Below are 214,539 nucleotides of genomic sequence, written 5' to 3'. Positions count from 1 at the left end.
AAACGAAAACGTCGGGGCAATGTGCTCACATGGGTCAATTCTCAGTGAAAATTATCTGGCTTACCGGGTCACTTCTCAGCGGAAATCAACACTCACTCGCCCGTGAGTTTTCACGAGCAGTAATTTTTAGCTTTGCAACATCTGGTGCTGGCCAATCATCGAAGAGTCCACCCGAGAAAAGAGCATTCATTCGGGCGACGCACGAGTTGTTCCATGCAATGTTGTCGCTGGAGATTCTCCGCATTTCCACGACAGAGAGGTGGGCAAACACCGTAAGCCCATCAGGGCAAGTGGAACCTTCGGCGCAACGGCAATAGTTCGCCAAAGAATCTCTGGCGGCACGAAGTAATCTCTGACAATTTTTTACCCAGGTGCCCGTCGCGTTCGGAGAACTCGTTTTGACCTTGAATCGAACCGTCTGGAATCGATCCAACAAAGCAATTCGCTTTAAACGCCTGATGAATCCACTGGCGTGTTCAGGAGAAAAACCAGGAGGTATAGCTCGCTGAAATTCGATAGTTCTGTGGTGCCGGTGCGAACGGTTATTCGAGCACCATTCAACCGGAACACACCAAACATCATCGTCAACGATGCAGCTTCTTTCTGGATCATTGTCGGACACCGGAGAAATAGGAAAGTCAGCTAACGACTCCCAAGGCATAGTCCAAGCAAGCTCAAGGTTGGGCTTACTTGGCAGGAGACGATAGTAGTCTTGGACCAGTTTTTTGCGTGCTCCACTATTCATCGACTCGCCCTACCAAAGAATGATCGTCAAAAAGGAAAGCACGACCAGCCTCTAGCTCTGACAGTTTGAGTTCGGAATGCTCAGAAAAGCGGGGTTCAACTGACGCCAGAAATCTATCTCTAACAAGTTCAAGCGCTTCCAACTCCCAAGAAAATGTCGAAGTTAGCCATCGATTTGGTAGCGTCCGTTTTCGCAGGTAAACAAGTTCTGCATGCCGTTCGGCCAGATTCTTCCATGACTCCTTGAACACGACACCGTGGTTACACAAAATACATCGCTGTACCGAACAATAGGCCCCAGTGTTAGCTTCCGATGACAAATGCGGAGGAGGGTTTTGGGGGTCTTTGCATCCCATGCCCATTCGAGTTCTGAATGCACGGAGGCGAACACGGTCTGACGCGTCAAAATCATCATAGTTTGCGGACATGAACAATATTGTAGGGTCCAGCGCGCGTCCCTTATCGATCTCCTCAACTGCTGTGTCGATAACTTTTCGGGCCGCATCAAAATGCTCACAAATTAAATGCCTTTGCCGAAGGTAACCTCGTGTTACATCTATCGAACCATGCCCGAGAGCCCTTTTGACTAAGAACAGGTTTCCGGCGCTAGCAGAGTAAAGATGTGCCGCGAAGGCATCACGGCAGTCTTTCCAACTTATTTTGTTGATCGCTGACTTTATGCTCTCGCTGTAGCCTTTTCTTTCCGACGCAGATATCGCCCTCTGTCTTATTTTTGGCAGGTTGGCTGACATAATATGGCTCAGCCTGTCGTGCCCGACAGCCTTTATTCCTCTGTTTCTCAGATTGTAGTAGATCCAGGGAGATCTAAGGATGTGATCAATGTCAGCAATTTCCGACTTTACTTCCTGCGTCTGTTTTGCAGTTTCAAGCATCACTCGTCTCTTTTTGGCTAAAGCGCGTAGAAATTCCGAACGTTTCTCCATAGACTTAATTACTTGAAATGCCCGAAACTTCGAACCGGCAGCACTGATTGCAATTTGAGGTTTATTGGTTTTGGGGCGGACAGCCTTTATCACTACACTGTCTGTTTTGCCTGGCTTCATATAGTTTGAGCCGCGACGAAATATGTGCCAATCTTGAAGGAGATCAATGTTTTCGAGAGTATCAATCCAGCCCGTTTCCATAGAAACAATCAAGGCTGAAGCACAAACCTCGAGTTGAGTTGGCCCAAGTGCCGCCATAAGATCCCTCGTCGCAATCCCGGTACTTAAAGTACCTCCGCGGCTCAAATGATTTTGAAGCTTCTTTGCGTCTACAACTCTGATCTTACTTGTTCCTAGAACTTTGTCGGAAAACGCCTTTGCCTGTAAAACACATAAGTTAGCTGGGTTGCGCCACGCTGGATTGGCAAACCCTCCGCGATGGCCTTTTACATACATGACGCGTATACCTTCAATGTCTCGGGGGTCTTCGCCTGTAGCCAGCCACTTTCTTGCAAGACGGTATTTTTTCTCTCCCTCATCAAGAATGCGCTTGCAGGCATTGTAAATTGCCTTGAAAGCAGCAGGCGGTTTATCCGATATAATTTTTCGTTGATCTCCCACCTCAATGGTGGGCCACATCAATTTCTGATGGTCGCCTCGAGCCGTGGACAAAAGAGAATAGATACAGCTCAAGTTCTTTTTTCTATACTTGAGCGCCCCGCCTTTTGTGTAGAGGAGATAGTCCTTTAAATGTTGCCCATCTTCATTTGTAAATTCGTGAACAGAAGCCGGGCAACGCCCGACTTCACGTTGCATCGCTGTTAGCCAACTAAAAAGAAGATGAAATCTTGATTGCATCCAACCCTTAATTCCACCTTTTGTTCTCTTTTGGCGAAAAAGGTAATCTTCAAACTGAGGCAAAAGCTCCATAATGAGCGTCGGGAAACCCATTATTCCCAACTTCGAACAACCGTTTCGATACCTAGTGAGGTCAACTTGTTCAAAGCGACCGTCGTTCAATATGTAGTTGAATTTCAGGGGATCACCGCAGGCAGAGCGTGACGACAGCCTCGCACTCACCGGTTCGAACTGTGGCTCTGAGTCATTTTCACGATGAGCCTTCAGATACTTACTCATTTAGATAGTCCACCCAGACATCTGTACCCCAAGCAAGCTCTTCTTCATCGATAATCCAGCTTAAGTACATTTCCGTAGTCCGTTCATCCACATGCCCTAGTTGTGGTTGGATGAATGTTCTTATCAGTGTCTCTGCTGTTGACCTTGAAATGGCCGTCCGTGCTGCTCCGGATCCAGATGCAAGCTGAAATTCTTCCTTGAGCTTGCAGCGTAATGTAAAGCAAGCCCAAATATGACGCGCCAAGTGGGGCGAAAAACCTTCAAAAGGCAGAGGCTTAGATTGAGTCCAAACGCGGTAGAACCAGCTATAACCGAATGGCTTTCCTTTCGCCTCTGTCAGGAATAGTTGAGGTGGATAGGGTTGATTGGGATGTAACTTGCGAAACCGTCTCTGTAACAATTTTCGCCGCGTCTTTTTGTAGTTGTGAAGCTCGATCAGAAGATCAACGGGTACTCTGATCAACCGCTCCTTGCCCATTTTTTGCCGATCCCCTTGCCGCCTACCTCCTTTTGTTCCGAATTTTAGCGTCATTTTTACGGTGTGCCTGTTAGAATCCGTAGGAACGTTTGGCAGTTGGTCGGCGCGCAATAGGATCGTTTCTTCGGGCCTTAGACCCAATCTAATTGCTGTTTTGAATGCTAAAGCTGGCGAATTCCCAAATTCCTCTCGCACTCCCTGCATCCAAGTTTTTAGCTCCGTTGACGTTGGCAACCTCAGTTCTCTCGGATTGCGGCGGATGCTCCCACTTCGCTTTTGGATCCTTTTTTTTTGGTTGACCACGGTGATGCACATCCACCCATGCAACTTCAAATGGTAACCGTCTACCCGTGGCTGCCGCGTAGGTAAGAAAGTCACAAACATAAGCCATTCGGCGGTTGATCGTCGCGGCCGCGAGCTTTTGCCCTCTAGTCCTTTGGTTCCATCTACCGGTTTCCATCTGCTCCTGATAGCCTTGGAGAAGTTGCTCGTAGCTGATCGTTTTCCAGTCGACCTTTCGACTCTCGCACCAGTCAATGAAATTTGTCAGATCACTGCCAACGGCTTTCATTGTGTTAAAGGCGGGTCGATGTAGTCTTGAATACAACGATTGCTGTTTCGCACCGCGCCATCGACTGGTCGCTTTCGCTATCAAGTAGTCTGTTACCTCAGTGATTACCTCCCAGTTTTTCGACCAGACAACCCCGGCACCCGAGCCTATCAAGAAACCTAACCCTCGTTCTTTGAGGTCTTCGTCGCGCGGCAATACAAAAAAGGCCAATATCGGCACTCACAATGAGCGAACGCGGCATCGCGTCTCGCAAGCTGAAAATTTGGATAGCCAAGTTCCCAAGTACCATAACTGATTTGGCACTTTCGGCGGGGCTAGAGTCACCTGTTGCCTACAATCTTGAGACTTTTGTCGCCTATTACTCATGTCTTTGTCCGCTTTAACTCTCGGCCATGTTGGCGACATTTGGAGTTTAAACCAACCTTGCAAAAGCGTTTTTTTTGAAGTCACGAAATTGAACAAAGCCAACGGCAATAAATGACAGGACCAAAAAATATGGTACTTTTTAGTCGACTGATTAGGTTTGTATTCTTGGCCAAAGATTAAATGGCCCACTTATCCTTTCATCAATTCTTGGCTAACAAGGAAAAGAAAAAAAACAGGTGATTTTCTCCAAAGCCTTTACAAGAATTACCAAAATGCCCGCAAAGTTCTGAGTGTTGCCAACTGAACACACTGCAACAGAGAAAATCCGATTGCATTTTGCAGGTTCGACTTCACCACTCGTGTCCAATGACAATGCTCCCACGATTTCGTTGTTTCTGAACTCGGGATTGGATGAAGCGGTAGAGTGAATTTGGGCTAAAGATGGGGATGGCCATGCATCTTTCGTTTTCTTCAAAAGAAGTGTGGTGATTAAGATAGACTTTTCGGGCTCAAAAGCGAAAACGGCTTAGCTTGTTCCGTCAGCACTATGGGATGCTCCAGAGCTGTTGAGCAACAAACAACTTATCGCATTACACGCCCTTAAACCCGCATGGCCTGATAGGGCTACGATATTTGAGGTCTTCGCCCAATCAGGCCACGCTACGTTTCGACACTGGTGAACACCGTCGCCTAACGTTGGCAAACCGTAGCAGACATAAAAATAAAATTAGCTTCACGACTTGTCTAGTCGCAACAAAGATCAGTGATGATAACCGCGATAGTCACTGTCGATAGTGCCCGGCGTATTGGGCAGCGTGATCCCGTGTTTCAGTGCAAGGCCCGAGCGGGGACGGACCTGAACCTCGTATCCTTGCGGGATTTCAATGCGCAGACCGGTCGGCACAAGCGCCCGCTGTCCGGGCTCCAGCATGATCGAAACCCCCTCGGGCAAGTTGGCACGCACGTCCGCGCCAGCAGCACCCGCAGTTTCGTAGGACGGAAGCGCCACGGCGGGGTCTGCCCCGTCTTCGCGGATCACTCGAATTGCAACCATGGTTTTGCCTTTCCTTCAGCCCGCCAACGCGTCTGCGATCCTGCTTGCCAACCGCCGCGCAACCTCGGTCTTGCCCATACGCGGCCATTCCTCGGCTCCGCTGTCCGAGATCAGGATAACCGCATTCTCGGACCCGCCCATGATCCCGGTGGAAGGGCTGACATCGTTGGCAACAATCCAGTCACAGCCTTTGCGCAGTCGCTTGGCGGTGGCATGTTCGATCACGTCATCGGTCTCGGCTGCAAAGCCGACAACCAAAGGTGGGCGCCCATTTTCCATCCGCGAGACGCGTCTGAGAATGTCGGGGTTCTCGGCAAATTCCAGAACCGGCAGACCGTCGCGGCTTTTCTTCAGTTTCTTGTCCGACGCACTGGCCACGCGCCAATCTGCCACAGCCGCCGCAAACACGCCCGCGTCGACGGGCAGCGCCGCATCAACCGCGTCCGACATCTGTTGCGCGGTCTCGACCGGCACGACCTGCACACCCGCCGGTGGCGGTACGTCAGCAGGGCCCGTGACAAAGATCACCTCGGCCCCCAAATCCGCAAGCGCCTGTGCCACGGCCGAGCCCTGCGCCCCGGAAGAGCGGTTCGCGATATACCGAACCGGATCAATCGGCTCATGCGTCGGGCCCGACGTCACCAGCACGCGCTTTCCCACCAAGGGTCCTGCCGCAAGCTGCGCCTCAACCGCCGCGACGATTTCCAGCGGTTCCGACATGCGTCCGGGGCCATATTCACCGCAGGCCATATCACCTTCATTTGGGCCAACAAAGCCCACGCCATCCGCTTGAAGCTGCTTCAGGTTGCGTCGCGTCGCCGGGTGTTCCCACATGCGCACATTCATCGCGGGCGCACATAGAACAGGCGTGTCCGTCGCCATCAGAAGGGTCGATGCCAGATCATTTGCCAACCCCCCGGCCATCTTGCCCATCAGGTCCGCGGTTGCGGGGGCCACAACAATCAGATCGGCAGAGCGTGACAGTTGGATATGACCCATCTCGGCCTCGGCGGTCAGATCGAACAGATCGCCATAGACCTTTTCTGAGGCAAGAGCAGACACGGACAGAGGTGTTACAAATTCCTCTGCCGCACGCGTCAGTACAGGCGTCACAGCTGCGCCACGCTCACGCAGCCTGCGGATCAGATCCAGCGATTTGTAGGCCGCTATTCCGCCGCCAATGATCAGCAGAATGCGTTTGGATGACAGCATGTTCAGCCCTTCCTGTCCCGGTCGGCCCCGACATTAGGCAAGGCCAGCAGGTTGTTCCAGCGATTAATTCTGAACCTGAAACGCCGCACAGGGGTCTTCACGCTCTACTGTGGGGCTATCGATTACGAGATCAAAGTCGCCATCGATAATATCGTCCTCAGACTGTCCGACCGAGACCACCTTCCATCCGGGTTGAAGCCGTTCAAGATATGTCGGGATACCTCGGTCTTTGCGCGCATGTCCGTTCCCAGTGATCACGGCAACCGGGCCACCCGTTTCTTCCATCGCGCGCATCACGGCGCGAGCCAGCACAGCATCGCGCAGTCGCTGGATCGCAACCATCTGGGGTAACATCTCGGGCGGGAGAGCATCGCAATGCGCGGCCAGTTGATCCGCCTCGCGCGCCTCCTGCTCCTCAGGCGTCAGCGGTACAGTCAAACCATAGCGCGCCGCATCTGCACCCAACGCGGTGGCTGCTCCGCGTTCCATCGCGGCCCGCGCGGCAGCACGCGGCACCATGGCCCCGTAAACCGGCGCGCCTGAGGCCTTGAACACCGGATAATACAGCCTAAGAGGTGGCCAACCGCTTTCTGCCCATTGCAGAATGCGGCTCAACTCTTCAGGGTTGGACACCGCTTTTTGCGCCAGCCGTTGCGCGCCTTCTTCGGTAACCATCTCCCAGACAACAGCCGAGGGTGAGATTTTCATAATCGCTTCAGCTTGAATAAGGTGGTGGCGGGGATTGTCGTGAACCTCTCCCAGAATGACCACATCCGCATCCCGCATCGCGAGAGCCACATCATCAGAAATAAGATTTTCCGCCAGTCCGGGTCGCGCTGCTGTAACCGTAAGGCCCAGAACACAGGCAAGAATCGCAAGCTGTTTCATGCGATGAAGTGTTGCACCTCGCTCGACTGGGCTTCAAGGTTCTTGCGCATTTTTGCGAACGCCGCAGCCTCAAGCTGTCGCACGCGTTCCTTGGACAGACCCAACTCGACGCCGAGACTTTCCAGTGTCCGCGCAGGCTCGCGCAGTTTGCGTTCGCGCACAATGAACCGCTCGCGGTCATTCAGTGCGTTCATCGCGATCAGCAACCATTGGCGCAATTGTTTGGTATCGTGGGTGTGTTCAACTGCTTCGGCGGCCTGTTCACGTTCATCTTCCAGCGCATCGATCCATTCACGCCCGTCTTCGTCGGCGGATTGCACCGCGTTCAGGGAAAAATCCGACCCTGACAGCCGACCTTCCATCAGTTCCACGTCGCGCAGAGGAACCCCGATTTCCGTGGCGATCATCTGATGCAACTGGTGGCGATCCAGTTCAAGACCTTCGGTCGCGGCCTCGCGTTCAAGGCGGGCCTGAACCCGACGCATGTTGAAAAACAGCGATTTCTGCGCCGAGGTGGACCCCGTTCGCACCATGGACCAGTTCCGCATCACATAGTCCTGAATGCTCGCCTTGATCCACCACACCGCATAAGTCGAAAACCGCACGCCGCGATCAGGGTCGAACTTGTCTGCGGCCTTCATCAATCCCAGACCGGCCTCTTGGATAAGGTCATTCATCGGCGCGCCATAGCGTTTGAACTTGGCTGCCATCGAAATTGCCAGCCGCATATACGCTGTGATCAGGCGGTGCAGTGCCTGTTCGTCACGCTGGTCACGCCAGGCATAAGCCAGCTTCAGTTCCGTTTCCGCATCCAGCAACTCGGCCTTCATCGCTTGCCGGGACATCGAAAAATCTGTCGCGTTGTCCAGAGCCATAAACCTCTCCCCTGTTTTGCAGGCGTTGGCCGGGCTTGCCATGCCGACCTATGACCGATACGCAAAACAGCACCAATTGGATCATCTTTAGGTAAGTACTGTGACGTCAGATTTAACCTTAATTCTGGGTGGAGCTGCTTCGGGCAAGTCGGCATTTGCCGAGAACCTCGTTGTTTCCACTGGGAAAAATCGAGTTTACCTAGCGACATCACAAGTGTTTGATGACGAGATGCGGCAGAAGGTTGATCGCCATCTGGTACAGCGGGGCGGCGGTTGGACCACGATTGAAGAGCCTCTTGACCTGGGACCGGTGCTGTCCAGCCTATCCTCGGATCAGGTGTGTCTGGTAGATTGCGCCACTTTATGGGTCAGCAATCATTTGCTGGCCGAAACCGATCTGGGGGCAGTCCAAACTGACCTGCTAAAGGCCCTGCGCGCATGCACAGCGCAGGTAGTGATCGTGTCGAACGAGGTCGGGCACGGTATTGTTCCCGATAACCCGCTTGCCCGTCGCTTTCGCGAAGCGCAGGGTCGGCTGAACATCGCACTTGCGGCACAGGCTGATCTGGTGGTGCAAGTGACCGCCGGGTTGCCGTTGGTCCTGAAAGGGCAGCTGCCGTGACGCGACTGCATCTTGTTCGCCATGGGCCTACGCATGCAAAGACGATGGTTGGCTGGTCCGATCTGCCTGCTGATCTAAGCGATACAGCAGCGCTGAAGCGCCTGCACGATCATTTGCCACCCGATGCATTTGTGATTTCGTCCGACCTGTCGCGCGCGATTGACACTGCTTCGGCCATTCAGGGCCAGCGTCACCGTCTGCCACATCACCCGAACCTGCGGGAAATCCATTTCGGTCAGTGGGAGCTTCGCGGGTTTGCCGATATTGAAGCCGAAGACCCCGAGCTGGCTTTTGCCTATTGGGACAACCCCGGTGATGTCCGCCCACCGCAAGGTGAAAGCTGGAATGAGGTCCGCGACCGGGTCGATTCCGCGATCGACGCGCTTATGTCCGCGCATACGGGCCGCGATCTGGTGATCGTCGCGCATTTCGGCGTAATCCTAACGCAAGTACAACGCGCCCTTGGTCTGGACGGGCAGCGGACCTTTGCGCATCGGATCGACAACCTTTCCGTTACGGATATTGCTGTCAACGGCGGGGTGTGGACTGTCGGATCGATCAATCACCTTCCGTGAACAGGTCCAACACAAATCACTGATTTACCGGTCCGCAAAGCTGAGGCATCGTCCGCGCATGACTTATGACCTTTATATCGGCGATCGCCTCTTCTCCAGCTGGTCAATGCGCGGCTGGTTGATGCTTGAGAAATTCAACCTGCCCTATCGCAGCCACATGATCGGCCTCTATTCCGGCACCATGGCGCAAGACATGGAACCGCTGGCCCCTGCCCGCCTTGTCCCTGCCCTGCGCATGCCGGATGGAACGGTTGTGGGGGAAAGCCTGGCGATGGCCGAAACCCTGGCCGAACGCCACCCCGATGCCGGGTTGTGGCCTTCGGATGCCGCAGCCCGGGCAACAGCCCGCTGGCTATGCGCCGAAATGGTAGCCGGTTTCAGCGCCCTGCGTGGAGAATGCGCCATGCAGCTGCGCAACGTGTGGCAAGGCTTTACGCCGTCTGAGGCGACTTTGTCAGACCTGGAGAGGATTGAAACACTCTGGGCACATGCGCGGAGCGTGTCAGGGGCAGACCAAGGCCCGTTATTTGGTGCCTATTCACTGGCAGACGTCTTCTACACACCCGTTGCTGCGCGGATTATAGGATATGGGCTGCCGGTGTCAGAGGCGAACCGGGCTTATTGCATGGAATTGCTCTCTGATCCCATCGTCAGACAGTGGCGCGCCATGGGATTGACCGTTGTGTACGACACCTTCCCATACGCGCAGGATTTACCGTCCAGCCCCTGGCCGGTCGGGGGTGTATCTGCTGCGAAGCCGGTTTCAGGTGGTCCGTCAATCAACGCCGCCTGCCCGTATTCCGGCAAGCCTGTCACCGATTTCCTGGAGCTAGACGGACAATGTTGGGGGTTCTGCAACCCATTCTGCCGGAACAAAACCGTGGCCGATCCCGAAGCATGGCCCAAATTCGCGGCCATGCGCGCAGCCGTTAACGACTCTTAAACCAGAACCGTGGCAGCAACGTCCTGTTAACCAAAACAGGACTGCCATGGTCGCCCGCGCCCACACCGTTGCTTTTCAAGGCGTTGATGCCCGCCCGGTCGAGGTGCAATGCGCAGTCTCACCCGGACTGCCAGCCTTTTCCATCGTGGGCCTGCCCGACAAAGCCGTGTCCGAGGCGCGTGACCGCGTCCGCAGCGCGCTGAACGCGATGGCCATTGCGCTGCCGTCCAAGCGGATCACCATCAACCTGTCCCCCGCCGACCTTCCTAAAGAAGGCAGCCATTTCGACCTGCCCATCGCGGTCGCGCTTTTGTCCGCGCTCGACATCATCCCTGCCGATGCCGCGGAAAGCACCGTTGCATTGGGGGAGTTGTCACTCGACGGTTCTCTGGTGCCCGTTGTTGGTGCTTTGCCCGCCGCGATGACGGCCGCGTCAGAAGACCGCACATTGCTTTGTCCGCGCGCCTCCAGCGCCGAGGCGGCCTGGGTCGATGCCACTCAGGTGATCGGTGCCGGATCGCTTGGAGAGGTCGTGCGCCATTTCTCAGGCCAATCCCCTTTGCCAGCGGCACAACCCGGCGAAGTGAACCTGACACCGTCCAACCGCGACCTGCGCGATGTGAAAGGGCAGGAGCGCGCCAAACGCGCCCTGGAAATCGCCGCCGCCGGACGTCACCATCTGATCATGATCGGCACGCCGGGATCGGGCAAATCCATGCTGGCGGCGCGGCTTCCCGGAATTCTACCGCCGCTTACAGCCGTGGAAGCCCTGGAAACGTCGATGATCCAATCGCTATGCGGGTTGCTGGATGAAGGCGGAATAAACCGCACACGCCCGTTCCGCGAACCGCACCACACGGCCTCGATGGCGGCCATAGTTGGTGGTGGGAAAGGGGCCAAACCGGGCGAAATCTCATTGGCCCACAATGGTGTGTTGTTCATGGATGAATTCCCTGAGTTTCCACGGCCGGTTCTGGAAACCCTGCGCCAACCCATTGAAACCGGCGAAGTCATGGTGGCGCGCGCGAACGCCCATGTGAAGTACCCTTGTCGTTTCATGCTGGTGGCCGCCGCCAACCCTTGCAAATGCGGCTATCTGACCGACCCGTCCCGTGCCTGTTCGCGGGCACCGGGATGTGGCGAAGATTACCTGAACCGAATCTCGGGCCCTTTGATGGACAGGTTCGATCTTCGGATCGAAGTTCCGCCCGTGGGCTTTATTGACCTTGATCTGCCCCCTTCGGGCGACAGTTCGTCGACGGTTGCAGCACGTGTCGAAAGGGCGCGTGCCATACAGGCAGACCGGTTCCGTGACACGCCGGAGTTACGACAAAACGCTGACGCAGAAGGCAAAATACTGGAAGAGATCGCCACGCCCGATGCCGAAGGAAAAGAACTGCTGTTGAAAGCTGCGGATCGGTTCGGCCTGTCAGCTCGGGCCTTCCATAGAATCCTGAGGGTGGCGCGCACCATCGCCGATCTGGACGGCGCGACCGATATCCGCCGCCCACACGTGGCCGAGGCACTGAGTTTTCGCATCTCTGCCCGGGTTATGGCCTAAAGCCTGGCCTCGATGGCCTGCCAGATTTTTTCCGCAATATTTACGCCATCAAACCGTTCCAGCTCTTGAATGCCAGTCGGTGAAGTCACGTTAATCTCGGTCAAATAGTCGCCAATAACGTCAATTCCGACAAAGACCTGACCCTTTTCCTTCAGCAAAGGTCCAATCGCCGCGCAGATCTCAAGATCGCGTTCGGACAAGCCGATCTTTTCCGGACGTCCGCCAACATGCATGTTCGACCGCGTTTCGCCTTTGGCGGGTACCCGGTTGATTGCGCCGACCGCTTCGCCATCCACCAGAATCACCCGTTTGTCGCCATTGCTGACATCCGGCAGGAATTTCTGCACGATCAAAGGTTCGCGCGAGAATCCGGTGAACAGCTCATGCAAGGAAGTCAGGTTGCGGTCATTGGCGTCAAGCCGGAACACACCCGCGCCGCCATTCCCGTAAAGCGGCTTGAGGATGATATCGCCGTGCTTTTCCTTGAACGCCTTGATCGTCTGCAAATCACGCGCAATCGTTGTTGGCGGGGTCAGGTCGGGGAAATCCAGCACCAACAGCTTTTCCGGGTAGTTGCGCACCCAGAACGGATCGTTGACGACCAGCGTCTGACCCTTGAGACGATCCAGCAAATGCGTGGACGTGATGTAGTGCATATCAAAAGGCGGATCCTGGCGCAGCCAGACGACATCGAAATCGGCAAGATCCACCTCACGTTCGGGACCCAGAACCGCAGGATCTCCGGCAACCCTTTGCACAGTCATGTCGTGACCTCGCGCGGTGATACGACCCTGCTGATAGGCCAAATGATCCGGACCATAGAAAAACAAAGAATGCCCGCGCGCCTGTGCCTCTTCCGCCAGACGGAATGAGCTGTCGGCGTTGATATCCACGGCCCCGATCGGGTCCATTTGAAAGGCGATTTTCATGGCATGTCCCTCAGTTTCCCGCCAGATACATGGACCAGCACGCCTGTGGGTTCAATGGGGCTTAGCCAAAACCAAAGGCGTTTTCGATGATGTGAACAGCGCCAGAGCCATCCACAAGTGCCGCGTCAAAGCGTACGTTTGTCAGCTGCCCGGTCGGCTCGTTTTCCAAGAACTGAGCGGCAGAGGCATAGATTCGTTCGATCTGCCTGCGGCTGATCCGGGCAGCGGCCTTTTCAAAGCTGGTGCTTTTCTTAACTTCGATGAACACAAGCCCGTCGCCGTCGCGTGCAATCAGGTCGATCTCTCCACCAGCGCCCCGCCAGCGGCGATGCGCTATGGCAAAACCCCGACGTTCGTAATCTGCGGCGACCTGTGACTCTGCGGCCTGTCCAGCGTGGTATGAGATCGAACCCTGTCGTTCACGCCGCCCCATGTCATCCCTTGCCCAATTTCAGAGCTTTCTGGTAAATCGGTCGGCGCGGCAGGTCGTACATTTCCGATACAAGATCCGCTGCATCCCGAACCGAGTGATTTTCCAAAGCTCGTTTCAAAGCTTCTTCTAGGTCGGATTCGTTAACACTTTGCGAATGACTGCGGTCCACCAACAGGACGATTTCGCCTTTGACGGTCTTGTCCCGATACTCCGCTGCCAGTTCGGACAGGCTGCCGCGGCGGACCTCTTCAAACTTTTTCGTTAGCTCTCGACAAAGCGCAGCCTGCCGTTCAGGTCCCAGGCATTCAGCCAGGTCCGACAGACAGGCGGCAACGCGTTTCGGAGATTCGTAGAACACCAATGTGCCGGGGATGTCCTTCAACGCCTCGATGCGGGTGCGGCGCGCTTTGGTTGCGTTAGGAAGGAAGCCTGCAAAAAAGAAGGCGTCGGTGGGAAGCCCCGCCAACGTCAGGGCCGTTACAACGGCAGACGCGCCGGGGGCACAGGTCACGGTATACCCGGCTTCTGCGGCCTGCTTGCCCAGATCATAGCCCGGATCGGCAATCAGCGGCATTCCCGCTTCGGACGCGTAGGCCACCGATTGCCCCTGCGCCAGCGCCTCCATAATCTTGCCGCGCGCGCCTGCGCCGCTGTGGTCGTGATAGGCCTGGATACGCCGGCCTTCCAGCGGGATGCCATGTATTTCCATCAAGCGACGTAAACTGCGGGTGTCTTCTGCCGCAATTACATCGGCTGAGGCCAAAACATCCAAGGCTCTGAGCGTAATGTCGCGTGCTGTTCCAATCGGAGTGGCAACAAAATACAGGCCCGCAGCCAACTTGATCTTTTGGAAATTCAAAGCTGGACCCTCACAGCGTGACGTTTATTATCGCGGCTCAACAGAACAGAAGCATTCGCAGCCGTCGGATCAGGGAGTTTTCATTTAGATGTTTACCGTTTGCAAGCCCGTAAGCAAGCTGGCGAAAGTCGCCGCTGCCCTGACGACCGCAGCGTTTCTTGCTGCCTGTGAACCGGGTGGTCTTGGCGGAGGCCCCTCGATCAATACCTCAAAGCCGGTTCCTGTCGCCTTGCTGGTTCCCAGAGGATCTGCGCAATCTGGTGATGCGGCGCTGGCGCAAAGCCTTGAGAATGCCGCGCGGCTTGCGATGTCGGATTTGCCGAATGTCCAGATCGACTTACGCGTTTATGACACAGCCGGAAACCCGAACACGGCGACAGCCGTTGCACAGCAGGCTGTTGCGGACGGGGCAAAAATCATCATTGGTCCGGTATATGCCCAGGCAGCAAATGCTGCCGGGTTGGCGGTGCTGAGCAAGAACGTCAACGTTCTTTCGTTTTCAAACAACGCCAGCATTGCAGGCGGCAACGTCTTTGTATTGGGCCCGACCTTTGACAATACGGCCAACCGGCTGGTGAATTATGCGGGCAGTCAGGGCAAGGTCAACACGGTGGTCGTGCACAGCAACGACGCCGCAGGACAACTGGGCCAGTCCGCAATCGCCAATGCCATAGCGAACAGCCGGGTCAACAATGCAGGGACCGTCGCATACGACCGGTCGCAACAGGGCGTCATCAATGCGGTTCCCACGATCAAGGCCACTGTTGATTCGACAGGCGCGGATTCGATCTTCCTGACGGCGACCACGGCGGGGGCATTGCCGCTGTTCTCGCAATTGCTGCCAGAGGCCGGTGTTTCTCCGGCAACCACGCAATACATTGGCCTGACACGTTGGGATATCCCTCCTCAAACTCTGGAGCTTCCGGGGGTTCAAGGGGGGTGGTTTGCGTTACCTGACCCGTCCAAGGCACAAGCCTACCGTCAGCGTTACAACGCAACTTACGGCGAAGCACCGCACCCAATCAGCGGTCTGGCCTATGACGGTATCGCCGCAATTGGTGCCTTGGTCAGCCAGGGCAAATCAGACGCCCTGACCGCTTCGGCCCTGACACAGAACGCCGGTTTCCAGGGCGTTGGCGGCATCTTCCGCCTGCGCCCGGACGGCACCAACGAACGCGGTCTGGCAGTTGCCACGATCCAGAACAAACAGGTGGTTGTGATTGACCCTGCCCCACAAAGCTTCTCTGGCGCCGGTTTCTGATCTGACTGGCGCGATCAACGTGCCCGAAAGCGCGTTGATCTGCCCCGCCGGGGACATCTTCGACAGCACTGCCGTCAATGATGCACTGGCTCAGGCCTTTGAGGCCTGCCCGGACAACACCAAAATGCGGTCCGAGACGGTGCGCATTCTGCGCGAGGCTCAAAAGGCCGGCCGCGCGGTCATTGCAGAGGCATTTGGCGAACGTCCTTTCGACGCGCGGGCACTCACGCGCTCATACACTTACCTGACGGATAAACTGGTTGGGACGGCGATGCTGGTCTCAAGCACACGCCTGCATCCGCTTGCAACGCCCACCCAAGGTGAAAAGATCGCCGTTCTGGCTGTTGGCGGTTATGGGCGCGGGGAAATGGCGCCGTTTTCCGACGTCGATCTGCTGTTTCTCACCCCCTACAAGATCACCGCATGGGCCGAGAGCGTTATCGAGTCGATGCTTTATATCCTGTGGGATTTGCGGCTGAAGGTCGGGCATTCCTCACGCACGATCAAAGATTGTCTGCGGCTGGGTGCCGAGGATTTCACGATCCGCACAGCGATGTTGGAGCAACGCTATCTGGCCGGTGACAAGGCGCTGGCGGACGGGTTGGACCGAAGGCTGAAAGACGAACTGTTCAAGGGAACCGAACGCGAATTCATCGAAGCAAAGTTGCACGAACGTGATGAACGCCACCACAAACAAGGCGAGCGTTACATGGTCGAACCCAACGTGAAGGAAGGCAAAGGCGGCCTACGCGATTTGCAATCCCTCTACTGGATCGCGAAATATGTCTATGGCGTTCAGGACGTGGCCGAACTGGTGCCTTTGGGCTTGTTCACACCCGAAGAGTTCAAGACCTTCGTTCAGGCCGAAGAATTCCTTTGGGCTGTGCGTTCGCACCTGCATCTTGTCACCGGTCGTGCGACCGAGCAGCTTACCTTTGACATGCAGGTCGAGGTTGCCGCGCGCATGGGGTACGAGGACCGCGCCGGGCGTCGCGCAGTCGAAGTGTTCATGCAGCGGTATTTCCGCGAAGCCACCCGCGTGGGTGAGTTGACGCGCATCTTCCTGACCAAACTCGAATCGCTGCACATGAAAGGTGCGCCGTTGCTGGAACGCATTTTCCGCAGGCGTCGACGGGTCAAGGCGGGATACAAGGTGGTTCACGGCCGTCTGGATCTGGTGGAACCTGAAAAATTTCTATCCGACAAAGTGAACCTGCTGCGCCTGTTCGAAGAAGGTTTGCGGACAGGTATGCTGATCCATCCCGATGCCATGCGGCTGGTGAGCGCGAACCTGCATCTGATCGATGACGAGATGCGCGGCGACAAGGAAGCCCAGCGCATTTTCCTGGATCTGATGTTGAAACACGGCAACCCGGAACGCGCATTGCGACGGATGAACGAACTGGGCGTGCTGTCCGCTTTCCTACCCGAGTTCGAGCACATCGTGGCGATGATGCAGTTCAATATGTATCACAGCTATACGGTGGACGAGCATACGATCCAATGCATCGTCAATCTTGCCCAGATCGAACGCGGAGAGCTGGTCGAATCCCTGCCTCTTGCGTCATCGATTCTGAAAGGCGGGGTGAACCGAAAGGTGCTGTACGTCGCGCTTCTTCTGCATGACATTGCGAAAGGTCGCCCCGAAGATCACTCGATCCTTGGGGCACAGATCGCGCGCAAGGTGGCGCCTCGGCTCGGCCTGAACAAATCGGATTCCGAAACCGTTGAATGGCTGGTGCGTTATCACTTGCTGATGTCCGACATGGCGCAAAAACGCGATATCTCCGACCCTCGGACGGTGCGCGATTTTGCCAAGGCCGTTCAGACAACCAAACGACTGGATTTGCTGACGGTTCTGACGGTTTGTGACATTCGCGGTGTTGGCCCGACCACCTGGAACAATTGGAAGGCCACCTTGCTGCGCGCCCTGCATGCTGAAACAAAGCGTGCACTGGAAACCGGTATGGAAGATCTGAACCGGGCGAACCGGGGGGCCGAGGCCAAAACAGCGCTGCGCCGCGCCTTGGACAACTGGTCCAAGGCTGACCTCAAGGTCGAGACCGGGCGCCACTACGCCCCGTATTGGCAGGGCCTGAACCTTGCGACGCATATCGAGTTTGCCGAGATGCTGTACGCGCTGGAACAAAGCGGCGATCCCGGCGCGATGGAAATTCGCCTGCAACCTGATGAAGACCGTGATGCGACGCGGGCCTGTTTCGCCATGGGAGATCACCCCGGTATTTTTGCCCGCATCGCCGGGGCACTGGCTCTGGTCGGCGCGAATGTCGTGGATGCACGCAGCTATACCACCAAAGACGGCTACGTGACGGACGCGTTCTGGATTCAGGACGCCGAAGGGCACCCGTTCGAGGCATCGCGCCTTCCACGCCTGACGCAGATGATTCACAAGACCCTGCGCGGCGAAGTCGTCGCCAAGGAAGCACTGAAGTCGCGTGACAAGATCAAGAAACGCGAACGCGCTTTCAACGTGCCAACTCATATCACGTTCGACAATGAGGGCTCTGAAATCTACACAATCATCGAGGTGGACACACGCGACCGCCCAGGCCTGCTGTTTGATCTGACCCGGACCCTGGCCGCGGCGAACGTGTATATCGCCAATGCCGTGATCGCGACCTATGGCGAACAGGTGGTCGATACGTTCTACGTCAAGGATATGTTTGGCTTGAAGTATTACTCGGAAAGCAAGCAGCGCGGACTTGAGGCGAAGCTGCGCACGGCAATCACCGAAGGCGCCGAGCGTGCGGCCTCATGAAGCAAATACGGTTGTTCTCTGGCCTGTTCACGGTCGGCTTCTGGACGCTCGCCAGCCGAATTCTGGGGTTTCTGCGGGAAATACTGTTGACGGCCTATATTGGACCAGGCCCTGTGATGGATGCCTTTGTTGCAGCCTTTCGCCTGCCCAACATGTTCCGCCGCTTTTTCGCCGAGGGGGCATTTAACGCGGCCTTTGTGCCGATGTTCTCCAAACGACTGGAAGCCGACGAAGACCCTCAGGGTTTCGCGCAGGACGCATTCAATCTTCTGGCCGTGGCTGTTCTGGCGCTGGTCGGGCTGGCCATGGTTTTCATGCCCGGTCTGGTGTGGCTGACCGCCGAAGGGTTTTACGGCGATGAACGGTTCGATCTGGCGGTGGATTATGGATATGTTGTGTTTCCATACATCCTGTTCATGTCTCTGGCTGCCTTGTTTTCTGGTGTTCTGAATGCAACCGGGCGGTTTGCGGCAGCGGCAGCTGCACCTGTTCTGCTGAACATTTTCGCCTGCACCGCCCTGATCGCCGGAGCCATGTCCGGCGGCGAAGTGATCCGGTGGTTGATCCCGGTCATTCCGGTGGCCGGTGTCGCGCAACTGGCGCTGGTCTGGGTTGCTACCGAACGCGCCGACATCCGCATCCGCCCCAGCATGCCGCGCCTGACGCCTGAAATGCGACGGATGGTACGTATCGCAGTCCCGGCCGCGCTGGCGATGGGGGTCACGCAGGTCAATTTGGTTGTCGGGCAATTGGTTGCATCGAAAACCGCAAATGCCGTCAGCTGGCTTTTTGCTGCAGACAGGCTCTACCAGTTGCCTTTGGGTGTGGTAGGCATTGCTGTCGGCATAGTCTTGTTGCCGGACCTGTCCCGCCGCTTGCGCGCGGATGACAAAGAGGGCGCACGCAATGCCTTTTCCCGGGCCGGTGAGTTCACACTGCTGCTGACGCTGCCTTCGACTGTCGCCCTCGTGGTTATGCCAACCCCCCTCGTATCCGTGCTGTTCGAACGCGGCCAGTTCGGCCCCGAGGATACGGCCGCCACGGCCCTTGCGGTTGCCATCTACGGGGTAGGGCTTCCGGCTTTCATGTTGCAAAAATTGCTGCAACCGCTGTTTTTTGCGCGCGAGGATACACGTTCCCCGTTTCACTACGCGGTTGTTGCGATGATCGTGAACGCAGCTCTGGCGTTTGGTCTGTTTCCACTGGTGGGCTGGATCGCACCGGCAATTGCTGCATCGACTGCCGGGTGGGCGATGGTTGTGCTACTGGCCTTGGGCTCACGACGTATGGGTGAAGAGGCGCGCTTTGATGTCCGGTTCAAAAAGCGCGCGGGCCGGATTGTGGCCGCTTCGCTTGGGATGGGCGCGATATTATACGCAGCGCTCTACCTGTTCGGGTGGGCATTGGATGTTCCCGGCTGGCGCTATCTGGCACTGCTGGTCCTGATCATGGTCGCGGCCGTCTCATATTTCCTTCTGGGCCATATCTTCAGCGCTTTCAAACTGTCGGAGTTCAAGCACGCCCTGCGCCGGTCCTGATCAATCCCGGCGAATGCGGCCGACGATCCGGGACCACGCGCCCGGTGCAACAAGAAAAGACAAGCCAAAACCGGTGGCAAACCCACCCAGATCGGCAACCCATTCCCAGTTGCCACCAAAGATCAGGCCGAAAAGAAACTGTATGCCCATAAGGACTGCAATCAATTGAAATGCCCGTGTTTGGTTTGCACCTACAAGTGACAGTTTGCGCCACAACAGCCACGTAAATGCGCCGATCAGGCCATACACCGGCGGGAACCCTCCGATCAGCGGATAGCGTGGGTCCAGTAACACAGCGTAGGCAAGCGCGCCGCCAATGCCTGATACGATAAAAATCAGCAGCATCGGGAAACCGCCGAACACTTCGCCAACCATTTTGCCCATCGCCAGCACGAAAACACAGACGAAAATCGCCTGCGTGAAATTTGCGGACACAAAGGGGTAGGTCACGAAGCGGATGACATGTTCGAATGGCCAGCGCCCGTTCAGTACCATCCAGTCGAAAATATCCGCCGAGAACGCATAATGCTGGATCGCATCCAGCCGCCAGCCCACCGCTGCTGGTCCTCCAACCAGCCCGCGTGATCCCAGCGTGAAGGCAATTTCTATCCCGATGATGAACAGAACCAGCGCCACCACAGCAGGTGGCAGTGGGTTCACAGGCGGTGTGTAATGTTCACTGCTCATTGGGCTGGCCTTTCGCGGCTGTTGACGTCCCTTTGCCTCATGGGTAAGCGACGGGGGCTGATTTTTCCAGACAGGAGTTCCCTTTGATGACTGAGTCCCAATTCACGCCGCGCGTGTTTTCCGGCATCCAGCCTTCGGGAAACCTGCACCTTGGGAACTACCTTGGTGCACTCAAGCGTTTTGTCGATATGCAGGGTCCCGAATTCGAAACCGTCTATTGCATGGTCGATTTGCACGCCATCACCGTATGGCAGGACCCAGATCGCCTACGCGAAAAAACACGCGAGGTTTGCGCGGGCTTTATCGCGGCGGGCCTTGATCCAGAAAAATCAATCCTGTTCAACCAAAGCCAGGTGCCCGAGCACACTCAACTGGCCTGGATTTTCAACTGCGTCGCCCGAATGGGCTGGATGCAACGGATGACGCAGTTCAAGGACAAGGCGGGCAAAAATGCGCAAAATGCCTCGCTTGGCCTGTTTGCGTACCCTGCCCTGATGGCAGCCGATATTCTTGTCTACCACGCGACACATGTTCCTGTGGGCGAAGACCAGAAGCAACACCTGGAATTAACCCGCGATATCGCGATCAAGTTCAACCATGACTACGGCGTCGACTTCTTTCCCGTGACTGAGCCCGTGATTGGAGGCCCTGCCCCGCGCGTGATGAACCTGCGGGACGGTTCGCGCAAAATGTCGTCCTCCGATCCCTCGGACATGAGCCGGATCAACCTGACCGATAATGCCGATGCGATCGCAAAGAAAATCCGCAAGGCCAAGACCGACCCTGACGCTTTGCCGTCGGATGTTGAAGGTCTGGAGGGCCGCCCCGAAGCGCGTAATCTGGTCAATATCTACGCAGCACTCAGCGAACAAAGCATCGAGCAGGTTCTGGCCGAAGTTGGCGGCAAGCAGTTCGGTGATTTCAAACCGATGCTGGCTGATCTGGCGGTCGCCAAGCTGGCCCCAATCTCGACTGAGATGTCGCGCCTTATGGGAGAACAGGCCGAGATTGACCGGATTCTGGCTCATGGGGCCGAGCGCGCGCGTCAGATCGCCGCTCCGATCCTGCAAAAGACCTATGAAATCGTCGGTATGGTCGGATCGGCATCACGCTGAATGCACTGGACCTTCGCCTGACGCCCACCTAGGGTCTGCCTGAACCACAGGAGGGCGTCATGGCAACCGGCAAAAACATCCGGACCTACTTTCAGGGCCATTGGCATGACGGGGATACTCCCATCATGCGCGCAGCGGATCATGGGGCCTGGCTTGGATCATCCGTATTCGATGGTGCCCGCTATTTCGACGGGTTGGCCCCTGATCTGCAAGCCCATTGCGCCCGGGTGAACCGGTCCGCCGAAGCCCTGATGCTGACACCGACCATGACAACCGAACAGATGGTCGAATTGGTGCATGAAGGGTTGCAAGCCTACAGCCCTGACACAGCTGTTTATATCCGCCCGATGTATTGGGGCATTGATGGCGACAGCACGGCAATCGTTCCGCAGGAAAACAGCACAGGGTTTGCCATCTGTCTGGAAGAAATCCCGATGGCACCTGAAACGGCTTCAGCCACGCTGTCGACCACGCGGTTCCGTCGCCCGGTACAGGAATCAGCAGTGGTCAACGCCAAGGCCGGGTGCCTTTACCCCAACAATGCGCGCATGTTGCAAGAGGCGCGCTCCAAGGGATTCTCGAACGCACTGGTCGCTGACGCGATGGGCAATGTGGCCGAAACGGCAACAGCCAACATCTTCATGGTCAAGGATGGCGAGGTCTTTACCCCGATCCCCAACGGCACATTTTTGGCAGGGATCACGCGGGCGCGACATATCAAGAATCTGCGCGAGGATGGTGTTACAGTTCATGAAACGGTCTTGGGTTTCGAGGATTTTCACCAGGCGGACGAGGTTTTCATGTCCGGCAATATGAGCAAGATCTCACCGGTGACTGCGCTAGAAGACACACAGTTTCAGGTTGGTCCAATTGCCCGCCGTGCCCGCGCACTTTACTGGGACTGGGCTGCAAGCGAACGCTAGTAATCGACATGAACGTGTCCGAGTTGCCAGCACGCAAACGCTCGGGCATGATCTCTTAAAATTGAAGAGGACACCCATGCGTAAGTTCTTAGTTGTTCTGGATGACAGCCGTGAATGCCTGAACGCAATGCGGTTCGCCGCGATGCGTGCCGCGCATACAGGTGGCGGCGTGACGATCTTGTCGGTTATTCCGCCGGACGAGTTCAATCACTGGATCGGTGTTGCCGAAACCATGCGCGAAGAAGCCCGGGAACGTATCCATGCCCATTTCGAAGTCTTCGCCAAATGGATGCGCGACAAACAGAATGTAGAACCTGAACTGGCCATTCGCGAAGGTGATCCGGTGCCGCAGATCATCGAACATGTTCAGTCTGACCCAGAGATCGGCGTTCTCGTTCTTGGGGCGGGAACTGACAAGAAAGGCCCCGGCCCGCTGGTGACCCAGCTCACAAAGAACTCTGGCAGCCTGCCGATCCCGATAACGATTGTTCCCGGTGATCTGAGCAAGGAAAAGCTGGAAGAAATCACCTGAGGATCGAACGTGGCGAAGACGTTGCAGTTCTGGTTCGACTTCGCCTCGACCTATTCCTATCTCAGCGCGATGCGAATCGAACAGGCCGCACGGGGCACAGGTGTCTCGGTCGACTGGCAACCTTTTCTGTTGGGGCCGATTTTCGCGGATCAGGGATGGCGCACATCGCCGTTCAACCTGTATCCGGCCAAAGGGCGCTATATGTGGCGTGACATGGAACGTCTTTGCAGCGCACGCGGGCTGAAATTAGTTCGGCCTGACCCGTTCCCGCAAAACTCCCTCACCGCAGCGCGCCTGACTCTGGCCCTTGCGCATGGTGAGGAACGGGCTGCCTTCGCAAAGGCTGTCTTCAGCGCTGAATTCGGGGACGGACGGGACATCTCGGACGAAGACGTGCTTGAGGATTGCCTGAAGATGGCAGATCTGCCTGCGGCAGTGATGAATCGCCGAAAAGATGCGAGCATCAAGGCTGCTCTGTTCGAGCAATCCGCGCGCGCAAAAGCACTTGGCCTGTTCGGCGCACCGAGTTTTGTGGCGGGGGCAGAGCTGTTTTGGGGAGATGACCGGCTGGATGAGGCGATTCGTTACTTGCTCACGATTTAGAATCGTTCCAAATATTGACTTCTCCGACCCCTGAGCGCATATCAGAAACACCTCAGACGGAGCTGCCTCATGTTCATCCAGACCGAATCCACCCCAAACCCGGCCACATTGAAATTTCTACCCGGCCAAACGGTGCTTGAGGCAGGAACCGCGGATTTCCCGACAGCCGAGGCTGGTGATAAGTCCCCACTGGCCAAACGAATCTTTGCGGTAAACGGTGTGACCGGTGTGTTTTTTGGAAACGACTTTGTCACTGTGACCAAATCCGACGAAGTTCAGTGGGATCACATCAAACCTGCAATTCTTGGCGCAGTGATGGAGCATTATCAATCCGGCCAGCCTGTCATGGGTGCAGACGCGGCAGCGGCCTCGGGTCATGCCGAACATACCGGAGAAGATGCGGAAATCGTCAATCAGATCAAAGATCTGCTGGACAGCCGCGTGCGCCCGGCCGTGGCACAGGATGGTGGCGACATTACCTTTCATGGCTTTGATCGCGGCGTGGTCTATCTGCACATGCAAGGTGCCTGCGCGGGGTGCCCGTCATCGACCCTGACACTGAAGATGGGTATCGAAAACCTGCTGCGCCACTACATCCCTGAAGTGACCGAGGTTCGACCAGTTGCCGTCTGACCCGACGATCCTGGCATTTGATACATCGGCCGCGCATTGCGCGGCCGCTTTGTTGCGTGGCGGTGTGATCGCAATGTCCCGTGTCGAAGACATGGCACGCGGCCAGGCCGAACGGTTGATGCCCTTGTTGCAAGAAGTACTGACCGAAGCCGGTTGCGTATGGGCCGATCTGGACGCCATCGGTGTTGGGATTGGGCCCGGCAATTTCACGGGTATACGCATCTCGGTCTCTGCCGCCCGGGGCCTTGCCTTGGGCCTTGGCGTCCCCGCGGTGGGTGTTTCTGGATTCGATGCTCTGATTGAACTGGCAGAAGAGAGCCAACTTCCAGCCATCCCTGCGCCGCGCGAACAGGTGTATGTACAACTTCCCGGAACCGGCCCTTGCCTGTTGCCTTTGGGCGAGGCCGAACAGCATGGGCCTTTGTATGTCTGCCCCGACCCCGCATTGCAGGTACAAGCCGTTGCCAAACTTGCCGCAAGACGATGGCACAGCGTCAGTGCGTCTCCAGCCCCGCTATATGTCAGACCTGCGGACGCGGCCCCGTCCCGAGATGTGCCGCCTGTGTTGCTGGACCAATGACGCCTTACGAGATGGCAGCGACACATGCAGCGGCGTTCACCCAGTCACGCCCATGGACTGCCGATGAGTTCGCCATCCTTTTGGAGAACCGGTTCACTGATTACGTTGGGGATGCCCGTTGCTTTGCCCTGTTTCAGGTGATCGCGGGTGAGGCAGAGTTGCTGACGATTGCGACTCATCCCGCGTTTCAAAAACAAGGGCTCGGGTCACAGGCGATGCACGACTGGCACGACCGGGCAGTCACTTTGCAGGCAAACCGCGCTTTTCTGGACGTCGCTGCCGACAATGTTGCAGCAATCGCTTTGTACTGGCGATGCGGGTATCGCCAGTGCGGTCAGCGCAAGGGTTATTATTCCAGAAAAACAGGCCCAAATATCGATGCTCTCGTAATGGAACGCCGACTGCCCTAACGGCAACCAAAGATTTTTTAGACCATTTGGTCAGAAATCAATTGACCATGACGGTTGCAAACGTCCTTAATTCCCGCCATCACAACACTTATGCTCGCTAAAAGTGGGTAAACGGGGCTAATCTTACCTCGTGCCAACAAAAAAAATGGGAGACTTAAATGACCCTGATGAAATCCTTGATGGGTGCTGCCGCTGCTGTCGCTCTGACCGCAGGTGCAACTTTCGCCGAACCGGCGCTGATCTTTGACCTGGGCGGCAAGTTCGACAAATCTTTCAACGAAGCCGCGTATAATGGCGCGCAGCGTTGGGCCAATGAGACCGGCGGCGAGTACCGCGAGATCGAGATCCAGTCGGAAGCACAGCGCGAACAGGCTCTGCGCCGTTTCGCAGAATCAGGTGCCAACCCGATCATCACCATGGGCTTTGGTATGGCCGATCCGTTGTCGGCCGTTGCAGGCGATTATCCTGAAACCAAATTCGTGGCTGTCGACGTGAACTGGCTGGACATCCCCAACATCCGCCAGATCGGCTTTGCCGAGCATGAAGGGTCGTACCTGGTTGGCATGATGGCAGCGATGGCATCGAAATCGGGAACCGTTGGCTTTATCGGCGGTATGGACATTCCGCTGATCCGCCACTTTGGCTGCGGATACGCACAAGGCGCCAAAGCCGTGAACCCGGACATCAATGTTGTCGCCAACATGACCGGCACCACCCCTGCGGCATGGAACGACCCGGTAAAAGGTTCGGAACTTACAAAAGCACAGATCAGCCAGGGTGCTGACGTGATCTACGCCGCGGCTGGCGGTACAGGTGTTGGCGTTCTGCAAACGGCAGCCGACGAAGGCATCCTGTCGATCGGCGTGGACAGCAACCAGAACCACCTGCATCCGGGCAAGGTCCTGACGTCGATGCTGAAACGTGTGGACGTCGCGGTGTATGACGCGATGAAAGCAGGTGACGCCGTAGAAACCGGCGTGTTCACCATGGGACTGGCCGAAGAAGGTGTAGGCGTCGCCATGGACGATAACAACAAAGAGCTTGTTTCGGTCCAAATGAACGATGCGGTGGAAGAAGCCCGCAAAGCCATCATCAACGGCGATATCACCGTTGTCAGCTATTACGAGAACGACAGCTGCCCCGCACTGCAGTTCTGATATCGCGCGGGGCGGAAGGAACCCTTCCGCCCCGCCATCCACTCTGCCATCCGTGCCACCTGCCGGATGGGCTTTTCGGCAGTTGAGGGTAAGACATGACCGTCCCCGCCATTGAGCTCAAAGGGATTTCCAAATCCTTTGGGCCGGTTCAGGCCAACAAAGACATCTCAATCAGCGTCGCCCCCGGCACGATCCATGGGATCATCGGTGAAAACGGTGCGGGCAAATCCACGCTGATGAGCATCCTCTACGGCTTTTACAAAGCCGACAAAGGTGAAATTTGGATCAACGGGACAAAGACCGAAATCCCTGACAGCCAGGCGGCTATCGCCTCGGGCATCGGGATGGTGTTTCAGCACTTCAAGCTGGTAGAGAATTTCACTGTTCTGGAAAACATCGTTCTGGGTGCCGAAGATGGCGGCCTTCTGGCTCCGTCTCTGGCCAAGGCCCGCAAAGAACTGAAAGAACTGGAAGAAGAATACGAACTGTTCGTTGACCCCGACAAACGCATTGATGAGATCGGTGTGGGGATGCAGCAGCGTGTCGAAATTTTGAAGGCTTTGTATCGCAAGGCCGAGATTCTGATTCTGGATGAACCGACTGGAGTTCTGACCCCGGCAGAAGCTGACCAGCTGTTCCGTATCCTGGATCGTCTGCGAGCTGAAGGGAAAACGATCATCGTGATCACCCACAAGCTGCGCGAAATCATGGAAAACACCGATACCGTTTCGGTCATGCGCCGTGGGCAGATGACGGCTACGGTGAAAACTTCGGACACCAGCCCTGAAGAACTGGCCGAACTGATGGTAGGCCGTAAGGTTTTGCTGCAAGTCGACAAGGTGCCTGCGACGCCGGGCAAGCCCATCCTTGAGATCGAAAAACTGAGCGTTTTTGATTCCGCTGGTGTTGAACGGGTTAAAGGTATCGACCTGACCGTTCGTGCCGGTGAGATCGTCGGCATTGCCGGTGTGGCGGGCAATGGACAGTCGGAGTTGCTAGAGGTTCTGGGCGGGATGCGTCCGGGACAAGGCTCGATCAAGCTGAATGGCGAACCGCTGGCACTAAGCGGTGCCGGATCAGACGGTCAGGCGCGTCGTGCACAGCGCATCGCGCACGTGCCCGAAGACCGTCAGCGCGAAGGCCTGATTATGGATTTCCACGCCTGGGAGAACGTGGCCTTTGGCTATCACCGGGACCCCGCTTATCAGCGTGGCCTGTTCATGGACAATTCCGCGCTGCGCGCTGATACCGAAGCCAAGATCGAGAAATTCGATGTTCGGCCACCGGATCCTTGGCTTGCCGCCAAGAGCTTTTCGGGCGGGAACCAGCAGAAAATCGTCGTTGCCCGCGAAATCGAGCGAAACCCTGACCTGCTGCTGGTCGGCCAGCCGACGCGCGGCGTTGACATCGGTGCGATCGAATTCATTCACAAGCAGATCGTTGCCCTGCGCGACCAAGGCAAGGCGATCCTGCTGGTTTCGGTTGAGTTGGAAGAGATCTTCTCGCTGTCCGACCGGATCGCAGTGATGTTCGACGGGCATATCATGGGCGAACGCCTGCCCAGCGAAACAGATGAAAAAGAACTTGGCCTGCTGATGGCCGGTGTTGCAGGAGAGGCCGCATAGGATGGAAAAAATGCCTAAATGGGCCGATGTCGTTCTGATCCCGCTGATCAGTCTGTTGCTGGCCGCTTTCCTGTCTGCGCTGGTCATCCTCGCCATCGGAGAAAACCCCGTCGAAGCTGTTAAGCTGATGGTAACAGGCGCGTTGGGGTCAACCTATGGCTGGGGCTATACGCTCTATTACGCGACAAATTTCATGTTTACCGGCCTTGCGGTCGCCGTCGCATTCCACGCCCGCTTGTTCAACATTGGTGGCGAAGGTCAGGCGATGTTGGGCGGTCTTGGGGTGGCCATGGTTTGCCTGTACGTCGACTGGCCGCATTGGAGCATTGCATTGCTTGCGGCCTGCGCGGCATCAATGCTGTTCGGTGCGTTTTGGGCCGCTATCCCAGCCTATCTTCAGGCCAAGCGCGGCAGCCATATCGTGATTACCACGATCATGTTCAATTTCATTGCCGCTGCCTTTCTGAACTACATGTTGGTCAACATCATGCGCCCGCAAGGGTCGCAGGACCCGGCAACCGCGCGATTCCCCGAAACCGTCCATCTGCCAACTTTCCAGTCAATGTTCTCGACCGCAGAAAACGTGGTGTTCCGGGGGGCTCCGGTAAACATTACATTCTTCATCGCGTTGCTGGCCTGTGTCGTCGTCTGGGCGCTGATCTGGCGGACCCGGCTGGGCTATGAAATCCGAGCTTATGGCCACTCTGAAACCGGCGCGGTCTATGCCGGTATCTCACCGGTTCGCATTACTATTGTTGCGATGCTGATCTCGGGTGCGCTGGCAGGTTTGATGGCCATCAATAACGTCATGGGCGAGGCGGAGCGCCTTGTCCTGAACTCGACCGAAGGCGCTGGGTTCATCGGGATTGCCGTGGCCCTTATGGGGCGCTCACATCCTTTCGGCGTATTGCTGGCCGCGCTTTTGTTCGGGTTCCTGTATCAGGGCGGGGCGGAACTGGCCCTGTGGGCATCGATCCCGCGCGAGCTGATCGTAGTCATTCAAGCGCTGGTGATCCTGTTCACCGGTGCGCTGGACAACATGGTACGGATGCCGCTTGAGAAACTGTTCCTTGGTATGCGGAAGAGGGCAGAGTAATGGACTTCTTTGTAACCCTCATCCAGGTTCTGGATTCGACCATCCGCCTATCCACGCCTCTTTTGCTGGCCTGTTTGGCCGGTCTGTATTCGGAACGGGCTGGCATTTTCGACATCGGGCTGGAAGGCAAAATGCTGGTGGCCGCGTTCTTTTCTGCGGCTGTCGCGGCGGTTACGGGTTCAGTCTGGCTGGGCTTGCTGGCAGGCATCGGATCCTCATTGGCGCTGTCAGGGCTGCACGGGTTGGCATCGATAACCTTCCGGGGCAACCAGCTGATTTCGGGTGTCGCAATAAACTTTCTCGCCTCGGGCCTGACAGTGCTTGTCGCCCAAAGCTGGTTCCAACAGGGCGGTCGAACGCCCTCGCTCTTTGGTGGCGGCCGGTTCGAGCCTATCAACTTTCCATTTGCCGATGCGCTTGGAGGGGTTCCGATTGTCGGCCCGATCTATTCCGAACTGCTCTCGGGCCATTCGATCCTTGTTTATGTGGCATTCCTGATGGTTCCAGCAACGTGGTGGGTGCTTTTCCGCACACGGTTCGGCCTGCGCCTGCGGGCTGTGGGTGAAAACCCGGCAGCCGTCGACACGGCAGGTGTATCCGTGGTTGGCCTGCGCTTCGCAGCCGTCGCGATCTGTGGCGTACTTTGTGGTATCGCGGGCGCTTATCTGGCGACGGCTTTGCAGGCGGGGTTCGTCAAGGAAATGACCGCTGGTCGTGGCTTTATTGCGCTGGCCGCCTTGATCTTTGCCAAATGGCGCCCGTGGCACGCCATGTGGGCCTGTTTGCTGTTTGGCCTGCTTCAGGCGGTAGCACTTCGGTTCCAAAACATCGATCTTGGTGGCGTAGTGATTCCGGTCCAGGTGATGGACGCCCTGCCCTATATCCTGACAGTTGTTATTCTGGCCGGTTTTGTCGGCAAGGCCGTGCCACCACGGGCAGGCGGAGAGCCCTACATCAAAGAGCGCTGATAAGGCCAGTTCCGAATGGAGTTTCAGTCCTGTTCGCTGCAAGGCGGCATGCAGAGTTGATTTTGCATGCCGCAACCGTTCTAAGAGGGTATGCACGTATACCTTCCCATAGCCGAAGTTTCTGTCAGCCCATTCCTGCTGTTGGGGATCGGTGGGGTCGTCGGTGTTTTATCTGGCATGTTCGGTGTCGGCGGAGGATTTTTGATCACTCCGCTGCTGTTTTTTATCGGCATTCCCCCGGCGGTTGCCGTTGCGACATCAGCCAATCAGGTTGTCGCTTCTTCCATTTCGGGATTGTTGGCGCATCTCAGGCGCAAGACCGTGGACCTGAAAATGGGAAGCGTTCTGCTGACCGGAGGGTTGTTTGGCGCGGCCCTGGGTATGGTGGTTTTCAATTTTCTCAAGCATCTCGGACAGGTCGATCTGGCTGTACAGATTTGCTATGTCGTGTTTCTGGGGGCCATCGGAACCCTGATGTTCATTGAAAGCCTTGCCGCCATCCGAAAAGCCAGAAAGCCTGGGTATCAACCTGCCCCCAAGCGACGCCAGCGTACATGGGTTCACGCACTGCCCTTCAAGATGCGGTTTCGGGCATCAAGCCTGTACATCTCGGTCATACCACCTGCACTGGTCGGGTTTGGTGTTGGCATCCTGTCGGCGATCATGGGTGTCGGCGGCGGGTTCATCATGGTACCCGCGATGATCTATGTTCTTGGCATTCCGACCAAAGTGGTTATCGGGACATCCCTGTTCCAGATCATTTTCGTCGCCGGTTTCACAACCATGATACATGCGTCGACAAATTTCAGCGTCGACATAGTGCTTGCCCTGTTCTTGTTGCTTGGCGGTGTTCTGGGCGCGCAATTGGGGACGCAGATCGGTGCACGTCTGAAAGCCGAACAGCTGCGCATTTTGTTGGCGTTGCTGGTCATGGGCGTTGCCGGAAAGATCGGATTTGACCTTCTATTGCCGCCGTTGGAGATCTTTTCTCTGGCAGAGCCTGGAGGGGTATGATGTTGTTTTCCCCGTACCACGCGACAATAACCGCTCTTGAATTCGAGTTTGATAGAAGGCAAGCCAAGACCCAGCGCAAAGTGACGGTATCATGCATATTTACCTGCCCATAGCCGAAGTCTCGGTAAATGCATTTCTACTCCTTGGTCTGGGTGGAATGGTTGGAATTCTGTCGGGGATGTTCGGGGTCGGCGGCGGGTTTCTCATGACGCCGCTGCTGTTTTTCATTGGCATACCACCGGCTGTTGCGGTTGCGACAGAGGCCAATCAGATTGTTGCATCGTCCTTTTCCGGGGTGCTGGCCCATTTTCGACGAAAGACCGTTGACCTCAAGATGGGTACGGTTTTGTTGACAGGCGGTCTAGTCGGGGCTGCATTGGGCGTTGTTGTCTTTAACTATCTAAAAAGCCTGGGCCAGGTCGACCTTCTGGTAACTCTTTGTTACGTGGTCTTCCTTGGTATCATTGGCAGCCTGATGTTCATCGAAAGCTTGAGGGCGCTGCGCAAAGCCAAGAAAGGCGGGGCAGCGCCAGCCAAGCGCCGCCAACGTGGCTGGGTTCATTCGATGCCCTTCAAGATGCGCTTTCGCACATCAGGTCTTTATATCTCGGTCATTCCACCGGTTGTAGTTGGTCTAAGCGTCGGGGTCTTGTCCGCGATTATGGGGGTCGGTGGCGGCTTCATCATGGTCCCGGCGATGATTTACCTGCTGGGAATGCCCACGAAAGTCGTTGTCGGCACATCGTTGTTTCAGATCATCTTCGTAACCGCATTTACCACGATGCTGCACGCGACCACCAACTATACCGTGGACATTGTCCTGGCGGTTTTGCTGCTGGTCGGGGGCGTCATTGGCGCCCAGATCGGAACCGTAATCGGATCGCGCATGCCGGCTGAACAGCTTCGCGTTCTGTTGGCGGCGCTGGTTCTGGTCGTCTGCGGTAAACTGGCCCTTGATTTGCTTCTTGAACCATCCGAGCTTTATTCGCTTGGCAACAGCGGGGGGCATTAAGAATGCTGCGCTATGTCTTTGCCGCTTTGTGCCTGCTCTGCCTGCCCGCCGCAGCCGATGAAGAGCAGGTCGTCCTGGGCCTCAGCCAGGATCGTGTTGCGATCACTGCCGACTTTGACGGGTCTGAGATCCTCATTTTCGGGGCCATCAAACGGGAATCACCCATTCCGCCAGGCCCACCAGTCGCGGTTATTGTAGCGGTTGCAGGCCCGTCCGAGCCCGTAACGGTTCGCCGCAAAGAGCGAAAGCTAGGGATTTGGGTAAACACAGATAGCGTTCTGGTCGACCTGGCACCAAGTTTCTACGCAGTTGCCACCAGCGAACCGTTGGATCAAATTCTGACCGATACCGAAGACCTGCGTCACCGCATTTCGATCGAACGCGCGATCCGGTCGGTCGGAGCGGCGATGCACATCCGTGGTGCTCAGGATTTTGCAGATGCCGTGATCCGTATCCGTGAATCTGAACAGCTGTATTCCATCCGCGAGAACACAGTGGCCGTGGACGAACAAACTTTGTTCCGAACGTCAATCGACATGCCCGCGGACCTGACCGAAGGGGATTATTCCGCCCGGATCTTCCTGACCCGCGGAGGAGAGGTTGTATCGCAATACGAAACCAAAATCGACGTCCGTAAAGTCGGGTTGGAGCGGTTTCTGTACAATATGTCCCGTCAGCAACCCGTTTGGTACGGGCTGATGTCATTGGTTATCGCAATTGCCGCGGGTTGGGGCGCGTCGACAGCGTTCCGACTGTTGCGGGAAAACTGACACTCACCCCCTGCCGATATAGGGCATGGTCGTGGCCATGACCGTCATGAACTGCACATTCGCCTCGGGCGGCAGGGTGGCCATATGCAGAACGGACCGCGCGGCATCCTCAACCGCCATGGTTGGGTCCGGCGTCTGGCCTGCCGCCTGCGCCGCATCCACCAGATCCTGAACCATCTGTGTGCGTGCGTTGCCGATATCGATCTGACCACATGCAATTCCAAAGGATCGTCCATCTAGTGAAAGGCTGCGCGTCAGCCCCGTAATGGCATGTTTGGTCGCCGAATAATGTACAGAATTCGGGCGCGGAACATGCGCTGCAATCGAGCCGTTATTGATGATCCGCCCGCCCTGCGGGCTTTGATAACGCATGATCCCAAAGGCCTCACGCGCGCATAGAAACATACCGTTCAAGTTGACGTTGACGGTTTGATACCAATCGTCCAACGCGATTTCGTCGATTGTGCCCCCGCGGGCAAAAATACCAGCGTTGTTAAACAGAACATCAAGTCGCCCTGTCCGATCCATGAAGGCGTGGAACGCTTGTTTGACTGCGTCCGGGTCGGTCACATCGGCGGGCATTGCTATGGCCGCCGGGTATTCTTGCGCGAGGGCATTCAGCTTGTCCGCGCTGCGCGCCAGCAGCCCGACCGTCCAGCCCTGCGCCAGAAAAAGCTCGGCGGTGGCCCGACCGATGCCAGAGCTTGCACCAGTTACGATTATGGAACCCATGTCTCTTCTGCCTCCAGTGCGAGTGAAACTGCGGGGACCGCGCGCAAATCATCTATCTGCAACGGGTGGGTGGGTTTTGACAATCGATTGCGAACCACCCAGATCAAACGCTCCTGTGCGCGGGTGATCGCGACATAAGCCAAACGCTTCCACAAAGGCTGCCCGGCCTCAGTACGGCCCATCCGGGCGGCGGCGTAAATGTCAGGGGCAAACACCTGAACCGTGTCCCACTGTGATCCTTGTGCCTTGTGTATCGTCACCGCAGCCCCGTGCAAAAACGTCGCCCCCATACGAGCGGCAAAAGGAATGAAGGGCTCTTCCTCATCCGGTTTTTCGATCTGGACAATCGACGCGGCGCTGACCTGTGGGTCTTCGGCCCCGATCACATGCAAGCGAGAAAACCCCGGCTTGCGACCGGGGCCAAGATAGACAACCTGGGCCCCCTTGATCAGGCCGCGCGCCTCAAGATCCAACCGCTTTTTGCGGTGCTTCAACGGCAACTCGATCCCGTCGCAGATCAGCGGCTCACCTTCCAAAAGCTCCGTATCCGGTGCGCCATGAACTTGCCTGAACGCCTGTATCAAACGAATGCGCGTGGCGTTACGCCAGACCAGAACCGGGCTGCGCGCCATCAGATCAACTTCGACCCGCTGCCCCCAAACGACCCTGTCATCCCGGCGGGCGGTGTCTTCGACCAAACGCTCAAATTCTTCAAATCCCATCGACGGATTGGCAAGAGCGTGCGCCAGGTCCAGGATCGGGTTATCCGCGTCTTGCCGATGTACCCGCTGAAGCGTCAGCTTTCGTGGTTCGGGCAAGGCTTCAAACACCATGCTACCGGACTGATTGACCGGAGCCAGCTGTGCGGGATCACCGAACAGCAGAAGGGTCGGGAATATCTCTTTCAGGTCTTCGAACTGACGATCATCCAGCATCGACGCCTCGTCGACAAACCCGATGTCCAGCGGTTCCTCGCGGCGTTTCCAACCTGTAATGAAGTCCGAACCGCGCAATCCGGCAGCGGCCAGCGCTCCGGGAATCGATTTGTTGTTACGATAAAACGCAGCAGCACGGTCCAAAGCTTCGTCTGTCAGACCTTCGATCTCGGGGCGCTCATCATTTCCGGCCAGCCACTCGGCGATACGCTCGTATTCTGGGTCATAGACCGGCGTATAAAGGATGCGGTGAATAGTAGTTGCCGGAACACCGCGAAGGCGCAGAACACTTGCGGCTTTGTTTGTGGGGGCCAGAATGGCAAGGCTGCGCTTGTCTCTGGATTTACGACTTTCGTAGTCACCGGACACGACCTGAACACCGGTCTCCGCCAGCGCTTTGTAAAGTTCGGCCAGTAGCAACGTTTTGCCGGACCCGGCCTTGCCGATGACAGCCATCACGCCAGACTTCCCTGCCCCCGGCAGTTTGAGAAGGGCATCGTCCTCCAGGTCGACACCGGCTGAGCGCAGCATCTCGGCGATGCTGTCATACGCGGCGGCCTGATCATCTGAGAAGGTCACGTTGGGCAAAGACATGGCGCGACCCTACAGGGCCGCGCCAACCATCACCAGATGCGGAATTGCGTTTTCCGGTCCTTAGGCAGACAAGGCAAATCGGTGCAGTTTGGATCGCCCGAAAGCCGCCTTGAACCACATGCGCGAAAGCTCACGCGGGATCCCTGCCCGTTCAGCCACGCGGTTGCAATCATCCGCTGAATAGGGCCACAACCCAACCGAGATCTGGTCACGCCCTTTGCCTTGGGTTCCAAGAACCTTGGGGGACGACCCGATCAGACGATAGATCCGGATCATACGGGCATCAAAAACACCGGCAATATGCGTCAGGCCAAAGCCTTCCATCATCTCGCCCCCGCTTAGCATGATGGCCCCGGCAGTGTGCGGGCTGGCTGTGCGGGACAGGCAGAACCGGGTCACCTCCCAGATCAGCGGGCTGCAAATCGGCTTGCCGCCGTTGAGATGCCCAAACACCTCATTGATCATTACCCGGCCTGTTGTCGGCAATACCCGCATCGACCCGCCATGGCTGCCATCCGGTTCTTCCCAGATGACATAAAGCGGGTTGAGGTCGTCGTACTCATCCCGCTCTTCTCCTTTTTTGTTGACATGGACATCCCACCCCAACCGGGTTTTGAACTGATCTGCGCGATCCTTGAACATCCCCTCAGCCAGAGTCGGAAATCTGTGTAACTCATCGGCATATAGATAACGCAACATGACTATTCCCCTTGTCGTCCTGTGCAGGAACGAAGGGGGTACAGAGTCGTGGTTAATATTGCGTTTTGAGGACGCTTTGCACTTAAACGACTATTAATCCCCGGCTGAGTGCCGTTGCGATTGCGTGGGTCGTGTTAAGGGCTCCGAGTTTCGACCGGGCGCTTTCAATGTAAACGCGTAACGTGTGTTCGGAAATCGACAGGGAATGCGCCACCTGAGCGCGGCTGTAACCCAGTGCCAAAAGGGTAATTGCGTCAATTTCTCGGGGCGACAGGCCGCGCGTTGCATCCGGTTGCCTGTCTTTTTCAAACTCCAGCGCTTTGCGATTGATATAGTGCGCAACAAGAATCAACTCGCGCCCGAAGGTCGAGATGAAGGTCTGCCAAGTTTGATCGTCGCAACTATGGTTAACGGTAAAAAGAGCGAACTGGCCGTTTGGCCCTCGGATCGGGATCGAGTATCCCTGATTGCCGACCCCATGGTCGTGGGCATCCTGAAGGAATGATTTGGCCACCTTGCTGGACCAGTCCAGAGACTTCCAGTCAACTGGGTGAAATCGCTGGAAACACCCCAGAATTACAGGATCAATACGATGATAGTTTTTTTCCCTGTATCGTTCGTCCCAGGCGTCTGAGTACGTCGTATACCCGTATTGGTCCCCTGCGCCGTCAACCCAGTGATATGTCAGATGTGCGACCTTCAAAATGTCTCGCAGACATTCGGCGACGGTGCTGAGCTCTTCAAGCGTGCTGGTGTTTTCCAAATCCTGAAGGATTTGACCCAAATCGGTTTTCGTTCCCATCCGCGGGCGCCCGTGCCTCGTTCTTCAGGGACGCGATCTCGGCCGCCGCAATCAGCCTTGTATCATCAAGCTGTTCTGCAAGCGCGCTCAACCCATTCGCAACGGCAAAAGCGTTGAGGTCCGATAGTACGTCCAATATCCACTCATTTTGCGCCATCAGGGTCTCTCTGAAACAGTTAACGAAGCGTTAACACAACCATAACATGTATGATCTTTTTCGACCTATTCACCGGTTTCTACTCCCCAAAAATAGCGGGAGTAATAATCGCAAGCATTTGAAACCATGAAAAAGGTCTGCAAACAGCAAACCACCCGCGAACCGGCAGTGCGATTCGCGGGTGGTTTTTGTCTAAGGTCCTGAACTGTTTCAGCCTGCGTCCAAAACTTCTTCGAGTGTGCGCAGCCCGGTACGCGGCGCCTGAACAAGCACAGACATGTTGCCCGGCTTGTGTTCATTCCGCAGCATTTTCATATGTGCTTCCGGAAGGTCGTTCCAGGCAAACACCTCGGACATACAGGGGTCCAGACGGCGCTCGACCATCAGCTTGTTCGCCGCTGCCGCTTGTTTCAGATGGGCAAAATGCGAACCCTGCAGGCGTTTCTGGTGCATCCACATGTAACGTACGTCGAATGTGCAGTTGAACCCGGACGTCCCCGCACAAATCACAACCATGCCGCCTTTTTTCACCACGAAGGTCGAGACCGGGAAGGTGCTTTCGCCCGGATGCTCGAACACCATGTCGACATTGTTGCCCTTGCCGGTGATATCCCAGATCGCCTTGCCGAACTTGCGGGCCTCTTTGAACCACTCGGCGTATTCAGGCGTATTGACCGTGGGCAGTTGGCCCCAGCAATTAAAGTCGCGGCGGTTCAAAACCCCTTTTGCGCCCAGACCCATGACGAAATCGCGCTTGCTTTCGTCCGAAATCACCCCGATCGCGTTTGCCCCGGCTGTGTTGATCAACTGGATAGCATAAGACCCCAGACCGCCCGAGGCACCCCAGACCAGAACGTTCTGACCCGGTTTCAGGTCGTGCGGTTCGTGACCAAACAGCATACGGTAAGCTGTCGCGAGTGTCAGCGTGTAGCACGCCGCTTCTTCCCAGGTCAGGTGCTTGGGGCGCGGCATCAACTGCTGAGCTTGCACGCGTGTGAACTGGCTGAACGAGCCGTCAGGTGTTTCATAGCCCCAGATCCGCTGACTGGTCGAGTACATTGGGTCGCCGCCGTTGCATTCTTCGTCGTCGCCATCGTCCTGGTTGCAGTGGATAACAACTTCATCGCCAACCTTCCAGCGCTTGACCTTGTCACCAACAGCCCAGACGATACCCGATGCATCAGAACCTGCGACATGGTACGGTGCCTTGTGGCCATCGAAGGGGCTGATCGGCTGGCCCAGTGCAGCCCAGACACCGTTGTAGTTAACGCCTGCTGCCATCACCAGAACAAGTACCTCATTGCTGTCCAGCGTGGGTACATCGACCACTTCCTGCTGCATCGCAGTGTTTGGCTCGCCATGGCGTTCCTTTCGGATGGCCCATGCGTACATTTGTTTCGGGACATATCCCATCGGAGGGATCTCACCCATTTCATAGAGGTCTTTTTCAGGTGCCTCATACGACGCGATACCGGTTTCGGTGTCCAAAGCCATGCTGGCCTCCTTTTTCAATACTTTTGCCGCGACGCAGAATCGCGTGCTTTATCAGATGAAATATTGGCCATCGCGAAATATTGCAACCGTTTTTGATGCTAAATTGTAATTTTATGACCCAGCGGTTGCAGAAATTATTTTGCATACGCAGAAACAGAAGGGCGCGCGGAAACCGGTACAGATGCTGCATAATACTCCAGCAAATCACCGCGTTGCCCAGATTCGGAAAGAACATGCCCCTGCCGCTTGAGTATCCGTCGTTCAATCAACTGATCCAAAGCGCTTGATATGGCCGACGCATTGTCTTGGGTCTGCTTACCGTCACGTTCCATCATCGCCTGAATACAGGACCGCAGATCCTGTTCCGCCATCGGCCCATTGTCACGTATCAGCAAACAAGCCGCAGGGGCCGGGACCAACGGGATCGCGTTCTGGATACGCTGCATCAATGTGCGCGCCAGATCGGTCATCATGTCATCACTGCCCTTGGCCCGGAACTCTTTCAGAGAAATCGGGATTCCGTACCGGACCGATGCCAGCCCAAACCGCTTGTAACGCCCGATCACTCGCCGCCAGAACTGTTTGAGAATCCAACGCGTGATGACCCCGATCCGGGCCCGAAAACGACGCTCTTTTCCCAGTGCCGCACGGGTCAGAATGGTGTCTTCGAGCACACGGTCATAATTCAAAGCGACAGGAACGAATACGACATCACGCCCCTGCGACGTCGTCCCATCCATTATATACTTGAGCAATCCAAGCTTTGGGCGGGCGAGCGCTCCTGTCAGGCTTAAACCACCTTCTGGAAACATGGCTTGCGTAACACCGGCTTCGGTCGCATGGCGCACATAGGTGGACAAAACCTGCCGGTAGAGCTCGCTGCCTGACTTGCGCCGGATAAAGTAGGCCCCCATTGCCCGGATCAACCGGCTCAGCGGCCAAACCCGCGCCCATTCTCCTACTGCGTAGGATAAAGCAGAGTGCGGGGCCGCCAGATATGTAACCAATACGTAGTCCATATTGCTTCTGTGGTTCATCACAAAAACAACGGTTGCATCAGGGTCGATTGTCCTGACCGCGTCTTCGTCCTCGTAGCTAAGCCGCACCTCGTAGAACGTGTTGCTTAACAGCCGGGCTAGCCGGATCGCAAAACTGAAATAGGCGAAGGCGGAAAAGGACGGCACGATCTCGCGGGCATAGCGGCGTGCCTGCTCGGACGCAACGGCTTCGGGTATTCCAGTTTCGAGGGCGTGATGCTGAACCGCTTTACCAACCTGCGGATCATAAATCAGCCGTTGAATCATGTCGTGCCGACGGGCCAGCTTGAACGGTTGGATCGGACGTTGCAGGCGCTGGTTCAAACGCGCCACGGCACGTTCCAACCGGCGGCGGAAAAACCATCGGACTGACGGGAACAGAAAATGTGAAGCGAAAGTAACCATGGCAAAGACCACGATCAGCACAAAAAGCCAAAGCGGAAGTTCCACGGTTTGCGTCATGGCCGCACCTTGCCACCAATCGAAGCTGCTCACAATCTGAACAATTGCAGGATGCCGCAACGCAGCGAATTGACATGTCCCGAAAATTGCGCTTTAGAACCTCAGGACGTAATTTTATTGCCCACCGAAACGCGAGGCCCCTTCATGACGCAGATGCAGAAAGATCGCCCCTGGCTCATCCGGACCTATGCCGGTCATTCCACCGCCAAGGCCTCGAACGCGCTTTATCGTGGCAACCTCGCCAAAGGGCAAACCGGTCTTTCGGTTGCCTTCGATCTGCCCACCCAGACCGGATATGACAGTGACCACACGTTGGCACGTGGCGAAGTTGGCAAAGTCGGGGTGCCCGTCTGCCATCTGGGCGATATGCGGGTTTTGTTCGATCAGATTCCGCTGGAACAGATGAACACGTCAATGACGATCAACGCGACCGCCCCTTGGTTGCTAGCCCTTTACATCGCCGCGGCCGAGGAACAAGGCGCTGACGTTTCCAAATTGCAGGGCACGGTCCAGAACGACCTGATCAAGGAATATCTGAGCCGGGGCACTTATGTTTGCCCGCCAAAACCGTCGCTGAAGATGATCGCAGACGTGGCTGAGTATTGCTATTCCAATGTCCCCAAGTGGAACCCGATGAATGTGTGTTCCTATCACCTGCAAGAGGCAGGCGCGACACCGGAACAAGAACTTGCTTATGCGATGGCAACAGCCATTGCCGTGCTGGACGAGCTGCGCCCCCGTGTTCCGGTCGAAGATTTTCCGGCACTGTGTGGTCGGATTTCGTTTTTCGTGAATGCAGGAATCCGTTTTGTTACCGAAATGTGCAAAATGCGCGCGTTTGTTGATCTTTGGGATGAAATTCTGCAACAGCGGTATAGTGTTGAGAACCCAAAGTTCCGCCGCTTCCGCTATGGTGTGCAGGTAAACTCACTGGGCCTGACCGAACAGCAGCCAGAGAACAACGTGTACCGTATCCTGATTGAAATGCTGGCCGTGACGCTGTCGAAAAGCGCGCGCGCCCGCGCGGTGCAGTTGCCTGCATGGAACGAGGCACTTGGCCTGCCACGCCCCTGGGACCAGCAATGGTCCATGCGGATGCAGCAAATTCTGGCCTATGAAACTGATCTGTTGGAATTCGATGACCTGTTCGATGGCAACCCGGCTGTTGATGCCAAGGTCGAAGAATTGAAAGCAGGCGCGCGGGCAGAGCTGGCGAACCTGGATTCGATGGGCGGTGCGGTTGCGTCTATTGAGTATATGAAATCCCGCCTTGTGGATTCCAACGCCGAACGTCTGAACCGGATCGAACGCAACGAAACCGTCGTGGTCGGCGTGAACAAATGGATGGAAGGCGAGGCTTCCCCCCTTCAGACTGAAGATGGCGGCATCATGGTCGTTGATCCTGCCGTGGAACAGGAACAGATCGACCGCTTGAATGCGTGGCGGGCTGAGCGGGACGAAGCGGCTGTTGCAGCGACCTTGGCGGCGTTGCGCCAAGCGGCTCAGACAGGAGCAAACGTCATGGAGCCGTCCATTGCCGCTGCCAAGGCGGGTGTGACCACCGGCGAATGGGCCGAAGAGATGCGCAAGGTCTTCGGCACTTATCGTGGTCCGACCGGCGTTTCCGGATCGGTCTCGAACAAAACCGAAGGGTTGGATGACCTGCGCGCGGCGGTTGATGCCGTCAGCGACAAACTGGGGCGACGCCTGAAATTTCTGGTTGGAAAACCGGGATTGGACGGCCATTCCAACGGCGCCGAACAAATCGCGTTCCGTGCCCGCGACTGCGGCATGGATATCAGCTATGAGGGTATCCGGCTGACCCCGGAAGAAATTGTCACCTCAGCCCGCGACGATGACGCACATGTCATCGGGTTGTCGATCCTGTCCGGTAGCCATCTGCCTTTGGTCGAAGATGTAATGGATCGGCTGCAGAAGGCTGGCTTGTCTCACATTCCCGTGGTTGTTGGCGGAATTATTCCGGATGACGATGCCGCAAAATTGAAAGCCATGGGTGTAGCCAAGGTTTACACCCCCAAAAACTTTGAACTTAATGCGATCATGAGCGATATCGTAACACTGGTTGACCCCAAAAACCTCGCAGCCGAGTAACTGAGGTTTTAGACCCTTAATTCCCCGTTTCTTCCCTTTTGATATTTGGGATGGAATAAACCATTCGTTAGAATTACGGTGCGCACTCAAGTGCACCGTAAATAATATCCTTCGGAGATGAATGATGGGGATCAATCTTGAACAGATGTCGCGTAAAGACCTTTTGGCATTGCGTGACGATGTCGAAAAAGCCTTGGTAGGAGCCGAAAAACGCGAGCGCCGTGAGGCTTTGAAAGCCGCAGAAAAGGCTGCCGCGGAATTCGGATACTCGCTGTCCGAGCTTTCAGGCGACGCACCCCGCGCATCCAAGAACACGAAAACAAAAGAAAAATACCGCAACCCTGCCAATCCGGAACAAACCTGGACAGGTCGTGGCCGCAAACCGAAATGGGTGCATGACGCGTTGCAGGCGGGCGCCGATATTTCCGATCTAGAAATCTGATCAGGGCGGAGCGAAACAATGACAATTCATATCGGCGCTGAAAAAGGCGAAATTGCAGACACTGTCCTATTACCCGGAGATCCTTATCGGGCGAAATGGGCAGCCGAGACGTTTTTGGACGATGTGAAACAGGTCAATAACGTCCGGGGGATGCTTGGGTTTACCGGAAATTGGAAGGGAAATCCTGTAACGATACAGGGTAGCGGCATGGGAATGCCCTCGCTCTCTATTTACGTAAATGAGTTAATTCGTGATTACGGTGCAAAAACCCTGATCCGAATTGGGTCGTGTGGCGGAATGCAGGACAGCGTAAAAATTCGAGACGTCATTCTGGCAATGGCCTCGACAACGCTAAGCACGCCGTCACGCGGTATCATGAAAGAACTGAATTTTGCACCCTGCGCCGATTGGAGTTTGTTGCAGGCGGCAGCAAAGGCGGCGGCTGCCAAAGGAACCCCTACCCATGTCGGCGGGATTTATTCTTCGGACGTTTTCTATGATGAGCGCCCGGACCTGAACGAACAGATGGTGCGTCACGGGATTCTCGGCGTCGAAATGGAGGCGGCCGAGCTCTATATCCTGGCAGCGCGCCACAAATGTCGTGCTCTGGCAGTTCTCACCGTTTCCGATCACCTTCTGACGGGAGAGGCTCTGCCATCCTCGGAACGTGAAAGCAGCTTTGGAGACATGGTGGAAATCGCGCTACAGGCCGCATTCCCGGGCAACTAGCGGTAAGGTGGGTACCCGCCGATCCTAACGCCCGTGCGTGCGATCATAGCCATTGCGCGCCGGGCTTTCCCAACCATCCAGGTCTGTGACCGTCGCGGCAAATGTTTCGACCAACAAGGGATAACACGCGGCGGTGTCCGAGGAATGCTCGGACGAGCAATCCCCACCCGGACAGGCGCTGAGATTGCCAAGCAGATCGATCTCGGCAAAGAATTCCAGATAGTCGCCGGGGCGAACGGGCGATGCTTTCATGAAATACTGACCTGTATCCCGAGTGAAACCGGTACACATGAAGACGTTCAGAACGTCGTGCACCGCGGGTTCGGCCTCATCCATCGGGATATTCAGATGATCCGCCAACGCGCGGGTCAGGTTGGAATGGCAGCAATGATGATACTGCGTGCCGGACAGCAAATTGCCCGTATATGGATCACAACGCGTGCCAATCACGTCATGAACCGACCCCCCATGGGTATCGATCCCGTACCATTCCAGTGTATCCGCTATGATCGTGGCCATCGGGCGCAGATGTGGGAAACTGGACCACATCCGCTCTCCGGTGGTCAGGTGCGTGCCATGCAGAGCCCGCGTTTTCCCGGAATAAAAGCGCTCGGACAAATCATTGCGGTTCCACAGGTTCAAATCGCCAACCTGCGGGCCTTGAACCGATGTGATGCGAAAGAAATGCCCGGCAGGTACATCGAAACAGCGCGCCTCACGCGGAGGAACCAGGACTTCGCCGGTTTTGACTGCCCGTTGGCGTACAGATCTCATCCAGGGCAAATCTGGTCGCGGCAAGGCATCGTTCGGATAACAAATAACAGGGGCGACCGAACGACGGGCTTCGGCATCTTCGGGGGGGCGGGCAGTATTCTCAGAACCGGTCATGGCGTGCAGAGTGGCGGATTCTCTGGCTCGCGAAAAGCCCTATTTTCAACGCTCACTTGCCTTCAGGCATCGCATAGGTTGGTCCGTCGCAGCGATTTCCGCTCCACAATAGCTGCACCGCCAGATGCCATGACGTCTGTTCTGTCGCCAGCGACAATCACGTGTCAGCGTCGAATGACGCGAGCGCCAGAAAAAATAGGCGAACACTCCGGCGGCCAACAAAAGCAGAAGAACAGGCATTCCTCTGCTTTGCCGATTGACCAATGTTTTTCAAGGGCTGTCGCATTTGGTCAGGCCGCGTTTGCGTATTCGAACAGCTCGGGCTCTTTGTCGGCTTTAACCGGTTCCGGCGTGTAGTAGGCCCATGCCTGCTCCAGCAGTTTCAGCGCCTCTTTTGCGTCGATTTTTTGTTTGGATGTGTTTGCATTCATTGGAGTGATCCTGACTCGAACTCATCACTCCTCCCTGACCAAAAAATAAGGCAATGTAGCCGGGGCCACATCGCCTTATTTTGCAAGATCGACATGCGCTTACCGCAATTCGGCGCAGGTGCTTATACCGCGCGTTCGACCATCATCTTTTTAATCTCGGCAATCGCCTTGGCCGGGTTCAAACCTTTGGGGCAGGTCTTGGCACAGTTCATGATGGTGTGGCAGCGATAGAGCTTGAACGGATCTTCCAACTCGTCCAGACGCTCACCCGTGGCCTCATCCCGGCTGTCGATGATCCAGCGATATGCGTGCAACAGAGCAGCAGGGCCGAGATACCGGTCGCCGTTCCACCAGTAGCTCGGGCACGAGGTCGAGCAGCTGGCGCACATCACACACTCATAGAGACCATCCAGCTTTTTCCGATCTTCGATCGACTGCTTCCATTCCTTTGCAGGACGGTTGGTCTTGGTTTCCAGCCACGGCATGATCGACGCATGCTGGGCATAGAAATGGGTCAGATCAGGGATAAGGTCCTTGACCACAGGCATATGCGGCAGCGGATAGATTTTCACGTCGCCCTTGATCTCATCCATGCCATAGATACAGGCCAGCGTGTTGATCCCGTCAATATTCATCGCGCACGAGCCGCAGATGCCTTCACGGCATGACCGGCGAAATGTCAGGGTCGGGTCGATTTCGTTCTTGATCTTGATCAGCGCGTCCAAAACCATCGGTCCGCACGTGTCCATATCGACAAAGTAGGTATCGACACGGGGGTTCTGTCCGTCATCCGGGTTCCAGCGATAGATCTGGAACTTTCGCACATTGGTCGCGCCATCCGGCTTTGGCCAAGTCTTGCCGGTGATAATCCGGGAATTTTTGGGCAGGGTCAGTTGAACCATGTCAATTCTCCATTCAGCACAAGGCCGCCTTTCAGCCTGTCCGGGCGCGCTGGGACGCCCCTCGGTTATAATGCCCCCAATGGGCGATGTTCACGTCAAAATCCGACGCGAGCCAGTCCGCAACGCGTTGCGGATCGTCCTGATCGATATCAAAACGCAGGTAGCGCGGGTTGCCGTCGAAATAGGCTTCTACTTCGGCATGGTGCACATCATACATATGTGCCCAGCCGTGTTTCACTTCATCCGCACTCTGCCCATTGGCTCTGCAGCACCGATCCAGATACCCGCCACCGGAATGGTTGGCGCGCGAAGCAATCCAGTCATCCCTGTCCCGTGTGTTCAGCAAGAAATAGGCATTCGGGTAAGCTTCATGCAATTCACGGAAGAAACGCGCCCCGTCCAGCATGAAGCGTGAGCTGACGAAAGCGATGTCGGTGAAGGCCCGCACCGCTCCGAACCCGTCCAGTGGTCGTCGCCCCATGGCTATGTTGGTCAACATGCGGTGCGCAAGGTTTCGGCCCTGGTCATCTTCCCAATGAACTGACGGTATCCCGCTGTTCTGGAACAGCCTGTGAAACGAGGTCGTTGCACAGCGGTTCAGCCCGATCAGGATGATCTTGGGATAGCCTGAACCGGATTGCAGGACCTCGACCGTCATGACAAGCACCGGACACGGACCGACCACTGGCCAATAGCCATTGCGGTTTTCGTGGGTATTTGGCGCTTGCTCACCATTGCCTGCTGTCCGAGCCTTTTAGAACGTACGTGCCTTGGGTGCGATTTTCTTCAGGCTGATGCCACCTTCGTCTTCGGTCGTCAGCGGATCGACGATCACGGGACGATAGCTGAGCTCAACCTTGTTGCCTTCGACCCGACTAACCGTGTGAACACGCCAGTTTTCGTCATCACGTGCAGAGAAATCCTCGTGCGCGTGGGCACCACGGGATTCCTTGCGCGCCTCTGCGCCGACGATCGTGGCCAGCGCGTTAGGCATCAGGTTGGTCAGTTCCAGCGTTTCCATCAGGTCACTGTTCCAGACCAGCGACCGGTCGGTGACTTTCAGATCGTCCATCTTCGCAGCGATTGCCGTCATCTTCTCGACGCCTTCGGCCATGGTCTTGGCGGTACGGAACACGGCAGCATCCGCCTGCATGGTTTTCTGCATCTCAAGCCGCAACTCGGCGGTCGGGATGGAACCGCTAGCGTTGCGCACCGCGTCGAACCGGTCAAAGGCCTTATCGACCGATGCCTGGTTCAAAACCGGGTTCGCAGCTTCTGCATCCACAACTTTGCCTGCCCGGATCGCCGCCGCGCGGCCAAAGACCACAAGGTCAATCAGCGAGTTCGAGCCCAAGCGGTTCGCGCCGTGGACCGAGGCGCAACCGGCTTCGCCCACTGCCATGAGGCCCGGAACCACAGCTGTCGGGTTCTCGGCCGTTGGGTTCAGAACTTCACCCCAATAGTTTGTGGGGATACCGCCCATGTTATAGTGCACGGTTGGCAGAACCGGGATCGGTTCCTTGGTGACATCCACGCCGGCAAAGATCTTGGCGCTTTCCGAAATGCCCGGAAGACGTTCTGCCAAAGCTTCGGCTGGGAGGTGACTGAGGTTCAGGTGAATATGATCCCCTTCCGCACCGACACCACGACCTTCGCGGATTTCCAAGGTCATCGAGCGTGAGACGTAATCGCGCGGTGCGAGGTCCTTGTACTGGGGGGCGTAACGCTCCATGAACCGTTCACCTTCCGAGTTGGTCAGGTAACCGCCCTCGCCACGCGCGCCTTCGGTGATCAGGCAGCCCGATCCGTAGATGCCGGTCGGGTGGAACTGAACGAACTCCATATCCTGCAGCGCCAAGCCCGCGCGGGCCACCATACCGCCACCGTCACCGGTGCAGGTATGGGCCGAGGTCGCGCTGAAATAGGCGCGGCCATACCCGCCGGTCGCCAGCACAACCATCTTGGCATTGAAGACATGCATCGTGCCATCGTCCAGCTTCCAGCAGACAACACCCTGGCACTGGCCGTCATCGGACATGATCAGGTCGGTGGCGAAGTATTCGATATAAAACTCAGCATTGTTCTTCAGCGACTGGCCATACAGCGTATGAAGGATCGCGTGGCCGGTCCGGTCCGCAGCGGCACAGGTGCGCTGTACTGCCGGGCCTTCGCCGAATTCAGTGGTGTGACCACCAAACGGGCGTTGATAGATCTTACCCTCTTCGGTTCGGCTGAACGGAACGCCATAGTGCTCCAGTTCGTAAACAGCCTTGGGCGCTTCCCGAGCTAGGTATTCCATCGCATCGGTATCGCCCAGCCAATCCGAGCCTTTCACGGTGTCGTACATGTGCCACTGCCAGTGGTCGGGCCCCATGTTTGACAACGACGCGGCGATACCGCCCTGAGCCGCCACAGTATGCGAACGGGTTGGGAAAACCTTGGTTACGCAAGCCGTGCGAAGACCCTGTTCCGCCATACCCAGTGTTGCCCGCAGACCGGCCCCACCGGCACCGACAACGACCACGTCATATTCATGCGTTTCGTATTCGTATGCAGCCATTTCTTTCAGCTCCGGGAATTAAAGGGCAATGCGAGCGACGGCAAAGATGCCAGCCGCAGCCGCGCCATAAGACAAGCAGGTCAACAGAATGATCAGGACCTTTTCAAGCGTGCCGTGAACATAATCTTCAAGCATCACCTGCGCACCGTCCGCGAAGTGTTTGAAGCCAACCGCCAGCGTCAGTGCTGCCACGATGGCAGGGAAAGGTCGCGAGTAGTAGTCGAGAACGACCTCGAATGGCTGGCCCAGGATCGGACCAAAGGTGAATACAAACAACGGCACAAGGATCAGCAAAGCAACCGAGCTGACTTTCATCGCCCAGAAATGGGCAGTACCGGATTTCGCCGAGCCAAGTCCAGCGGCGCGTTTGCGGTCGGTCAGATAACGCATGTCAGGCCTCCAATCACGCGACGAGGACAAGGGTCAGAAGGGTCAAGACGACCGATCCGATAACAACAGCCCAACCCATTTTGGTCGCTGTCGGAATATCCAGACCAACTGCATTGTCCCAGATCAGATGCCGCACACCGGCCAGCGTGTGATACCAAAGCCCCCAAACGGACAGCGCCATCACAAGGTCTCCAAGCATCGAGGTTATTACCCCATTCGCTACGGCAAAGGCCTCGGGCGAGGTTGCAGCGGCCAGAAACCACCAGACGATCAACAGAGCTGCGAGCAGAAGGGCGTTACCGGTGATGCGCGTCAGGATGGACGTGATCGACGTCAGCTGCGGGCGATAAATCGACAGATGCGGCGAAAGTGGGCGATTGCCCCGATTTACATCGGCCATGGCGGCTCCTTTTCGGTTGGCTACCGAACGTTTTACTGGTTTTTGCGACACTGTCACGTGCTGCGAGTGCAAAAACCATCAAATTGCGCTCAATTATACGGATAATTCAATTATGTGATCACGCAAAATAATCTCGTGATCACATATCACATTCCGCACTGTCAATGTTAGCGTTTTCAAGGCCGAAGAGATGTGATCACGAATCTCTCAAGCCGTCATTTCAGGTCTGCCGTTTGCTGCGTCACTTCGCGCAGCAGTTTTCGACGAATTCGTTCCGGGTAATCCGCGAACCCGGTGGCAGAAACGACAAAGGCACCTTCGCCCACGATGACATTCTCAAAGAAATATGCCGTCAGGTCCGGTTCGCTTTCCTCAATAGCCAGCGCGTTGACAACGATTCCCTCGGCGCGCAGGGCCGCATGTACCCGTGTAGGTTCAATCCCTTCATTGGACACACCGTCCCCTGACAGGTCAATCAGATGCCGTCGGCAGTCGGAAACCGAATCGAATGAACTCAGAGTCATTTGAAGCGCCTCGCCGATTGCCGTCGAAAAATTCCGCCAGATGCGCGGATCGGCGGCAACCTGGTCTGCAAACTGATCCAGCGAGGCAAAGCTATCAATACGGGTCCAAGGGATAGTGATCCGCTGGCGCGATGAGCCGGTCCACTGCACCAGCATCAGCCGCGCCTGCCCCCGCACCAGTGCCTCGGACACGATCGGGTCGCGCAAACCTGCGGCCAACCCATCCATCTGGATGCGATATTCGCTGCTATCGACCGAACCAGAAACGTCCACAGCCAAAGCCAAGGCCAGATCGCAGGCCTGAGCCGCCGGAGCCAGAGTGACGCTGGCCAATATCGCGCGTAGCAGGTTCATTGTGCAAACCTATCACGCCTTGCAAGCCGTGGCGTCACATATCCGTCAGATCACTTATTTGGGCATCAATGCCCAAAAGTCGAGATCCAGCAGAACGCCTGGCAGGTACCGCCCTTCTTCGTTCTTCAGCTTGAACGGATCACCGCCCTTGGTCGCGACCAGACGCAATCGCACAGCGCCTATGCCGGGAACCCCGGTTTCCGCTTTGCCCAGAACTTCGGACCATGCCTTGATCGTATCACCCGCAAAACAAGGGTTAGCATGGGCGCCACCATTCAAGCCGACAATCATCTGCGCATTTGCAAGGCCATTGAAGGACAATGCCCGCGCCATCGAGATTACATGCCCACCGTAAATGAGCCGCCCTTCCGGACGGAACGTCAGGTCGTAATGCACCTTGGCGGTGTTCTGCCACAAACGTGTGGCCAGCATATGCTCGGCCTCTTCCACGGTGACACCGTCCACATGATCGATGGTTTCACCGACCTCATAATCGCCCCAGCGGTGCGGCTCGCCCGCGAGAGCAAAATCGTAGTTTGCAAAATCGAGCCCTTCCGGAACGATCAGGTCCTGCGGATCAAGCACAGCCTTCAAATCGGGAACAACCGTCTCGGGCGCGGGTGCATCCATGTTTGCCTTACGCACCATGACCCAGCGCACATATTCAAGAACCACCTCGTCCAACTGGTTCAACCCGCGGGTACGAACCCAGACAACACCGGTTTTTCCGTTGGAATTCTGCTTCAGGCCGATAACCTCTGATACGGATCGCAGCGTATCGCCGGCAAAAACAGGTTTCAGCCAACGACCTTCGGCATAGCCCAGATTGGCAACCGCGTTCAGAGAAACATCAGGCACGGTCTTGCCGAACACGATGTGGAACGCGGCCAGATCATCTATCGGGCTTTCCGGCAACCCACAGTCCCGGGCAAATTCATCCGAGGAGTAAAGCGCGTGACGTGCGGGATAGAGCGCGTGATACAAGCCGCGCTCTCCCTCGGTCACGGTGCGAGGTACTGCATGCTGCAACACCTGCCCTACAGAATAGTCCTCGAAAAATCGGCCCGGATTTGTTTTTGCCATTACTGCTGTCCCAGTTTCATGTCGGGGGAATAGTCGGCCTCGACCTCTTTGGTCACGGCCTGCGCACAACGCATTACGTTGCCGTTGGCATCAAAGGCGTAAGCCGGGTCGCCATACAGCTCCCATCCCTTTGACAGGGCGTCGGACACCTTGTGACAGAAGGCCGAAGTGTCTTCTTCGGTCAGCAAGCGATAAAGCTTCGACATCAAATCAAATCCTTATGAGCCGAACGGAGATGGGCCAACCAGCCCATGGATGTACCCGATAATTCCCATCAGAACGATCGAAGCCACAACGAACATCGCATCCTTGCCGTAAGTGCCAGGCTCTGCCGGGGTCCACTCGGGTTCAGACTTGTTGATTACAATGACTTCGACCACCGCCCATGCCAGAAGGCCACCAAACAGGATGATCGAGGCCAGATCGCCGTTCACCAACAGGTGCGCAAAAGCCCACAGTTTGAACCCGCCGAGCATCGGGTGGCGCAGCTTGTTCAGAAGTCGGCCTTTTGTGCCCGCAGGACTCATCAAATAAATCGCGATCAAAACCAACAGGTTGTTGACGTGAATCAGAAAGGTCGGCGGCGCCCAAACGTGGATGAAGTCGGTCATGCGATACCCGAAGATCATCAGAAGGATCGACGCGACCAAAGCCAGGGCAACAGCGCCTTTACCCGCGTCACCCATTGCGGCACGGCGTTCAGGTGCCACACGTTTGAACAGATGCGCCCCCCACCACAGCGCCACACCCAAGATCAGAAGAACAAAGCCCATGCTGGCCTACCCCGCTTGCAAAGCTAATATCGCCTCTGCTTTTGCCAGAATTTCGCGGGCAGTTACAACGTGCAGATTTTCGACAATCTTGCCATCGACAACGGCGACCCCTTGGCCAAGGGCCTCGGTCTCTTCAAAGGCCGAGATCTGGCGGCGAGCCAGGTCGATCTCATCATCCGATGGCGCGAAGGCGGTATTTGCCACTTCGACCTGGGCCGGGTGGATCAGCGTTTTGCCATCAAAGCCCATATCGCGGCCTTGCGCACATTCGAACGCCAGACCTTCGACATCCTTGAAGGCGTTGTAAACACCGTCGATGATGATCAGCCCTTCGGCCTTGGCAGCCAACAAGCACAGCCCTAACGAGGTCATCATCGGCAGGCGATCTGGGCGGAAGCGGGTTTGCAGCTCTTTCGCCAGATCATTTGTTCCCATCACGAATCCGGCCATCAGCGGATGCGCGGCGATTTCTGCTGCGTTCAGCATTCCACGCGGGGTTTCCATCATAGCCCAGATCGGCAAATCTCCGGTGATCGCAGCCAGCGCGTCTACGTCAGCCGCCGAATTCACTTTAGGCAACAGGACAACGTCGGCATCCATTTCGCGCACAGCCTCGGCATCCGCACGGCCCCATTCGGTGTCTAACCCGTTGATCCGAACAATCTTGACCCGTGATCCGTACCCTCCGGCAGCCAAAGCCGCCTTGAGCGTTTCGCGCGCATTGTCCTTTTCGTCGGCTGCGACCGCATCTTCCAGATCAAATATGATTGCATCTACCGGCAGAGTGCGGGCCTTTTCCAAAGCCCGATCCCGGGACCCGGGGATATAGAGAACCGAACGATAGGGGCGCTGACGAGGATCCATGGACCACTCCCATTGAAATAAAGTTGCGCGGAATGGGGCATTTTTTACCGGAAAGTTCAAGCCCAAAATTGCCGCACCGCAGCAAACACGACGCAACGTGCTTTGCCTTAACTGAATTTCGGCCCCTGCGCGGCACCCTGACCGGCAGAGGGAACCGAAAGGATTCGGGATGCGAAAGACAATGTTCAAGATGACGATGGGACTTGGGATCATGGTTCTGGCGGCACAACAGGTACAGGCCCAGGGGCAAAACTGCGCACCGCGAGAGGATGTGCTGGAAAGGTTGACCGACACTTATGGCGAAACGCGCAGGGGCTTTGGTCTGGCCCAGCAAGGCGCGGTCATGGAACTTTTCGCCTCAACTCAAAGCGGCAGCTGGACCATCACGGTGACCTTGCCCAACGGGGTCACCTGCCTCGTCGCTTCGGGGCAAGCTTTTGAGGCTGTAGCCGAAGCGCTGCCCCCGAACGCCTGATCAGGTAAGTGCGTCCCAGATCAGCTTACCGCCGGTGAGGGTCAGCAGCACATAGGCAATTCCAAAGAACAGGCGTTCGGACAACATGAAATGTGCACGGACGCCCAGCCAGGCACCGAGAACAGCAAACGGTGTTAACAGCATATCGGCCCATGCCGTCTGCCACGTGAACATGCCAAGATAAGCGTAGGGTACAAACTTCGCGATATTAATCACCCAGAAGACCAATACTGTACTGGCTTGAAACTCGGTCTTGGTCAGCCGTTGGGACAACAGGTAAACGGCAGCCGGAGGGCCTCCGGCATGGCTGACAAAGCTGGTGAATCCCGCGACCAGCCCTGCAAACAGGCCAGCGGAGGGCGGCAACCGTCTGGCAAACCCGCGCACCCAGCCTTTTGACTGTGCGATGTGCCAGATCACGAACCCGACCGAGATGCCGCCTATCAGCAGGCGCAGCAGGTCATCATCCGTTGAACGGTAGAGCCATGCCCCCATTGCCACACCGGGTACAGCACCCAGGATCAGCAGGCGCGCATCCCCCCAGTTCCACCGCTTCCAATAAGGGCCCAAAGTGGCCACATCGATCACCATCAGAATCGGCAGCATCAGGGCCAGGGCCTGCCCAGGTGTTAGGATCAAGGCCAGAATCGATGATGACGCAAAGGCCACGCCCGAGCCGAAACCACCCTTCGAGATACCCGCAAAAATCACCGCCGGGATCGCCACTGCAAAAAACATCAGGTTCAATTCGAACATGCACCGGTCCCGGTTTTGGCTTGTCTCAAAGGCCCTTTAGCGCAACCACATAGGGTCTCGCAAACGGTATGCGGTTGTATGCCACGTCGCAGAACTCTTGCCTAATGCCGTTTTAACGACTAGCACAGCCGCGATTTCAAAACCGACCGGAGATATTCCAAATGGCCAGACCCAAGATTGCGCTGATCGGCGCGGGGAACATCGGCGGCACGCTTGCGCATCTTGCAGCTGTCAAAGAACTGGGTGACGTTGTCCTGTTTGACATCGCTGACGGGTTGCCACAGGGCAAGGCGCTCGACATCGCCGAGTCAGGCCCGTCCGAAGGCTTTGACGCCTCGATGAAAGGCACCAGCGATTATGCCGATATCGCCGGCGCGGATGTCTGCATCGTGACCGCAGGCGTAGCCCGCAAACCGGGCATGAGCCGCGATGACCTGCTGGGCATCAACCTGAAAGTCATGAAATCGGTCGGCGAAGGTATCGCAGCACATGCGCCCGATGCGTTCGTGATCTGTATCACCAACCCGCTGGATGCCATGGTCTGGGCGCTGCGCGAATTCTCGGGCCTGCCGCATAACAAAGTCTGCGGCATGGCTGGCGTGCTGGATTCAGCACGTTTCGCGCATTTCCTGTCGGAAGAGTTCAACGTCTCGATGCGCGATGTGACCGCGTTCGTATTGGGCGGCCATGGCGACACCATGGTGCCGTCGGTTCGTTATTCGACCGTTGCCGGTATCCCGCTGCCTGATTTGGTTGAAATGGGCTGGACCTCGCAAGAAAAGCTGGATGCCATCGTACAGCGCACCCGTGATGGTGGCGCCGAAATCGTCGGTTTGCTGAAAACCGGATCGGCTTATTACGCGCCCGCCACCTCGGCGATCGAAATGGCCGAAGCCTATCTGAAAGACCAGAAGCGTGTTCTGCCTTGTGCGGCGTACTGCAGCGGTGAGTTGGGTGTTAACGGCCTTTATGTCGGGGTGCCGACTGTCATCGGCGCTGGTGGCGTCGAGCGCATTGTGAACATCAAGCTGAACGAAGACGAGCAAGCCGGCTTCGACAACTCGGTCAACGCCGTGAAAGGCCTGATCGAGGCGTGCAAGGGTATCGACAGCTCGTTGGCGTAAAACTGCCAGACAATCCGAATTTGAGGCCGGCCCAATTCTGGGCCGGTTTTCATTTGCCACCGCGGAACCCGGCCGCATATGTTGGCGCAAACGTCCCAAATCCCTTTTTTCGAATGTGATTTCAAAAAACTGTGCAGAAATATCGAATCAATCGATGACGCTTGAATTTTTGTGATCACACCCTAAAAACCTGTGATCACAAATGTTGAAAATCTTCGACAATTTCCCGTCGCAGGTCAAAAAACCCTTTAAATTTGCCCGCTAGACACGCCTATAACGGTTAAACGCAGTCAGACGGGACAATTTCGATGAACATTCACGAATATCAGGCCAAGGCTCTTCTTCGCAGCTACGGCGCTCCGGTCTCCGATGGTCGCGCCGTATTGCGCGCCGAGGAAGCCAAAACCGCAGCCGGTGAACTGGATGGGCCGCTTTGGGTCGTCAAGGCGCAGATTCACGCGGGTGGCCGCGGTAAAGGCTCGTTCAAAGAAGCCGATGCTGGTGAAAAAGGCGGTGTCCGGCTGACGAAATCGGTCGAGGAAGCGGCCGAAGAAGCCAAGAAGATGCTGGGGCGCACTCTGGTCACCCATCAGACGGGTCCGGCAGGCAAGCAGGTCAACCGCATCTATATCGAAGCCGGTTCCGGCATCGAGCGTGAACTGTACCTGGCTCTGCTGGTGGATCGTCAGACCAGCCGTATCTCGTTTGTCTGCTCGACAGAAGGCGGTATGGACATCGAAGAGGTTGCTGCCGCGACGCCCGAGAAAATCCTGTCCTTCTCGGTTGACCCGGCCACCGGCTACCAACCCTACCACGGTCGCCGCATCGCATTTTCGCTGGGGCTTGAGGGCGCGCAGGTCAAGCAGTGTGTCAGGCTCATGGGCATCCTCTACAAAGCCTTCGTCGAGAAGGATATGGAGATGCTGGAGATTAACCCACTGATCGTATCCGACAGTGGCGACCTGAAAGTGCTGGATGCCAAGGTTGGCTTTGACGGCAATGCGGTCTACCGCCACCCGGATATCGCCGAACTGCGCGACACGACCGAGGAAGATCCCAAGGAACTGGAAGCCAGCAAATACGACCTGAACTACATCGCACTGGATGGTGAGATTGGCTGCATGGTGAACGGTGCCGGTCTGGCGATGGCTACGATGGACATCATCAAACTGTATGGTGCCGAACCTGCCAACTTCCTCGACGTGGGTGGCGGTGCAACCAAAGAGAAGGTGACCGAGGCGTTCAAGATCATCACCTCGGACCCGCAGGTCAAAGGCATTCTGGTCAATATCTTCGGCGGCATCATGCGCTGTGACGTCATCGCCGAGGGCGTGGTGGCTGCGGTGAAAGAGGTCGGTCTGCAGGTTCCGCTTGTCGTGCGACTGGAAGGCACCAATGTCGAGAAAGGCAAAGAAATCATCAACAACTCGGGTCTGGACGTGATCGCGGCGGACAACCTGAAAGACGGTGCCGAGAAGATCGTCAAGGCGGTTAAGGGGTAAGCAAGTTGCTGTGGAGTGGGCTACAGGCCGACCCCACGGCAACTACAATCCAACTTTATCCATTTCACGCGGGAAATCGAAAGAAACAATCGATCTGATGTCCATCCCCATCTTCCTCATAGGTCTTGAACGCGCCACCGGGCGGGCGCGTTTGATGGCGCAGGAGCTGCAAAAGGCAGGCCTGTCGGCGACGCGCGTCAACGCTGTTGATTGCGACGCCGCCACCCGTGAGGATTTTCTGCGTGAATGCCGGTCCGAGGGACCTTGGGGTTATTTCCATACCAAGGACATGGCCTGCACCCTAAGCCATGCCAAAGCGTGGGAGGACGTTGTCGCCTCTGGCGCGGAACAGGCCTTGATACTTGAGGATGATGTTTTCCTGTCGCCAGAACTGGCGGATTGGTTGAACGATGCGTCCTGGTGGCCAGAGGATGCCGATATCGTGCGGTTCGAACGCTGGCGCAGTACAAAGTTTTACCTCGCACTTGGGCGCAAGCGTTTACCCCATCTGGGTCGGGAGCTGTGCCTGATGCGCTCGCGCCACCCTGGCGGTGCCGCATATGCGTTGACCCGAAAAGCAGCAGAACATTTTCTGGCGCAAAAGCCTTATGACATCGCACTGGATGGCCTGTTGTTCAACCCGTCAGCCTCGCCCGCGGCGCGTCGGGTCAATGTCTATCAGGTGATCCCTGCCATGGTCGAGCAAGGCAACGATGCGCCGGGCGAAATCCAGATGGGTGCCCACCGCGCACGCCCTACGGGCTGGCCGCTGGTCCGCCAAAAAATCAGGCGCGGTATCGCCGAAATCAGCAGCGGCCTGCGCACGATGGCCGATCTGGCCCTTGGTCGCGCCACGCTTCAGAAAATCACCTATGCGCCGCAGGTTCTTCCAGCGGCTGAACCCTATCAATCCCACACCGCCTAGAGAAAGGGACAAAATGGCAGTCCTCATCGATGAAAACACCAAAGTGATCTGTCAGGGCTTTACCGGCTCGCAAGGTACATTCCACAGCGAACAGGCTATTGCCTATGGCACCAAGATGGTCGGCGGCGTGACCCCCGGCAAAGGCGGGATGGAGCATCTGGGCCTTCCCGTGTTCAACTCGGTCCACGAGGCCAAGCACGTGACCGAAGCTAACGCATCGGTGATCTACGTACCGCCCCCATTCGCGGCGGATTCGATCCTCGAAGCGATTGATGCCGAGATGGAAGTGATTGTCTGCATCACCGAAGGTATCCCGGTTTTGGACATGATGAAAGTGAAACGCGCGCTGGAAGGCAGCAAGTCGCGCCTGATTGGCCCGAACTGCCCCGGTGTCATCACGCCTGACGCCTGCAAGATCGGAATCATGCCCGGCCATATTCACAAACGCGGGAGCGTGGGTGTCGTTTCCCGCTCGGGTACGCTTACTTATGAAGCCGTGAAACAGACAACGGACGTAGGACTGGGCCAGTCCACCTGTGTGGGCATTGGCGGCGACCCGATCAAAGGGACTGAGCATATCGACGTGCTGGAATGGTTCCTGGCAGATGACGAAACCACTTCGATCATCATGATTGGCGAGATTGGTGGTTCGGCCGAGGAAGAAGCCGCGCAGTTCCTGGCAGATGAGGCCAAGAAAGGCCGCAAGAAGCCAGTTGCAGGCTTCATCGCAGGCCGCACGGCCCCTCCGGGCCGCCGCATGGGCCACGCGGGCGCGATCGTCGCCGGCGGCAAGGGCGGTGCCGAGGACAAGATCGAAGCCATGCGCTCGGCCGGTATCGTCGTGGCTGAAAGCCCGGCGCAGCTGGGAGAGGCTGTGTTGGAAGCGATTGGGTAAGATGCCCGCTCGCAGACTCTATGGTGGATTGGTCGCGGCAGCGCTTTGCTTATCAGCAAACGCGCTGGCTGCCGATGAACTCAATTGGCCCGAGTCTGTTTGCAGTGAGACTGAAATTGACAGCCGGGAAATCGTATCCCGGCTGCGTCAAGAGAGCTGGATCGACGCGGATGACGCAACTCAAAGATCGGCTATGTTATCCGAACAATGGATAGGTATTCTTAACACTTATTTCTGGGAAAATGGCCTAGATTGGGCAGAGAAACGTCTCGAGGTCCTCAACTGGTACACTGGCGATATAAAGGAGCTATATTTTGATGCGTATACGAGCCGCCCGGACATTTTAGTCGACCCAAAAGGTGAGGAGATCATAATCGCAGGCACCACTGCAATCAAAGGCGCAGAAGCCAACCGTTTCTATTTTGATTTGTGCTACCACTTGATGAAAAAAAGCCAGATTACATCAGAGTTTATATCGGCAGCGGTTGCAGAAGAAGCTTATGGAACGAAAGTGACACCCGCTTCTCGAGCATACAATGTCAGTTTCAGAAAAGGTGAGCCAAGACGCACCGACGGGTTACTCTACGTAGAATTATTGCCGGATGCCTTTGAGGTCTTTGGTCCTAACGCGCCCGTCTACTGGACCCAAATCAGGCGAACCTCTCAGCAATTAGTCGCGCCAGAGGTCAACGAGTAAACATGACCTTCTCCGACGCCATACGCACCTGCTTCTCCAAGTTCTTCACCTTTTCGGGCCGTGCTTCGCGGCCCGAATACTGGTTCTTTTTTCTGTTCATCGTGATCTGGAGCATCATTGCCGGGATCATCGACTGGCAGTTCTTCACGCAGGTCGCGGTGACGGAAACCGAAACCTCGAAATCCGTGTCGGCCACGTCCTCGCAACCGGTGCAGGGCATCGTCAGCCTGATCGTCTTCTTTCCCCATCTGGCAGTTGCTTTCCGGCGGATGCATGATACCGGTCGCAGCGGGCTGTATGCTCTGCTGCCGATCCTGTTGATCCTTGGCGCCGGAGCCGTGCTCGTTTTCGGTATCGGCCTGGCCTCTCATTTCCAGCATGGCGGTAGGCTGGATATCCTGTTCACCCGCGCCACGTTGCTCATCGTTCTTCCGACACTACTGGTACTGGTGGTGTCGCCCCTCCTGGTTCTATGGTGGCTGACACGCCCCAGCCAGCCAGGCACCAATCAATACGGTCCCAACCCAACAGAGGTAGCCCTATGACCGAACATTCGCCCAATTCCGCCTTTCATGCCTCAAGCTTCATGCAGGGGCATAATGCCGAATATCTGGAGCAGCTTTATGCGCAATACACAAAGAACCCCGGTGCGGTGGATGCCGCATGGGGCGCGTTCTTTGATGCCATGGGCGATGATGCCCCCGATGTTCAACGCGAAGCCGAAGGTCCGTCCTGGGCGCGCACCGACTGGCCGCCGATGCCAGCAGACGACCTGACTGGTGCGCTGACTGGTGAATGGGCCGAGATTGACGCCAAAGCGACGGGCAAGAAGATCAAGGACAAGGCGGCTGAAAAAGGGGCTGAGGTCAGCGACGACCAGATCAAACGCGCCGTGCTGGACAGTTTGCGAGCACTGATGCTGATCCGGGCCTATCGCATCCGTGGCCATCTGGCCGCGGATCTGGACCCGCTGGGCATGCGCGCTGCCAGCACCCATCCTGAGCTGGACCCGAAGACTTACGGTTTCACCGATGCCGACATGGATCGCCCGATCTTTATCGACAACGTGCTGGGATTGCAGGTCGCTTCGATGCGGCAGATCGTTGAGATCGTGAAACGCACATATTGCGGCACCTTTGCGCTGCAATACATGCATATCTCGAACCCGGAAGAGGCCGCGTGGCTGAAGGAGCGGATCGAGGGCTATGGCAAGGAAATCGCGTTCACCAAGGAAGGCCGCAAGGCGATCCTGAACAAGATGGTCGAGGCCGAGGGCTTTGAGAAGTTCCTGCACGTCAAGTACATGGGCACCAAGCGGTTCGGTCTGGACGGTGGCGAGGCGCTAATCCCGGCGATGGAACAGATCATCAAGCGTGGTGGCGCGCTTGGCCTCAGTGACATCGTCATCGGGATGCCGCACCGGGGTCGCCTGAACATTCTGGCCAACGTGATGGGCAAGCCTTATCGCGCGATTTTCAACGAATTCCAGGGCGGTAGCTTCAAGCCAGAGGACGTGGATGGCTCTGGCGATGTGAAATATCACCTCGGCGCCTCCAGCGATCGCGAATTCGATGGCAACAGTGTGCACCTGTCATTGACCGCCAACCCCTCTCACCTTGAGGCGGTAAACCCGGTAGTTCTGGGTAAGGTTCGCGCCAAGCAAGACCAACTGGGCGACACGGACCGTACCAGGGTCATGGCGATATTGCTGCACGGTGACGCGGCCTTTGCCGGTCAGGGTGTTGTGGCCGAGGGCTTTGGCCTGTCCGGCCTGAAAGGGCACAGAACCGGCGGCACCATGCACATCGTGGTCAACAACCAGATCGGGTTCACTACCGCGCCGCATTTCAGCCGCTCGAGCCCCTATCCCACCGATATCGCGCTGATGGTCGAGGCCCCGATCTTCCATGTGAACGGCGACGACCCCGAGGCGGTAGTTCACGCCGCGAAGGTGGCGACCGAGTTCCGCCAGAAGTTCCATAAAGACGTGGTTCTGGACATCTTCTGCTATCGCCGGTTTGGCCATAACGAGGGCGATGAGCCCATGTTCACCAACCCGATCATGTACAAGAAGATCAAAACCCATAAGACAACGCTTTCCTTGTATACCGAGCGGCTGGTCAAGGACGGGCTGATCCCCGAGGGTGAGATCGAAGATATGAAGGCCGCCTTTCAGGCCCATCTGAACGACGAATTCGAGGCCGGGAAGGACTATAAACCCAACAAGGCCGACTGGCTGGATGGGCGCTGGTCGCATCTGGACAGGAACAAGGATGATTATGTCCGGGGTGAAACAGCGATCTCGGCAGAGACACTGGCGGAAATCGGAGCCGCGCTGACCAAGGCTCCTGACGATTTCGCAATGCACAAAACCGTTGAGCGGTTGCTGGAACATAAGAAACAGATGTTCGAGACCGGTGCAGGCTTCGACTGGGCCACGGGCGAGGCACTGGCGTTTGGCTCGTTGCTGACCGAGGGATACCCCGTGCGTCTGGCCGGACAGGATGCAACACGGGGCACGTTCAGCCAGCGTCACTCTGGGTTTGTTCATCAGGAAACCGAAGAACGGTATTACCCGCTCAACAACATCCGTGCCGGGCAATCCCAATACGATGTCATTGATTCGATGCTGTCGGAATACGCGGTGCTGGGTTTCGAATACGGCTATTCGCTTGCAGAACCGAACGCTCTGGTTCTGTGGGAGGCGCAGTTCGGCGACTTTGCCAACGGTGCGCAGATCATGTTCGATCAGTTCATCAGCTCGGGTGAAAGCAAGTGGCTGCGGATGTCCGGTCTGGTCACACTGCTGCCGCATGGCTTTGAAGGGCAAGGCCCAGAACACTCGTCAGCGCGTTTGGAACGGTTCCTGCAAATGTGCGGTCAGGACAACTGGATCGTGGCGAATTGTACGACACCCGCGAACTATTTCCACATCCTGCGCCGTCAGTTGCACCGGACCTTCCGGAAACCACTGATCCTAGTGACGCCGAAGTCGCTGTTGCGTCACAAGCTGGCCGTCAGCACGGCGGATGACTTCACCACAGGCTCCAGCTTCCACCGGGTGCTGTGGGATGACGCGCAAAAAGGCAACTCTGACACCAAGCTGGTGGCCGATGACAAGATCAAGCGCGTCGTCATGTGTTCCGGCAAGGTCTATTTCGACCTGTTGGAGGAACGCGATGCGCGTGGTATCGACGACATCTACCTGATGCGGATCGAACAATTCTATCCGTTCCCGGCACATTCACTGATCAACGAACTCGAACGGTTCAAGAATGCCGAGATGGTCTGGTGTCAGGAAGAGCCCAAGAACCAGGGTGCGTGGACCTTTATTGAACCCAACATTGAATGGGTCCTGTCCCGTATCGATGCAAAACACACGCGCCCGACCTATGCCGGTCGCGCCACATCGGCCTCGCCCGCAACGGGGCTGGCCAGCCAACACAAAGCCCAACAAGAAGCGCTGGTAAACGAAGCGCTGAGCATTGAAGGAAAGTAAGCGATGACGATTGAAGTTCGTGTTCCCACGCTTGGCGAATCGGTCACCGAAGCCACAGTTGCAACCTGGTTCAAAAAGCCCGGTGATGCGGTCGCCATGGATGAGATGCTGTGTGAGCTGGAGACAGACAAGGTCACCGTTGAGGTTCCTTCACCCGCAGCGGGTGTAATGGGTGAAATCGTGGCAGCCGAAGGCGAAACCGTCGGTGTTGACGCCTTGCTGGCAACGATTGCGGCTGGCGAAGGCGCAGCCCCTGCCCCAGCGGCATCCGCAGCACCGGCAGCTGCACCCGCCGCATCGGTTGGGTCGGTTGACGTGATGGTGCCGACACTTGGTGAGTCTGTGGCGGAAGCAACCGTTTCGACCTGGTTCAAAAAGGTTGGCGACAACGTCGCGCAGGACGAGATGCTGTGCGAATTGGAAACCGATAAAGTCTCGGTTGAAGTTCCCGCACCGACTTCGGGTGTTCTTGCAGAAATCGTTGCTCCAGAAGGTTCGACCGTGGATGCGGCTGCCAAGCTGGCTGTCATCTCCGGAGCAGCCGTTGGTGCAGCAGCCGCGCCGGCCCAGGCAGCGGCGGCTGCGCCCGCAGCAACCAGCACAGGAAAAGACATCGCAAACGCGCCGTCAGCCCAGAAGGCAATGGCCGAAGCCGGACTGTCAGCTGATCAGGTCACCGGAACAGGCCGCGACGGTCGCATCATGAAGGAGGACGTGGCCAAAGCCGTTGCAGCAGTTTCGGCCCCGGCACCTGTGGCGGCTGCCCCCACCCCTGTGGCCCAAGCCCCGCGCGCCCCTGTGGCTGCCGAGGACGAGGCACGCGAAGAACGCGTGCGGATGACCCGCCTGCGTCAGACAATCGCCAAGCGTCTGAAAGATGCACAGAACACAGCCGCGATCCTGACCACCTACAACGAGGTGGACATGACCGAGGTCATGGCCCTGCGCAATCAGTACAAGGACCAGTTCGAGAAGAAGCACGGCGTAAGGCTGGGCTTTATGTCCTTCTTCACCAAGGCCTGCTGCCATGCCCTGAAAGAAGTGCCCGAGGTCAATGCCGAGATTGACGGAACCGACATCGTCTACAAGAACTTCGTGCATATGGGTGTCGCCGCCGGGACGCCGCAGGGTCTGGTCGTGCCAGTCATCCGTGATGCGGACAGCATGTCCTTTGCCGCGATCGAAAAAGCGATCGCCGAAAAGGGCAAGCGCGCCCGTGACGGCAAGCTGAGCATGGCTGAGATGCAAGGTGGCACCTTCACCATCTCGAATGGTGGTGTCTATGGCTCGCTGATGTCCTCGCCGATCCTGAACCCCCCGCAGTCGGGTATTCTGGGCATGCACAAGATCCAGGACCGTCCGATGGTCATCAATGGTGAGATCAAGATCCGCCCGATGATGTATCTGGCCCTGTCCTATGACCACCGGATCGTCGATGGCAAAGGTGCCGTGACCTTCCTCGTCCGTGTGAAAGAGGCGCTGGAAGACCCGCGCCGCCTGCTGATGGACCTGTAAGCATGGCAACGCATGTCCTCTGGCAGGCCGATGTGGCCGATTTCAATGCTTGGCTGAAAGTGTTCCGCGAGGACAAACCGATGCGCAAGGCCGCGGGTATCCGCGACCTGCACGTCTGGCGCGACCCCGACCAAAAGGACCACGCTATCGCGATGTTCGAGGTTACAAACCTGGACAAGGCCAAAGCCTTCTTTGGTTCCGAAGAATTGGCAATGCATCACGAGCGGGGCGGAATTGCCCATATCTCGATCAAGCTGCTGGAACCTGTTTGACAAAGACTATTTCCGACCCGCCAAATCGGGTCGGGGAAGCGCCGGATCGTCCGGTCGATTTAGGAGAATGTAATGGCAAATTATGACGTCATCGTAATCGGCGCCGGACCCGGTGGCTATGTCTGCGCGATCCGCTGCGCTCAACTGGGTTTGAAAACAGCCGTGGTCGAAGGGCGCGAAACACTGGGTGGCACTTGCCTGAACGTGGGCTGCATTCCCTCTAAGGCGCTGCTACATGCCAGCCATCAGCTGCACGAGGCCGAGCATAACTTTGCCAAGATGGGCCTCAAGGGCAAAGCGCCTTCGGTCGATTGGAAGCAGATGCAGGCCTACAAGGACGAGGTCATCGACGGCAACACCAAGGGCATCGAATTCCTGTTCAAAAAGAACAAGATCGACTGGCTGAAAGGTTGGGGATCAATCCCTGCCGCAGGTCAGGTCAAAGTGGGTGATGAAGTCCACGTGACCAAGAACATTATCATTGCATCCGGGTCGGAACCATCTTCCCTGCCCGGTGTTGAAGTTGATGAGAAAGTTGTCGTGACCTCGACCGGTGCTTTGTCACTGAACAAGATCCCGAAGAAAATGGTGGTAATCGGCGCGGGTGTGATCGGTCTGGAGCTGGGATCGGTTTACAGCCGCCTAGGCGCTGAAGTTACCGTGATCGAGTTCCTCAAGGAGATCACGCCGGGCATGGACCCAGAGGTGCAAAAAACCTTCCAGCGCATTCTCAAGAAACAGGGCCTGACATTTGTCATGGGCGCGGCGGTGCAGAAAACCGAAGCGACCAAGACCAAAGCCAAGGTCACCTACAAGCTGCTCAAGGATGACAGTGAACATGTGATCGACGCCGACACTGTGCTGGTTGCCACAGGCCGCAAACCCTATTCGGATGGTCTGGGACTGGACGCTCTGGGCATAGAGATGACACCGCGTGGTCAGATCAAGGTTGGTGTCGACTGGCAGACCAACGTGCCGGGCATCTATGCAATTGGCGACGTGACCGAAGGCCCGATGTTGGCGCACAAGGCCGAAGACGAAGGCATGGCCGCCGCCGAGCAGGTTGCAGGCAAGCACGGTCATGTGAACTATGGCGTGATTCCGGGCGTGATCTACACCTGGCCCGAAGTCGCCAATGTCGGTGAAACCGAAGCGACGCTCAAAGAACAGGGTCGTGCCTATAAGGTCGGCAAGTTCATGTTTATGGGCAATGGGCGTGCCAAGGCGAATTTTGCGGCGGACGGGTTCGTCAAGATTCTGGCCGACAAGGAAACCGATCGCATCCTGGGTGCCCATATCATCGGCCCCGGCGCGGGCGATCTGATCCACGAAGTTTGTGTGGCAATGGAATTCGGTGCTTCTGCCGAGGATCTGGCCCTCACCTGCCACGCGCATCCGACGTATTCCGAAGCGGTGCGCGAGGCTGCCCTGGCCTGCGGAGACGGCCCGATCCACAGCTAACACCTCTGACCCCGGTGGCGATCAGCCTGCCGGGGTCAGCCATGCATCCAAGTATGTTTCCAGCCTGTCTGTGAACGTTGTCGCTGAGTGCAGCGCGCAATATTGTAAGGACATGGCCTGAATGGCAAAGGCCTGCACGCCTTCTGCCAACAGCTCGGATGGTACATCCTTGCGCACCTCTGCGGTTTCAAGCCACATCATCACGACCCGAAAATATCGTTCAAAACAATAGGCAATCGGCCCAATATCTGCGATAGCCGTTGCCCCCGAGTATCTGATCAACAGATCGAACACGTACCGTTCGGACGTCATGAATTCGTGGACCGGTTCCAGCGAAGCGATGATCTCTGGTACCGTTTTGGGTGGAGTTCCGGATTGGGCCAGATCCAGACACGCATTCAGCTTGTCCGCGATCAGGATTTCCATCAGCGCGTCCTTGTCGCGGAAATGCGCAAAGAAGGTCCCCTTGGCAACACCCGCGGCCTTTACAACGTCTTCCACCCGCAAGGCTTCATATCCGCCATGTCGGATAACCTCTTCCGCAGCTGAGAGAAGCTTGGCGCGGGTCTTGATCGTACGTTTCTGGATCGTTTTTTGCATACCGCTCAATCGCACAGTTTTTGACCGTGGTCAAATTTTATATTGACCGTGGTCATTTTTTGATTCTATAAACTGACCGTGGTCATTTTTAGGAGAACTACAATGCACCCCAAGAAAATCCTCATCCTCGATGGACACCCGGCAGAGAGCAGCTTGTCACGCACATTCGCAGAAACCTATGGCGAGGCAGCCCGCAAAAACGGACATGATGTCCGAATGGTCCATCTGAGCGACCTGCAGTTCGATTTTGACTTCGGTCAGGGCAACTATCACGACTTCAAGCCGCTTGAACCGGTTCTGGAACACGTGTTGCAGGACTTCGAATGGAGCGACCATCTGGTCCTGACCACACCTATGTGGTGGGGCGGGCTGCCTGCAAAACTCAAAGGATTGATTGATCGGATGTTCATACCTGGACGGACATTCGACACCCGCAACACGACGATGGCCGGCCTTCCAGCCCCGATGCTGACCGGACGCACCGCGCGCGTTATCCTGACCTCTGACACGCCCGGCTGGTTCATGCGTCTGATGTACAGGCAAGCGCTTATTCGGCAGGTTCGCGGCCAGATCCTCGGGTTTGTTGGCTTCAAACCAACGCGGTTTACGTACTTTTCAGGCGCAAGCTATCCCAAACCGGGCAGCGTTGATCGCTGGATCAAAAAGGTGTCCAGAATCGGAGCCGCCGCAGCTTGACTGAACAGCCGTCCGTTACCTACCACATTGTTTTGGCGGCGCGTGCAGCCCAGTCTTTGTCATATTGCGCGCCGCCCTCTTCACCTTCTGACGCCTCGGACAGAAGCTGCCCAATCGTCGGAAGGTCCTTGCTTTCGTCGCCACAAGTCCAAGTTCGGGCGCGTATCAGTGCACGCGCGCACTGGCTGTAAATTTCATCAATCTGCACAACGATAACCGTCGCCGGAACCTTGCCAGCCTTTTCGAACTGGTTGCGCAATGCCGCGTCTGCGGTCAATCGGGCCGTTCCGTTCACCCGAACGACATTGTCAGAGCCCGGCACAAAGAACATCAGCGAAACGCGCGGGTCCCGAACGATGTTACGCAAGCTGTCCAGGCGGTTGTTTCCCCGCCAGTCAGGCAGCGCCAGTGTTTTTTGGTTCAATTCGCGCACAACAGCACCATCGTCCCCGCGTGGGCTTCCGTCCACCCCCTCGGGACCAACTGTACTGAGAATGCAAAGACGCGAGGCTTCAATCCACTTGCGATAGAGCGGAGTTAAGTGTCGAACGACCTTTCGTAACGAAGCAGCACCTGGCGTTCCGTACAACGCCTCGAGAGCTTCTACTTTTTCAATGAATTCCATCAGGATCAAACCCCACTTCGCGCATCAACTCGTTCGAGCGTGTTTCAATCACTTTCTCCAACCGCGCGAGGAACTCATCGCGGGCAACACCCGGTTTGATCGGCTCCAGAAAATCTACAATGGCAAGGCCGGGTTTACGCAAAACGCCTGTGCGGGGCCAGAACACGCCAGCATTCGTCGCAACCGGAACGCACGGAAAACCAAGGCCTTCATACAGAATCGCCGTACCAACCTTGTAGGGTTTCTTTGCGCCCGGCGCCACACGCGTGCCCTGCGGATAGATTACCAGCTGTCCAGGTTCAGAAAACTCTTTTGAGACGTCCTTGACCATTTTTGCCACAGCCGCACCGCGCTTGCCTCGATTGACCGGGATACAGCCAAGGCGTCGCGCATACATGCCAATAACGGGTGTGAACAACAGCTCGCGCTTCATGATAAACTTGCCGTGCGGAATGGCGTCGAAAATCATGATGATATCAAGAAACGACTGATGTTTGGCCCCGATGACCACTTCATTCGTCGGGGCATTGCCCCGCACCTCGCAGCGAATACCAACCATCCACCGGGCCAGCCACATGGTGCTTTTGGCGTAGGTTTTACACGCTTTCAGCGCACCGTTTTTAGAAAACAGAGCATAAGGCAGAAACGCGATGCCAAGGATCAGCATCCAGGCATAGATTACAATCATGAAGATGAGGGAACGAACCCACTGAATTGCCATCAACATCAGGAAAGCTCCTTCAACTTGCGTCGGGCTGCGGCCCATGTGGCAACAAAGGCAACGGCTGCCCCAAGGACGGGGATAAGAACCGGCAACACCCAGTCTTTGCCCCGAAATCCAACTCCGGTCAGAAATCCACCCGCATCCGAAGCCTCGGGCAAAAGCAAGACACCTGTCATTCCCAGAAGGGTCCCAACCGAGGCGCCGAAAAACGCGCGATAGGTAAACCGCCGTACAAAAGCACCTGCGATGAAACCATCCTGCGCGCCAACCAATCGCAGAACTTCGATAATCTGCGCATTGGCCGCAAGTGATGCGTTGGCCGCAAGAGTGATCATCGCAGCGGTCGCGCCACCGATCAGCAGGATTGATATCCACCCCAGACGACGCAGGGACATCGCAGCATCGACCAGCGGTTCGCGCCATCGCGTGTGATCATCAAGAACCGCGCCGGGCACCTCGGCCCCCAATCGCAATCGCAGTCCGATTGCATCCAGCCCCGGTTCGCCCTCGATGATCTCGATCAGCTGCGGGATTGGCAAAGTATCCAACGGCAGGTCCGGCCCGAACCAAGGTGACAGCAACGCGGCTTGTTCATCTGCGCTAAGCGCACGGGCAGACGCGACACCTGGTGTCTGGCTGAGGACGGTCAATGCCGCTTCTGTCTGGGCAGCAAGCTGCTCGGCCGGTGCATTGATGCGCAAGGTTGCAGCGCCCGCCAGTTCCGAAGCCCACCGATCCGCGATGCGGCCAGAGGCGAGGGATAAAGCCAAAGCGAAAACAGCAAGAAATGCCATGGCACCAGCGACAAACAGGGTCAGGTGGGCGGTGTAGCCGGTTGGCGGAACAACGCGGTCAGCACGGGTATCGCCGCGCAGCAGGTTTCGGATATCAGCCCCAGTCACAGGTCTGCCCCCGCCAGATGCAGCTTTCGCTGCGAAATCCGCAAAACACGCGCCTGAACATGGCTTTTTGCAGCTCGGATCAGGCTCAGGTCATGGGTGGCAATCAGAACGGTCTTTCCCATTCGGTTCAGCTCAACCAGAAGGTGCAACAAACGTTGCGACATCTCCCAATCGATATTGCCCGTGGGCTCATCCGCCAATATGACATCGGGCGACAGGATGACGGCACGCGCCAGAGCCGCCCGTTGACGTTCACCGCCGGATAATTCCGGTGGCCGTGCTTCGAGACGTGCACCAAGCCCCACCCAGCTGAGCAGTTCGGTCAGATTGTCTTGCCCGGACGATTCCCCGCGCCCGGACACCATCAGTGGCAAGGCGACATTTTCAGCAAGCGTCATATGGTCAAGAAACTGGCAATCCTGATGCACAACGCCGACACGGCGGCGCAGCACGGCCAGCTGATCCCGATCAAGGGTCGAGACGTCCTGATCAAACACGCTAAGACGCCCTGAGGTCGGCAACAGCGCCCCGTAACACAACTTGAGCAATGTCGTCTTGCCCGCCCCCGACGGCCCGGTCAGAAAATGGAACGACCCTGGCTGTAATTGAACCGAGACATCGCTCAGCAACTCGCCGCCACCGTAGGTATAGCTGACATTTTCCAGCTCGATCACACGTGCCCCCAATATTTTGCCGCTCTTCTTGCCCGAGCAGGGCGACGGTTTCAATGGCTCTACCGAGTCCAATTGGTGACACTTGACCTATGAAACCGAAAACGCCCTTTGCTGTTGGGTCTTAACGGAATATCATCCCTGAAAAAACTATTATCGGCCCTTCACCCGGTCGAGGAGGCAGTATGCGTCTTACATGTCCGAATTGCACTGCGCAGTACGAAGTTCCTGACGAGGTCATCCCCGAGGAAGGCCGCGACGTGCAGTGTTCGAACTGCGATCAAACCTGGTTTCAGGCCAAGCATCCATCCGAGCCGACGGTTGAACCGAACGCGCCCGAGGACAAGCCTGTTGTGGCAGATACACCTGACACCGAGGTCGAGGCCCAGAAGGACGCCGAGCCCGCAGAAAAAACAGCGCCAGAGGTTGAAAAACCTGCTGCATCCACAGGAAATGTTGCCCCATCAGTCGCCAGTATCCTGAAAGAAGAAGCCGCACGAGAAGCAGAGTTGCGCGCGCAGGAAGGCGGCGGCCTGGAAAGCCAGCCCGATCTGGGCCTAGAAGCCCCACCAGAGCCAAAGGTCAGGCCCAAACGCCCTGCAACTTCGGAAACCGCCGTTGATGCCGGGCAAAAGGATGCACTGCCGGATGTCGATGCCATCAACTCGAGCATGCGGTCCGACCCCGCAGAAGATGTGGCGCAGGCGCCCCGCAAGTCCGGCGGGTTCTTGCGCGGTTTTGCGCTGATGCTGATCATCGGCGTGGTTCTGTACCTGATCTACGGGAATGCCCGCCAAATCAGCGAGGCCGTACCGCAGGCCGATCCGCTGCTCAGCTCATATGTGTCGCTAGTGGATCAGGCGCGAATCTGGCTCGAAACTCAGGCAGGATCTGGAGCGCAGAACTGAGAGCTAGAACCGCTCCAGCAACCGCTTGAGGTATTCCAACTCGATCTGGGGACGGTCTGTTTCACCGGTCCGGCGACGGATTTCATCCAGCAACTCGCGGGCCCGGCGATAGACATCTTCGCCTTGCAACAGGTTCTCGTCGGTTGAAATCGAACCCGCAGCACCCGGGTTTCGGCCCAGCGGATCGCGGTTGTTGGCCTGCATGTCGCCGTCTTGTGTTCCCTGCCCCGGTTGGTTCTGCTGTTCCTGCGCCATAGCTTCACCCAGCGACCGCATCCCTTCGCGCAACGCTTCCATCGCTTCGGACTGACGGTCGATAGCTTCGGCGAGATCATCGCCACGCAGGGCCTGCTCGGCCTCGTCCATGGCACGCCCGGCCCGATCCAGCGCTTCGCGGGCGGCGTCACCTTCGGGTGTGCCGACACCGGGCAGTCCTTGTTGCTGGCGACCCAGCTCGTCTCTCAACGCTTGCTGTCGGTCGGCGAGCGAACCTTGCCCCTGCTCACCGTCTCCGGCCTGATCCGAACCTTCACCCTGTCCGCCCTGCCCTTCGTGGCTTTGCCCCCGACCTTGACCACCGTTGCGACCTTCGTTCCCTTGGCTTTCACCTGATTGCGCGCCGGGGTTGAACTGTTCCTGCAAATCACGAAAGGCCTGATCGCTAAGACCCTGCTGTTCGCGCAGGGTTTCGGCGAGACCTTCCATGGCCTGCTGGCCTTCAGATTGCTGCCCTTGGCCCTGACCCTGAGTTACACGCATGTTCTCCATCATCTGCTGGAATTCTTCCAGCGCCTGCTGAGCTTCGGCCATGCGACCTTGTTCCATCAGTTCCTGAATACGGTCCATCATGCGTTGCAGGTCATCCTGCGTCATTTGCAAAGATTCACCATTCTGGCCGGGCTGACGCTCGCCGTCTTCACCATTTTGCTGTGCCAGCCGTTGTAATTGCTGCAGGTAATCCTGCGTCGCCTCGCGCAATTCCTGCATCAACTCCGCTATTTCTTCATCGCTGGCCCCGTTCTTCATCGCTTCGGTCAGACGTTCCTGCGCGCGGCGCATTCGTTCCAATGCATCCGCCAGCGTCCCGTCCTCGATCAGTACGGCAAGGTCCCATAGGGCCTGTGCAATCTCCTCTTGTTGTTTGGGTTTCAACCCGTATCGATGAAAAGTTTCCAATCGCCGCAGAACAACCCGCAGACGCAGATAGGCTGTGTCAGAACGAAACAGTTCCTCAGGGCGGTGCGACACAGCCCTCAGGACTTGCGAGACACGAGGCGCATTGGAACGCGACCAAAGCAAGTCGCGCCTTTGCTCAATCACGGCTGCCGCCAGCGGATCAAAGAAGCGCCGTGCTGGCAATGCCGTCGCATAGGGATCCGAAGACGTTTGCTGATCCGCTGCATCTGTTGCCCTCAAGGTAATCCTGACCGGCAGATGCGCCCACGGATGTTGCGAGAAATCCTCGATCAGGTCTTCGGTGAAATCTGCGCGGTCACCGGTGATCGGCATGGGTAATTCGATTTCGATCACCTCGCGCGGCTCTGGCTCGACCGCCAGTCCGTACCGACGGTCAATCGCCGCCTGATCCAACTCGATCCGGGCCAAGCCCGAAACCACGCCGTAATCATCGCTGGCGGAAAATGGCAGCTTCATCTGCCCGCCCGCTTCAGACTCGGCGGTTCCGGAAACCGCGATCTTCGGAGCCGCGTCATCAATGACCAGCACCGACCAGTCCTGCCCCGCCGGTCCATCTATGCGCAACTGACCCGAGCGTTCGGCGACAAACTCCAGTTCCGGGTCTGTTGCCGCCTCGGTTCCGCTGGCAGAACTGCTCTCGGTCAGACTATGTGCGCCGACCTCACCGTACAGTCTCAAGGTGATGCGACTGCCCTTGGGAACAGAAAGCGCCGCCCCCGTTTGGTCGGCAAGATATAAGGTCGGCAAACCTGTGTATCTGGGGGGTTCCACCCATCCTTCCCAAGTTGGACCCTGTCCAGCCACGGCCGTGCCCGGGGTCATGTCCGCCACTGAACCCACACGCCACAACGATCCAAAGATCAGCGCCACAACAAATGCCAGCAGAGCGGCATAGCGCAACGCATACGGGTCGTGCGACGCAAGCCGAAGATCTGGTTTCACAGCCTCAGCAGTGGCCGCACGCTGTGCCATGCGGGCTTTGTGCGCCTGCCACAAGGCAACCGAGTCCCCATCGTTGGCACCGATTGCCTGATCATCGAGCAAAGCCTGAATCGGTCGACCGGGCAGAGCCTCATCCAGCCGCGCCAGCGCATCAGCGCGGGACGGCAGTTTGAATTTCGTGACACCCCGGACAGATGCTGCACCAAAAGATATCAACGACAGCGCACCAGCACCCCAGACAATTTCAACGGGCAGATGATCCTGCAACCCCAGCATCAGAGCGGCGAGCAAAGCCAGAACAATCGAGAACGCAGGCCAGAACGCGCGCAGCACCTGTTCAGCCACCATACCGAGATGGGTTAGCCACAGGGACAGGCGCGGAATTGGCAGTTTCGTTCTGTTGGTCAAGACGGGCCTCCGGGACGGGCCCGCGCGGTTATCGCGTCAAAGCCACGATGGTATGGTATCGCGGTTTATGATTTCGTCAAAGCTTGGCCGTTCACGAATGACTGCAAATTGATCGCCATTCACCAGAACTTCGGGGATCAACGGGCGGGTGTTGTATTCGCTGGACATCACCGCACCGTATGCACCCGCGCTGCGAAATGCGACCAGATCACCCGATTTCAGCGGCGGCATATTGCGCTGCTTGGCAAAGGTATCCCCGGATTCGCAGACCGGACCGACAATGTCGTAAGGGCGCTGTTCCACACCGGCGACAGGTTCCTGCACCGAAACGATATCGTGGTAAGCTTCGTACATTGCGGGGCGGATTAGGTCGTTCATCGCCCCATCAAGGATCAAAAAGTCGCGACCTTCGCCTGATTTCACATAGATCACCTTGCTGACCATGATCCCGGCGTTGCCCGCGATCAGGCGTCCGGGCTCAATCTCGATCTCACAGCCCAGATGGCTCAGTGTTTTCTTGACCAGCGCACCATATTCAATCGGCAATGGGGGTGCGTTGTTCGACCGGGTGTAAGGAATGCCCAGACCGCCACCCAGATCAAGACGCCGAATGTTGTGACCTTCAGAGCGGAGGCGTTCGGTTAGCTCGGCCACCTTTGTGTAGGCCAGCTCATACGGTTCAAGTTCGGTCAGTTGCGAGCCAATATGAACGTCGATGCCGATCACCTCCAGCCCCGGCAGGCTGGCGGCGTGGGCGTAAACTTCCGAGGCGCGGGCAATCGGAATGCCAAACTTGTTCTCAGACTTGCCGGTGGCAATCTTAGCGTGCGTCCTGGCATCGACATCCGGGTTCACCCTGACGGTGATCGGCGCTATTACGCCAAGATCAAGCGCAATGGCGTTGATCACTTCCATCTCGGGCTCGGACTCGACGTTGAACTGGCGAATGCCGCCGCTCAGCGCTATGCGTATCTCGTCCGCTGTTTTCCCTACACCCGAGAACACGATTTTGTCACCGGGAACACCAGCCGCCTTCGCCCGCAGATATTCTCCGCCCGAGACCACGTCCATCCCAGCGCCTGCTTGGGCCAATGTCTTAAGGATCGCCTGATTGCTGGCCGCTTTCATCGCGTAGCAGATCAGATGATCGGTGCAGTCCAACGCGTCATCGAACAGTTTGAAATGCCGCAACAATGTAGCCGTGGAATAGACGTAGAACGGTGTTCCAACCGCGGCTGCGATTTCAGAGACGGGGACATCCTCGGCGTAAAGCGCGCCGTCGCGGTACAAAAAGTGATCCATGCTTGCGCGCTTAGACCATAAAAGGACTTCGGATCAATGGATTCCGTATCCCTGGTCCCGGTTTAGTTTTGAGTTGAAACACCAACTCGGCCATAGCCCGAGATAGAAATGCCGGTGCCCGATTGTTTTGGTTCGGCCGCAGGTTCCGGGCGTTGCGCTGACGAAGGCTCACAGGCCGCCAAAACCGCAAGTGCACAAACCAGTCCCAGAATTCTCATCTCAATACCATTCCTTTGTGTGACAGGTGATCGATACGCGCGCGCAACATGAGGTGTCAGGACCGGAGGCGCAACACGCAAAGCGGTCAGAATCCAAGATAAATGCCCAGCGGCCCGCGACTTAGGCCGACACCTCCGCCGACATACGCACCGCTTGATCCAACCCCGATTGTGGCACTGACCGTGGGCTGAGGGGCAGTTGGTTGGTCAGGCTCACCATCAGCCCCGCACCCGGCCAGTACCAGGCCGGAAACCGTAATCAGGATCGCACGTAGCGCGGTCGTCATACCATTGCCTTCCATCGTTCGATCTGGACCCGCACCTGATCGGGGGCGGTACCGCCGTAGGACTGGCGCGAGTTTACCGAATTGTCGACGCCAAGGACAGAGTAGACGTCATCCGAAATTTCACCATGGACCGATTGCATATCGTCCAGTGTCAGGTCGGGCAGGTCACAACCCTTACCCTCGGCCATGGCCACCAGTGATCCGGTGACGTGATGCGCATCCCGGAACGGCAGGCCCAGCACGCGTACCAGCCAGTCGGCCAGATCCGTCGCGGTCGAGAAACCCGAGCCGGCGGCGGCGGCAAGGCTGTCGCGGTTGGCGGTCATGTCCTTGACCATCCCTTCCATCGCCGCCAGCGCCAGCATCCAGTTGTCGGCGGCGTCAAAGACCTGTTCCTTATCTTCCTGCATGTCCTTTGAATAGGCCAACGGCAGGCCCTTCATCACCATCATCAGCGCGGTGTTGGCCCCATAGATGCGCCCAACCTTGGCGCGGATCAGTTCAGCTGCATCCGGGTTCTTTTTCTGCGGCATGATCGACGAGCCGGTCGAAAACCGGTCGGACAGGGACACGAAACGGAACTGGGCCGAAGACCAGATCACCAATTCCTCGGCAAAACGCGACAGGTGCAAGGCGCAGATCGAGGCGGTCGACAGGAATTCCAATGCAAAATCGCGGTCGCTGACGGCATCCAGCGAATTGGCGGCGGGACGATCAAAGCCCAACGCCTGCGCCGTCATATGACGGTCAATGGGGAAAGATGTGCCCGCCAGCGCGGCAGCCCCCAACGGGGATTCGTTCATTCGGGCACGGGCGTCGCGGACTCGGCTCAGGTCGCGGCCAAACATCTCGACATAGGCCATCATGTGATGCCCCCAAGTTACGGGTTGCGCAGTTTGCAGATGGGTAAAGCCCGGCATGACCCAATCGGCGCCTGCTTCGGCCTGCGCCAAAAGCGCGCGGATCAGGGCCAGAATACCGGACTCCGCCGCATCAAACTGATCCCGGACCCACAGTTTGAAATCCGTCGCCACCTGATCGTTGCGCGAACGCCCTGTGTGCAAACGGCCAGCCGGCTCGCCAATGATCTCTTTCAGCCGCGCCTCGACATTCATGTGGATGTCTTCCAGCGCTGTTGAGAACTGAAACGTGCCGCTCTGGATTTCTGACAATACGGTGAGCAGCCCTTCCCGAATGGCCTGCGCATCACTATCACTTATGACGCCTGTGGCAGCCAACATGGCCGCATGGGCGCGCGAGCCTGCGATGTCCTGGGCTGCCATCCGCTGATCGAACCCGATCGAGGCATTGATCGCCTCCATGATCGCGTCTGGACCGGCGGCAAAGCGGCCGCCCCACATCTGGTTCGAGGATTGATCGGTCATGTAAGAAAACCCGGAGTTGATATGCGCTTATTTCGTTTGATCCCCCTTTATATGGCCCTTGCGCTGGGTGCAAACGCCGCTTTTGCGACCGATGCAGAAACGCTGGCTCCTCTGCGTGAAGACAGCCTGAAACGTTTGATCCTGCACAAGGAGCCCAAACCGGCAAAAGTGATCGAGTTTCAGCTGGAAGATGACGGGGGTGTCGGCACGCTGGCCGATTATGAGGGTAAGTATGTTCTGCTGAACTTCTGGGCCACCTGGTGTGCCCCCTGTCGCAAAGAAATGCCGCAGATCGCCGAATTGCAGGACGAGTTTGGGGGTGACAAGTTTCAGGTCCTGACCCTTGCCACAGGCCGCAACTCGCCAGCAGGGATCAAGAAGTTCTTTGAAGAGAATGGCATCTCCAACCTGCCGCGTCATCAGGACCTCAGCTCGGCTGCCGCGCGCGAGTTTGGCATCATCGCGTTGCCAATCACGGTCATTCTGAATCCCGAAGGTCAGGAAATCGCGCGTTTGATCGGTGATGCTGAATGGAACTCGGATAGCGCGAAGGCGATTATCTCGACGCTTGTTGGCGCAGAAAACTGAGGAAATAGCCTTAATATCAGCAAATCATGATTTCCTCCGGGCATTCAACTCGGAGGATTTTTGATGAATTCTATTGCAGGAGTTGCCGCGATGGCGGGTGTTTTTTGGATGGCCACCGATGCTGCTACCACCAATGATGTACGCAAGAAGGGCAAGGGAGATCCGGTAACCTACATGATCTCCGACTAGTATTCCTGCTTGTCGGATGGCCGCGATCAAAGCCTTGGTTTTGGAACACAGCTGACGCGACGCCACCTTTGACAGTTTCCATCCTCCTTTGCACTCTGCGCTCAGGAGGACGGAATGCCGCTGGAAATTCTATTGGTGCTGGTCGTTGGGGGCATAGCCGGGATTACGCTGTTGCTGCATCTGACGGGCAAGTCGCAGTTGCATGTGCTGACGCCGGACACGGCGCCACGCCAGTGGCTCCGGCATTTTCCCGATGACACGGTGATCGACGTGACAATCGCCCATGACGGTCACGCGGCGCTGGTGCGGACACAGAATGGGGCCGGGTTGATCTGGTCCTTCGGGGCCGACACCGTCGCGCGGCATCTCCATGATTTCGACTGGCTTGAGACCGCCAATGGCATCGAAGTTCGGTTTCACGACTTCAGCACCCCGCGCGCGACCCTTCACCTTGACCAGACCGAACGCCAGCACTGGCAACACTTGATGAGGCCCGTATGACAGACCAGGTAAGCTTCCCCGATGCGGTGCAATGGGCCGTCCCGTTTTTCATCGCTGCTATTCTGGCAGAATTCCTGTGGATCGCAGTCAAAGGCAAAGGCGGTCGGTATGAAACGCGCGATGCGGTGACCTCGCTGATCATGGGGGCCGGGAACATCGCGTCGGGCTTTTTGCTGGGCTTTATCGCCTATGCGTTTTTCATGTGGCTTTGGCAGATCACTCCTCTGGATCTTGGCACGTCAATTCCCGTTATCATTCTGTGCTTTGTTCTGGATGATCTTCGCTATTACTGGGTACATCGTTTTGGGCATCGCATTCGCTGGGTCTGGGCCAGCCATGTCAACCACCACAGCTCGCAGCACTACAATCTGACCACAGCGCTGCGGCAAACTTGGACCTATACCTTTACGTTCATGATGGTCGTTCGCGCGCCGCTGATCCTGCTGGGTTTCCATCCGGCCATGGTTCTGTTCGTTGGCGGATTGAACCTGATCTATCAGTTCTGGATTCACACCGAGGCCATCGGCAAGATGCCCCGATGGTTCGAAGCGATCATGAATACCCCCAGCCATCATCGCGCGCATCACGGCCGAAACGCACGGTATCTGGATTGCAATTACGCCGGAGTTTTCATCATCTGGGACAAGATGTTCGGGACATTTGTGCCTGAACAGGAAAACGACCGGGTCGATTACGGGCTGGTTCACAATATCGGCACCTTCAACCCTTTGCGCGTTGCGTTTCACGAATGGGTCGGCATCTGGCACGACGCCACGCAGCCCGGCCTGACACTGCGGCAACGTCTGGCCTATTGTTTCGCACCGCCGGGTTACAGCCACGACGGCAGCCGCGACAACTCGGAACAGATAAAAGCCAAGCACCTGGCTCGCCACCCCGAGGACCGGGGAACGCCCGGATTTGAGCAGGTCGACAAGATCCTGCCGAAAGGACAGGCGGAACAGGCCTGACACAGCTGTCAGGCCCCACTACGACTTGAACTCCGGCCTTTGCACGCCATATCGGTCATGGAATGTGGCGCATAGTTGAGCGAGGGGCGGCATGAAACGTTTGGCAACCATTTCGACCTTCGTCGGGTTATTTGGCCTGTTGCTGGCCATGCTTGCCGCGCTCGGCAGCTTTGTTGGCACGCTGATCGCACTGGGTTTTGTCCTGATGATTCTGGGTGCGACAGGAGCCCTTCTTGGAGCCGCGGTATCACTGGCCCGTGCCGGGCATTCCGCGCGCTGAAACCGCATTAAGCAACTTCTTCTGACGCTTTAACCGCAGATTCATCTGTTTGCCCCGAAACTGTGTCAAAACACCTGTTCCGGACACACGGGAATCTGCGCCTATGGGAAACAAAAAGCTCGCCAATCTTCCCGAAGGGTTGGACACCCCTTTGAATGCAGCAGTGTCAACACGGGATCGTTCGGTGGTTCAGATGGCAACCGATGCTGTGAAGCACAAGCAATGTCGGTTGGCCTTTCAGCCAGTTGTTCAGGCGCACCCGCCGCATGGCATCGCGTTTTATGAAGGGTTCATTCGCGTGATGGATGAAACAGGGCGTGTTATACCCGCCCGCGAATTCATGCCGCAGGTTGAAAACACCCCGATCGGACGTGATCTCGACTGCGTCGCGTTGGAACTTGGTCTGCGCACGTTGGTGAAGAACCCCCAGATCCGCCTGTCGATCAACATGTCCGCCCGCTCGATCGGTTATTCCAACTGGTCCGGTATACTGGACCGGTTTCTGAAACGGGACCCGCAGCTGGGCGAACGGCTGATCCTAGAAATCTCCGAAAGCTCTGCCATGCAGGTGCCTGAATTGGTGGTCGACTTCATGGACCGCCTTCAGGATCGCGGCATCGCCTTTGCGCTGGACGACTTTGGTGCCAGCAACTTCAGTTTCCGCCACTTTCGCGAATTTCTGTTCGACGCCGCAAAGATCGATGGTCAGTTTATCAGGGGTATCAGCGACAGCCCCGACAACCAGGCTTTGGTGCGGGCCTTGATTGCCGTGGCGCGTGAGTTTGAAATTCTGGTCACTGCCGAATCGGTCGAAACACAGAAGGATGCGGCATTTTTGCTTGCAAGTGGCGTGGATTGCATGCAGGGCTTTTTGTTCGGTGCGCCCAGTGTTTCACCCCCGTGGAAGCAGGAAAGAAGTTCAAAAACAGCAAGTTGATCCGTGGGTGATCGACATTTTTCCGCCATTTCCCAAGCTGAGACAAGCTGCCCGTTGCTGCAAGTGCAGCATTACGCTATTGCAGAAGTACTTGAGCGGGGGAAAACGGGGCGCTCTTGTTTCGAGAGGGAAACTCTCGGCCTGCGCCGTCAGACATTCCGCCAGATAATGACGGTAAAGGACTGATCATATGACCAACGTAGTAATCGCATCCGCCGCACGAACAGGTGTTGGCAGCTTTAGTGGTTCGTTTGCGAACACCCCCGCACATGATCTGGGCGCGGCCGTCCTGGAAGCAGTTGTCGAGCGCGCCGGGATTGAAAAAGGCGAAGTCAGTGAGACCATCATGGGTCAGGTTCTGACTGCGGCTCAGGGCCAGAACCCGGCTCGGCAGGCGCATATCAACGCCGGTTTGCCGCAGGAAAGCGCCGCCTGGGGAATTAACCAGGTTTGCGGCTCGGGCCTGCGTGCCGTCGCATTGGGCGCTCAGCACATCCAGCTGGGCGATGCCGATATCGTCGCCGCTGGTGGCCAAGAGAACATGACCCTGTCACCCCACGCCGCCGCCCTGCGCGCGGGTCACAAGATGGGCGATATGAAGTATATCGACACCATGATCCGCGATGGTCTGTGGGATGCCTTCAACGGCTATCACATGGGTCAGACGGCGGAAAATGTTGCCGAGAAATGGCAGATCAGCCGCGACATGCAGGATGAATTCGCTGTCGCTTCGCAGAACAAGGCCGAGGCGGCGCAAAAAGCTGGCAAGTTTGTCGACGAAATCGTGCCCTTCACCATCAAGACCCGCAAGGGCGACATCGTGATGGACAAGGACGAATACATCCGCCACGGCGCTACAATGGAAGCCATGGCAAAGCTGCGCCCCGCCTTTACCAAGGACGGATCGGTCACAGCTGCAAACGCTTCGGGCCTGAACGACGGCGCCGCCGCGACCCTGTTGATGTCGGCTCAAAACGCAGAAAAGCGCGGAATCGAACCTTTGGCTCGCATCGCGTCCTACGCAACTGCCGGGCTGGACCCGTCGATCATGGGCGTTGGCCCGATCTACGCTTCGCGCAAGGCATTGGAAAAAGCAGGTTGGTCCGTCGACGATCTGGACCTGGTTGAAGCCAACGAAGCCTTTGCCGCGCAAGCCTGCGCAGTGAACAAAGACATGGGCTGGGACCCGTCGATTGTGAACGTGAACGGCGGCGCAATTGCCATCGGCCACCCGATCGGTGCATCAGGTTGCCGCGTTCTAAACACGCTGCTGTTCGAAATGAAGCGCCGCGACGCAAAGAAAGGTCTGGCCACTCTGTGCATCGGCGGCGGCATGGGTGTCGCCCTGTGTGTGGAGCGCGACTAAGTGCGCCAATAACCAAATAGAAAAGGGCGTCCATGGGACGCCCTTTTTTGTTAAACTGGGGTCGTACCCCTTAGATGCGACGATATTGCCATCCGAAATAAACACCTTAACGACGAAACAATATTGCGCACAAGCATCTCTCAAAGTAACAGCATTACCAAGGCGACTAAAATTGGAGGAGTCCTAAATGGCACGTACAGCACTCGTTACCGGCGGTTCCCGCGGCATTGGCGCAGCAATTTCCAAGGCGCTCAAAGCCGAAGGATACAACGTTGCGGCCACCTATGCAGGGAATGACGAAGCCGCCGCGAAATTCACCGAAGAAACCGGCATCAAGACCTACAAGTGGAACGTCGCCGATTATGACGAATCCAAAGCAGGTATCGAAAAGGTTGAGGCCGAGGTTGGCCCCATCGATATCGTTGTCGCCAATGCTGGCATCACCCGTGATGCACCTTTCCACAAAATGACACCCGATCAGTGGAAAGACGTGATCGACACCAACCTGACTGGCGTGTTCAACACTGTGCACCCTGTCTGGCCTGGCATGCGCGAGCGCAAGTTTGGCCGTGTCATCGTCATCAGCTCCATCAACGGTCAGAAGGGCCAGTTCGCTCAGGTGAACTATGCTGCGACCAAAGCTGGCGATCTGGGCATCGTGAAATCTCTGGCGCAGGAAGGCGCGCGGGCGGGCATCACGGCCAACGCAATCTGCCCCGGTTATATCGCAACCGAGATGGTGATGGCGGTGCCTGAAAAGGTACGCGAATCGATTATTGGCCAGATCCCTGCCGGTCGTCTGGGCGAGCCTGAAGAGATTGCACGCTGTGTGACCTTCTTGGCCTCGGACGAATCTCAATTCATCAACGGCTCGACCATCTCGGCCAACGGTGCTCAGTTCTTCGTCTGATCCAGGCTTGTGAACAAAAAAACGGGCCGGCCCCTTTGGACCGGCCCTTTCTGATCCCGTAAGAACGCGCGCGCTGCGATCAGCGGGAACCCAATACCCAATTCCACATCTGCCGGACCACCTTGCCACGCTCTTCATGAGCGCGCAGGATCGCCACTTGGGCGGCGGGATTTGTTGTCATCTCGATCATGGCAGCCGCCTTTCAATTCAGTTTTGCTTGACCTGATGTGAATATGAAGGTCACTTAAAGCCGTGACAAACGAAGTTTCCTGAACCTTCAGTTAAGAATTTCTTGGCTATGAGTGATTATCTGCCCCCACTTACCGCGCTTCGGGCTTTTGATGCCGCGGCCCGGCACATGTCCTTCGCGAAAGCGGCGGAAGAGCTGCACGTGACGCCAGCGGCCCTGTCCTTTCAGATCAAATCGCTTGAGGAGCATCTGGGCCGCCCTCTGTTCCGCCGTCTGAACCGCGCTGTGGAACTGACCGATGCGGGCCGCGCCCTGGCCCCCGGCGCGGCAGAAGGCTTTGCCACCTTGCAAGCCGCGTGGCGTGCCGTACGCAGGCAGGAGGATGGCACCGGACTGACCGTCACCGCAGGTCCGGCGCTGACCGCAAAGTGGCTGGCGCCTCGCCTTTACGAGTTTGCCCGTGCGCATCCGGAAATCGATCTGAAATTCTCGGCCACGTTGCGCAATATGGATCTGGAGCGGGATGATGTGGATGTTGCCATCCGGTTTGGCAATTCCGCCGATGAGGGGCTGTATTCCGTACCTGTAAGAAAGGAGTGGCTGACTCCGGTCATGACCCCGGAGCTGGCGGAACAATTCACCACGCCAGACAGCCTGCGCGACGCACCGTTGATCCACGACGATTCGATCAACTTTCTGACCCCACCCTGCGACTGGCCTGCCTGGTTCCGCGCTGTGGGTATCGATTTCACACCCACTCATGGGGCGCATTTTTCCAACGCAGATCACGCGATTGACGCCGCTGTCGCTGGTGTTGGTGTCGCCCTTGGACGGCGTGCCATGATCCTCAAGGACTTGACCGAAGGTCGGCTGGTTGCCCCCTTCAAGGTCGCGCTGGAAACGCAGGGCCGGTTCCGATTCCTGTGCCTTCCGGGGGCCGAGAAACGTCCTCAGATCGCAGCATTTCGGGATTGGTTCCTGACCGAGATTGAAAAGACCGCGCATATTTCGGATGAGTTCGACATTGTTCCGATCGAAGAGGTTTCCGGATCATGACCAAAACGCGCGCAACAGCCATCGGTTTTGGGGCCGTACTATTATGGGCTTTGCTGGCGCTTTTGACCGTCGGCTCTGCACCTACACCGCCTTTGCTGCTGAACACGATCTGCTTTTCGATTGGTGGTACACTTGGGTTGATCTGGACAGCCGCAACCGGTGGGTTCAGCGGGTTGAAACAGATCCCCTGGACGACCTACCTGTTCGGTTCATTGGGCCTGTTCGGGTACCACGCATTGTATTTTTCAGCCCTACGCATGGCCCCCGCGGCCGAGGCCGGACTGATTGCCTATCTCTGGCCCCTTCTTATCGTTCTGTTTTCCGGCCTGCTACCGGGCGAGCAGCTTCGCGCTGGTCACTTGATTGGGGCGTGCCTTGGCTTTGCTGGGGCTGCTTTGATCATCACCGGAGGCGGGAGCGCAGGTTTTCAGGCGCAACATCTGCCAGGATACACATTGGCCCTGCTTTGCGCGATGACATGGTCAGGCTATTCAGTTCTGTCACGCAGATTGGGCGATACACCGACCAGTTCGGTTGCGGTCTTTTGTCTGATGGCTGCGTTGGCTTCGGGTCTGCTGCATCTGGCAATGGAAGACACCGTGCTGCCCGACTCGACACTAGGGTGGGTTTCTGTACTGGCACTTGGCCTTGGGCCCGTTGGGCTGGCCTTTTACGTCTGGGATATCGGGGTGAAGCAGGGTGATATTCAAATGCTCGGGACCTCATCTTACGCGGCCCCGCTATTGTCGACACTTGCTTTGGTGATGGCCGGGATCGCTGCCCCATCCTGGGGGCTGGCGATCGCGGCTTCTCTGATTACCGGCGGGGCCTTGATCGCGGCCCGTTCCAGTTTGAAATCTTAAGCAGACAGTCGCTCGATCTCTTCCTTCAGCTTGAGCTTCTGTTTCTTCAGCTGGGCTATGTGGAGATCATCGATGCCTGGCGAGCGTTGGGCTTGTTCTACTTCTAGACCGAGAGATTCGTGCTTTTTCTTCAGTTCTGTCAGATGTGCGCTCACGCTCATTGCGATCCTCCTTTTATACGTGTCTGTATGTCACGTAAGAAGTTGATCACATCGTTTCCACCCTGTCACGCTGCAGACGCACAGAATCTGAAACAAATCCGACAAAATCGGCTGGACATTGCCGGTCGTCGTCAGAACCCGGGCAGGGCAGCGGCCTTCCGAAGCGCAGCCGATACCGCATCCGTATAGCTTTCGCCGTCTTTTTCGTGACGTTCACCCGCGTGCAGAATCAAAGGTGGGTGGAGGCGAAATGCCGCACGCCCTCCTTTGCGGGCACGCAGAATGATCAGCTCAGCCTCTCGCCCTGTCCGTGGGCTTAGCGGCAACAACTCTACCGATCCCAATTTCCCTTGGCACGCTGCCAGCATGTCGGGCAGTCGATCGGCTTTCTGGATCATGTGCAGGTACCCTTTTTGCGCAAGGCGTCTGGCAGCCACTGCAATCCAGTCGGCCAACTGGGTGTCTTCGCTCAGGGCCACACTTCTTCCAGCATCCTTTGCAGGGCTATGCGCCCCCGCCCGATAATAGGGCGGATTCGCAATGACGTGATAGAACTGGCGCTGCCGAAGCGCCTCGGGCAAAGCGGTCAGGTCGGCTTGGACAACTTCCAGCTCTATCCCGTTGATTTCCGCGTTTCTGCGAGCCAATTCCGCATAGGCAGGCTGTAGCTCGATACCTGTCAGGTGCAAACCGGGCACTCGTGAGGACAAGCAAAGAATGGCAGCCCCGGCACCGCACCCCAGCTCCAACACAGACTGACCTGCCCTGGCCGGAACGGATGCAGCAAGCAATACCGGGTCTACCCCTGCACGATAACCTGAATGAGGTTGCAGCAACCGGATCCTGCCCCCCAGGAAATCATTGCAGCTGAGTTCACTATCGGAAAACCGGTTCATCGGCCCAGCGGAATTTCATTGTCGCGCATCACACGTTCGGCACGGGTCAAGTCTTCGGCGCGAACCATCAGTCGGCGGGGAAAGATCCCAATCCCACCTTCGAGGATGCTCATATTTACGTCCATCTGAAAGCAGTCTATATCCTCGCCTTCAAGGAGAGCCGATGCAAAGGCCAGGATCGTCGGATCGGTACTGCGCAATAGTTCTTTCATGGGGATGGATGTAAGGGCAAGGCTGGGCGAAAGTCGAGCCTTGTATCAGGAGTGTGATGACCGTCGGCATGATCTCAAAACCGCATGAGCGCCTCGCTGAAATTCTGGCGGGTGAAATGGAGGCTGTGAACACGTTGATCCGCGCCCGGATGGCGTCGGACCATGCCCCACGTATCCCCGAAGTGACCCAGCATCTGGTCGAGGCGGGCGGAAAGCGCCTGCGCCCAATGCTGACATTGGCAGCGGCGCGGCTGTTTCGCTATTCAGGTGAGCACCACGTGCGCCTTGCTGCCACGGTCGAGTTCATCCACACCGCCACCCTTCTGCACGACGACGTTGTGGATGAGAGCGCCCAACGGCGCGGACGCCCGACCGCAAATCTACTTTGGGACAATAAATCCAGCGTGCTGGTCGGTGATTACCTGTTTTCCCGCAGCTTCCAATTGATGGTCGAAACGGGTTCGCTGCGGGTTCTGGATATCTTGGCCAATGCCTCAGCAACCATCGCCGAAGGCGAGGTGCTGCAAATGACCGCTGCAACCGACCTGCGGACAGATGAAAGCGTTTACCTACAGGTTGTGCGCGGCAAGACAGCAGCTTTGTTTTCAGCTGCGACCGAGGTGGGCGGCGTGATCGCCGGTGCATCGGAAGACCAGATCAAAGCTCTGTTCGATTATGGTGACGCATTGGGGATCGCATTCCAGATTGCGGACGACCTGCTGGATTATCAGGGTGACAGCAAGACAACCGGCAAAAATGTGGGCGATGATTTCCGCGAACGAAAGCTGACCCTGCCTGTCATCAAGGTTGTTGCACAGGCCACGCCCGAAGAGCGCGCTTTCTGGGAGCGCACGATCGAAAAGGGCCGCCAACAGGATGGCGATCTGGATCATGCGCTGGGCCTGATGGACAAATACGCAACGCTGGAAGAAACTCGGCAGGACGCATTGGGCTGGGCGAACAAGGCAAAGGCATCTTTGGATGTTCTACCTGATCATGAAATTCGCAGCCTGCTGCGCGAACTGGCCGATTACGTGGTCTCGCGCCTTAGTTAAGCTGCGTCGCGCGGCACCACCATTCAGGATGCGCCGCACCGATCTCATAGGCCGCGAAATGCGCGTCTTTCATTGTGGGGTACAGAGCATAACAGGTCGAGCCGGAGCCCGACATACGCGTTACAAGGGCACGATTGGTCATGTTCAACTCGTCCAGAACCTGCTCGATCTCACGTGCAACGCCCATGGCAGGTACCTGCAGGTCATTGCGTTGATCACGCAACCACAGGGCACAGACTTCAGCGTCTACAAAATCTGGGACTAACTCAGGCATCGGCGGATTGTCTCTGGACGACAATGCGTTGAAAACGGCATTTGTCGGCACCGGCACATTCGGGTTGACCAAAAGGGCGGGTAAGTGCGGAAGGTTCACCGCCGCCAAACGATCGCCAATGCCTTGCATTCTGATCGCCCGGCTTTCCAGGCAAACGGGCACATCTGCCCCCAGTGACAACGGCAAGTCAGGCGGGACGTCACATCCCTGCCCTGCCAATGTCCAAAGCGTGGCGGCCGCATCCGATGACCCACCCCCTATACCTGCCCCGTGGGGCAACGACTTGATCAGGTCTACATGCCCGGTCCAGCCGACGCCTTCGGCCGCTTTCCAGACCAGATTACGGTTGTCCGTGGGCACGCCTTCAGCAAACTCCCCAATCACGTCCATAGACAGCTCGGGGCCGGGTGTGAATGTCAACTGATCGCCCAGATCAGCAAAAACCACTAACGAATCCAACAGGTGATAACCGTCCTTACGACGTCCGGTCACATGGAGGGTCAGGTTGATCTTGGCGGGCGCAAACGCCTTAATTTCCATTTGCGACTTTCAAAGGTTCCGCACCTTCTTCGGCCAGAACGGCGCTTAGTCCGACTTCGATCTTGCGTCGAATGCGATCCGGGTCAGCCTCGCCATCCGTGTCTTCGGGGTCAACGAAGGACAGAGCCCGTTTCCACTGGAACTCGGCCTCACGCGCTCGTCCAACAGCCCAATAGACGTCCCCCAGATGATCATTGACGACCGGATCAACGGGCATCAGCTCGACCGCGCGCTCCATATGCTCGACCGCTTCTTCGTAACGACCCAGACGGAACAAAACCCAACCCAGACTATCCACGATGTAGCCACTATCCGGGCGGGCCTCGACCGCGCGCTGGATCATGTCCAGCGCTTCATCCAGCTTTTCTTTCCGTTCTACCAAAGAATAGCCCAGATAGTTCAGCACCTGCGGCTGATCCGGATTCAACTCCAGCGCCCGGCGGAAATCGGTTTCAGCCTGATCCCACTGCTTCAGCCGCTCGTGGCTTATGCCGCGCGCGTAGTGCAGGAACCAATTCCCGCCTGCCTGACTGTCCGTCAAACCAATCGCAGTGTCATAAGAGGCAACCGCAGCCGCATAGTTTTCCTGACGACGTTGAAGATCTGCCAGAGAAACATGGACGCTGGGCAAATCAGGATTTTGCAGCGCCAGGTTTTGCAGAACTTCAATGGCCGCATCGGTTTTTCCGGACTTGTCCAGGATTTCGGCCCGCCCAAGTTCTGCGGCATGGTGGTCATTGCTGCCGGCCGGAACCATGCGATAGGCGGCAACAGCCAGATCATACTGTTGCAGTTTGTCCAGCAATTCCGCGCTCAGCAGAATGGCGTCCACGTGGTCAGGGCGCAGAAAACTCGCCAGTCGTGCGTAAAGCAGGACGTAGTCAGCCGAAGCCTCGCTGTTCAATGCGGCACCAACGGTAAAGAATATTTCCGCCATTCCATCCAGCGCAGAGCCCGCGTGAGTGAACGGAAGCGTCTCGCCCGCGGTCAATTGGCCGGTATAGGCTTCAATGGTCGGATCGCTACCGGAAACAAACACATCGTCCAGAAACTGTATGGCGTCTTCGTTGCGATCCAGCTGCGACAGCACCTCTGTACGGGCCAGCGCGGCCCGACGCGAGAACCGCGCAACCGCGCCGTTGTTATCCGCAAAAATCACCTCGGCACCTTCGAAATCGCCGATAGAGGCCAGTGCCATGGCTTTGTGATACAGCGCAAATTCCCTGAGGCCTTCCTGCGTTGCCACGGCATCGAACTGATCCATGGCCTTTGTCATTTCACCTTGCCCCAGATGGGCCCATGCGATCATCAGCCCATCAACCAAAGGACCGATCCCCTGCGTTTCAGGGTCACGCGCCAGAAGTTCGTCAAACTTGCCGTCTGCGATCAAATTGGCCGAAATCGCCATGCGCGCGGCCTGGCTTGGAATGTTGGCTTCCTCGATCTGCTTTGCAACAGGCAAAGCACGGGCAATTTCCCCCAGCGCAAGGCGGGCGACAACAACGCTTTCCAAGAGCAGCGCGTTTTCCGGATCAAACCTGAGAGCCTGGGCGTAGTATCTTTCCGCCGCAGAATAGTCGCTTTCGTAAATCGCCTGACGCCCGGCCAGATAAGAACCGGCACCCGATTCTGAAAAGGCCGGAACTGCGACCGACGACATGAGCAGCACGGACAATGCCGCGCGACGAACCAGGGAAACCACCGAAATCCTGCCTTGCTATCGTTGACTGACGGTTAAGCTAGGGCTTCGGTCGGCAAGAGGCAATGGCAGAGCCTTCACGACCCTGCCATTACCGGTTTTTTGCTTACATGTTCGGATAGTTTGGTCCGTCGCCACCCTGCGGCGTGGTCCAGGTGATATTCTGGCTTGGATCCTTGATGTCGCAGGTTTTGCAGTGAACGCAGTTCTGGAAGTTGATGACGAATCGCGGACCGTTGTCATCCTCGACCATTTCGTACACGCCTGCCGGGCAATAGCGCTGCGCCGGTTCGTCGAACTTGGGCAGGTTGACCTTGACCGGGATATCCGGGTCCGTCAGGCGCAGGTGGCAGGGCTGGCTTTCCTCGTGATTGGTTGCCGCAAAGGACACGTTGGTCAGACGGTCAAAGGACAGCGTCCCATCGGGCTTGGGATAATCGATCGGCTTGTGCTTGCTGGCTTCCTCAGTCGACTGGGCATCGTTCTTGCCGTGTCCCAGCGTACCAAAGAACGAAAAGCCCAATGTGTTGGTCCACATGTCCAGGCCACCCAGCACCAGCGAGGGGATCATGCCCCACTTGGACCACATCGGCTTGACGTTGCGCACCTTCTTCAGGTCCTTGCCAATCGCGCCATTGCGAACATCGGCCTCGTAAGCGGTCAGCTCATCGCCCGAACGGTCAGCCTTGATCGCGTCATAGGCGGCCTCGGCGGCAGCCTTGCCCGATAGCATCGCATTGTGGTTGCCCTTGATGCGCGGCACGTTGACCATGCCCGCGGAACAGCCCAGCAGCGCCACGCCCGGCGCCACCAGCTTGGGCATCGACTGAAGGCCGCCTTCGGTGATCGCACGGGCACCGTAAGCCACGCGCTTGCCGCCTTTCAGCAGCTCGGCCACCATCGGGTGATGCTTGAAGCGCTGGAAATCCATGTAGGGGTACAGGTGCGGGTTCTTGTAGTTCAGGTGAACCACAAAGCCGACATAGACCTGATTGTTTTCAAGATGATAGATGAACGACCCGCCGCCTGCGTTGCCGCCCAGAGGCCAGCCCATTGTGTGCGTGACCGTACCTTCCTTGTGCTTTGCCGGATCGATCTCCCAGATCTCTTTCATGCCGACGCCGTATTTCTGCGGCTCTTTGCCGGCAGACAGGTCATACTTGGCGATGACTTCCTTGGACAGTGAGCCGCGCACACCTTCCGACAGGAAGACGTATTTGCCGTGCAGTTCCATACCCGGCTCGGTATTGGGGCCATAAGAGCCGTCCGCTTCCAGACCAAAGACACCGGCCACCACGCCTTTGACTTCACCGTTATCGCCGTAAACCAGTTCGGAACATGCCATGCCGGGGAAGATTTCTACGCCCAGCTCCTCGGCCTGCTCGGCCATCCAGCGGCAGACATTGCCCATCGACACGATATAGTTGCCATGGTTGTTCATCAGCGGCGGCATCGGGAAGTTGGGGATTCGGATTTTGCCTGCCTCACCCAACATGTAGAAATTGTCTTCATGCACCGGCACGTTCAGCGGAGCACCTTTTGCCTTCCAATCCGGGATCAAAGCGTCCAGCCCGCAGGGATCGAGAACTGCGCCAGACAGGATATGAGCGCCCACTTCTGAGCCTTTTTCCAACACGACAACATTCAGATCCGCGTCCAACTGTTTCAGTCGAATGGCCGCCGACAGGCCCGCAGGACCTGCGCCTACGATCACCACGTCATATTCCATTGCTTCGCGTTCAATCTCGGCCATCGCGGGCTCCCTAGCTTACTTTCCGAATTGGCGCTGTCACTGTAGGATCTGCGCAATTTTGTTTCACGGCTGATTACATGGTCAGAAAGACTTTGGTCAATCGAAACACGGCGTAACAAGGGCGCTATTCGACACATCAGTCCTCTGGTGCATCACCCATCAGGTATCTGGGGCCGCTACCATGGGATTTTGCCCTGTCATCGGGGTTATAAAGCTTGCATTTCGGCAAGCTGAGGCATCCGCATCCGATGCAGCCGTCCAGATTGTCGCGCAATCGCATCAGGGTATCGATTCGCTGGTCCAGATGAGTGCGCAACCGCACGCTTATGGCTTTCCAATCCTGCGGTGTCGGTGTTCGCTTTCCCGGCAAGCCCGACAAGACCTCGCGGATTTCAGGTAAAGTCAGGCCGAACTGCTGCGCGATCATGACAAAGCTCAGCCGCCGGATATCTGCCCGCTGGTAACGTCGCTGCCCACCCGCATTGCGCCAGGGCGCAATCAAACCCTGTGCTTCGTAATACCGTATCGCTGAAACGGCCAACCCCGTACGTCGGGCCAATACCCCGATTGCCAACCCTTCTGAAACAGCCATGTCACCCTCGAAGAAATACCTTGACCTAAAGTTAGGTTTAGAAATTACGGTGAGTCGAAACAAGCCAAAAAGGAGATCCCATGATGGCAACGCTTGAGCATACCAATTTCACTGTCAGCGACCCACAGGCCTCAGCCGCCTGGATGCAGCAGGTCTTTGGCTGGAAAACACGGTGGGAAGGGCCCGCAAACTCAGGCGGATATACAGTGCATGTCGGATCGGCCCACACCTATCTTGCGCTTTACAAACCCGATGCGCCGAAACCATTGGTCGAAAGCAGCTACGATGTTGTCGGCGGGCTGAACCATGTTGGTGTTCTGGTCGAAGATATCGACGCAACCGAGGCCAAGGTGCGCAAGGCCGGGTTCGAACCCCATAATCATGCCGATTACGAACCGGGGCGTCGGTTCTATTTCAGGGATGACAACGGCATCGAGTTTGAAGTGGTTCAATATGATTGAGATGCTGTGGCTCTGCACGCCTTCGAGGCGATGGTGCAAGGGCGGGCAACCGGACCATCGCCACAGGCCACACCCGAAACAATCCAGACGGCACGATGTTGCGAATTGATCGCTGCACCTGCTGACACCTCTTGCAATTCACGTGGTATTTGGGTCAGGTAATCGTCAACCTAGGACTCGCCCCGACGCTTCTGTGCGGCGGGGCGAGTCAGTTTATGCGTGGACGTAGAGAGTATGGAAAAGATCCCTATGACGCCTGCGGGCAATGCCGCACTCGCAGCTGAGCTGAAGAACCTCAAATCCGTCGAACGCCCTGCGATCATCGAAGCCATCGCATCGGCGCGAGAACTTGGCGACCTGAAAGAAAACGCCGAATATCATTCAGCCCGCGAAAAGCAGGGGTTTATCGAAGGTCGCATCAAGGAACTGGAAGGTATCCTGTCGCTGGCGGATGTAATTGACCCTGCAAAACTGTCCGGCGCGATCAAGTTTGGCGCAAAGGTTACATTGGTTGACGAGGATACCGACGAAGAAAAGACGTGGCAGATCGTCGGTGAATATGAAGCCAATATCGAAGCTGGCCTTTTGAATATCAAATCCCCCATCGCCCGCGCCCTGATCGGCAAGGACGAAGGTGACAGTGTCGAGGTGCGCACCCCTGGCGGCGTGCGCTCTTATGAAATTCTGAGTATCAAGTACGCCTGACCGGAGCGCATGTAATGTCGGGGCCCAAACCTGACCCGGAAACTGAAAGACCGACTTCGCTGGGCATCTATGACCGCCCAAAGGCGCCGTCTGTCACCGAGATTGAGATTGCCGCACTGGTGCTCAGCCTGATTTGGCTGGTGGTGTCGGTTGTTTTTCTGGTGTTGCCAGATAAGGCGCAGAGCGGTGGTTTTGTTGTCACCTTTCTGGCCGTTTTCATGCCTGTGGCGATGATCTGGGTCGCGGCCACTGCCATGCGTGCCAGCCGCGTGATGCGCGAGGAAAGCGCGCGGCTGCAAACTGCGATTGATGCGATCCGCCAGGCTTATGTGGCGCAGCAGCAGCGCGCATCCAGCACCTACGAACCTACGGTAGCAAAGAAACTGGATGAGATCGCAGCCGCGACGCGAAAAACCGAAAGCACGCTGGCAACATTTTCGACCAAGCGCACAACGCCCCCTTACGCCCCTGCAAAACCACTCGTTGCGGGTGCTCAAACCTCGCTTGAACTGGGCACATCTGCGGAAGAAATTGCGCCACCGCTGAGCACCGATATCTTTATCCGCGCCTTGAACTTCCCGGAAACTCAGAATGACACCGAAGGGTTCAACGCCCTGCGCGTGGCGCTGAAAGACCGCAAGACGGCGCAGATCGTGCAAGCCTCGCAGGATGTTCTTACACTGCTCAGCCAGGAAGGCATCTACATGGACGACCTGCGTCCTGACATGGCCCGGCCCGAAATCTGGCGTCAGTTCGCGCAGGGCGCGCGGGGTCGCGCTGTCGCCTCGCTGGGGGGTGTACGCGACCGGTCCTCGCTGGCGCTGACAGCTGCGCGGATGAAACAGGATCCCATTTTTCGCGACGCCGCCCACCATTTTCTTCGCCGCTTCGACAAGATGATGGCCGAGTTCGAGCCCACCGCAAGCGATGCAGAACTGAGCGCGTTGGGTGAGACCCGCACCGCGCGGGCGTTCATGTTGCTGGGGCGCGTAGCCGGGACGTTTGATTAATCAGGCAAAACGATCCAAGACATCTTGGTCGCGCTGCTGAAACCAAACACATAACTTAAAGGCCCAGTTTTTTCTTCACCCACAGCCCGAAATCCTTCGCGCTCATATAAAGCGCGGGCGCGGGGGTTTGTGTCGATAACGTCAAGCTGAACCACTGACATGTTTTGTTTCCGCGCTTCACACTTAACGGCACCCAGCAAGGCAGTACCAACCCCTTTGCCACGCGAGCCCGCGGCCACAAATATGCCATCCATCTGAAACACGCCTGGTTTCAGTTCGCGCTCCAAAATGCTGAGGATGAGGGCGCGCCAAATGGCCCCAAGCCAGCCATAGACCTTTGCTAGGTCTGACATTCCGCCTCCGGCCAATGCACCATCGCGTGTCTTGAAACCTGCAAGCCCCAAAATCCGGTCTTCCTTGTCCCGTGCAACAAGCGCGAAATCCGGGTTCAACGAAGTTTCGAAAAAAGCCAGCCCCTTTTCATCCGGACCCATGACTTTGTTCATTTTCGCCGAAAATGCCTGCCAGAACAGGGTCGCCACCAGTGGGCGTTCCGCATCAGAAAAACCGCGTGAGACCGTTATTTTCACAACCCAAAACTGCCATACGGGATAAACCGAACCATATCACCGGGTTGGATATGCCGGGCACCATCTTCTATTTCGACCAGCCCTTCGGCCCAGCTGAGCCCGCTGATCCGGCCCGACCCTTCTGACTTGAAGACTTCAACCCGGCCTTCCCGTATGCGCGCGCGCAGGTATTCGCGGCGGCCCGGTTTCTTGCGTTTTTCAAAGGCAGCGGGCACTTCGAACCCTTGCGGCTCGATCCAGCCTTCGCCAGACATCAGGCCCAGCGCCGGTCGCGCAAAGATCAAGGTGCAGACCAAGGCGGCAACGGGATTGCCGGGCAGTCCAAAGACTGGGGTTCCGGACCACAACCCCAAAGCCAGAGGGCGACCGGGTTTCAAGGCGATCCGCCAGTGTTGCATCGCCCCCGCCTGGCGCAGCAAGGCAGATACGTGGTCTTCGTCACCAGCAGATGCGCCACCACTCGTCAGTATCACATCTGCCTGTTCCGCAGCCTGATCCAGCCGTTCCCGCAGGGCGTCCCGATCATCTGAAACACGCCCCATATCCACAGGTACAAACCCCAGCCTTTCGACCAGAGACAACAGCATCGGGCGGTTGGCGTCGAATATCTGACCCGGTCCGGCGCACTCTCCGGCGTCGACCAGTTCATCACCGGTCGATACCACGGCGACACGCAGCGGCTTGCGCACATTCACCTCGGCAATGCCCAAAGCGGTGAGCAGCGCAAGATCAGCCGGTGTCAATCGGCGCCCTGTAGGCAGGGCCAGATCGCCTGCGGCCACATCCTCGCCCGCTTGCCTGGTATTTGCCCCCTTTTTCAGCGGACCATGGAACGCGATATGCCCGTCTTTAACTGTGACATCTTCTTCCAGAATAACCGTATCCACCCCGTCAGGCAGCGCCGCACCCGTCAGAACGCGCAATGCCTGGCCCACGGGAACGTCACCTTCAAACGGGATACCGGCTGCTGCGCGCCCATCGACCAGCGGCAGGATCTGTGGCCCATCTGAAACCGGACCAGCGAACCCGAACCCATCCACGGCTGTATTCGGTTGCGGCGGGTTGGAACGTTGGGCTGTAACATCTTCTGCCAGAATGCGCCCACTCGCCTTATTCAGCGCGACCGTGTCAACCGAGGTAATCGGATGCAACCTGTCGCGCAAATAGGCCAAGGCGTCATCAACCGGCGTCCACTCCACACCCGCTGGCAGCGCAAAACAATCGTTGCGCAACGGTGGCGGGGCTATGTTCGGCTTGTTCTGTGTAACACCCAATATCCAGCCTTCCTCTGCCGCAGAAACATCTAATTGCGCATTCAACTCCTGCTCTGTCAAACGCGACAGAGTCAAGGCGACCTGTTCGACTTGCCAAGCATCCTTGATCCGCCCATCTGGTTGCGCTCCCAAGGTGAGCGACGGCCAGATCTCCACAAAGGCGACGGGTTTATCCAACGGCTCGAACGGCCAGACCGCGACTTGTCCGGCAAAGCGATGGCGGAGCCTGCTTAGGACTGGAAGCCCCATCATCACCTGCCCACCGACCGCGCCTGCACCCGCCATCTGCCAGCAGGTGAAACTGCCTTTTGCCGAGGCTTCAACCGCACGACGGTCGGAAAACGGATTGGAATAGCCCGTCTTGGTTCGCGGCAAACCATCAATTTCGCGCCCAAGGCCATTCATCCAAAATGGGCCTCTTCCTCCGAATTGTCGATTGATCCGGCCTGCCAAGTCGAAACGATTGTTCGTTTTCGGACCGTCCTCGACATGCTGTTCGAACCAATCCCACAAGACCAAGGGGTCATCCGTTCCGGTCATCGCGCGGGCAAAACCCTTCGGGTATCCAAAAGGGAAGTCAAACCCCAGAAATAGGCGTCGGCCTGCTTTCAGTTCGGTGTGGATCAGGGCATCCAGCCACGCCTCGGCAAGCGCCCGGTTGCGTAGGTATTCAGGTCCCTGTGCCCGCCCTTCACGCGCAATACAGACCCAGATCGCGTCTTTGCGCGGTGTTGGCCCGGTGTCATTTCCACCAGACCAGTCCACCATGGCAAAGGTCTGGAACAGGGTCACAAACCGACCTCATCCAATATGAAGTCCGCGATCCTGACTGTATCATTCAAGTCGAAAACCGGGCAATCCAGTTCCAGCGCCGTGTCGCTGGCAACGGCTCGAACGGTATCGTTTTCAATCGCGATCAAAGGGTTTCCCGCCTCGGCGCGAAACGCCTCGATCTTTGGGTGACCTTCCCGCTTGAAGCCTTCGACCAGCACCAGATCAACCGGAGAAAGCCGCGCCAGCAATTCGGCCAAAGTTGGCTCGGGCGCACCGCGCAGCTCTTGCATCAAGGCGACGCGCTGCCCCGACGCAAGCAACACCTCGCTGGCACCAGCAACGCGGTGACGATGACTGTCCGTGCCCGGCTGGTCCACATCGACGCCGTGATGCGCATGTTTGACAGTTGAGACGGTAAAACCCCGCCCCGTGATCTCGGTCACCAGCCGTTCCATCAGCCCGGTTTTGCCTGCGTTTTTCCAGCCAGTGACACCGTAGACTCTCATACCTGCTCCAACAGTGTCCGGGCGCGGTCCAAATCGTCAGGTGTATTGACGTTGAAGAACGGATCAAACGGGTCAGCCTGGAACATAGCCTCGCGTCCGTCATGTTTATCAGTCCACAGCACGACCTTGCGCAACCCGTCCGTCAGAGCCGCCCGCAGATCATCGCGCAGAGCCACAGGCCAGAGCCCAAAGGTCGGGTGCCGGTTGACCCGCCTGCCCCCTCCGGATTTCAGCGCTTCGTCGCCCGTTCGCGGAGTAGTGGCCAAGACCAGAGGATGCACCTGCCCCTCTGCCGCCTCTTGCAGGCGCGCCACCAAATCACGCGGGAAGAACGGTGTATCTGCGGCAGCCGTTACGATACTGTCGGCCCCCTGATCTGCCGCCCAGTCGAGCCCCGCCAGAACACCGGCCAAAGGGCCAGCGAAGCCTTCAATCGTGTCAGGCAGAACGGGTAGCGTCAAATCGCTGAAACGCTCGGGGTCACCATTTGCGTTCAGGGCCAAACCACCGACTTGAGGAGACAGCCGATCAACGACATGGGACAGCAGGCTCCGCCCGCCAATCTGCAATAAACCTTTGTCACCACCACCCATCCGGGTGGCCTGCCCGCCTGCGAGGATGACGCCGAGAGGTTTTTTGTTTTCATCACTCATTGGCTACTCTTCCGCCGGTGTTTCCTGTCTTCGGCCACAACCGTCGACGGGTCCACATCGCGAACCAACCGTTCCTCACCGGAAAGACAAACAAAGCGCTGTCCGCGCATCCGGCCGATCAGCGTAAGGCCGAGCTCACGCGCGATCTCGACACCCCAGGCGGTGAAGCCGGAACGGGACGCCAACACAGGAATACCCATCATCGCCGTTTTGATCACCATCTCGGATGTCAGGCGACCGGTGGTATAGAGGATCTTGTCCTCTGCCGTCGCCCCCTCGGACAGCATCCAGCCTGCGATCTTGTCGACGGCATTATGGCGACCCACGTCTTCCATATAAACCAGCGGACGGTTTTCGCGGCACAATACAGTCCCATGAATTGCCCCGGCCTCAAGATAAAGCGACGGGGTGCGATTGATCTTGGCCGCCAGTTCGTAAAGCCACGAGGTACGCACCTGCACTTGCGGCAGCTGAACGCCCTCAAGACCCTCCATCATGTCCCCGAACACCGTTCCCACAGCGCAGCCACTGGTGCGCGTCTTTTTCTTCAGCTTGTCCTCGTACGAAGTCGCGCGTGCGGTGCGGACAACAACGGTTTCAAGATCATCATCGTAATCGACACGGGTAATCTCATCATCGGCCAGCAACATGCCCTGATTTCGCAGGAAACCCAGCGCCAGATATTCGGGATAGTCGCCAATCGTCATCGCCGTCACAATTTCCTGCGCGTTGAGGAAGATCGTCAGTGGGCGCTCTTCAACCACTGAAATCTGACTGACCTCGCCATTCTGGTCCACCCCCTCGACGGCACGGGTCAAGCGGGCCGCGCCCGGATCAGGAGCGATTACATAGTCTGACACGTCGGTTTCGGTGACCAATTGCAACCCCTCCACAAGACCGATACTGCTGCTGGCGTCACCATAGGATTTAGCCATGGCCTCTGCCACATCCAAGTCTTACTTCTGGAAAGGTTTTCGCGACGGCACGCCGTTTGTCTTCGTGGCTGTGCCTTTTGGCCTGTTGTTTGGTGTCTTCGCGACAGAAGCCGGGTTGAATATCGTGCAGACCATTGCCTTCTCCGTCACCGTTTTTGCTGGCGCGGCGCAGTTCACAGCTCTGCAACTTCTGCAGGATGAAACGCCTACAATCATCGTTTTGATTTCTGCCCTGGCAGTGAACCTGCGGGTTGCGATGTATTCCGCATCGCTGACGCCGTTCTTGGGTGCCGCCCCCTTGTGGCAAAGAGCATGTGCGGCTTACCTGATCGTGGATCAGTCTTACGCCTGTTCAATCGCGCAGTTCGAAAAAGAGCCTGATCTAACGATCCCCCAGCGAATGGCCTATTTCCTGGGTTCGGTCACTCCGATCACACCGCTGTGGGTTCTGGGAACCTGTCTGGGTGCCGTGCTGGGCGCTCAGATCCCAGAGAGTTGGGCGCTGGACTTTGCCCTGCCGATCACCTTTCTGGCGATGATCGGACCAATGATGCGTACGCTGGCCCATGTCATCGCCGCCCTGGTCGCCATTGTCGTTGCCCTGCTGACCGTGAGTGTGCCGTTCAATCTGGGCCTGCTGATCGCAGGCGCTGCAGGGATGATGGCCGGCGCGCAGGCGGAATTGATGCTAAAGCGGAACACGCCATGAACCAGATCGATCAGACAACAATATGGATCATCATCGTGGGTCTTGCGGTGGGCAGCTATGCTTTGCGCTTTACCTTTATCGGTCTCGTCGGTGATCGCCCAATGCCGCCCTGGTTGTTACGTCACCTTCGATATACAGCCGTGGCCATCCTGCCCGCACTGATCGCGCCGCTGGTGGTTTGGCCTGCGGCCACCGAAGGACAACCGGATATACCCCGTATGTCGGCCGCAGCGGTTGCATTGTCTGTGGGCATTCTAACCAAGAACGTGCTGGCGGCCATTTTTACCGGGGCGGCAACACTTTACACATTGCTGTATCTAGTTGGATGAAGCCGCGTCCAGCTGGTTCAGGCGCGCATTGTTGAACGCCAGTCCCTTTTGCAGGTCCGCGTCGTCGTTTTCACGGTATTCCGCCGATTGAACACCTTGCAACGCTCCAAACTGATCCGACAGTTTGACCGGATAGAATGTAGTCGTGATCTGTTCGAACCCCGGAACCTGCTGCAACAGTTGCGAAGTAGAGTTCGCACAGAAAGCACCAGCCACCGGGCCCATCTGCTTGGCCAGTTGCAACGCAATTTCGGCCTGTTGCGGAGTGACCTCGATCGTCTGGATGCGCGCATAATGTGTTTCGCGGGCGTGGCTGCTGCGATACGCACGTTCGACATTCGGAGTGATTCCGTACAGCACGTCGTTCCTGATCGGTACAACATCCGCCCGGAACGATCCTGCCGGGTCGAAAATAACCCGCTCACTGCCACTGATCATCAGCGACGTATGCGCACCCGAACCAGTCCGGGTGCTGATCATCGTGTACAAGGTCAGGGTCGATGGCCCCGGATCGCGATAGGAGCGGGACGTAATTTCAGTCTGATCCGCTTGCGGGCGCTGTGATGCAGCGCAACCAGCCAACGTTGCGGCCACAAGGCACGCAGTCAATATCCTGAGCAAAGCCGCCCCCGAGTTGCTTACGAGGCGAAAACTGCCAGGAACAGGCACAACAAGGCGATTGCAACCACACACCAGGTGGTGGCTTTGATGAAACCGTTGAAAGTTTTGGTTTGAACATCGATGTTCATTTCGCCGTGCTTGTATTCAGCCATGAGTCTCAGAATCCCAATTCGCGTGTTTGACTTGTTGGATAATGGAAAACAAAACGCCTGTCACCACGTCATTCGCGCGCAGGGCGCGCTTACTTGAGGACCGAGCATCCGGGATAACCGAACCCCCATCGCCAGGGCAGGCCGCTGCACGGCCCGCCACCGAAACGAACCGCCCCATACATGGCATCCGCGGTGATCGCGTGAATGGTGCGGATCTGGTCAGGTTCCATATCATAGCGATCCGCGTATTCGTCGGCATACAGATCTCCATGCGCCGCAACACAGGCATGCAGGGCATCATCCGCCGCCAAACGCGCGTCATAGCTTTCCTCGGCCGAATCCGCGCCGTCGGCATTGTGATATGCCCGGTCGTGGATCACACAACAGTTTTCCCAAGGCGGATGTTCTTCAAAAAGCTCGCCAACCTGCGGGAACTGCTTTGCCACCCAGCGCCAGCTTGCAGACAATCCACCCGAACACCCGTCTGTTTCGAATGGTTGCAGCTCGGCGCTTTCGCTCTGGTCCATCAAGGCGCGATGGGCAGGCATTTCGAACCGGCGCATCAAGTCCTGTGCCAAGGCGGCGTGCGGAATAACGAGCAACAGCAGCGAAAGATTAAGGGCTTTCATCGCGCATCGCCTTGGTGTCGACCTGCAATCCGAAAGTCGTGGCCAACCACAACATCAGCCGCTCTGCTGGTCCCATTTCGGCACGCACGCGCAGAACCTCATTGGCCATGGCCGGGCGGTCGGTGATCAGACCATCAACACCCATAGACGCCATTTTGGACATTTGCAGCGGATCGTTCACGGTCCAGACATAGATATCCTTACCGGCATCGTGAACCTTTCGGATCAGGCCCGGCGTTGCCATCCCAGCATTGATGGCGACAAACTCGCCCTCCAACCCCGACAGATCACCAATGGCTGTGGCAGCCAATACACCCGAACGCCAGTCCGGGCGCAGTTTCTTCATCTTTTGGACGGCCGGATATTTCAACGACATGGTGGCGACCTCGTCCTGCATCTCCAACTCTTCCACCAGATTGATCACCCGGTTTTCCAGATCAATATCATGGCCATAGTATTTCAGTTCGATAAGAACCCTGGACTTGCCTTTGGCCGCCTCCAGCACATCACGCAGAGTTGGCGTTCGTTCCGAGGCGTATTCCGGATCAAACCAGCTGCCGATGTCGATATCTGCCACATCCGCCATCGTTGCATCCCAGACCTTCAGGTTAACACCCGCCAGCTTCATGAAATCGCTGTCATGGGCCACGATGATCACATCATCCGCAGATTCCTGAACGTCGATTTCAACCCAATCCGCGCCGTCCTCGATGGCTTTCAGAACCGAGGCCATCGTGTTTTCCGGCCGCAAGGCCGCTGCACCCCGGTGGCCAATGACCTCGGCATGATCCGGGGCCTGCACACGTTCCAGCAGACTTTGACCTGACCAAAGGCCAATAACCAACGCGGCAAGGGATGCGCCCACTGTCACAAATACAGGCGCCCGAATTTTCCGGGGTTCTGGGTGGGCGATCTTTTTTGCATCAATATCGAAAAACCCGTCCAACAAGACGGCCAACGCGCCCAGCGCCGTTGCCGCCAGAACCAGCCCCGCCAATGACCACAGCCCTGCGACGACAAAACTGAAGGTCAGGGCCAGCTTGAGGTTGCTGCCGTCCTGCACGGGTACGAAAGTAAACAAAAGGCTGGCCACTGCGGCAATCAAAGCGGCGATGACAAGGCGCATCCCCAGCCAAAGGGCAAGTTCGATCTTCAACCGCCCGCGCCTGCCTTCCATCTTCTGCGCACTTTGGGCAAACGCCGTTCGGGGCGCAGTTCGTTCGAAAAGGACCAAATGCAGGGCCAGCGCCCAGGCGGACAGGCGACGGATCAAAAGCCACGCCAGTACAAGAACAACCACTCCGATCAGAAGAACCGCCACCTTGAAGGCGGGGGGGCGGAAGGTCAGGTAATAGTTGATGTCATATTCAGTCAGCGTCCACCAAGCGATCAGGCCAGCGACAGCCACGAATGGCAGGGCAAGCAACAGGACACGCAGGATGAAACGCACGGCAAATCCGAACAACGCCGGGAAACGGGACAGGATCAACGCGAGCGCCGCACTGCCAGCGCGCCAGGGATCTTGTTCGCCCATACGCAGCGACCCGGCCATGACCGAGAACACAAAGACCTCGGCCAGCAGAAACAGGCTCAGAACTACAACAGACGAGATAAACCCGACCGGAGACAGCAGGAACATGGCAATGTCCTGATCCGTCAAGGCCGTCTGGTCAGACAGAGAGACTGCCAGATTGACCGTCAGTGCCACCCCTGGCGCAATCAGCGCAACAAGCAGTAATCGCACAGCGATATAAATTGGCACAAAAACCCGACGCCGGGCCCAAGCCCCCGCGTAGGCATGTGTTACGGCATGGAAATATCTGTTCACGCGGTCGCCTCCGAACTGATACATTCATTCAAAGGCGCGCAAACGTGAATTGCAAGTCAGCTGTCTTTCAGGTCCGCAGCCAGGCGGAACCCGATGCGGTTGGCTGGCTTGTCTTCAACCGATTTGGGAAGCGCACGCAACATCACGTTCAACTGGCTGACATGTTGCACCAGTTGCGTGCGGGCTCCGGTCCCGTCGGACCCGTAAAAGGTTATCATGTCGGGGTCGAAATAACCCATCCCCTCGATCCGCATCACGCCTGCATCGCCGCCAGTGAAACCCATGGCGACCTCATGATCGCCGTCCAATGTCTGTTCGAAATTCTGGATATACAGGATTAGCCGCTCGTAGGCCCATTGTGCGGGGCTTTTGCTGGCCACCGGTTTTTTCAGCGTCTCTGGCAGTTTTTTGGTTCCGGATTCGGCTTTCGGATCGGCGTGCACCTCGTAACATCTTGGCAACGCTGCGGCTTCTGCGGCCTCGGCCGAGGTTTCGATCTGGTCCTGCATTCGTCTACCCTTTGCGCTGATACAGCCATGCCCCATCCGCGCGTTGCGTCCGGGTTACTGCACCAATGTGGTAGAGGTGATTTACATGTGCAACCGCCTCAACCAGCGCAAGGCCATACTCACCCTCTTGGATTGTACGTTTGAACAGCGGCATAAAGCAGTCAGCGGCAGATTTGGGCTGATCCAGATGATCCAGCAACCGTTCCAGCGCGCCATGGTGGTTGTCAATCAACTGCTTCATGCGCAACGGCAGACCGGTGAAGGGCAATTTGTGCCCGCCTAAAACCAGATGATCGGGACGGGCGAGTACCTGAAGCCTCTCACAGGCCTCCATCCATCCTGACACCGGATCTGCCATGGGTTCGGTCGCATAGACACCCAGATTGGGACTGATTGAACTAAGGATCTGATCACCGCTGAGTACCAGATTGTCATCGCGGCTCCAGAAGGTGGCGTGTTCCGGCGCATGGCCATTGCCCATATGAACGTCCCAGTCACGTCCACCCATACGGATCACGTCACCCTGCTTGATCCCGGTAAAACCCAGCGGCATGGGATAGACCGTGTCGGCAAAATTAAAGGGCCGGTCCGCCATCCGTTTGTTCAGAACTTCGGATGCCATCCCCGCGCTGCGATAGAATTCCAGCGTTTCTTGCGGCCAGGTTTCCTGCACATCCAGCGTCAGCATCCGCGCAAACAGCCACGAGGTGCGGCTTGTCACCAGCTCGGCGCCGTGTTCCGTCTGAAACCATCCGGCATTGCCAACATGGTCGGGATGATGGTGAGTCACCACCACCCTCCTGATCGGCTTGCCTGCAAGCGGCCCGGCCATCAACGCTTCCAAGATGCGCCGCGTCTTGTTCGAGGACAGCCCTGTATCGATCACTGTCCAGCTGTCGCCATCGTCCAGAGCGTAGATGTTTACATGGTCCAGCGCCATCGGCAGGGGCAGGCGCATCCAGAGAACACCTTGGGCAATCTCGGTGGCTGCGCCCTGCGCGGGCGGTTCAGCCCACGGATATCTGATCCCCAAGACGTGATCCCCATCCATCAGGCCGCAAACTCGTCCGTGCTCAGCGCGAAAAGGTCATTCGCCCCGTTCTGCGCCCGCGCCAAAAGGCCCGAATGTTCGGGCAACAGGGTGTTGATATAATATCGCGCCAGTTTCGCCCGCGGTCCCTCTGGGTCGGCAAGGGCTGCGGTCAGGTGATAATGCCCGCCCAGCACCCGGGCAAAAGCCTGCAAATAAGCAACGGCGCCTGCAAAGCGGTTATTCAAATCATCCTGTGCCACCAGCCATTCTGTCGCCTCGCGCAGTGTTTCGGTGGCTTCCCAGACCGGACCCGCCAGATCAGGCAGCGTTGCACGGGCGCGTTCGGCCTGGTCTTCGATCTCATCCAGCAGGTTCGAAGCAGCCTCGCCCCCGTCCATCATCTTCCGCGCAACAAGGTCCATCGCCTGAATACCGTTGGTGCCCTCGTAGATCGCGGTGACACGCGCATCGCGATAGAACTGTGCCGCGCCGGTTTCCTCAATATACCCCATGCCACCATGCACCTGGACCCCGGTTTCAGCCACACGCATCCCGGTCTGAGTACCAAACGCCTTGCTGATCGGCGTCAACAGCGCGGCCCGCGCAGCCCAATCGGCGTCACCAGTGGCCTCTGCCATATCGATCGCAACCGCATTGGCCAACAGGATCGCGCGCGCGGCATAAACATCAGCACGCATATCCAAAAGCATGCGGCGCACATCCGCATGATCGATGATCGTCCCGGACGGCGTTTTGCCTTGTTTCCGTTCCAGGGCATAGGCCAACGCGTGCTGGTATGCTCCTTCGGCCACGCCCACGCCCTGTCCGCCCACACCAAGACGCGCATTGTTCATCATGGTAAACATGGCAGCCATACCGCCATGTTCGGCACCCACCAGCCAGCCTTTGGCTCTGTCATATTGCATCACGCAGGTGGGCGATCCGTGCAAACCCATCTTGTGTTCCAGCGAAACCACTTTCAAATCATTGGCCACGCCCGGATCACCATTTTCATCAGGCAAGAATTTGGGGACAAGGAATAACGAGATCCCTTTGGTGCCGGGCACCCCATCGGGAAGGCGGGCCAGCACCAGATGGCAGACATTCTCGGTGAAATCGGTATCGCCCCACGAGATGAAGATCTTTTGACCGGTGATCGAATATGTCCCGTCACCGTTCGGCTCAGCCTTCGCAGAAAGCGCGCCAACATCCGATCCGGCCTGAGCTTCGGTCAGGTTCATGGTGCCCGACCATTCCCCCGTCATCATCTTAGGCAGATACAGCGCTTTCAATTCGTCGCTGGCGTGATGCTCCAACGCCTCGATCTGGCCCTGAGACATAAGCGGCGCAAGTTGAAGCGACAGGCAAGCGGCACTCATCATCTCGTTGACCGCCGTGGTGATGGTCATAGGCAGCCCCATCCCCCCGTATTCAGGATTGCCACTGATCCCGATCCAGCCACCTTCGGCAATTGCCTTCCAGCCGTCCGCATATCCCGGAGAAGTTCGCAGCACGCCATTTTCAAGTCGTGCAGGTTCCAGATCACCGGGGCGCTGCAGAGGGGCCATCACCTCTTCGCACATTTTTCCAGCTTCGGTCAGGATCGCATTGACCACATCCCCGCTGGCATCAGCAAATTTATCCGTCGCAGCGACCTGGTCGAACCCGACCACATGGTCCAGCAGGAACTGGTAATCTGAAATTGGGGTGCGATAGGGCATGATCACTCTCGAAGGCTAACAATTCAGAACATATCGGCAGGCTTGGAATTGTGGGCAAGCGCCGGTAAGCGTATGAGCTTGGATCAATTACCTACTGTCCCTTATGTTTCAAGCAACCAAAACGCGGCGTCACCAGTTATGATCTCAACCGGCACTCAGGAATTGACGGCGGATCCCGGCGGTATCGCGCGGGCTGCAGATATGTTGCGACAGGGCCTTCTGGTCGCCTTCCCGACCGAGACCGTCTATGGCCTGGGCGGCGATGCACGCAACGGGCAGGCGGTGGCGTCGATCTACGAGGCCAAGGGGCGGCCCAGTTTCAATCCCCTGATCGCACATGTCGCATCGGTCGCCGCGGCGCAACGGTATGTGCTATGGTCAAATCAGGCCGAGCATCTGGCGCAGGCCTTTTGGCCCGGTCCGCTTACCTTGGTTTTGCCCTTGCGCGAAGGGCACGGGATTTCTTCGCTAGTGACGGCAGGTTTGGACACGCTGGCCGTGCGCGTTCCGGCACATCCGACAGCGCACGCGCTGCTGGCCGAATTTGATGGCCCGGTTGCTGCGCCATCTGCAAACCCGTCGGGTCAGATCAGTCCGACCAAGGCAAGTCATGTCTGGTCAGGTCTTGGCGGCAAGATCGCGGCTGTTCTGGATGACGGGCCGTGCGGTGTCGGGCTTGAATCCACCATCATCGGCCTGGCTGGGGAACCTGCACTTTTGCGTCCAGGTGGCATCGCGCTGGAGCAGGTCGAAGAGACGCTGAAAATGCGTCTGCATTTGCATCAATCCGGTGATCTTCTGACCGCCCCCGGCCAGTTGCAATCACACTATGCGCCGGACGCTCCGGTCCGTTTGAATGCCAAAACCCGTCAGGGTGACGAGGTGTTGCTGGGATTTGGACAGGTTGAGTGCGACCTGAACTTGTCCGCCATTGGCGACCTGACCGAAGCGGCGGCAAATCTGTTTGCGTTTCTGCATCAACTGAACGAAACCGGGCGACCGATTGCCGTTTCTCCGATCCCAGGCACGGCATTGGGGGCGGCAATCAATGACCGGCTGCGGCGCGCTGCAGCACCTCGCGACAGCTGATCAGGCCCGCCCTGCGCTGGCAGAAAGGGTCAGCGGGTCCACGCCCAAAGTAGCCAACGCTGCCTCCCATTTCGCATCATCGGGCACATCGAAAACAAGCTTGGGTGTCGCGTCAGTGGTCAGCCAACCGTTCATGGCAATTTCATCCTCAAGCTGACCGGGCCCCCAGCCGGAATAACCCAGCGCCAGCATCGAGTTCAGCGGCCCGCTGCCTGATGCCAAATCCTCGAGCACATCAAGTGTCGCCGTCATGCTGAAGTCCTCAGAAATCTGCATTGAATGCAGGTTGGCCTCGTAATCGGCGCTGTGAAGGACAAAGCCGCGCGACATCTCGACCGGCCCACCGAAATGCACAAGGCGCTCTCCGACAATCGGAATACGGCAGGCGATGTTCAGTTGACCCAGCAAGGTCTTTATCCGCAGGTCCGAGGGCTTGTTCACAATCAAACCCATGGCTCCATCGTCGCCGTGGCTGCACACATACACCACCGAATGGTCGAATCGCGGATCCCCCATACCGGGCATCGCAATCAACAGTTTTCCGGTCAGGTCCATGGGCCGCCATCTCTTTCTCAGAACACCTCAACAATGGCCCCGCAGCATGTCTATTGGCAAGAGAACAACAGGTATTTTGGCGGATTTCATCCCAGTGAACAGAACGTGACTTGGAATCCGGGCCAACGCCGCGCATTTAAGAGGGATGAAGATGTCGATGAAACACACTGCTGTCGCCGCACTCGCTTGCCTGCATCTGGCCGCCCCGGTTGCCGCTCAGGGTCTGGACGGCGTGGTTCAGCTGGATGTTCTGGATGGCGGACGGACTGCAAACGGCACTTATCTTACCGCCTTGAAGGTGACGCTTGAGGATGGTTGGAAAACCTACTGGCGTGCGCCCGGAGATGCTGGCATCCCGCCGGAAATCAACTGGAAACGCTCAAGCAATGTCGGGCGTGTTGAGATCACATGGCCTGCCCCCGATGTCTTCGATCAAAACGGGTTGCAGTCGATTGGTTACAAGAACCAACTGGTTCTTCCGATTGAGATTACGCCGCGCAACCCTGCCAAGCCGGTCCGATTGCAGGGCGAAATGGATTTGGGCGTTTGCAAAGACGTTTGTATTCCGGAACGTCTGGGCTTTGACCACACGCTCGACGCCAATGCCGGGCGCCATCCCGCGATTGCCGCGGCACTGGCGCAACGTCCCTATTCCGCGCAGGAAGCTCGCGTGTCCAGTGCCACGTGTCGTCTGACGCCAACGAAAGATGGTATGCGTATCGAAGCACGAGTGACCATGCCATCGGCAGGTGGTCATGAAGTTGCTGTGATCGAACCCGGCAATCCCACCCTCTGGGCTTCGCAGCCGGTTGCGCAACGGCAGGGCGATACGTTGGTGGCCGAGGCCGAGATTATCAATGCATCGGGTACACCCTTTGCGCTGGATCGGTCTGAAATCCGGATTACAGTTCTGGGCGCCAATCACGCAGTTGATATTCAGGGTTGCAGCGCAGGCTGAATTCATGACCCAATCGCCAAAAATCGGTGCCCTGGCCGTTGTTCTGCATCAGGATCAGGTTCTTCTGGTTCAGCGCAGCAATCAGCCCGACGCCGGGCTGTGGGGGTTTCCCGGTGGCCGTGTCGAATGGGGTGAAACCGTATTGGAAGCGGCGCAACGCGAATTGCTGGAAGAAACCTCGGTGATCGCGCAACCGTCACATTATCTGAACAATCTGGACCTTCTGCGCCGAACCCCAGATGGGCTGGTCGTGTCCCATTACCTGCTGGTCGGGGTCGCATGTCAGTATCGCTCGGGCACGCCGAGGGCCGGTGACGACGCACTTGATGCCCGGTGGTTTCCCATCGATCAGATACGCCAGGGCAACCTGCCCATGAGCGCGCGGGTCATTGAGCTTTTGGAATATGCCTTGCTTGCGGTTTAAGTACCTGCCGATTTCGTGAGGCGACCATAGAGTATACCTGAGGCAGCAATGCTTAGAATCACAATCGGTACAGCGCCGGCAACAAACGCGCCCAGCCCCATTTTCAATGCGGCAATGCCATCATCACCGGGATAAAGGCTTTGTAGCATGGCAAGCGGTGCACCGTTGACAGCGGGCCAGATCATCGTCAAGGCAAACCAGATCCCAAGTATCACGCCGGTTCCGGCCAACGCGCCACGAACAACCTTGTCAGGGGCCCGTGCAGCACGGCGCATGGCTGTCATCGGACGTGCCACGTCATTAAGAATTCCCAGCAAGGCAGGTACAAGAACCAACACCAGCAACATTCCGAAACCAAGCCCGTAGACCAGTGTGATTACAGTCGGTTTCAAGAATTGCGCCTGTTGAGAGCCTTCATATAGTAAGGGCGCAAGGCCAAGAACCGTCGTCAGCGTGGTCAGCATGACAGGTCGCAACCTGTCCGCCGTGCCATCCAGAATTGACGGAATCAACCCGCGATCCTGCTGGTATGCGTCGATCGTGGTCACCAAAACGATCGAGTCGTTGATAATGATCCCTGTCATGCCCAGCAGCCCGACAACCGTGAACATGCTCAGCGGCACCTCCCAGATGTAGTGGCCCCAAATCGCCCCAACCAGGCCAAAGGGAATAATCGCCATAACCACAAGGGGTCGTGTCCAGCTGGCAAAAACCCAGGCCAGTACAAGATAAATACCGGTCAGGCAAAGGATCAAACCGTTGCGGGCCTCGGACAGGAATTCGTTTTCCTGTTCGCTCAGACCCGACATGCGCCACTCAACCTGCTTTTCGGCCGCGATATTGGGAAGGATCTCGTCCTGCATCACGCGTTCAATTTCGGCGGCCCGTGCCGGATCGTCTTCCGAAATATCGCCTGTTACCGAAACCACCCTCAGGCCGTTTTCACGCCGGACCGTCGAAAACCCGGACTTGCGCTCGACCGAAACGATATCAGCCAGCGGTACATAGACCCCATCAGGAGAACGCATCAGAGTTCGTTCCAGAAAATCTGCTGTCAGTTCACCTTCGGGCAGTTCGACACGGATCTCGGCGCTGCGCGGCCCGTCGGGGAAGGTTGCGGCCTCAATCCCGTTCAAACGGTTGCGCAAAGCCCGCCCCAGCGTTTCGATCCGAAAGCCCAGCGCCTGACCCTGTGCCGTCAGGTCAAGAAGAAACTCTTCCTTGTCATATGCCAAAGTGTCCTCAAGCGCCGAAACTTCAGGAAACTTCGACAGCGCAGTTTGCAGATCTTCAGATGCGGCTTTCAGGACATTTACGTCTGAGCCATAAAATTGCACATCGATTGCATCGCCGCCGGGGCCGGACCGCCAACCGCGGAAGCTGATCACTTCGACCTTGGGGTGACGCGGTACGAAATCCTGTAGCTCGCCCACAAACTCAAAACTCGAATATGGGCGCAGATCGGCGTCGATCAATTCAATCGAAATACCCCCTAACACTCTGCCGCCCTTGCCGTCAGCCGCAGCAAGCGCACGCCCGGCATTGCCACCAACTTCAGCCAGGACATAGTCAATTGGATTTCGGCCATGACGCTCTTCGTAGATCCGGCCCAGTTCGTTGGTTGCATCCTGTAGAATGCGCATCATCTCAAGTGTATCTGACCGGGTCGACCCTTCGCGCATAATAAACCCGCCGCTGACCGAACTGCGTTCAGGTGCGTTGAAGAACCGCCAGTTCACGTCGCCACGAATGAACAATGCGACCTGACTGGCCAGGATGGCGATCATCAGCGCGGCCACCACATAACGCGCCCAGATCACCCAGGCGATAAGCGGGCGGAACAAGTGATCCCGAACCCAACGAAAGCCACGATTGACGACGCGGTTCGGCAGATCGTACCAGTGTTCCTTGGCCGAATGCGCAATTGCATGCGCCATGTGATTGGGCAGGATCAGGAAGCATTCCACCAGCGATGCAACCAGAACTGCGATCACCGTGAAAGGGATATCGCGGATCAGCTCTCCGAAACGTCCTCCAACCAAGGTCAGGCCGAAAAACGCAATCACCGTCGTTACCGTGGCGGCCAGAACCGGCATTGCCATTCGACGCGCGGCGCGCTCTGCGGCTTCCACTGGTGTCTCGCCCAATCGGCGGGAGCGAAAATCAGCGTGCTCCCCCACGACAATGGCATCATCTACAACGATCCCCAACGTAATGATCAGACCAAACAGTGAAACCATGTTCAGCGACAGACCGCCCAGATACATCAGTGCAATCGCCGCCGACATCGCCACCGGAATGCCCGCAGCAACCCAAAACGCAATGCGCGCATTGAGAAATAGGAACAACAAGATGACAACAAGCCCCAGCCCCATCAGCCCGTTATCCACGAGGATGTTCAACCGGTCGGTAATTGCTTGCGCCCGGGTGCGGATCAGATCAATTTTCACACCTTCAGGCAGGCTGGCCTGCATCTCGCGGGCAACGTCCTCGACCGTGTGCTGAATACCTATCGCATCGCCCAGGTTCGACCGGTCCACTCTGATCGACATGGCGGGATTGTCGCCCACATAATAGCTGCGGTCGCGGGTGACGCCTTCTACCCAAATTCTGGCAATGTCACCAACCTTCAGTTTCGACCCATCTTCGTTCGTCCGCAGCGCGATGCCTTCGATCTGTTCCGGCGTGCGTTTCTCAGTTCCCGCCCGGACACGAGCACCCGCGCCTTCGACATTGCCAGCGGGGTCCGTATTGACTTCGGCACCTATCGCTGCCGCGATTTCGGCCATCGTTATATCGTTTGCGATTAACTGAGCGGTGGTGACCTCGACAACGATGCGCGGTGCGGCAATACCCCGGATTGTCGTGCGGGTCACACCTGATGCGAATAAACGATTGATAAGCTCATCCGTCAGCTTAGCCAGCTGAGCAGTATCGGTCGGCCCCGTGATCACCACATCCGTCACCCGATCACGCCACGCACCACGTTGAATCTTGGGCTCCTCAGCGTCTTCCGGCAGATCTGTGACAGCGTCTACGGCGGTCCGGACTTCCTCAACAGCGCGGGACACATCCCAGTTGGGTTCGAATTCCAGCCTGATACGGGTCCAGCCCGGATGCGAGGAAGCCTCGGTACTGGTCACCCCTTCGACGGCCAGCAGCGCAGGTTCCAGCAACTGCACTATCCCGGCGTCCATGTCCTCGGGCCCGGCACCATCCCAGGTTACGGATACATCGACGCGTTCCAGAATGACGTCCGGAAAGAACTGTGCACGCATGTTCGGGATTGCCGCCGCGCCAAGAACCAGCATGACAAGCAACAGCAGGTTGGCAACTGTCCGATGCCGCGTGAAATAACTGAGAAGGCCACCCGCCGCGCCAGGTATCTCGCGCATCATGGCGTTTATCCCCCAGCCCTGGTTTCAATACTGCGCACCAAAGATGTCGGCACTCGAGCTTCGCGCAGCCGGGTTAGAACCTTCGTCTTTTCCTTCGGTGGCATCGCACTGTTCGCCTCGACTTGAGCTACAAGTTCGGCGCGTTTCTCGTCCGTCAGCTCGACCATTCCGGGGTCTGCACCCGCCTCAAGCCGCAGGGGCCGAACACGCACGCCCGACCCAAGCAGGGGGGTTCGTCCGACGACGACCTCACGCCCTTCCAACCCGTCGCCCCGCAGCAGAACTTCATCCCCCTGGCGGCGGATGAGCTGAACCGGCAGACTTTCCAATCGGTCATCAGGGCCAAGAACCAGAACTGTTCCGGATGCATCAAGGACCGAAGACGGCAGTCGGTAAACTCCGGCAAGGGGCTGTTCCTGAACTGAAACCGTAACGAAATCTCCAGGTTTAAACCCCGATGCCTCTTGCAGGCGGGCATAGATCAACCGCCCGGTCTGGCCTTCACCGGCAGACCCGCTATCGCGGCTAATCTGGCCAATTGCGGTCAGATCGGTCCCTGTGACTTCAAGAGATATGGTGACCGGCGCATTGATCAGACGATCGCCGCCATCCAGAAGCCGCACATATTGCGCGGTCGACACCCGAAACGCCACCTCTAAGTCGTTGGGATCAACCAGTTCAGCAAGCTTTTCATTTGCAGATACCAGCCGCCCTTCCACAAGCGTAACATCCGTTAAAGTGCCGCCAAAGCCCGCCCGGATTGTCATGTCGCCCAGATCGCGCTCCGCAGCTTCCAGTGCTATCATGGCTCGGGCAAACAGGGTTGATGCCTGATCCACACGGGATTCAGCCTGTGCCAGCGCAATACGCCGCGCCAGAACGGCCTGTTGCGATGATGCTGCGGCCAGTTCGGCCTCTTCCACGCTGGCGGCGGCCCCCACGCCCCGTGATTCCAGATCCCGTTGGCGTTGCAACGCCCTTTCCCGCAGTTCCGCCTGAGCCTCGGCCGATTTCAGCTCGTCCTGCGCCAGCAGCAACGAGCGTTCTGCATCTCGCTCTTCAAATTGGGCGTCCAAGAGATCGGACTTTGCCCGATCCAGCGCAGATTGCGCATCTGCCGGATCCAGTTCGACCAGCACTTCGCCAGCCTCAACAATTCCACCATCTTCAAAGTCTTCTGCCAGCGCGACAACGCGACCTCCAAGCGCCGCACGCAGCTCCAGCCTGCGGCGGCTTTGAACCTCTCCGAAAGCTTCAAGATATGGGGTGACGGTTTCCGCCTCGGCAGGCCGAACCGCAACAGCAAAGATCCTTTCTCGCGAGGGCGGTGTCGCGTTATCGTGCGTCAAAGCCTCCTGAACGGCCCCCACGATCATCTGCACGGCAACGAACAACAAAGCCAGCGCCAGAAACGCCAGAAAAATACCGACAAGACTATGCCGCAGAAATCGCATCAATCAGTTACCCCGGTTGCACCACGCTGCCGTCCACAACATGTAGCTGGATCAGGAAATATGCCAAGCCACAAGGCGGTTATACGGAATGGAACGTATGACCAGTCTACTTCCGTCGCAGATGTTCGTCCAATCTGGGCATTATTTCCACAAAATTGCACGGGCGATGGCGATAATCGAACTGTTTTTCCAAAATACCGTCCCACGCGTCCTTGCAGGCCCCCGGGCTGCCGGGCAAGGCGAACAGGTATGTCCCCCCCGCAACGCCCCCCGTCGCCCGCGACTGCACCGCCGAAGTTCCGATCTTCTCCATCGAGATGATCGTGAAGACAGTGCCAAAGGCTTCGATCTCTTTTTCATAGACATCGCGGTGCGCCTCGACGGTGACATCGCGCCCAGTCAGACCCGTGCCGCCGGTCGAAATCACGACGTCGATCTGTTCGTCCGCCACCCACGCGCGTAACTGCTCTGCGATCTGTTTGCGCTCGTCCCGAATTATTCTCCGATCCGCGACGACATGGCCAGCCTTTTCAATCCGGTCCACCAATGTCTGACCCGAGCGGTCCTCTTTCATCGATCTGGTATCCGAAACAGTCAGTACGGCGATCTTAACCGGGATGAACTCCATGGTTTCGTCAATGCGCGACATGTGGTGTCAGGCCCTTTCCAGAATGGCAAGCCGGACCGCAAGGGCCGCAAAAATGCCCCCTGTAATCCAGCCCAGAATACGTGAGGCGCGCGGATTCGAGACCAGATGGCGCCCCGCGCTTCCGGCGAAAACACCAACCAGCCCGTTCACGACGAACCCACCGATGCCGATGATTGTGCCGAAGATCAAAAACTGCATCAGGACCGACCCCTGCGACGGGTCCACAAATTGCGGGATAAAGGCCAGAACGAACAGAATAACCTTGGGGTTCGTCAGATTGACAAGCATCCCATCCCGAAAGGACAACCGGGCCGGTTTGACGGGGGCCTCGGCCGACACTGCGCCATTTCGAACAGCACCCCAGGCAAGATACAACAGGTATGCAACACCAACCCAGCGAATGACATCGAACAGCCATGGCAAGGCCGCAACCGCCGCGCCGAGGCCCAGCCCAGCCAGAAGGACCTGTATCATTCCACCCGCGGAAATCCCGGCACTTGCGGCAATTGCGGCGCGCGGACCTGATCGCAGGCCCTGACCGAAACAGAACATCATATCCGCGCCCGGTGTCAGGTTCAGCGCCAGCGCGGCGGGAATGAAGGCAAGCAGCGTTACCAACTCAATCATACGGCGACCTCGAACCAGTTTACCTTGGGACCAAGGTTGGCGATACGGGTTCGGCCGATCGAGCCGCGATATCCCCAGCTGTCGTGAATATGGCCGCAAAACGTGAAACGGGGCTGTATCCGCTCGATCGCGTTCCGAACAGCGATCGAGCCCACAGCCATGCCTTGCGAGGTCACATCCCCATGGCCCTTGGGCGGTGAGTGCGAAATCAGGATATCTGCTCCGCTGCAGCGCGCCAGCAGTTCGGCGGCCTCACCCTCGGTCAGATCACAGGACCAATCACCAAACGGTGTGGGTGGAACACCGTAGCCAAGCCCGAACAGGCGCAATCCATCCACCGTCATTCCCGTTCCATGCAGAACATGCACACCCTCGGGCACAGCTTTGCCCAGATCCTCTGCGCTTTCTGCATTCCCGGGTATCAGGACCAGCGGCGCTGAAACGCCCGAAAGCATTTGCATCGCCTCATCCAGACCCTGCCGCATATTGCAATAATCCCCTGCGCCGATAACCAGGTCGGCATCAGCGCTGGCCGCCACCAGATCAGCGGCGCGGTTGCGCGCCATATGAAGATCGGAAAACGCCAAGACCTTCATGACTCACCTCGCAGCCGGGCTTGCAACTCCAGCAGGTCAGCCCAGGCCTGCCGCTTCATTTGCGGCTGGCGCAGCAAATAAGCTGGATGAAACATCGGGATCACGGGCAGGTCCATCGCCTGATCCCATTGGCCGCGCAATCGGGTAATCCCGCGCTTGCCCAGAACGGCCTGACAGCTGATATTGCCCATCACCACCAGAACCTCGGGCCGGGCCAGCGCCACGTGACGTTCCAGGAAGGGCTTCATCATCCCGATTTCTTCGGGCTTTGGGTCACGGTTCTGTGGGGGCCGCCATGGCAGCACGTTTGTGATATAGACGTTCTGCCTGCGATCCAGATCAATCGCGGCCAACATGCGATCCAGCAACTGGCCCGCGCGCCCGACAAAGGGCTTGCCCTCGCGGTCTTCGTCGCGGCCCGGCGCCTCACCGATGATCATCACCCGCGCACCGGGCGTTCCATCAGCAAAAACCAACTGCCGCGCCCCGCGCTTCAGCTCGCAGTGATCAAAAGCCTCCATCGCATCGCGCAGCTGATCCAGTGACCCCGCCCCCTTGGCCGCTGCTTGCGCAACCGTTACCGGGTCGGTCTGCCTGGGCTTTGACGGGATGGCTGCCGCAACCTCTGCCTTCTTGGGCTTTGGTGACGTGTCCGGCACCGAATATCGATCAACCGGAGCGTCCCCGATTGCCTCGGTCACGCCCAGTTCGACCTGCCATTCCAGCAAGGCCCGTGCAGAGTAATAGTCCAAGCCCGATTCCATATGGATAATTTACCCGCCTGAGGGCTGATGGAAAGCGAATTGGGCTTGATCGGTCGCTCTGTCGCGCCGACCATCAGGGCACGATGCTCAGAACCTTGCGAATCCTCCTGATCGGGCTTGGGCTGGTGCTTACCGGCAATCCGGCATTGGCGACGTTCCACAATGCACAGGGCCAGTGCCGTGCGGGCCAGTTCAAATGCGGCACCACCTGCTGTTCCGGCGGTCAAAGATGCAGCTTTGATGGGCACTGCATACCGCTGGGCGGCACCTATTGCGGTGGCGGGCGCAGCTGCGGCCCGTTTGAACGCTGCGTAGCGGGAGGAGCGCGTTGTGCACCCGCAGGCGTGAACAAATGCACATCGCGTCTGGATTGCCCCGGTGACAGTTTTTGCAATGGGCGCGGCGAATGTGAACGGATCACACCAGATCCGGGTACAGCCCCTCCTACGATATGCAAGGATGGCCGAACTTGTGCGCGAGGCTCGTTCTGTCTGCCGGGTGGGGGTTGTTCCCGTCCGGGATGGTTCCTGTGCGAAGAAACAGGCTCGCAGTGCCGTCCGGGATTCAAATGCTCGGACCATCAGGGTTGCGTGCCGATCAAAGCCATCGACTGCGGATACGGCAAATGGTGCAAACCGGGTGAACAATGTCTGCCCGAAGGCGGCTGCGAAAAACTGCCAGAGGGTTCTGATCCTTAGGTTGCTTTGCACCGCGTGGCTTTCTATAAGCGGCCCGATTGTCAGACAGGAGCCCGCCCATGCGTTTCGCCCATCGTCACCTTCTTGGCATCGAGCATCTGTCGCAATCCGATATCACCGAAATTCTCGACCTGGCCGAAACCTATGTCGACATGAACCGCCAGTCGACCAAACATTCGGACGTGCTGTCGGGGCTGACCCAGATCAACATGTTCTTTGAAAACTCAACCCGAACGCAGGCAAGCTTCGAACTGGCTGGCAAGCGTCTGGGCGCGGACGTGATGAACATGGCGATGCAGGCCAGTTCGATCAAAAAGGGCGAGACGTTGATCGACACTGCGCTGACTCTGAACGCGATGCATCCCGACCTTTTGGTGGTGCGTCACCCGCATTCAGGCGCGGTCGATTTGCTGGCGCAAAAGGTCAACTGTGCTGTTCTGAACGCAGGCGACGGGCGGCATGAACATCCGACACAAGCGCTACTGGACGCGCTGACGATCCGCCGCGCAAAAGGTCGCCTGCACCGTCTGAACATCGCCATTTGCGGCGATGTCGCGCACTCCCGTGTTGCACGCTCGAACCTGATCCTGCTGGGCAAGATGGAAAACCGCATTCGTCTGATCGGCCCGCCCACACTCGTGCCGTCGCAATTCGCCGAGTTCGGGGCCGAGGTATATGACGACATGAACGAAGGCCTCAAAGACGTCGATGTGGTCATGATGCTGCGCCTTCAGAAAGAACGAATGGATGGGGGCTTCATCCCGTCAGAACGCGAGTACTACCACCGGTACGGCCTGAATGCGGAAAAACTGGCGCTGGCCAAACCCGATGCCATTGTCATGCACCCCGGCCCAATGAACCGCGGGGTTGAGATCGACGGAACCCTGGCTGATGACATCAATCGATCCGTTATACAGGAGCAGGTGGAGATGGGGGTCGCTGTCCGCATGGCCGCCATGGACCTTCTGGCCCGCAACCTGCGCGAGGTTGCATGAACAATCTGAAGGTCGCCCCCCATGAACGCGGCGTCCTGCGCCTGTTCACGCTGGACATGCGCCCAGAAGAGGCAAAGTTCCTGCGCGAACCGGGTGCCGCCGATCAGGTGCTTGGCGTCGACGGGCTGGACCCCGAGCAGATCGACGTCTTTCCGGTGTCCGACCTCGAGGAACTTGGGCTTTACGGCTATCTGTACGAAGGGTGTGGCGTGTCCGAGGATCAGTTGGACCGTGCCGCGCTGGCGCAGATCGGCGGATGGGTCATGGTCCTGCGCAGCGCAGCGTTCAAAGACCAGACCATGACACTTGAGCCCGATCCCCGGCTGCACCTGACGGGCCTTTACACGGAAGAGGCAACCAATTGGACCGGCGGAACGATCGAAACCGAAAGCGCCAGACCTTTCTCGGCCCCGCAAACCGCGCCGGTTGACAACAAACCGCTCCGCATAGGCTCGGCTGTTATGGCATTGGTAGTACTTTTGATCACCGGAGGGATTCTATGGCTGATCCTGTAGTCTTTGCCCCGGACAAGGGCGCGTATATCCGCACCAATGCGTGGCTTGCGGCCGCTGCCATGGCCGGTGCAATGGCTGTGTTGTGGTTGACCGGCAACCCTTATGTCTGGACCGGAGCACCTGCTGGCCTCGCCGCTATCGGCATCCGCGCGTGGTATCTGGCATCGGAAGAACTGGCCGCAAACTGGAAGATGACCGACACTTTGTTGACCGGTCCCGGCGAGCGAAAAGTTGCGCTGAATCAGATCGAGGCGGTCAAAACCATGGGCAGTTTCGTGCAAGTCGTTACCAAGGGCGGAGACAAACACCTGATCAAGTATCAGGCCGATCCCGCCGCCACGAAGGCCGCCATCGAAAGGGCTGTTCCATGAATACCGTTCTTTTCACCAACGCACGCCTGATCGACCCCGAAGCGGGAGCAGAGTCAACTGGCTGGTTGCAGGTGAACGATGGCCGGATTACCGCCCGAGGCGAAGGAATTGCTCCGAGTACGGAGGGGCATATCGTAGATTGCAACGGCAAGTGCCTCGCCCCTGGCATCATCGATATTGGCGTCAAGGTCTGTGAACCCGGTGAACGTCATAAGGAAAGCTATCGGTCAGCAGGACTTGCTGCCGCGGCTGGCGGTGTCACGACGATTGTCACCCGACCAGATACTATGCCAGCAGTCGACACACCGGAAACGCTGGAATTCGCGACACGTCGGGCGCAGGCCGATGCGCCGGTCAATGTTCTGCCGATGGCTGCCCTGACCAAAGGGCGCGAAGGGCGCGAGATGACCGAAATCGGGTTTTTGTTGGACGCGGGCGCGATCGCCTTCACCGATTGTGATCACGTCATCACCAATACCAAGGTGTTTTACCGCGCCCTGACCTATGCGAAGTCCTGTGGCGCGCTTGTGATAGCCCACCCGCAAGAGCCGGGGCTGAGCGCCGGGGCCGCGGCGACCAGCGGAAAGTTCGCCGCATTGCGCGGCCTACCCGCAGTGTCACCGATGGCAGAGCGGATGGGGCTGGACCGCGACATTGCCCTGTTGGAGATGACCGGCGCCGCCTATCACGCCGACCAGATCACCACGGCCCGGGCGCTGCCTGCACTGGAGCGCGCCAAGCACAATGGGCTGGACATAACCGCAGGGACGTCGATCCACCACTTGACGTTGAACGAGCTTGACGTGGCCGACTATCGCACCTTCTTCAAGGTCAAGCCGCCGCTGCGATCAGAAAACGACAGGCAAGCGGTTATCGAAGCCGTTCGCACCGGGCTGATCGATATCATCAGCTCGATGCACACCCCTCAGGACGAAGAAAGCAAGCGCCTGCCGTTTGAAGAAGCGGCCTCGGGTGCGGTCGCACTGGAAACGCTTCTGCCCGCGGCCTTGCGCCTGTATCACGCGGGCCAGCTGGATCTGCCGACGCTGTTTCGGGCCATGGCCCTTAACCCGGCCAAGCGGCTTGGGTTGGACAGCGGTCGCCTGTCGAAAGGCGCGCCAGCCGATCTGGTTCTGTTCGACCCGGATGTGCCTTTTGTGCTTGATCGGTTTGCACTAAAATCAAAATCTCAGAACACTCCATTTGACGGCCAGCGGATGCAAGGTAAGGTCATTTCGACCTATGTAGCAGGTAATGAAGTGTTCCGGAGACCCTGATGCCCCCAATCGACAACTCGACTAGCGAACTGCTCCAATGGGCGGTGGTTGGATACCTGATGGGCTCCATTCCCTTCGGCTTGTTGCTGGCCAAGATCATGGGATTGGGAAATCTGCGCGAGATCGGGTCCGGCAATATCGGGGCGACAAATGTCCTGCGCACCGGCAACAAGGCCGCTGCGGCGCTGACCTTGCTGTTTGACGCTGGTAAAGGCGCGGCGGCCGTTCTGATTGCACGTGCCTATGCGGGTGAAGATGCGGCCCAGGTTGCTGCACTTTTGGCGTTTCTGGGCCATTGCTTTCCGGTTTGGCTGAGCTTCAAGGGTGGCAAGGGCGTGGCGACCTTTCTGGGGCTTTGGCTAGCACTGGATTGGCGCGTTGGTGTTGCCTGCTGCCTCACCTGGCTGGTCGCGGCGGCAATCTGGCGGATATCCTCGGTTGGTGCACTGGCAGCCGCTGCGCTTTCCACAACCTGGGTGTTGTTGCTGACAAACGGGACTACATTTATCCTTGGGATAATTCTGACACTTCTTGTCTACTGGCGGCACAGCTCGAACGTTGCGCGGATCAAGGCCGGAACGGAACCCAGAATCGGAAAACCGTGACCGCGTCAGACGCGTTTCTGTCTGCCCTTTTTGCACTGCCGTTGGGCAGTTTCACCGGAACCTCCGGCGGTCGACGCTATGTTGTTGTGCGTCAACAAATGGCGCGTGGTAAATCCCACAAGCTGATCGCGCACGAGCTAGGCGGAACCGACTATATCAGCCTGAACCTGTATCAGACCCAGGGCAGCGGCGCGTTGCTTCGACCCTGTGAAATGCCCGCACACAAAGTCATCGCATTTGTCCTGAACCTAACGCCGGATACCTGAGGCGGCTCGGCAAAAAAGAACAGTGGCTCTATCACCTGCGCACAATCACAATTCATTGTTTTGAACGTGATCAGCCCGCTTCCCAAATCGCTATCGTGACGGTCAATTACGGGCCACACAGGACAACAATCTGGGCCTTACGGCGGCAATTATTGCGGTGCTGAACGGGCTCATTTCACGAAAGGTGAAGCAATGAACAAGTTTAAATCTCTGATCAGTGGCGTGGCACTGTCTGTCACGTTGGCAACCTCCGCGCTGGCGGCTGGCGTCGAAATCAACGCAAGCTCGACTGGTCTGGCCATGCAGGGCTATGATCCGGTGGCGTACTTCACCGCTGGCGAAGCGACCAAGGGCGATTACCGCATTACTGCATTGCACGATGCTGCACTGTACCGGTTTTCGTCGGAAGAAAACAAAGTAGCCTTTGAAGCCAATCCTGATGCATATCTGCCCGCATATGGCGGCTATTGTGCCTTCGGCGCGGCCATGGGCTTTAAATTCGACGGCGACCCGAACCACTGGAAGATCGTTGACAACAAGCTGTATCTGAACCTGTCCAAAGACATTCAGGAGCGCTGGGAAGGCGACATCCCGGGTTTCATCGAAAGCGCGAGCGCAAACTGGGAAACGATTGCTGAAAAATCCCCGGCAGAGCTGCAATCGCAGTAAAACCTGATTATTTCAGGCACAGCGGCGGCGGGTTTTCCGCCGCCGTATGTTATTGAAGACCTCTTGCCCTTCCCATTCAGCGCATCAAGTGTCCCAATTCAATGGGCAATATCGTTTGGATACTGCGTTACAGGTCCAGAGTTACAGGTCCAGAATTGTGCTGCCAGTCGTTTGCCGCGCCTCAAGCGCACGATGCGCATCAGCAACCTGATCCAAGGCAAAACGCTGATCGACATGGACTTTGACCTCACCCCCCTCGACTTTGCCAAACAGGCGACGTGCCATTGCCTGACACACCGCATGATCCGCGATATGAGTAAACAACGTGGGCCGGGTGATCTTGAGCGAGCCTTTCTGGCCCAGAACCCCAAGGTTGAACGGTGGAACCGGGCCCGAGGCGTTGCCGAAGGAAATCATCATGCCCAGCGGTTTCAGGCAATCCAGTGATCCTTCGAACGTGTCCGCTCCGACCGAGTCCATCACCACGTCTACGCCCTGACCCTTTGTAATCTCAGCCACGCGTTCTGCGAAATTCTCGGACCTGTAATTGATGCAATGCGCGGCCCCGTTAAACCGCGCAAGGCTGCATTTCTCGTCACTCCCCGCCGTTCCGATCAAGGTGATGCCTTCGGATTTAGCCCATTGGCATGCGATCAGCCCGACCCCGCCAGCTGCCGCATGGAACAGGACCGTATCACCCCGTTTCAATGGTGTGGTCCGGTGAAATAGGTATTCAACCGTCAGACCTTTCAGCATCATCGCTGCACCGGCTTCGAATGTGATGCCATCCGGTAGCGGGCAAACCTGCGCAGCGGGCATCACGCGCGCCTCACAATAAGCACCGGGCGGGGCTGCGGCGTAAGCGGCCCGCTGCCCCGGTCTGAGATGCGTTACCCCTTCCCCAACCGCCTCAACGGTACCTGCGGCCTCCATGCCTAAAGCATGGGGAAGGTCAAGGGGATACAGGCCGGTGCGTTGATATACGTCGATGAAGTTCAACCCGCAGGCCTGATGCCGAATACGTATCTCACCCGGACCGGGATCACCTACAGGCCTGTCTTCGATCCGCAAAACCTCAGGCCCACCAAATTCGTGAATCACAACCGTTTTCGCTGTTTTCTGCATCCTGACCTCCTCTTGCCTGCCATCAAGCTAACATGACTGTGACACACGGCAATCCGTCCGATGCCGGAGTATTGATCCAGATTTCGCAAATTTATGTTATACTGAGGCATGGCGTTGCCGGTTGGGCCGGCCACGGGCAACTGAATGCCGGATCCGTTCCGCGGCGCAAGTCTCGCCAGGGAAGGGTGAAGAAATGGCTAAGACAATCGGAAACCCGATCAGCTGGGCGGCCCAGGCTCTGGGCGCCACAGGTGACCACGTCACAGAAAGCGTCTCGCAACTTGGCAGTGCAGATCCAACGCAAGTGCCAATGGTGCAGACCTTGACCCTGCAAGACCTACGCGCCTGCCTGAGGGCGGGGTATCAGGATTTTCTCGAAACCCGAGCGGATGTGGTGTTCATTGTCCTGGTTTACCCGGTTGCCGGGCTTTTGATGTTCGGCTTTGCCCTGAATGCCAACCTGGTTCCGCTTCTGGCCCCTCTGGTCGCTGGCTTCGCGCTGATCGGGCCAGTTGCGGCCGTGGGCCTCTATGAGATCAGCCGCAAGCGTGAACAGGGCAGCGAGGTTCACTGGCTGGACGCATTTGGTGTGCTCCGCTCGCCGTCATTCGGAGCAATTCTGGTTTTGGGGTTTTACCTTGTGATGCTGCTGCTGCTTTGGCTGATGGTGGCACAAAGCATTCACACCTACACGATGGGCCCCGAGGTTCCAGCGTCGCTCAGCGCATTTGCCACGCAGGTGTTCACGACCTCCGCGGGCTGGACGATGGTCATTGTTGGAACAGCGGTTGGATTCGTTTTTGCGCTTTGCGCACTGGCGATCAGCGTCGTCAGTTTTCCCTTGCTGCTGGACCGTAAAGTAGGCCTGCCGGTTGCTGTTGTGACATCATTCAGGGTGCTGCGTCACAACCCCGGCGTCATTCTGACCTGGGGATTCATCGTAGCGGTGCTTTTGTTCCTGGGGGCTTTGCCACTGCTGTTGGGGCTTATCGTGGTGATGCCCGTTCTGGGTCATGCCACGTGGCATCTGTATCGCCGCGCCGTTGCGTGAACGCGCGGGACACGCCCGCGCATTCTAAACTCAACCCGCGATCTTCAGAACAATCTTGCCAATATGACCCGAGCTTTCCATGCGCGCATGGGCGGCGGCGGCTTCGGTCAGATCAAACTCGCTGTCCATCACGGGCGCAACTTTTCCGGCATCCAACAGAGGCCAGACAGCTTCGCGCAGGTCCTGCGCGATTTGCGCCTTGGCCAGATCACTTTGTGGGCGCAATGTGCTGCCGGTCAGGGTCAGGCGCTTGACCATCATCAGGGCAAAGTTCAGCTCGACCACAGGCCCTTGCAGAAACGCGATTTGCACCAGCCGCCCATCTTCGGCCAGGGCCTTGACGTTGCGGGGGATGTAATCACCGCCGACCATATCGAGGATCAGGTTTGCCCCACCTTCGGCGCGCATGGCTGCTACGAAATCCTCATCGCGATAATTGATCGCTTTTTCGGCGCCCAGCTTGATGCAAGCCTCACATTTCTCATCCGAGCCAGCCGTGGCGAAAACGCGCGCGCCAAAGGCATTGGCCAGTTGGATTGCCGTCGTACCAATACCGCTGGACCCACCGTGAACCAGAAAACGTTCACCTGCCCTCAACCCGCCACGCATGAACACGTTGGACCAGACTGTGAAGAAGGTCTCGGGAAGACACGCTGCCTCTTTCATTCCCATACCCGCGGGCACATGCAAACAATGAGCCGCTGGGGTCGAAACGTATTCCGCATAGCCACCGCCGGGCAGCAGTGCGCAGACCTGATCACCGACAGACAGTCCTTCGACCCCCACACCGACCGAGACCACTTCGCCCGAAGCTTCAAGCCCCGGCAGGTCACTGGCGCCCGGCGGCGGATCGTAAGCGCCCGCGCGTTGCAAAGCGTCGGGGCGGTTCACCCCGGCATAGGCCACTTTCAATACAACCTGTCCGGCCCCCGGCTTAGGGATAGGACGTTCGGTCAGCTGCAAAACATTGGGACCACCCGGTTGAGAGATCTCAACAGCACGCATCATCTGGGTCATAGGCACCTCCTTTGCCCAATGCCTAACAGGCATCAGAGGCAAGGCCCAGCACCAAGACGCGTTACTTTCGAGGGTTCAACATGCCAGGCAGATCATCCCGCATCTTGGCCGGCGCCCTCACCTGACCCGCCAGCCAGTTCGGAACTGCAAGAAAGGGTTTCAACACCGGGTTGTCACGCACCTGAGCCTTGAGCTTTTCGAACTCCATGACATTTGCGATCCGGCGATCCAGAAACTCCCACGTGCGCTGATGGTCAGGGCTGTCATCACCCAGCCAGAACAGCAAGGTCGAGGAATAGACCCCCGACAAGGTTGCCCGTTTGGTATACCAGTTCACATCTTCCGACGTATCGCCCAGCGCGTCCCATATCAGGTCGCAGGTCTGCCATAAGGCCTTGGCTCCATCGGCCGCATATGCTGGCAGGGAAAACAGCGTCATGCCCCGGCGCACCAGTTCTTTGTCTTCAACAGCCTGCAACCGGAACCGGACCGCAGCGGCAATCTTATCGCGGAATTTTAGACCGCTCATGTCCTCGGACCTGAGGCGGTCCAGCATCACCTGATCGCCGCGCGCATGAAAGGCCAGTGCCAGATCAACCGCCCCGCGCGGGCAAATTGCACGTGCCAAACCGTCATCCAGACCACAATCGGAAACCGAGGCGCGAAAGCTGGTTTCCGACCAGCCGTCAAAAGGAACATGGTTCAGCATCGCGTCCAAAAGCTGCCGTTTTGCATCTTCATATGTGGTGGTCATGACGGTTCTCCGGTTGTCAGGTCCAGTACTAGACAAGTTAGGGCGGCTTTGCTATACGGCCAACTCCTGCAATTTCCTTGCAACTCTATCTAGAAAGGTGGTGACAACCACATGCAGGTTAGTGTTCGCGACAATAACGTCGATCAGGCGCTTCGTGCCCTGAAGAAAAAGCTGCAGCGCGAAGGCGTGTTCCGTGAAATGAAGCTCAAGCAACATTTCGAGAAACCGTCCGAGAAGAAAGCGCGCGAGAAAGCTGAAGCGATTCGCCGTGCCCGTAAACTGGCGCGCAAGAAAGCCCAGCGCGAAGGTCTGCTCTGAGATCTTTGATTTCGTCCAGCTTTGGATGACACTATTTGACGACCCCCGAGGCATGGCCCGGGGGTTTGTCGTTTCAGGGCTCGGATACAATCCGCCGACTCGTGGTTCAGGTTGTGCGGCAAGCTGCCATTTCCGTACAGGCAGTGTTTTGCCCGGCGCTTTGCAGCGCAGCGAATCTCGTCTCGGTAGCATCGGGCCGCCAAAACTCGCCTGAATTGCGCCGCCCTCTATCACCCGCGACGTCCCCGCCTCTAAGTGAGCCCGTCCGCAAGGACACAAACACAAACGGAGGCAAATATGTCGACTGCAAGTACAAACGAACGCGAGATGCTGGCGCTGATAAACCAGGAGCGCACGTCCCGCGGTCTCAACCCGCTGCAACTTGAAACGCAGCTGAACGACTCGTCCGAAGATCACAGCACCTGGATGCTGAATACAGACACCTTCAGCCACACCGGTTCAGGCGGTTCCAGCGCAACCCAGCGGATGCAAAACGCGGGGTTCGATCTTGAAGGAAGCTGGCGCACCGGGGAAAACATCGCATGGCAGTCCGAACGCGGCGCGCCGGGTATCAGCGACGATGTCGCCCAGTTGCATCAAAACCTGATGAACAGTCCGGGTCACCGCGCCAATATCCTGAACCCGGATTTCAAATATATCGGGATCGGGATCGAAACCGGTGACATGCAGGGCTTCGATGCCGTGATGGTTACGCAAAACTTTGCCGCAACCGACGCGGCTGTCATGCTGGACAACGGCAATACAAACGCGCCGCCCGTTCCCCCGACAACACCGGATGAAGTTGCAGAGCCCGAGGAACCGGAAACCGAAACCCCAGATACTGACGTCACCGAGACCGAGGAGCCTGGGACTGAGACCCCCGAAACTGAGGAGCCGACACCCGAGACACCGGACACCGACGTCACAGAGACGGAAGAACCGGACCCCGAATCGCCTGATACCGACGTCACTGAGACCGAAGAACCGGAACCTGAAACCCCCGGTACCGAGGAACCAACACCCGAAACACCGGACACTGACGTAACCGAAACTGAAGAACCGGAACCTGAAGCGCCGGATACTGACGTAACCGAAACCGGGGAACCGCAACCTGAAACGCCCGATACCGAAGTCGTGGATGGCGGTGAGCCGGAAGCCTTCTGCTTTGACATTCAGGCCTTTCTGGATGAAATCGCCAGCTTCCTTGAAAACCTGCAAGCGCAGTTTGACGAGTTTGATTGGGCCGACGACATGAATGACGGCACTGATGTGGCAGATGTCGACGACGTCGATATCATGCCGACCCTAGATACCACCCCGGAGACCGAGATTGAGCCTGTCGACACCCAAACAGCCGAAGACGATGGCTGCGATGTCTTCATGATCAATATCTTCACCCATGACTGCATGATGGATGCGGCCTGATCACTTGAAATTGTGCGAGGTCGGCCCTGCCGGCCTCGCATGCGTTGCTCAGTAAATCTTTGGAACGTAAAGCTCGTCTGGCAAAACCCGCCGCTCGTATTCAGGATTGTACCGACGGTCCGGCAAATTGACCTTTTCCTGTGGCACGTCTTCGTAGGGGATTCTTGTCAACAGATGCTCGATACAATTCAGACGTTCGCGTTTCTTGTCATTACCCTCAACGATATACCACGGCGCTTCGGGTATGTTGGTTCGGAACAACATGTCTTCCTTGGCCTTCGTATACGCCTCCCAGCGAATACGGGATTCAAGATCCATCGGTGACAGTTTCCACTGTTTCATCGGGTCGTGAATACGCATGAGGAACCGCAGTTGCTGCTCTTCATCCGTGATCGAAAACCAGTATTTCAGCAGAATGATCCCTGACCGGACCAGCATCCGTTCAAATTCGGGAACGTCCTGAAAGAACTGTTCGACCTGATCCTCGGACGCAAAGCCCATCACCCGTTCAACCCCTGCCCGGTTGTACCACGAGCGGTCGAACAAGACGATTTCACCCGCGGCAGGCAGATGCGGCACGTAGCGTTGAAAGTACCATTGGCTCTGCTCGCGGCGACTGGGCGCTGGCAGAGCAACCACACGGGCGACACGGGGGTTCAGACGCTGCGTGATCCGTTTGATCACGCCCCCCTTGCCCGCACTGTCACGGCCTTCAAACAGGATACAAACCTTGGCACCAGTGTGCTGCACCCAATCCTGCACCTTGATCAACTCGGCCTGCAATCGCAGCAGGTTTCGGAAATAGACCTTGCGATCCAGCATTTCGGGGTGCTGGTCCCGATAGATTTTGCGGACTTCCATCGACAGCATAGGCTCGCTGAACTCGATCTCGAAATCTTCGTCCAGCGTGTCTTCCAACTCGGCCTCAAGCCAGTTCTTGGTGCCCCCATCGTTTTCGTAAGCCAAGATCAGCTCCTTCTCAGTCATCGGGTTCGAACCATATCGGGCCTGTGTAACCGCCTGATGTCATCAGATAAATTGAAGCCGATCCGTTGCAGCAATCTCAATCGGAAATCAGGGTCTGGACGGGTATATGGTCTTTTACCCGAATGTGTACGTCTGGCCCAAAGGATACAAGCACAAGAATAGACACAAGGCATCAGTCGCGCGCTTCCTAGTTGCTTGCATTGCCTTGTTTTTGTGCGGCATGACTGAGTCCACAATTCAGACGAGAACGCCGTGACGTTTTTCTTTTCGACATTGCCGGTCACCTGGCCTTGGCTGATCCTGATCACAGCGCAAGTCGCGGCGATGGTGCGTCGAACTGGCCTTGCGTTTGCCCTGCTGGTTCTGTTCGTCAGTGTTGCTTGGGTTACCGGGCTGATGTCACCGACAGCAATCGTGGCGGTGGCGCTTGGTCTGATCGTGGCCTTCTTCCTCCCACGCCAGACAGGTCTGCTCGCTATCGCAGGGCATACGCTGTTGATCCTGTGGTGCCTGGCATTGGGGGCACATCTGTTCCCAGGGTTCAACAACTTGAAACTGCTGGATCAGGTGCAGGCAAGTGTTTTCAGCACAAGTTTCACACTGCACCTGAATCTGGACAAACCCATGGTCTTCTTTGCCGTTCTTCTGGCCTGTCCCGGAATGCTGAACAGCGCAATCCAGAACAGAATAATACCTTTGCTAGCGGGTTTGCTGATTTTGCCTGGCCTGTTTCTGCTGGGTCTATCGCTGGGCGCGGTGCGCTTGGACCTCTCAACCCCTTATTGGTGGATGGTATTTTGCCTGTCCAACCTGTTTCTGACTTGTCTTACCGAAGAGGCGTTCTTTCGCGGCTACTTGCAGTCGGCCATTACCTCGCGCCTTGGAGTAACAGGCGGTCTGGTCTCCGCCAGCCTGCTGTTTGGATTGGCGCATATCGGCGGAGGACCCGCGCTTGTAGTATTCGCAGCCCTTCTCGGGCTGGGGTGCGGGTTGGGATATTATGCTACCGGTCGGCTCTGGGTGCCTGTTGCGATGCATTTCGGGTTTAACCTGACCCACCTGCTGCTGTTCACCTATCCCGGCCCATTATGACGGTCAGACCGGCAAGGCCGTGGTCTTGAACACGGTACGCAACGCAAATGAACTTTGCATCTGCGCCACCCCTGGCAAGCGCGACAGGTATTGCCGGTGGATACGCGCGAAATCTTCTGTATTTTCCGCCACAACTTTCAGAATGTAATCTGCGGTACCTGCCATCAGGTGACACTCCAGCACATCCGGTATTCGGGCCACCGCCTTTTCGAACACATCCAGAACCTCTTCGGCCTGACCTTGTAACGTGATTTCGACAAAAACGGTGGTTGGCACGTTCATTTTCCGCGCATCCAGCAGAGCCACGTAGTTGCGGATATAGCCGTCAACCTCCAACCGTTGAACGCGGCGGTGGCACGCAGACGGAGACAGGTTGACCTGTTCAGACAACTCGGAATTCGACATCCGGCCATTCTTCTGAAGTGCGGCCAGAATCTTTCGATCGGTCGTGTCCAGGCTCATTCCTGCAATTCCTTTGCGAGTTTTTTGAATAGTACGGGAAATTCTTCCAAAGAAAAGTCCATTAGCACGTTTTCTTTCACAGAAATTGCGCCACGAAATGCACATAATTTAAGCAGCTTATGAACGGAGAGCCCAATGAAAATCGGTTGCCCCAAGGAAATCAAACCTCAGGAATTCCGCGTCGGGATGACGCCCAATGCCGCTCAGGAAGCGGTTGCACGCGGACACCGAGTCCTGATCGAATCCGGTGCAGGCATCGGCGCAGGTTTCGACAATGACGCCTATGTTGCAGCAGGCGCGCAAATCGTTGACACCGCAGAAGAGGTGTTTGCCACCGCTGACATGATCGTCAAGGTCAAGGAACCTCAGGCGGTTGAACGCAAGATGCTGCGTGAAGGGCAGTTGCTGTTCACCTATCTGCACCTGGCTCCGGACCCGGATCAGACGCACGACCTGCTGGAGTCGGGCTGTACCGCAATCGCCTATGAGACCGTAACGGATGCTAACGGCGGTCTGCCGCTGCTGGCACCCATGTCCGAGGTCGCCGGTCGGCTGGCACCTCAGGTTGGATCCTGGACCTTGCAGAAGGCAAATGGTGGCCGTGGGGTTCTGATGGGCGGCGTTCCCGGCGTTGGCCCGGCCAAAGTAGTTGTGATTGGCGGCGGCGTCGTCGGGACACATGCGGCCAAGATTGCCGCCGGAATGGGGGCTGATGTCACCGTTCTGGATCGGTCACTGCCGCGTCTTCGCTATCTGGACGATGTCTTTGGCGGAACTTTCAAGAACCAGTATTCGACAGCGGGCGCCACCGCTGAACTGATCCAGGACGCTGATATGGTCATCGGTGCTGTTCTGATCCCCGGCGCTGCCGCACCGAAACTGGTGTCGCGTGCTCAACTGTCGACGATGAAACCCGGCGCAGTACTGGTGGATGTCGCCATCGACCAAGGCGGGTGCTTTGAAACGTCAAAAGCCACTACCCATGCCGACCCGATCTACAATGTCGATGGTATCATGCACTACTGTGTGGCCAACATGCCGGGCGCTGTTGCGCGCACCTCGACCATCGCACTGGGCAATGCCACGATGCCGTTCATGCTGTCGCTGGCCGACAAGGGATGGAAACAGGCATGTCAGGACGATCCGCACTTGCTGGAAGGTTTGAACGTTCATGCTGGCAAACTGACCTACTATGCCGTTGGCAAGGCCCTTGGCATCGACGTCGTTTCGCCAAATGTGGTGGTCAAATCGTAAGTGCCTCCTATCCTGAAGTTGCCTGGTGATGGTAATTCTCAGGGTGGCGCGTTCGGTACCGAACCGACGGCTTTCACAAAAAAGGGCACCGCGTTTCTACGCGGTGCCCTTTTCAATACGCGGACGGTATGAAAGACTGTCAGATCATTGAGCGCCAGCCGTCACCCCTGTTTTTGAATTTCGACCGAATGTGGATACGGAATCGAAACACCTTTGGCGTCAAACGCCTCTTTCACCACTTTCGTAAGCTCGAACTTGACGTCCCAGTAATCGGCTGCCGCACACCATAGCCGCGCAGTCAGATCGACCGAGCTGTCACCCAGATTCGTGACCCGCACCCAGGGTTCAGGGTCGCTGTGAATGCGCTGGTCGGCCTTGGCCACATCCAGAATGATCTGCATGGCGGTATCTGCGCTGTCCCCGTAATCAATTCCAAACACCAGATCGACACGTCGTGTGTCATGGGCAGAATAATTGGTGATGATCGACCCCCATGCCCGACCGTTTGGAACAATGATCTGCACGTTGTCGGGGGTCACAAGCTCGGTCGTGAACAGGCTCAGGTCCATAACGGTTCCTGCCGAGCCACCGATATCCACATACTGTCCCAGCTTGTAGGGCCGGAAAACCACCAACATCACACCGGCCGCAAGATCACTCAGCGTACCCTGAAGTGCCAACCCGACAGCCAGCGAGGCAGCACCCAGAATAGCGACGATACTGGTGGCTTCTATCCCGAAGATCCCCAGAACGGCGACCAGAACTATGGCCAGAATTGCCCACTTGATCACACTGGCGGCAAAATTCCCAAGTGTCGGGTCGATCTGTGGTGTTTTGTTGATCCGGCGGCGTACAACACTCGCGATCGTTCGGGCGGCGATCCAACCCAAAACAAGAACGATCAGAGCTTTCGCTGCATTCAAGGCAATCGGCAAGTATTGATTGGCCATACCAATCGCCTGCTCAGCCAAGTCGGCGGTTTGTTCCATCTCGAATTTCCTCGTGTTTTCTGTTCGGCAATTCTAATAATACAGGCTCCGCGATTGGTGCGGAGCCCGATGTCGCGACGAAACGACAGGCCTACTTCTTCAAAGCGTCCCGGATTTCCATCAGGATGTCCAATTCGCTAGGACCTGTGGGGGCTTCTTCAGCCGCTTCTTCCTCTGCTTCGGCAGCGTCTTTGACCTTGTTCACCATTTTTACCAGCATGAAGACAACCCAGGCGATGATCAGGAAATTGATGATCGCCATTATGAAAGCACCATAGGCAAAGACGGATGCGCCTGCTTCACGTGCCGCTTCAAGGCTGGCACCTTCGGCCACATCGCCTGCCAGAACGGCGTAGTTGTTCGTAAAGTCGATACCCCCTGTGAACAATCCAATAAGCGGATTGATCAGGTCGCCCACCAACGAGGTAACAATTGCGGTAAATGCGGCACCGATAATGATACCGACCGCCATGTCCATGACATTGCCCTTGGCAATGAACGTCTTGAATTCTTCCAGCATAGCATCCCTCTTGCTTTTTTAAGACCACGCCTCTGTTCACGCATGAGCGCATAGGAATTGTGCGTTAAACGCATGAAGAAGGGTATGTTTTTTAGGGGAAAGCCACCCTACTTTTCCCCAAACGGCATTACTCAGGAGGTTTCATGTCTCAACTTACGCCTTTTTTTGTAACCGACAGATGGCCTGCGAAGGACCCCAGCGTCCTTCAACTTTACTCCTATCCAACGCCAAACGGCGTCAAAGCCTCGATCATGCTTGAGGAAACCGGCCTGCCCTATGAGGCGCATCTGGTGACACTGGCAGATGCGGATGTCAAAAGCTCCGAGTTCCTGTCGCTGAACCCGAACAACAAGATCCCGGCGATAATCGACCCCGACGGTCCGGATGGCGTGCCGCTGGCCCTGTTCGAAAGCGGTGCCATCCTTCTGTATCTGGCCGAGAAAACAGGTAAGTTCCTTGGCCAAAACGCGGCAGACAAGCACCGGATCACACAATGGCTGATGTTTCAAATGGGCGGCATCGGACCAATGTTTGGCCAGCTAGGCTTTTTCTACAAATTCGCAGGCAGCGCGATAGAAGATCCGCGCCCGCGCGAGCGTTACATCAACGAAGCCAAGCGCCTGCTGAACGTGGTGAATACGCAACTGGAAGGACAGGATTGGATCGCGGGCGAGTATTCCATCGCGGATATCGCTCTTGCTCCGTGGCTGAATGCACTGGATTTCTATGGTGCTAAGGATGTTGTTGACTGGGACGGTTATTCCAATGTCGTCGCTTATGTCGATCGTTTCTTCCAACGCCCAGCGGTTCAGCGCGGCAAAGCCATACCCGCACGAGACTGATAACAGTCAAAAGAAATGGGGCGCCAAACCGGCGCCCCTTTTATCGATCAGCCGGGCAGAGCGCCTGTCAGCACGTAACGCAGAATTTCGACCACCTGAACGGGTTCTTCCGCCACAGCCAACGCGGCGGCATCAACCTCTTTCAGCGCGTGCTGGTGATCCGAGCCATGCAGAACGATGATCGACTTGCCCAATGCTGCAGCATAACCCGCGTCAAAGGCGGCGTTCCACTGCTTGTATTTGTCGCCAAACCTGACGACGACAACATCCGCATCTGCAATCCCCTTGCGGGTCCGGATCGCATTGACCATCGCTCCCTTGTGGTCGTGCCAATACTTGTTCGGCTCGGCCCCAAGAATGGCCACACCACAATCATCACTGGCCGCGTGATCAGTAACAGGGCTGTTGAAGGTCACGTCCAAGCCTTGCGCCCCATCGATGATCTGCTCACGCCAGTCAGTGTGGATTTCTCCGGAAAGATAAACGTTCAGGCCCATGGCAAACTCCGCTGTTGTTTCCGACCAATTTAAGGGTCCCACACCCAAAGCCCAACGCAAATTCCGGAAAAACCCCTACATTTTGCGAGCCACTAGGAATCGGCGAGCGTCACGTACGGGGAAACTGTCGCTCTCGATGATGCGGAACCCGGCGTGTTCAATGGCCGCATCAAGATCCGCCTCAGACAGGAATCGCACAAACGGAGCCTTACCAAAGAACTGCATGATCGGAAGCGCGAGACGAATAGCGTAATACTTCAGGCTCGCTCCGCTGGACGGTCGGCAAAATGTTTTCGAAATAAACAGTCCGCCGGGTCTAAGGACCGAATGTACTCGGCTCAATGTCAGATCCAGATCTTCGACCAGGTGCAAAAGATTGAATGCCAGCGCCGCATCAAAAGAACCCTCAGGCGGTCGATTTGCATCAGCCTCGGTAAAGGTGACGTTTTCGATGCTTTGCGAAGCGGCGTTTCGACGTCCAACGGCCAACATACCGGGGGACACATCGGTTGCAGTGATAGATCCTACATATCCGGACAGCTTCAGAGCAGTCATGCCTGTGCCGCACCCTAGTTCCAGAACATCATTGGTTTTCTTCAGGTAAGACGCTGTCCGTTCCAGCGTATGCTCGTACGAAGCCATATCCTTGATGGGCGAGCAGGCATATTTCTCGGCCACTCCATCCCAGAATTTCGCAGTGGTGGTCATTGAGGAGTCTCCTTTCGACGAGAACTTATTCATGCGCAGACCGAATATAAATTGCCGAATTTTGCAGGTTTACTATACATTTTTGTATGAATGATTTTGGCGATTTTGATTGGAACCACATCCGGGCCTTTCTGGCGACGGCTGAAACTGGGTCATTTTCCGCGGCGGCACGGCAGCTGCGGCAAACGCAGCCTACCCTGAGTCGCCAGATAGCAGCGCTTGAACAGGACTTGGGCGTGATGCTGTTTGAACGGGTTGGCAGAACCCTTGAGATCACTCAGGCCGGATTGGAGCTGCTGGATCATACTCGCAAAATGGGGGACGCCGCCAACCGCATCGCGCTGACGGCGTCCGGACAGGCACAATCCATTGAAGGCCGGGTTCGCATCACCGCCAGTGACGTGATGTCGGCCTATGTCTTGCCCGACCTGCTGCGCGAAATCCGGGCGCAAGCCCCGCGCCTGCGGATTGACGTGATTGCCTCAAACGATATTCAGGATCTTATGCGGCGCGAGGCAGATATCGCGATCCGCCATGTCCGTCCTGATCAACCCGACCTAATCGCGAAGCTGGTACAGGAGGCGTCGGGGCATTTCTATGCAACCACAGAGTATCTCAACCGTGCGGGACGCCCAAAATCAAAGCAGGACCTTTCACGGCATGAGTTCATCAGCTTTGGCGACAACAATCAGATGATCGCCTATCTGAAGCCGCTTGGCATTCACCTGACCAACGAGAATTTCCGGCTTGGGTCTCAGAACGGAATAGTGGCTTGGGAATACGCCAAACAAGGCTTTGGCATCGCGCCCATGTCGCAGACCGTCGGCGATGCGACACCAGGTATGGAGCGTGTATGCCCCGGGATGGAGGCTATCACATTTCCGATCTGGTTGACCACGCATCGCGAGTTGCACACCAGCCGCCGCATCCGGCTGGTCTATGACTTACTGACCAAGTTCCTGTCCAAATAAAAAACGCGCCCGAAGGCGCGCTTTCCATTGGAGCCTCAGAGCTCTAACCGCGCAGAACTCCGCCCGTCGCCTTGGCGACCTTGGCAATGATCTTCTCGGCCACGGCTTCGATGTCTTTTTCCTTCAGCGTCGCCTCGGTCGGTTGCAGGCGCACGGTAATGGCAAGAGACTTTTTGCCTTCGCCAAGGCTGCCGCCGATGAATTCGTCAAAGACACGCACGCTCTCGACCAGCGCCTTGTCGGCACCCGCGGCTGCGTTCACCAACGTCAGCGCTTCGACATCGGCATCGACGACAAAGGCAAAATCACGCTCGACCGCCTGCAAGTCGCGTAGTTCCAGCGCAGCGCGGGTGGCACCGGATTTGCGGGGCAAAGGCACTTCGTCCGGCCAGATGGTGAACGCCATTGCCGGACCTTTTATGTCCATCGCCTGCAAAACGCGCGGATGCAGCTCTCCGAAGACACCCAGTACTTTTTTCGGACCCAGACAGATTTTGCCATGGCGACCCGGATGCCACCATGGATCGCCGTCGCGCAAAATCTGAACCTTTTCGGGCGCACCAATGGCGGCCAGTACAGCCTCGACATCAGCCTTGGCATCGAACACATCCACCGGACGCGCAGCACCGTGCACATCCTTGGGGCCCGAACGTCCAACCAGCAGGCCGGTGATCTGGGTTTTCTGATCACCCGGCTCGCCATTGTGAAAGACCGGGCCGACCTCGAACAAGGCGACATCCGCGAAACCGCGCGCCTGATTGCGGGCCGCAGCCTGCAACAAGCCAGGCAGCAGATCGGGGCGCATATGGCTCATCTCGGATGAAATCGGGTTTTCCAGCATGGTCGTAGTATCACCACCACCGAACAAAGCCGCCGAGGCCTGATCAATGAACGTATAACTGACGCATTCGTTATAACCCAGCGCCGCGCAGGTACGGCGCGCCATGGACTGACGGCGCTGCGCCGGGGTCATCACCGGTTTCGGTATCCCCTCAGTCACACGCGGCAGCGGCCTGCCTTGCAGCTTAGTCAAGGAAGCAATCCGCGCGACTTCTTCCACCAGATCTGCCTCGCCCAGGATGTCCGGGCGCCAGCTGGGGACATGGGCCATCTCGCCTTCCAGACGAAAGCCCAGACGGGTCAGGGTCTGTCGCTGTTCGCTTTCGGGAATATCCATCCCGACCAGAGACTGCACCCTTTCCGCATTCAGCTTGTAGGCGCGCGCATGGTTCGGCGCTTTGCCCGCCTCTACCACGTTGGAGGCTTCTCCGCCGCAGATATCCAGAATCATCTGGGTCGCGTGTTCCAGCCCCTCGCGGGTGTATTCCGGGTCGACACCGCGCTCGAACCGATAGCGTGCGTCAGAATTGATCTTGAGCGCACGGCCCGTCAGAGCGATCTGAACATGATCCCAGAACGCGCTTTCAAGGAAGACGTTTACCGTTTCCTCGGTACATCCGGTTTCCTCACCGCCCATGATGCCCGCAATCGACTCCGGACCTTTGTCATCCGAAATCACCATCATTCCGGGTTGCAGCGTGTATTCTTTTTCATCCAGCGCAACCAGCGTCTCGCCGCCTTTGGCGCGGTGCACCCGCAGGTTGCCCTGAACCTTGTCGGCGTCGAACACGTGCAGCGGGCGATTGTGATCGTAGGTCATATAATTGGTGATATCCACCAGCGCCGAGATAGGACGCAGACCTATGGCCTTCAACATATCCTGCAGCCATTGCGGGCTGGGGCCATTCTTCACGCCACGGATCAGACGGCCAGTGAAATGTGGCGCGCCATCCAGCGTGTCTTCGTCGATCGTCACCTTGATCGGGCAATCGAAATCACCCGGAACATGCGTATAGTCACGCTGCTTCAACGTGCCAATTCCACGCGCGGCCAGATCGCGCGCAATCCCTTCAACCCCCAGCGCATCCGGGCGGTTCGGAGTGATCGCGATTTCGATCATCGGGTCGACTTTGGAAGGGTCGTTTTCTGCAAGCCAGTCCACAAATGTATCACCCACTTCGCCCGAGGGCAGTTCGATGATGCCGTCATGTTCATCCGACAGTTCCAGCTCACGCTCGGACGCCATCATGCCAAAGCTTTCGACACCGCGGATCTTGCCGACGCTGATGGTCAGGTCCAGGCCAGGGATGTACATGCCCGGTTTGCAGACCACGACCGTGATCCCTTCACGCGCATTGGGTGCACCGCAAATGATCTGTAGCTCGCCCTCGTCTGTATCGACCTTGCAAACGCGCAGCTTGTCTGCGTCAGGGTGTTTTTCGGCGTGTTTCACATAGCCCAGCGTAAAGCCTGCCAGCCGTTCGGCCGGGTTCACGATCTCTTCGACCTCAAGCCCGAGATCGGTCAGCGCCTCGGCGATTTCATCAACCGAAGCATCAGTGTCGAGGTGGTCTTTCAGCCAGGACAGAGTGAATTTCATTGCACGGGGCCTTTTTTGGCAAACATTCAGTCGGCACAGGCAATGGCAAAGAATGCGCCGGGGTGCAAGCTCTGCGCGTCACGGATAGGTGGGGGTGCGGCCCAAAAGCTCATCCAGCTGCCATCCGATCCAGCCATGGGGGATGAAATGCCCACCGGGATGCGTGTCCAGCGTCACCAGCCCCTGCGCGCAATCGGTCCATTCCACTCGTATGAGCGTCAGGAACGGTTCCACACTCCAATCACCGCGCGGAGTCGCTGCACCGCAGCCATATTTCTCACGCCACAGCGCCACCGGGTATGTCATGTCGCCACCCGGACCAAACGGGAAATCCATTACCGTGTCATCTGTCCCATGGACATGCCGCACCTCTTGCGGGGCTTGCGGGCAGGTCTCGGTCTGGCGGAGTGTTCCGGCCACACCCAGCAGCGCTGCGATATCATCGCCGGTTTCGCAGACAAAGCGCCACGCCATCGCACTGCCAAAGGAATAGCCTGATACATAGATGCGGGTCGGGTCTATCGGATAGCGCCCGGCGATATCCTCAAGCACCCGGTCGGCAAAAGGCACATCATCCGAGCTTGCGGACCAGAAATCCCAGCTTTTGCCCAGACCGTTCGGGGCCACCAGCAGCACACCCCGACGTTTCGTGGCCCCTGCAATCCGTTCGTGGTTCACCACCACGGTTCCTTGCCGCGCCCAACCATGGAAATGCAGCAGCACGGGCAGAGGTGTTTCACCATCCCAGCCATCAGGTTCAAGAACGTGATACGAACGGTCACCGAGATCACAGGCAATATTGCCGTGGCATTCGGTTTTCCAGGGACCCATGGCAAAGGCGGGCCCGGTCATCAGCAGAAGAAGGCAGAGCAATCGACAGATCATGCGCCCGACCCTAACGAGGCATTCCGCCCTGTCACTTAACATATCGGTGTGGTCCGAACGTAGGCCGGGCTTCAGCCCGGCACCCACCCACCGCACATGGCGGGCTGAAGCCCGCCCTACATCAGGTCAAAGCATCAAGCCGCTCTATGGCCAGACCGCGGGATGGCGTTCCTTTGGTTGTGGTGGGCAGTTTATGCGGGCCAAATCCGAGCGCTGATTGAGCGTTGCACTGTCGGGGACAAGTCGCCAGCCCATGCGGGTGGTCTGGCGAAAGCGCGTCGGCCTGTCGGCCTTTGCTCCGCGCTGATGTTAGGAAAGCCTCATCCAACAGACAGCAACGACCAAAAATATGATCCGAATAACCCTACGACAAAAACTACAACAGAGAAGATGGAGGCTCTGACTGCCCAAGCATGGCGTTTTTCCATTTGCTTAATGAAGTCAGCAATCACCTTTTCCCATTGCTTCAATTCGAGCGACAGGAATTGTCCGTTTAGTGTAACATCCATATGTGCCATGGACGAAACATACAAAGCGATCGAGAAGACAAGAGACCCCAAGCTAGCAATCAAAAACGGAGTAAAACCGTCCAATTGTTGTAGGATATCGGCTCCGCCAATTTTCTCGAGCACACTCACCAATCCAACTGCTCCGAGAAAGCCAGAAGCGACTGCAAGGTTTCTTTGTGACCTCGACTGTATGTTGCCTAGTATCTGCAGTGCACGATCAATATTGTTTGTAGTCCAGTTTTTCGAACAATGCTCGCTACATAACGGGCAAGAAGTAGCATAACCATCTGAGCTATCGCAAAACGACCCATGCAATGTGCATAGATATCTCCCACGATTAATGCTCAGAAAATGGTAAGTCACCTACTCAAACCACCATGCAGGTTCGGCATATCCAGCGCCGCGAACCCATAGTGGCGCAGCCAGCGCAGGTCAGAATCAAAGAACGCCCGCAAATCCGGAATGCCGTATTTCAGCATCGCCAGACGGTCGATGCCAATCCCGAATGCAAAACCCTGATAGACCTCGGGGTCGATCCCTCCAGCGGCGATCACTTTGGGGTGGACCATGCCGGAACCCAGAATCTCCATCCAGTCGTCGCCCTCGCCGATCTTCAGCTGGCCGTTATCCCACGAACAGCGGATATCAACCTCGGCCGATGGCTCGGTGAAGGGGAAATGCGAGGCGCGGAAGCGCAGTTCGACATCGTCGACCTCGAAGAACGCCTTAACGAACTCTTCCAAAACCCATTTCAGGTTTGCCATCGAGATGTCCTTGTCGATGGCCAGCCCTTCGACCTGATGGAACATCGGCGTGTGGGTCTGGTCGTAATCGGCGCGGTACACGCCGCCCGGACAGATGACGCGTATCGGTGCACCCTGCTTTTCCATCGACCGGATCTGTACCGGCGAGGTATGGGTGCGCAGCACGTGCGGCGGGCGGTTATCACCCTCGGCGCGGTGCATATAGAACGTGTCCATCTCGGCCCGTGCGGGGTGGTGACCGGGGATGTTCAGCGCGTCGAAATTGTACCAGTCGTCTTCAACACGCGGCCCTTCGGCCACCGAGAAGCCCAGTTCAGCAAAGATCGCGGTCAGTTCCTCGGTCGCCTGGCTGATCGGGTGGATTGACCCCTGACGGCGCGGGCGGGTCGGCAGGGTGACGTCCAGCCATTCGGTCCGCAGGCGCTCATCCAGTGCAACATCGGCCAGCGCGGCTTTTTTGGCGGACAGCGCCGAGTTAATCTCATCCTTCAGGGCATTCAGCGCCGGGCCTGCGACCTGACGTTCCTCGGGCGTCATCTTGCCCAGCTCGCGCATCTTCAGCGCGACCTCGCCTTTTTTGCCAACAGCCGCGACGCGGATCGCCTCAAGCGCGTTTTCGTCGCCTGCTTCGGCGATTTGGCCCAGATATTTTGCCTTAAGATCGTCCATGACGGCCCTCTGAATTTGGTCGAGAACCTGCTATCGGCCCCGCCCCGCGAATGCAAGCGGGACGGTGCGCATCAATAGCTGTATTCGGGATAAATCCGGGTCAGGTCTCCATTCCAGTCGCCATTGTAGTGTTCCAGCAACTCATCTGCCGGAACCTTGCCGGTGTCGATGCTTTCCTTCAACGCATTCAGGAAATGCGTCTCATCCGGGACCAGCCCACCAGCACCGGGGCGCGCGCGGGCTTTCAGGCCCGCCTCAGAGATCGCCACGACTTCACGCGCCAGATCATGCATGTTGACGTTGCCAACCTGCGCCTGAAGCCCGTCTTTAGCCGCCGCAACACGCAGCCCCTCGCGCGTTTCGGCATCCCAGCCCTTGACCAGATCCCACGCCGCATCCAGCGCGGTTTGGTCATAGGTCAGCCCGACCCAGAAGGCCGGCAAGGCGCAAAGTCGTCGCCAAGGGCCACCATCCGCGCCGCGCATCTCCATGAACTTCTTGATCCGCGCCTCGGGGAAGGCCGTCGTCAGGTGATCGGCCCAATCCGACAGGGTCGGCGTTTCTCCCGGCAATGCAGGCAATTCACCCTTGAGGAAATCGCGGAACGACATGCCCAGCGCGTTGATGTACTGACCATTGCGGTAGACAAAATACATCGGAACATCGAGCGCGTATTGGACATAGCGTTCGAATCCAAAGCCATCCTCGAACACGAAGGGCAACATGCCCGTGCGCGCATCGTCCAGATGTCGCCAGATATGGCTGCGCCAGCTTTTCTGACCGTTCACTTTACCTTCGAAGAACGGAGAATTGGCAAACAGCGCCGTCGCTACCGGCTGCAATGCCAGCGCCACGCGCAGTTTCTGTACCATGTCGGCTTCGGACCCGAAGTCGATATTGACCTGAACGGTACACGTCCGCCGCATCATGGCGCGGCCCATGGTGCCGACTTTTTCCATATAATCGTTCATCAGCCGATACCGCCCCTTGGGCATCAGCGGCATCTGGTCATGCGTCCAGATCGGCGCCGCGCCCAGACCGATGAATCCCACGCCGATCTCATCGGCGATATCCTTCACCTCGCGCAGGTGAGTGTTCACCTCATCGCAGGTTTCATGGATCGTCTCCAGAGGGGCGCCCGACAGCTCCAGCGCGCCACCCGGTTCAAGGCTGACATTTGCGCCGTCCTTTTCCAGACCGATCAGATGACCGGATTCACGGACCTCTCCCCAGCCGTGGCGATCCCGCAACCCCTCCAAAACGGCGACAATGGATCGCTTTCCTTCAAAAGGCAGAGGTTTCAGCGTGTCCTTGCAATAGCCGAATTTCTCATGCTCGGTGCCGATGCGCCAATCTTGCTTGGGTTTGCAACCCGATTCCAGATATTCGGCCAGTTGTTCATGGCGTTCGATCGGACCGCCGCCGGACTGAGGGATGGACATGAACCGTGCTCCGATCCTGCTGTGTCTGTTTTGAAGGTCAAGTGGTGGTCGTAAATGGCGCCAGTGTCAATGCAACGGCAAATGCGCCGGGCGCGACGGTGTACGTTCCCAGATAACGACCGGATGCTGCGATTTGCCGTTGAGTTCCGACAGCATTTGCTCGGTTTTGAGGCCCGGCAGGTTTGAGAATACGTCGAACAACGCCTCGGCTCCTTCTGCATTCACAGGAATGTGAAGCGCTGGCTGGCCCGGCTGATCCAGAACCCAATGTGCGGGGTCGGAGGTCGGGTCAAGGGCCAGACGCTCAATTTCGCGGGACGCGACGATGCCGCCATCCAAGGGACCCAGATAAGTGATCTGGCCTTCATCAATCGTCACGACACCTTGCCCACCCGCCCCTGTTCTGAAACGCGCGCGCTGAATGCCGATCACAGCCAAAGCCGCTGACACGACAATCAGAAACCAGCCTACCCAGGCCAACAGCCCACCCGGCCCGCTGATCCAGCTCAGACCAAGGATCAGGACAAAAGCCGCGACCAGAACCTCGCGCCAACGCCAAAGCGCCAGTTTTGCTTCGGGTCGGATGAAACTCATGAGAGCACCCTTTGCGGTTCCTGAAGCAAAGCGACCTTGTACCAGCCCACCTGTTGGAACCCGATCGCCTCATAGGCACGGGCGGCAGGTGCGTTGTTCGCAAACAGGATCGCGGCCGCCGCGCCCTCGGATTTTGCTTTCTGCATCAATGCGGTCGTGACCCGTCGACCCAGGCCACGGTTTCTGTTTTTACGTGGAACAAAAACACCACCGACCTGAACTTGGTCGTGAACCCTGGCATTTACAGACGCCATGGCAACCGGCGCGTCGCCTTCCATCAGGACAATCGCCCTGCCTGCGGTCATTTCCGCCTCGACGCGCTCTGCGGCAAGCTCACGCGCCTCTTCGCCTGCGGCTTGTCCGGTATCCTCGATGTAATCCGCAAACCAAGTGTGCAGCCTTGCTCGATCCTCGGCGCGCAAAGCGCGATAAGGAACAGGTACCTCAGTCAGACCGCGCAGGTCACGTCGATAAAGCGGTTCATCGTGATTCAACCGGTACTTCGCCTTCCCCAATCCCAGAGCGCCCAACGTCAACTCGACCTGAGGTGCATCCCCCGTCATACCCAAAACGGTTTCGCCTTCGATCATCCGAGCGAACCACTCGGCAGCTTCGGTTTCAGCGTTGGGCAATTGAACCATCAGATAGCCCTTCTTGCTGAGCCCGAAGACACCCTGAACCTGATCCTCACCCCAGATGAAGTAGCGGCTGGAATATTCATTCGCATTCAACCCCACCCCATGAGCCGCCAAATTGCCACGCAAGAACATTGAACTGTCAGGGTAGCGGGCCAGAAACCTCTCAAGCGCCGGGGCATCCGATTGAACCGCCTCGCGAATCACGACCAATCTCCCAATGCCTGCTGCCACATGGTCAACGCGGCCACCGCCGCTGTATCCGCCCGCAGAATACGCGGGCCAAGACTGACCACATGCGCATAGGGCAAAGCCGATAGCCGTGCGCGCTCAGCGTTGGAAAACCCGCCTTCCGGGCCGATGAGAATAGCCCAGGGGCGCCCTTTTTCATTCGCTGCCAGCCGCAAGGCCGAGCCGACCTCGGCTTCGTTGCAGAACATCAACTGCCGACCTTCAGGCCAGGTCTTCAGCACACGGTCCAGCCGCTGAAGGTCTGCCACTTCGGGCACGTAGGTTCCTCCGCATTGTTCAGCGGCTTCGATTGCATGAGCCTGAAGCCGGTCTTGCCGGATACGGTCTGCGTTGGTGAATTCGGTCTGAACTGGCAGGATGCGAGCCGCGCCCATTTCAGCGGCTTTTTCAACAATGAAATCGGTGCGCGCCTTTTTGATCGGCGCAAACAGGAACCACAGATCGGGGGGCAGCTGCAAAGGTTTGGTCTGCCTGATACAGGTCAGAGCGCCGCCACGTTTTCCGGACTCAGCCACCTCGGCTAGCCACTCTCCATCTTTGCCGTTAAATAGCGCCACTGCTCCGCCAACCGGCAGTCGCATGACGCCAAACAGATAGTGCGCCTGATCGCGTGTCAAAGGAACCGATTGCCCCTGACCCAAGGGCTGCTCTACATACAGTCTGATTTTCGCACTCATGAGACCTACATATGCAAGGCAATGCCCCAACACCAGATGGTCAAGTCGCCGATGCCGTCACCGGCAATTGGGTCGACACCCATGCCCCAGCCTTTGCCCGTCCGTATCTGCGCCTCAGCCGCGCGGACCGGCCCATCGGCACATGGCTGTTGCTGCTTCCATGTTGGTGGGGGCTGGCGCTGGCCATCCTGCATGACGGCCAACCGCGTTGGGAAGATCTGTGGATTGCCCTAGGCTGCGCATTCGGAGCCTTTTTGATGCGAGGTGCCGGTTGCACGTGGAATGACATTACAGACCGGGAATTCGACGCACAGGTTGAACGCACACGATCACGCCCGATACCGTCGGGGCAAGTCAGTGTCCGGCAAGCTGCGGCCTGGATGATCCTGCAAAGTCTTCTGGCGCTTGGCATTCTGCTCAGCTTCAATCAGGCGGCCATTGCCATGGGTGTGTTATCTTTGCTGCCGGTGACCGTTTATCCGTTTGCCAAGCGGTTTACCTGGTGGCCTCAGGTTTTTCTGGGTCTGGCCTTCAACTGGGGCGCATTGCTGGCCTGGACGGCGCATAGCGGGTCGCTCGGCTGGCCTGCTGTCACACTGTACCTGTCCGGCATCGCGTGGACCCTGTTCTATGACACGATCTATGCACATCAGGATACCGAGGATGATGAACTGGTCGGCATCAAATCCACCGCGCGCCTGTTCGGCACCGACACGGCGAAATGGCTGAAGTATTTTCTGGTCGCAACAGTATCGCTGATGGGGCTGGCCATTATTGATGCCGGGGTGCCTGACGCGTCGATTCTGGCGTTGGGGATCGCGCTTTGCGGTCCCTGGGCCATGGGCTGGCACATGATGTGGCAATTGCGCGGGCTAGATACCGAAGACAACGCCAAACTGCTGCTGCTGTTTCGGGCCAACCGCGATACCGGCTTTATTCCGCTGATCTTCCTCTGCGTCGCCTTGCTGCTCTGATTGCACCTGCTGAACGGGGCCTGTAAAGATCGGCGCAAACGCCTGAGGAGTGCCAAACCCAAACATGCGTCTGCCGTATTTTTTTGCTGTTTCCCTGATCTTTCTCGTCTCAGCTGGCCTGTCGCTTCTGGCAGCCAGCTATGCTGTTTCCGAGATCGAAGAATCATCAGAACTGGCTGTACGGCGCTCGCTGGACCTGAAAGGACATGATTGGGCCGAGGTCGAGGCCGATGGTTTGCGGGTGGTCCTGACCGGTACAGCGCCGGATGAGGCGACCCGCTTTAACGCTCTGACCGCCGCGGGAACCGAAGTTGATACATCTCGCGTAATCGACGAAATGGAGGTTATCGCAACTTCTGCCCTCGCAGCGCCGCGCTTTTCAGTAGAAATCCTGCGCAATGACAGTGGAATCTCGGTGATTGGTCTGATCCCGGCCAGTGAGAACAGGGACAAGCTGATCCAACGGCTGGGCAATCTGGACAGATCTGTTGCCGTATCGGACCTGATGGAAACAGCAGATTACCCAAAGCCCAAAGGATGGGATGCCGCAATTTCTTACGCGCTAGAGGCCCTGACCCACCTGCCCCGCGCCAAAATTTCCGCCAACCCGGATTTGGTCAGGATCACGGCAATTGCCAACAGTCAGCAAGAAAAACAAAAACTGGAACGCGACCTGACCCGTACGGCACCGCCCAGCCTGCGGGTTGGGCTGGCAATTTCAGCACCTCGCCCGGTCGTCACGCCTTTTACTTTGCGTTACCTGATCGACGAAGAAGGTGGGCATTTTGACGCTTGCTCGGCGCAGGATGAGAAGGCACGTGACCGTATCGTGGCCGCCGCGAAAAACGCCGGGTTGACGGGGTCTTATTCCTGTACCGTCGCACTGGGCGAGCCGTCGCCACGCTGGCCAGAAGCAGCCGAGAAAAGCATTCAGGCGCTGTTCAGGATCGGTCAAGGTTCGGTCACCATGTCCGACGCAGACATTACCCTGATTGCTGCCGAAGGCACCGATCCTGCGGTGTTCGACCTGGTTGTGGGCGAGCTTGAAAACGAGCTGCCCGCGGTCTTCGCACTGCACGCCGTAATGCCCGAGCCCGAGACAACAAACCCAAACGGCCCGGTCGAGTTCTCGGCCACCCGCAGCCCTGAAGGGCTGGTGCAATTGCGCGGGCGGCTGGGTGATGAAACTCTGCGCGACATGGTCGACAGCTACGCGCGCGCGGCCTTTGGGTCCGATCAGGTGTATACCGCCACCCGCATCGTTTCGGATCTTCCGGCGGACTGGCCAGTACGTGTTCTGGCCGGTCTGGAGGCTTTGGGGCAGCTCCACAACGGCGTATTGACCGTTACACCCGATACGGTCGAACTGATCGGCCTCAGCCACGAAGAAGACGCCAAGGCTCGCATCGCAGGTCAACTATCCGACAAGCTGGGCGAGGGGCAGGAATACACCCTGACCATAACGTATCAGCCCCCACCGGAACCCGAGGACGCCCTGCCCGACCCGGAAATCTGCGAGGCCCAGATCGCCGAAATTCAGGCCACCGGTAAGATCGCCTTTGAACCCGGATCGGCCACGATTGCATCAAACTCGCGCGATGTGGTGAACCAGATTGCGGATATCCTGCGCGACTGCGGTCCGATCCGTATGGAGATTCAGGGCCACACAGACAGTCAGGGCCGGGAAGAGATGAACCAACAACTCAGCCAGGCGCGGGCACAATCCATTCTGAACGAATTGCGCGGGCGGCGCATTCCTACCAGCAGCTACACCGCTGTGGGATATGGGGAAACGCAACCCATCGCTGACAACGACACCGAAGAGGGCCGGGAAGAAAACCGCCGGATCGAGTTCCGTCTGATCCGCCCTGAGCCTGTTGAGGGTAGAGAAACAGGCCTTGAAGCGCTTGAGGCCGAGGCTGCGACTTCCGCAGAGGACCAAACCGACACGACCGCACCAGATGCGGATGCAGGGGACCAGTAAGTTGAACAGAACAGAATTCGTCATTGTAACTGCCATTATCCTGTTCGCCGCCTTCTGCATGGGCTGGTTTGCCAACTGGTTGGCGCACCGCCTGTCCCGAGTAAGTCAAAGCGACGTTGCCGATCTGGATCGGATGAGTCAGGAGTTGCACGAGGCGGAGGAAACCCGCGATCAGGCCATCACCTATTTGCAGCAACGTGAGGCCGAATTGACAAACCAGCTAACCCAGACAGAGGCCGAGCTGGCAGCTGCTATGGATGGCCTGCGGGCCGCGCGTCAGGAGGCCGAAGAACTGCGCGGACGGATCAACAACGCGGATTAAGCATACGACCTTGCGCCACCGCCCAAGTTTGCAAGAATAAACGGTCGCTAAATCACTACCACCGGGTCAGCGCGTCTTCGTCTTCGTCTTTGGCTGCGACCCATTCCGCACCAGAGTGGGTGATTTCCTTCTTCCAGAAGGGTGCGCGAGACTTCAGATAATCCATCAGATATTCCGCTGCCTCAAACGCATCTTTACGATGCGGCGCAGCGGTCGCCACCATCATGATCCTGTCTCCCGGGGCCAGTCGGCCATGACGGTGGATCACCAGGACGTCACCCAATGACCACCGCTCCTTGGCTTCCTGGGCGATCTTGGTCAGCGCCCGTTCCGTCATACCCGGATAGTGTTCAATCTCCATCACATCCAGATCACCGCTTGCCAGGTCGCGCACAACGCCAGTGAAGGTGACAATGGCTCCGTTGGCATCATCCCCGGCGGCAAAAGCATTGGCCTCGGCGCCCAGATCGAATGCTTCCTGCTGAACAGCGATCCGCATCGCTCAACCGCCCGTCATTGGTGGAAAAAACGCCACTTCCCGAACGCCCGACAGCGAGGCGTCAAAGTCCGACAACTCCTGATCCAGTGCAACGCGCAGAGCGGACAAATCGGCAAATGCCGCAGCATAGCGTTCTTCCCGTGCGCTCAACTCGGCCACCAGATCATTGACAGTGACAGCCTGCGTCTCGACTTTTTCCTTTGGCAAACCGATACGTTCGCGTACCCATGCAAAATACAGCACATCCATCCCTCAGATCTCCTTCAGATGTGGCATGGCTTTACGTAGGTAATCATAGCCGGTGATCAATGTCAGCGCCGCCGCAATCCACAGCAACCACAGCCCGATCTGGCCTGCCCAGAACATACCATGGATGTTCCAGCGCAGGTGATTCACATCTTCAACCTGGCCCGCGATAATCTGTTCTACCAGCGCGGCGTCCATGCCAAAACTCGCCATCACGGCATAGTGTTCAAAGATGCCTTGCGAGAACAGAACGGCGATGGCGATCATCTGCGCTGTTGTTTTCCACTTGGCAAGCTTTGTAACCTTCAGCGTCCCCGCCACATCGCCCAGATATTCGCGCAGGCCCGAGACAAAAACCTCGCGGAACAGGATCACGGTGGCGGGTAGCACCAGCCATGGCGTCCAGTGTTCGGTCGAATAGCCAACCAGAATCATCAGCGCGATCACCACCATTGCCTTGTCGGCAATCGGATCCAGCATCGCGCCCATCTTGGTTTCCTGTTTCCACGCACGGGCCAGATAGCCATCAAACCAATCGGTGATCGCCGCCGAAAGGAATAGGATCAAAGCGAACCAGTCCGCATAGGGCCGGGTGAAGTACAAAAACATTACGGCCAGACCGGGCGCAGCCAGCAGGCGTAGAACCGTCAGGATATTGGGCAAATTCCACTTCATGGCTTGGACCCTATATCGCCGGTTCAAGACAGAAAAGACAAACCGGTAAAAAACTACATCACTCACAACAGCTTGGTCAAAGCGCCGCAGGTCCGACGATTTGCGCCTCGTGCACTTGGCGTTTCACGTCTTTGCAGTCAGATTGCCCGTCGACTGCAAAAGCGGAACGTACAGGATGACAGCGCATATTCAAACCGACGCCCGATCGAACATGGTCGGCAGCCTGTGGATGGTGGCCGCAATGGCGGGCTTTGCGTTGGAGGATGCGTTGCTGAAAGCAGCATCGACCGCGCTTCCGATCTGGCAGGTTCTGGTTCTGTTCGGGACGGGCGGGTCCGTAATCTTTGCCGCGCTGGCGTCGGCTCGTGGAAAACGTCTGATACACCCAGACGTTCTATCCCGCCCGATGAAAGTTCGGGTGCTGTTCGAAGTCTTTGGTCGGCTGTTCTATGTGCTCGCCATCGCGTTGACGCCCTTGTCCTCGGCCACCGTGATCTTGCAAGCAACGCCTTTGGTTGTGGTCGCAGGCGCGGCGTTATTCTTTGGTGAAGCGGTTGGTTGGCGGCGATGGAGCGCGATTTTTGTCGGTATGATCGGCGTCGTCGTTATTCTGCAACCGACCGGGGACAGTTTTTCGCTGCTGTCGATACTGGCCGTATTGGGCATGTTAGGGTTCGCAGGGCGTGATCTGGCCAGCCGTGCAGCACCTGCGACCCTTGGAACCGAAGTACTGGGGTTTTATGGATTCCTCAGCATTATCGTCGCCGGCCTTGCCTATCGGATGTGGGAAGGCGCGCCCGTGGCACCGGTTAGCCTGCACACCAGCCTGCATCTGACGGGCGCGGTTCTGATGGGCGTCATGGCCTATGCCGCGCTCATGAACGCAATGCGCACGGGTGAAGTGTCTGCTGTGACCCCGTTCCGCTATACGCGACTGCTGTTCGGTATCGGGTTGGGTATCGCCCTGTTCGGCGAAAACCTGGACCGTACTATGTGGGTCGGCAGCGCGCTTATTGTGGCTTCGGGCCTCTATATCCTGTGGCGGGGGCGACAGGTCTAACCTTTGTCGTGGAAGAAATCATAGACTTTCTGAGCCAACCCGGCCGAGATTCCCTCGACCGCTTTCAGGTCTGCCAGATTGGCCCGGCTTACCGCTTTGGCGCTGCCGAAGTGAGTCAGCAAGGCGCGCTTGCGTGCAGCCCCGACGCCCGGAATTTCATCCAGCGGCGTGGCACCAACAGCCTTGGCGCGTTTCGCACGGTGGGTGCCAATGGCAAAACGGTGCGCCTCGTCCCTTAGCCGTTGAATAAAGTACAAGACCGGATCGTTGCGTTTTAGGGCAAAGGGGCGCTGGCCGATCCGGTGAAACTCTTCCTTGCCGTGGTCACGGTCGACCCCTTTGGCAACACCGACCATCGGAATGTCTTCGACCCCGTGGGCCTGCATGATCTCGTGCACGGCGCTGACTTGTCCGGCACCGCCATCGATCAGCAGCAGGTCGGGCCAAAGCCCTTTATCCCGATCCGGGTCTTCTTTTTGCAGGCGGGTGAAGCGACGGTTCAGAACCTCTTTCATCATGCCGAAATCATCACCCGGCGTCAGGTCGTCGCCACGAATGTTGAACTTGCGATAGGCGTTTTTCATGAACCCGTCGGGCCCTGCCACGATCATACCACCCACCGCGTTAGTGCCTTGGATATGAGAGTTATCGTAGACCTCAATCCGTCCCGGTGGACTATCCAGATCAAACGCCTCTGCCACCCCGCGCAGCAACTTGGCCTGTGTCGCGCTTTCCGACATGCGCCTGGCCAGAGACTCTCGCGCATTGCGCAAGGCACCTGCAACCAGTTCCTGTTTCTCACCACGCAGCGGGACAAGGATTTCGACTTTGCGCCCGGCTTTCTCGGACAAAGCCTCCTGCATCAGATCGGCGTTTTCGATCCCGTCCGACAAGATCAACTGCCGTGGTGGTTCCTTGTTGTCGTAGAACTGGCCAAGGAAAGCCTCCATCACTTCGGCATGTGATACATCCGGGCCAACACGCGGATAAAAGTCCTTGTTGCCCCAGTTCTGGTTGGCCCGGATGAAGAATACCTGAACACAGGCTTGCCCGCTGTCCATATAAAGGCCGATCACATCCGCCTCGGTCACGCCACGAGGGTTGATGCCTTGCGCGGTCTGTACCTGCGTCAGCGCCCGGATGCGGTCGCGCAGACCGGCGGCGCGTTCGAACTCCATAGCCTCGGACGCGGCCATCATCTGTTCAGCCAGTTCCTCCTGCACCTTGGTCGAGCGCCCCGACAGGAAACGTTCTGCATCCTTGACGCTTTCACTGTAATCCTGCTCCGAAATCAAACCGACACACGGCCCGGAACACCGTTTGATCTGATAAAGCAGACAGGGCCGCGTGCGGCTGTCGAACATGGAATCCGAACAGTTGCGCAGCAGGAATGCCTTTTGCAGCTGGTTCAATGTGCGGTTTACAGCACCCGCGCTGGCAAATGGTCCGAAATAGGCGCCTTTTTCCTTCTTCGCCCCACGGTGTTTTTTGATCTGCGGAAAGTCATGATCCTTGGCGACCAGGATGTTCGGAAAGCTTTTGTCGTCCCGCAGCAGCACATTGTATTTCGGTTTAAGCTGCTTGATCAGGTTCTGCTCCAGCAGCAGCGCCTCAGTTTCCGTTCTTGTGGTCAGAAACATCATCGAAGCGGTCGAGGAAATCATCTTCTCGATCCGGCCCGAGTGACCCGGCCTTGTATAGTTCGACACCCGCGCCTTCAGGTTTCGCGCCTTGCCCACGTATAAAACCCGACTGTCAGCATCCAGCATCCGGTACACCCCGGGCGAGCTGTCCAGCGTCTTTGCATAGCGCTGAATGCAGGCATAACCGGTCAGGGACGATTCACTGTGGGTAGTCATGGGATTCCGATATGATTCTCTTTTACTGGCTGCAATCTTGCGGGCTTCAGATCAAGAGAAAACAAATCCACGATTCCTGTGGATAAGTGTGAAGATAAGTTTTCACAGCCTTAGAATTTCCCTTGTTTCATTACCACTTCATTAACATGCACAAAAAATAGGCACATTATCAAGATGCTGATTTTTAACGATATTTTTTCACACATTTAGCAAGTGTATGAAAAAAAAGACATTTTTGTAACACGCAGGTAACACAAACGTGCGCGGTGCAAAACTTGCAGCGATATTGCTTATTCAACTCCCAGAACATCCGGTGTTTTCCACCCCAGGTGCTGACCGCCATCCACGCATATCATTTGCCCCGTTACTGCGTGTGCATCCAGAAAATATCCCAAGGCGGCGGTGATATCCGACGGATTTGACCCGCGTTCCAGAACAGTATTCGTTCGTTGCGCCTGGAAATGCTCAGCGCTTTGACGATGCCCCTGTACCGTCGGTCCGGGCCCAATGGCATTGACCCGGATTGCCGGGGACAGCGCCTGTGCCGAGGTACGGGTCAGCGTCCATAGCCCCATTTTGGCGATGGTGTAAGACATGAACTCGGGTGTCAGCTTGCGTACACGCATGTCCACCATGTTGATGATTAGACCGGTCGCAAGGGGTTCACCGTTTTCGTCTGTATCCGGGACCAGCCCCTGCCCGGCCATGGCTTGGGTCAAAACGAACGGTGCGCGCAGATTGCTGTCGAGATGGCGGTCCCAGCTTTGGCGGGTCGCTGTGTGAACGCTGTCATATTCAAAGATTGAGGCATTATTCACCAGACAGGTGATCGGCCCACCCAGAGCCTCGGCGGCTTTGGGCAGCAGGTCCTGCACCTGTGCCTCGTCCAGCAGATCGGCCTGCAATGCCACCGACCGTCGATCCAATGCCTGTACCTCCGCCACGGTCTCGTGCGCGGGGCGTTCTGAGGACGCATAATGAACGGCGACATCATATCCACGACCCGCCAGATAAAGCGCCATGGCCCGACCCAGACGAATACCGGCACCGGTCACTAAAGCTCGGGTCATGCTTCACCTCATTTCGTCAGATCACACCAGCAATACAGTGACATAAAGCGCATAAAGGAGGGTCAGTACCAGACCCCAAACGCGAGAGATATCCTGCTTGAAGACAACAAAGGGAACCAGAAGCAGTGATGCGCCCAACATGACCCAAAGGTCAAAATGCAGGAAACCGGAATCGACCGGGATACGCCCGAACCAGGTTGCGATCCCGATAATGGCCAGAAGATTGAACATGTTTGAGCCAATCACGTTGCCTAGGGCCACATCAGCCTGCCGGCGCAAAGCGGCCATGACAGTCGTTGCCAATTCGGGCAATGACGTTCCGACCGCAATCAAGGTCAGACCGATAACCGTTTCACTGACACCATAGTTCCGGGCGATGACCGTCGCATTTTCCACCAGCAGGTGCGCCCCCATCGGAAGACCCACAAGCCCGAGGATCAGGTAAACTGATACCTTCCAGTAAGGCATGTCAGGATCGGCTTCTTCCAGGCCGTCTAGATCGTCATCATCCGCACAGGCTTCGCCACAGGCCTTGCGGTGCGCCTTTGCTTCACGAAAGGCATTCGTCAGAACCAGACCCAAAGCCGCCAGCAGGATCAGGCCGCTGACGACGGTGAAAGTTCCACAAAACGCCAACCCTATGAACAGGGCCGTCGCCATCAGCATGAAGGCATAGTTCCTACGGCTGTCGCATTCGCTGGTATGGATCGTTGCCAGCATCGCTGGAAGACCAAGAACCAACAGGATATTGGCCGTGTTTGATCCGACAACATTGCCCAGCGCGATACCCGGTGCGTGTTCCTTGACGGCGCTGATAGCAATCAGCAACTCGGGCGCTGACGTGCCGAAGGCCACAATCGTAAGGCTGACGATCAGGGCTGGGACACCCAAACGCAGGCTCAGGTTCACTGCGCCCCGCACCAAGGCATCGCCTGCCAGCAACAGGATCAACAGGCCAAGACCAGACAGCAGCCACGTGGTGATCAAGCCCGGCCTCCTTTTTCACAGGCACAGGGGCCCTTTCCGATGCGGTACCGACCGCATCGCGGACATTTTGCCGAGCTTAGCCTTTTCTGCCCGGGAAACCGCAACTTGCCGAACATTGCCAATACGCCCATTGCGATCAGAAAAAGAGTGACAGCCTTTACGATCACGTCACAAACCGAAACGCGCGTAGGCTGCCCGCTCCTCTAACCCTGCGATGGCGTCCTGCGCCAAGCTGGCCCCAAACCGGGTCCAGATCGGTTTTTTCACGCCATAGCGGCGAAATTTGACCTTGTCGCCGAAACGGTCCTGCATCTTTGGCTTCAGATGTGCGATGCCGTCGATCAACCCCAATTCCTGCGCGCGACGCGCCAGCCAGACCTCGCCCGTGAACAGGTCAGCTTCCTGATTCAGCTTGTCCCCGCGCCGATCTTTGACGTGCGCAATGAAATTCTCGTGGATATCGCCCAATAACCCTTGCAGGCGGGCTACATCCTCTTTCTTTTCCGGTGAAAACGGGTCGAGCATGGACTTCGATTTCCCGGCGGTATGGACCCGCCGCTCAAATCCCTGCCGCGCCAGAAAGACATGCGCGCCAAATCCAGCCGAGATCACACCGATCGATCCCAGTACGGAACTGTCATCGGCCCAGATCTCATCCGCTGCGGCGGCCAGCCAATACCCACCGGATGCAGCGACGTCTTCGACAAAAGCGATGACCGGCACGTCCTGTTCTTCGGACAAACGCCGAATGCGCGCACCGATCATTGAACTTTGGACAGGGGATCCGCCCGGTGAATTGATCTCAAGCGCCACGGCCGCAGGTTTTCCCTTGCGAAAGGCTTTCTCGAGAACCGGCGCAAGCGTGGCGTCGTTCAAGGACCCGCGCCCGGCCATTCCAATGGCGCCGGACAGGCGGACAACGGCCACACAGGGGTGTTTTTTGACGAACGGCAGGCTGAGCTTCATGGGTGCCGATGTAGAGTGCCACCAACCCGTAAACAAGGGACTCTTCGAACCTTGAACGCGACGTGAACCAGATTCACACACTCGATGGGCAAAAATGCAACGCACCGGCGTGGGTTAGCTGCGAATGCGCCAGCCAGTTTTGAAGATCCAGCCAATGACCGCCAGACACACCCCAGTAAAGGCTATGATGGCCAGCAAACTCATGGCGATGGGCACATCCGCAAGCCCGAAAAACGACCAGCGAAACCCCGAGATCAGATAGACGACCGGATTGAACAACGTGATCGTCTGCCACAGAGGCGGCAGCATCGAGATTGAATAAAACGTACCGCCAAGGAAGATAAGTGGCGTGACCACAAGTTGCGGTACCAGAGACATCTGTTCAAAATTACTGGCCCATATCCCGATGATAAAGCCCAGCAATGAGAAGCTGAGACATGACAGGATCAAAAACGCCGCCATGGCAAAGGGGTGTTCGATCCGTATGTCGACGAAGAAGGTCGACGTGGCCAGAATGACCAGTCCCACGAACAGCGCTTTGCTGGCCGCCGCACCAACATACCCAATCACGATTTCGAAAAAATTCACCGGCGCCGACAGCAGCTCGTAAATGGTGCCCAGAAACTTTGGGAAATAAATTCCGAAAGACGCGTTCGAGATCGAAAGCATCACCACCGACAGCATGATCAAGCCCGGCACAATGAACGCGCCGTAGGATACGCCCTCGACCTCCTGAATTCGACTGCCGATGGCGGTGCCAAAAACCACGAAATACAGCGAGGTGGAAAGAACCGGTGACAGGAAGCTTTGCGCCAGGGTGCGAAAGAAGCGAGCCATTTCGAACCGGTAGATTGCAGCGATTGCGGTCCAGTTCATGCCGCCTCTCCGGATACCAGGTTTACAAATATCTCTTCCAGGCTCGATTGCCGTGTCTGCACATCGCGCAATACCAGCCCGGCCTGCGACACGTCATTCAACAGGGTCGTTATCCCCGTGCGATCCGCATGGGTATCGTAGGTATAGATCAGGCTATCCCCCGCGCCGTTAAGGGTCAGATTGTGGCTGGCCAAATCATCGGGAATCCTGGCGATTGGCTCAGTCAGCATGACGACAATCTGCTTTTTGCCCATCTGCGCCATAAGCGTGTCTTTATCCTGCACCAAAAGCAACTCACCCTTGTCAATAACGCCGACGCGATCCGCGATGGCTTCGGCCTCTTCGATATAGTGGGTGGTCAGAATGATGGTGACACCGTCCCGTTTCAGCTCGGCCACGATTTCCCACATATCCTTGCGCAGCTCGACATCCACACCCGCCGTCGGTTCATCCAGAAACAAAACACGTGGTTCATGCGCCAAGGCCTTGGCGATCAGCACGCGGCGTTTCATGCCGCCCGACAACTCCTTGATTGCGTTCTTGCGCTTTTCCCACAGCGAAAGCTTGCGCAGAATGTCCTCGATCCGGGCGTTGTCTTTGCCCAGCCCAAACAATCCGCGTGACAGCCGAACCGTGTTCCAGACCTTTTCAAACGGTTCCAGCGCAATCTCTTGCGGGACAAGCCCGATCATTCTGCGCGCTGCGCGATAGTCCGACTGAATGTCGTGCCCGCCGACTGAAACCGTACCGGATGTTGGCGTGGTTATTCCGCAGATCGTCGAGATCAGAGTAGTTTTTCCCGCCCCATTCGGCCCCAGAAGCGCAAGAATTTCGCCTTCTTCAATGTCCAGAGACACACCTTTCAGCGCCTCGAACCCATCGGCGTAGGATTTGCGCAGATCTCTGATGGATAAAATGGTCGTCATATCCGCTCCCCGTTCTGGCCCAGACCCTATCGCCCCGAACACAGGGATAACAGGCCCATTCCGCACCATGTGATGAACAACTGCCAAAAGGAAGACCGCCCGCGCCAGCAATCATCCGGCTTGCAATCCCGACACCAGCCAGCAAACTCTGCCGGAAACGGAGGGCCTTGATGCTGAACGGAATACGTGTTGTCGAACTCGAAGGTCTGGGCCCCGGCCCGTTTAGTGCCATGTTACTGGCAGATCTGGGCGCTGACGTGATAACAGTCCACCGCAAAGGGGGCGCCGCAACACCGGGTATGCCGGAACGTTCCCTGCTGGACCGGGGCAAAAGATCCATCGCACTTGATCTGAAGAACGCCAATGATCTGGATACCGCACTTCGCCTTATTGACACAGCCGATGCCCTGATCGAAGGATTCCGCCCCGGTGTGATGGAAAAACTGGGGCTCGGCCCGGATACCTGCCTGACCCGCAATCCAAAACTGGTCTATGGGCGCATGACTGGCTGGGGGCAGGATAGCCCGCTGGCCGACACGGCGGGGCATGACCTGAATTACATCGCCCTGTCCGGAGCGCTCTGGTATGCATCACGTCCCGGCCAAGCACCGCAGACCCCGCCAACTTTGGTGGGCGATATCGGCGGTGGGGCCATGTATCTTGTGGCAGGCGTTCTGGCAGGGCTCATCAATGCGCAACGCACTGGCGCAGGTACTGTCGTTGACGCGGCAATCTATGACGGCTCGGCCCATATGATGAACCTGTTGATGACAATGCGCCAAACCGGCAACCTGTCTGAAACCCGGGGTCAAAGCCTGTTGGACGGTCCCCACTGGAGCAGAACCTACGCCTGCGCCTGCGGCAGCTTTATTTCCGTGCAATGCCTCGAACCAAAATTCTACATGCAATTTCTGAACTTACTGGGCCTCACAAACGATACCGAGTTTCAGCGGCAATACGACCGTGATCTGTGGCCTTCGCTTTCACGCCGTCTGACCGACATCTTCGCCAGTCAACCTCGCGATCATTGGGAGGCCCTGTTTCGCGGAACAGATGCCTGCGTTGCTCCTGTTCTCAGCCCGGACGAAGCTCGCTCACACCCGATGAACCGCCATCGCAACAGCTGGCAGGATTTTGACGGTGCATTTCAGGCCGCCGCCGCCCCACGGTTTTCAGGCCATGACTGGACCCCGAAACCCAGCCCCAAGCGCGGCGAGCATACTAAAGAGATCCTCGCAGAGCTGGACGGCCTGCGCTGATCCGCACTTCATCTGGCCCAAAATATCCCGGGGGATGGATTGGCCTCAGGCCAAGAAGGGGGCTGGCCCCCTTTAACCTGCTTACTGTGCGCGTACCGTATCGATCATCAGCTGAACATTCTCAGGATCGGCATCCGGCGTGATCCCATGTCCCAGGTTGAAGATGTGCGGTCCCTTAGAGAACGCCTCGACAATCCGCCGCGTCTCATCCACCAGAGCCTGCCCACCGGTCACCATATGCGACGAGGCCAGGTTTCCCTGTACACAACCATCAATCTGTACATGTCTGGCGGCCCAATCGGGCGACACCGAATTGTCCAGCGCGACGCAATCCACACCCGTCGTCTTGGCAAACCCGACATACCCCTCCCCCGCCTCGCGCGGGAAACCGATCACCGGGATGCCGGGGTGACGCTCCTTGATGGCCTGTGTAATCACACGACACGGTTCCACCGCGTATTTGCGAAACGCGTCACCTTTCAGGGAACCCGCCCAGCTGTCGAAAATCTTGATCACCTCGGCCCCAGCGTCGATCTGAGCTGACAGATACTCAATTGTTGCCTCCGTGATGCGATCCAGAAGCGCCTCGAATAAAGCAGTATCGCTCTCTCGCAGAGCGTGAGCTGGTCCCTGATCGGGTGTTCCACGCCCAGCGATCATGTAGGTCGCGACCGTCCAGGGCGCGCCGGCAAACCCGATCAGCGCGGTCTCAGACGGCAATTCTCGCGACAGGATCCGAACAGTTTCATAAACTGGTGACAACGTCTCATGAATCGCATCTATCGGTTTGAGCGCATCAAATTCGGATGGCCGCGTGATAGTCGACAAACGTGGGCCTTCGCCGGTCACAAACCACAGATCCGCACCCAGCGCCTGCGGCACTAGCAGGATATCGGCAAACAGGATCGCAGCGTCAAAGCCATAGCGCCGGATTGGCTGCAATGTGACTTCGGCGGCCAGTTCCGGGTTATAGCATAAAGACAGAAAATCTCCGGCCTGGGCACGGGTGGCCCGGTATTCCGGCAGATACCGACCCGCCTGGCGCATCATCCAGATTGGCGGCACGTCCTGTACTTCACCCGCCAGCGCCCGCAGCAGTTTCTTTGTCTCGGCCATATTCGCCCCCAATCTTCCGGTTTTGGCAACGGGTCGTCCTTCGGCGGCAATTTGTCAAGCTCAGCCCCCATTGTCAGGGCAATGTGACGCGACTAAAGCTGTGCACATGACTTTGACCCTGCCCACTCCCGCATCGCCCCTCAGAATTGGCACCCGTGGTTCACCGCTGGCTCTGGCTCAGGCCTATGAAACCCGCCAACGCCTGAGCGATGCTTTCGATCTGCCCGAAGCGGCCTTTGAAATCGTCGTGATCAAAACAACCGGCGACAATCGCGCAATGATCGATGCGGATCGTCCCCTGAAGGAAATCGGCAACAAGGGCCTGTTCACCAAGGAAATCGAAGAGGCGATGTTGCGCGCTGAAATCGATATCGCCGTGCATTCAACGAAAGACATGCCTGTTGAACAGCCCGAAGGGCTGGTTCTGGACACATTCCTCCCGCGCGAAGATGTGCGTGACGCTTTCATCTCACCGCGCCTTAAGTCAATCCACGATCTGCCCGAAGGGGCCGTTGTGGGCACCTCGTCTTTGCGGCGCCGGGCACAACTGCTGAATCGGCGGCCGGATCTGAAAGTGGTCGAGTTTCGCGGGAACGTGCAGACGCGGCTGAAAAAACTGGAAGCCGGGGTCGCGGATTGCACTTTTCTGGCCATGGCAGGCATTCGCCGTCTGGACATGAACGAGGTTCCAGCCAGCGCCATTTCTCCGGATGACATGCTGCCCGCGATTGCACAGGGTACCATTGGCATCGAACGGCGCAGCAACGACATGCGCGCGGCTGAAATGCTTGAAGCGATTCATCACGCGGAAACGGGATGGCGGCTGGCCGCCGAACGCACCTTGCTGGCCGCGCTGGACGGGTCTTGCGAAACTCCGATCGCCGGTCTGGCAGAACTGAACGGAGACAACTTAAGGCTGCGCGGCGAAGTCCTGCGCCCAGATGGATCGGAAACCGTGAACAGAGATGTGACCGGTGCTGTCAAAGACGGGCCGGAAATGGCCCGCGCGATGGCGGCGGAACTGCTGGAACAGGCGGGTCCGGGTTTTTTCGATTGGAAAAAATCAAGTTAAATTTAGGCAGTGTGAACTTGATCACTGTGGCTGCCGGGAATCTCAGGCATTAATGTGACATACCGATAAGGAAGTCGGGTCAGTCTCGAAAGTATCGAAAAGTTTTCAGATTGCCGGTGATTTAATCAGTATTCGAGGGGGCGAGGCTGACCCCCGACTTCCAAAGGTAGCGGGTCGCTGTTGAACTCAACAGCGACCCGTTTACGTTGTATACATCCAACCTTCAGGAAATCGCATCAACGGCGTGACGGACGGCGATGCGTGTCTGTTCCAAATCCGCATCGGTGATCGCCAGCGACGGATAAAGCTTGCCCGGAGACTTGAAGATTCCATGAGCGCGCAGCACCGCATTATAAGTGGCGTTACGCTGTGGATCATCATGGTTTGCGCTGCGATAGTCACGACATTCGGCGTTGGTGAAATAGATGTCAAACAAAGTCTCGTCACCGCATATCCGATGCGCAATACCCGCTTCATTCAAGGCGTCCGTCTGAATCTGCTGCAAGTGTTTTCCAATTGCGCGCAAACGCTCGTACGCGCTATCACGCCGCAGAATCTCCATCGTCTTAAGCCCTGCAACCGAGGCGACCGGATTCCCTGATAGGGTCCCCAACTGCATCAGCCAACCTTCTTCCCCGACCTTCGATTTATCGAAATGCTTCATGATCTCGACGCTGGCACCGAGCGCAGCCAGAGGGAAGCCACCGCCCGTGATCTTACCCAGAGTGCAGATATCCGGTGTGACCCCGTATCGTTCCTGCGCCCCGCCATAAGCCAGCCGGAATCCGGTGACGATCTCATCAAAGATCAACAGCACACCATGTTGATCACACAGAGCTCGGAGGCCCTGCAAATATCCCGGCATTGGCGGGATGATCCGTTGCAAAGGCTCGACTATAATCGCGGCAACGTCGTCATTTTCATCCAGCAAAGCAGCGACGGCTTCCAGATCGTTAAAGGGCGCGATCAGCATTTGCTCGGCCACGCTGTCGGGGATACCGGCGCTGTCGGGAACAGCCTGCGGGAAATTAACTCTGCGGCTTGGGGCAAGGCTCATCTGCGCCTCGGCGCTCATACCGTGGTAACCGCCTTCAAACTTCAGGATCTTGCTGCGCCCGGTATAAGCCCGCGCCAGGCGAATCGCATACATGTCGGCTTCGCCTCCCGACGCGACAAAGCGCACCTGCTCGCAGCAGGGAACGGCGTCGATGATGGCCTCGGCCAGTTCGATTCCTTTTCTGTTATTGGCAAAAAACGTCATCCCTTTGGGCAGCTGTTCCAAAACGGCTTCCATCACTTCAGGGTGGCCATGACCCAGCAGCATCGGACCCGACCCGATCAGGTAATCGACATATTCGTTGCCATCCTCGTCCCAGACACGGCTGCCTTCACCACGGGCGATGATGATGCCCGGATCAAAGTTGCCAAACCCGCCGGCAGGTAGAACTTCGTTCGCGCGAGCAATCCATTCGGATTGTGATTGGATTTTCAGCATCTCAGTCGATCTCCAGAATTGGGGTGCCAAGGATATCGAGGTCCGGCACAACACCTAAACCCGGACCTTCGGGCGGAGCAATCCGGCCGTTTTCACGAATTGGTGCATCAGGACACAGACGCGGGGTCACGTAAGACGACAGGTCGCACGTGTTCATCAGAGAACCTTTCGGCGTCGACGCCGCAAAGTGAAGTGAAGCCGCAGTAATGATATCAGACCCCCATGTGCATTCCGCGCAAATCTCGGCACCCAGATGCACGGTCAGATCCCGTGCACGACGCATTGCTGACAATCCGCCGAATTTCGAAAGTTTAAGCGCCACCGCATCCATGCAACCCAGTTCATACGCACGCAAAAGCGAGCCAAGATCAAAGGCGCTTTCGTCGATTTTCATCGGAAGACCAGTAGCCTGACGGACAGCGGCACAGTCTTCCAGCGTTTTGCAGGGCTGTTCCAACATCACGTCCAGATGTGCCACCGCACGCCCGGTACGGGTCGCCTGCAAGCGCGATGCCCCACAATTCCAGTCACCATATACCAACGGCCCGATTCCCACGGCTTCGCGCACTTTGATCAACCGTTCGGCATCCGCCTGCCAATCGCCCTCGACGCCCAGCTTAACCTGAAACTGGCGGATACCAGTTTGAAAAGCGGATTTAGCAATGCGCGCCATCTCGTCCGGCGCAATGCAAGTGATTGAATGATAGAGCGGCATATCCGCCTGCGCTCGCCCACCCAACACCGCATAAACCGGCATCCCTGCCGCCTGACCGAACAGGTCCCAAAGCGCGATATCGACGATCGATTTCGCGTATTGATGCCCTTGCAGAAACCCGTCCAGCTTGCGCATGGGGGCGTCTGCACCAAATGGGGTAATCCCGAGGATTTCAGGCGCCATCTCAGCAATGGCACCCGGCACCCCATCCGCATAGGCCGGCAGGTAATGCGGGATCGGGCAAACCTCACCCCACCCCCTGTGACCGGTGTCCGTTTCAAGGCTCAGGACATGGGATTTCACAGTGGCGCAGGTCTTACCTTCAGCCATATGGTACGTTTCGTGACTTGTCAGATCAACAGACCAGAGCGTTATCTTGTTGATTTTCATTCATATACCCCCACCGGATCGCCCAGCGCGCTTTCATCTGGGTGCACTCCAAGCCCCGGCATTTCGGGTAAATGCAGGTGACCATCAACATTCCGGGGCCCACGCCCCCCGGCAATATCGACCGTGATCATGTCCTGACAGGCCCATACGGCAAGGCAGTTGTCATCCGGGATGGTCGCGGCCAGATGCAATGCTTCGGTATCGGCCAGAACCGTACCGCCTGTGGCCATTGCAAACATGTCTATCCCATGGGCCAGCGCGATATCCCGCAAGCGTGCAGCCTTGGTCAGCCCGCCGACGCGGTTCAACTTGATTCCGAAAATCTGAGCCAGACCATCGCGGGCGATACGGGCCGCATCCTGCAAAGTCACAAGGCTTTCGTCCACGGAAACGGGTGACGGGTGAAGCCCCGAGATTGCAGCAATGTCTTCCAGCGTCTCACAAGGTTGTTCGAACATGACATTCAGGTCCGCGCAGGTGCTCATCACACGCAACGCTTGCTGACGCGTCCAGCCACGATTGACATCGTAAAGAACGATCTCGCCGGGTCGCCGAATACTCTCGACATCGCGAACACGCGCGATGTCCCGTTCAACGTCACCACCGATCTTCACGGAATGGGCGATGTAGCCCCGCTGGCGGTAACGCTCTATGACCGCGCGCGTTTCGTCGACGGTTTTCGCCCCGACCGAGGACGCAATCGGGCGCGGTGTCCGCGATCCACCCCCCATCAGATCGGCAATCGGCACGCCCGCCGCCTGACCCGCGATATCCCAGCAGGCCATATCAATTGGGCTTTTGGCATAAAGGTGCCCGGGCAAGGCAAGATCCATCGCCCGTTCCACCTCCAAAACCCGTCGCGGATCCAGGCCCAGAATGAACGGCGCCATCGTTTCAATTCCAGCGCGGATACCCGGTCCATGCGCGGGCACATAGGTATGGCCCCATGGGGTCCCTTCACCCCAGCCAACAAACCCCGCATCGGTCTCGATTTTCACGAGTGTCGCGTCAAGGGTTTCGAATTTCAGCCGCCCACCAGACAACCAATATGGATGCTCAAGCGGGAGATCGATGTGATATACAGTGATAGCTTTGATCTTCATGCGATATCCATCCGGGGCAAGTCACCCATGCCTTCACCGCGCCACAGGACATAGGTCAGGATCGGCTGATCTGTGGTGACCATGGCATGACTTTGCCAACTTGCGTGCAAGCGCGTTTGATTGGCACCAATATAAGTTTCGTCCCCATCGACCTTGAACAACGCACCTCCGCCAAGAACGAGGTAGAGTTCTTCGGCCTGATGGCTGTGCCAATCGTAATTCAGGCCAGCCCCCCAATACGCGATGTAGCCGCGCAGCAGGGTCGAGTGAAAATGTCCGGTTGGACCGAACAGCTCATAATAGCCGTATCGGTTCAGGAAATCCGCACCAACTTCGTCTTCAGTGTAGGTGTGTTTCCAATGTGCCAGATGCGCCGTCGCTTTGACCGCCGTGATCAGGTCACGGGTTGGCGCGTCTTCAACAAGGTCGAAGGCTGCCACCAGTCTCGTTGCGGGAATGGGTGCGGGATCCAACCCCGTCGGGGTCAGATTACCCGGCCAAGACGCGAACGCAGCCAGATCCGGATGCGCATGGTGCATTTGCCGGGCAGCTTTAAGAACATCGTCAAGCGTCATGGCATCACCACGATGTTGCCGGCGTGCTCTTTCGCAATGAACGCGGCTTGCGCATCTCGGAGATCCTCCAACGGGTATGTCGCGGCAAGCGCTGGCTGGATCTCACCAGCCTCGATGTATGTTACGAGGTTCTTCATGACCTGAGGGTCAATGACGGTCGAACCGGTGAAGGTCAGGTCGCGCAGGTAGAATGTGCGCAGATCAAGTTCGACGATCGGGCCTGCAATTGCGCCCGAACAGGTATAGCGGCCACCCCGTTCCAATATGTCGATCAGGTTCGGCCAGTATGGTCCGCCCACGACATCTGCGACCACACTGATCTTTTCTACGCCCAGCGCCTCGCGCAGGTTCGCAGGAGCGCGTGGCAGAATGACGTCGGGGCCAAGCCTGGCCACGTCCGCGTGTTTGGATTCGGATGCCATCGCGATCACCCGTGCGCCGCGCCGTTTGGCCAGTTGCACAAGCGCACCGCCCACACCGCCGGAAGCACCTGGAACCAAAACCGTATCCTCGCCGGTCACATTGGCTCGGGTCAACATGCCTTCGGCGGTGGAGTAAGAGCAGGAAAAAGTTGCCAGTTCAGCATCCGTCAGGTTCGAGGTGATTGCCACAGCATTCACCGCCAGAGTTGTCGCGTATTCGGCAAAACCACCATCCCGTTCCGAGCCGAAATAGCCGGTCTTGTCCATATTGTCGGGTTCCACCGGGTCGCGCAGCCAGCCATCCGTAATGACACGCTCGCCAATACGCGCCAGGTCAACACCATCGCCGACGGAAACGATATGCCCGCAGATATCGGCCCCTTGAATTCGCGGAAAGGTGATCGGATTACCGCCCCAGGTGGGATCTTCTTCGCCAACCTCTTCAAACGCACCACCGGTCGTCGCGGCTGTGACCGTCTTGGAATACCAACCTGACCGCGTATTGACGTCCGTATTGTTCAACCCGCATGCCGCAACCTTGATCAGCACTTCGCCCTCCGCAGGTTCAGGGCGCGGCCAGTTATCGTGCCGAACTATCTGCTCTAAACCTCCATGGCCCATCGTGACCATGGCTTTCATTGTGGCGGGCAGGCTCATCAGGCGGTCTCCACTACTGCGTCTGTGCGGGGCAGCAGGCTTTCTGGATCGTAGGCGGGCTTATCCAGTACACAAGCCGGACGCGGCTTGCCGTGAATCACGACCTCCAATTCGGTTCCCGCTTTTGCTGCTTCGGGTTTGATGTAGGCAAAGGCCAATATCTTACCAACCGTGTGACCGAACGCGACCGAAGCCGTCGAGCCTATGACACGCCCGTCCAGCATCACCGCCTCGCCTCCATGGCCGTCAATTTCGCCATCCGGCTCGATTTGCAGATAGGCACATATCCATGGCAAATCGGTGTTCAGCGTCTTGTCCCTGCCCAGGTAGTCCTTGCCCGTACGGGCAAAGCGCAGCGCGTCAGCTTCGGCCAGCGTGACCTCGTTGGTCAGCTCACCTGCCCCTTTGAAGCCCTTCTCCATCCGCATCACGTTCATGGCGAAACTGCCGTAGTCGGCGATGCCATACGCCTCGCCCGCAGCCCATAGCGCATTGTAGACATCAAGGCAGGCAGCGTTAGGCATATGCAGTTCCCAACCCAGTTCGCCCGCATAAGACATGCGAAACGCCCAGAGTTTATGACCGGCAATCGTGACCTCTTGCGCTGACAGCCAGCGGAACCCGGCATTGCTCAGATCGGTATCCGTACAGCGCGCCAGAACTTCGCGTGATCTGGGGCCGTTTAGCGACAAGGCCGACCAATCAGAAGACAGCGCGGTGATTTGCACAACTTCACCCTTACGCTGATGCGCCAGGTGATCAAGCAAGCGCTGTTCGAAGAACGCCGCACAGACCAGATAGAAGCGGTCTTCGGCGATGCGGACAATCGTAGTCTCCAACTCAATCCGGCCACGGCGGTTCAACATATGGGTCAGCGTGATCGAGCCAACCTTTTGCGGCATCCTGTTAGCAGTCAACCGATCAAGTAGGGTATAGGCATCCGGCCCCGATACTTCGACTTTGGTGAAGGCGGTGACATCCATGATGCCGACACGTTCGCGCACTGCCTTGACCTCGGCCGCGACCATGTCGTCGGCAGGAGTGCGGCGGAAGGAATAGTGATCGCGCTGTTCCACGCCATCGCGGGCGAACCAGCGGGGGCGTTCGAAGCCATAGACCTCTTCATGTACCGCGCCTTTAGACTTCAGCAACTCATACAGTGGCGACGGCTTGATCGGACGCCCTGCAAGTCGATTGAAGTGTGGAAACGGGATTTCGTGACGTAAGCAATAATCTTCTTCCGCCTTGGTCACCTGCCAGTCTTTGGTGGCATAGCTGCCAAAGCGGCGCGGATCGAAATCCCGCATCGAGATATCGGCAGCCCCATGCACTATCCAGCGGGCCAGTTCACGGGTCAGACCCGGCCCCCAGCCGATGCCGATCTGCGTCCCGCAACAGCACCAGTAATTTCGCACACCCGGCGCAGGACCGATCAAGGGGTTGCCGTCCGGCGGATGTGATATCGCCCCATGCACATCACGTTGAATGCCCAGTTCGGAAAAAATCGGCATCCGGTTCAGACTTTCCTCAAGCCATGGCATTACCCGGCCATAATCCGCGTCGAACAACCAGTTCTCGTACTCCCAAGGGCAATGATCATGCCAGACCGAGTTCGGATTCTCTTTCTCGTATATTCCGATCAGGCCGCGCTGCTGCTCCATCCGGATATAGCCCGAGACTTTGCGGTCATCGCGGATCACCGGCAGTTCCTTGTCCAAGTTCTGGAATTCGGGCACTGGCTCAGTCACGAAATAATGGTGCGTCATTGACGTCATGGGCAGTTGCAGCCCGGACCATTCGCCCATCTGGCGCGCGTAGGTGCCGCCCGCGTTCACCATATGCTCACAGACGATGGTGCCCTGTTCGGTCTCAACAATCCATTCGCCGTTTGCGCCCTGCGTGATGTTCGTCGCCCGGCAGCTGCGGAAGATGCGCACGCCCTTCTGGCGTGCCCCGGCTGCCATCGCCATGGTCACATTGGTCGGATCCACATGCCCGTCATCCGGTGTATGCAGCGCGCCCAGAACACCATCAAGGTTATAGAATGGATGCAGTTCAGCCACCTTCTCGGGACCGACAAGTTCGATATTGAAACCCAGCGACCGGCCCACCGACAGGGTATGGCGCAGCCAATCCATCTCATCCTCGGTATATGCGAGACGGAACGAGCCGCAGCCATGCCATGTGACAGGCTGACCTGTCTCTGCCTCAAGCAGGCCGGAATACAAACTGATGTTGTAATCGACGCATTTGCCCAGACCAAAGCTTGAGGTTGAATGCGTAATCTGCCCTGCCGCATGCCATGTACTGCCGCTGGTCAGCTCGGCCTTTTCCAGCAGAACAGTCTCTTCGCCCCAGCCTTCATGGGCCAGATGGTAGGCCAGACCAACGCCCATGACGCCGCCTCCGACGATGACCACGCGTGCGTGTGACGGCAGTTCATTCCCGGACATGATTTTTCCTCTTCCCGAGTCGCTTTTCTGCTCGACAGGCTAATTCCACATTTGTACCATCGTCAATCATGAATGACACAAATGTATCATCAACTGTTCTGGACCGCCTGACCGAAGAGTGGGACGCCCTGACCCCTGAGGCGCAGAAAGCCGCGCGTTACGTTCTGGAGAACCCTACGGATGTAGGGGTCTCAACCGTGCGCGAAATTGCCGAGGCAGCAAAGGTCAAACCCAACACCTTCGTGCGCATGGCACGGCAAGTGGGGTTTGAAGGGTACGAAGATTTTCGCGAACCCTTTCGCGACGCGATCCGAAAAGGGCGCGTGTCGTTTCCAGACCGTGCCAGATGGCTTCAGGACATCGGCAAATCCGGTGAATTGGGCGGCCTGTATGCCGATATGATCGGCGCCGCGATCCGGAATATCGAGGAAACATTTGCAGGGATCGACGCGACCCGCCTGAAATCTGCTGCCGAAGTCATCTGGAATTGTCGCCAGATTTTCACACTCGGCGTGGGCGTCAACAATTCCAACGCGCGCAACTTTACCTATCTGGCTTCGACCGGGATGAAGCAGTTTCATGCAATCCCCCGCCCCGGTTCAACCCCGGTAGACGATCTTGCATGGGCGGATGAACAGGACGTGCTGATTGCGATCACCTGTCATCCCTACCGAACCGAAGTGATCGAGGCGGTCAAACTGGCACGTCAGCAGGGCCTGACTGTCATAGGTATCTCAGACAGCCCGGCCAGCCCTGTGATCCGGAACGCCCATCACGGGTTTGTCGTCGCAGCAGATACGCCGCAGTTTTTCCCATCATCCGTTTCGACCATCGCGCTGCTGGAAACGCTGCTGTCTTTCGTGATCGCGGTATCCAGCGACGAGATCGTCGAACGGGTCGAACGTTTCCATCGTCGTCGCCATCAGCTTGGAATCTATGCGGAGGAACCCGAATGAACGTACCGCTGACCCACTCACTGGACGCGCGATATTATACCGACCCCGCCATTTTCGAGAAGGAGATGCAGGGGCTTTTGGCCCGAACATGGCAGTTCGCAGGCCATGTCGCGCAGGTTCGGGAAACAGGGGATTACTTTGCTTTTGAGATCGCCGGGCAAAACCTGTTCTGCATTCGCGGACGCGATGGCGAAATTCGCACTTTCTATAACGTCTGCCAGCACCGCGCGCACGAAATGGTCTCGGGCGCAGGAAACACCCGCGTCGTCGTCTGCCCTTACCACGCGTGGACTTACGAGTTGTCCGGCCAGCTGCGCGCGGGTCCAAATATCAAATCCGTCCCCGGATTTGACCGCAGTGCAATCTGCCTGACGGCGGTCCGGACCGAAATCTTCAATGGGTTCATCTTCGTCAATCTCGACGAAAACGCAGCCCCGATGGATGACTGGTATCCCGGAGTGCGGCAGGAAATCCGTACATTTGTCCCACATATCGACGAGCTTGAGCCGCTGGAATGGGTCGAGATCCCTGAACACTGCAACTGGAAGGTCAGCGTCGAGAATTATTCGGAATGCTATCACTGCCCGACCAACCACCCGACTTTTGCTGAAGGTGTCGTCAAGCCCGAAACCTACGACATCCAACCCGATGCAGGCGGCGGTTTCGTGCTGCGCCACACGACCGAATGTCAAAGTCTCGACAAGATGACTTACCCTATCGACCTGTCGGTGCCTCATGCGGGCGATTACCAGTCTTGGTTCCTGTGGCCTATGTTTTCGTTCCAGTGCTACCCGGGCAATGTGCTGAACACATATCACTGGCACGCAAGTGACACGGATCACTGCACCGTCTGGCGCGGTTGGTACACTGAAGGTGGTTCGGAAAGCGCGGTGATCCGGCAACTGGCCGTTCAGGACAGGGAAACAACGGTCGAAGAAGACATCCGGCTTGTGGAATCCGTCCATCGCGGCCTCAGATCTCGCGGTTACCGCCCCGGCCCGCTGGTGCTGGATCCGGGTTGCGGTGTGATGTCCGAACACTCAATCGCCAAGTTGCAACAATGGATGCGCGAGGCCGTGGAATGAAACCCGCCCTTGGCAGACATAACCTGTTTGCCCTGCCCTTGAGCGGATAGATCAACCACGCTGATGCTCAAGGAATGGCACCCTTGCGAAATCGACCGGCCCTGGCCTAAAGCCACGCAGGTATAACGACATAGTGGACCAGCCACACCGGTTAAAACAGATGCACCAGTTGATAATTTCGCACTACGATCCTGCATACAAACACCGCCTGACACGCTGACAAACCGGAGACCCACAATGGCCGACTTATTTGACGAAGACCTGTTCCTGAAAGGGTTGGAACAACGGAAGAATACACTGGGCGCAGAGTATGTAGAAAAGAACCTTGCAGCGGCTGACGATTTCACCCGCCCGTTTCAGGAAGCCATGACCGCCTGGTGCTGGGGTTTTGGCTGGGGGGATGACGTGATCGACGCAAAAACGCGGTCGATGATGAACCTGTCCATGATCGGCGCTTTGGGAAAGATGCATGAATGGGAAATCCACTGCCGCGGCGCCATCACCAACGGGGTCACCAAAGAAGAAATACGCGCCATCATCCACGTGGTCGGGATTTATTGCGGCGTTCCGCAAGCATTGGAGTGTTTCCGCGTCGCCCGTAAAGTGCTGGAAGACAAATAAACGCCATCAAAGACCAGCTTCGGCCAACAGTCGCGCGCCTTCGTCATAGTATTTTCTGTTTTTGAAACAGCCGGGCCAGGCCCAGCGCTCGGCCGTAAATCCGGGCTGCAATTCCAGGATGCGACGGGCGTGCCGACGTGCCAGTGACTGGTTGCCTGCCGCAGCGGACAACATGCATAACACGACCCGCGCCCGCACGCTGCCGGGGTCCACTCGCAAGACATTATGCGCGTGCTGCCATGCTGCCTTGTCTTCCGAGAGGGCAAGGGTCATTGACAAGTTCGCCTCGATCCAGATCGGCGGGTGCGGAGTTAACGCAAGAGCTTGCCGATACGTGGCTATTCCGTCCTCAAGCCGGTCGTCATACATCAACAAGACACCATAATAGCCCAGCAATTCGGGGCTGCTGTGGAACCGCTCAAGAACCTTGCGCATCAGCTGGCAAGCCTTGGCAGTATGGCCAGCAACATTTTGGGTAAACGCTTCGAGCGCGGCACAATAGGGATCCGCCGGGTGTTTTTCACGCATGATGGCGCAGTCGGCCTCGACCAGAGCCAGCGTTTGTTCCGGCGAATCTTCCATGCCCAACCGGATCAGATCCAGGCGGCAGAATCCGACAGCGATCCGCGCAGGCAGATAGTCCGGATCGCGCCGCAAACAGACCTCATACTGGCGGATGGCACGAAACAGGCCGTCCTTGGTCGTAAGGCTTTCCTGAATGCGGCCATTCTGAAATGCCGTCCAAACTTCGGTGGATGTAGCGTGTGCTGACCAGATATCGGACCAGTGACCATCCCGCAGCCGCAACTGAAGCGCTTCGACAACTTTCATTGCGATTTCTTCAACGGCGTCAAACGTATCCTTTTCCCGAAACCGGAAACGTTCGGTCCACAGGCACACCTGATCCACAGTTGACGTCAATTGTGCTGCCACGCGCAGCCCTTCGGCCCCTACCACGCTGCCGCTTAGCATATAACCGTCGACAGGCCCTTCCTGTCTTCGCGCATCGCGCAATTCAATGACATCCGACAACGTGCCCAAAAGGAAAAGCAATTCGTCCCGGATCGAGGCCGCCGCCACGTTGATGTTGTTATCGTCACCAATTACTTCAAACGGCTCGACAACAATTGCTGGTCTCTTGCGCCCCCAATGGGATGGAAAGCGCGCGCCAACCGGAACGGGCGCGTTTTCATCAAAACCAACATCCCAATAAGCTTGCCGTTCAACGGCCAACCAGTCTTCAAATTCCGGGTCTGCAACATCCAACCCTTCCAGAAGCTCGGCGCGATCCGGTTGAAGCGGTTCATCAAACAAATCAATTTCAAGCGCTTTCAGGTCGATGGAGACATTCTCGCGCCCGATGTCCAGAAACCCCAGACCGAACCCGGCCAGATGCTTGGTCAAGACACTAAGTTCCTTGCGCAACGATGCCGCACCCTGTGCGGGTGAGCTTTTGCTCCAAAGCTTGTCTTGCAGCCAGGCCCTGCTGCGAACAGCATTTTTAGACAACAACACCAAGGCGAGAAGCGCTTTCGCCTTGGTGCCGCGTGGTGTTGCATCCTGGCCGTCGTCGCAAATCACCTGAAACGGACCGGTCAGGAATATCTTGGTTTTTGCCTTACTCAAATAAACTCCTCAGGCAAGTTCAGACACTGCGGTCAGGAACCACAGCCATAAACGACAATGCCACCCATCGCTTCATAGGCCAGCTTGCAGCACCATGACTGGTGATCGGGATTTGGGTCTGGCTCTTTTTCGCTCAGATCGGGGATGACAATGTGAACCCTGTCCTTGGAATCATAGACGAACTCCACCGCAGGATTACCGACATCCGAAAGGATGTCATGTATCTTCTGCTCAGCCGCATCGCGATCTTCTGGCGACCCCAGCGCGTTGCTCCGGGCGGCGTTCAAAACTTCACACCCAAGATCCTTAAGTGTGTATTTCGGATTAATAGTCAAACGAGCCATACTAAAAGTCCTTTCTTAACAACCACAACCATTTGTATAACTCGTTACATACCTATCCGGAAACAAAAATGACCGACGCGCTGATTGAACTGGCCGAAAACGCAGGGCTTATTTCCGGACCTTCTTTTGCTGAATTTCCCAAAGGTGCTCCGATCCACACCGCCTTTCGCATGATCAATTTGCGAAACGGAACAGTGCCACCCGCTGGCGCAATGAAACATCGCGTGTCCTTCGGCACTGCGCGTAACCGGGACGAAGCCGCGCGGCTTTCGGGTTTCGAGGCGATCGAACGTTATGCGCTGCAATACAGCGCGGATTCGCCTGAAACCCGCGAGAGCCTGATTTCATCGGACGGTGCCACGCATTTTCTGCCACGTGATGCCCTTGCTCTGGGTGCGCCGGGCAGCGACGGGCAGATCACGTCGAAGGGGGCCGCAGCGGGACCAACGCATGAGGCCGCTGCGCTATGGGCCGCGCTTGAATGTCTGGAACACGCGCTTGGACCACGTGGGTTCGACCAAGTGTTGCCCGAAACAGCGCTGCCGCGCGATCTGACCCGCTGGCTGAACACCTACCTGCGCAATCTGAGCGTTCACCTTCGCGTGGTTCCGGCGGTCGGCTTGCTACTGCGTGCGGTCTGCGCCGATGCGGATGGCGGGCGGCCAACTTACGGAACGGCTTTTTCCGCCGATCTGGCGACAGGTGTCTGGCACGCGGCATGCGAAGCGGTTGTGTCCTGGCGCAATATGGTGACGCTTGACCACACCGGCGTGACAGATGACTCGATGAATGAGGAACAGGCACGCTTGTTTCGACTGTATCGCGGCGCGCGAAAGGATCGCCCGGCAACTCCGGCATCCTCTTTCGATGTGGATGCCTGGCAAAGCCCCGACCCGACGCTAATGGCTGTATTGACAGCGGCGGCCAACGCTGCCGGGCGCCCGGTTGCCATATTCGATATGACGGCACCGGAAATACCTTTGCCCGTGGTCAAAGCCGTGCCGGTTTGAAACCTTTGTCAGTGACTGAATTGGTGAGTTAGCGCTAAGTTGCCAAAGACCTCGGTTTCGGTCCGGTCCACAAATTCAGAGATCTGTTTGCATCTTTGGGTTTCTGGCAGTCCACAAACGATATCGCCTGGATCAACAGGCGGGACTTCAACAAATTCGACCCTTGTGATCGCGCGTGGTTTGGCCGCCACTGTTATCAAGGGGCCAACCTCGATCAGGCTGGCAAGCGCGTAACCCGACACAGGCCGTGCGGTTGGCCCTGTTCCCATGGTGATTTCGTCCAGATACCGGGGATCATCGTCGCCCGGCCCGAACTCAAGACGCATGGGCATTCCAGCTTCACCGCGCGGATAACGCACCCAATCTGTCGGCACATTCACCGCATCCACGAAGAGTTCGGAAATGTGAAACGCCCGAAAATAAAGCCCCAGAGGATTCACGAATGCCATCGCGCGCCCTGTCGGTGTCGCCGTGCCCTTGGAGAAGGCCAGATCAAGGGCTTCACCCGCCAAACCAGATCCCGCATGGCGACAATACAGATCCTGTCGGTTGACAAAATGTAACACCTCACAAAGCCGCGCGGGCCTTCTGCTTTCTTCATGGCCGACAACATAGGGGAATGAGGAAAGATGCATTGTGGCGATCAGGTCGCTCAGGCTGTTTGTCTCTGTGGTCATGAACAAAGCATGTTCGATATTCAACGGATGCTCTGGTGGATGGGCAAAATCTGTTCCCACCAGTCTTTTGTGAAAACGAGCGATGCGTTGAGGCACATCCATCTCGCACCAACCTGCTCGCGAAACCTCGAACAGCTCTTCGCAGGAATATGAACATCTGGATACGGTTTCGACGACCGAAAGGAAGTGATTCAGATCGAACACTGCCATGGTTCTCCACCACTCCATCAGTTCGGTCGTGGCGACAAAGCGCTTCGGTCGCATTTTGCCGTCGGAATCGGGACGTAAAATCAGCACATATTCCAAAAATTCATTGTGCAGTTCAGCCCGGCTTGCCCATCCCTGATCCGAAAGACTGGCGGCCAGCTCCTCGCCCAGACAATCCCGGGGTTCGCGCGGGTTGGCAGACCATTTGAACCCCGTCGATATCTGACCATCGACGATGTCGTCTGGGTCCATGACCAAGAACGGGCTCACTCCATTGCCATCGAACATCCCTTCAATTCTCGAGTTCCAATCCGACAGGGCAGCTTCACTCACCCCCCTATCGGCGCAACCTGGCGATTGAAAAACAGCCATCACCGAACACCGATCCGTATCTGAAATGCAGGGCTGATCTGCCATCAATAATTGCCACGGCAGTTCCAGCCTGGTTCGAGAGATCATCATCGTTGACGGGCACGGAAGCATCATGAAAAATCTCCCTCCGAAAAAAATTGAAACTTCATCCGCCCCAACCTGCCTGTTCTGGCAGGTGGCGGGTCCACCACAATTCCGGCGAACTATTGGCAACGTGGATTTCACTGCCAGAAGACCGATTACCCAAGATGCTGAGATGATCGCCGTCAAAAGTCTCAAGCGACACTTTCGATGACGTCGGTGATTTTGCCATATGTTCTGCCAGAATGCCGACCGCGATACGCTCACCCATCCGGATACTGTCGAAATAATCGCTGTAGAAATGAACGCCCGCCAAATTGCGCCCAAGTGCAATATTCGCAGCCAACTTGTTCAACTCGCCATTTAGCGTCAGGCAGTCTGCACTGTCTTCCGGTCGGGTCGAGTTGTTCAGGGTCTTACCCCCCGCAGCTGGCACAAGGACCCGAGGCAGACCGGCCGAAGCCAAAGACACCCGTGATCCATCCAAAGCGTGCGTTCTGAAGAAAGCTTTGAGCACAGTGACGCATGCCCCGGCAACGGCACCATGAGCCGCCCCATAAGACGGGTGCATTGGCGAGCCTTCGGGATAAGCAACCGGCAGCAGCAAGTTACGGTCATTTCGCGGCAGGCCCTTATGGGAAATGGCGTTATGCGCAAACCTCTTCACCGAAGGCGAGGCGGCGATTGCATCCATAAGACTGAAACCTTCGCTTGCCGCAGCTTCGAGTTTTCTCAGATGAGCCGCGGCAAAAGGCTCGGCCGCGCCAAGAGTTGCGCCGTGACCGTTCGCCATCAAACTCGTAACACTGCCCAGCTTTTCAGGCCGAGCACGATTGTGCACCTGAAAGGTCTGTCGTTTTACGGCCCTCAGGGCCCGTGCCCCGGCTTCCGTCAACAGGGACAGTACGTGCGCGCCGCCCCAGGCAGAGCCTGGATCACGCACACCGGCATATCCATCCTCGGGCAAACCTTCATCTGTCGGCGTGCCCTGTCCCAGCATCAGCAGGCAGGCATTGAAAAAAGCCTGATAGATTCTGTCAAAATGCACGTAAGAGGCAAGGTCGCGCGGTGTTTCAATGAATTTCGATCCAAAGCTCTCAAAGGCTTGTTCAGCCGTTGTGTCCGCCCCATTCTGAACGTCCAGCCACTCAGCCCAATCCCGCAAGTAATCCACTCCCGCAGCCTGCGGCAGGATCTTCTGGTCGATCCTCAAAGCGCCGAAGGGAACCGCCCCGGCGGCCATTGCCTGAGTCAGCTTTTGCTTTTGTCGACGCGCTTGATCTGCTGTCAGTGGGTCGTGGCCTTGTACCAGGAACTGCGACAGATACGGCCCCTGCGCACAGCCCTGCGAGCAACCACGAAACAGGGTTTGAGGGGTCAGGCCGTCACCATCCCGAACCCGCCGCGCCGATGAAACCTTTCCAATCTCTGCGCGATCAGCGTCCCGAGGGCTGCCATCGCGCCGGAACCATTCCATCTGACCAAGGGCACCTACCACGTTGACCACATCACCGGCACCATCTCTGATGGCTTCAAATGACACATCCCGCAGATAGGACATCGCGTAGATCTCGGCCATCTCCGCCGCCAGCTCATCCGAGCCAAGCCGGGGCGCAGGGGCAATTCCCAAACCCCCGGCGTCACATCCGTTGAGACCAAGCCGATGGCCCAGGATTGGCCCTTCCCACGCACGCCACCTAAATTCACCACCCTCTGATGGCGCGGTGCGGAAGGGCCCGGAGTAGGCTGGCGTGTCGAACAACGCCAACCGATTGCCATGATTGTCGGTGCAGGTCGGATCAGCCATTTCGTCCAGAAACTCGGTATAGACCTGCGCGTCGACAATTCCGTTCACGTCATGACGCAAACCCTTCGAGAAATTCGTGGGCCATGTCCCTTCAAAAAGGTCCGATTCACCGTTGTGATCCTTGAAAACCTCCTGAGTGGAACGCTCCAACACACTCAAACGGCGTCGACCCCGGCCTACCTTTTGATTGGCTTCATAAGGGTTCTGCCATGGTTCAGACGGAACGGTATATTGCGACATGATGTTCTCCTCATCGACAACAGAACGAATCGCATCACGGCGTTACCGGATCGTGACTTCCAAAAAGGGAATTTGTTTTCTACTTTTTTTTCAATAAGTTGCCAGCTTCAAGACTGCGTACAGAACGCTATCACGCAAAAAAATCGTGACCCGATTTCACATTGCAAAGCCAACCGAGCACTTGAACGCCGCTGTAGACTTGCCACGTCTCAGATTCTCGCAAACCAGGCCAGAAGCCACAGGCAAGGCCTGCGATTCTAAAGACATTGCGAACTGCATCAGTCCGGAAGAAAGTGAACCAATTCATACCAATGGCGGATGCAAACCGTTGCGATTCCGTTCTATTTCAAAGAGTTCGGATGGATCTGTAAAAAAAACCAAACACTGCGGAATTGACCTTGTATATCCGTTGCTTGCACGGATATACCCGTCGGCGGAGACGTGGCCGAGTGGTCGAAGGCGCTCCCCTGCTAAGGGAGTAGGCCCGGAAGGGTCTCGAGGGTTCGAATCCCTTCGTCTCCGCCATTTCATCGCCTTAGTGCTTTGATATTGATGGGAAACTCGCAAGTATATATCTTGCGTTCCCACATCCATTCCCACGCTCGCCGCGTCTTTGATCCGGCTTGGATCAGTCGTCCAACACATCGTCCTCTGACTCGCCAGTGATCAGCGCCCGCTGGCGTTCGCGGCTAAGTTGGCCGTAGCTCCGCAAGGTTGTCAGCACATCGTTATGACCAAGGTTTTGGGCCATAGCGACAAGTTCCGGGACAGTGCAGTCCTTTGTCGCGCGGCGGGCAAGCATGTGACGGAAGGCGTGCGGGCCGAAACTGTCGAGTTTGGCGGCTTGGAACGCGCCGTTCACAATCTTGCGGACAGGTTCGGTGCTTTTCCACGGTCGCCGGTCGAACCCTTCGGCGGCAAACCCGGTGTTGGATTGAGGCGCGATGGCGGTTGCGGGGAAGAGTGGATCGTCGGGGCCGTACAGGGCCTCTTCGTCTAGATGGGTGATCCACGCCCGCAAGGCCGCTTCGGCTTCGGGGAAGCCTTTGGCAAAGAAGGTGTCGATGCGTTTGCCGAACTTCGTGGCCACCTCGCGCGGGTTTTGCGTCACGGATTTCTCAATCAGATCGACATGGCGAACCCGCAGAGAGATCAACGCGCCCACGCGGATACCGGTGAGACAGAGCAAAGCGAAGACCGCCTTGTCCCGCATTTCACGCGGGTTGGTCGCAGGCATCATCTCGAAGGCACGCTTGGCCTGTTTGATGCTGGGCGCTGGACGCGGCGGGGCGGCGCGCGCTTCGGCTTCGTCGCGGCGCGACAGGTTGAAGTACTCCGCGTCCGACGTCCTGATCCGGCTGCGGAACCCGTCCTGCTGCGACAGCCACAGCGTGAACTCGCGCAGCGTCGCCATGATGGCACGGGCGGTGGATTTGCTCAGGGGTTTGCCGGTGGTCCCCTTGGCCTTTTCCAGATGAGCGCGGAACTCCATGGCCCATTGGATGTGGAACTTCGCGAAATCCTGACGCCCGTTCCAGACATCAAAGCGCTCCAGCGCAGCCAATTCGCGCTCCAGTGTCTTGTCCGACAGTTGGCGCGCATATTTGCGGTAGTCCACGAAGCGGCGTTTCAAGCGCTCGTTCTTTTCGTTCGGTTGCTTGGACATTTTGGCCTCCTTTCAGGCTGTGATCTGGCGGGGTCGGTCTACGCTTCGCTCAAGCGCAAAACCCGCACCCCTGTTTCCGGGAGAGGATATTTCGCAGGCAGGAGCGCGATGGGTTTCCGAAGTGACAGCCTCCAAGTTTCCACCTCCCCCCTTGCCCTTGGGGCGAGTTCGGAGGGGCAATTTCGACGGGTCTTTCCGTTTGCCTTAAAGTGGAAAAACACGGGGGGCACTGTCCACCACCTTAATGTTCGCTAATGCCGTGTGATTTTGAGGTCGAGAATCCGGGCGATTTCCGGGATGCGAGCTTCGACAACAGGCTTGGAGACGACCGTCCCGCAAGCTTCGCATAGGGCTGTCAGCTTGGCCCGCCCGCCGATCACATCGCAATCCGCCATATCTTCCGCCGCCCGTCGTTCCCGCCGACAACAAACGCAATAGAAGGTGTCGATCCGGGTTTTGACTGCGCGCTTGGCGCGTTGCGATTTGATGTGGTCGCACAGGTCGTCGCCCCGGATCAGGGTGGGCCGCGTACTGTCCATGACGCGCAGCCCGTCCGATGCCCAATTGCGGATGGTGCGGGGAGAGACGCCGGAAACCTCCGCCGCCTCTTCGATGGTGTAACAGCGGAAGCGCTTTATCCCGCTCAGGCGCGCTTGCTTGGGCATCTTCGCCTCACTCGTCCGCCGGGGTTTCGTTGCGTTTCAACCAGTCGCGCAGGGCTTCGAGGGTGATCAAGCGGCGCGTGCCGATCTTGATGCTCTTCAACTCGCCCGAGGACAGGGCGGCATAGAGTGTCGTGCGCCCGATGCTGCACAGGCGCGCGGCCTCGTTCGGGGACACGGCAAGCACTTGCGGGATTTGATTCAGAAGTTCGGTTACGTCCGTCATGGCCCATACTCCTTTGTTTGGGTATGAGCGGACCGTGCCGGACGCTGGCTAGTTCAAAACAGACGCGAGGTTTTGAACCCCTTATGAACCCCCACGCGCCTCTCGAATGTAGCGCTTGATCGCAGAGTCGGACGGCATCGGTTTGTCTGGATAGGCGACTCGAAAGGCGCTGAGGATTGCACGCGCTTCTGCATTAATCGCGTCATGAGCTTCGCCTTCCCGAATGCGCGTTTCGATCAACGGTTTGAGCAGCAATCCATGTTCACTTGGCCGCCCTCCAGTGTTCTTGCGAGGAACGCCTGCCAGCGTGCCAGGATCAGCGACCGGGCTTAGAGCGCCGGTTTCGGCGTCTATCTCAACCAGATCATCAAGCTGCACAGTGCTGCAACCAGTCATAGGAAGACCGCTCCGCGCAGTGACGACTAGACGCCAGTCCGACCGGGCTTCGCGCCCTAATGCGTTTTGCAAGTCGCGTGCGTCGTCGTCATCGCTCAAGGACGGGTGGAAATAGAGCATGACCGTCTCGGAGGCCGTCGGCACTGCACCTATGCGCCACGTCTGACCATGAAGGCTTGATGACCTGCGCTGTCGGCACTCAAAAGCGTCTGCCAGACACCTAACCAATACCGGCAGGTCGGGTAGGAATGCGGTCGAAAGCTCTGGCGTGATTGGGATAAAACCCACATCCGGGCAATAAAAGCCATTTGAACAGCCTTCAAGGACTATGCGTGCAGAATGAGGATCGTCGCATTGATCACACACGACCGACGACGCAACGCCTGCCTCCCGCAGGAAACCGTGCTGAACCAGAGCTGCAAAGTCCTTATCGCCCGGATGGAAATTAGAGGCGACTTTGCCGCCATGCGCGATGATCGCGCAGAGCAGCGAAACCGCACTCAATCAACCACCTCGAACAGTTCGGCCACGCTGGGCGGTGGCGCGAGCAAATTCCAGCGTTCGAGAAGCCCGTAAACGAATTGGCGCTCCGCTTCGGTCTTGTTCGGTACGCTGGTCGTATTGGGCGTCTTCAAGGTTACGGCAAGGGCACGACCTTTCTTTCCCTCGCGCGGTTCGAGGTAAATCCGCAGGGTTGCCGAGACGATCTGCCAGCCAGCCGCCCGCAACGGGGAATTGACCCCAAACCTGCGGGTGAGAAACTCATAGAGCGTTTCGTCATCTCCGCGTTTCTCAATCAGCAAAAACCCTCCGTCAGAAGACCGAAACGACAGCGAGGACACTTCGACATTTTCGATCCCATCCGCTGGAACCGTCGTCAATTCCGGCGTTTGGCGCAGGATTTCCAATTGAACATCGCGGCGGGGAACCTCCACGGGCGGCTCAGATTGCGGCGTGAAGTGCTTTGAGAAGGATTGCAGATATTGGTCGCGAACCCTTGCGCCGCCCTTGGCGCAAATCTCGACGATGCGTTCTGCGGGGTCACAGGCAATACCGACCTCAAGGACTTTCTGCACGGTCTGGCGCTCAAGGCAGGTGGAGCCAAACGCCAATTCGCTTTCTGCCCGGTCCTCAACGTATATCGTGGCTTGCGTCAGCCGGGATTGCGCGCCGGTTGCCGGGTCGATCCGAACCGAAAGAAACCAATCCGCCTCACGCTTGCGATGCGCAGGCAGTTTGAGAATATCCAAGGTCTCGGCAAGAAAGCCATCGCGCGCGCTTTGTTCGTCCAGCGCCCAAGGTTTACCGTCGTCGGGGAATTGAAACCGCGACCATTGCTTGCCGCCGTTTCGGTGTAAGAGCGACGCCTGCACTTGCACACGGTCAACCATGCCGGGATGCTCCGTGGCCAGCATCAAGAGAACATCTTCGACGCCTTCCAAGCCTTCCAGGTCAATGAGTTGTCCGGCGCAAACCTGCTCAGCCCCGCTCATCCCGTTCTCGCCGGCCAGCGCGCTCAAGAACTCCAGTTCCGCTTTCACAGCGTCTTGTTGCGCATCGGGCAGGTCCTCCAGCAACGCCTCGATAGACCTGACCAGCGCTGTCCCGCGTCCCTCACTGGTCCAATCGAAATCCTCGGGCGCGTGAACACCGCGCGCCTCAAGAAATGCCCTTAGCCGGGCCGCTGGAGACTTCCGAATGAATCCGCTGAACGATGCCATATCTTGCGCCTGAAAATTGAGTTTGCGCATATATGGGGTTCGCGAGCGTTCCGTGCAAGCCGTGGGCGTCAAAGCTCAATGTTGATAGTCTGCATGATCTTGTCTGTTTCCGACAGAATTTTGAGGATGCGTTGGTAGTGTTTCACATCGTCAAACGACAATGCGCGGCCTTTTCGGTCTTTGAGCCATTTCTGCGCAGGCTGATAGCCGCCGATGTAGAAGCCCCAAGAGATTTTAGGGGCGGCGTCGAAATATTGGGTCTCGTTGATCCAGACCTTGCCGCCTTTGAACTCGGGCTTGTCCACCACGTTATCGCCCTCGCCGGTGAAGGGATAGGGCGTGGGGCCGACGGCGATAGGCTCCATCAGGTGGAGTTTGCGCAATTCGGTGCCTTTACCGCAGATATCCCAGAACGCGTCGGGGCTGGAGGGCCATGGGATGCGGGGGAAGTCGATCTTCAGGAACTCAGCGTAGGTCTCGCGGTAGGCGGGGCAATGCAGCACGCCATAGATGTAATCGAAGATCTGCACCTCGTCGGGCGTGCCGTGGTCGGGATGCTTGGCGAGCTTTTTCAGCTTCTTCCAGAGTTTCGGGTCGAAGTTAATGCGGCGAGTTTGATCGAGCTCTTGTTCGTCGGGGTAGAGGTAAAGGGGAAAATTAACAGAATTTGAGGCAGTTCTGGGCGAAAGGCCAATCACTTCGGAAATGTGGGTTGTTACATGAGCATGAGCAAATGCATCGTCTCGATGCGCCTTGGTTGTAAGAAGACCCAGATTTTCCCCGGCAATATAATTCCACATGAACTTACCGCGTGGCATGCAATGAAATCCGCGAGAATTGCCTGTGTACGCAGTCCAACGGATATCAAAGGGACGGTACGCTAATCTTGTCATTAGGCCTTCCGACAGCGGCGTGATATCTGATTGCGCAGTTGACACCTGCCAATCCCTTACGTCTTTTCCCAAACGGTACTTTTCGCGCGCAATTTCAGGATCAAGTGAGGTGAAATCGTGGAGCCTTTGCCAAAGTCGCTTTTTGTTGTCATCAATAGTAAGACTATCTCTAGCCGTTACAATTCCTACCGAATTGACAGGCATAAAAGCATTAATCGCGAAGCCCGTCTCGAAGGCGGCAAGGGCCGAAAAGTCCCGCTTCACAAGCGGATGCTGCGGCGCGGGACTTTCGAGGGGTTCAAAGGCTGGCGCAACCAGGTCGAGCCCTTCCAACACCTCATATTTTACGGCCCGCGCACCCCATAAATCTGCATGCATCACTTCGGCCAGCCCGTCGCTGCCGTCTTTCTTCTTCACCCCAATGATGATCGACACGCCTTGCTGGATATCAAAGACATTCTTGTCGGGCTTGCCCTCCGGCGTAACCTCTTTCTTTTTAGCGTTGCCGTGCAGATCCAAAATCCAGATGCGGTCAAATGTTTTCAACAGGTGCCAACGCATCCCGCGAAAGGTCGGATTGTCGAGATAGCCGTGGTTTGTGATGAAACCCAGCACGCCCTCGCCGTTCTTTTCGATCAGATGCGACGACATGCGGATAAATTTTACATAGAGGTCATTGATCCATTTGGGGTTGCGCTCTTTCAGCTTTACCTTGCCGCCCGGCTCTTTCTTGTAGTCGTCCATCAGTTCGCCGATCCAACCCTCGGACACCCCGCCTTCGCCCAGATAAGGCGGGTTCCCGATCACGCACATGATGGGCATGTCGCGCTTGATGGTGTTAGCGCCCTTGGCCTCGCGGCTCAGCCATTGGGTGAAGGGGAGGGTTTGATTCGCGGGTTCGCCTTCTTCTAGCGAGTTGGTCAGATAGACTGACAGGCGCGGCGGTGTTTTCGTAGGTTTGTAGCCCAGTTCCGTCAGGATCATGTCCAGCTTCATGTGGCACATCGCATAAGACGCCATCAGCAGCTCAAACCCGTGTAAACGGGGGATGAGGTCGTCTTCGATATACTGGGACCACATGCCTGGCGCGACGCCCTGCACCTTAGGCGCGATCTGCTTGATGACCTCGGCCAGAAAGGTGCCGGTGCCGGTGGCCGGGTCCAGCACTTGGACGCGGTGCACGTCCTTCTTGATGGTGATGGCCTTACCGCTCTTGTTGGTCTGGCCGGTGTCCCAGTCAATAGTGACTTTAGAGGTGTCCGCCAGACCATCTGCTAAGCCAAATTCGGTTTGCAGCACCTCATCTACCGCTCGCACGATGAAGTTGACCACCGGCTCGGGCGTATACCAAACCCCGCGTGCTTTGCGTTTCTTGGGGTTATAGGCGGCAAGGAACGTCTCATAGAAGTGCAGGAAGGGGTCATTCTGGCCAGTGAGTTTGCCAAACCCCTCCATTAGCTTGGCGACGTCACAGGCGCGGAAGACCCTAGCCAGATCGTCGATGATCCACGCGATACGGTCGTCAAGGTCATACCCTGCCACATAGGTAAAGAGCGACCGCAGGAAGGGATTAGATTTGGGCAGGAGTTCTAGCGCCTCTTGCCGGGAAAACGTGTTGAGCGTCTGGTCGTGCAGGCGTGCTGCAAACATGCCGTAAGCGATGGTCTCGGCGTATATATCTGCGAAATCAGCAGGGGTGATGTCGTGGATCAAGTTTTCCTGAAACGCATGGAACTGTGCCGTGAGTTCGGATTTTAGGTCTGTGTCGTCGGCAAGGGTTTTGCCCAGCACGTCCTTGATCAGGTTCGCCTTGCCTGCCATACGTTCAGCCAGTTCGCGCGGGCTGGTAATTGATTGCGGGCGCTGGGCGGCAAAGTCGCGCAACAAGTTTTTCAGAATCTCGAACTGGTCCTGCTGGGGCTCGATGCCCATTAGCATGTCAGCGATGGTGACGGATGCGACCAGTTCGCCGTCACGGTAAAAGTCCCAGTCGAGGCAGTTGGTATAGATCAGGTTCGGTAGAGCGGCGCGGTAACGCTGGGCCTGATCTTTGTTGGCTTCTTTAAGTTTTCGGATGTCAACCGGGATGTCTTTGGCTTCTACGTGGCCTACGACGATATCACCCTCTGACACGATAAAGTCCGGCGCGCCGCATTTCACGCGCTTGGGTTCGTTCAGGGCGGTGACGTTGTCGCCTATGCTTGAGAGTAGATGTTGAAGCGTTGAACGGTAGGAATGCTCCGTTGCTGCGCCAGTATTATAGATATTTGATACTTCGGTTAGAAATTGATTCAGGTCCACAAGAGCAACTCCACATTGGAGTGTCATTCATGAGCGGCAATTTTCGGGATGTCCAGTTGGCGGCGGATTTTACGCGTAGCTTCGACCCGGCATAGCGACGACAATTTGGTCAGACGTGGCCGATGTTGCTCGGTTAGTCCAAGCCTCCATCAACTTCCGTCTCTTTTCGAACAGATCAGACCGAGCATAGGCGGCTTCGGCCTTGTCCTTGATGCCGTGGGCCAGCGCGGCTTCGATCACTTCGCGGGGGAAGCCGGTGGTTTCACCTGCCCAATCGCGGAAGGTGGAGCGGAAGCCATGGACAGTGATGTCGACGCGGCCCATGCGGCGGAGAACGGCGGTCATGCTCATGTCGGAAATCGGCTTGCCTGGTTTTGCTTCGCTGCCAAAGATCAGCCCGTCGTCCGGCGTGCCTTTGGCGCGTAATCCAAGGAGGGCTAAGACTTCGTCGGTCAGGGGGACGCGGTGCTCCTTTGCCGCCTTCATCCGTTCCGCCGGAATAGTCCAAACCTTCGCGTCCAGATCGACTTCGCCCCACGTCATACCACGCGTTTCGCCGGAACGTGCCGCTGTCAGTATGGTGAAGGCCAAGGCCCGTGCGGCAACGCCTTCGCGCTTCGCAAGATCACACATGAAATCCGCAATCTGCGCGTGGGGCAAAGCCGGGTGGTGTTTGACCGCGCGGACCTTCTTGGGCTTCGGCAGGAGGTGGTCGAGGTGGCCGCGCCAGCGCGCCGGATTGTCGCCCGACCGAATGCCCAGCGCAGATGCGTAGTCGATCACCGCTTCGATCCGTTGCCGAACTCGGTTTGCGGTCTCGGGCTTGGTTGCCCAGAGCGGGGCGAGGGTCGAAATCACATCCGCCGTTTCGATCTTGGCGACCTGCACCGCGCCGATCTTAGGGAAGACATAGGCCTCCAAAGTCGAGATCCATTGCGCGGCGTGCTTGGCGTTCTTCCAGCCGGGGCGCTTGCTTTCTATAAGTTCCAGCGCGGCGTCGCGGAAGGTCTTGGGCTTGGCCTGCCGTTTCTTAGTGATAGGGTCTTCGCCTTCGGCAATGAGGCGTCGCGCCTCCGCCGCCCGGTCACGCGCCTTGGCGAGGCTCACATCGGGATAGGCTCCAAGGCCCAAATCCCGCCGCCGCCCCTGCACTTGATAGCGCAGCACCCATGACCGCGCACCAGAAGGCTTCACATAAAGGAAAAGGCCGCGCCCATCGCCGTGACGTCCGGGTCCTGCTGTCTCTACTTTGCGCGCGCTGAGGGGCATAGCGTTCCCACATTCGTTCCCACATTTTTACATGATTTAGGGTGAACGCGCACGAACCGCAATGGCAGGCGGCGAATTTATCTTATTGTTTTTGTTCGGAGAACATGAACACACGCGAACGGCACCGCCCATGCGAGGGCACGGGTTATACGGACTTCGTCTCCGCCATCAAATCAAACTATTAAGTTTGCAAAAAACAATAACTTGCCAGACACTGGACAGTCTGCACCCGGTCTGACGAGAGTCGACATCCCTTAGAAATTATTGCTCTCCGCTGCAGCTGTAGTACAGGCAGCATTGCCAAATTAATGGAAAAGCCCGAGCCCACGCGTTCAGGCCGATACTTCGGCGGCATCACCTTTCCGCAGTTTGAATATGTCGGTTCTCGCATTGCGGCGAACCTAGGCCAGAATGTCGAGCACATCACAGTTGCCCTCGATCGCGCGTCACAACCAAAGCTTCATGCCGTTGGTCGGGACGATTACTTCACCCATGTGGTGTTATTGAGGGATATCCGCCCGGTCAGTTCGATCGGGATCGGGCGCCCAAAGCCCCTGAGTATCTAGTTGAGCGCCCTAATCCCGGCTGAATTAGCCCCCTTTTATCAATGACGATCTTTTGCGGCAGCACTACCATAGGGCGTATCAACCAACCAAGATTGGGTCATCGATAACCTTCCCTTTGGACATATTCTCTGGATATCGCTTACTTTCTTGTTAGTGTGCAGCCAGTGCAGAACTCAATCTGCAGTCGTTTTGAACAGCGTCTATCGGAGCTTCTTTTTGATTATTCCATTTCACGTGCGAGAGATGCTGCGGCGTGTAAAAGCGCGATATGACGTTGAACGCACACCACATCAATTGGCCCCAAGCAACGAAAGTTTTTCGCCTTTGCGCCCCTCTCGCAAGGCTAACAGCGCGACGGTTGCGCGGTTCTGGGACCAGTTGAAACCTGTGGCAAGCGACGCAGATCAAGCCTTGATCGCGGATCCCGCAACAGTTGAGGCTTCGGAAACCTACAGCGCCAATATTGAAAATTTCATTGGAACTGTGAAGGTGCCAGTTGGCATCGTTGGGCCATTGCGCTTGAATGGTATGAATGCCAATGGGGATTTTTATGTGCCTCTTGCGACAACGGAGGCTGCTCTTGTGGCCTCTTACGCACGGGGTGCTTTTGCTGCTGGGCGGTCTGGAGGCGTCAGCACTGCAGTATTGTATGAAGGTGTATTGCGCACGCCAGCCTTTGTGTTCGAAAGCCTTTTGCAAGCCGGTCAGTTCGTGGATTGGGTGGTCAGCAATGTCGACGACCTCCAGAAGGCGGCTGATGCGACAACCCGACACGGTAAACTCGTCTCGCTTGAGCCTTTCATAGACACGAATATTGTCTTTCTGATTTGCCGCTACACCACAGGTGATGCAGCAGGTCAAAACATGGTAACCATTGCAACAGATGCGCTGTGCCGTGCAATTGAAAGCGGTTGCCCAATACCAATTGAAAACTGGTATATTGAGGGGAACTTTTCGGGCGATAAAAAAGCTTCGGCGCTTGGTTTGGTGACGGGTCGCGGCCGCAAAGCAAGTGCGTCGATAACCTTGCCTGCAGATGTCGTGGAAAAGACACTCGGTACCACCGTGGATGCAATGCTGGCTTATGGTCGGGTGGCCAATCTTGGGTCGCATCTGTCCGGTCAGCTTGGGGCCCAGGCCCATTATGCCAATGGGCTTGCGGCCTTTTACATCGCAACCGGGCAAGACGCTGCCTGTGTCGCTGAAAGTGCGATGGGGGTGACGCGGATGGAACCCAGAGGAGATGATCTTTTCTGCTCGGTGACGCTTCCAAATATCCTTGTCGGTTCCGTCGGAGGTGGTACTGGCTTGCCCAGCCAGGCTGCGGCACTGAACATTCTTGGATTGAAGGGCGCTGGTCACGGCACAGCGCTGGCAGAAGTCGCTGCTGCGATTTGCCTGTGCGGAGAGATATCGATTGTCGCCGCAATCGCTGCGGGGCATTTCACGCGAGCCCATGAGAGTCTGGCCCGCCAACGATGACTTTGCTGGCTCGATTTTGGATCTATCAATCCGAACGCTTTCCGCTAAAGAAGACCGTTCCGCTTTTGCTGGTGTTTTCTGCGGCAAGCATCTGTGTCTCGGCTCGACTTGCTGATCGCCCCTTGCCCGAATTGCTCGCCTTTGCGATCGGCTTCATCCTGGCGATAATGCTGTTTTTTCAGATGCGCGTTTGCGACGAATTCAAGGATGCCGAGGACGACCGTCGCTACCGACCCGAGCGCCCCATTCCAAGGGGGCTGGTGTCACAGGCGGAGATGCTGGTGCTTGGTTTACTGACATTGCCGGTGACTGCCGCTGCTGCATGGTTGTGGTACCCCCCGGTTCTGTGGTGCCTTTTTGTGGTTTGGGTATGGCTGGCGGCAATGACGGCCGAGTTCGGGGTGCCGGTCTGGCTAAAGGCGCGACCGGTTCTCTATCTGTGCAGCCACATGGCGATTATGCCGCTGATCGATTTGCTGCTCACCAGTATAGAATGGCTTCCAGCCGGTGGCGCGGCATCGAAGCTATGGTTGTTTCTGGCATTGTCTTTCGTGAATGGTTGCGTTCTTGAAATCGGGCGCAAGTTGTGGTCGCCCGAAAACGAAATTGACGGGGTAGATACCTATTCGGGCCTTTGGGGGTATCGCTTCGCCGCTATTGTTTGGCTGTCCAGTGTTGCGCTGTCTTTTCTGTTGTTAGTGGGTACTGGGTTTGCGACCGGCGTCGGAACGCCAACCATAGTGTTTGGGGCCGTCGCGTTTGTGCCCTGTTGTCTTGCGGTACGCAGCTATGTGATGGCACCAACGCCAAAGGCACAAGGCAGGATGGACACAGTCGCGGGACTTTGGGTGTTCTTCTGTTATGTCACAGCGGGCTTTTTACCGTTTCTGGTTGGAGGCTTCAGATGACCTTTATCGTCAATCAATCCGATGCAACTGACCCGACCGTGGTCGGAGGTAAAGCCGCTGCGTTATCGAGCCTTGTCTGCCACGGATTCAATCCGCCTGCGTTTTTTGTCATCAGCGATACCGCTTTCCGACAAGGCAAGACTGGACCAGTCGCGGTGCGCGGGCTGAGTGATGCACTTGGCGTTGCATTGGATGCATTGGGTCCGGGGCCATATGCGGTGCGCAGTTCCGGTCGGGCCGAAGATGGTGCGGAGCACAGTCATGCAGGGCAGTTCGATACGGTCTTGAATGTCGATGCTAGCAAGATATTGCTGGCGGCGAAACGGGTTTGGCAATCGGGATTTACGGATTCTGTCGCCACCTATCGCTCGGTCAAATCCGGGGGTGAGGCAGAAGCCCCTGCAATCATCGTACAGCGCATGATTGATGCGACGACCGCCGGTGTCGCTTTCTCGGCCGATCCGGTAACCGGGCGACGAAACACTGTAGTCGTGTCTGCCGTCAAAGGCCTGGGCGATGCCCTGGTCGCAGGTGAGGTTGATGGCGAGGACTGGACCATCGAACAAGCCAGACAGCCTGAATGCGCGCAAGACACGCCCCAGGTTTTGACACGGGACCAGGCGCTTCAGGTCGCAATGCTGGCGCGCAAAGCGGAAGAGGCTTTTGGGGGCCCGCAAGACATCGAATGGGCATTCGATGCGGATGGGTTGCACATTCTTCAGGCACGGCCGATTACGACCGAACTGCGTCCAGTGGCGATACCGGATAATGCGCTTACCATCTTTGACAACTCGAACATTGTCGAAAGCTATCCGGGCATGGTCAGTCCGCTGACTTATTCCTTTGCCGTGCATGTCTACTCTCGGGTCTATCGCGCCTTCGTGCGGCTTCTGGGCGTTTCGGATAGAGCCGTCGCGCGGAACTCGGCCATCTTCGACAATTTCCTTGGGCGCATTGATGGGCGTGTCTATTACAATCTGGTCAACTGGTACCGTGCGCTGGCGCTGCTTCCGGGGTTCTCGCTGAACCGCGACTACATGGAAACAATGATGGGTGTGTCAGAACCCATGCCGCGTGAGATTACAGATGGGATTGGGCCTGCTCCTGCTAAAGGCGCGCGCAAGGTATTGGAGTATGCCAAACTGGTTGCGGTTGCGGGCAGCCTGATCTGGCAGGCCGTGCGTTTGCCGCGCACCCGGCGCAACTTCTATGCCAGGCTGAACGAAATTCTGGATCGTGATCTGGACACAGAAGCTGCGAATGCGACCGAACTGGCCGCCGAGTATCGTCATATCGAAAGTACCCTGCTGGATCGCTGGGACGCGCCGCTCATAAATGATTTCTTGTGCATGATCGCCTTTGGCGCATCGCGTAACCTGCTGTACAAGTGGTTGGGTGAAGACGGGCTGATGCTGCATAACGATGTTATGATTGGCCAGGGTGATATCGTCTCAGCCGAACCGGCGCAGCGCATTGCCCGCATAGCTCACTTGGTCCGCGAAGCCGGGATCGCGGAACAGCTGAGCGTGGAATGCCAGTTGGAAACCCTTGCATCTTATCCTCAGATTTGGGCCGAGGTTCAGTCTTATCTGAATAAATTCGGGGATAGATGTACTGAGGAACTGAAGCTGGAGAGTATTCCACTGCGCGATGATCCCACCAGTCTGCTGATGGCCATTGCCGCCAGTGCCACCCGCCCCGAGGGTAAGCGGCACATCAGCACAGAACCGGACTGGAAATCCCTGTTTCCAGCCAATCCGTTGAAACGCCACATTTCCAAATGGATCGTAGGGTGGGCCAAGGCCCGGGTACGTGATCGAGAGAATCTGCGCTTTGAACGCACCCGGATATTCGGCCACGCCCGACGTGTTTTTCTGGGCATCGGGCGAGAGTTTGTGGCAAGGGGGCTGCTTACAAATCCCCGCGACGTCTTTCATCTGACGACATATGAAGTCCTGGGCGCCGTCGAAGGGTTCTGCCTGTCGCCTAATCTGAAGGCCATAGTCTCGCAGCGTCAAAGCGAAGATGCAGCTGCATCCCAACGCGCGGACCCGCCCGAACGTATAGAAATCCGAGGTCCCGCCATTGCTCCGATATGGGCGGTTACCGAAGAGGTGGACAGCGATCCGGAGCGTTTGAAAACCGGCACCGGCTGTTCAGCCGGGCAGGTAATCGCAAAGGCCCGTGTGATCCGTGATCCGCGGACCGAGGCGCTACAGTCCGGCGATATCCTTGTGGCGCGCCACACTGATCCGGGCTGGATTGCGGTATTCTCGAATGCATCGGCCATTGTAGTAGAGCGGGGATCACTATTGTCGCATTCTGCCATCGTGGCGCGCGAGTTGGGCATTCCCTGTGTAGTGGGTCTGAAGGGCGCCACGCAATGGATCAAGGATGGTGAAACCCTGTCGGTCGATGGAGCAAGCGGCAAAGTGGAACGGTGCGATGGGGTATAGTGAAATCGAAGGCAAAGCAGATTTCGGTCACATCCGGTACGCGCAGCTATGGGAAGACGCAGACGTTCTGACCGAGGCGCTGGGCGATTGCGCTGGGGGCACGCTGGTTTCCATATGTTCGGCCGGGGATAATGCACTGGCTATGCTAACGCTGAACCCGTCGAAAGTTGTGGTAGTTGATCTGTCACCGGCACAGATCGCCTGCCTGAAGCTACGGATCGGCGCCTTCCGGAACTTGACACACCCCGAGTTTCTGGAACTGACCGGGTCACGCGCCAGCAACAGGCGCGCTGCATTGCTATCGCAGGCCCTGCGGGAAACCGACACTGAAACACGTGCCTTTTGGACCGGTCTTGTCCCGGATGTCGAGCACCACGGGATAGGCGGGGTCGGCAAGTTTGAGCGGTATTTTCGCATCTTCCGCACCCGGCTTTTGCCGCTTGTTCATTCCCGACGCACGATTGATGATGTCTTTACGCCCCGAACACCCGAAGCGCGCGAAGTTTTCTTTGACACGCGCTTTGATACCTTCAGATGGCGGCTGCTGCTGAATGTGTTCTTCTCGCGTTTTGTGATGGGGCGCATGGGTCGCGACAAGGCATTCTTTGATCACGTCGAGGGCAGCCCCGCCCAGCATGTAGCTCGTCGAATTCGCCACGCAGGTGTTGATACCGACCCATCGCGAAATTCATATTTGCACTGGATTCTGAAGGGAACGCATGGCGACGCGCTCCCAATGGCCTGGAGACCCGAGCATTTTGATACGATCCGCGCCCGCCTGGACCGCCTGGATATCCGTCCGGGGTCGTTGGAGGCCTTCGTCTCGACTGGCGAAAAGGCCAATGGTTTCAACCTGTCGGATATCTTCGAATATATGTCACCCGAAGTGTTTGAACAGGTTTACGGGTCTATCCTGTCCGCTGCCGCGCCCAAGGCCCGCCTTGTGTATTGGAACATGATGGCGCCCCGCCGCGTGCCCGTCGTACATAAGGGAAAAATAGAATCACATCACGCGATCGAGGATCGACTGAAGGCACGCGACATGGCCTTTTTCTACTCGGACTTTGTCGTGGAAGAGGTGCTTGTGTGAGTGTTCCGGCACAGATTCTGCTGGCCTTGACGTCTATTCTGGTCCTGTTGGGATTGATGGCAGTTGTCCGACGGTTGGCGCAAAAGGTCGGCTTGAACGCTGAAGTACAACGCAAGCTGATGCATGTTGGAGCTGGGCTCTTTACCCTGGTTCTACCTTGGGTGTTTCCGGATCGTTGGCCGGTTTACATGCTGATCGGGATAACGTTGTTCGTCATGCTGATCCTGCGATTGCCCCGGTTCTCGAAAGGTTTAGGCGCGGCCCTACACAGCGTCGAGCGCACCTCATACGGAGATTTCCTTTTGGCTTTGTCCGTTGGGTTTTGCTTTTTGCTGGCCGGGGAAAACGCTCTGTACTACCTGCTTCCAATCGCTGTTTTGACACTGGCTGATGCCGCAGCTGCGCTGGCCGGGACCACTTACGGGACCAAACGTTACGTGGTCGAAGATGGCGACAAGAGTTTGGAAGGGTCAGTGGTGTTTTTTGTCATAACGCTATTGGTTGCGATCATCTGTTTCCTGTTCTTGTCGAAACTCCCTCCCTCGAACATCATGATGCTGTGCCTTATGGTTGCAGCCTTTGGCACATTGGTCGAGGCGCAAAGCTGGCGAGGGTTTGACAACCTGTTCCTGCCGCTTGGTTTGCTGATTTTTCTGAAAAGTCACTATCATAGCTCTTTGGCAGAGCTGGCGTTGTTGGCCGTTTTGTTTCTTGCCTCCCTTGCCAGTTTCGGTGTCGTGGGAACCAAACTGGGCCTGACCAAACATACGACCCGCGTCTATGTTGTTGCGGTCTTTCTGTTACTGGCAGCCGCAAAACTCCAGAATACAGTGCTGCCGATCATGGTTCTCGCCGCGCACGGCTGGGCGCGCACCGCCTCTCCGTGTGACAGTAAGTACCCCGATCTGGATGTTGTTGCCGCCCTGGGCCTGTTGGGCTTCGGTTGGCTTGCGGCCGGGCATGCAGCGGGATGGGATGCGATATCCTTTTTTGGGCTGAGTGCGATGGGGTTGGCCATGGGGCTCATTGCAGTGGCGTTGCGCCCCGCGCCAATTGCGATACCGTTTGCTGCCGCCCTCCTGTTCTTCATCCGGTCCTGGGTGGTTTCCCTGAATTCTGACCAATCGAATTGGGCCGAACCCCTGACTGCACTCGCACTTGTATCACTCGCAACAATGGCGATTGTGCCCCTATTGCTTCCACATTTGCTCCAAAAGAATCGTGTTTTCAGGCTCACGCTGTTGGCACTGTTTCCACCGCTTGCCTATTATTTCTGGTCCATAGCAGGGGCCGTTGGCGGTGGGATGGTCTCAGGAGTTGTATCATGACGAAAGAAACCATTCAGACTGATGGCGCCAAACTGTCTGTTTATCTGCAAGGCCCCGATTGGGACGATGTTCCCGCTGCAACAATCGGCGACTTTTCGTGCCAGACCCCAGAGGCCGGTTTGGAGGCTTTGAAAACGGCGGTTGCGCGTGTCCGGCGGGCTGGGATTGATCGGATCATTGGGCCGATGTCTGGTGACACATGGCATAGCTATCGGTTCGTATCCGACAGCGACGGTTCAGCGCCTTTTTTAATGGAGCCGACGAACAAGCCACATGAGCCCGATGTGTTTCGGGCGGCAGGATTTGCGACCATCAGCAAGTATTTCTCGGCGCGCGTGTCTTTGGTACAAACGTCCAGGTCGCCTCTTTCTGCAACCGACGCGTTTGATGTCGAACCCTGGGACGGAACCAACCCTGAAGGATTGTTCCGGCAAGTGTACCAACTGTCAGTTGAGGCTTTTTCCAAAAACGCCTTCTATAAACCTATTTCTGAGAGTGATTTTCTTGCAATGTACATGCCCGTCATTCCGCTTCTGACGCGCGAGCTTATCTTCTTTGCTCGCCGTCCGGACGGCTCGTTGGCAGGTTTCCTGTTTGGGATCCCTAACTATGCAGAAGGCCCAAATCCAACTGCGGCCGTCTTAAAGACGTATGCAAGCCTTGAGCGCGGCGCAGGTCGTCATTTGGTCAGTCATTTCCATAGATCGGCACTAAATCTTGGTTTTAAAACAGCCATCCACGCGCTGATACATGATGATAACAAATCCGCCGACCGCAGCGTTGTCGAAGGGGCTAAGGTATTCCGGCGGTATAACCTGTTCGGGTTGCGCCTGGATGATTAATCTGTTGGATCATTTTGCCGTTGCCGTCGACCGATTTCCAGACCGAACGGCCATCGTAGAGAGCAACGGTCGCGAGGTCACCTTTCGAGAGTTGCAGTTACGCGCGCAGCAATTGGCCGGAAAGTGGGGACGTAAGGGGCTTGGCCATGGCGATCGCGTTTTGTTGGCGATGCCGGTCAATGCTGATTTATACGCTAGTCTTGCGGCCTTGTGGTCATTGGGGGCAACGGTGGTTTTGCCTGAACCAGCTATGGGACTCGCTGGGCTGCGTCATGCAGCGAGAGCGACCCGACCCAAGGCCTTTTGCGCATCGGGTTCCTTTGCGCTGCTCGGGTTTGTTGTGCCCGAACTTATTAAAATGCGGCTTTTGCTACCTGGCAATGCCAAGGGCGACCTGAGGAAAGCTGTTGTAAAAGACAGTGACACGGCGCTCATTTCCTTTACGTCCGGGACAACAGGTCAGCCCAAGGCCATCCCCCGCAGCCATGCGTTTCTGATGGCACAACATGATGCCATCGCACCGCTTCTTGACAGTAATGAAGCAGAGCGGGATCTGGTAGCGTTCCCGGTGTTCACCCTGATAAACCTTGCGGCCGGGCGCACGACTGTTCTGCCGAACTGGAAGATGAGCAAACTGGAGCGGCTTTCTCCCGAACAGTTGGCGGTTTGGATATCGAAGCAACACGTTACCCGGCTTCTGATCCCTCCGTCATTATGCGAAAAACTGACACAGTGTACAGATATCGGTTCCCTACACACAGTTTTCACTGGCGGCGGTCCGGTGTTCCCTGACCTGGTCGAAAGGCTTCTTGCCCATTTCGACCTGGAGGTGATCTGCGTCTACGGGTCAACCGAAGCTGAACCGATTGCGCATCTTGATGCGCGTGACATCTCCGAAACCGACCAACGCGAAATGGCAGCGGGCAAGGGGCTACTTGTTGGGTGTCCGGTTTCGCAAATCAAACTCCGAATTCGAGAGGATGAAATTCAGGTGGCGGGCGATCATGTAAATGATGGCTATCTTGATCCCGCACACTCCAAGGAAAATAAGATCAAGGACGACACTACGATCTGGCATCGAACCGGCGACGCTGGGCGGTTGGATGATCTAGGTCGTTTGTGGTTGTGGGGTAGAGTAGCGAGCGATGTGGCAACCTCAGCTGGCCGCACTTTTCCATTCGCCATCGAAATAGCTGCCCGACAATGGCCGAGCGTGACGCACTGCGCGCTCATGAGCCTAAATGGAAGTTCCACTTTATGCATTGAAGGTGACGCGCATCAGTTGTCAAACTGGGTCAGGCTGGCGAAGGATCTTGGCATTGCCAAAGTGACCCACGTGAGGAAGATGCCAATGGACAAGCGCCATAGATCCAAAGTTGATCGGGTAAAACTCGCGCACTTATTGGGCTACTAATTTGACGGGGTTATTCCACACAGGTGCCAACGGAACACCGCTGTCGAACACTTTTTTGACATTCGAACGGCAATGCTACACGCACCGCTTAAGCGCGAAATTGCGGAGTTGGTTTTGATGCCATGATGTCACGCCATTTTGGCAAAATACCAAGTAAAAGGGTCAGCACAATTCCGTGACAGGCCCATAGAATTGGTCAACACGACCCGCAATGGCCAGGCACCATCCGAGCGCCATCCGTTTCCCCAAGTCATCGTCCAACCCGCAACACGTAACAGGTTAGTATCAAAGGATGCGCCCGACGTCGTTTTCAGAACCTGTATGTTGCCCCCAGCAACGGGCCTGACTGGTCAAACCTGAAATCATTGCCGTTGATCTCATGATCAAAGGAGATATAGCGGTAGCCGCCCCGGATCAGCCATCTGTCATTGATTTCATAATCCGCGGTCAGCAGAACTTGCCAGGTTTCGCTACCGCTCCGAAATCCACCGTAATCCACAAATCCGGTCCCTGACCATTTGTCAGAAATCCGAACTCGTGCGCGGGCAGCGACGACCGGATCAGTCCAGTTGTCGTCGATCGTCACACTTCGCCCGGCGACGATCCCCGGTTGCAATCGGAATGTGGTTTCCGTGCTGAACCACCTGAACCCGCCGGCAAGGGCCACGCTGATCGCGGGTGTCTCATAAACACGGTATCCGACATAGCCGCTGAGAAATTGCGTGGTGGCGGAGGTGTCCAAACTCGAAAACGCTGGGCCGGGAGTTGAATTACTGAACGTCAAATCGGTGTAGTTATAGTCAGCAAGCAACAACCAGCGCCCGTTAGACGCGGAAATGCCGCCCATAAACGCAAAGTCCAGGTTTTCGAGAGCGTCTGAAAAACTCAACGTGCCGTCGATTGTTCCACTTGGTGTTCTAAGGGAAATATCCGTTTCGGCCATGAACAGATAAGCGGTGCCCGCAAAAGACCAGTCAGATTGCTGGGCTGAAATAGGCGGTGCGATCAGTAACGCAAACGCTATCGCCAAGTATTGCACCTTGCTTTTCATCAGTGACCTCGTTGCCAGAATTTATATTGCATTCCTTGCATACTTCACGGTTGCACAATTTGTAGCCTTTTCCAATATCTCGATCGCTGTACCGCCAACACGGTCCTTATTAATCACAGGATGCGTTCACACAGGAAATGCTAAAGGCCGCTGTCGTGCGTCACCCGAACTGATCATACGAAGGATAAATCCCGCTTCTAACGAAGTCGCTACTGGTTTGGGGCAACAGAGGCGGTCAACAATTGCTTGGAATACTCGTGGCTTGGGTTCCCCAAACGCAGAGTTTCCGAGGACATAACCTCAACAATTTCACCATTTCTCATAACTGCCAATTGCTCGCACATATGTGCGATAACCGGAAGATCATGAGATACCATCAGATAGGTCAATCCGCGCTGTTTGCGCAGGTCAGTCAGCAGGTTGAGCACCTCGGCCTGAACGCTGACATCCAAAGCCGACGTGGGTTCGTCCAAAAGCAAAATGTCCGGCTCACCTGCCAAGGCCCTTGCGATTGCCACGCGTTGTCGTTGACCACCGGAAAGCTGGTGTGGATACCGAAACCGGAATCTTCGCCCAAGTCCGACGTCGTTGAGCAAATCGCTCACGCGTTTATCGATATCTCCAAACCCATGCAGATGAATTGTTTCACTGAGAACCTGATCAACAGTGTGCCGCGGATGCAGAGACGCGTAGGGGTCCTGAAACACCATCTGGACGGTCCGAAAGAATGACCGATCCCGCCGGGACCCGGATATAGCCTGACCTTCTACGCGAATTGTGCCCGACCATTGCGGTGCAAGCCCCGTTATTGCCCTCAGAATTGTCGACTTGCCGGAACCGCTTTCGCCAACAAGGCCAAAACTCTCGCCCTGCGCGACTTCAAGGTTTGCGTCTTTCACCGCATCGACCCGGTCGTGCGCGTGACCAAACCAGACATTCAGATGGTTGATTTCCAGTGCCTTCATTTCAGCCCCTCACGCTCGGGGCTTCGGACCAAGACGGATCGCGTGTGAGAACACTCAGGTGGGTGCATTTTTCATCAAGGCGCGGCAGCGAGTTTAGCAAGCCCTGGGTATAGGGATGTTGGGCCTGATGCAGCTTGTCAGCCTCGCAAACCTCGACGATCCGACCAGAATACATGATGAGGACACGGTCACAGAACTCAGATACCAGATTCAGGTCGTGGCTGATGAATATCAGGCCCATCCCCCGTTCCTTGACCAATCCATCCATGATGTTCAGCACCTGCCGCTGAACACTGACATCAAGCGCCGAAGTTGGTTCGTCGGCAATCAGAATCTTGGGATTGGGGATCAACATCATCGCAATCATAATGCGCTGCCCCATACCCCCAGACACCTCATGCGGGTATGCTCGCATCACCCGCTCAGGATCACGGATTGAGACGTTATCCAACATCTCGATAGCCATCTTTTTCGCGTGGGCCTTAGAGCCGGAATTGTGCTGGAGGTATGCCTCCATAAGTTGCTCGCCAACCGTGACCACCGGGTTCAGAGAAAACTTGGGGTCCTGCATCACCATCGAGATCTGCTTGCCTCGCACCTCACGCATCTCGCGCTCGCTGAGCTTCATCAGGTCTCGGCCTTCCAGATTGATGTGTTTGGCCTCGACGATACCCGGATTTCGGATCAGGCGCAGAATGGCCCGTCCCGTCATCGACTTGCCCGAGCCGCTTTCGCCGACGATCCCCAGACGCTCGCGCCCCAGCGAAAACGACACGCCCCGCACGGCGTCAAACACGCCCTGACGGGTTGGGAAACGAACCCACAGATCTTCGATGTCGAGTAAGTTCATTGGCCACCGTCCTTTGGATCAAGCGCGTCCCGCAGGCCGTCACCCAACAGGTTGAAGGCCAGCGAAACCGTGAAAATTGCTAGCCCCGGCACCGTTGCCACCCACCAGTGATCAAGGATGAAACGTCGACCCTCGGATATCATGGCACCCCATTCCGGACTTGGAGGTTGTGCCCCCAACCCCAGAAAACCAAGGCCGGCGGCGGCCAGGATGATTCCGGCCATATCCAGCGTGACCCGCACGATCAAAGATGAGATGCACAGTGGCCAGATATGCCGGGTGATGATGCGCAGCGGCCCGGCACCCTGAAGGCGGATCGCGTTGATATAGTCGGTTGACCGGATGGTCAGGGTTTCTGCACGCGCCATACGCGCATAGGGCGGCCATGCCGTGAGCGAGATTGCCAGAACCGCGTTTTCAATCCCTGCCCCAAGCGCAGCGACAAACGCCAACGCCAGAACAAGTCGTGGAAAAGCGAGGAAAATATCCGTGATGCGCATGAGGATCACATCCGTCCATCCCCCCACATATCCCGCAACCGTCCCGACCAGAAGCCCCGCAATCGGTGCGATGAGCGCCACCAGCGCCACGATGTACAGTGTAATTCGGGCCCCATAGATCAGGCGTGACAGAATATCCCGCCCCAGGCTGTCGGTTCCCAGCAAGTGGCCTTCAGCCCCGATGGGAAGAAGACGGCTGGACAGGCTCTGAACAAAGGGATCATGCGGCGCGAGAAAAGGCGCAAAGACCGCTGTCAGAACAAGGATTACAAGGATCGCAAACCCGACCATTGCCATCGAGTTTGATCGCAAAGTCAGCCAGCCTTTGTAGAAGCTGGCCAATCTGGCATGGCGGCGCGAAGTCGGCTCGTCGGTCAGCAGCCACTGGCGCAAGGTCATGTCGCTCATTTCGACCTCGGATCAAAGAAACGGTAAAGAAGATCCGAGAATATGTTCAGGCAGATAAAGATCAGCCCGACCACAACGGTTCCTCCAAGAACGGCATTCATATCGGCGCTCAGCAAAGCCGTCGTGATATAGCTGCCGATCCCCGGCCAGCTAAAGATGATCTCGGTCAGAACTGATCCTTCTAACAAGTTGGCATAGCTCAGTGCGATCACTGTGATCAGCTGCACTCGGATATTCTTGAAGGCGTGGCGCCAGATAACCTGCCTTTCAGACAGCCCTTTGACGCGGGCAGTGATGACATACTCGGCTGACAACTGTTCCAGCATGAAGGATCGGGTCATCCGGCTAATGTAGGCAAGCGAGTAGTACCCCAGCAAAGCCGCGGGCAGGATGATATGGGACAACGCATTCCGGAAAACATCCCAATCCTGGGCCAAGGCACTGTCAAGCAAGATCAACCCTGTTCGCGTGGGAACAAGGTCTTCATAGAAGATATCCAGGCGGCCCGGGCCACCGACCCAGCCAAGTATCCCATAAAAGACCAAAAGCCCCATGAGCCCCAGCCAGAATATTGGCATTGAATACCCGACAAGCGCGACCACACGGGCGATCTGATCGATCCACGATCCGCGCTTGACTGCGGCGATCACACCAAGCGGAACACCCAGAAATATGCCAATCAAAACACCCAATGTCGCCAATTCCAGCGTAGCAGGGAAGACGCGGGCAATATCCTGAGAAACCGGGCGCGCATTCAGAAGTGAATCGCCAAAATCGCCGTGCAAAACATCCCAAAGGTAATATCCAAACTGAACCAGCAGCGGTTTATCAAGGCCAAGCTGTTGATAGACCGCATCATAAGTCGATTGCGATGCGCGTTCGCCTACGATCGCCAGCACCGGGTCGATCGGCATCACGCGACCGATAATGAAGGTCACGAAAAGCAGACCCAGCATTGTAATTGCGATGGTGCCAATAGTTTTCAGGATACTCTTGATCCAATGGATAAGAGGCGCCGAGCGGCGCCCCTCAGTTGGTCTTTCGGCCAGTGCCATTTACTTGGTCACCTGCCAATACGACGCCGAAGTTATCGCCTGACCGGTTGAGAAATTCGTCACGTTTTCACGCAGGGCCGATTGCTCGATCTGCTGGAACATGATGACAAACGGCGAAGTCTCGCGGAACTCGGCCTGGATTTCCTTGTACATGTCAGCGCGTTTCGCGGTGTCGTTTTCGACAACAGCCGCGTCCGTTTTGTCGGTCAGCCCGCCGGTATCCCAAGAATTCCGCCATGCCAGCAATCCTGTGGCATTGGCTTCGTCCGAGTTATCCGGGTTATAGGCAAAGGTACCTGCGTTCGTCTGCGGGTCGGGATAGTCCGGCCCCCATGCGCCAAGATAAACATCCAGTTCCCGCGCACGATACCGCGCCAGAATTTGTTTGGCGGTTCCCACGGTGATGTTCATCGTGATGCCAACCTGACTCAGCGCATTCTGCAGCGACTGGGCAATTTCAATCCGTTCCTGCGCTTCACGTACACCAACTTCAATCTCAAGCCCGCTTACACCTGCTTCATCCAGCAGGGCCTTGGCTTTTTCCACATCAAAGCTAAACGGCGTTTCGTCAGAGGCCCCGAGATAGGTTTGGGGCAGGAAATTTTGGTGGATCGTGTATTGCCCCTTCAGGAAGCTGTCACGCATCCCTTCATAGTCAACCAGATATTTGAACGCCTGCCGAACCTGAGGCTTGCTAAGCTCGGGGTGTTTCTGGCTCAGCGAAACATACATCAGGCGGCCCTTAAGCTCGTCTGCGATCTTTACGCCGGCAACAGATGAAGCGCCGGCAACATCTTCTGGGTTCAGGTTGCGCGCGACATCGATATCACCACGTTCCAGCAACAGGCGCTGGCTGGCGCTTTCCTGAACGTGGCGGACAACCACACGCTCCATGGCCGGAGCGCCCAAGTAGAAATCGGGGTTCGACTTCAGTGTTACGCTTTCATTGGGCTTCCAACTGACCAGGCTATAAGCACCAGATCCAGCAGTATTGGTCTTGAGCCATTCGTTGCCCAGATCGCCATCCTTGTCGTGTTCCATCACCGTCTTCTTATCAACAATGCCGCCGATGGTAGCGGTCAGACAGTTCAGAACGAAGGATGTCGCATAGGGTTTGTCCGTTGTGATTGTCAGAGTGTTGCCATCCGCGACAATCGTTTGTTCGACATTTTCCGGCGTGAACCCAAACTGGGTCAGGATAAATGCCGGGGTCTTGTTTAGAATGATCGCACGACGCAGTGAAAATTCAACATCTTCGGCCGTCACCGGATTCCCGGAATGAAAGGTCAGTCCTTCCCTGATATTGAAGGTAATCGATTTGCCGTCTTCAGACACATCCCAACTTTCAGCGATGTCGGGCTGATAGCCGGCATCCAGATTGAGCGGGTCGAAGTTCACCAGCTTCTGATAGACATTCCGGCTGACATCCGAACCCGCAAACTCAAAGCTTTCGGCCGGATCCAGCGTCGTGATATCGTCGATACGATGCGCAATAACCAGCATGTTCGGCGGCGTTTCGGCCATTGCCGAAGTCGAGGTCACGGCCAGCGCCAATCCCAGCGCCGCACCGGTAAGCAATCTGTTAAATGCGTTCATTTTGTCCTCTCTGTCATCAAGTCTTCACTAACGGTTACGATCCCCAGGTCTTCTCAAGAACACGCAACCAGTTTTCGTGGCAGAGCTTCTTGATGAGCTCTTCGCCGTATCCATGGGTCACCATGGCATCCCTCAATCGAGGCAGCATCGAGACGTCCTTCACGTCGTCCGGCACGACTGCCCCGTCATAATCGGACCCAAGCCCGACCCGGTCTTCACCCAATATGCCGATCAGGTGGTCAAGGTGCTTCAGAACCTGTGTCAACGGCACATCGGACAGCATCCGACCATCCTCGCGCAGAAACGCTGTGGCAAAATTCAAGCCGACCATCCCGTCGCTTTCCGCGATGGTGCGAAGCTGGTCATCGGTCAGATTTCGCGCGTGCGGACAGATGGTATGGGCATTCGAATGCGTTGCGACCAAAGGCGCATCCGAATACCGCGCTACATCCCAGAAACCTTTTTCATTGAGATGCGACAAATCCAGCATGATACCCAGCGCGTTGCAACGCTGCACAAGCCGCAGTCCATGATCTGTCAATCCAGGGCCAGTATCCGGCCCCGATGGATATCTAAACGGCACACCATGGCCGAAAATGTTGGGTCGGCTCCACACTGGCCCAAGCGATCGCAACCCCGCTGCATGAAACACGTCAAGCGAATGCAGATCGGCATCAATCGCCTCGGCGCCCTCAATGTGAAAAATGGCCGCCATCTGGCCTTGCGCCATGCTGTTCCGGATATCCGAAACCGATCGAACCACTTTCAACGCCCCCAAACGTTCCAGTTCCAGCAGGATCGCAATCTGCCCCAGCGCTGAAGGCAGAGCATCTTCAGCGTCAATATGATTGGGAAGCGGCAGGTCATAGCTGGGCTGGACCATTTCTTCCATTTTTGCATCGGCATCGATAGGCGAAGGCACCCAAACGGCAAAGAAGCCTCCGCCAAATCCACCGGCCTTGGATTTAACAGAGTCAATCGCACCTTCGAGCCCGGTCAGGAAACGGCCCGCTTCGGGCAGACCACCTGACGAGGCCAGTTTTGACAGAACATCATTGTGCCCATCAAAGATAAGAGGGGAGGTGCTCAAACTCACTTTACCCAGGTTAGTGTCATTTCGACACACGCTAACAGACGTAATCATCATAATTGTAAAAAATCTTGATGAGTTTTACTCATAGAGCTAGTCGGAATCATGCGGGTGCCCAGCAATGAAGAAACCTCGCAACTGGCATTCTTTGCCGGAATACCAGGCGCTCCGTGCGCTCATGCAGTCTGGAACAACAGCAGCCGCCGCACGACAGCTCGGCTTGTCTCAGTCTGCGGTCAGTCGCTCGGTCAGCAGCCTGGAGGATCGGTTGGGTAGAACACTGTTCGAACGGGATGCAGGCAGATTGCGACCGACGCAAGAAGCCGTAAGGCTGAATATGCGATTGGATCCTTTGTTCGAGGCTTTGGACAGGATCGATGGCCCGGGCGAAACAGTGCAAGAAACACTGCGTCTCGTTGCACCACCCAGCTACGCTCATCGATACATCGTTTCCCTCATCGCCAGTTTCATTCGCGGGAATCCCGGTTTTTTCGTAAACCTTGAGGTGACAACATCAGATATGGTCACGCTAGGCGTGCTTGAGAATCGATTTGATCTTGCCGTGACCGGGATTGAACAAAGCCGCGCTGGCATCAAACTTATTCCATTTCGCGAGTCACCAGCCGTTTGCGTCATGCGCCCTGAACATCCTCTGTCTGAACGCACCGTGCTGACGCCTTCAGACCTGCATGAGCAAGAGTTGATCGCACTGACATATCGACACGGGCGGCGCGGGCAACTGGACCGGTTGCTTCATCAGGTGCGTGCCAAACCGAGGATCGTTGCCGAAGTTTCAACCTCATTTGCCGCAGCCGACATGGCGCGCGAAGGACTGGGGCTGTCTGTTATCAATCCCTTTCCCGTCTACCATTACCGATCTCCCGACCTAACATTTGTCCGATTTGAATCTCCAATGCGGTATCGAGGCCATTTTGTGGTTTCGGATCAAAAACCGGTTCCAAGGATTGCACGGGCATTCATACGGCATCTGCGATTGAACACCCCTCCGGACCCTTTTTCTGACCCGAGATAATGCAATCTTTCCGAGGTTCTTCACTGGCAACACGCCATGTGGCCGCCCAACAGGGATGATTTTGGAGGGGGTTGTTCGAGGTGCGGACCTGTCATGGCTACGTGCACAGTTTGGTATGAGTAAAGTCCGCAAACATGGCTTTATTTGTCCTTATGTATCTCAGGCCGTATCACCCGGCATGCGGTTCGTTTTTTTGGCTCTCAAGTTTCTCTACCCGCAACCCGCCTGTGATTTCCCTACGTTTCGTAGCGAAGCTGGCGTATCATTATCTCGCTCAAGTCTTAGGAAGGAATACCTAAATGGCGGATTGTGTGAAACTGCGCCCCGGCGAAACCTATTCCGGGAAACAGGGGTTCGATTACTTCGAAGGCATCGCCAGACAGACGGTAGGTAGCCAAGCTATCTGCATGCATCTGCTCACGGTCCCGCCCGGAGGGCGCGCCAGGGCGCATAAACATGAGACACATGAAACCGCGATTTATGTGATTTCCGGGTCTGCTAAGATGTATTGGGGCGACAGGCTAGAACACGTTATGGAAACGCAAGCAGGAGACCTGATCTATATACCATCAAACACTCCGCACCTTCCGTTCAACGATGGGAATGAACCCGCAGTTGCAGTTATCGCACGCACGGACCCGAACGAACAGGAAAGCGTTGTTCTGATGCCGGAACTTGAAGACCTTGTACCAGGGTGACGCAAAATACCGTTGGGGACCAGTTGCGCAGTTTTCTAACCCCTATTGCTTCCACGGTGCTTCCAGCGCCAAAGCTCCAATGCAAAACGCCGCCCCGATACGGTTTGTAAATATTTGTAATCACACAGTATGACTTTGGTTTCGGGAGTAGGAATTGAGCCACTGACTTTCGGTTTATGAGGCTGACGAGATGAGGACGTTAAGCAATTGATCGGGTGGATCAATTGTAGTCTGAACGGCCAGTGTTGAGATTATTCGACCTGGTTGCGGGAGTAGGATTTGACCTTTATCGAACATCAATTAGGCACATCCCTAACAAACCAATTTGAAGTAGATTTCTGGAGGCACAGATTTCCTGCTTTAGACGCTTGACCAATTTGGGCAGAAGGCTGTCATTCGCTGCGGTCTGCGCTAAGGTCCGTTCCGCGCAAACTATGCGGTGGCAACTTCTGTCATAGTATTGACTGTTCGAACGGCCATCGCGTTCTTCCTGTCGGCAGTCTTTCAGCTTTGATGCAACCATCAGAGAGATGCTACCTTGTGTATGCACTTTGGCGTCGTAGCGACCGCACATCCAAGCTCAGCACGGAGAATCTACGTTTGCTTCAAGGCACGATGGGCTAGGGTACAAATCTGCAGCAGAAAAGCAGCTCGGAGTCTGCCACTGAGATCCGAAGAGCTTTACGCCCGGCTTTCATTCGTCAACAAAAGTGTGCGCTTCTGACAAACCCTTGGTAACGGCTTCGACAAGAACCGTGTTCATACTATGCGATTCCAGCCATGCTTTGGGGTCCTCGTAGAGAAGCGGGTCGAGCTCAGCCAGTCTATTGAGAGCAACTCGTGCGGCTGTTTCATTTGAGAGTTTGCTGTGAGCGATGGCAAGCAAAGCCTGGCCAAAGGACCAGCCGTCAGTGGAGGCGTGTTCCGCATCTATGGCCAGTTCCTCCCATTCCTCTCTAAGCAGATGGTCCGCGGCCAGCAAGTGAAAGTAGAACGGCGGTGGCGCAACAGAGCGGTCTATCGCGCGATGCATAATTGGAACTCCCTCGTCGAAGCGACCTGCTATACCATAGCGGATCGCTAGATTGGCCAGTGCGGCTGGATCGTTGGGGTTAACTTCCACGGCCCTTTGTGCAAACTCGATCGAGCGCTCCATATCACCCGCATATTGCTCAACATGGGACATCGCCTGAAGCGCGTCTGTATCTTGGGGATCCAAGTCTATAGCGCGTGCCGCTGCCTCTTTGGCAAGGGCATAGGCCGCGTCCCTTGAAAGCACTTTCTCATGACCGAACCGGGCAGCATCATTGCGCAGGTAGGCCAGCATTGCCCATGCGCGAACGTATTCCGGGTCCTCGCGAACGGTCGCTTCCAGACAATCCCGCGCAGCCTGATATTGATCTCGATGGTATGTTCTGCGGTAAATCTGTGCAGTCGCGACACACGCAAACCCTCGCAGTGTTGGGTCGTTTCGATCCACAAGTCTGTCAGTGCGAACATCGCGGAGCGCATATCCGTATTGCTGCCCTATTGTCGAAGCGATCTGCGCAGAAATCGTGTCCTGAATTTCGGTTATGCTCTGGCCATTGGTGCCCTCGGCATAGCGCTCGCTCCATAAGACTTCGAAATCATCCCGCCGCACAAGGTTGGTTCGGATAAGTAACTCGCCGCCATCGCGCCAAACGTCGCCGGTCACTGTAAACTCAGCGGTTGGCTGATGGATTTCGAACGACGTGGTCCCCGAGCCCTGCGCGACTTGAGCAGATGCAATATGCACTGCAAGATCCGGAAACTTGATCAAATCCGCAGCAAGCTCATTGGTCAGGCCCGAGGCGACAAGCGAAACAAGAGCGTCGTCCGTTCGAACTTCAAAATCCTCAACTAGAATGGAAACTTTTTTGTCGGGCCTCTCGGCTATTGCTGGTACAGGGCTATCAGGTCTCTCGTACCAGAAACCAAATCCGGCCAAAATGACTAGGCACATGACCACCAGCAAAGCCAGTCCCGTGTAGAACCTTGTATTAGGCTTCGACACTTGCTCGTGGTCGACAACCTCAGTCGCCCTGGGATGAACTGCCTCGGGCACAATCTGTTCTCGTGCGGAAAATTTCGGAATGTAATGACCTTTTGGAATACTAATGCGGATCGGGTCATTGCTACCTCGCCCGACATAGTAGTTGTCGAGATCCCTGCGCAGCTTTCGGGCTTCGAGCCGCACGACCGGGTCGGCTTGCTGATCAAAATCAGACCCACGCCCGAAGACCGCGATTGCGATAGTGGTCGCCTTCAGTTCGTTCTCGCGACCCGCCAAGGCTTCCTCGACAATGTGTGCCAGCATCTCGCGACGCCGGGCACTGGACTGCAGTCCACTATAGTCAAGTATTCGTTCGAGTTGTCGACGTATGTCCTCTTCGGACATCTCCAAACGTGTCGGCCAATGACTGCTGGTCACTTTTGTCCTCACTGGTCCATAGAACCCTTAAGAAAAGAAAATAGAAGTAACAAGCCACCTGGCCATACTTTTTTTTGGCCTGCGAACTGCATGTATACAACATGTAACAACGTTCTAATCCACGCCTTTTGATGCTGTGGTCCGGCAGGAGCACAACGGATAATGGACGCTTTTCTGGAAAATTTGATTGACAGGTACCCCGAGCAAGGTGAGCGGATCTTTGTTCAGTTTCGTGAGGACCCAGTATTCCGGTCAATCTGTGAAGAGATGGAAATAGCCGAACAAGCCATAATACGCTGGAAAAATCTTCCGCCTCGCGCGGCAGAATATGAACAGATTTTGAATGAGCTGAAAATAGAATTTCGGGCGTATCTCACTTCTGATTGTCATCGGCAGACGAAAGATAATCAGGGCAGTTCGGCGGCATCAGATGGAGAATAATTAAGTGGGTTACGCGGAATGCAAATCTTCGGGCCGGACAGAGGACCGGATGCTAATGTCAAGACTGCTCAGAGTTGGCGCTATCTCGGCTGTCTTTACTGCCGCGATCAATCAATCTGTTTCTGCTCAGGAAGACCTCAGCGAGATCAACAACGGAACCAATCCAACACTGCTGACAACGCAGTTTGGCTTCCAGTATCAGTTCAACCAGATCAATTCCGACCTGAACACCGGCCTGTTCGAGGCCTTCTACACGCAACCTTTCGGTGAGGGTGGAAAACGGGCGTTCCGGATAACCGTCCCAGGCTCGGACAGCCCGTTCAACGCAAACCCCATCTACGGCGGAGAGCCAGGGGTTGAATTCACATTGGGCGACATAAGCGTAACCTACATTGACGTTTTCCACCTTACCGAAAAAAACGGGGCCGCTTTCACTTTTGAACTGTTTCTGAACACAGCGGAAACCGAAGCCGCCGGGTATGGGCAATTTGCCGGTGAAACCTCGGCCTTCTACGCTTGGTTTCTCAACAACGGAGCAATTTTCGCCCCAGCCTGGGTTCAAACATTCGGATTGGAGGGCGGGAATGATCAAGGCCAGAATGTAAACACGACCACGATCGACTTCTACTATGTTCCCAAGCTGAAGAATCCGCGTTTCTACCTGACATTCGATCCCGCAATCATCCACGATTGGGAAACAGACGCGACCTTTGGCAGCCTGCAGGTGACTGCAGGCATGTTGACAGGCAAGGCATTTGGCGGCGATGGTCAAGTGTTCATCAAGCCTGGCATTCTCTTCGGCGGTGACAGACCGGCTGAGTGGTCTGTCCAGGTCGGATACAAGGTGCTGAATTTCTGATGCCGGTCCACTTTATTGCTGCCTGCCTACTTCAAACCCGCCCCACCTCCAGGCGCTCGAAACAGTTCTACGCGGAGCAGAAATGGGCCGTAAGGGTCCCCCGTCTCAATTTGCAATTTTCACAGCGCGGCACAACTCCACCCCTGAACTACCCAGTGCAATCACAACGAAATTCGTCCAAAATCTGAAAATGAGGAAACCAATCATGTCCAACAAAATGTTGACCTATTTTCTCTGCACCACGCTCGCGGCAACTCCGGTCAGCGTTCTGGCACATGACGCCAACCATGCGGTCGTCCCAGCCGGCGTAATCGGCGAAATTGAAACCACCAACGTCAGAATGAAATTCGACAATGTCCTTATTCGAGGCGCGCGGATATTCAATGGCTGCGACGAGGAATTGTCGGAAGCCGACGTGCTGGTCTCTGGCCAGCTGATCCAGAAGATCGGCAGCGACATCCCGACACCGGAAGGCGCTTTCGAGATCGATGCCGAGGGTTATACGCTCATCCCAGGCCTGATCGACAACCACTGGCACGGGATCTTTGCCGAGGCCACCATCGCCCAATTGGCACTGACCGGCGAGGGGTACTGGAACCTTCTGGCCGCCAGGGCGCAGAACAACGCGCTTGCCCGCGGCTTCACCACGGTGCGTGATACTGCTGGCCCGATGTTCGACATCGCCAAGGCAACGAACGAGGGTCTGATCGACGGACCTCGTGTGTTTCCCTCGGGACCCGCGCTGTCGATCACAGCGGGCCATCAGGATTTTCGCATGACGCGAGATGTGCCGCAGGGCGCCGGCGAATTGCACTCCTTCGAGCGAGGCAACATGTTCTACATCACGGACGGCGTACCGGACGTTCTCAAGCGCACGCGCGAAAACCTCATGCAGGGTGCCACCCAGATCAAGCTGATGGCGGGCGGCGGTGTCACCTCGGCTTACGACCCGATCCACACCATCCAGTTCACCGATGAGGAATTCAAGGCTGCTGTCGAGGCGACAGAAGCCTGGGGCACCTATGTGACCACCCATGCGATCAATGACGAAGCGGTTCGACACTCCATCGAAAATGGCGCGCGCAGTGTTGAGCACGCGCATATGTCGACTCGCGAAACACTGCAGATGTTTAAGGACAACGATGTCTGGCTCAGCATGCAGCCATTCCTCGATGACGAAGACGCACCGGCCCTGAACGAGTTCCAGAAGGCCAAGTACAAGTTCGTCACCGACGGAACCGATTTCGTCTACCGCACCGCCAAGGAGTTGGGCCTGAAGATTGCCTTCGGTACTGACACGCTCTTCAGTGCGGACCTTGCGAAACGTCAGGGCGCGGTGCTGGCGAAGATGGAACGGTGGTTTACCCCCTACGAGACGCTGAAGATGGCCACCTGCGACAACGCCGAATTGCTTAAGATGTCGGGGCTGCTAACGCCCTATCCGCTCGGGCCGCTCGGCGTGATCGAGGAAGGTGCCTATGCAGACATGATCCTCGTCAACGGCAATCCGCTGGAGGACCTGCAACTGATCAGCGATGCGAAGGCGAATTTCGGCATGATCATGAAGGATGGCACCATATACAAGTTCGACATGGAGTGAGCATCATATCGCGTAGAACCATGATTGCCTCTTTCGTGTCCTCGCGGCGTCGATCGCGGGGGCGTAGAATCAACCTGCCGGGCCCATTGTTATTACCAACGTCAACGTTTTCGACGGTTTGAATGAAGAACTGATCGATGGCGCCAATGTCGTAGTCTATGGCAAATTGATTGCACAAATCACTACTGAGGAGGTCGCAGTCGCAGGGGGGGCAGGTCATCGACGGTGGTGGTCGCACGATGATCCCGGGTTTGACCGAATCACACTGGCACATGAGCCTTGCCGAACTACCTGTCTGACGTCAGCGCTAATGGGACAGTTTAGGTTGATTTGATAAGAGAGGGTTTCTGGTTCATCGTAACCACCAAGGAGTGGAGATGAGACAGAAACCCGGAACCAAGCGGAGCCACGGCGAGAAGGTCGTCAAAGACATTCGCCGTGCGATGCGCAAACAGTATTCTGCCGAAGAAAAGGTCAGGATCGTGCTGGACGGTCTGAAGGGCGAGGACAGCATTGCAAAGCTGTGTTGCCGTGAGGGCATAGCGCAGAGCTTGTATTACAGCTGCTCCAAGGAGTTCCTTGAGGCTTGAAAGAAGCGCGCAAAGCCGCACTCGAAGGTATCATCAATTCGGCATCAAATGAACCGCCGGTTGTGCTGCACCCCGTGACCCAGCCCCCTGAAATCAGGCCATTGAGGTGTTAGTAATCCCTCCAAGCAAAGGATGGGCTATGAAACGCAGATTTAGCGACGAGCAGATCATTGGAATGATCAAGGAATACGAGGCGGGCGTGAAGGCTCAGGAGCTGTGCCGCAAATACGGGATCAGCGACGCGACGTTCTACAAAAACAAAGCCAAGTTTGGCGGTATGAATGCCTAGGATGCGAACAAGCTGAGAGCGCTGGAAGACGAAAACAACCGTCTGAAACGGATGCTGGCGGATGCCATGCTGGACAACGCGGCGCTCAAGGATCTCGCGACAAAAAACTACTGACGCCTGACGTTAAGCGAAGGGCCGTGTCGGACGTGATGGATCGGCACAGCCTGTCTGAGCGTCGGCCGTGTGAACTGGCCGACCTGCACAGGTCTGTCTTTCAATACCAGAAACAGGATTGGGGGATGCTCTCTGGCGTAGCACCGTTGTAGCACCGGGTAAGGATGTCCTAAACGCGGAAAGCCCTGCGTGATGCGAGGCTAAGTGTTTGATATCTGGCTGGAAGATTGGTTGCGGGAGGCCGCAACCAGCGTTGCCGAACGCAACTAAGATGTCAGGTATAGGCGCAAACCCGACATACACAAATTGTCACTAAACTTCTGCTGTGCGGGACTTTGCTTCCGTTCGCTTTCTCGAACCGAAGGTCTGCTTCACTCGAATTCAGACGCAATCCAATCAACGATCCGCTTGATGCGCGTCTGGCCCAAATGGTGCTTCGCCCATGAGATATAGAGCCCATCATCAGAGGGCTCCGGATCGACCCAAATCTCCACCAGTTTCTTGGCCTGCAGATCATTCTCCACCATGTAGGTTGGCGCGATGGCAACGCCGTGACCACCGATGGCGGCATCCAAAGCCAAGGCAGAGCGGTCAAAATTGAGCAGCTTGTTCGTGTCTCCATATCCCGTGGCCTTGATCAGCTTTTCCCACCGGCGGTGTGCATCCTGAAGCAGCGGCAGCGTCAGCAGGGTTTCCAAACCCATGGGCCAGTCGGGGCGTAGGTAATCGGGGCTGCACACAGCGATAAGACGAATGTCGGTCAGTCGGCGTGATCCGTGGGCCGGGTTCGCGTCTCGCGTTTTGCCGGGCCAGATCGCGATCTCGTTCCGGCCCAGGCTGCGCGCCAAGCTCCGCTCGTGAACCTGTGTGGTCAGGGAGACAGTCGGGAACTTGGCCGCGAAAGCGTCCATCCGGGGCATCAGCCACTTAGTTGCTGTGGACGAACCAAGATGCATCGTGACGCGATCATCCTCCTCGCTGAGGCTCACCAACGCGGTGTCGAGGATCGCTAAGGCTTTCTCTATGGCCGCGCGGCAGCGCTCGCCTTCCGGCGTGAGCGAGACGCCGCGTGCGCCCCGCACGAGAAGAACCACCCCCAGCTCTATTTCGAGCTGTTTGATCCGTTGGGAGACTGCGCCACGCGAGAGGTTCAGCTCTTCGGCGGCGCGTTGCAGGTTCCCCTGCGACGCGACAACCGCGAACACACGGAGCGCGTTCAGATTCACGTTCTTCATTCGACGCTCCAAAGGCGATAGTTTTTCTAAATGCTTATGGAGTTAACCTGCTTTGTCAATCTAGTGCAGGCGGTCGATACAAGCGGGGAAGCAGCACTCAGCGATAGCCAAGGGACGGAGTGATGACCCAGACAATTCGACCAGCCACACCCGACGACATACCGCGCCTGGTCGAGCTTCTGATGCTGGACGCGGGCGAACGCCACGCGCAGGACGCAACCCTCTGGAAGTTGGCGGACGATGCGTCCGCGCAGATCGAGAAGGCGCTGACCTTCGCGTTGACCGCCGAACAACAGCCCTTTCAGCAGATTTGGCGGGTCGCGGAGGATGGCGGTCAGGTCACCGGCGTAATTCACGCGATGATGCTGCCTGTGCCGCCGATCTACGCGGGTTCCTTCGGTGAGCCAGGTCTGATCCTCCCCGACTCTTTCGTGGCACCCGATGCGCCGCGCGGCACGGTCGAGGCTTTGCTGTCCACAGCCGAAAACGCCCTTCATGAAGCCGGAGCGCGGATCAATTTAACCTCTTACGTCGCAGGCGAGGACTGGCGCAGCGCCTTCGAGGCAAACGGGTACGAGTCCCTTACGCTCTACTTTTCGCGCACCGACCTTGGTGACAGGGGAATGCCAGCCGACATTCGGCAAGCGACGGAAGACGATGTTCCCGGTATCGTTGCGCGCAGCGCCGAAAACCGGCAGGTTCTTTTCGACATCGACCCCTTCTGGGAAATCCACCCCGAAGCTGATTCACGGTTCTCAGCTTGGATGACGCGAAGCCTTACACTCCGGGATCGGGACATGATGGTTCTGGGCGCGTCCGAGGATTTGCAGGGATACGTCATCGCACAGCCCGCCTCACGGCTGCATTTTCCCCCTGCCCACGACATCACAGGGACGGGTGTGATTGATGACTATTATCACCCCGAGCTGGCCAACCCGGCGGCTCTCGACCAAGGCAGTGAAGGTGCGAGCGCGCTGTTACGCGCCGCCGAGACGGCGTTTGCCAACCGTGGAACGGGAGCCGCATTTGTCGTCTGTCCGGCGGTATGGATGTCCAAGATCGAGTTGCTGGAATCCGCCGGTTACGAGACAGCAATGGTTTGGTCCATCAAGCGCTAGGCATTTTCTAAGCTGCCATTCGGTCAGTCCGCAGCATCGGTGAAATTGGGCTCGGGGACGAAGCCGCTCGCGCGGCAATGGCGCTTGTGGCTGATGTTTCGCATTTTTCCTGACGTCGCGCATTTTGTGAACTGACGAACCTGTCT

At 57.0% G+C, this 214,539-nt stretch carries 212 protein-coding genes, 1 tRNA gene and 3 pseudogenes; 98 read left to right on the top strand and 118 right to left on the bottom strand.

The features are described 5' to 3' along the window. Positions 1 to 737: 737 nt before the first annotated feature. The 7 genes and pseudogenes from ACR0JI_RS11065 to ACR0JI_RS11035 form a co-directional block, all read right to left on the bottom strand. Positions 738 to 2,825 (bottom strand): hypothetical protein, encoded by a 2,088-nt coding sequence (locus tag ACR0JI_RS11065; protein WP_480494265.1) that lies wholly within the window; start codon positions 2,823 to 2,825, stop codon positions 738 to 740. Beyond that, positions 2,818 to 3,357: a site-specific integrase gene (locus ACR0JI_RS11060; protein WP_480494267.1), complete on the bottom strand. Its 540-nt coding sequence runs from the start codon at positions 3,355 to 3,357 to the stop codon at positions 2,818 to 2,820. Before ACR0JI_RS11060 ends, ACR0JI_RS11065 begins: the two co-directional genes overlap by 8 nt. Positions 3,358 to 3,445: 88 nt before the next feature. Next, entirely contained in the window at positions 3,446 to 4,084 is a 639-nt protein-coding gene (locus ACR0JI_RS11055) for a hypothetical protein (protein WP_480494269.1), read from the bottom strand. A gap of 928 nt (positions 4,085 to 5,012) precedes the next feature. Continuing rightward, positions 5,013 to 5,294 (bottom strand): annotated as a pseudogene (gene dut, locus ACR0JI_RS11050) (dUTP diphosphatase); the annotation flags it as partial. A gap of 15 nt (positions 5,295 to 5,309) precedes the next feature. After that, entirely contained in the window at positions 5,310 to 6,506 is a 1,197-nt protein-coding gene (coaBC, locus tag ACR0JI_RS11045) for a bifunctional phosphopantothenoylcysteine decarboxylase/phosphopantothenate--cysteine ligase CoaBC (RefSeq protein WP_480494271.1), read from the bottom strand. Between the two features lie 63 nt (positions 6,507 to 6,569). Then, complete coding sequence (locus tag ACR0JI_RS11040) at positions 6,570 to 7,394, bottom strand: ChaN family lipoprotein (protein WP_480475176.1); 825 nt, start codon at positions 7,392 to 7,394, stop codon at positions 6,570 to 6,572. Continuing rightward, a complete protein-coding gene (locus ACR0JI_RS11035) occupies positions 7,391 to 8,269 on the bottom strand; it encodes an RNA polymerase factor sigma-32 (RefSeq protein ID WP_480475174.1) in 879 nt (292 codons plus the stop codon). The genes ACR0JI_RS11040 and ACR0JI_RS11035 overlap by 4 nt, the downstream gene beginning before the upstream one ends. 100 nt (positions 8,270 to 8,369) lie before the next feature. Here ACR0JI_RS11035 and cobU point away from each other — a divergent pair, with 100 nt between their 5' ends. The 4 genes from cobU to ACR0JI_RS11015 are packed head-to-tail and all read left to right on the top strand — an operon-like array spanning position 8,370 to position 11,970. After that, the gene (gene cobU / locus ACR0JI_RS11030) at positions 8,370 to 8,891 is read left to right on the top strand and encodes a bifunctional adenosylcobinamide kinase/adenosylcobinamide-phosphate guanylyltransferase (RefSeq protein ID WP_480475172.1); all 522 of its coding nucleotides are present in this window, start codon (positions 8,370 to 8,372) and stop codon (positions 8,889 to 8,891) included. Then, positions 8,888 to 9,466: a histidine phosphatase family protein gene (locus ACR0JI_RS11025; protein ID WP_480475170.1), complete on the top strand. Its 579-nt coding sequence runs from the start codon at positions 8,888 to 8,890 to the stop codon at positions 9,464 to 9,466. Before cobU ends, ACR0JI_RS11025 begins: the two co-directional genes overlap by 4 nt. A 58-nt stretch (positions 9,467 to 9,524) precedes the next feature. Next, positions 9,525 to 10,409 (top strand): glutathione S-transferase, encoded by an 885-nt coding sequence (locus ACR0JI_RS11020; RefSeq protein WP_480494273.1) that lies wholly within the window; start codon positions 9,525 to 9,527, stop codon positions 10,407 to 10,409. A gap of 46 nt (positions 10,410 to 10,455) precedes the next feature. Beyond that, complete coding sequence (locus ACR0JI_RS11015; RefSeq protein WP_480494275.1) at positions 10,456 to 11,970, top strand: YifB family Mg chelatase-like AAA ATPase; 1,515 nt, start codon at positions 10,456 to 10,458, stop codon at positions 11,968 to 11,970. On the opposite strand, the gene gshB is transcribed toward ACR0JI_RS11015, so the two are convergent. From gshB to rsmI, 3 genes are all read right to left on the bottom strand, one after another. Continuing rightward, positions 11,967 to 12,899: a glutathione synthase gene (gshB, locus tag ACR0JI_RS11010; RefSeq protein WP_480494277.1), complete on the bottom strand. Its 933-nt coding sequence runs from the start codon at positions 12,897 to 12,899 to the stop codon at positions 11,967 to 11,969. The two genes, ACR0JI_RS11015 and gshB, sit on opposite strands and share 4 nt — an antisense overlap. 61 nt (positions 12,900 to 12,960) lie before the next feature. Then, a complete protein-coding gene (locus ACR0JI_RS11005; protein WP_480494278.1) occupies positions 12,961 to 13,332 on the bottom strand; it encodes a YraN family protein in 372 nt (123 codons plus the stop codon). Position 13,333: 1 nt separating this feature from the next. Beyond that, positions 13,334 to 14,191 carry a 16S rRNA (cytidine(1402)-2'-O)-methyltransferase gene (gene rsmI, locus ACR0JI_RS11000; protein ID WP_480494280.1) on the bottom strand — a complete coding sequence of 286 codons (858 nt, stop codon included), beginning with the start codon at positions 14,189 to 14,191 and terminating at the stop codon, positions 13,334 to 13,336. A gap of 88 nt (positions 14,192 to 14,279) precedes the next feature. Here rsmI and ACR0JI_RS10995 point away from each other — a divergent pair, with 88 nt between their 5' ends. Genes ACR0JI_RS10995 through murJ form a run of 3 tightly spaced genes read left to right on the top strand, consistent with a single transcriptional unit; the run spans position 14,280 to position 19,769 of the window. Then, positions 14,280 to 15,452, top strand: coding sequence for a penicillin-binding protein activator (locus tag ACR0JI_RS10995; protein WP_480475158.1), 1,173 nt, complete (start codon positions 14,280 to 14,282; stop codon positions 15,450 to 15,452). Beyond that, on the top strand, positions 15,412 to 18,231 hold the full coding sequence (locus ACR0JI_RS10990; RefSeq protein WP_480494282.1) for a [protein-PII] uridylyltransferase: 2,820 nt from the start codon (positions 15,412 to 15,414) through the stop codon (positions 18,229 to 18,231). The genes ACR0JI_RS10995 and ACR0JI_RS10990 overlap by 41 nt, the downstream gene beginning before the upstream one ends. Continuing rightward, entirely contained in the window at positions 18,228 to 19,769 is a 1,542-nt protein-coding gene (gene murJ / locus ACR0JI_RS10985) for a murein biosynthesis integral membrane protein MurJ (RefSeq protein WP_480494284.1), read from the top strand. The genes ACR0JI_RS10990 and murJ overlap by 4 nt, the downstream gene beginning before the upstream one ends. Here murJ and ACR0JI_RS10980 read toward each other — a convergent pair whose 3' ends face one another. After that, positions 19,770 to 20,456, bottom strand: coding sequence for a rhomboid family intramembrane serine protease (locus ACR0JI_RS10980; RefSeq protein WP_480475152.1), 687 nt, complete (start codon positions 20,454 to 20,456; stop codon positions 19,770 to 19,772). Positions 20,457 to 20,542: 86 nt separating this feature from the next. On the opposite strand from ACR0JI_RS10980, the gene trpS reads away from it, so the two are divergent. The 14 genes from trpS (at position 20,543) to ACR0JI_RS10910 (ending at position 32,894) form a co-directional block, all read left to right on the top strand. Further along, a complete protein-coding gene (trpS, locus tag ACR0JI_RS10975; RefSeq protein WP_480475150.1) occupies positions 20,543 to 21,571 on the top strand; it encodes a tryptophan--tRNA ligase in 1,029 nt (342 codons plus the stop codon). A 59-nt stretch (positions 21,572 to 21,630) separates the two neighbouring features. Beyond that, on the top strand, positions 21,631 to 22,494 hold the full coding sequence (locus ACR0JI_RS10970; RefSeq protein WP_480494286.1) for a branched-chain amino acid aminotransferase: 864 nt from the start codon (positions 21,631 to 21,633) through the stop codon (positions 22,492 to 22,494). A 76-nt stretch (positions 22,495 to 22,570) separates the two neighbouring features. Then, positions 22,571 to 23,026, top strand: coding sequence for a universal stress protein (locus ACR0JI_RS10965; RefSeq protein ID WP_267366250.1), 456 nt, complete (start codon positions 22,571 to 22,573; stop codon positions 23,024 to 23,026). Positions 23,027 to 23,035: 9 nt separating this feature from the next. Beyond that, on the top strand, positions 23,036 to 23,629 hold the full coding sequence (locus tag ACR0JI_RS10960; RefSeq protein WP_480475146.1) for a DsbA family protein: 594 nt from the start codon (positions 23,036 to 23,038) through the stop codon (positions 23,627 to 23,629). Positions 23,630 to 23,698: 69 nt separating this feature from the next. Then, positions 23,699 to 24,262, top strand: a complete 564-nt coding sequence (locus ACR0JI_RS10955) for a NifU family protein (protein ID WP_480475144.1) — start codon at positions 23,699 to 23,701, stop codon at positions 24,260 to 24,262. Then, complete coding sequence (tsaB, locus tag ACR0JI_RS10950) at positions 24,252 to 24,842, top strand: tRNA (adenosine(37)-N6)-threonylcarbamoyltransferase complex dimerization subunit type 1 TsaB (protein WP_480475142.1); 591 nt, start codon at positions 24,252 to 24,254, stop codon at positions 24,840 to 24,842. Before ACR0JI_RS10955 ends, tsaB begins: the two co-directional genes overlap by 11 nt. Continuing rightward, on the top strand, positions 24,839 to 25,252 hold the full coding sequence (locus ACR0JI_RS10945) for a GNAT family N-acetyltransferase (protein WP_480879655.1): 414 nt from the start codon (positions 24,839 to 24,841) through the stop codon (positions 25,250 to 25,252). The genes tsaB and ACR0JI_RS10945 overlap by 4 nt, the downstream gene beginning before the upstream one ends. A gap of 158 nt (positions 25,253 to 25,410) precedes the next feature. After that, positions 25,411 to 26,409 (top strand): BMP family lipoprotein, encoded by a 999-nt coding sequence (locus ACR0JI_RS10940; protein WP_480475138.1) that lies wholly within the window; start codon positions 25,411 to 25,413, stop codon positions 26,407 to 26,409. Positions 26,410 to 26,504: 95 nt separating this feature from the next. After that, a complete protein-coding gene (locus tag ACR0JI_RS10935; protein WP_480475136.1) occupies positions 26,505 to 28,034 on the top strand; it encodes an ABC transporter ATP-binding protein in 1,530 nt (509 codons plus the stop codon). Position 28,035: 1 nt separating this feature from the next. Next, positions 28,036 to 29,130, top strand: a complete 1,095-nt coding sequence (locus ACR0JI_RS10930) for an ABC transporter permease (RefSeq protein ID WP_480475134.1) — start codon at positions 28,036 to 28,038, stop codon at positions 29,128 to 29,130. Beyond that, on the top strand, positions 29,130 to 30,098 hold the full coding sequence (locus ACR0JI_RS10925) for an ABC transporter permease (RefSeq protein WP_480475132.1): 969 nt from the start codon (positions 29,130 to 29,132) through the stop codon (positions 30,096 to 30,098). The genes ACR0JI_RS10930 and ACR0JI_RS10925 overlap by 1 nt, the downstream gene beginning before the upstream one ends. 90 nt (positions 30,099 to 30,188) lie before the next feature. After that, positions 30,189 to 31,112 carry a sulfite exporter TauE/SafE family protein gene (locus ACR0JI_RS10920; protein WP_480475130.1) on the top strand — a complete coding sequence of 308 codons (924 nt, stop codon included), beginning with the start codon at positions 30,189 to 30,191 and terminating at the stop codon, positions 31,110 to 31,112. Between the two features lie 91 nt (positions 31,113 to 31,203). Continuing rightward, positions 31,204 to 32,124 carry a sulfite exporter TauE/SafE family protein gene (locus ACR0JI_RS10915; protein WP_480475128.1) on the top strand — a complete coding sequence of 307 codons (921 nt, stop codon included), beginning with the start codon at positions 31,204 to 31,206 and terminating at the stop codon, positions 32,122 to 32,124. Positions 32,125 to 32,126: 2 nt separating this feature from the next. Beyond that, positions 32,127 to 32,894, top strand: coding sequence for a TIGR02186 family protein (locus ACR0JI_RS10910; protein ID WP_480475126.1), 768 nt, complete (start codon positions 32,127 to 32,129; stop codon positions 32,892 to 32,894). A gap of 3 nt (positions 32,895 to 32,897) precedes the next feature. Here ACR0JI_RS10910 and ACR0JI_RS10905 read toward each other — a convergent pair whose 3' ends face one another. The 6 genes from ACR0JI_RS10905 to ACR0JI_RS10880 all read right to left on the bottom strand — a co-directional run bounded on the left by ACR0JI_RS10905 (position 32,898) and on the right by ACR0JI_RS10880 (position 39,806). Beyond that, entirely contained in the window at positions 32,898 to 33,626 is a 729-nt protein-coding gene (locus ACR0JI_RS10905) for an SDR family oxidoreductase (protein WP_480475124.1), read from the bottom strand. Further along, complete coding sequence (locus tag ACR0JI_RS10900) at positions 33,614 to 35,155, bottom strand: ATP-dependent DNA helicase (protein ID WP_480475122.1); 1,542 nt, start codon at positions 35,153 to 35,155, stop codon at positions 33,614 to 33,616. The genes ACR0JI_RS10905 and ACR0JI_RS10900 overlap by 13 nt, the downstream gene beginning before the upstream one ends. A gap of 60 nt (positions 35,156 to 35,215) precedes the next feature. After that, positions 35,216 to 35,854 (bottom strand): acyl-homoserine-lactone synthase, encoded by a 639-nt coding sequence (locus ACR0JI_RS10895; RefSeq protein ID WP_480475120.1) that lies wholly within the window; start codon positions 35,852 to 35,854, stop codon positions 35,216 to 35,218. A gap of 82 nt (positions 35,855 to 35,936) precedes the next feature. Then, the gene (locus ACR0JI_RS10890; protein ID WP_480475118.1) at positions 35,937 to 36,656 is read right to left on the bottom strand and encodes a helix-turn-helix transcriptional regulator; all 720 of its coding nucleotides are present in this window, start codon (positions 36,654 to 36,656) and stop codon (positions 35,937 to 35,939) included. 367 nt (positions 36,657 to 37,023) lie between these two features. Further along, entirely contained in the window at positions 37,024 to 38,307 is a 1,284-nt protein-coding gene (gene ccrA, locus ACR0JI_RS10885) for a crotonyl-CoA carboxylase/reductase (protein ID WP_480475116.1), read from the bottom strand. Positions 38,308 to 38,441: 134 nt separating this feature from the next. After that, complete coding sequence (locus ACR0JI_RS10880; protein WP_480475114.1) at positions 38,442 to 39,806, bottom strand: 1-acyl-sn-glycerol-3-phosphate acyltransferase; 1,365 nt, start codon at positions 39,804 to 39,806, stop codon at positions 38,442 to 38,444. A gap of 51 nt (positions 39,807 to 39,857) precedes the next feature. Here ACR0JI_RS10880 and ACR0JI_RS10875 point away from each other — a divergent pair, with 51 nt between their 5' ends. From ACR0JI_RS10875 to deoD, 3 genes are all read left to right on the top strand, one after another. Continuing rightward, positions 39,858 to 41,918: a methylmalonyl-CoA mutase family protein gene (locus tag ACR0JI_RS10875; protein WP_480475112.1), complete on the top strand. Its 2,061-nt coding sequence runs from the start codon at positions 39,858 to 39,860 to the stop codon at positions 41,916 to 41,918. 124 nt (positions 41,919 to 42,042) lie between these two features. Further along, positions 42,043 to 42,360 carry an H-NS histone family protein gene (locus ACR0JI_RS10870; protein ID WP_480494290.1) on the top strand — a complete coding sequence of 106 codons (318 nt, stop codon included), beginning with the start codon at positions 42,043 to 42,045 and terminating at the stop codon, positions 42,358 to 42,360. A gap of 18 nt (positions 42,361 to 42,378) precedes the next feature. Continuing rightward, entirely contained in the window at positions 42,379 to 43,089 is a 711-nt protein-coding gene (gene deoD / locus ACR0JI_RS10865) for a purine-nucleoside phosphorylase (protein WP_480494292.1), read from the top strand. A gap of 24 nt (positions 43,090 to 43,113) precedes the next feature. Here the strand turns inward: deoD and ACR0JI_RS10860 are convergent, their stop codons facing one another. The 12 genes from ACR0JI_RS10860 to ACR0JI_RS10805 form a co-directional block, all read right to left on the bottom strand. After that, positions 43,114 to 43,977, bottom strand: coding sequence for an urea carboxylase-associated family protein (locus ACR0JI_RS10860; protein WP_480475106.1), 864 nt, complete (start codon positions 43,975 to 43,977; stop codon positions 43,114 to 43,116). A 290-nt stretch (positions 43,978 to 44,267) separates the two neighbouring features. Beyond that, positions 44,268 to 44,408, bottom strand: coding sequence for a hypothetical protein (locus tag ACR0JI_RS10855; RefSeq protein ID WP_267363816.1), 141 nt, complete (start codon positions 44,406 to 44,408; stop codon positions 44,268 to 44,270). Positions 44,409 to 44,530: 122 nt separating this feature from the next. Beyond that, positions 44,531 to 45,310, bottom strand: coding sequence for a succinate dehydrogenase iron-sulfur subunit (locus ACR0JI_RS10850; RefSeq protein ID WP_117870326.1), 780 nt, complete (start codon positions 45,308 to 45,310; stop codon positions 44,531 to 44,533). A gap of 31 nt (positions 45,311 to 45,341) precedes the next feature. Further along, complete coding sequence (locus tag ACR0JI_RS10845) at positions 45,342 to 45,968, bottom strand: sulfotransferase (protein WP_480494294.1); 627 nt, start codon at positions 45,966 to 45,968, stop codon at positions 45,342 to 45,344. A gap of 96 nt (positions 45,969 to 46,064) precedes the next feature. Further along, the gene (sdhA, locus tag ACR0JI_RS10840) at positions 46,065 to 47,870 is read right to left on the bottom strand and encodes a succinate dehydrogenase flavoprotein subunit (RefSeq protein ID WP_480494296.1); all 1,806 of its coding nucleotides are present in this window, start codon (positions 47,868 to 47,870) and stop codon (positions 46,065 to 46,067) included. 18 nt (positions 47,871 to 47,888) lie between these two features. Next, on the bottom strand, positions 47,889 to 48,260 hold the full coding sequence (gene sdhD / locus ACR0JI_RS10835) for a succinate dehydrogenase, hydrophobic membrane anchor protein (protein ID WP_480475100.1): 372 nt from the start codon (positions 48,258 to 48,260) through the stop codon (positions 47,889 to 47,891). A gap of 13 nt (positions 48,261 to 48,273) precedes the next feature. Continuing rightward, entirely contained in the window at positions 48,274 to 48,660 is a 387-nt protein-coding gene (gene sdhC / locus ACR0JI_RS10830; RefSeq protein ID WP_480475098.1) for a succinate dehydrogenase, cytochrome b556 subunit, read from the bottom strand. Between the two features lie 215 nt (positions 48,661 to 48,875). Then, entirely contained in the window at positions 48,876 to 49,538 is a 663-nt protein-coding gene (locus tag ACR0JI_RS10825; RefSeq protein WP_480494298.1) for a DUF1194 domain-containing protein, read from the bottom strand. A gap of 54 nt (positions 49,539 to 49,592) precedes the next feature. Beyond that, positions 49,593 to 50,621, bottom strand: coding sequence for a MaoC family dehydratase (locus ACR0JI_RS10820; RefSeq protein WP_480494300.1), 1,029 nt, complete (start codon positions 50,619 to 50,621; stop codon positions 49,593 to 49,595). After that, the gene (locus ACR0JI_RS10815) at positions 50,621 to 50,827 is read right to left on the bottom strand and encodes a DUF1737 domain-containing protein (RefSeq protein WP_209506521.1); all 207 of its coding nucleotides are present in this window, start codon (positions 50,825 to 50,827) and stop codon (positions 50,621 to 50,623) included. The genes ACR0JI_RS10820 and ACR0JI_RS10815 overlap by 1 nt, the downstream gene beginning before the upstream one ends. Positions 50,828 to 50,839: 12 nt before the next feature. Next, positions 50,840 to 51,394 carry an NnrU family protein gene (locus ACR0JI_RS10810; RefSeq protein WP_480494302.1) on the bottom strand — a complete coding sequence of 185 codons (555 nt, stop codon included), beginning with the start codon at positions 51,392 to 51,394 and terminating at the stop codon, positions 50,840 to 50,842. Positions 51,395 to 51,400: 6 nt separating this feature from the next. Continuing rightward, a complete protein-coding gene (locus tag ACR0JI_RS10805; RefSeq protein WP_480494304.1) occupies positions 51,401 to 52,258 on the bottom strand; it encodes an HpcH/HpaI aldolase/citrate lyase family protein in 858 nt (285 codons plus the stop codon). A gap of 169 nt (positions 52,259 to 52,427) precedes the next feature. Here ACR0JI_RS10805 and ACR0JI_RS10800 point away from each other — a divergent pair, with 169 nt between their 5' ends. Then, a complete protein-coding gene (locus tag ACR0JI_RS10800; protein ID WP_480494306.1) occupies positions 52,428 to 52,733 on the top strand; it encodes a hypothetical protein in 306 nt (101 codons plus the stop codon). On the opposite strand, the gene ACR0JI_RS10795 is transcribed toward ACR0JI_RS10800, so the two are convergent. After that, positions 52,734 to 53,489 (bottom strand): sulfite exporter TauE/SafE family protein, encoded by a 756-nt coding sequence (locus tag ACR0JI_RS10795; RefSeq protein ID WP_480475086.1) that lies wholly within the window; start codon positions 53,487 to 53,489, stop codon positions 52,734 to 52,736. It abuts the gene before it with no gap. Positions 53,490 to 53,650: 161 nt separating this feature from the next. On the opposite strand from ACR0JI_RS10795, the gene mdh reads away from it, so the two are divergent. The 10 genes from mdh to lpdA all read left to right on the top strand — a co-directional run bounded on the left by mdh (position 53,651) and on the right by lpdA (position 65,379). After that, positions 53,651 to 54,613: a malate dehydrogenase gene (gene mdh, locus ACR0JI_RS10790; RefSeq protein ID WP_267363196.1), complete on the top strand. Its 963-nt coding sequence runs from the start codon at positions 53,651 to 53,653 to the stop codon at positions 54,611 to 54,613. A 308-nt stretch (positions 54,614 to 54,921) separates the two neighbouring features. Further along, entirely contained in the window at positions 54,922 to 56,115 is a 1,194-nt protein-coding gene (gene sucC / locus ACR0JI_RS10785) for an ADP-forming succinate--CoA ligase subunit beta (RefSeq protein ID WP_267363198.1), read from the top strand. Positions 56,116 to 56,212: 97 nt separating this feature from the next. Continuing rightward, positions 56,213 to 57,040, top strand: a complete 828-nt coding sequence (locus tag ACR0JI_RS10780) for a glycosyltransferase family 25 protein (RefSeq protein WP_480475084.1) — start codon at positions 56,213 to 56,215, stop codon at positions 57,038 to 57,040. Positions 57,041 to 57,053: 13 nt separating this feature from the next. After that, the gene (sucD, locus tag ACR0JI_RS10775; RefSeq protein WP_209506539.1) at positions 57,054 to 57,935 is read left to right on the top strand and encodes a succinate--CoA ligase subunit alpha; all 882 of its coding nucleotides are present in this window, start codon (positions 57,054 to 57,056) and stop codon (positions 57,933 to 57,935) included. 1 nt (position 57,936) lies between these two features. Then, a complete protein-coding gene (locus tag ACR0JI_RS10770; protein ID WP_480475082.1) occupies positions 57,937 to 58,632 on the top strand; it encodes a hypothetical protein in 696 nt (231 codons plus the stop codon). A gap of 2 nt (positions 58,633 to 58,634) precedes the next feature. Beyond that, complete coding sequence (locus ACR0JI_RS10765) at positions 58,635 to 59,177, top strand: DUF805 domain-containing protein (protein WP_480494308.1); 543 nt, start codon at positions 58,635 to 58,637, stop codon at positions 59,175 to 59,177. Then, positions 59,174 to 62,131, top strand: a complete 2,958-nt coding sequence (locus ACR0JI_RS10760; RefSeq protein WP_480494310.1) for a 2-oxoglutarate dehydrogenase E1 component — start codon at positions 59,174 to 59,176, stop codon at positions 62,129 to 62,131. Before ACR0JI_RS10765 ends, ACR0JI_RS10760 begins: the two co-directional genes overlap by 4 nt. Before the next feature lie 3 nt (positions 62,132 to 62,134). Further along, complete coding sequence (gene odhB / locus ACR0JI_RS10755) at positions 62,135 to 63,646, top strand: 2-oxoglutarate dehydrogenase complex dihydrolipoyllysine-residue succinyltransferase (RefSeq protein ID WP_480475076.1); 1,512 nt, start codon at positions 62,135 to 62,137, stop codon at positions 63,644 to 63,646. 2 nt (positions 63,647 to 63,648) lie between these two features. Next, complete coding sequence (locus ACR0JI_RS10750; RefSeq protein WP_480483134.1) at positions 63,649 to 63,918, top strand: hypothetical protein; 270 nt, start codon at positions 63,649 to 63,651, stop codon at positions 63,916 to 63,918. A 72-nt stretch (positions 63,919 to 63,990) separates the two neighbouring features. Next, positions 63,991 to 65,379, top strand: a complete 1,389-nt coding sequence (gene lpdA, locus ACR0JI_RS10745) for a dihydrolipoyl dehydrogenase (protein ID WP_480494312.1) — start codon at positions 63,991 to 63,993, stop codon at positions 65,377 to 65,379. A 21-nt stretch (positions 65,380 to 65,400) separates the two neighbouring features. Here lpdA and ACR0JI_RS10740 read toward each other — a convergent pair whose 3' ends face one another. Continuing rightward, entirely contained in the window at positions 65,401 to 65,979 is a 579-nt protein-coding gene (locus ACR0JI_RS10740) for a TetR/AcrR family transcriptional regulator (RefSeq protein ID WP_480494314.1), read from the bottom strand. Between the two features lie 102 nt (positions 65,980 to 66,081). Here ACR0JI_RS10740 and ACR0JI_RS10735 point away from each other — a divergent pair, with 102 nt between their 5' ends. Further along, entirely contained in the window at positions 66,082 to 66,675 is a 594-nt protein-coding gene (locus tag ACR0JI_RS10735) for an NAD(P)H-dependent oxidoreductase (protein ID WP_480475068.1), read from the top strand. A 19-nt stretch (positions 66,676 to 66,694) separates the two neighbouring features. Here the strand turns inward: ACR0JI_RS10735 and ACR0JI_RS10730 are convergent, their stop codons facing one another. The 4 genes from ACR0JI_RS10730 to ACR0JI_RS10715 are packed head-to-tail and all read right to left on the bottom strand — an operon-like array spanning position 66,695 to position 69,600. Continuing rightward, complete coding sequence (locus ACR0JI_RS10730) at positions 66,695 to 67,300, bottom strand: pyridoxamine 5'-phosphate oxidase family protein (RefSeq protein WP_480475066.1); 606 nt, start codon at positions 67,298 to 67,300, stop codon at positions 66,695 to 66,697. Then, entirely contained in the window at positions 67,287 to 68,027 is a 741-nt protein-coding gene (locus tag ACR0JI_RS10725; RefSeq protein ID WP_480475065.1) for a lysophospholipid acyltransferase family protein, read from the bottom strand. Before ACR0JI_RS10725 ends, ACR0JI_RS10730 begins: the two co-directional genes overlap by 14 nt. Further along, positions 68,027 to 68,926, bottom strand: a complete 900-nt coding sequence (locus ACR0JI_RS10720; protein ID WP_480494316.1) for a cell division protein FtsX — start codon at positions 68,924 to 68,926, stop codon at positions 68,027 to 68,029. The genes ACR0JI_RS10725 and ACR0JI_RS10720 overlap by 1 nt, the downstream gene beginning before the upstream one ends. After that, positions 68,923 to 69,600, bottom strand: a complete 678-nt coding sequence (locus ACR0JI_RS10715) for a cell division ATP-binding protein FtsE (RefSeq protein ID WP_480476894.1) — start codon at positions 69,598 to 69,600, stop codon at positions 68,923 to 68,925. Before ACR0JI_RS10715 ends, ACR0JI_RS10720 begins: the two co-directional genes overlap by 4 nt. Before the next feature lie 182 nt (positions 69,601 to 69,782). Here ACR0JI_RS10715 and ACR0JI_RS10710 point away from each other — a divergent pair, with 182 nt between their 5' ends. Further along, entirely contained in the window at positions 69,783 to 70,505 is a 723-nt protein-coding gene (locus ACR0JI_RS10710; protein WP_480475061.1) for a zinc-ribbon domain-containing protein, read from the top strand. A 3-nt stretch (positions 70,506 to 70,508) separates the two neighbouring features. Here ACR0JI_RS10710 and ACR0JI_RS10705 read toward each other — a convergent pair whose 3' ends face one another. From ACR0JI_RS10705 to argH, 4 genes are all read right to left on the bottom strand, one after another. Then, a complete protein-coding gene (locus ACR0JI_RS10705) occupies positions 70,509 to 72,992 on the bottom strand; it encodes a TIGR02302 family protein (protein WP_480476892.1) in 2,484 nt (827 codons plus the stop codon). A 96-nt stretch (positions 72,993 to 73,088) separates the two neighbouring features. Then, positions 73,089 to 74,354 (bottom strand): diaminopimelate decarboxylase, encoded by a 1,266-nt coding sequence (gene lysA, locus ACR0JI_RS10700; RefSeq protein ID WP_480475059.1) that lies wholly within the window; start codon positions 74,352 to 74,354, stop codon positions 73,089 to 73,091. Positions 74,355 to 74,658: 304 nt separating this feature from the next. Beyond that, the gene (locus tag ACR0JI_RS10695) at positions 74,659 to 74,859 is read right to left on the bottom strand and encodes an argininosuccinate lyase (protein WP_480475057.1); all 201 of its coding nucleotides are present in this window, start codon (positions 74,857 to 74,859) and stop codon (positions 74,659 to 74,661) included. Next, positions 74,856 to 76,244, bottom strand: coding sequence for an argininosuccinate lyase (argH, locus tag ACR0JI_RS10690; protein ID WP_480475055.1), 1,389 nt, complete (start codon positions 76,242 to 76,244; stop codon positions 74,856 to 74,858). Before argH ends, ACR0JI_RS10695 begins: the two co-directional genes overlap by 4 nt. A gap of 21 nt (positions 76,245 to 76,265) precedes the next feature. On the opposite strand from argH, the gene ACR0JI_RS10685 reads away from it, so the two are divergent. The 10 genes from ACR0JI_RS10685 to yddG all read left to right on the top strand — a co-directional run bounded on the left by ACR0JI_RS10685 (position 76,266) and on the right by yddG (position 84,092). Further along, entirely contained in the window at positions 76,266 to 76,832 is a 567-nt protein-coding gene (locus ACR0JI_RS10685; RefSeq protein ID WP_480475053.1) for a TlpA family protein disulfide reductase, read from the top strand. Positions 76,833 to 76,895: 63 nt separating this feature from the next. After that, complete coding sequence (locus ACR0JI_RS10680) at positions 76,896 to 77,021, top strand: hypothetical protein (protein WP_480475051.1); 126 nt, start codon at positions 76,896 to 76,898, stop codon at positions 77,019 to 77,021. A 114-nt stretch (positions 77,022 to 77,135) separates the two neighbouring features. Next, the gene (locus ACR0JI_RS10675) at positions 77,136 to 77,522 is read left to right on the top strand and encodes a hypothetical protein (protein ID WP_480494318.1); all 387 of its coding nucleotides are present in this window, start codon (positions 77,136 to 77,138) and stop codon (positions 77,520 to 77,522) included. Then, on the top strand, positions 77,519 to 78,490 hold the full coding sequence (locus tag ACR0JI_RS10670; RefSeq protein ID WP_480494320.1) for a sterol desaturase family protein: 972 nt from the start codon (positions 77,519 to 77,521) through the stop codon (positions 78,488 to 78,490). The genes ACR0JI_RS10675 and ACR0JI_RS10670 overlap by 4 nt, the downstream gene beginning before the upstream one ends. 91 nt (positions 78,491 to 78,581) lie before the next feature. Continuing rightward, on the top strand, positions 78,582 to 78,770 hold the full coding sequence (locus ACR0JI_RS10665; protein WP_480475045.1) for a hypothetical protein: 189 nt from the start codon (positions 78,582 to 78,584) through the stop codon (positions 78,768 to 78,770). Positions 78,771 to 78,873: 103 nt separating this feature from the next. Next, positions 78,874 to 79,707 carry an EAL domain-containing protein gene (locus tag ACR0JI_RS10660; RefSeq protein ID WP_480494322.1) on the top strand — a complete coding sequence of 278 codons (834 nt, stop codon included), beginning with the start codon at positions 78,874 to 78,876 and terminating at the stop codon, positions 79,705 to 79,707. 190 nt (positions 79,708 to 79,897) lie between these two features. Beyond that, the gene (locus ACR0JI_RS10655) at positions 79,898 to 81,073 is read left to right on the top strand and encodes an acetyl-CoA C-acetyltransferase (protein ID WP_480475041.1); all 1,176 of its coding nucleotides are present in this window, start codon (positions 79,898 to 79,900) and stop codon (positions 81,071 to 81,073) included. Between the two features lie 187 nt (positions 81,074 to 81,260). Continuing rightward, positions 81,261 to 81,983, top strand: coding sequence for an acetoacetyl-CoA reductase (gene phbB / locus ACR0JI_RS10650; RefSeq protein WP_209506587.1), 723 nt, complete (start codon positions 81,261 to 81,263; stop codon positions 81,981 to 81,983). Between the two features lie 298 nt (positions 81,984 to 82,281). After that, positions 82,282 to 83,229: a transcriptional regulator GcvA gene (locus ACR0JI_RS10645; RefSeq protein ID WP_480475039.1), complete on the top strand. Its 948-nt coding sequence runs from the start codon at positions 82,282 to 82,284 to the stop codon at positions 83,227 to 83,229. Then, positions 83,226 to 84,092, top strand: coding sequence for an aromatic amino acid exporter YddG (gene yddG / locus ACR0JI_RS10640; protein ID WP_480475037.1), 867 nt, complete (start codon positions 83,226 to 83,228; stop codon positions 84,090 to 84,092). Before ACR0JI_RS10645 ends, yddG begins: the two co-directional genes overlap by 4 nt. Here yddG and ACR0JI_RS10635 read toward each other — a convergent pair. The 3 genes from ACR0JI_RS10635 to ACR0JI_RS10625 form a co-directional block, all read right to left on the bottom strand. Continuing rightward, positions 84,089 to 84,253, bottom strand: a complete 165-nt coding sequence (locus ACR0JI_RS10635) for a YdcH family protein (RefSeq protein ID WP_083445267.1) — start codon at positions 84,251 to 84,253, stop codon at positions 84,089 to 84,091. The two genes, yddG and ACR0JI_RS10635, sit on opposite strands and share 4 nt — an antisense overlap. Before the next feature lie 131 nt (positions 84,254 to 84,384). Beyond that, positions 84,385 to 85,149, bottom strand: a complete 765-nt coding sequence (locus tag ACR0JI_RS10630; RefSeq protein ID WP_480494324.1) for a tRNA1(Val) (adenine(37)-N6)-methyltransferase — start codon at positions 85,147 to 85,149, stop codon at positions 84,385 to 84,387. Next, positions 85,146 to 85,361, bottom strand: coding sequence for a putative signal transducing protein (locus tag ACR0JI_RS10625; protein ID WP_050604033.1), 216 nt, complete (start codon positions 85,359 to 85,361; stop codon positions 85,146 to 85,148). Before ACR0JI_RS10625 ends, ACR0JI_RS10630 begins: the two co-directional genes overlap by 4 nt. Positions 85,362 to 85,417: 56 nt before the next feature. Here ACR0JI_RS10625 and ACR0JI_RS10620 point away from each other — a divergent pair, with 56 nt between their 5' ends. Then, complete coding sequence (locus tag ACR0JI_RS10620; RefSeq protein ID WP_480494326.1) at positions 85,418 to 86,416, top strand: polyprenyl synthetase family protein; 999 nt, start codon at positions 85,418 to 85,420, stop codon at positions 86,414 to 86,416. On the opposite strand, the gene ACR0JI_RS10615 is transcribed toward ACR0JI_RS10620, so the two are convergent. The 4 genes from ACR0JI_RS10615 to soxR form a co-directional block, all read right to left on the bottom strand. Next, complete coding sequence (locus tag ACR0JI_RS10615) at positions 86,409 to 87,230, bottom strand: 4-(cytidine 5'-diphospho)-2-C-methyl-D-erythritol kinase (RefSeq protein ID WP_480475031.1); 822 nt, start codon at positions 87,228 to 87,230, stop codon at positions 86,409 to 86,411. The genes ACR0JI_RS10620 and ACR0JI_RS10615 overlap by 8 nt on opposite strands. Then, entirely contained in the window at positions 87,220 to 88,932 is a 1,713-nt protein-coding gene (locus ACR0JI_RS10610; RefSeq protein WP_480475029.1) for a tetratricopeptide repeat protein, read from the bottom strand. The genes ACR0JI_RS10615 and ACR0JI_RS10610 overlap by 11 nt, the downstream gene beginning before the upstream one ends. A gap of 103 nt (positions 88,933 to 89,035) precedes the next feature. After that, a complete protein-coding gene (locus ACR0JI_RS10605) occupies positions 89,036 to 90,682 on the bottom strand; it encodes an electron transfer flavoprotein-ubiquinone oxidoreductase (RefSeq protein ID WP_480475027.1) in 1,647 nt (548 codons plus the stop codon). A 136-nt stretch (positions 90,683 to 90,818) separates the two neighbouring features. Further along, the gene (soxR, locus tag ACR0JI_RS10600) at positions 90,819 to 91,274 is read right to left on the bottom strand and encodes a redox-sensitive transcriptional activator SoxR (protein ID WP_480475025.1); all 456 of its coding nucleotides are present in this window, start codon (positions 91,272 to 91,274) and stop codon (positions 90,819 to 90,821) included. 80 nt (positions 91,275 to 91,354) lie between these two features. Here soxR and ACR0JI_RS10595 point away from each other — a divergent pair, with 80 nt between their 5' ends. The 3 genes from ACR0JI_RS10595 (at position 91,355) to ACR0JI_RS10585 (ending at position 93,450) form a co-directional block, all read left to right on the top strand. Continuing rightward, positions 91,355 to 91,735: a VOC family protein gene (locus tag ACR0JI_RS10595; protein ID WP_480475023.1), complete on the top strand. Its 381-nt coding sequence runs from the start codon at positions 91,355 to 91,357 to the stop codon at positions 91,733 to 91,735. Between the two features lie 234 nt (positions 91,736 to 91,969). Next, a complete protein-coding gene (gene greA / locus ACR0JI_RS10590; protein ID WP_209506599.1) occupies positions 91,970 to 92,440 on the top strand; it encodes a transcription elongation factor GreA in 471 nt (156 codons plus the stop codon). Between the two features lie 14 nt (positions 92,441 to 92,454). Further along, a complete protein-coding gene (locus ACR0JI_RS10585; RefSeq protein ID WP_480475021.1) occupies positions 92,455 to 93,450 on the top strand; it encodes a hypothetical protein in 996 nt (331 codons plus the stop codon). Here the strand turns inward: ACR0JI_RS10585 and ACR0JI_RS10580 are convergent. From ACR0JI_RS10580 to ACR0JI_RS10560, 5 genes are read right to left on the bottom strand one after another with little or no spacing between them, the layout of a single operon-like run. Continuing rightward, positions 93,447 to 94,040: a GNAT family N-acetyltransferase gene (locus ACR0JI_RS10580; protein ID WP_480494328.1), complete on the bottom strand. Its 594-nt coding sequence runs from the start codon at positions 94,038 to 94,040 to the stop codon at positions 93,447 to 93,449. The genes ACR0JI_RS10585 and ACR0JI_RS10580 overlap by 4 nt on opposite strands. Then, complete coding sequence (locus ACR0JI_RS10575) at positions 94,037 to 96,106, bottom strand: molybdenum cofactor synthesis domain-containing protein (protein ID WP_480494330.1); 2,070 nt, start codon at positions 96,104 to 96,106, stop codon at positions 94,037 to 94,039. The genes ACR0JI_RS10580 and ACR0JI_RS10575 overlap by 4 nt, the downstream gene beginning before the upstream one ends. Beyond that, positions 96,103 to 96,594: a molybdopterin-guanine dinucleotide biosynthesis protein B gene (mobB, locus tag ACR0JI_RS10570; RefSeq protein WP_480494332.1), complete on the bottom strand. Its 492-nt coding sequence runs from the start codon at positions 96,592 to 96,594 to the stop codon at positions 96,103 to 96,105. The genes ACR0JI_RS10575 and mobB overlap by 4 nt, the downstream gene beginning before the upstream one ends. Continuing rightward, the gene (gene mobA, locus ACR0JI_RS10565; RefSeq protein ID WP_480494334.1) at positions 96,591 to 97,247 is read right to left on the bottom strand and encodes a molybdenum cofactor guanylyltransferase MobA; all 657 of its coding nucleotides are present in this window, start codon (positions 97,245 to 97,247) and stop codon (positions 96,591 to 96,593) included. The genes mobB and mobA overlap by 4 nt, the downstream gene beginning before the upstream one ends. Next, positions 97,244 to 98,182 carry a formate dehydrogenase accessory sulfurtransferase FdhD gene (locus ACR0JI_RS10560; RefSeq protein ID WP_480494336.1) on the bottom strand — a complete coding sequence of 313 codons (939 nt, stop codon included), beginning with the start codon at positions 98,180 to 98,182 and terminating at the stop codon, positions 97,244 to 97,246. The genes mobA and ACR0JI_RS10560 overlap by 4 nt, the downstream gene beginning before the upstream one ends. Between ACR0JI_RS10560 and ACR0JI_RS10555 the strand changes: the two genes are divergently transcribed. Further along, entirely contained in the window at positions 98,181 to 98,891 is a 711-nt protein-coding gene (locus tag ACR0JI_RS10555; protein ID WP_480494338.1) for an AzlC family ABC transporter permease, read from the top strand. The genes ACR0JI_RS10560 and ACR0JI_RS10555 overlap by 2 nt on opposite strands. Continuing rightward, positions 98,888 to 99,220: an AzlD domain-containing protein gene (locus ACR0JI_RS10550; RefSeq protein ID WP_209506607.1), complete on the top strand. Its 333-nt coding sequence runs from the start codon at positions 98,888 to 98,890 to the stop codon at positions 99,218 to 99,220. Before ACR0JI_RS10555 ends, ACR0JI_RS10550 begins: the two co-directional genes overlap by 4 nt. Here ACR0JI_RS10550 and ACR0JI_RS10545 read toward each other — a convergent pair. The 7 genes from ACR0JI_RS10545 to ACR0JI_RS10515 form a co-directional block, all read right to left on the bottom strand. Continuing rightward, positions 99,209 to 99,841, bottom strand: coding sequence for a hypothetical protein (locus tag ACR0JI_RS10545; RefSeq protein ID WP_480494339.1), 633 nt, complete (start codon positions 99,839 to 99,841; stop codon positions 99,209 to 99,211). The genes ACR0JI_RS10550 and ACR0JI_RS10545 overlap by 12 nt on opposite strands. Before the next feature lie 17 nt (positions 99,842 to 99,858). Continuing rightward, entirely contained in the window at positions 99,859 to 99,993 is a 135-nt protein-coding gene (locus tag ACR0JI_RS10540) for an aa3-type cytochrome c oxidase subunit IV (protein WP_267364539.1), read from the bottom strand. Between the two features lie 89 nt (positions 99,994 to 100,082). After that, a complete protein-coding gene (locus ACR0JI_RS10535) occupies positions 100,083 to 100,622 on the bottom strand; it encodes a hypothetical protein (protein WP_480475005.1) in 540 nt (179 codons plus the stop codon). After that, entirely contained in the window at positions 100,609 to 102,450 is a 1,842-nt protein-coding gene (locus ACR0JI_RS10530) for a glycerophosphodiester phosphodiesterase (RefSeq protein WP_480494341.1), read from the bottom strand. The genes ACR0JI_RS10535 and ACR0JI_RS10530 overlap by 14 nt, the downstream gene beginning before the upstream one ends. Before the next feature lie 56 nt (positions 102,451 to 102,506). Beyond that, positions 102,507 to 102,959, bottom strand: coding sequence for a DUF6173 family protein (locus ACR0JI_RS10525; RefSeq protein WP_480475001.1), 453 nt, complete (start codon positions 102,957 to 102,959; stop codon positions 102,507 to 102,509). 4 nt (positions 102,960 to 102,963) lie between these two features. Beyond that, entirely contained in the window at positions 102,964 to 104,010 is a 1,047-nt protein-coding gene (locus ACR0JI_RS10520; protein ID WP_480474999.1) for an MBL fold metallo-hydrolase, read from the bottom strand. Further along, complete coding sequence (locus tag ACR0JI_RS10515; protein WP_480494345.1) at positions 104,010 to 105,713, bottom strand: acyl-CoA dehydrogenase; 1,704 nt, start codon at positions 105,711 to 105,713, stop codon at positions 104,010 to 104,012. Before ACR0JI_RS10515 ends, ACR0JI_RS10520 begins: the two co-directional genes overlap by 1 nt. A gap of 138 nt (positions 105,714 to 105,851) precedes the next feature. On the opposite strand from ACR0JI_RS10515, the gene ACR0JI_RS10510 reads away from it, so the two are divergent. Continuing rightward, the gene (locus ACR0JI_RS10510; RefSeq protein ID WP_480494347.1) at positions 105,852 to 106,802 is read left to right on the top strand and encodes an L-threonylcarbamoyladenylate synthase; all 951 of its coding nucleotides are present in this window, start codon (positions 105,852 to 105,854) and stop codon (positions 106,800 to 106,802) included. Here the strand turns inward: ACR0JI_RS10510 and ACR0JI_RS10505 are convergent, their stop codons facing one another. Beyond that, on the bottom strand, positions 106,803 to 107,357 hold the full coding sequence (locus tag ACR0JI_RS10505; protein ID WP_480474992.1) for a YqgE/AlgH family protein: 555 nt from the start codon (positions 107,355 to 107,357) through the stop codon (positions 106,803 to 106,805). A 157-nt stretch (positions 107,358 to 107,514) separates the two neighbouring features. Between ACR0JI_RS10505 and ACR0JI_RS10500 the strand changes: the two genes are divergently transcribed. After that, on the top strand, positions 107,515 to 108,315 hold the full coding sequence (locus ACR0JI_RS10500) for a protein-disulfide reductase DsbD domain-containing protein (protein ID WP_480474990.1): 801 nt from the start codon (positions 107,515 to 107,517) through the stop codon (positions 108,313 to 108,315). Between the two features lie 4 nt (positions 108,316 to 108,319). Then, the gene (locus tag ACR0JI_RS10495; protein ID WP_480494349.1) at positions 108,320 to 108,739 is read left to right on the top strand and encodes an NUDIX hydrolase; all 420 of its coding nucleotides are present in this window, start codon (positions 108,320 to 108,322) and stop codon (positions 108,737 to 108,739) included. Here the strand turns inward: ACR0JI_RS10495 and ACR0JI_RS10490 are convergent. From ACR0JI_RS10490 to ACR0JI_RS10465, 6 genes are all read right to left on the bottom strand, one after another. Continuing rightward, complete coding sequence (locus ACR0JI_RS10490) at positions 108,736 to 112,137, bottom strand: efflux RND transporter permease subunit (RefSeq protein WP_480474986.1); 3,402 nt, start codon at positions 112,135 to 112,137, stop codon at positions 108,736 to 108,738. The two genes, ACR0JI_RS10495 and ACR0JI_RS10490, sit on opposite strands and share 4 nt — an antisense overlap. 5 nt (positions 112,138 to 112,142) lie before the next feature. Then, complete coding sequence (locus tag ACR0JI_RS10485; RefSeq protein ID WP_480494458.1) at positions 112,143 to 113,591, bottom strand: efflux RND transporter periplasmic adaptor subunit; 1,449 nt, start codon at positions 113,589 to 113,591, stop codon at positions 112,143 to 112,145. 106 nt (positions 113,592 to 113,697) lie between these two features. Beyond that, on the bottom strand, positions 113,698 to 114,240 hold the full coding sequence (moaB, locus tag ACR0JI_RS10480) for a molybdenum cofactor biosynthesis protein B (RefSeq protein WP_480494351.1): 543 nt from the start codon (positions 114,238 to 114,240) through the stop codon (positions 113,698 to 113,700). A gap of 6 nt (positions 114,241 to 114,246) precedes the next feature. Beyond that, positions 114,247 to 114,867: a LysE family translocator gene (locus tag ACR0JI_RS10475; RefSeq protein WP_480494353.1), complete on the bottom strand. Its 621-nt coding sequence runs from the start codon at positions 114,865 to 114,867 to the stop codon at positions 114,247 to 114,249. Next, positions 114,864 to 115,463, bottom strand: a complete 600-nt coding sequence (locus tag ACR0JI_RS10470; protein ID WP_480494354.1) for a metallophosphoesterase family protein — start codon at positions 115,461 to 115,463, stop codon at positions 114,864 to 114,866. The genes ACR0JI_RS10475 and ACR0JI_RS10470 overlap by 4 nt, the downstream gene beginning before the upstream one ends. After that, positions 115,460 to 116,227 carry a uracil-DNA glycosylase gene (locus tag ACR0JI_RS10465; protein WP_480494357.1) on the bottom strand — a complete coding sequence of 256 codons (768 nt, stop codon included), beginning with the start codon at positions 116,225 to 116,227 and terminating at the stop codon, positions 115,460 to 115,462. Before ACR0JI_RS10465 ends, ACR0JI_RS10470 begins: the two co-directional genes overlap by 4 nt. Positions 116,228 to 116,310: 83 nt before the next feature. Here ACR0JI_RS10465 and ACR0JI_RS10460 point away from each other — a divergent pair, with 83 nt between their 5' ends. From ACR0JI_RS10460 to ACR0JI_RS10425, 8 genes are all read left to right on the top strand, one after another. Next, the gene (locus tag ACR0JI_RS10460) at positions 116,311 to 116,925 is read left to right on the top strand and encodes a scavenger receptor class F, member 2 (RefSeq protein WP_480494359.1); all 615 of its coding nucleotides are present in this window, start codon (positions 116,311 to 116,313) and stop codon (positions 116,923 to 116,925) included. Between the two features lie 59 nt (positions 116,926 to 116,984). Beyond that, entirely contained in the window at positions 116,985 to 117,920 is a 936-nt protein-coding gene (locus tag ACR0JI_RS10455; RefSeq protein ID WP_267366053.1) for an aspartate carbamoyltransferase catalytic subunit, read from the top strand. After that, positions 117,917 to 118,435: a hypothetical protein gene (locus ACR0JI_RS10450; protein ID WP_480474976.1), complete on the top strand. Its 519-nt coding sequence runs from the start codon at positions 117,917 to 117,919 to the stop codon at positions 118,433 to 118,435. The genes ACR0JI_RS10455 and ACR0JI_RS10450 overlap by 4 nt, the downstream gene beginning before the upstream one ends. Next, positions 118,420 to 118,806: a hypothetical protein gene (locus ACR0JI_RS10445; protein ID WP_480474974.1), complete on the top strand. Its 387-nt coding sequence runs from the start codon at positions 118,420 to 118,422 to the stop codon at positions 118,804 to 118,806. Before ACR0JI_RS10450 ends, ACR0JI_RS10445 begins: the two co-directional genes overlap by 16 nt. Next, a complete protein-coding gene (gene pyrC / locus ACR0JI_RS10440; RefSeq protein ID WP_480474972.1) occupies positions 118,803 to 120,083 on the top strand; it encodes a dihydroorotase in 1,281 nt (426 codons plus the stop codon). The genes ACR0JI_RS10445 and pyrC overlap by 4 nt, the downstream gene beginning before the upstream one ends. Further along, the gene (gene plsY / locus ACR0JI_RS10435; protein ID WP_480474970.1) at positions 120,083 to 120,688 is read left to right on the top strand and encodes a glycerol-3-phosphate 1-O-acyltransferase PlsY; all 606 of its coding nucleotides are present in this window, start codon (positions 120,083 to 120,085) and stop codon (positions 120,686 to 120,688) included. Before pyrC ends, plsY begins: the two co-directional genes overlap by 1 nt. Beyond that, positions 120,685 to 120,954: a hypothetical protein gene (locus ACR0JI_RS10430; RefSeq protein ID WP_480474968.1), complete on the top strand. Its 270-nt coding sequence runs from the start codon at positions 120,685 to 120,687 to the stop codon at positions 120,952 to 120,954. Before plsY ends, ACR0JI_RS10430 begins: the two co-directional genes overlap by 4 nt. Before the next feature lie 192 nt (positions 120,955 to 121,146). Continuing rightward, positions 121,147 to 121,623, top strand: a complete 477-nt coding sequence (locus ACR0JI_RS10425) for a YHS domain-containing (seleno)protein (RefSeq protein ID WP_480474966.1) — start codon at positions 121,147 to 121,149, stop codon at positions 121,621 to 121,623. A gap of 141 nt (positions 121,624 to 121,764) precedes the next feature. Here ACR0JI_RS10425 and ACR0JI_RS10420 read toward each other — a convergent pair whose 3' ends face one another. Next, positions 121,765 to 122,748, bottom strand: a complete 984-nt coding sequence (locus ACR0JI_RS10420) for a quinone oxidoreductase family protein (protein WP_480474964.1) — start codon at positions 122,746 to 122,748, stop codon at positions 121,765 to 121,767. 193 nt (positions 122,749 to 122,941) lie between these two features. Between ACR0JI_RS10420 and ACR0JI_RS10415 the strand changes: the two genes are divergently transcribed. Next, positions 122,942 to 123,799, top strand: a complete 858-nt coding sequence (locus ACR0JI_RS10415) for a DUF2189 domain-containing protein (protein ID WP_480474962.1) — start codon at positions 122,942 to 122,944, stop codon at positions 123,797 to 123,799. A gap of 30 nt (positions 123,800 to 123,829) precedes the next feature. Here ACR0JI_RS10415 and ACR0JI_RS10410 read toward each other — a convergent pair whose 3' ends face one another. Then, positions 123,830 to 124,816 carry an NAD(P)H-quinone oxidoreductase gene (locus ACR0JI_RS10410; RefSeq protein WP_480494361.1) on the bottom strand — a complete coding sequence of 329 codons (987 nt, stop codon included), beginning with the start codon at positions 124,814 to 124,816 and terminating at the stop codon, positions 123,830 to 123,832. Between the two features lie 61 nt (positions 124,817 to 124,877). After that, a complete protein-coding gene (locus tag ACR0JI_RS10405) occupies positions 124,878 to 125,570 on the bottom strand; it encodes a COQ9 family protein (RefSeq protein WP_480494363.1) in 693 nt (230 codons plus the stop codon). Between the two features lie 111 nt (positions 125,571 to 125,681). Here ACR0JI_RS10405 and rpsU point away from each other — a divergent pair, with 111 nt between their 5' ends. After that, a complete protein-coding gene (gene rpsU / locus ACR0JI_RS10400) occupies positions 125,682 to 125,888 on the top strand; it encodes a 30S ribosomal protein S21 (RefSeq protein WP_005614280.1) in 207 nt (68 codons plus the stop codon). A gap of 297 nt (positions 125,889 to 126,185) precedes the next feature. Beyond that, positions 126,186 to 127,313, top strand: a complete 1,128-nt coding sequence (locus tag ACR0JI_RS10395) for a CAP domain-containing protein (protein ID WP_480494365.1) — start codon at positions 126,186 to 126,188, stop codon at positions 127,311 to 127,313. A 48-nt stretch (positions 127,314 to 127,361) separates the two neighbouring features. Here the strand turns inward: ACR0JI_RS10395 and ppk2 are convergent, their stop codons facing one another. Further along, positions 127,362 to 128,300 carry a polyphosphate kinase 2 gene (ppk2, locus tag ACR0JI_RS10390; protein ID WP_267365547.1) on the bottom strand — a complete coding sequence of 313 codons (939 nt, stop codon included), beginning with the start codon at positions 128,298 to 128,300 and terminating at the stop codon, positions 127,362 to 127,364. Between the two features lie 252 nt (positions 128,301 to 128,552). On the opposite strand from ppk2, the gene ACR0JI_RS10385 reads away from it, so the two are divergent. Then, the gene (locus ACR0JI_RS10385; RefSeq protein ID WP_480494367.1) at positions 128,553 to 129,392 is read left to right on the top strand and encodes a CPBP family intramembrane glutamic endopeptidase; all 840 of its coding nucleotides are present in this window, start codon (positions 128,553 to 128,555) and stop codon (positions 129,390 to 129,392) included. Positions 129,393 to 129,395: 3 nt separating this feature from the next. On the opposite strand, the gene ACR0JI_RS10380 is transcribed toward ACR0JI_RS10385, so the two are convergent. Beyond that, on the bottom strand, positions 129,396 to 129,854 hold the full coding sequence (locus tag ACR0JI_RS10380) for an Lrp/AsnC family transcriptional regulator (RefSeq protein ID WP_209506641.1): 459 nt from the start codon (positions 129,852 to 129,854) through the stop codon (positions 129,396 to 129,398). Between the two features lie 135 nt (positions 129,855 to 129,989). Between ACR0JI_RS10380 and ald the strand changes: the two genes are divergently transcribed. Continuing rightward, positions 129,990 to 131,108, top strand: coding sequence for an alanine dehydrogenase (gene ald / locus ACR0JI_RS10375; RefSeq protein ID WP_480474952.1), 1,119 nt, complete (start codon positions 129,990 to 129,992; stop codon positions 131,106 to 131,108). A 161-nt stretch (positions 131,109 to 131,269) separates the two neighbouring features. Here the strand turns inward: ald and ACR0JI_RS10370 are convergent, their stop codons facing one another. Then, a complete protein-coding gene (locus ACR0JI_RS10370) occupies positions 131,270 to 132,058 on the bottom strand; it encodes a mechanosensitive ion channel family protein (RefSeq protein WP_480494460.1) in 789 nt (262 codons plus the stop codon). Between the two features lie 130 nt (positions 132,059 to 132,188). Continuing rightward, positions 132,189 to 132,617, bottom strand: coding sequence for a large conductance mechanosensitive channel protein MscL (gene mscL / locus ACR0JI_RS10365; protein ID WP_480474950.1), 429 nt, complete (start codon positions 132,615 to 132,617; stop codon positions 132,189 to 132,191). A 143-nt stretch (positions 132,618 to 132,760) separates the two neighbouring features. Here mscL and ACR0JI_RS10360 point away from each other — a divergent pair, with 143 nt between their 5' ends. After that, entirely contained in the window at positions 132,761 to 133,459 is a 699-nt protein-coding gene (locus tag ACR0JI_RS10360; protein WP_480494369.1) for a glutathione S-transferase N-terminal domain-containing protein, read from the top strand. Positions 133,460 to 133,506: 47 nt separating this feature from the next. Here the strand turns inward: ACR0JI_RS10360 and ACR0JI_RS10355 are convergent, their stop codons facing one another. After that, positions 133,507 to 133,956 (bottom strand): YtoQ family protein, encoded by a 450-nt coding sequence (locus tag ACR0JI_RS10355; RefSeq protein ID WP_480494371.1) that lies wholly within the window; start codon positions 133,954 to 133,956, stop codon positions 133,507 to 133,509. A gap of 75 nt (positions 133,957 to 134,031) precedes the next feature. Continuing rightward, complete coding sequence (locus tag ACR0JI_RS10350; protein ID WP_480494373.1) at positions 134,032 to 134,664, bottom strand: class I SAM-dependent methyltransferase; 633 nt, start codon at positions 134,662 to 134,664, stop codon at positions 134,032 to 134,034. 86 nt (positions 134,665 to 134,750) lie between these two features. On the opposite strand from ACR0JI_RS10350, the gene ACR0JI_RS10345 reads away from it, so the two are divergent. Then, positions 134,751 to 135,635 (top strand): LysR family transcriptional regulator, encoded by an 885-nt coding sequence (locus ACR0JI_RS10345; protein ID WP_480474942.1) that lies wholly within the window; start codon positions 134,751 to 134,753, stop codon positions 135,633 to 135,635. A gap of 43 nt (positions 135,636 to 135,678) precedes the next feature. Here ACR0JI_RS10345 and pheT read toward each other — a convergent pair whose 3' ends face one another. From pheT to ACR0JI_RS10305, 8 genes are all read right to left on the bottom strand, one after another. Further along, positions 135,679 to 138,075, bottom strand: a complete 2,397-nt coding sequence (gene pheT / locus ACR0JI_RS10340; protein ID WP_480494375.1) for a phenylalanine--tRNA ligase subunit beta — start codon at positions 138,073 to 138,075, stop codon at positions 135,679 to 135,681. A gap of 78 nt (positions 138,076 to 138,153) precedes the next feature. Continuing rightward, positions 138,154 to 138,960, bottom strand: a complete 807-nt coding sequence (locus ACR0JI_RS10335) for a CE1 family esterase (protein WP_480494377.1) — start codon at positions 138,958 to 138,960, stop codon at positions 138,154 to 138,156. A gap of 320 nt (positions 138,961 to 139,280) precedes the next feature. Next, positions 139,281 to 139,592: a hypothetical protein gene (locus ACR0JI_RS10330; protein WP_480494379.1), complete on the bottom strand. Its 312-nt coding sequence runs from the start codon at positions 139,590 to 139,592 to the stop codon at positions 139,281 to 139,283. 236 nt (positions 139,593 to 139,828) lie between these two features. Then, positions 139,829 to 140,902 (bottom strand): phenylalanine--tRNA ligase subunit alpha, encoded by a 1,074-nt coding sequence (gene pheS / locus ACR0JI_RS10325; protein ID WP_480494381.1) that lies wholly within the window; start codon positions 140,900 to 140,902, stop codon positions 139,829 to 139,831. Positions 140,903 to 140,973: 71 nt separating this feature from the next. Next, positions 140,974 to 142,344, bottom strand: a complete 1,371-nt coding sequence (locus ACR0JI_RS10320) for a glutamate--cysteine ligase (RefSeq protein ID WP_480494383.1) — start codon at positions 142,342 to 142,344, stop codon at positions 140,974 to 140,976. A gap of 66 nt (positions 142,345 to 142,410) precedes the next feature. Then, positions 142,411 to 142,938 (bottom strand): hypothetical protein, encoded by a 528-nt coding sequence (locus ACR0JI_RS10315; protein ID WP_480474930.1) that lies wholly within the window; start codon positions 142,936 to 142,938, stop codon positions 142,411 to 142,413. Beyond that, positions 142,935 to 143,780 carry a GNAT family N-acetyltransferase gene (locus tag ACR0JI_RS10310; protein WP_480494385.1) on the bottom strand — a complete coding sequence of 282 codons (846 nt, stop codon included), beginning with the start codon at positions 143,778 to 143,780 and terminating at the stop codon, positions 142,935 to 142,937. The genes ACR0JI_RS10315 and ACR0JI_RS10310 overlap by 4 nt, the downstream gene beginning before the upstream one ends. Next, on the bottom strand, positions 143,777 to 144,502 hold the full coding sequence (locus ACR0JI_RS10305; protein ID WP_209506655.1) for a 16S rRNA (uracil(1498)-N(3))-methyltransferase: 726 nt from the start codon (positions 144,500 to 144,502) through the stop codon (positions 143,777 to 143,779). Before ACR0JI_RS10305 ends, ACR0JI_RS10310 begins: the two co-directional genes overlap by 4 nt. Before the next feature lie 11 nt (positions 144,503 to 144,513). Here ACR0JI_RS10305 and ubiA point away from each other — a divergent pair, with 11 nt between their 5' ends. The 3 genes from ubiA (at position 144,514) to ACR0JI_RS10290 (ending at position 147,782) form a co-directional block, all read left to right on the top strand. Next, positions 144,514 to 145,476 (top strand): 4-hydroxybenzoate octaprenyltransferase, encoded by a 963-nt coding sequence (ubiA, locus tag ACR0JI_RS10300; protein WP_209598711.1) that lies wholly within the window; start codon positions 144,514 to 144,516, stop codon positions 145,474 to 145,476. A gap of 64 nt (positions 145,477 to 145,540) precedes the next feature. After that, positions 145,541 to 147,460, top strand: a complete 1,920-nt coding sequence (locus tag ACR0JI_RS10295) for an OmpA family protein (protein WP_480494388.1) — start codon at positions 145,541 to 145,543, stop codon at positions 147,458 to 147,460. 1 nt (position 147,461) lies between these two features. Then, on the top strand, positions 147,462 to 147,782 hold the full coding sequence (locus ACR0JI_RS10290) for a hypothetical protein (protein WP_267365430.1): 321 nt from the start codon (positions 147,462 to 147,464) through the stop codon (positions 147,780 to 147,782). Positions 147,783 to 147,837: 55 nt separating this feature from the next. Here ACR0JI_RS10290 and ACR0JI_RS10285 read toward each other — a convergent pair whose 3' ends face one another. The 3 genes from ACR0JI_RS10285 to pgsA are packed head-to-tail and all read right to left on the bottom strand — an operon-like array spanning position 147,838 to position 149,202. Then, positions 147,838 to 148,281: a molybdenum cofactor biosynthesis protein MoaE gene (locus ACR0JI_RS10285; protein WP_480494390.1), complete on the bottom strand. Its 444-nt coding sequence runs from the start codon at positions 148,279 to 148,281 to the stop codon at positions 147,838 to 147,840. 3 nt (positions 148,282 to 148,284) lie between these two features. After that, on the bottom strand, positions 148,285 to 148,530 hold the full coding sequence (gene moaD, locus ACR0JI_RS10280; RefSeq protein ID WP_209506660.1) for a molybdopterin converting factor subunit 1: 246 nt from the start codon (positions 148,528 to 148,530) through the stop codon (positions 148,285 to 148,287). Positions 148,531 to 148,533: 3 nt separating this feature from the next. Further along, positions 148,534 to 149,202, bottom strand: coding sequence for a CDP-diacylglycerol--glycerol-3-phosphate 3-phosphatidyltransferase (gene pgsA / locus ACR0JI_RS10275; RefSeq protein WP_480494392.1), 669 nt, complete (start codon positions 149,200 to 149,202; stop codon positions 148,534 to 148,536). 175 nt (positions 149,203 to 149,377) lie between these two features. Between pgsA and ACR0JI_RS10270 the strand changes: the two genes are divergently transcribed. Further along, positions 149,378 to 150,262 carry a DMT family transporter gene (locus tag ACR0JI_RS10270; protein WP_480494394.1) on the top strand — a complete coding sequence of 295 codons (885 nt, stop codon included), beginning with the start codon at positions 149,378 to 149,380 and terminating at the stop codon, positions 150,260 to 150,262. Here ACR0JI_RS10270 and uvrC read toward each other — a convergent pair. The 6 genes from uvrC to ACR0JI_RS10240 form a co-directional block, all read right to left on the bottom strand. Next, a complete protein-coding gene (gene uvrC, locus ACR0JI_RS10265; RefSeq protein ID WP_480494396.1) occupies positions 150,259 to 152,121 on the bottom strand; it encodes an excinuclease ABC subunit UvrC in 1,863 nt (620 codons plus the stop codon). The two genes, ACR0JI_RS10270 and uvrC, sit on opposite strands and share 4 nt — an antisense overlap. 290 nt (positions 152,122 to 152,411) lie before the next feature. Beyond that, a complete protein-coding gene (locus ACR0JI_RS10260; RefSeq protein WP_480494398.1) occupies positions 152,412 to 153,191 on the bottom strand; it encodes an SDR family oxidoreductase in 780 nt (259 codons plus the stop codon). A gap of 21 nt (positions 153,192 to 153,212) precedes the next feature. Further along, positions 153,213 to 154,175, bottom strand: coding sequence for a calcium/sodium antiporter (locus tag ACR0JI_RS10255; protein ID WP_480494462.1), 963 nt, complete (start codon positions 154,173 to 154,175; stop codon positions 153,213 to 153,215). A 171-nt stretch (positions 154,176 to 154,346) separates the two neighbouring features. Beyond that, positions 154,347 to 155,144 (bottom strand): S49 family peptidase, encoded by a 798-nt coding sequence (locus ACR0JI_RS10250; protein ID WP_480494400.1) that lies wholly within the window; start codon positions 155,142 to 155,144, stop codon positions 154,347 to 154,349. 114 nt (positions 155,145 to 155,258) lie between these two features. Further along, positions 155,259 to 156,020 carry an ABC transporter permease gene (locus ACR0JI_RS10245; RefSeq protein ID WP_480494402.1) on the bottom strand — a complete coding sequence of 254 codons (762 nt, stop codon included), beginning with the start codon at positions 156,018 to 156,020 and terminating at the stop codon, positions 155,259 to 155,261. After that, positions 156,017 to 156,946 (bottom strand): ABC transporter ATP-binding protein, encoded by a 930-nt coding sequence (locus ACR0JI_RS10240; RefSeq protein ID WP_480494404.1) that lies wholly within the window; start codon positions 156,944 to 156,946, stop codon positions 156,017 to 156,019. Before ACR0JI_RS10240 ends, ACR0JI_RS10245 begins: the two co-directional genes overlap by 4 nt. Before the next feature lie 170 nt (positions 156,947 to 157,116). Between ACR0JI_RS10240 and ACR0JI_RS10235 the strand changes: the two genes are divergently transcribed. Then, on the top strand, positions 157,117 to 158,205 hold the full coding sequence (locus ACR0JI_RS10235; RefSeq protein ID WP_480494406.1) for a CaiB/BaiF CoA transferase family protein: 1,089 nt from the start codon (positions 157,117 to 157,119) through the stop codon (positions 158,203 to 158,205). 81 nt (positions 158,206 to 158,286) lie between these two features. Here ACR0JI_RS10235 and hemE read toward each other — a convergent pair whose 3' ends face one another. Continuing rightward, the gene (gene hemE, locus ACR0JI_RS10230) at positions 158,287 to 159,321 is read right to left on the bottom strand and encodes a uroporphyrinogen decarboxylase (protein WP_480474915.1); all 1,035 of its coding nucleotides are present in this window, start codon (positions 159,319 to 159,321) and stop codon (positions 158,287 to 158,289) included. A 106-nt stretch (positions 159,322 to 159,427) separates the two neighbouring features. On the opposite strand from hemE, the gene hemC reads away from it, so the two are divergent. After that, the gene (hemC, locus tag ACR0JI_RS10225) at positions 159,428 to 160,393 is read left to right on the top strand and encodes a hydroxymethylbilane synthase (RefSeq protein WP_480494408.1); all 966 of its coding nucleotides are present in this window, start codon (positions 159,428 to 159,430) and stop codon (positions 160,391 to 160,393) included. A 223-nt stretch (positions 160,394 to 160,616) separates the two neighbouring features. Here the strand turns inward: hemC and ACR0JI_RS10220 are convergent, their stop codons facing one another. Genes ACR0JI_RS10220 through ACR0JI_RS10195 form a run of 6 tightly spaced genes read right to left on the bottom strand, consistent with a single transcriptional unit; the run spans position 160,617 to position 168,203 of the window. Then, positions 160,617 to 161,888, bottom strand: a complete 1,272-nt coding sequence (locus ACR0JI_RS10220; RefSeq protein WP_480494410.1) for an aspartate aminotransferase family protein — start codon at positions 161,886 to 161,888, stop codon at positions 160,617 to 160,619. Position 161,889: 1 nt separating this feature from the next. Further along, a complete protein-coding gene (locus tag ACR0JI_RS10215; protein ID WP_480494412.1) occupies positions 161,890 to 162,993 on the bottom strand; it encodes a mandelate racemase/muconate lactonizing enzyme family protein in 1,104 nt (367 codons plus the stop codon). Next, complete coding sequence (locus ACR0JI_RS10210) at positions 162,990 to 164,096, bottom strand: mandelate racemase/muconate lactonizing enzyme family protein (RefSeq protein ID WP_480494414.1); 1,107 nt, start codon at positions 164,094 to 164,096, stop codon at positions 162,990 to 162,992. The genes ACR0JI_RS10215 and ACR0JI_RS10210 overlap by 4 nt, the downstream gene beginning before the upstream one ends. After that, positions 164,093 to 164,671, bottom strand: coding sequence for a dimethylsulfonioproprionate lyase family protein (locus tag ACR0JI_RS10205; protein WP_480474910.1), 579 nt, complete (start codon positions 164,669 to 164,671; stop codon positions 164,093 to 164,095). The genes ACR0JI_RS10210 and ACR0JI_RS10205 overlap by 4 nt, the downstream gene beginning before the upstream one ends. Beyond that, positions 164,668 to 165,750 carry an alcohol dehydrogenase family protein gene (locus ACR0JI_RS10200; RefSeq protein ID WP_480494416.1) on the bottom strand — a complete coding sequence of 361 codons (1,083 nt, stop codon included), beginning with the start codon at positions 165,748 to 165,750 and terminating at the stop codon, positions 164,668 to 164,670. The genes ACR0JI_RS10205 and ACR0JI_RS10200 overlap by 4 nt, the downstream gene beginning before the upstream one ends. Next, the gene (locus ACR0JI_RS10195; RefSeq protein WP_480474908.1) at positions 165,750 to 168,203 is read right to left on the bottom strand and encodes an FAD-dependent oxidoreductase; all 2,454 of its coding nucleotides are present in this window, start codon (positions 168,201 to 168,203) and stop codon (positions 165,750 to 165,752) included. The genes ACR0JI_RS10200 and ACR0JI_RS10195 overlap by 1 nt, the downstream gene beginning before the upstream one ends. A 68-nt stretch (positions 168,204 to 168,271) precedes the next feature. Between ACR0JI_RS10195 and ACR0JI_RS10190 the strand changes: the two genes are divergently transcribed. The 3 genes from ACR0JI_RS10190 to ACR0JI_RS10180 all read left to right on the top strand — a co-directional run bounded on the left by ACR0JI_RS10190 (position 168,272) and on the right by ACR0JI_RS10180 (position 170,865). Next, a complete protein-coding gene (locus ACR0JI_RS10190; RefSeq protein ID WP_480474907.1) occupies positions 168,272 to 169,159 on the top strand; it encodes a MurR/RpiR family transcriptional regulator in 888 nt (295 codons plus the stop codon). Beyond that, complete coding sequence (locus tag ACR0JI_RS10185) at positions 169,156 to 170,244, top strand: aromatic ring-hydroxylating oxygenase subunit alpha (protein WP_480474906.1); 1,089 nt, start codon at positions 169,156 to 169,158, stop codon at positions 170,242 to 170,244. The genes ACR0JI_RS10190 and ACR0JI_RS10185 overlap by 4 nt, the downstream gene beginning before the upstream one ends. 237 nt (positions 170,245 to 170,481) lie before the next feature. Next, positions 170,482 to 170,865 (top strand): carboxymuconolactone decarboxylase family protein, encoded by a 384-nt coding sequence (locus tag ACR0JI_RS10180; RefSeq protein ID WP_480474905.1) that lies wholly within the window; start codon positions 170,482 to 170,484, stop codon positions 170,863 to 170,865. A 6-nt stretch (positions 170,866 to 170,871) separates the two neighbouring features. Here ACR0JI_RS10180 and ACR0JI_RS10175 read toward each other — a convergent pair whose 3' ends face one another. Together ACR0JI_RS10175 and ACR0JI_RS10170 are read right to left on the bottom strand one after the other, a co-directional pair. Next, on the bottom strand, positions 170,872 to 172,491 hold the full coding sequence (locus tag ACR0JI_RS10175; RefSeq protein ID WP_480494418.1) for a hypothetical protein: 1,620 nt from the start codon (positions 172,489 to 172,491) through the stop codon (positions 170,872 to 170,874). 32 nt (positions 172,492 to 172,523) lie between these two features. Further along, entirely contained in the window at positions 172,524 to 172,835 is a 312-nt protein-coding gene (locus tag ACR0JI_RS10170; protein ID WP_480474903.1) for a hypothetical protein, read from the bottom strand. Positions 172,836 to 172,903: 68 nt separating this feature from the next. Here ACR0JI_RS10170 and ACR0JI_RS10165 point away from each other — a divergent pair, with 68 nt between their 5' ends. Then, entirely contained in the window at positions 172,904 to 173,845 is a 942-nt protein-coding gene (locus ACR0JI_RS10165; protein ID WP_480494420.1) for a YcaO-like family protein, read from the top strand. 8 nt (positions 173,846 to 173,853) lie between these two features. On the opposite strand, the gene ACR0JI_RS10160 is transcribed toward ACR0JI_RS10165, so the two are convergent. Continuing rightward, positions 173,854 to 175,062: a hypothetical protein gene (locus tag ACR0JI_RS10160; protein WP_480494422.1), complete on the bottom strand. Its 1,209-nt coding sequence runs from the start codon at positions 175,060 to 175,062 to the stop codon at positions 173,854 to 173,856. 184 nt (positions 175,063 to 175,246) lie between these two features. Next, positions 175,247 to 177,229, bottom strand: a complete 1,983-nt coding sequence (locus tag ACR0JI_RS10155; protein WP_480494424.1) for a phosphatase PAP2 family protein — start codon at positions 177,227 to 177,229, stop codon at positions 175,247 to 175,249. 435 nt (positions 177,230 to 177,664) lie between these two features. On the opposite strand from ACR0JI_RS10155, the gene ACR0JI_RS10150 reads away from it, so the two are divergent. Next, positions 177,665 to 177,754 (top strand) — tRNA-Ser (locus tag ACR0JI_RS10150). 103 nt (positions 177,755 to 177,857) lie between these two features. Here ACR0JI_RS10150 and ACR0JI_RS10145 read toward each other — a convergent pair. From ACR0JI_RS10145 to ACR0JI_RS10115, 7 genes are all read right to left on the bottom strand, one after another. Then, on the bottom strand, positions 177,858 to 178,895 hold the full coding sequence (locus tag ACR0JI_RS10145; protein WP_480494426.1) for a tyrosine-type recombinase/integrase: 1,038 nt from the start codon (positions 178,893 to 178,895) through the stop codon (positions 177,858 to 177,860). 251 nt (positions 178,896 to 179,146) lie between these two features. Continuing rightward, positions 179,147 to 179,560, bottom strand: coding sequence for a helix-turn-helix domain-containing protein (locus tag ACR0JI_RS10140; protein WP_480494428.1), 414 nt, complete (start codon positions 179,558 to 179,560; stop codon positions 179,147 to 179,149). A 7-nt stretch (positions 179,561 to 179,567) separates the two neighbouring features. Beyond that, the gene (locus tag ACR0JI_RS10135) at positions 179,568 to 179,783 is read right to left on the bottom strand and encodes a helix-turn-helix domain-containing protein (RefSeq protein WP_480494430.1); all 216 of its coding nucleotides are present in this window, start codon (positions 179,781 to 179,783) and stop codon (positions 179,568 to 179,570) included. An 81-nt stretch (positions 179,784 to 179,864) separates the two neighbouring features. Further along, positions 179,865 to 180,683: a hypothetical protein gene (locus ACR0JI_RS10130; protein ID WP_480494432.1), complete on the bottom strand. Its 819-nt coding sequence runs from the start codon at positions 180,681 to 180,683 to the stop codon at positions 179,865 to 179,867. After that, on the bottom strand, positions 180,680 to 181,900 hold the full coding sequence (locus tag ACR0JI_RS10125; RefSeq protein ID WP_480494434.1) for a hypothetical protein: 1,221 nt from the start codon (positions 181,898 to 181,900) through the stop codon (positions 180,680 to 180,682). The genes ACR0JI_RS10130 and ACR0JI_RS10125 overlap by 4 nt, the downstream gene beginning before the upstream one ends. Positions 181,901 to 181,968: 68 nt before the next feature. Further along, the gene (locus ACR0JI_RS10120; RefSeq protein WP_480494436.1) at positions 181,969 to 185,094 is read right to left on the bottom strand and encodes a type ISP restriction/modification enzyme; all 3,126 of its coding nucleotides are present in this window, start codon (positions 185,092 to 185,094) and stop codon (positions 181,969 to 181,971) included. Positions 185,095 to 185,163: 69 nt separating this feature from the next. Then, positions 185,164 to 186,363 carry a tyrosine-type recombinase/integrase gene (locus ACR0JI_RS10115; RefSeq protein ID WP_480494438.1) on the bottom strand — a complete coding sequence of 400 codons (1,200 nt, stop codon included), beginning with the start codon at positions 186,361 to 186,363 and terminating at the stop codon, positions 185,164 to 185,166. Positions 186,364 to 186,671: 308 nt separating this feature from the next. On the opposite strand from ACR0JI_RS10115, the gene ACR0JI_RS10110 reads away from it, so the two are divergent. The 8 genes from ACR0JI_RS10110 to ACR0JI_RS10075 all read left to right on the top strand — a co-directional run bounded on the left by ACR0JI_RS10110 (position 186,672) and on the right by ACR0JI_RS10075 (position 196,449). Next, on the top strand, positions 186,672 to 186,929 hold the full coding sequence (locus tag ACR0JI_RS10110; protein WP_480474899.1) for a hypothetical protein: 258 nt from the start codon (positions 186,672 to 186,674) through the stop codon (positions 186,927 to 186,929). Between the two features lie 216 nt (positions 186,930 to 187,145). Next, positions 187,146 to 188,411: a hydroxymethylglutaryl-CoA reductase gene (locus ACR0JI_RS10105; protein ID WP_480494440.1), complete on the top strand. Its 1,266-nt coding sequence runs from the start codon at positions 187,146 to 187,148 to the stop codon at positions 188,409 to 188,411. Continuing rightward, positions 188,408 to 189,319, top strand: coding sequence for a UbiA family prenyltransferase (locus ACR0JI_RS10100; RefSeq protein WP_480494442.1), 912 nt, complete (start codon positions 188,408 to 188,410; stop codon positions 189,317 to 189,319). Before ACR0JI_RS10105 ends, ACR0JI_RS10100 begins: the two co-directional genes overlap by 4 nt. Beyond that, positions 189,316 to 191,775, top strand: coding sequence for a PEP/pyruvate-binding domain-containing protein (locus ACR0JI_RS10095; protein WP_480474896.1), 2,460 nt, complete (start codon positions 189,316 to 189,318; stop codon positions 191,773 to 191,775). Before ACR0JI_RS10100 ends, ACR0JI_RS10095 begins: the two co-directional genes overlap by 4 nt. After that, on the top strand, positions 191,765 to 192,865 hold the full coding sequence (locus ACR0JI_RS10090; protein WP_480494444.1) for a BtaA family protein: 1,101 nt from the start codon (positions 191,765 to 191,767) through the stop codon (positions 192,863 to 192,865). The genes ACR0JI_RS10095 and ACR0JI_RS10090 overlap by 11 nt, the downstream gene beginning before the upstream one ends. Next, entirely contained in the window at positions 192,862 to 194,193 is a 1,332-nt protein-coding gene (locus ACR0JI_RS10085) for a hypothetical protein (protein WP_480494446.1), read from the top strand. The genes ACR0JI_RS10090 and ACR0JI_RS10085 overlap by 4 nt, the downstream gene beginning before the upstream one ends. Positions 194,194 to 194,378: 185 nt before the next feature. Then, positions 194,379 to 195,035, top strand: a complete 657-nt coding sequence (locus ACR0JI_RS10080; protein ID WP_480494448.1) for a hypothetical protein — start codon at positions 194,379 to 194,381, stop codon at positions 195,033 to 195,035. Further along, positions 195,028 to 196,449 (top strand): AMP-binding protein, encoded by a 1,422-nt coding sequence (locus ACR0JI_RS10075; protein WP_480474892.1) that lies wholly within the window; start codon positions 195,028 to 195,030, stop codon positions 196,447 to 196,449. Before ACR0JI_RS10080 ends, ACR0JI_RS10075 begins: the two co-directional genes overlap by 8 nt. 310 nt (positions 196,450 to 196,759) lie before the next feature. Here the strand turns inward: ACR0JI_RS10075 and ACR0JI_RS10070 are convergent, their stop codons facing one another. From ACR0JI_RS10070 to ACR0JI_RS10040, 7 genes are all read right to left on the bottom strand, one after another. Beyond that, positions 196,760 to 197,500, bottom strand: coding sequence for an outer membrane protein (locus ACR0JI_RS10070; RefSeq protein WP_480474891.1), 741 nt, complete (start codon positions 197,498 to 197,500; stop codon positions 196,760 to 196,762). 209 nt (positions 197,501 to 197,709) lie between these two features. Then, complete coding sequence (locus tag ACR0JI_RS10065; RefSeq protein WP_480474890.1) at positions 197,710 to 198,465, bottom strand: ABC transporter ATP-binding protein; 756 nt, start codon at positions 198,463 to 198,465, stop codon at positions 197,710 to 197,712. A gap of 1 nt (position 198,466) precedes the next feature. Continuing rightward, positions 198,467 to 199,315, bottom strand: coding sequence for an ABC transporter ATP-binding protein (locus tag ACR0JI_RS10060; protein ID WP_209506685.1), 849 nt, complete (start codon positions 199,313 to 199,315; stop codon positions 198,467 to 198,469). Continuing rightward, the gene (locus ACR0JI_RS10055; RefSeq protein WP_480474889.1) at positions 199,312 to 200,223 is read right to left on the bottom strand and encodes an ABC transporter permease; all 912 of its coding nucleotides are present in this window, start codon (positions 200,221 to 200,223) and stop codon (positions 199,312 to 199,314) included. Before ACR0JI_RS10055 ends, ACR0JI_RS10060 begins: the two co-directional genes overlap by 4 nt. Further along, entirely contained in the window at positions 200,220 to 201,278 is a 1,059-nt protein-coding gene (locus ACR0JI_RS10050; RefSeq protein ID WP_480474888.1) for an ABC transporter permease, read from the bottom strand. The genes ACR0JI_RS10055 and ACR0JI_RS10050 overlap by 4 nt, the downstream gene beginning before the upstream one ends. Further along, complete coding sequence (locus tag ACR0JI_RS10045; protein ID WP_480474887.1) at positions 201,279 to 202,874, bottom strand: ABC transporter substrate-binding protein; 1,596 nt, start codon at positions 202,872 to 202,874, stop codon at positions 201,279 to 201,281. 34 nt (positions 202,875 to 202,908) lie between these two features. Next, entirely contained in the window at positions 202,909 to 203,964 is a 1,056-nt protein-coding gene (locus ACR0JI_RS10040) for a dipeptidase (RefSeq protein ID WP_480494450.1), read from the bottom strand. A gap of 121 nt (positions 203,965 to 204,085) precedes the next feature. On the opposite strand from ACR0JI_RS10040, the gene ACR0JI_RS10035 reads away from it, so the two are divergent. Both ACR0JI_RS10035 and ACR0JI_RS10030 read left to right on the top strand, forming a co-directional pair. Beyond that, the gene (locus ACR0JI_RS10035; protein WP_480474885.1) at positions 204,086 to 204,997 is read left to right on the top strand and encodes a LysR family transcriptional regulator; all 912 of its coding nucleotides are present in this window, start codon (positions 204,086 to 204,088) and stop codon (positions 204,995 to 204,997) included. Between the two features lie 299 nt (positions 204,998 to 205,296). Further along, the gene (locus tag ACR0JI_RS10030) at positions 205,297 to 205,695 is read left to right on the top strand and encodes a cupin domain-containing protein (protein ID WP_480494452.1); all 399 of its coding nucleotides are present in this window, start codon (positions 205,297 to 205,299) and stop codon (positions 205,693 to 205,695) included. Between the two features lie 694 nt (positions 205,696 to 206,389). Here the strand turns inward: ACR0JI_RS10030 and ACR0JI_RS10025 are convergent. Further along, positions 206,390 to 208,033, bottom strand: a complete 1,644-nt coding sequence (locus ACR0JI_RS10025; RefSeq protein ID WP_480494454.1) for a hypothetical protein — start codon at positions 208,031 to 208,033, stop codon at positions 206,390 to 206,392. A gap of 276 nt (positions 208,034 to 208,309) precedes the next feature. Between ACR0JI_RS10025 and ACR0JI_RS10020 the strand changes: the two genes are divergently transcribed. The 5 genes and pseudogenes from ACR0JI_RS10020 to ACR0JI_RS10000 form a co-directional block, all read left to right on the top strand. Continuing rightward, entirely contained in the window at positions 208,310 to 208,588 is a 279-nt protein-coding gene (locus ACR0JI_RS10020) for a hypothetical protein (RefSeq protein ID WP_480474882.1), read from the top strand. Positions 208,589 to 208,643: 55 nt separating this feature from the next. Next, on the top strand, positions 208,644 to 209,447 hold the full coding sequence (locus tag ACR0JI_RS10015) for a hypothetical protein (protein ID WP_480474881.1): 804 nt from the start codon (positions 208,644 to 208,646) through the stop codon (positions 209,445 to 209,447). 205 nt (positions 209,448 to 209,652) lie between these two features. Then, a complete protein-coding gene (locus tag ACR0JI_RS10010; protein ID WP_480494455.1) occupies positions 209,653 to 211,047 on the top strand; it encodes a metal-dependent hydrolase family protein in 1,395 nt (464 codons plus the stop codon). Positions 211,048 to 211,424: 377 nt separating this feature from the next. Next, positions 211,425 to 211,634 (top strand): annotated as a pseudogene (locus ACR0JI_RS10005) (transposase); the annotation flags it as partial. A 142-nt stretch (positions 211,635 to 211,776) separates the two neighbouring features. Beyond that, positions 211,777 to 212,117: pseudogene (locus ACR0JI_RS10000) on the top strand (transposase); the annotation flags it as partial. Between the two features lie 294 nt (positions 212,118 to 212,411). On the opposite strand, the gene ACR0JI_RS09995 reads toward ACR0JI_RS10000, so the two are convergent. Beyond that, the gene (locus tag ACR0JI_RS09995) at positions 212,412 to 213,275 is read right to left on the bottom strand and encodes a LysR family transcriptional regulator (protein WP_480476206.1); all 864 of its coding nucleotides are present in this window, start codon (positions 213,273 to 213,275) and stop codon (positions 212,412 to 212,414) included. A 122-nt stretch (positions 213,276 to 213,397) separates the two neighbouring features. On the opposite strand from ACR0JI_RS09995, the gene ACR0JI_RS09990 reads away from it, so the two are divergent. After that, complete coding sequence (locus tag ACR0JI_RS09990; protein ID WP_480476204.1) at positions 213,398 to 214,393, top strand: N-acetyltransferase family protein; 996 nt, start codon at positions 213,398 to 213,400, stop codon at positions 214,391 to 214,393. The last annotated feature ends 146 nt before the right edge of the window (positions 214,394 to 214,539 follow it).

Source organism: Ruegeria sp. N10 (assembly GCF_056531545.1).
Note: the sequence above shows the minus strand (reverse complement) of the source record. Positions and strands in the feature narration are given on the sequence as shown.

Excerpts from the sequence above, each read along its gene's own strand:
- ACR0JI_RS11065 (WP_480494265.1), bottom strand. The coding sequence starts at position 2,825 with ATGAGTAAGTATCTGAAGGCTCATCGTGAAAATGACTCAGAGCCACAG.
- ACR0JI_RS11060 (WP_480494267.1), bottom strand. The coding sequence starts at position 3,357 with ATGACGCTAAAATTCGGAACAAAAGGAGGTAGGCGGCAAGGGGATCGG.
- coaBC (WP_480494271.1), bottom strand. The coding sequence starts at position 6,506 with ATGCTGTCATCCAAACGCATTCTGCTGATCATTGGCGGCGGAATAGCG.
- ACR0JI_RS11040 (WP_480475176.1), bottom strand. The coding sequence starts at position 7,394 with ATGAAACAGCTTGCGATTCTTGCCTGTGTTCTGGGCCTTACGGTTACA.
- ACR0JI_RS11035 (WP_480475174.1), bottom strand. The coding sequence starts at position 8,269 with ATGGCTCTGGACAACGCGACAGATTTTTCGATGTCCCGGCAAGCGATG.
- ACR0JI_RS11020 (WP_480494273.1), top strand. The coding sequence starts at position 9,525 with ATGACTTATGACCTTTATATCGGCGATCGCCTCTTCTCCAGCTGGTCA.
- ACR0JI_RS11015 (WP_480494275.1), top strand. The coding sequence starts at position 10,456 with ATGGTCGCCCGCGCCCACACCGTTGCTTTTCAAGGCGTTGATGCCCGC.
- gshB (WP_480494277.1), bottom strand. The coding sequence starts at position 12,899 with ATGAAAATCGCCTTTCAAATGGACCCGATCGGGGCCGTGGATATCAAC.
- ACR0JI_RS11005 (WP_480494278.1), bottom strand. The coding sequence starts at position 13,332 with ATGGGGCGGCGTGAACGACAGGGTTCGATCTCATACCACGCTGGACAG.
- ACR0JI_RS10995 (WP_480475158.1), top strand. The coding sequence starts at position 14,280 with ATGTTTACCGTTTGCAAGCCCGTAAGCAAGCTGGCGAAAGTCGCCGCT.
- murJ (WP_480494284.1), top strand. The coding sequence starts at position 18,228 with ATGAAGCAAATACGGTTGTTCTCTGGCCTGTTCACGGTCGGCTTCTGG.
- ACR0JI_RS10980 (WP_480475152.1), bottom strand. The coding sequence starts at position 20,456 with ATGAGCAGTGAACATTACACACCGCCTGTGAACCCACTGCCACCTGCT.
- trpS (WP_480475150.1), top strand. The coding sequence starts at position 20,543 with ATGACTGAGTCCCAATTCACGCCGCGCGTGTTTTCCGGCATCCAGCCT.
- ACR0JI_RS10970 (WP_480494286.1), top strand. The coding sequence starts at position 21,631 with ATGGCAACCGGCAAAAACATCCGGACCTACTTTCAGGGCCATTGGCAT.
- ACR0JI_RS10965 (WP_267366250.1), top strand. The coding sequence starts at position 22,571 with ATGCGTAAGTTCTTAGTTGTTCTGGATGACAGCCGTGAATGCCTGAAC.
- ACR0JI_RS10955 (WP_480475144.1), top strand. The coding sequence starts at position 23,699 with ATGTTCATCCAGACCGAATCCACCCCAAACCCGGCCACATTGAAATTT.
- ACR0JI_RS10945 (WP_480879655.1), top strand. The coding sequence starts at position 24,839 with ATGACGCCTTACGAGATGGCAGCGACACATGCAGCGGCGTTCACCCAG.
- ACR0JI_RS10940 (WP_480475138.1), top strand. The coding sequence starts at position 25,411 with ATGACCCTGATGAAATCCTTGATGGGTGCTGCCGCTGCTGTCGCTCTG.
- ACR0JI_RS10935 (WP_480475136.1), top strand. The coding sequence starts at position 26,505 with ATGACCGTCCCCGCCATTGAGCTCAAAGGGATTTCCAAATCCTTTGGG.
- ACR0JI_RS10930 (WP_480475134.1), top strand. The coding sequence starts at position 28,036 with ATGGAAAAAATGCCTAAATGGGCCGATGTCGTTCTGATCCCGCTGATC.
- ACR0JI_RS10925 (WP_480475132.1), top strand. The coding sequence starts at position 29,130 with ATGGACTTCTTTGTAACCCTCATCCAGGTTCTGGATTCGACCATCCGC.
- ACR0JI_RS10920 (WP_480475130.1), top strand. The coding sequence starts at position 30,189 with ATGCACGTATACCTTCCCATAGCCGAAGTTTCTGTCAGCCCATTCCTG.
- ACR0JI_RS10915 (WP_480475128.1), top strand. The coding sequence starts at position 31,204 with ATGCATATTTACCTGCCCATAGCCGAAGTCTCGGTAAATGCATTTCTA.
- ACR0JI_RS10910 (WP_480475126.1), top strand. The coding sequence starts at position 32,127 with ATGCTGCGCTATGTCTTTGCCGCTTTGTGCCTGCTCTGCCTGCCCGCC.
- ACR0JI_RS10905 (WP_480475124.1), bottom strand. The coding sequence starts at position 33,626 with ATGGGTTCCATAATCGTAACTGGTGCAAGCTCTGGCATCGGTCGGGCC.
- ACR0JI_RS10900 (WP_480475122.1), bottom strand. The coding sequence starts at position 35,155 with ATGTCTTTGCCCAACGTGACCTTCTCAGATGATCAGGCCGCCGCGTAT.
- ACR0JI_RS10895 (WP_480475120.1), bottom strand. The coding sequence starts at position 35,854 with ATGTTGCGTTATCTATATGCCGATGAGTTACACAGATTTCCGACTCTG.
- ACR0JI_RS10890 (WP_480475118.1), bottom strand. The coding sequence starts at position 36,656 with ATGGGAACGAAAACCGATTTGGGTCAAATCCTTCAGGATTTGGAAAAC.
- ccrA (WP_480475116.1), bottom strand. The coding sequence starts at position 38,307 with ATGGCTTTGGACACCGAAACCGGTATCGCGTCGTATGAGGCACCTGAA.
- ACR0JI_RS10880 (WP_480475114.1), bottom strand. The coding sequence starts at position 39,806 with ATGACGCAAACCGTGGAACTTCCGCTTTGGCTTTTTGTGCTGATCGTG.
- ACR0JI_RS10875 (WP_480475112.1), top strand. The coding sequence starts at position 39,858 with ATGCCGCAACGCAGCGAATTGACATGTCCCGAAAATTGCGCTTTAGAA.
- ACR0JI_RS10870 (WP_480494290.1), top strand. The coding sequence starts at position 42,043 with ATGGGGATCAATCTTGAACAGATGTCGCGTAAAGACCTTTTGGCATTG.
- deoD (WP_480494292.1), top strand. The coding sequence starts at position 42,379 with ATGACAATTCATATCGGCGCTGAAAAAGGCGAAATTGCAGACACTGTC.
- ACR0JI_RS10860 (WP_480475106.1), bottom strand. The coding sequence starts at position 43,977 with ATGACCGGTTCTGAGAATACTGCCCGCCCCCCCGAAGATGCCGAAGCC.
- ACR0JI_RS10855 (WP_267363816.1), bottom strand. The coding sequence starts at position 44,408 with ATGAATGCAAACACATCCAAACAAAAAATCGACGCAAAAGAGGCGCTG.
- ACR0JI_RS10850 (WP_117870326.1), bottom strand. The coding sequence starts at position 45,310 with ATGGTTCAACTGACCCTGCCCAAAAATTCCCGGATTATCACCGGCAAG.
- ACR0JI_RS10845 (WP_480494294.1), bottom strand. The coding sequence starts at position 45,968 with ATGACGGTCGAGGTCCTGCAATCCGGTTCAGGCTATCCCAAGATCATC.
- sdhA (WP_480494296.1), bottom strand. The coding sequence starts at position 47,870 with ATGGCTGCATACGAATACGAAACGCATGAATATGACGTGGTCGTTGTC.
- sdhD (WP_480475100.1), bottom strand. The coding sequence starts at position 48,260 with ATGCGTTATCTGACCGACCGCAAACGCGCCGCTGGACTTGGCTCGGCG.
- sdhC (WP_480475098.1), bottom strand. The coding sequence starts at position 48,660 with ATGGCCGATGTAAATCGGGGCAATCGCCCACTTTCGCCGCATCTGTCG.
- ACR0JI_RS10825 (WP_480494298.1), bottom strand. The coding sequence starts at position 49,538 with ATGAACCTGCTACGCGCGATATTGGCCAGCGTCACTCTGGCTCCGGCG.
- ACR0JI_RS10820 (WP_480494300.1), bottom strand. The coding sequence starts at position 50,621 with ATGGCAAAAACAAATCCGGGCCGATTTTTCGAGGACTATTCTGTAGGG.
- ACR0JI_RS10815 (WP_209506521.1), bottom strand. The coding sequence starts at position 50,827 with ATGTCGAAGCTTTATCGCTTGCTGACCGAAGAAGACACTTCGGCCTTC.
- ACR0JI_RS10810 (WP_480494302.1), bottom strand. The coding sequence starts at position 51,394 with ATGGGCTTTGTTCTTCTGATCTTGGGTGTGGCGCTGTGGTGGGGGGCG.
- ACR0JI_RS10805 (WP_480494304.1), bottom strand. The coding sequence starts at position 52,258 with ATGGATCCTCGTCAGCGCCCCTATCGTTCGGTTCTCTATATCCCCGGG.
- ACR0JI_RS10800 (WP_480494306.1), top strand. The coding sequence starts at position 52,428 with ATGCGAAAGACAATGTTCAAGATGACGATGGGACTTGGGATCATGGTT.
- ACR0JI_RS10795 (WP_480475086.1), bottom strand. The coding sequence starts at position 53,489 with ATGTTCGAATTGAACCTGATGTTTTTTGCAGTGGCGATCCCGGCGGTG.
- mdh (WP_267363196.1), top strand. The coding sequence starts at position 53,651 with ATGGCCAGACCCAAGATTGCGCTGATCGGCGCGGGGAACATCGGCGGC.
- sucC (WP_267363198.1), top strand. The coding sequence starts at position 54,922 with ATGAACATTCACGAATATCAGGCCAAGGCTCTTCTTCGCAGCTACGGC.
- ACR0JI_RS10780 (WP_480475084.1), top strand. The coding sequence starts at position 56,213 with ATGTCCATCCCCATCTTCCTCATAGGTCTTGAACGCGCCACCGGGCGG.
- sucD (WP_209506539.1), top strand. The coding sequence starts at position 57,054 with ATGGCAGTCCTCATCGATGAAAACACCAAAGTGATCTGTCAGGGCTTT.
- ACR0JI_RS10770 (WP_480475082.1), top strand. The coding sequence starts at position 57,937 with ATGCCCGCTCGCAGACTCTATGGTGGATTGGTCGCGGCAGCGCTTTGC.
- ACR0JI_RS10765 (WP_480494308.1), top strand. The coding sequence starts at position 58,635 with ATGACCTTCTCCGACGCCATACGCACCTGCTTCTCCAAGTTCTTCACC.
- ACR0JI_RS10760 (WP_480494310.1), top strand. The coding sequence starts at position 59,174 with ATGACCGAACATTCGCCCAATTCCGCCTTTCATGCCTCAAGCTTCATG.
- odhB (WP_480475076.1), top strand. The coding sequence starts at position 62,135 with ATGACGATTGAAGTTCGTGTTCCCACGCTTGGCGAATCGGTCACCGAA.
- ACR0JI_RS10750 (WP_480483134.1), top strand. The coding sequence starts at position 63,649 with ATGGCAACGCATGTCCTCTGGCAGGCCGATGTGGCCGATTTCAATGCT.
- lpdA (WP_480494312.1), top strand. The coding sequence starts at position 63,991 with ATGGCAAATTATGACGTCATCGTAATCGGCGCCGGACCCGGTGGCTAT.
- ACR0JI_RS10740 (WP_480494314.1), bottom strand. The coding sequence starts at position 65,979 with ATGCAAAAAACGATCCAGAAACGTACGATCAAGACCCGCGCCAAGCTT.
- ACR0JI_RS10735 (WP_480475068.1), top strand. The coding sequence starts at position 66,082 with ATGCACCCCAAGAAAATCCTCATCCTCGATGGACACCCGGCAGAGAGC.
- ACR0JI_RS10730 (WP_480475066.1), bottom strand. The coding sequence starts at position 67,300 with ATGGAATTCATTGAAAAAGTAGAAGCTCTCGAGGCGTTGTACGGAACG.
- ACR0JI_RS10725 (WP_480475065.1), bottom strand. The coding sequence starts at position 68,027 with ATGTTGATGGCAATTCAGTGGGTTCGTTCCCTCATCTTCATGATTGTA.
- ACR0JI_RS10710 (WP_480475061.1), top strand. The coding sequence starts at position 69,783 with ATGCGTCTTACATGTCCGAATTGCACTGCGCAGTACGAAGTTCCTGAC.
- ACR0JI_RS10705 (WP_480476892.1), bottom strand. The coding sequence starts at position 72,992 with ATGGTGGCTGAACAGGTGCTGCGCGCGTTCTGGCCTGCGTTCTCGATT.
- lysA (WP_480475059.1), bottom strand. The coding sequence starts at position 74,354 with ATGGATCACTTTTTGTACCGCGACGGCGCGCTTTACGCCGAGGATGTC.
- ACR0JI_RS10695 (WP_480475057.1), bottom strand. The coding sequence starts at position 74,859 with ATGACGACCGCGCTACGTGCGATCCTGATTACGGTTTCCGGCCTGGTA.
- argH (WP_480475055.1), bottom strand. The coding sequence starts at position 76,244 with ATGACCGATCAATCCTCGAACCAGATGTGGGGCGGCCGCTTTGCCGCC.
- ACR0JI_RS10685 (WP_480475053.1), top strand. The coding sequence starts at position 76,266 with ATGCGCTTATTTCGTTTGATCCCCCTTTATATGGCCCTTGCGCTGGGT.
- ACR0JI_RS10680 (WP_480475051.1), top strand. The coding sequence starts at position 76,896 with ATGAATTCTATTGCAGGAGTTGCCGCGATGGCGGGTGTTTTTTGGATG.
- ACR0JI_RS10675 (WP_480494318.1), top strand. The coding sequence starts at position 77,136 with ATGCCGCTGGAAATTCTATTGGTGCTGGTCGTTGGGGGCATAGCCGGG.
- ACR0JI_RS10670 (WP_480494320.1), top strand. The coding sequence starts at position 77,519 with ATGACAGACCAGGTAAGCTTCCCCGATGCGGTGCAATGGGCCGTCCCG.
- ACR0JI_RS10665 (WP_480475045.1), top strand. The coding sequence starts at position 78,582 with ATGAAACGTTTGGCAACCATTTCGACCTTCGTCGGGTTATTTGGCCTG.
- ACR0JI_RS10660 (WP_480494322.1), top strand. The coding sequence starts at position 78,874 with ATGGGAAACAAAAAGCTCGCCAATCTTCCCGAAGGGTTGGACACCCCT.
- ACR0JI_RS10655 (WP_480475041.1), top strand. The coding sequence starts at position 79,898 with ATGACCAACGTAGTAATCGCATCCGCCGCACGAACAGGTGTTGGCAGC.
- phbB (WP_209506587.1), top strand. The coding sequence starts at position 81,261 with ATGGCACGTACAGCACTCGTTACCGGCGGTTCCCGCGGCATTGGCGCA.
- ACR0JI_RS10645 (WP_480475039.1), top strand. The coding sequence starts at position 82,282 with ATGAGTGATTATCTGCCCCCACTTACCGCGCTTCGGGCTTTTGATGCC.
- yddG (WP_480475037.1), top strand. The coding sequence starts at position 83,226 with ATGACCAAAACGCGCGCAACAGCCATCGGTTTTGGGGCCGTACTATTA.
- ACR0JI_RS10635 (WP_083445267.1), bottom strand. The coding sequence starts at position 84,253 with ATGAGCGTGAGCGCACATCTGACAGAACTGAAGAAAAAGCACGAATCT.
- ACR0JI_RS10630 (WP_480494324.1), bottom strand. The coding sequence starts at position 85,149 with ATGAACCGGTTTTCCGATAGTGAACTCAGCTGCAATGATTTCCTGGGG.
- ACR0JI_RS10625 (WP_050604033.1), bottom strand. The coding sequence starts at position 85,361 with ATGAAAGAACTATTGCGCAGTACCGATCCGACGATCCTGGCCTTTGCA.
- ACR0JI_RS10620 (WP_480494326.1), top strand. The coding sequence starts at position 85,418 with ATGACCGTCGGCATGATCTCAAAACCGCATGAGCGCCTCGCTGAAATT.
- ACR0JI_RS10615 (WP_480475031.1), bottom strand. The coding sequence starts at position 87,230 with ATGGAAATTAAGGCGTTTGCGCCCGCCAAGATCAACCTGACCCTCCAT.
- ACR0JI_RS10605 (WP_480475027.1), bottom strand. The coding sequence starts at position 90,682 with ATGGCCGAGATTGAACGCGAAGCAATGGAATATGACGTGGTGATCGTA.
- soxR (WP_480475025.1), bottom strand. The coding sequence starts at position 91,274 with ATGGCTGTTTCAGAAGGGTTGGCAATCGGGGTATTGGCCCGACGTACG.
- ACR0JI_RS10595 (WP_480475023.1), top strand. The coding sequence starts at position 91,355 with ATGATGGCAACGCTTGAGCATACCAATTTCACTGTCAGCGACCCACAG.
- greA (WP_209506599.1), top strand. The coding sequence starts at position 91,970 with ATGGAAAAGATCCCTATGACGCCTGCGGGCAATGCCGCACTCGCAGCT.
- ACR0JI_RS10585 (WP_480475021.1), top strand. The coding sequence starts at position 92,455 with ATGTCGGGGCCCAAACCTGACCCGGAAACTGAAAGACCGACTTCGCTG.
- mobB (WP_480494332.1), bottom strand. The coding sequence starts at position 96,594 with ATGAGAGTCTACGGTGTCACTGGCTGGAAAAACGCAGGCAAAACCGGG.
- mobA (WP_480494334.1), bottom strand. The coding sequence starts at position 97,247 with ATGAGTGATGAAAACAAAAAACCTCTCGGCGTCATCCTCGCAGGCGGG.
- ACR0JI_RS10555 (WP_480494338.1), top strand. The coding sequence starts at position 98,181 with ATGGCCTCTGCCACATCCAAGTCTTACTTCTGGAAAGGTTTTCGCGAC.
- ACR0JI_RS10560 (WP_480494336.1), bottom strand. The coding sequence starts at position 98,182 with ATGGCTAAATCCTATGGTGACGCCAGCAGCAGTATCGGTCTTGTGGAG.
- ACR0JI_RS10550 (WP_209506607.1), top strand. The coding sequence starts at position 98,888 with ATGAACCAGATCGATCAGACAACAATATGGATCATCATCGTGGGTCTT.
- ACR0JI_RS10540 (WP_267364539.1), bottom strand. The coding sequence starts at position 99,993 with ATGGCTGAATACAAGCACGGCGAAATGAACATCGATGTTCAAACCAAA.
- ACR0JI_RS10535 (WP_480475005.1), bottom strand. The coding sequence starts at position 100,622 with ATGAAAGCCCTTAATCTTTCGCTGCTGTTGCTCGTTATTCCGCACGCC.
- ACR0JI_RS10525 (WP_480475001.1), bottom strand. The coding sequence starts at position 102,959 with ATGCAGGACCAGATCGAAACCTCGGCCGAGGCCGCAGAAGCCGCAGCG.
- ACR0JI_RS10520 (WP_480474999.1), bottom strand. The coding sequence starts at position 104,010 with ATGGATGGGGATCACGTCTTGGGGATCAGATATCCGTGGGCTGAACCG.
- ACR0JI_RS10515 (WP_480494345.1), bottom strand. The coding sequence starts at position 105,713 with ATGCCCTATCGCACCCCAATTTCAGATTACCAGTTCCTGCTGGACCAT.
- ACR0JI_RS10510 (WP_480494347.1), top strand. The coding sequence starts at position 105,852 with ATGATCTCAACCGGCACTCAGGAATTGACGGCGGATCCCGGCGGTATC.
- ACR0JI_RS10505 (WP_480474992.1), bottom strand. The coding sequence starts at position 107,357 with ATGGACCTGACCGGAAAACTGTTGATTGCGATGCCCGGTATGGGGGAT.
- ACR0JI_RS10500 (WP_480474990.1), top strand. The coding sequence starts at position 107,515 with ATGAAACACACTGCTGTCGCCGCACTCGCTTGCCTGCATCTGGCCGCC.
- ACR0JI_RS10495 (WP_480494349.1), top strand. The coding sequence starts at position 108,320 with ATGACCCAATCGCCAAAAATCGGTGCCCTGGCCGTTGTTCTGCATCAG.
- ACR0JI_RS10490 (WP_480474986.1), bottom strand. The coding sequence starts at position 112,137 with ATGATGCGCGAGATACCTGGCGCGGCGGGTGGCCTTCTCAGTTATTTC.
- ACR0JI_RS10485 (WP_480494458.1), bottom strand. The coding sequence starts at position 113,591 with ATGCGATTTCTGCGGCATAGTCTTGTCGGTATTTTTCTGGCGTTTCTG.
- moaB (WP_480494351.1), bottom strand. The coding sequence starts at position 114,240 with ATGTCGCGCATTGACGAAACCATGGAGTTCATCCCGGTTAAGATCGCC.
- ACR0JI_RS10475 (WP_480494353.1), bottom strand. The coding sequence starts at position 114,867 with ATGATTGAGTTGGTAACGCTGCTTGCCTTCATTCCCGCCGCGCTGGCG.
- ACR0JI_RS10470 (WP_480494354.1), bottom strand. The coding sequence starts at position 115,463 with ATGAAGGTCTTGGCGTTTTCCGATCTTCATATGGCGCGCAACCGCGCC.
- ACR0JI_RS10465 (WP_480494357.1), bottom strand. The coding sequence starts at position 116,227 with ATGGAATCGGGCTTGGACTATTACTCTGCACGGGCCTTGCTGGAATGG.
- ACR0JI_RS10460 (WP_480494359.1), top strand. The coding sequence starts at position 116,311 with ATGCTCAGAACCTTGCGAATCCTCCTGATCGGGCTTGGGCTGGTGCTT.
- ACR0JI_RS10455 (WP_267366053.1), top strand. The coding sequence starts at position 116,985 with ATGCGTTTCGCCCATCGTCACCTTCTTGGCATCGAGCATCTGTCGCAA.
- ACR0JI_RS10450 (WP_480474976.1), top strand. The coding sequence starts at position 117,917 with ATGAACAATCTGAAGGTCGCCCCCCATGAACGCGGCGTCCTGCGCCTG.
- ACR0JI_RS10445 (WP_480474974.1), top strand. The coding sequence starts at position 118,420 with ATGGCTGATCCTGTAGTCTTTGCCCCGGACAAGGGCGCGTATATCCGC.
- pyrC (WP_480474972.1), top strand. The coding sequence starts at position 118,803 with ATGAATACCGTTCTTTTCACCAACGCACGCCTGATCGACCCCGAAGCG.
- plsY (WP_480474970.1), top strand. The coding sequence starts at position 120,083 with ATGCCCCCAATCGACAACTCGACTAGCGAACTGCTCCAATGGGCGGTG.
- ACR0JI_RS10425 (WP_480474966.1), top strand. The coding sequence starts at position 121,147 with ATGAACAAGTTTAAATCTCTGATCAGTGGCGTGGCACTGTCTGTCACG.
- ACR0JI_RS10420 (WP_480474964.1), bottom strand. The coding sequence starts at position 122,748 with ATGCAGAAAACAGCGAAAACGGTTGTGATTCACGAATTTGGTGGGCCT.
- ACR0JI_RS10415 (WP_480474962.1), top strand. The coding sequence starts at position 122,942 with ATGGCTAAGACAATCGGAAACCCGATCAGCTGGGCGGCCCAGGCTCTG.
- ACR0JI_RS10410 (WP_480494361.1), bottom strand. The coding sequence starts at position 124,816 with ATGACCCAGATGATGCGTGCTGTTGAGATCTCTCAACCGGGTGGTCCC.
- ACR0JI_RS10405 (WP_480494363.1), bottom strand. The coding sequence starts at position 125,570 with ATGACCACCACATATGAAGATGCAAAACGGCAGCTTTTGGACGCGATG.
- rpsU (WP_005614280.1), top strand. The coding sequence starts at position 125,682 with ATGCAGGTTAGTGTTCGCGACAATAACGTCGATCAGGCGCTTCGTGCC.
- ACR0JI_RS10395 (WP_480494365.1), top strand. The coding sequence starts at position 126,186 with ATGTCGACTGCAAGTACAAACGAACGCGAGATGCTGGCGCTGATAAAC.
- ppk2 (WP_267365547.1), bottom strand. The coding sequence starts at position 128,300 with ATGACTGAGAAGGAGCTGATCTTGGCTTACGAAAACGATGGGGGCACC.
- ACR0JI_RS10380 (WP_209506641.1), bottom strand. The coding sequence starts at position 129,854 with ATGAGCCTGGACACGACCGATCGAAAGATTCTGGCCGCACTTCAGAAG.
- ald (WP_480474952.1), top strand. The coding sequence starts at position 129,990 with ATGAAAATCGGTTGCCCCAAGGAAATCAAACCTCAGGAATTCCGCGTC.
- ACR0JI_RS10370 (WP_480494460.1), bottom strand. The coding sequence starts at position 132,058 with ATGGCCAATCAATACTTGCCGATTGCCTTGAATGCAGCGAAAGCTCTG.
- mscL (WP_480474950.1), bottom strand. The coding sequence starts at position 132,617 with ATGCTGGAAGAATTCAAGACGTTCATTGCCAAGGGCAATGTCATGGAC.
- ACR0JI_RS10360 (WP_480494369.1), top strand. The coding sequence starts at position 132,761 with ATGTCTCAACTTACGCCTTTTTTTGTAACCGACAGATGGCCTGCGAAG.
- ACR0JI_RS10355 (WP_480494371.1), bottom strand. The coding sequence starts at position 133,956 with ATGGGCCTGAACGTTTATCTTTCCGGAGAAATCCACACTGACTGGCGT.
- ACR0JI_RS10350 (WP_480494373.1), bottom strand. The coding sequence starts at position 134,664 with ATGACCACCACTGCGAAATTCTGGGATGGAGTGGCCGAGAAATATGCC.
- ACR0JI_RS10345 (WP_480474942.1), top strand. The coding sequence starts at position 134,751 with ATGAATGATTTTGGCGATTTTGATTGGAACCACATCCGGGCCTTTCTG.
- pheT (WP_480494375.1), bottom strand. The coding sequence starts at position 138,075 with ATGAAATTCACTCTGTCCTGGCTGAAAGACCACCTCGACACTGATGCT.
- ACR0JI_RS10335 (WP_480494377.1), bottom strand. The coding sequence starts at position 138,960 with ATGATCTGTCGATTGCTCTGCCTTCTTCTGCTGATGACCGGGCCCGCC.
- pheS (WP_480494381.1), bottom strand. The coding sequence starts at position 140,902 with ATGGACGATCTTAAGGCAAAATATCTGGGCCAAATCGCCGAAGCAGGC.
- ACR0JI_RS10320 (WP_480494383.1), bottom strand. The coding sequence starts at position 142,344 with ATGTCCATCCCTCAGTCCGGCGGCGGTCCGATCGAACGCCATGAACAA.
- ACR0JI_RS10315 (WP_480474930.1), bottom strand. The coding sequence starts at position 142,938 with ATGAGTTTCATCCGACCCGAAGCAAAACTGGCGCTTTGGCGTTGGCGC.
- ACR0JI_RS10305 (WP_209506655.1), bottom strand. The coding sequence starts at position 144,502 with ATGAGTGCGAAAATCAGACTGTATGTAGAGCAGCCCTTGGGTCAGGGG.
- ubiA (WP_209598711.1), top strand. The coding sequence starts at position 144,514 with ATGCAAGGCAATGCCCCAACACCAGATGGTCAAGTCGCCGATGCCGTC.
- ACR0JI_RS10295 (WP_480494388.1), top strand. The coding sequence starts at position 145,541 with ATGCGTCTGCCGTATTTTTTTGCTGTTTCCCTGATCTTTCTCGTCTCA.
- ACR0JI_RS10285 (WP_480494390.1), bottom strand. The coding sequence starts at position 148,281 with ATGCGGATCGCTGTTCAGCAGGAAGCATTCGATCTGGGCGCCGAGGCC.
- moaD (WP_209506660.1), bottom strand. The coding sequence starts at position 148,530 with ATGGATGTGCTGTATTTTGCATGGGTACGCGAACGTATCGGTTTGCCA.
- pgsA (WP_480494392.1), bottom strand. The coding sequence starts at position 149,202 with ATGAAGTGGAATTTGCCCAATATCCTGACGGTTCTACGCCTGCTGGCT.
- ACR0JI_RS10270 (WP_480494394.1), top strand. The coding sequence starts at position 149,378 with ATGACAGCGCATATTCAAACCGACGCCCGATCGAACATGGTCGGCAGC.
- uvrC (WP_480494396.1), bottom strand. The coding sequence starts at position 152,121 with ATGACTACCCACAGTGAATCGTCCCTGACCGGTTATGCCTGCATTCAG.
- ACR0JI_RS10260 (WP_480494398.1), bottom strand. The coding sequence starts at position 153,191 with ATGACCCGAGCTTTAGTGACCGGTGCCGGTATTCGTCTGGGTCGGGCC.
- ACR0JI_RS10250 (WP_480494400.1), bottom strand. The coding sequence starts at position 155,144 with ATGAAGCTCAGCCTGCCGTTCGTCAAAAAACACCCCTGTGTGGCCGTT.
- ACR0JI_RS10245 (WP_480494402.1), bottom strand. The coding sequence starts at position 156,020 with ATGAACTGGACCGCAATCGCTGCAATCTACCGGTTCGAAATGGCTCGC.
- ACR0JI_RS10240 (WP_480494404.1), bottom strand. The coding sequence starts at position 156,946 with ATGACGACCATTTTATCCATCAGAGATCTGCGCAAATCCTACGCCGAT.
- ACR0JI_RS10235 (WP_480494406.1), top strand. The coding sequence starts at position 157,117 with ATGCTGAACGGAATACGTGTTGTCGAACTCGAAGGTCTGGGCCCCGGC.
- hemE (WP_480474915.1), bottom strand. The coding sequence starts at position 159,321 with ATGGCCGAGACAAAGAAACTGCTGCGGGCGCTGGCGGGTGAAGTACAG.
- hemC (WP_480494408.1), top strand. The coding sequence starts at position 159,428 with ATGACTTTGACCCTGCCCACTCCCGCATCGCCCCTCAGAATTGGCACC.
- ACR0JI_RS10220 (WP_480494410.1), bottom strand. The coding sequence starts at position 161,888 with ATGCTGAAAATCCAATCACAATCCGAATGGATTGCTCGCGCGAACGAA.
- ACR0JI_RS10215 (WP_480494412.1), bottom strand. The coding sequence starts at position 162,993 with ATGAAAATCAACAAGATAACGCTCTGGTCTGTTGATCTGACAAGTCAC.
- ACR0JI_RS10210 (WP_480494414.1), bottom strand. The coding sequence starts at position 164,096 with ATGAAGATCAAAGCTATCACTGTATATCACATCGATCTCCCGCTTGAG.
- ACR0JI_RS10205 (WP_480474910.1), bottom strand. The coding sequence starts at position 164,671 with ATGACGCTTGACGATGTTCTTAAAGCTGCCCGGCAAATGCACCATGCG.
- ACR0JI_RS10200 (WP_480494416.1), bottom strand. The coding sequence starts at position 165,750 with ATGAGCCTGCCCGCCACAATGAAAGCCATGGTCACGATGGGCCATGGA.
- ACR0JI_RS10195 (WP_480474908.1), bottom strand. The coding sequence starts at position 168,203 with ATGTCCGGGAATGAACTGCCGTCACACGCACGCGTGGTCATCGTCGGA.
- ACR0JI_RS10190 (WP_480474907.1), top strand. The coding sequence starts at position 168,272 with ATGAATGACACAAATGTATCATCAACTGTTCTGGACCGCCTGACCGAA.
- ACR0JI_RS10185 (WP_480474906.1), top strand. The coding sequence starts at position 169,156 with ATGAACGTACCGCTGACCCACTCACTGGACGCGCGATATTATACCGAC.
- ACR0JI_RS10180 (WP_480474905.1), top strand. The coding sequence starts at position 170,482 with ATGGCCGACTTATTTGACGAAGACCTGTTCCTGAAAGGGTTGGAACAA.
- ACR0JI_RS10170 (WP_480474903.1), bottom strand. The coding sequence starts at position 172,835 with ATGGCTCGTTTGACTATTAATCCGAAATACACACTTAAGGATCTTGGG.
- ACR0JI_RS10165 (WP_480494420.1), top strand. The coding sequence starts at position 172,904 with ATGACCGACGCGCTGATTGAACTGGCCGAAAACGCAGGGCTTATTTCC.
- ACR0JI_RS10155 (WP_480494424.1), bottom strand. The coding sequence starts at position 177,229 with ATGTCGCAATATACCGTTCCGTCTGAACCATGGCAGAACCCTTATGAA.
- ACR0JI_RS10145 (WP_480494426.1), bottom strand. The coding sequence starts at position 178,895 with ATGTCCAAGCAACCGAACGAAAAGAACGAGCGCTTGAAACGCCGCTTC.
- ACR0JI_RS10140 (WP_480494428.1), bottom strand. The coding sequence starts at position 179,560 with ATGCCCAAGCAAGCGCGCCTGAGCGGGATAAAGCGCTTCCGCTGTTAC.
- ACR0JI_RS10135 (WP_480494430.1), bottom strand. The coding sequence starts at position 179,783 with ATGACGGACGTAACCGAACTTCTGAATCAAATCCCGCAAGTGCTTGCC.
- ACR0JI_RS10125 (WP_480494434.1), bottom strand. The coding sequence starts at position 181,900 with ATGGCATCGTTCAGCGGATTCATTCGGAAGTCTCCAGCGGCCCGGCTA.
- ACR0JI_RS10115 (WP_480494438.1), bottom strand. The coding sequence starts at position 186,363 with ATGCCCCTCAGCGCGCGCAAAGTAGAGACAGCAGGACCCGGACGTCAC.
- ACR0JI_RS10110 (WP_480474899.1), top strand. The coding sequence starts at position 186,672 with ATGGAAAAGCCCGAGCCCACGCGTTCAGGCCGATACTTCGGCGGCATC.
- ACR0JI_RS10100 (WP_480494442.1), top strand. The coding sequence starts at position 188,408 with ATGACTTTGCTGGCTCGATTTTGGATCTATCAATCCGAACGCTTTCCG.
- ACR0JI_RS10095 (WP_480474896.1), top strand. The coding sequence starts at position 189,316 with ATGACCTTTATCGTCAATCAATCCGATGCAACTGACCCGACCGTGGTC.
- ACR0JI_RS10090 (WP_480494444.1), top strand. The coding sequence starts at position 191,765 with ATGGGGTATAGTGAAATCGAAGGCAAAGCAGATTTCGGTCACATCCGG.
- ACR0JI_RS10080 (WP_480494448.1), top strand. The coding sequence starts at position 194,379 with ATGTCTGGTGACACATGGCATAGCTATCGGTTCGTATCCGACAGCGAC.
- ACR0JI_RS10075 (WP_480474892.1), top strand. The coding sequence starts at position 195,028 with ATGATTAATCTGTTGGATCATTTTGCCGTTGCCGTCGACCGATTTCCA.
- ACR0JI_RS10070 (WP_480474891.1), bottom strand. The coding sequence starts at position 197,500 with ATGAAAAGCAAGGTGCAATACTTGGCGATAGCGTTTGCGTTACTGATC.
- ACR0JI_RS10065 (WP_480474890.1), bottom strand. The coding sequence starts at position 198,465 with ATGAAGGCACTGGAAATCAACCATCTGAATGTCTGGTTTGGTCACGCG.
- ACR0JI_RS10060 (WP_209506685.1), bottom strand. The coding sequence starts at position 199,315 with ATGAACTTACTCGACATCGAAGATCTGTGGGTTCGTTTCCCAACCCGT.
- ACR0JI_RS10055 (WP_480474889.1), bottom strand. The coding sequence starts at position 200,223 with ATGAGCGACATGACCTTGCGCCAGTGGCTGCTGACCGACGAGCCGACT.
- ACR0JI_RS10050 (WP_480474888.1), bottom strand. The coding sequence starts at position 201,278 with ATGGCACTGGCCGAAAGACCAACTGAGGGGCGCCGCTCGGCGCCTCTT.
- ACR0JI_RS10045 (WP_480474887.1), bottom strand. The coding sequence starts at position 202,874 with ATGAACGCATTTAACAGATTGCTTACCGGTGCGGCGCTGGGATTGGCG.
- ACR0JI_RS10035 (WP_480474885.1), top strand. The coding sequence starts at position 204,086 with ATGAAGAAACCTCGCAACTGGCATTCTTTGCCGGAATACCAGGCGCTC.
- ACR0JI_RS10030 (WP_480494452.1), top strand. The coding sequence starts at position 205,297 with ATGGCGGATTGTGTGAAACTGCGCCCCGGCGAAACCTATTCCGGGAAA.
- ACR0JI_RS10025 (WP_480494454.1), bottom strand. The coding sequence starts at position 208,033 with ATGCTGGCACACATTGTCGAGGAAGCCTTGGCGGGTCGCGAGAACGAA.
- ACR0JI_RS10020 (WP_480474882.1), top strand. The coding sequence starts at position 208,310 with ATGGACGCTTTTCTGGAAAATTTGATTGACAGGTACCCCGAGCAAGGT.
- ACR0JI_RS10015 (WP_480474881.1), top strand. The coding sequence starts at position 208,644 with ATGTCAAGACTGCTCAGAGTTGGCGCTATCTCGGCTGTCTTTACTGCC.
- ACR0JI_RS10010 (WP_480494455.1), top strand. The coding sequence starts at position 209,653 with ATGTCCAACAAAATGTTGACCTATTTTCTCTGCACCACGCTCGCGGCA.
- ACR0JI_RS09995 (WP_480476206.1), bottom strand. The coding sequence starts at position 213,275 with ATGAAGAACGTGAATCTGAACGCGCTCCGTGTGTTCGCGGTTGTCGCG.
- ACR0JI_RS09990 (WP_480476204.1), top strand. The coding sequence starts at position 213,398 with ATGACCCAGACAATTCGACCAGCCACACCCGACGACATACCGCGCCTG.